Raw genomic sequence first — 224827 nt, forward strand, 5'->3', positions numbered from 1 at the left:
CTCGAAGCCACCGCCAGGTCGCAGACCGCGACCAGCTGGCAGCCCGCCGCCGTCGCGATGCCGTGCACGCGCGCGATCACCGGCACGGACAGCTTCTGGATCGACAGCATCATCGCGCCGCAGCGCTCGAACAGCTGTTCGTAGTAGTCGAGCGAAGGGGCTGCGCGCATTTCCTTCAGGTCGTGGCCGGCGCAGAAGGCCTTGCCGGCCCCGGCGATGACCACCGCGCGCACGCTGCCGTCGGCCGCGACCCCGCCCAGCGCCTGCTCGAGCGCGCCGAGCATGCCTTCGGAGAGCGCGTTGAACGCGGCCGGCCGGTTCAGCGTCAGCGTGACCACGCCGCGCTCGTCGCGCGACTGCAGGATGAAAGGGGAGTCGGTGCTGTCGGTCATGACCTGCCCTTGCCTCGCTCAGTAAGTCAGTTCGAGCACCGTGACGTGCTCCTTCGCCGCCGGCCAGGTCAGGCCGGTGAGGCGCTCGCCGTTGAACTCGCCCGTCACCGGGCGCTGCGGCTCGGCGGCCGCGACGCGCAGCCGCGAACTCGACACGCCCGAGCCTTTGGGCGGCACGCCCGCCGGCGGGCTCTGGCCGTCGAAGCGCATGGTGTCGCGCTGCGCGTCGAAGTAGCCGCGCGGCCGCGTGAAGACGACGACCGCGCCGGCGCTGCCGTCGGCCGGCGTGACGCGCTCGGGCCTCAGGTTCACCACGCCGCTGCTGCGCGGGAAGGGGCTGCGGTAGATGTGGGTGGTGCCGTAGCTGGGCGTGGCCAGCACGAATTCGTAGGCCGCGTCGCCTCGGGCCTTGAAGGGGCCCCAGCGGCCGTCGGCGCCGATCGACTTGGTGAAGACCGCCTCGCCGAGCCGTGCGCCGGTGGCGGGGTCGACCGCGTACACGGTCACCGTCGCGCCGTTCAACGCGAGGTTCTCGGCGCCGAGCGCGCGGCCGTTGAGCACGACATTCGCCTCCGGAGCCACCTCGGTGGTGCGCGGCGCCTGTCCGGTCAGGAACTGCCAGGTCGCGGCGAAGGCGGCGGGCGAGAACGAAGTCTCGCGGTGGTCGACGCGCGGCAGCACGATGTTGGTCGCGCCCTTGAGCGCCGGTCCGTCGAAGCCGATGTTGGTCGGCTTGCCGGGCGCGCCGATCCACACGCCGTCGGGCTGGGCGTACTTGTCGTTGTTGTCGGAGCGCAGCGTCAGCCATTTCACGCCGGGCGTGACTTCTTCGCCGTTCGGGCCCTTCGGCGCATTGAGCTGCTGCATGAAGCCCGAGAGTCCCGAGAACTCGTTGTTCTCGCGCAAGCCCTTCACCGCCCAGATGCCGTGCGCGGGGTTGCCGCCCAGCACCACGTGGCTCACGACCGCAGCGCCGCCGCCGTTCTGCACATAGTTGCGGATGGTGTTGCCGCCGCGCGAGTTGCCGATCAGCACCACCTTGCTCGCGCCGGTGGCCTTCAGCACCTTGTCGACCTCGGCCTTGAGGAACACGGCCGATTCGCCGGTCGAGCTGCGCCCGGGTTGCGCCACGGCGTCGTCGTCGCGTGCGACCGGGTTGGGCTGGTCCACCGCGAACAGCCGCTCGCGCGGCCAGCCGTTCGATTCGAAGCGCCAGATCGTCGTCTGCCAGAGCGCGGCCGAGTCGCCGTTGCCGTGCATGAACACGATGGGCGGGCGCTCGGTGTATGAGGGCGTGGGGGATGTGGCGCAGGCGGTCAGCATCGCGGTGGTGGTTCCTGCGGCCATGGCGACCAGAAGAGAGCGGCGGGTCTGCATGTTTCGTTCCTGGGGTCCTGGAGTGAGGGGCCAAGTGAAAACGCCCGCCAGCGCAAAGGCGGGCGGGCGTTGGATGCTAGCGGAACACCGCGGAACCGGCTTTGCCGGGCCGCAGGTGTTGCCCCCGGTAGGGGGTTGGCGCAGCGACACGAAGTGCGCGCAGCCTGGGGGCGAGCCTTGTTCTAGGCGAAGACGCCAGCGGTGTCCTGCATGCGGGCCGACACTTCGCCCAGGTGGTGCAGGGTGTCGCCGAAGGTCATTTCCATCTGCGTGAGCTTGCGGAAGTAGTGGCTGCCGATGTATTCGTCGGTCACGCCGATGCCGCCGTGCAGCTGCACCGAGTTGGCGGCGATGTAGCGCATCGACACGCCGAGCTGGTACTTGGCGCGGGCCAGCGCCTGGCGGCGCTCGTCGGCCGGGGCGTTGAGCTTGAGCGTGGCGTAGTAGCTCATCGAGCGGGCCAGTTCGAGCTGCATCTTCATGTCGGCGACGCGGTGGCGCAGCGCCTGGAAGCTGGAGATGACCACGCCGAACTGCTTGCGCTGGTTCAGGTACTCGACGGTGAGGTCCACGGTCTTGTCCATCACGCCCACGCCTTCGGCGCAGGTGGCGGCGATGCCGACGTCCACCGCGTATTCGAGCGCGGCAAGGCCGTCCAGCGTTACCAGCGTGGCGTCGGCCTTGTCGAACACGACCTCGGCGGCGCGGGAGCCGTCCTGCGTGCCGTAGCCGCGCGCTTCCACGCCGCTGGCGCTGCGCTCGACCAGGAAGAGGGCGATCTTGCCGTCGACCTTGGCCGGCACCAGGAAGGCATCGGCTTCGTCGCCCACGGGCACCACGCTCTTGGCGCCGGTCAGCGACCAGCCGCTGCCAGCCTTGGCAGCGTGGGCCTCGCACACGTCGAGGCGATAGCGCGCCTTGCGCTCCTGGTAGGCCAGCACCACGATCGCCTGGCCGCCCGCGATGCGCGGCAGCCAGCTTTCCTTGGTGTCGGCGCCCGCGTAGCCGCTGAGCACCGCGCCGGCGATCAGCGTCTGCGAGAAGGGCTCCAGCACGATGCCGCGGCCCAGTTCTTCCATGACGACCATGCCGGCCACCGGGCCCATGCCCAGGCCGCCGTCGTCCTCGCTGATGTAGAGGCCGCCCAGGCCGAGCTCGGCCAGTTCGTCCCAGGCCTCGCGCGAGAAGCCGCCCTTGGCCTCGATGCCGCGGCGGCGCTCGAAGTCGTAGCCCTTGTCGACCCACTTGCGAACCGCGTCGCGCAGCTGTTCCTGGTCGTCGGTGAAATTGAAGTCCATGCTCGTTGTCTCCTCAGCCCAGAACCGTCTGCGCGACGATGTTGCGTTGCACTTCGTTGCTGCCACCGTAGATGGTGGTCTTGCGCATGTTGAAGAAGGTCGACGCCAGCGGCGCGAGCGCCGGGTTGCCGCCCGGGAAGTTGCCCTGCCAGCCGGCTTCCATCGCCTCGCGGATCAGCGGCAGCGAGTAGGCGCCGCCGGCCAGCATCATCAGTTCGCTGTAGCGCTGCTGGATCTCGCTGCCGCGGATCTTGAGCAGGCCGGCCACGTCCAGCGAGTTCTTGCCCGAGGTGGCGGCCGAGAGCACGCGCAGCACCATCATCTCGAGGGCGACGATGTCGACTTCGAGCTTGGCGATCTCGTCGCGGAAGCGCTGGTCTTCGTAGACGCCTTCCGATTTCGCGATGCGCTTGAGCCGCTCGAGCTCGCGCTTGGCGCGGTTCACGTCGGCGATGTTGGTGCGCTCGTGCGAGAGCAGGTGCTTGGCGTAGGTCCAGCCCTTGTTCTCCTCGCCGATCAGGTTCTCGGCGGGCACCTCGACGTTGTCGAAGAACACTTCGTTGACTTCATGGCCGCCGTCGAGCAGCTTGATCGGGCGCACGGTGACGCCGGGCGACTTCATGTCCAGCAGCAGGAAGCTGATGCCGGTCTGGGGCTTGCCCTCGCTGCTGGTGCGCACGAGGTTGAACATCCAGTCGCCGTACTGGCCGAGGGTGGTCCAGGTCTTCTGGCCGTTGACGATGTACTTGTCGCCCTTTCGCTCGGCCTTGGTCTTCAGCGATGCCAGGTCGGAGCCCGAACCCGGTTCGCTGTAGCCCTGGCTCCACCAGACTTCGCCGCTGGCGATGCCGGGCAGGAAGCGCTTCTGCTGCTCGGCGTTGCCGAAGGCCATGATGACCGGGGCCACCATCACCGGGCCGAACGGCACGATGCGCGGCGCGCCGGCCAGTGCGGTTTCTTCCTCGAACAGGTGGCGCTGGACGGCGGTCCAGCCCGGGCCGCCGAATTCCTTCGGCCAGCCGTAGCCCAGCCAGCCCTTCTTGCCGAGGATCTTGGCCCAGCCTTGCAGATCGTCGCGCGTCAGCTCGAGCGCGTTGTGCACCTTGTGCGAAATCTCCTTGGGGAGGTTGTCCTTGACCCATGCGCGAACTTCTTCGCGGAACTTCTGTTCTTCGGGTGTGAAGCTCAAATCCATGCGTGCCTCGCTGTGTTGATCGGTCCACCGCAGACGCGGTGTGTCTCCGGAACCACGAGTTTTAGCACGGTCGTGCTGTGATGCGGTGTCCGCGCGGCGACAAGTGGCGCGCCACGGATAATCCCGCCTCCAATGAAGAACATCGTGATCCTGATCTCCGGCGGCGGCTCCAACATGGAGGCCATCGTGCGCGCCGCCGGGCGCGACCGCTGGGCCGAGCGCTACGGCGCGCGCATTGCCGCCGTGGTGAGCAACAAGGCCGAGGCCGGCGGGCTGGCGATCGCCAGGGCCCAGGGCATCGACACCGCGGTGGTCCCGCACAAGGATTTCGCCACCCGCGAGGCCTTCGACGAGGCGCTGGCGAAGGTGGTCGACGGTTACGCACCGGCGCTGGTGGTGCTGGCGGGCTTCATGCGCATCCTGACGCCGGGCTTCGTCGGCCGCTATGCGGGCCGTCTGGTGAACATCCATCCCTCGCTGCTGCCGGCGTTTCCGGGCCTGAATACGCACCAGCGCGCCATCGAGGCGGGCTGCAAGGTGGCCGGCGTGACGGTGCACCAGGTTACAAATGAACTCGATCACGGGCCGATCCTGGCCCAGGCCGCGGTGCCGGTGCTGCCGGACGACACGGCCGCCACGCTGGCCGCACGGGTGCTCGCGCAGGAGCATCTGTTGTATCCGCGAGCCATCGCCGGCTGGCTGTCGGATACATCGCGTCACAATGAGTAAAGTTGTTTATATTCGCGGGTTTTCGGGAGTCCAGAAAGTGAAGAACCAATCGTTGCTGCTGGCGCTTGCCGGCGCCGCCCTGATGGCGGGCTGTGCAGCTCCGGCGCCCGCGCCAGCCCCCGCCGCACCTCCGGCTCCGCCGCCGGAGCCGGTGTACCAGTGCAATGCGGACGGCGCCCGCTTTGCCATCGGACAGCCGGTGACGCCCCAGCTCGAGGCCGCAGCACGCGTGCGTTCGGGCGCCGGCACCGTGAGAGTGCTGAAGCCGGGCGAAGTGACCACGATGGAACTCAACGGCGGGCGGCTCAATCTGGACGTCGATGCCCGCAACCGCGTGACGGACGTCCGCTGCGGCTGACCCTCATCCGGGTTGCTGCGAAAAAGGTAGCAACCCGTCCAGGCAGGATGGGCTTGCGCAGCCTGACTGGCTAGATCGGTGTGAATCTTCTGCGGGCGACGCCGTCTATCTCGATGGTTTCGCCGAACATTGCGGCCGGCCGGACCCAGAGGCCGTGCGCGCCGTACAGGGCCCGGTAGAGCGTCATCGGCTCCAGCGTCTCGCTGTGGCGCACGGTGCCGATCACTTCGTATTCGCCGCCCTTGTAGTGGCGGTAGCGGCCGGGAGGCGTTTCGATCAGGGGAGGGAGGTCTTCGTCGTTCAACGGCGGCTTGCCTTTCTTCAAAAAACTGGCGGGCTTGATTTGACTGGAGTCGGATGGATCGCGCTGATTTTGTTCACCTGGTTCGACTGAGCGAGCATGCCAGTGCGGACGACAGCGCGCGCTACCGGCGCAGCGTCGCGGCCTTTGCCGCGCTCGGCTACCTCTGGGTGCTGGGCTGCCTCGGGCTGTCGGTGGGCATCATCGCCTGGGTGCTTGCCTCGATCGGGGAGGTGCGCTTCAACTTCACGCGAGGCTGGCTGTTGCTGTTTGCGCTGGGACTTCTGTGGGCGACGCTGCGCGCGCTCTGGGTGCGCTTCGACGAGCCGGAAGGCATCGAACTCCATCGCGAAGATGCCCCGGCGCTCTTCGAGGCACTTGACCGCATCCGCGCCCGGATCAAGGGGCCGCCGGTCCACCACGTCTACCTCGACGACGACTTCAACGCCAGCATCCGGCAGGTGCCGCGCTTCGGACTCTTCGGCGGCGCTGTCAATTCGCTGAGCATTGGACTGCCGCTGCTGATGATGCTCGACCGGCGGCGGCTGCTGTCGGTGCTGGCCCACGAGTACGGCCACCTGCGCGGCAACCACGGGCGGCTGAGCGCCTGGATCTACCGCACGCGGCTGTCTTGGCTCAAGCTGGACGCCAGCCTGCAGCGCAACGAGGGCGTGATGGCGCTGTTCTCTCAGGCGTTCTTCCGCTGGTACTTTCCGCGCTTCGCGGCCAAGACCTTCGCGCTGGCCCGCCAGGACGAATACGAGGCCGACCGCATCTCGGGCCGCCTGCTGGGGGCGCCGGTGGCGGGAGCCGCGCTGACCGAGATCGCCATCAAGGCCAACTGGTACGCCAACGAGTTCTGGCCCTGGCACTGGGCCCGTGCCGAGCACGAGCCGATGCCGCCGGGGCCCTTCGAGGCGCTGCGCAAGCGCGTGCGCACGCCGCCCGACGACGACTTCGCCCGCCAGGCGCTGCGCGAGGCGATGCGCCGTGTGAGCGACCTGGAGGACACCCATCCGGTCTTGCGCGACCGGCTGGAGGCGCTGGGGCAGAAGGCGGCCATGCCCGAGTGGTCGATGCGCCCGGCGCTCGAAATGCTGGTCGACCGCAAGAAATGGATCGCGCATTTCGACAGCCAGTGGCGCCGCGCACACGCTGCCGACTGGAAGCAGCATCACGCGCACCGCTCGCGCATCCGCGAGCGCATCGCGGTGCTGGCCGCGCGCGGCGAGCGAAACACGCCGGACGAAATGGTCGAATGGGCCGATTCCGAGCGGCGGCTCGACCCGTCCGCCCCCGTGCGCGTGCGTTACGAAAGCGCGCTGCGGATCGCCCCCGAGCACCCCGGCGCGCTGCGCGGACTGGCCCAGATGCTGCCGGCCAGCGACCGCGAGGCGCGGCTCGCGGTGCTCGAGCGGCTGCACGGCTCCGGCGCGGCCAGCCGCTGGTGGGCCGCCAAGAGCGCCGTGGCCTCTCTCGAAGACCCGGACGCGGGTCCGCACGACGAAGATGCGCTGAAGCTGTGGCGCGGCCGCCTCAAGGAGGCGGAGGAGGCCGAGACGCGCGCATGGGAGGAGATCACCGGTACGCCGTTCTTCAGCCAGATCTCGCGGCACGACCTCAACGACTACGAACTGGGCGAACTGCGTGCCGACCTGGTGCGCTGCCTGCCTGCCTCCCGTGCCTGGCTGGTGCGCAAGAACCTTCGCGAATTTCCGTGGCGCCGCGCCTACATCGTGTTCGTCGAGCTGCCGGGGCTCGATGACGAGGACCGCTGGAACCTCTGCCGCCAGCTGGAGCAGACGCTCACGCTGCCGGGCGCCGCGCTGGTGCTGTGGGCTGGCCATTCGCCGAAGCTGGAAGACATCGAGCGCGAGGCTTTCGGGGCGGTCTGGGTGCGCGACGCCTAGGCTTTCGGGCCGGGTTCCCCGCGGCTGAGACAATCGGGGGATGCATCCCAAAGCCCTGTTGGAGGCCGCCGCCGATCTGGTCGGCCTCGTCCTGAAGTTCGATCACCCCGCCGACCAGGTCGTGTCCCGGTTCTTCCGCGACCACCGCGAGTTCGGCCCGCGCGAGCGCGCGACGCTCGCCGAAACCGTCTACACCGTGCTTCGCAAGAAGCTGCTTTTCGATCACCTCTCGCCCTCGGGCAGCGGCTCGAAGGAGCGCCGGATGGCGATCCTGGGCTTCCATGGCCCGCGTGATTTCCTGAAAAGCGCGCTCAACGACACCGAGAAGCGCTGGCTCGACAACTGCGACGCCGTCAGGCCCGACGACCTGCTGGAGCGTCATCGCCACAACCTCCCCGAATGGCTGGTGGCGCCGCTGAAGGCGCAACTCGGCGACGGCTTCTGGCCGCTGGTCGAGGCCCTGCAGCAGCCCGCCCCGCTCGATCTGCGCGTCAATGCGTTGACCGACAAGCGCGCGGATGTAAAGGCGGAGCTTGCGCTGGCTGCTATCAAATCGGAAGCGACACCTTTTTCGCCATGGGGCCTGCGCATCGATGGCAAGCCGGCGCTGACCAAGCTGGACGCCTTTGCCCGGGGCGCCGTCGAAGTGCAGGACGAGGGCTCCCAGCTGCTGGCCCTGCTGCTGGACGCCAAGCGCGGCGAGATGGTGGTCGATTTCTGCGCCGGCGCCGGCGGCAAGACGCTGGCCATCGGCGCGACGATGCGCAACACCGGCCGGCTGTACGCCTTCGACGTCTCTGCGCACCGGCTGGACGCGCTCAAACCGCGGCTGGCGCGCAGCAAGCTGTCGAACGTGCATCCGGCCGCCATCGCCCACGAGCGCGACGACCGGATCAAGCGGCTGGCGGGCAAGATCGACCGCGTGCTGGTCGACGCGCCGTGTTCGGGGCTGGGGACGCTGCGGCGCAATCCGGACCTGAAATGGCGGCAGTCGCCCAAGTCGGTAGAGGAATTGACGGTCAAGCAGGCTGCCATCCTGCAGAGCGCCGCGCGGCTGGTGAAGTCGGGCGGGCGTCTCGTTTACGCCACCTGCAGCGTGCTGCCGGAGGAAAACGAAGCCATCGCCGAGGCTTTCAGCGCCGCCAATTCCGACTTCGCGCCCGTGGATGTGGCGGAATTGCTGCAGGGGCTCAAGGTCGAGGGTTTCGAGGCGCTGTGCGCAGGCGGGGAGGGCGCCAGGCGCTATCTGCGGCTCTGGCCGCACCTGCATTCGACCGACGGTTTCTTCGCCGCGGCCTGGAACCGCAAATAGAGGGCAGACTCCAAACTAGGGTTAATCTGCGCTTTTCGTGAAGGTTTAAAGGGCTTGTTCTAGGCCCTCGGACCTTAAAATCGTGGGTTATCTGAAGGCTGCACCTTCGTGCGGCCATGATGGAGTACCTGACTCAATGTTGCTTCCTGACTCCGCCGTCCTCAACGCGGCCATCGAATGGCTCGGACACGGCCTTTGGGATCTCACTTGGTGGCAGATCGTGCTTTACACGCTCGCCACCACGCACATCACGATCGCCGCGGTCACGATCTTCCTGCACCGCACGCAAACGCACCGGGCCATGGATCTGGGCCCGATCCCGTCGCATTTCTTCCGCTTCTGGCTCTGGATCGGCACCGGCATGGTGACGAAGGAGTGGGTCGCGATCCACCGCAAGCACCACGCCAAGTGCGAAACCCAGGACGACCCGCACAGCCCGCAGGTCAAGGGCATCGAAGAGGTGCTCTGGCGCGGCGCCGAGCTGTATCGCGCCGAGTCGAAGAACAAGGAAACGATGGAGCGCTACGGTCACGGCACGCCCGATGACTGGATCGAACGCAACCTGTATTCCCGCTATAGCTGGCAGGGCGTCGGCCTGATGCTGGTCCTGAACCTCGCGCTGTTCGGCGCGCTCGGCATGGCGGTGTGGGCTGTGCAGATGCTCTGGATTCCGATCACCGCCGCCGGCGTGATCAACGGCATCGGCCACTACTGGGGCTACCGCAACTTCGAGGCGCCCGACGCCAGCCGCAACATCATGCCCTGGGGGCTGATCATCGGCGGCGAAGAGCTGCACAACAACCACCACACGTACCCCACCTCGGCCAAGTTCTCGGTCAAGAAGTACGAGTTCGACATCGGCTGGATCTACATCCAGGCTCTGCAGAAGCTGGGCTGGGCCAAGGTCAAGAAGGTGCCGCCGAAGATGCTCATGGGCGACATCCAGCCCGTGGCCAACGAGAAGACGCTCGAGGCCGTCATCGCCAACCGCTACGAAGTCATGGCCGGCTATGCGCGCGAAATGCGCCGCGCCACCAGCCAGGAACTGGCTGCCCTGAAGAACAAGGGTGCCGACCTGTCGGTGCTCAAGGCCGCCAAGCGCTGGCTGCATCGCGACGACGACAAGGTGCCTGCATCGGCTCGCACTCACGTCTCGCAGGCTCGCGCCGCCCACCCGGTGCTCGACAAGATGGTCACGATGCGCGAAGAGCTGCGTCAGCTGTGGCTCAACACTTCGCAGTCGCGCGAGCAGCTGGCGGCTGATCTGGCTGCCTGGTGCCATCGTGCGGAAGCCAGCGGCATTGCCGGTCTGCGCGACTTCTCGACCCGTCTGCGCGCTGCTCGCGCCTGACGCGAACTGGAGCTTTCCCCGAACAAAAGCCGGCCTGAGGGCCGGCTTTTTCATGTCCGTCGAATTCTTGAGGATGCCAAATCCCCAATGAAAGAAGGCAAGGCGAAATACGAAATAGACGGGCAATAAAAAACCCGCTGTGTTTGCAGCGGGTTTTCTATTTGGAGAAATCGGGCCGAATTACTTCAGCTTGATTTCCTTGTATTCGACGTGCTTGCGCGCCTTGGGGTCGAACTTCATGATCGACATCTTTTCAGGCATCGTCTTCTTGTTCTTGCTGGTCGTGTAGAAGTGGCCGGTACCCGCGGTGGATTCCAGCTTGATCTTTTCGCGTCCGCCTTTGCTCGTTGCCATGATTCAGCTCCTTAGGCTTGGCCGCGTGCGCGCAGGTCTGCGAGCACGGAGTCGATACCGTTCTTGTCGATCAGGCGCAGCGCGGCGCTCGAAACACGCAGGCGAACCCAGCGGTTTTCACTTTCGACCCAGAAACGGCGGTATTGCAGGTTCGGCAGGAACCGGCGCTTGGTTTTGTTGTTGGCGTGGGAAACGTTGTTTCCGACCATCGGGCCCTTGCCCGTTACGTCGCATACGCGTGCCATGAGGACACTCTTTCTTGAACAGCTGGCACCGGTGCAATCAGGGCGATCGCAGGTGTTTTGCAGCTTGACCTCGCCAGAAAACGGGTGGCGGTACCCCGACTTTGCCGCAGCTCGTGGGAGAGCCATGTTTCGGCAAAGCCTTGGATTATAGCCCTTTTGGAGGCCCGGTGGTTACAGCGTGCCGTCCTGTTCCAGGAAGCGCTGTGCGTCGAGCGCGGCCATGCAGCCGGTGCCGGCGCTGGTGATGGCCTGGCGGTAGACGTTGTCCTGCACGTCGCCGGCGGCGAAAACGCCCGGAATGCTGGTCATCGTGGCGAAGCCCTGCAGGCCGGAGCGGGTCAGGATGTAGTTGTCCTTCATCTCCAGCTGGCCCTGGAAGATGTCGGTATTGGGGTGGTGCCCGATGGCGATGAAGCAGCCCTTGAGGTCGATCTGCTCGGTGGCGCCGGTCTGCGTGTTCTTGATGCGGATGCCCGTCACGCCCGTGTCGTCGCCCAGCACCTGGTCGAGCTCGTTGTGCAGCTTCAGCTCGATCTTGCCCTCGGCGACCTTCTCCATGACCTTGTCGATCAGGATCGGCTCGGCGCGGAACTTGTCGCGGCGGTGCACCAGGGTGACCTTGTTCGCGATGTTGGCGAGGTAGAGCGCTTCCTCGACGGCCGTGTTGCCGCCGCCGATCACGCAGACCTCCTGCTCGCGGTAGAAGAAGCCGTCGCACGTCGCGCAGGCGGAAACGCCGCGGCCCATGAACTTCTGTTCGGAGTCGAGGCCCAGGTACTTCGCGGAAGCGCCGGTGGCGATGATCAGCGCGTCGCAGGTGTAGGTGCCGCTGTCGCCCGTGAGGGTGAAGGGGCGCTTGCTCAGGTCGACCTTGTTGATGTGGTCGAAAACGATCTGCGTCTTGAAGCGCTCCGCATGCTCCAGGAAGCGCTGCATCAGGTCGGGGCCCTGCACGCCGTGGACGTCGGCCGGCCAGTTGTCGACCTCGGTGGTGGTCATCAGCTGTCCGCCCTGGGCGATGCCGGTGATGAGCAGTGGCTGCAGATTTGCGCGTGCCGCATAGACGGCGGCGGTATAGCCGGCAGGGCCGGAGCCCAGAATCAAAACCTTGGCGTGTTGGGGAGCGGACATGAGTAGAAAACCTAGGATGGACGCTGCTTCAGCGTGTACATTTTCAGGGTGGTAGCGATATATATGGAGTATCACTGCCCGGTTCAACACCGGGTAAACGGTGTTTTCAATGCGCGCGATTGTAGTAATCCATCGGCTTGCTGCTTTCTGGATTGCTCCGCCCGCTGTCTCAGGGATTGATAAATGTCGATGCTGTCCAACCTCGAATTGCTTCGGCGCGTTCCATTGTTCGCGTCGTTGACGGCCACGCAGTCCGCTAGCATCGCGGACGCGATCATCAAGAAGCGTTTCAAGCGCGCGGAAGTCGTTGTGGAGCAGGGCAAGAAGTCCGATGCGCTCTACATCATCCTGACCGGACGTGCGCGCGTCACCAGTGCCGACAGCCGCGGACGCGAGGTCATCCTCGCCACGCTGCACCCCGGTGACTATCTTGGCGAGATGAGCCTGATCGACGACGAGCCGCATTCGGCCACCGTGCGCACCGAAATCCAGTGCGACGTGCTCATGCTAGGCCGCGACGCCTTTGCGCGCTGCCTGCCCGAGAACTCCTCCATGGCGTACAACATCATGCGCGGCCTCGTGCAGCGCCTGCGCCATGCCGACCGCAAGATCGAATCGCTGGCGCTGATGGACGTCTACGGGCGCGTGGCCCGCTCGCTGCTCGAATTCGCCATCGAGGACGGCGCCGGAAATCTCAAGGTGCGCGACAAGATCTCCCGCCAGGACCTGGCCAAGATGGTCGGCGCCTCGCGCGAAATGGTGAGCCGTGTGATGAAGGATCTCGAAGAGCGCGGTTTCGTCCAGACGCAGGACGACGGATCGATGATCGTCAAGGAACGGCTCCTGTCTCTGGCCTGAGCCTCCAGGGCCGGGGCCGCTGGTAACGGCGGCCCCGGCCTTTTGTTGTAGTGTTCGTGCATCCGGCCCCGCTTCACAGGGACCGGGCGCCGTGTTTTTCATGACCTATTCGCTGAATACGCTTCAATCTTCTTCTGCCGCCGAGGGGCAACCCGTGCGCGTGCGCGCCATGCGCTTCGCCCACGAGATCACGCTGATCGCAGGATTCGCAGCGCTGCTGTTCTGGCTACTCTCGATGCTGAGCTTCACGCCCTCCGATGCCGCCTGGTCTACCTCGGGCACCGGGGGCGAAATCAAGAACTGGGGCGGCCGCATCGGCGCCTGGCTGGCCGATGGCAGCTACTACGCCGCCGGCTATTCCGTCTGGTGGTGCCTTTTCGCCGGGCTGCGCGCCTGGCTGTCTTCGCTGGCCAACTGGCTGCGCGGCGGCGAACCCTCGGCGGCCGAACAGGCAACCCCGCGCGGGCGCTTCAACCGCAGCCGCCTTGCCTTCTGGCTCGGCCTGATCCTGCTGCTTTGCGCGAGTACCGTGCTCGAGTGGTCGCGGCTGTACCGGCTCGAAGCGCACTTGCCAGGCTCTGGCGGCGGTGCGCTGGGATATCTGGTCGGTCCCGCCAGCGTGCGCTGGATGGGCTTCACCGGATCGGCGCTGGTGGCCATCGCCGGCGGCGTGATCGGCTCCGCGCTGGTGTTCCGTTTCTCCTGGAGCCTGATCGCCGAGCGCATCGGCGCGCGCTTCTATTCGCTCTTCGAATCGCGCCGCGAAAAGCGCGAACTCGCAGCCGACATCGCCATGGGCAAGCAGGCCGCGCGCGAGCGCGCCGAGGCCGACGACCACGGCTTCACGCGCGGCGACGCCGACTCCGGCCGTTCCGAGCCCTCGCTGTCGCCTTCGTCCGGCGCCCATGCCGGTGGTGGCAGTGGCGGCGGCGATGACGAAATCCTCATCGAGCCGCGCCCCAAGCGCCGCCCGCCATCGCCGCCTGTGCAGATCGAGCCCGCGATGACCGAAGTGCCCCGCAGCGACCGCGTCGTCAAGGAGCGCCAGAAGCCGCTTTTCAACGAACTGCCCGACAGCAAGCTGCCGCAGGTCGACCTGCTCGACCCCGCGCAGGCTCGCCAGGAAACCGTCTCCGCCGACACGCTCGAGATGACCTCGCGCATGATCGAGAAAAAGCTCAAGGACTTCGGCGTCGAGGTGCGCGTGGTGCTGGCCTCGCCGGGCCCCGTCATCACGCGCTACGAGATCGAGCCCGCCACCGGCGTCAAGGGCTCGCAGATCGTCAACCTCGCGAAAGACCTTGCGCGCTCGCTCTCGCTGGTCTCGATCCGCGTGGTCGAGACCATCCCCGGCAAGAACTACATGGCGCTCGAGTTGCCGAACGCCAAGCGCCAGTCGATCAAGCTCAGCGAGATCCTGGGCTCGCAGGTCTACAACGAAGGCAAGTCGATGCTCACCATGGGCCTCGGCAAGGACATCATCGGCAACCCCGTGGTGGCCGACCTCGCGAAGATGCCGCACGTGCTGGTGGCCGGTACCACCGGCTCGGGCAAGTCGGTGGGCATCAACGCGATGATCCTGTCGCTGCTCTACAAGGCCGAGGCGCGCGACGTGCGCCTGCTCATGATCGACCCGAAGATGCTCGAAATGTCGGTCTACGAAGGCATCCCGCACCTGCTGGCGCCCGTGGTCACCGACATGCGCCAGGCCGCGCACGGCCTGAACTGGTGCGTGGCCGAGATGGAGCGCCGCTACAAGCTCATGAGCAAGCTGGGCGTGCGTAACCTGGCCGGCTACAACACCAAGATCGACGAGGCCAAGGCGCGCGAGGAGTTCATCTACAACCCCTTCAGCCTCACGCCGGACGATCCCGAGCCGCTCAAGCGCGAGCCGCACATCGTCGTGGTCATCGACGAGCTGGCCGACCTGATGATGGTGGTCGGCAAGAAGATCGAGGAGCTGATCGCCCGTCTGGCGCAGAAGGCGCGCGCGGCCGGCATCCACCTCATCCTCGCCACCCAGCGCCCCAGCGTGGACGTGATCACCGGCCTGATCAAGGCCAACATCCCGACCCGCATCGCCTTCCAGGTGTCGAGCAAGATCGACAGCCGCACCATCCTCGACCAGATGGGCGCCGAGGCGCTGCTGGGCATGGGTGACATGCTCTACATGCCCAGCGGTACCGGCCTGCCGATCCGCGTGCACGGCGCCTTCGTCAGCGACGACGAAGTACACCGCGTGGTGGCCTACCTCAAGAGCCAGGGCGAGCCCGACTACATCGAAGGCGTGCTCGAAGGCGGCACGGTCGATGGCGACGGTGACGGCGACCTGCTCGGTGGCGGTGGCGACGGCGAGAAGGACCCGATGTACGACCAGGCGGTCGAAGTGGTGCTCAAGAACCGCAAGGCCAGCATCTCGCTGGTGCAGCGCCACCTGAAGATCGGCTACAACCGCGCCGCGCGCCTCGTCGAGGACATGGAGAAGGCAGGCCTCGTCAGCGCCATGAGCGGCAGCGGCCAGCGAGAGATCCTGGTGCCCGCGCGCGCGGCCGAATGACGGCCGCAAGGCCCCGGATCACCCAGGTTACGTGCTGAAAGGCAATTTGCAAAAGCGCCTTTCGGCATTGCAAATCTTCATCAAGGCCTACACCTGCCGCAATTCGCGGCGGGTAGGGTCGAAAGCCTGGTGCCACAGCCATTCAGAGGAATCCAAATTGAAATTGCGTCACTGGCTACTGATCGGCCTGCTGAGTTCCGTCAATGCCTGGGCGGGCGGGCTCGACAGCCTCGAAACCTTCGTGAAGACGGTGAAGTCCGGCCGCGCCGACTTCACCCAGACCGTCACCGCGCCCGCGCGTGAAGGCCAGCCGGGCCGTACCAAGACCTCGGCCGGCACCTTCGAATTCCAGCGCCCCGGCAAGTTCAAGTTCGACTACCAGAAGCCCTTCGCGCAGAGCATCGTGGCCGATGGCAAGACGCTGTGGCTCTACGACGCCGACCTGAACCAGGTCACGCAGCGCGCGCAGGCGCAGGCATTGGGCTCCACGCCCGCGGCGCTGATCGCCGCGGCGCCCGACCTGAAGGCGCTGCAGGCCGACTTCACGCTGGAGTCCGCGCCCGACCGCGACGGCCTGCAGTGGGTCAAGGCCACGCCGAAGAACAAGGACGGCCAGCTGCAGAGCGTGCAGGTCGGCTTCCAGGGCGATGCGCTGGCGGCGCTCGAGATCCTCGACAGCTTCGGCCAGCGCTCGGTGCTGAAGTTCAGCAAGGTCGAAGTGAATCCCTCGCTGCCCGCCAGCGTGTTCGACTTCAAGCCGCCGGCCGGCGCGGACGTCGTCAAGCAGTAATCCATAAACAGGCAAGCCCACCGGATTGGCCACTTCAGCCCACCAGCCCCTTGCCGAACGCCTGCGTCCCAAGACCCTGGGCGAGGTGATCGGCCAGCAGCACCTGCTCGGCCCGGGCATGCCGCTGCGCATCGCCTTCGAGTCGGGCCAGCCGCATTCCTGCATCCTTTGGGGCCCGCCGGGCACGGGCAAGACCACCATCGCGCGATTGATGGCCGATGCCTTCGACGCGCAATTCCTGAGCATCAGCGCGGTGCTCGGCGGCGTGAAGGACATCCGCGAGGCGGTCGAGCGCGCCACTGCCGCGCGCGACGGGCTCACGCAGCAGCGCACCATCGTCTTCGTCGATGAGGTGCACCGCTTCAACAAGAGCCAGCAGGACGCCTTCCTGCCGCACGTGGAGTCGGGCCTCTTCACCTTCATCGGCGCGACCACCGAGAACCCCTCGTTCGAGGTCAATTCGGCGCTGCTGTCGCGCGCGGCCGTCTACGTGCTGCAGTCGCTCGACGAAGGCAACCTCAAGCAGATTGTTGCGCGCGCGCAGGCCATACAGGCCGTGCCCGCCATCGACGACGCCGCGGTCGACCGCCTCGTGGCCTATGCCGACGGCGATGCCCGCCGGCTGCTCAACACGCTCGAAACCCTTGCGGTCGCCGCGCGCGCCGAGAAGCTCGACCACATCACCGACGAATGGCTGCTTCGCGTGCTCGGCGAACGCATGCGCCGTTACGACAAGGGCGGCGAACAGTTCTACGACACCATCAGTGCGCTCCACAAGTCGGTGCGCGGCAGCGACCCCGATGCCGCGCTCTACTGGTTCGTGCGCATGCTCGACGGCGGCGCCGATCCGCGCTACATGGCGCGCCGCCTGGTGCGCATGGCCAGCGAAGACATCGGCCTGGCCGATCCGCGCGCGCTGCGCCTGGCGCTCGACGCCGCCGAGGTCTACGAGCGGCTGGGTACCCCGGAAGGCGAACTGGCGCTGGCCGAGTGCGTGGTCTACCTCGCGATCGCGCCCAAGTCGAACGCCGTCTACAAGGCCTACAACGCGGTACGCGCCCTCGTGAAGACCGACACCACGCGCCCGGTGCCCATGCACCTGCGCAATGCGCCGACCAAGCTCATGAAGCAGCTCGACTACGGCAAGGGCTACCGCTATGCGCACGACGAGGAGGGCGGTTTCGCCGCTGGCGAGCGCTACCTTCCCGACGGCCTGGAAGGCCAGGTCTTCTACGAACCGGTGGAGCGTGGACTCGAAATCCGCATCGCGGAAAAGCTGCGCGACCTTCGCCGCCGGAACGACGAAGCCAAGGGCTGATACAGCCGTCTATACCCTGTTGCACCATGTGCGCGAAGCGTGCATGACCCCACGCGCATACAGCATGACGTGAGCGGGTAAACCCCGGTCCGCGCGCACCGAATCGGCGCTGGTGCGTGACTACAATCCCGCCCACAAATCCGCCGGCGACACATGTTGGCTGGTTTTTTGCTTGTCAAGCCAGGGGCGCCAAACCGGTGACCCGGTGGGTGAATGGCACCCCAACGGTGCAACACATAGGAAATCGCGTTATGGACATTTTGCTGCAGCAGATCATCAACGGTCTGGTTCTCGGCAGCATGTACGCCTTGATAGCCCTGGGCTACACAATGGTGTACGGCATCATCAATCTGATCAACTTTGCGCACGGTGAAGTGCTGATGGTGGGGGCGCTCACGAGCTGGACCATCATCGGACTCATGAAGGACGGCATGCCCAACACACCGGGATGGCTGATCCTCTTCATCGCGCTGATCATTGCCTGCGTCGTCGCGGCAACCCTGAACTTCGTGATCGAGAAAGTGGCCTACCGGCCGCTGCGCAACAGCCCCAAGCTCGCGCCGCTCATCACCGCCATCGGCATGTCGATCCTGCTGCAGACGCTGGCGATGATCATCTGGAAGCCGACCAACAAGGCTTATCCCACGCTCCTGCCTTCCGATCCCATCCACCTCGGCGGCGCGGTCATCTCGCCCACCCAGGTCATGATCCTCAGCGTCACGGCGTTCTCGCTCGTGGTACTCATGTGGCTGGTCAACTACACCAAGCTCGGCCGCGCGATGCGCGCCACTGCCGAGAACCCGCGCGTCGCCGCGCTCATGGGCATCCGCCCCGACATGGTCATCTCGGCCACCTTCATCATCGGCGCCGTGCTCGCGGCGATCGCCGGCGTGATGTACGCCTCCAACTACGGCATCGCGCAGCACGCCATGGGCTTCCTGCCCGGCCTCAAGGCCTTCACGGCGGCCGTGTTCGGCGGCATCGGCAACCTGGCCGGCGCGGTGGTCGGCGGCATCCTGCTGGGCCTCATCGAGGCCATCGGCTCGGGCTACATCGGAACGCTGACCGGCGGGGTGCTGGGCAGCAACTACAGCGACATCTTCGCGTTCATCGTGCTGATCGCCATGCTCACGCTGCGTCCTTCGGGCCTGCTGGGCGAACGCGTGGCCGACCGCGCCTGAGGAGCTTGCCATCATGAAGAACAGCAAGAACCTCGCCCTCTACGTCATCGGCGCCATCGCCGTGCTCGCGCTGCCGCTGCTGCTGCAGATGCAAGGCAACGCCTGGGTGCGCATCGCCGACATCGCACTGCTCTACGTGCTGCTGGCCCTGGGCCTGAACATCGTGGTCGGCTATGCCGGCCTGCTCGACCTGGGCTACGTGGCCTTCTTCGCGGTGGGGGCCTACCTCTTCGCGCTGATGGGGTCGTCGCACCTGTCCGAGACCTTCGAGTGGTTCAAGATCACCTTCCCGAACGGCATGCACACCTCGCTGCTGATCGTGATACCGCTGGCCTTCGTGCTGGCGGCGGTGCTCGGCGTGCTGCTGGGGGCGCCCACGCTCAAGCTGCGCGGCGACTACCTCGCCATCGTCACGCTCGGCTTCGGCGAAATCATCCGCGTGTTCCTGAACAACCTCGACCAGCCGGTGAACATCACCAACGGTCCGAAGGGCATCACCTCGATCGACTCGATCAAGTTCTGGGGGCTCGACCTCGGCAAGGCGCTGAAGTTCGACGGCTTCACCATCTCGTCGGTCACGCTCTACTACTACCTGTTCCTGGCGCTGGTGCTGGTCACCATCCTCATCTCGCACCGCCTGCAGCTTTCGCGCATCGGCCGCGCCTGGATGGCCATCCGCGAGGACGAGATCGCAGCCAAGGCCATGGGCATCAACACCCGCAACATGAAGCTGCTGGCCTTCGGCATGGGCGCGAGCTTCGGCGGCGTCTCCGGCGCGATGTTCGCCGCCTTCCAGGGCTTCGTGTCGCCCGAGTCCTTCAGCCTGATGGAGTCGGTGATGATCGTGGCCATGGTCGTGCTCGGCGGCATCGGCCACCTGCCCGGCGTGATCCTGGGCGCCATCCTGCTGGCTGCGCTGCCCGAAGTGCTGCGCTACGTGGCCGGTCCGCTGCAGTCGCTGACCGACGGCCGCCTCGACGCTTCCATCCTGCGCCAGCTGTTCATCGCGCTGGCCATGATCGTCATCATGCTGGTGCGCCCGCGCGGCCTGTGGCCCTCGCCGGAGCACGGCAAGTCGCTGACGAAGAAGGGCGGCGTGCCCGTCGACCCGACCCACGCCGCGGTCGCCCCCGGCTCGCTGCAGACCCACGCGCCGGGCGTCGACACGCCCGCAGACGAACTGCCGGGCGCGGCTTCCCGTCCCATGTCGATCAATCCCTGAACGCGCGAGGAAGAATCAACATGACGACTGACACCATCCTCGACGTCCGGGGCATCTCCAAGCGCTTCGGCGGGCTGCAGGCCCTGTCCGACGTGGGCATCACCATCAAGCGCGGCCAGGTCTACGGCCTGATCGGCCCCAACGGCGCGGGCAAGACCACCTTCTTCAACGTGATCACCGGCCTGTACACGCCCGACAGCGGCACCTTCGAGCTCGCAGGCAAGCCCTACCAGCCGACGGCCGTGCACGAAGTGGCCAAGGCCGGCATCGCGCGCACCTTCCAGAACATCCGACTCTTCGCCGAAATGACGGCGCTGGAGAACGTGATGGTCGGGCGCCACATCCGCACCCATTCGGGCGTGCTGGGCGCGATGTTCCGCACCGGCGGCTTCAAGGCCGAGGAAAAGGCCATTGCGGACCGCGCGCACGAACTGCTCGACTACGTGGGCATCGGCAAGTTCGCCGACTACAAGGCGCGCACGCTGTCGTACGGCGACCAGCGCCGCCTCGAGATCGCACGCGCGCTGGCCACCGACCCGCAGCTCATCGCGCTCGACGAGCCGGCCGCTGGCATGAACTCCACCGAGAAGGTGGCGCTGCGCGAGCTGATCGACCGCATCCGCCGCGACAACCGCACCATCCTGATCATCGAGCACGACGTCAAGCTCATCATGGGCCTGTGCGACCGCGTGACCGTGCTGGACTACGGCAAGCAGATCGCCGAGGGCACTCCGATGGAGGTGCAGAAGAACGAGAAGGTGATCGAGGCCTACCTCGGTACCGGAGGACACTGAGATGACGACAGCAACGATGAGCGAGCAAGACACCGCCGCCGGCACCGCACAAGCCAGGACTGCCGGCAAGACCCTGCTGAAAGTCAGTGGCCTGAAGGTCGGCTACGGCGGCATCCAGGCCGTCAAGGGCGTGGACTTCGAGGTGCGCGAGGGCGAGCTGGTCTCGCTGATCGGCTCCAACGGCGCCGGCAAGACCACCACCATGAAGGCCATCACCGGCACGCTGCCCTCGGGCGCCGGCCACATCGAGTTCCTGGGCCGCAGCATCAAGGGCCGCGGCGCATGGGACCTGGTGGAAGAGGGCCTTGTGATGGTGCCGGAAGGCCGCGGCGTGTTCACGCGCATGACCATCACCGAGAACCTGCAGATCGGCGCCTACATCCGCAAGGACAAGGCCGGCATCGCGAGCGACATGGAGCGCGTGTTCGTCACCTTCCCGCGCCTGCGCGAGCGCAAGGACCAGCTGGCCGGCACCATGTCGGGCGGCGAGCAGCAGATGCTGGCCATGGGCCGCGCGCTCATGGCGCGCCCCAAGGTGCTGCTGCTGGACGAGCCCACCATGGGCCTGTCGCCCATCATGTGCGACAAGATCTTCGAGGTGGTGCAGACCGTGGCCTCGCAGGGCGTGACCATCCTGCTGGTCGAGCAGAACGCCAACCGCGCGCTGCAGCTGGCCGACCGCGGCTACGTGATGGAGTCGGGGCTCATCACCATGAGCGGCGATGCCAAGGAACTGCTGAGCGACCCGCGCGTGCGGGCCGCTTACCTCGGCGAATAAGGCCCTTTCTCTTTTTTTCCTGCCTATCCCATCGCCGCAGCCGCAGCCTTGATGGCCTCGCGGATGCGGCCGTAGGTGCCGCAGCGGCACACGTTCTCGATGGCGTCGATGTCGGCGTCCGTCGGGTTGCGCGTGCGGCGCAGCAGGTCCACCGCGGCCATGATCTGCCCTGGCTGGCAGAAGCCGCACTGCGGCACGTCGAGGTTCAGCCAGGCCTGCTGCACCGGATGCAGCGTGTTGCCGTTGGCCAGCCCCTCGATGGTCGTCACCTGGCGGCCGCGCACGTCGGACACCCGCGTCGAGCAGGTGGTGACCGCCTTGCCATCCACGTGGCAGGTGCAAGCCTTGCACACGTTGATGCCGCAGCCGTACTTCGGCCCGGTGATGCCGAGCTTGTCGCGCAGCACCCAGAGCAGGGCCATGTCGTCGGGCGCCTCGACGTCGACGTTCTGGCCATTCACCTTGAAAGATTGCACTGGCATGGGAGGCCTCCTCAGGTCGGGATCGGAACGTTGACGGGCGTGGGCAGCTTGCCCGGCGGGATCGGCGTGAAGTCGACCGGGAAGTTCAGCGGAAAGCTGCGCGGCTTGATGCCGGTGGCACGCGCGTATGCGTTGGCGATGGCGCCCGAGCTCGCCGACAGGCCGACCTCGCCCAGGCCGCCGATGGCCTCGTTGCTGGGCGGCATGATGATGACCTTCACGTCCTTCGGGTAGTTCTTCATGCGCGAGAAGTGGTACTGCGAATAGCTGCCTTCCAGTGGCAGCCCGTTCTGGATGTGCAGCCCGGCGCTGAGCACCAGCGCGATCGATTCGCACAGGCCCCCCTGCAGCTGCGCCTCGATGCCCGAGGGGTTGATGGGCGTGCCCACGTCGATCGCGATCGTCGCGCGCACCACCTTCGCAGCCGAAGGCATCCGCGCGTCGATCTCGACGATGCAGGCCGTGAACGACTTCGTTTCCTGGTGCACGCCCACGCCCTGCGCGAAGCCCGCGGGCATCGCCTTGCCCCACTGCGCCGCCTCGGCCACTGCCTTGAGCACCGCGCGGGCGCGCGGCAGGCGCAGGTATTCGAGCCGGAAGGCGACCGGGTCCTTGCCCGCCGCCCTGGCCATCTCGTCGACCAGGATCTCCTCCACAAGCCGCGAGGGCTGGATGTGCACCGAGCGGTACGAGCAGGTGTTCATGTCGATCGGCACCGGCGTCAGCAGCTTGGTCGTCACGCCGAAGTTGTAGGGCGAGGAGACCATGGTCTTGAACATGATCTGCTCGATCGCGAAGTTGCCCACCGTCTGCGGAAAGGCGTTGGGCAGCGCGATGGCCGCGGCCTCCAGCATGTTGCCGAAGCCGTGGCGCGTGTCGAGCCGCACGCCGGCGATGCGCTGCTCGAAGGCGATCACCTGGCCCAGCAGCATCGTCGCGCGCGCCTTGTGGAACATCGGCGGGCGCATGCGCGTGTGACGCATGTCGTCGGTGCGGTGGTACATCAGGCGGCAGGGTCGCCCGAGCGCCTTCGATACCTGGATCGCCTGCAGCACCGGGTCCCAGAAGAGGCGCCGTCCGAAGGAGCCGCCCGAAGGCACCACATGCACGGTCACCTTGTTCAATGGCAGGCCGAGTTCGGCCGCCACCGCCTGCTGGGTGACGATGGGGCTCTGCAGCCCGGCCCAGATTTCGGCCCGGTCCGGGCGCACGTCGGCAATTGCGCATTCCACTTCCATCGGGCAGTGCGAGACCGGCGCGAACTCGAATTCGCCCTCCACGGTCAGCGCACCCAGCGGCGGCAGCGCGAACGGAAGCAGCGCCGACTTCAGCTTGCGCATGAGGGTGGCGTTCGACTCGCCGTCGATCGGGCCGGCGGCCCAGGTCACGTCGAGTGCATTCACCGCGGCCCATGCCTGCCCGAAGGTCTCGGCCATCACGGCCACGCCGGGCGGCGTCGGCGTGATGCCGTTGGTCGATGGAATCGGCACCACGCCGATCACCCCCGGCATGGCCATCACCGTGTTCATGTTGTTGATGCTCACGAACTTGCCGTTGATGGTCGGCGGGCGCCGCACCATCGTCGGCATGGCGCCGGGCACGGCCTGGTCGAGCGTGAACTTCTTGCGCCCGGTGACGATGTCGAGCGCGTCGAGCCGCGTGACGCGCTGCCCGACCACCGATGGCGTGGAGCCCGAGAGCACGCCGCCCAGGCCGCCCAGAAGCGGCATCCCGGCATGCAGCGAGCGCACGCTCGACGAACCGCCGGTGAGCTGGTTCCAGATCAGCTCGGGGCTGGCGTCGGCCGAGGTCACTTCGATCGCGCTCAGCGGCAGGCGCAGCTTGTCGGCGAGCATCATCGCCGTGGCCGTCGCGATGCCCTGGCCCACCTCCAGCCGCGGCAGCGCGAGCCGCACGCGGCCGTTCTCGGCGTTCGTCACCTTCACGAGGGGCATGGTCGGCAGCGAAGTCACGGTCACCGCATCGCCGATGTCGATCAGGTCGGTGGTGTCGGGCGGCGTCATCGGCAGCAGCGCTGCGACTGCCCGGGAGGATGCGGTGAGGCTGCCCAGGCCGGCGGTCGCCGACAGCAGCGGCGCAGCCGTCGCATAGCCCAGCACCTCGCGCCGTCGCAGGCCCGGCGAATCGTCGTCGTCCGGCGTGCGCGAGGGGCGCGGCCTCTCGTTCGATCGCTTCATCGTTGTCTCCTTGTTGTGGTGGCGAACGCGAGCGACTGTGGCATCATGGCCGCGCCGAGGATGTCGTTGGAACGACATTTCTTACGGCCCGCGATGGACCGGCTCGCGCGACGGGCCGGCCGTGTCCTGGGAGGAGACCCGACGATGTCGACGAGCGCGCTGGAGAACATGCTCCGCGAGAGCCTGTGGGCGCGAGCCCTCACGAGCGAGGAGCTCGACCGGGTCGTGCAGGAATCCCATGAGCGCACCGTTCCTGCCGGAGGTTTCGTCGTGCGGCGCGGCGAGCCCGCCGATCACTGGGTCGGCGTGATGGACGGCCTGCTGAAGATGTCCGTGTCGCTGCCTGACGGCCGCGTTTCCACCTTCACCGGCGTCACTGCCGGAGGCTGGAGCGGCGAGGGCTCCCTGCTCACCCCCGGCCCCTGGCGCTACGACGGCGTGGCGCTGCGGCCCACCCGCGTCGCCTGCATCCCGAAGCACAGCTTCGAGCGCCTCTTGGCCTCGAACATCGAATTCAATCGGTTTCTGTTGTTACACATCAATGCGCGGCTGAGCCTGTTCATCGGGCTCATGGAGTTCGACCGCCTGCTGGGCCCGGACGCGCGCGTGGCGCGCTGCCTTGCGAGCCTGTTCGATCCGATCCTGTATCCGCGTGCCGATCGCTTCGTGCGGCTGAGCCAGGACGAGATCGGCCTGCTGTCGGCGGTGTCGCGACAGCGCGCCAACCGCGCGCTGCACGCCCTGCAGCGCGACGGCCTGCTGCGCGTGGAGCATGGCGGTGTCGAGGTGCTCGACCTCGCGGGGCTGCGCAGCTATTCGGGCGATGCCTCCTCGGTGGCGTTGCGCCGCGAGGAGGCCTTGCCCGAGGACCTCGTCAGTCCACCTTCGCGCCGGTGGCCTTGACGACCTTCTCGTACTTGGCGAGCTCGCTCTTCATGAAGGTGCCGAATTGCTCGGGCGAGCTGCCCACCGGCTCGGCCAGCAGCGAGGCGAAGCGGGTCTTCGTTTCGGGCGCATTCAGTGCCGCCACGAAGGCCTGGTTGAGCTTCACGACCACATCGTGCGGCGTGCCGGCCGGTGCGACCAGGCCCCACCATGTGTCGATGGAGAAGCCCTTGAGCGTGTCGGCCACGGGCGGCACCTCGGGCAGCGAACTGCTGCGCTGCAGCGTCGTCACAGCGAGCGCTTTCAGCTTGCCCGAGCGGATGTTCGGCGCGGCGGTGGCGAGGTTGTCGAAGTTGAAGTCGACCTGGCCCGAGATCAGCGCCAGCTGCGCCGGGTTGCCGCCGTTGTACGGAATGTGCAGCGCGAAGATACCGGCCTCTTTCTTGAACAGCTCGCCCGCGAGGTGCCCTGCGCTGCCGTTGCCGCCGCTGCCGTAGTTGAGCTTGGCGGGGTTGGCCTTGGCGTAGCGGATCAGGTCGGCCACGCTGTTGATGTTCAGGCGCTTGGCGGTGTCGGCGTTCATCACCAGCACGTTGGGCACGCGGACCATCTGCGTGATCGGCGCGAAGTCGGTCGCGGCGTTGAACGGCATCTTGCTGTAGAGCCACGGGTTCACCGCGTTGGTGGCGGTGGCCGCGATGCCGATCGTCAGTCCGTCGGCCGGCGCCTTCGCCACCGCGTCGGCGCCGATGTTGCCGCCCGCGCCGGGCTTGTTGTCGATGATGACCGTGCCCAGCGTGTCCTTCACGCGCTCGGCCAGGATGCGCGCCGTGTTGTCGATCGGCCCGCCCGCCGCGTAGGGAACGATCAGGCGGATGGGGCGCTGCGATTGCTGCGCCAGGGCCTGGCCGGTGCCCATGAGGGCGGTGGCGCTTGCGAGGAGGGTGAGAAGGAAGTGTCTCGTCTTCATCTTGTTCTTGGGGTATCGCAGTGGATCGGAAAAATCAGGGGAGCGCCTTGTCCGCCTCGGTGGTGAACGCGTCGGCGTAGAACTCTTCTTCGGGCAGCCCCGCCAGCGCAACGTAGTCGCGCTTGGCCGAGTCGACCACGATGGGCGCGCCGCAGGCATACACCTGATGGCCCGACAGGTCGGCGAAGTCCTCGAGCACGGCCTTGTGGACGAAGCCGGTGCGGCCGGTCCAGTTGTCCTCGGGCGTGGCGTTGGAGACCACCGGCACGTAGCGCAGGTTCGGCATCTGCGCCATCTGCTCGCGCAGCCAGCCGTCCATGTACAGGTCTTCGGGCCGGCGGCCGCCCCAGTACAGCGTGGCGGCGCGGTCGATGCCCTTGAACTGCATGTGCTCCAGCAGCGCCTTGATGGGCGCGAAGCCCGTGCCGGAGGCCAGCAGGATCATCGGCTTGTCGGAGTCCTCGCGCAGGAAGAAGCTGCCGAAGGGGCCTTCGATGCGAAGGATCTCCTTTTCCTTCATTGCGCCGAACACATGGTCGGTGAACTTGCCGCCGGGCAGGTGCCGCAGGTGCAGTTCGATGCCCGTGCCGGGTTGCGCCAGCGTGTGCGGAGCATTGGCCATCGAGTAGCTGCGGCGCGCGCCGTCGCGCAGGATGAATTCGACGTACTGGCCCGCGTAGAACTGCAGCGGCTCACCGGCCGGCAGCTGCAGGCGCACCAGCATCACGTCGTGCGACTGGCGCGTGAGGGCCATCACCCGCACCGGCATCTTGCGGATCGGCAGCGCGCCGGCCTCGGTGACCTGGCGCGATTCGAGCACCACGTCGCTCGTGGGATGGGCGCAGCAGGTGAGTACGTAGCCGGCCAACTGCTCCTCGGCGCTCAGCGCCTTGCTCTGGTGCGGGCCCAGCGTGACTTCGCCCGAGAGCTTCTTGCACTTGCACGAGCCGCAGGCGCCGTCCTTGCAGCCGTAGGGCAGGCCGATTCCCTGGCGGATGCCCGCGGCCAGGATGGTTTCGTCGCCCTGGACCGTGAAATGGCGCCCGCTGGGCTCGACGGTGATGGAAAAGCCCGCTTCGTGCGGCGCTGTGGCTGTCATCGGTATTCTTCGAGGGGTAACGCTCCCTCCGGGCCGTTGGCGGCCGGGGGAGCTGGAACTGAATTGGGAAGACGGGAACAGGATTTTGCCTTCAATCAATAGCCCCTCCGGCGCGCTGCCAGCGCGGTTCCGGCGAGAACGCCTGCTGATCGTCGGTTGCGGCGACGTCGGCCAGCGCGTGGCGCGCGACCTGCGCGGGCGCATGCAGCTGGTGGCGCTCACTTCATCGGCCGACCGCGTGGGCGTCCTGCGCACCGCCGGAATACGCCCCCTGGTGGGCAACCTGGACGATCCGGCCACCCTGCGCCGGCTCGCCGGCATCGCCACTCGCGTGCTGCACCTGGCGCCCCCCGCGCGCGACGGCGGCCCCGCCTGGTGGCGCGACCAGCGCACCACCATGCTGGCGCGGGCCCTGCGGCTGCGGTCCTTGCCCTCGGCCTTCGTCTACGGCTCCACCAGCGGCGTCTACGGCGACTGCGGCGGCGCCCGCATCGACGAAACCCGCGCCGTGCGGCCCGACACCCCACGTTCCCACCGCCGCGTCGACGCCGAACGCGCCGTGCGCTGGCTCGGCCGCAGCGCCGGCGTGCGCGCCAGCATCCTGCGCATCCCGGGCATCTACGCTCCCGACCGCGAGAACGGCACCCCCCGCGCCCGCCTGCAGCGCGGCACACCCGTGCTGCGGCAGGAGGACGACGTCTACACCAGCCACATCCACGCCGACGACCTCGCCCGCGCCTGCATCGCCGCGCTCTACCGCGGCAAGCCGCAGCGCGTGGTGCACGCCGCGGACGACACCGAACTGCGCATGGGCGACTACATCGACCTCGCCGCCGACATCTACGGCATGCCCCGCCCGCCCCGAGTGGCCCGAGGCGAAGCCGAACGGCAACTGCCGCTGCAGCTGCTGAGCTTCATGGGTGAATCGCGACGGCTGGACAACTCCAGGCTGAAGCGTGAACTGAGGGTGCGCCTGGCGCACCCGACGGTACACACCGGCCTGCAAGAAAAGACCGGCTGAAATAAAAGGGATAGAGCAGGGCCCCATTCCAGGGACACCGTGGAACCGGCTCCGCCGGGCCGCCGGTGTCGCCCCCGGAAGGGGGGTGGCGCAGCGACACGAAGCGCGCGAAGCCTGGGGGAGAGCCAAGCCTGGTGCCCGGGGCCGGAATCGAACCGGCACGCCTTGCGGCGGGGGATTTTGAGTCCCCTGCGTCTACCAATTTCACCACCCGGGCAGGGTTCTGAACGAAGCCCAAAATTATGGCACAGTGGCTGGCATGAACTATCCGACGATCGAAGACGCCATCGGCAAGACCCCTCTGGTCGCGCTGCAACGCATCAATGCAGCAGAAAACGCCAGGCGCGGCAACGTGATTCTCGGCAAGCTCGAAGGCAACAACCCCGCCGGTTCGGTGAAAGACCGGCCGGCCCTCTCGATGATCCGGCGTGCCGAGGAGCGCGGCGAGATCAAGCCCGGCGACACGCTCATCGAAGCCACCTCCGGCAACACCGGCATCGCGCTCGCGATGGCCGCGGCCATCAAGGGCTACCGCATGGTGCTCATCATGCCGGAGGACCTTTCGGTCGAACGTGCGCAGACCATGAAGGCCTTCGGCGCCGAGCTCGTGCTCACGCCCAAGAGCGGCGGCATGGAATACGCCCGCGACCTCGCCGAGCAGATGGTGGCCCAGGGCAAGGGCCGCGTGCTCGACCAGTTCGCCAACCCCGACAACCCGCGCATCCACTACGAGACCACCGGCCCCGAGATCTGGGCCGACACCAAGGGCAAGGTCACGCACTTCGTGAGCGCGATGGGCACCACCGGCACCATCACCGGCGTCTCGCGCTTCCTGAAAGAGAAGAACCCTGCCATCCGCATCATCGGCGCGCAGCCGGCCGAAGGCTCGCGCATTCCGGGCATCCGCAAGTGGCCCGCCGAGTACTTGCCGAAGATCTTCGATCCCAGCCGTGTCGACGAGGAAATCAGCGTGAGCCAGAGCGATGCCGAAGAGATGTGCCGCCGCCTCGCGCGCGAGGAGGGCATCTTCGGCGGCATCTCTGCCGCGGGCGCGCTGTGGGCCGCGCTCGAAGTGTCGAAGACGGTGGAGAACGCCACCATCGTCTTCGTGGTCTGCGACCGCGGCGACCGATACCTCTCCACCGGCGTCTTCCCGGCTTAGGCTGCGACCGAACCGGCGTCTGCCCAACGCGAGCAGGCGCCAAAGAAGAAAGAAAAGAGACCCCCATGCCCCACCCCAAGTTCTGCCAGGTCTGCGCCACGCCGCTCGAGTGGATCGCACTGATGGAAGACGGCGGCCCCAAGGAGCGGCTGCGCTGCCCCAACTGCGGCCACACGCACTGGAACAATCCGACGCCCGTGCTCGCGGCCATCGTCGAATACCGTGGCCAGGTGCTGCTGGCGCGCAATGCCGCGTGGCCGGGCAAGATGTTCGCGCTCATCACCGGCTTCATGGAAGCGGGCGAGACGCCCGAGGAGGGCATCGCGCGCGAGGTGAAGGAAGAGACCAATCTCGACGTGAGCGCCACGAAGATCGTGGGCGCCTACGACTTCCAGCGCATGAACCAGGTCATCATCGCCTATCACGTGGTGGCCGATGGCGAGGTGAAGCTCTCGCCCGAGCTGGTCGACTACCGGCTCTACGATCTGCCCGATCTCAAGTGCTGGCCCGCCGGCACCGGCTATGCGCTGGCCGACTGGCTGCGCACGCGCGGGCACGAGCCGGTGTTCTTCACCGCCGCCGAGAACGAGGAGCGCCGCCGCGGCCTCAACCTGCCCCCGGAGCCTGGCAATGCAAGCTGATCGCGAGCTCGACACGCGCGGGCTGAACTGTCCGCTGCCCATCCTCAAGGCGAAGAAGTCGCTCAACGAGATGACGAGCGGCCAGCTGCTGAAGGTGGTGTCGACCGACCCCGGATCGATCCGCGACTTCCAGGCTTTCGCGCGCCAGACGGGCAATGAGCTGATGGAGCAGGAAACCGTCGGCACCGACTTCATCCATGTGCTGAAGCGCCGCTGACAAGGCGCAGGCGACGGAACAAAGAAAAAGGGCCGCGGTTGCGGCCCTTCCTGCATGTGCTCGAAGCTGCGGATTACAGCTTCAGGCTCTTGAGGTACTCGCGGAAATCCGCGCCCACTTCGGGGTGTGCCAGTGCCAGTTCGACCGAGGCCTGCAGGAAGCCTTCCTTGCTGCCGCAGTCGTAGCGGATGCCCTTGTACGAGTAGGCGTAGACCGATTCCTTCTTCATCAGCGCCGCGATGCCGTCGGTCAGCTGGATCTCGCCGCCCGCGCCCTTGGGCTGGTTGCGGATCTCGTCGAACACGCCTGGCGTGAGGATGTAGCGGCCGGCCACGCCCAGGCGCGAGGGAGCCTCTTCGGGCTTCGGCTTCTCGATCATGCGGCTGACCTTCACCAGGCCTTCCTCGATCGCGTCGCCGGCCACGATGCCGTAGCGCTTGACGTGCGCGAGCGGAACTTCCTGCACCGCCAGCAGCGAGCCGCCGAGGCGGCCGAAGGCTTCGGTCATCTGCGCCAGCACGGGCTGGCCGCCGTCGGGGCCGACCATCAGGTCGTCCGCCAGCAGCACGGCGAAGGGTTCGTTGCCGACCAGGTGCTCGGCGCACAGCACCGCGTGGCCCAGGCCCAGCATGCGCGGCTGGCGCACATACGAGCAGGTCATGTCGTCGGGCATGACCGAGCGGGCGATGTTCAGCAGCGCGGTCTTGCCGCTGGCCTCGAGCTGGCTCTCGAGTTCGTAGGCGGTGTCGTAGTGGTCTTCGATCGCGCGCTTGTTGCGGCCGGTCACGAAGATCATGTCGCGGATGCCGGCTGCGTACGCTTCCTCGACGGCGTACTGGATCAGCGGCTTGTCGACCACCGGCAGCATTTCCTTGGGTTGCGCCTTCGTGGCCGGCAGGAAGCGGGTGCCGAAGCCTGCAACGGGAAATACGGCCTTGCGGATGCGGGTCGCGGATGTGGACATGGGCGGTTCAGCGTCTTTCGTCAAAGAGGGGGATGGCAGGATGCGAAACGGCGCGCAGCCGCTCCAAGCATCCTAAACGCCTTCGAAACCCGGAGTCTGTCAGCCGAGGCGTACAAGCTGGTCGCGCAGGCGCTCCAGAGTGGCCGTGAAGTCAGTCAGACGTTTACGTTCCTGCTCGATCACGGCCGGCGGGGCCTTCGCGACGAACGCTTCGTTACCCAATTTCGAGTGCACCTTGGCGATCTCGCCTTCGACGCGCGCCACTTCCTTGCCGATGCGAAGCTTCTCCGCGGCCTTGTCGATTTCCATGTGCAGGCACAGGCGCGCCGCGCCAACCACGGCCACGGGCGCGGCCTCGGCTGCAGCCGACCACGAGGCCTCGTCGTCGAAGACCTTCACTTCCTTGAGCTTGGCGAGCGCCTGCAGCACCGGCGCCGATTCGCGCAGGAAGGCCGCGCCCTCGGCATCGTCGGCCACCGCGTACAGCGGCAGGCGCGTGGCCGGCGACACGTTCATCTCGCCGCGCAGCGTGCGGCACGCATCCACCAGCGCCTTCAACCGCGCCACATATGCTTCGGCCGCCTCGTCGATCTTCTCGGGCTGGCTCTTCGGATACGCGGCGATCATGATCGACTCGCCCTCACGTCCTGCAACCTTCGAAACCTTCTGCCACAGCTCTTCCGTGATGAACGGAATCACCGGGTGCGCCAGGCGCAGCAGCGTCTCGAGCACGCGGATGAGCGTGCGGCGCGTGGCGCGCTTCTGCGCGTCGTCGCCGGTCTGGATCTGCACCTTGGCGATTTCGAGGTACCAGTCGCAGAACTCGTCCCAGGCGAACTGGTAGATCGAGGTGGCCACGTTGTCGAGGCGATATTCCTCGAAGCCCTGGGCCACCTCGGCCTCCACGCGCTGCAGCTTCGACACGATCCAGTAGTCGGCGCGGCTGAATTTCAGGTAGCCATGCGCCTTGCCGCCGACCTTGCAGTCTTCCTTGCTGTGCTCCAGCAGGCCGCAGTCCTGGCCCTCGCAGTTCATCAGCACGAAGCGCGTGGCGTTCCACAGCTTGTTGCAGAAGTTGCGATAGCCCTCGCAGCGCTTGGAGTCGAAGTTGATGCTGCGGCCCAGCGAGGCCAGCGACGCAAAAGTGAAGCGCAGCGCATCGGCGCCGAAGGCGGGGATGCCGTCCGGAAACTCTTTTTGCGTGTTCTTGCGCACGGCCGGCGCCGTCTCGGGCTTGCGCAGGCCCTGCGTGCGCTTGTCCAGGAGCGCGGGCAGTTCGATGCCGTCGATCAGGTCCACCGGGTCGAGCACGTTGCCTTCGGACTTGCTCATCTTCTTGCCCTGCGCGTCGCGCACCAGGCCGTGGATGTACACGTGCTTGAACGGCACCTTGCCGATGAAGTGCTTGGTCATCATGATCATCCGGGCGACCCAGAAGAAGATGATGTCGTAGCCGGTCACCAGCACGGTGGAGGGCAGGTACAGGTCGAGGTCCTGCGTCTTCTCCGGCCAGCCCAGCGAGGAGAAGGGCACCAGCGCCGACGAATACCAGGTGTCGAGCACGTCCTCGTCGCGCACCAGCTTCCTGCCGGGCGCCTTGGCCTGCGCGGCGGCTTCGTCTTCCGCCACGTACACGTTGCCTTCCTCGTCGTACCAGGCGGGAATCTGGTGGCCCCACCAGAGCTGGCGCGAGATGGTCCAGTCCTGAATGTTCTCCATCCAGTGGTTGTAGGTGTTGACCCAGTTCTCGGGCACGAAGCGCACCTCGCCCGACTTGACCACGTCGATGGCCTTCTGCGCGATCGACTGGCCGTCCGCGCCGGGGCGCGTCATGGCCACGTACCACTGGTCGGTGAGCATCGGCTCGACGATGGCGCCCGAGCGCGCGCAGCGCGGCACCATCAGCTTGTGCTTCTTCACCTCGACCAGCAGGCCCAGCGCGTCGAGGTCGGCCACGATGGCCTTGCGCGCCACGAAGCGGTCGAGGCCGCGGTACTTCTCGGGGGCGTTGTCGTTGATGGTGGCGTCGAGCGTGAGCACGCCGATCATGTCCAGCTTGTGGCGCTGGCCGACGGCGTAGTCGTTGTAGTCGTGCGCGGGCGTGACCTTCACGACGCCGGTGCCGAACTCCTTGTCGACGTAGTCGTCGGCAATGATCGGGATCAGCCGGTCCACCAGCGGCAGCTTCACGCGCTGGCCGATGAGATGCTTGTAGCGCTCGTCCTCGGGGTGGACCATCACGGCCGTGTCGCCGAGCATGGTTTCGGGCCGGGTGGTCGCCACGGTCAGCGTGCCGCTGCCGTCTTCCAGCGGATAGGCAATGTGCCAGAGCGAGCCGTCTTCCTCTTCGCTCTCGACTTCGAGGTCGCTCACCGAGGTCTTGAGCACCGGGTCCCAGTTGCCCAGGCGCTTGCCGCGGTAGATCAGGCCTTCTTCGTACAGCTTCACGAAGGTGTGGGTCACGACCTTGGAGAGGTCGTCGTCCATGGTGAAGTACTCGCGGCTCCAGTCCACCGTGTCGCCCATGCGGCGCATCTGCTGGGTGATGGTGTTGCCCGACTTCTCCTTCCACTCCCACACGCGCGCCACGAAGTTCTTGCGGCCCAGGTCGTGGCGGCTGACTTTCTGCTCCTGCAGCTGGCGCTCCACCACGATCTGCGTCGCGATGCCGGCGTGGTCGGTGCCGGGCACCCACAGCGTGTTGTCGCCCTTCATGCGGTGATACCGCGCGAGGCTGTCCATGATCGTCTGGTTGAACGCATGGCCCATGTGCAGCGTGCCCGTCACGTTGGGCGGCGGCAGCTGGATCGCGAACGACTCGGCGCCTTCCTTGGGTTGCTGCGTGCCGCGGAAGCCGGCCTTGGCGTAGCCGCGCTTCTCCCATTCGGGGCCCCAGTGCGCCTCGATGGCGGCGGGCTCGAACGATTTGGAAAGGCTGTCCAGACCAGGCTGGGCGGGAGGGGTGGTGGGTTCGCTCATGGGAAATGCAGGAACGGCCCTTCGGGGGCCGTCGGGGGACACAGGGAGGTAGCCGGCGATTTTACCGGGGCGGCCCCTGTCATGGCCGCCACTGATAATTCCGGCATGCTGTTCCTGCTTTCCCCTGCGAAGTCGCTCGACTACGAAACCCCCGTCCCCTCCGAAATCCCTGCCACCCAGCCCCATTTCGAATCGCCCCGCGGCCCTTCGGTCGAACTCATCAAGCTGCTGCGCGAGAAGTCGCCCCAGCAGATCTCCGAGCTCATGAGCCTGTCGGACAAGCTCTCGGCCCTGAACGTGGCCCGCTACGAGGCCTGGTCCAGCAAGAGCAGCCCGAAGAACGCCCGCCAGGCCGCCTTCGCCTTCGACGGCGACGTCTACGGTGGCCTCGACGCCCGCACCCTCACCAAGGCCCAGCTGGCCTGGGCGCAGGACCACGTCTGCATCCTCAGCGGCCTCTACGGCCTGCTTCGCCCGCTCGACCTGCTGCAGCCCTATCGCCTGGAGATGGGCACCCAGTTGGCCAACCGCCACGGCAAGGATCTCTACGCCTTCTGGGGCTCGCGCATCGCCGAGCACCTGAACCAGCGCCTCGCGGCCGACAGCTCGCCGGTGGTGATCAATGTCGCATCGAACGAGTACTTCAAGTCGGTGGACCGGAAAGTGCTCAAGGCCCGTGTGGTCGAATGCGTGTTCGAGGAGTGGAAGGGCGACCGCTACAAGATCGTGAGCTTCTTCGCCAAGCGCGCCCGCGGCCTGATGGCGCGCTGGGCCGCGCAGCACAAGGCCTCCACGCCCAAGGCACTGGAAAAGTTCGACCTCGAGGGTTATGGTTTCGACGCCGATGTGTCCAAACCAGACAGATTGGTGTTCAGGAGAAGGTTGGACTGACCCCCAGTCTTCGCGCACTTCGTGTCGCTGCGCCAACCCCCTTGCAGGGGGCAACACCGGCGGCCTGGCAAAGCCGGTTCCGCGGTGTTCCTGGCATTGGGGGCGTGGCGGTTTTTTCATGTGTTGCGGGGGTGCCGCAACGTGCAGGAGTATTGAGATGTCCCAAGCGATCAGTCCGGAACTGCGCGAGTGGCTGGTAGCCCAGCTCGCAGCCGGGCATTCGGTGCCGGCGCTGCGCGCTTCCATGCGCGCGGCCGGCTGGCACGACGCCGCCGCCGACGTGGCGCTGGCCCAGCTCGAAGCCGGCTTCCCGAACGTGGAAGTCGCGCTGCCCTCCGTGCAGGCGAAGATGCCCGGGCCCGACCTCGACGGCGCGCCGCTGTACATCGATGCGGGCGACCGCCGCGTGCAGGTGCTGCAGACCATGCGGCACCCGCGCGTGGTGGTCTTCGGCAACCTGCTGTCGGCGGAGGAGTGCGAAGGGCTGATCGCCGCCGCGCGCGTGCGGCTTGCGCGCTCGCTCACGGTCGAGACGCGTACCGGCGGCGAGGTGCTCAACGTCGACCGCACCAGCGACGGCATGTTCTTCGAGCGCGGCGAGAACGAGATCGTCGCCCGCGTCGAACAGCGCATCGCAGCGCTGCTGCGCTGGCCGCTCGAATTCGGCGAGGGTCTGCAGATACTGCGCTACGCACCCGGCGCGCAGTACCGTCCGCACTACGACTACTTCGACCCCAACGAGCCCGGCACGCCCACCATCCTCAAGCGCGGCGGCCAGCGCGTCGCCACGCTGGTGATGTACCTGCAGGAGCCCGAGGGCGGCGGCGCCACCACCTTCCCCGACGTGGGCCTCGAAGTGGCCCCGGCGCGCGGCTGCGGCGTGTTCTTCAGCTACGACCGGCCCGACCCCGTCACCCGCACCCTGCACGGCGGCGCGCCGGTGCTGGCGGGAGAGAAGTGGGTCGCCACCAAGTGGCTTCGCGAGCGCGAGTTCAAGTAGCAGGCAGCTCCCGGATGAAAGTCACCGCCAACGGGCTGCAGATCGAAGTCGACGACACCGGGGGCGAGGGCCGCCCCGTCATCCTGCTCATCATGGGCCTGGGCATGCAGCTCGTCGCGTGGCCGACGGCCTTCGTGCAGCAACTGGTGGACGCGGGCTTTCGCGTGGTGCGCCACGACAACCGCGACATCGGCCTGAGCCAGGGCTTCGACCACGCGGGCGTGGGCAACATCGTGTGGGAGACCATCCGCCACCGCCTCGGCCTGAAGGTGCGCTCGCCCTACACGCTGCAGGACATGGCCCTCGATTCGCTCGGCGTGCTCGACGCGCTGGGCATCGAAAGAGCCCACATCGTCGGTGCCTCCATGGGCGGCATGATCGCCCAGCGCATCGCGGCCTTCGCGCCGCGGCGCACGGCCAGCCTCGTGAGCATCATGAGCTCCAGCGGCGCGCGCGGCCTGCCCGGACCGCGCCGCGAGGTCGCCGCCATGCTCATGCGCCGGCCGATGGGCCGCGACGAAGCCGCGCTGGTCGCGCACAGCATCCGGCTGTTGCGGCTCATCCAGAGCCCGGCCTATCCGCAGACCGACGAAGAGCTCTCCGAGCGGCTCGTCTTCAGCATGCGCCGCTCCTATCACCCGGCCGGCCTGATGCGGCAGATGCTCGCCATCGGCGCCGACGACGAGCGCCCCGCGCTGCTGCCGCGCATCCAGTCGCCCACGCTGGTGCTGCACGGCGAGGCCGACGCGCTCGTGCCCATCGCCTGCGGCGAAGACACGGCCCGGCGCATCCCGGGCTCGAAGTTCGTTTCCGTTCCCGGCATGGGCCACGACCTGCCGCCCGAGGTGTGCGACATCGTCGCCCGCCACATCGCACCGTTCGCGCACGCGGCGGATGCCCGAGACACAGCAAGACCATGAGCCACGATCCGCACACCCCACACAACCCGAACACGCCCGAGCAGTCGCAGCTGGGCCGCGCCTCGGCCTACGCCGACCATTACGACCCCACGCTGCTCTTTCCCATCGCGCGCGCCACGCAGCGCGAGGCCATGGGCATCAAGGCTGGCGCGCTGCCGTTCTTCGGCGCCGACCTCTGGAGCGCCTTCGAAGTGAGCTGGCTCAACCTGCGCGGCAAGCCGCAGCTGGCCATCGCGCACTTCACCATTCCCTGCGAGACGCCCAACATCATCGAGAGCAAGAGCTTCAAGCTCTACCTCAACAGCTTCAACAACAGCCAGTTCGCAAGCGTCGACGCGGTGCGCGAGCGCCTGCGCGCCGACCTGTCGGAGGCCGCATGGCGCGGAAGCGACCAGCAGGCCACCATCGGCGTGACGCTGCTCGCACCCGACATGTTCGACCGCGAGCCGGTGCACGAGCTCGACGGCCTCGACCTCGACCGCCTCGACATCGAGTGCAGCCACTACCAGCCCGCGCCCGAGCTGCTGAGCAGCGACGCCACGCAGGCGCCCGTCAACGAAACCCTCACCAGCCGCCTGCTGAAGAGCAACTGCCTCGTCACCGGCCAGCCCGACTGGGGCAGCGTGCAGATCCGTTACAGCGGCCCGCCCATCGACCAGGCCGGCCTGCTCGCGTACATCGTCAGCTTCCGCAACCACAACGAGTTCCACGAACCCTGCGCCGAGCGCATGTTCACGGACATCTGGACCCGCTGCAAGCCGAACAAGCTCGCGGTGTACGCGCGCTACACGCGCCGCGGCGGGCTCGACATCAACCCGTTCCGCACGAGCTGGCCGCAGGCGCTGCCACCGAATATCCGGACCGCGCGGCAGTAGGCCGAGGCCGCCGCCGAAGCCCCTCTTCGGAAACCGCAAACCCGCTGCCGCCCTCGCTGTGGCATTCTGGATTTCGCCCGCGACCCCGCGGGCGAATGAACATCCGGAACAGAGGCAAGCATGGTTGAAGGAAAAGTGGTCGTCGTCACCGGCGCGGGCGGCGGCATCGGGCGCGACATCGCGCTGGCGATGGCGGCGCATGGTGCGAAGGTGGTGGTCAACGACATCGGCGCGGCGCTTGATGGCGCCGGGGGCAGCGCCGGCCCCGCGCAGCAGGTGGTCGACGAGATTCGCGCCGCCGGCGGGCAGGCCGTGCCCAGCACCGACAGCGTGGCCGATGCCGCGAGCGCGGCGCGCATCGTGCAGTGCGCCATCGACAGCTTCGGGCGCATCGACGCGGTGGTGAACAACGCCGGCATCCTGCGCGACCGCTTCTTCCACAAGATGTCGGTCGACGAGTGGGACTCGGTGCTCAAGGTGCACCTGTACGGCGCGTACTACGTGAGCCGCGCGGCCGCCACGCACTTCAAGGAGCAGGAGTCGGGCGCGCTGGTGCACATGACTTCCACCTCGGGCCTCATCGGCAACTTCGGCCAGGCCAACTACGCGGCGGCCAAGCTCGGCATCGTGGCGCTGTCGAAGTCGATCGCGCTGGACATGCAGAAATTCAACGTGCGCTCCAACTGCATCGCGCCCTTCGCCTGGAGCCGCATGATCGGCGCGATTCCCACCGACACCGACGAGCAGCGCGCCCGCGTCGACAAGATCAGGCAGATGACGCCCGCCAAGGTCGCGCCGCTGGCGGTCTACCTCGCGAGCGATGCCGCGGCGGCGGTCAACGGCCAGATCTTCTCGGTGCGCAACAACGAGATCTCGCTCATCAGCCAGCCGCGGCCGGTGCGCTCCATCCACCGCTCCGAGGGCTGGACGCCGCAGAGCATCGCCGAGCACGCCATGCCCGCGATGCGCGCCAGCTTCTTCGATCTCGACCGCTCGGCGGACGTTTTCAGCTGGGACCCGGTCTGAGGACAAACCCGCACAGGGCGGCGAGCGGCCTCATTCGCCGGACAATGCGCGTTTCGCCTTCTCCTTGATACCGGCGCCCGGTGAACCTGCACTTCGACCTGTTCGACCTGAAACTGTTCGTCTACGTGGCGGACGCGCACAGCCTCACGCGCGGCGCGGAGAAGGCCTGCATCTCGCTGGCCGCCGCCTCCACGCGCATCAAGCAGATGGAAGAGGCCGTGGGCGGCAAGCTGTTGCACCGCAGCGCGCAGGGCGTGAGCCTCACGGCGGCGGGGCAGGCGGTGCTCTACCACGCCAAGCGCGTGATGCAGCAGATGGAGCACCTGCGCTGCGACATGCAGGACTTCGGCAAGGGCATCAAGGGCCACGTGCGGGTGTTCGCCAACACCACCTCCATCACCGAATACCTGCCGCAGAAGCTGGCGGGCTTCCTCACGCAGCATCCGGCCGTGCAGGTGGACCTGCGCGAATACCTCAGCGAGGAGATCGTGCGCGCGGTGGCAGACGGCGAGGCCGACATCGGCATCCTCGCGGGCGACGTGCACACGGGCGACTTCGACGCGCGCCCCTTCGGCAGCAACCAGCTCGTGCTGGTGGTGCCCACCAAGCACCGCCTCGCGGGCGCGTCTTCGGTGGCCTTTGCCGACACGCTCGACGAGCAGCATGTGGGCCTGCACCACGGCAGCGCCATCCATCGCTTCCTGCAGCGCAGGGCCGAGCTCGCGGGGCGCGGCTTCAACCCGCGCATCCAGGTCAGCAGCTTCGAGGCCATCTGCCTGATGATCGAGGCGGGCGTGGGCGTCGGCGTGCTGCCGGCGTCGTCGGCGCAGCGGCTGTCGATGGCGATGCGCATTTCGACCGTGGCGCTCAGCGACGCCTGGGCCGAGCGCGAGCTGAAGCTGATCGCGCGCAGCCGCGAGCAACTCCCGGCCTCCGCGCGCGAGCTCTTCGACCACCTCGTTGCGTCATGACGCTCACCCCCAGGCTTCGCGCACTTCGTGTCGCTTCGCCAACCCCCTTGCAGGGGGCAACACCTGCGGCCCGGCAAAGCCGGTTCCGCGGTGTTCCTGACCTCGGCCGTGGCGAGCGAGCGCATCGTGGGCGATACATCGGCTCCTCGAAAAACCTGAACGACGGGGGCGCATGTCGGCCGACCTGAAGTCGCTGCGCCTGTTCGTGGCCGTGGCGGACCACGGCAGCATCAGCGAAGGCGCCAAGCGCTGCCACATCGCGCTGGCCGCGGCCAGCAAGCGCATCTCCGATCTCGAGGCCCGCGCACGGCTGCCGCTGCTGGTGCGCCATGCACGCGGCGTCACGCTCACCTCGGCGGGCCACGGGCTGCTGTTGCATGCGCGCGCCGTGCTCTCGGCCATGGACCGGCTGGGCGCGGAGCTCGACGACTTCCAGAACGGCGTGGCCGGCGTGGTCAGCATCACGGCCAACGCATCGACCATCGCGCAGTTCCTGCCGGCGCAGATCGGCTCCTTCCTGCGGCTGCACCCGGTGCTGAAGATCGACCTGCAGGAGCGCGCCAGCACCGAGGTGGTGAAGGCGGTGCAGGCGGGCCTGGCCGACATCGGCGTGATCGAGGGCAACACGCCCGCCGAAGGCCTCGAATGCCTGCCCTACCGCACCGACGAGCTGGCCGTGGTGGTGGCGCGCGACCATCCGCTCGCGCGGCGCAGGCGCATAGGCGTCGACGAGGTGCTGAGCCACGACCACATCGTGGTGCGCGAAGGCACCGCGCTGCACCGGGTGCTGCTGTCGGCGGCGCTGGAGGCCGGCGTGCCGCTGAAGGTGCGCATGCAGGTGGGCAGCTTCGACATGGTCTGCCGCATGGTGGAGCAGGGCGCGGGCATCGGCGTGCTGCCCTATGCGGCCATCCTGCCGCAGCTGCAGATACTGAAGCTGCGCTGCCTGAAGCTCGACGCGCCCTGGGCCAACAGGCGCCACCTGCTGTGCGTGCGCAGGCAGCAGGAGCTGACGGTGGCCGCGCGCTCGGTGCTGGAGCATCTCGGCCTGCCAGACTGAGGCACCGCATCCGTCGAGGCTTCGCGCCGCGCGAAGCCTCGCTCCCGCCAAAAACGAATTGTTCTCCGGCGGCGTGCGCGCAAAGATGCGCGCTCCAACAAAGGAGACAAGACTTGAAGATCGTTCGCGTCAGCGCCACGCCGCTGAACATTCCCGTCACCATCGACGTGGTCGGCATGAACAAGCAGACCTCGCTGTCGCTGTGCCTCACCGAGATCGAGACCGACACGGGCCTCGTCGGCCACGGCATGACGGCCATCACCGAGGAAGAAATCATCGCCGCCGCCGTGCGCGAGGTGGCGGGCCCCGCGCTGATCGGCGAAGACCCGATGGCCACCGAGCGCCTGTGGGAGAAGCTCTACTGGCTGCTCTCGCCGCGCGGCCAGACCGGCTATGCCAGTCACACGATTGCCGCGCTCGACATCGCGCTGTGGGACATCAAGGCGCGCGCGCTCGGCCAGCCGCTGTGGCGCCTGCTGGGCGGCGCACGCGCGAAGGTGCCGGTGTACGCCACATTCGGCTTCGGCTTCTTCGAGCGCGACCAGCTCGCCGCCGCCGCGAAGCTGTGGGTGTCGCAGGGCTTCCAGCGGCTGAAGATGACCGTGGGCAACCACGCGCTCGCGCGCCGCGACGAGCCGCGCCCGCTCGACGAAGTCATCGCGGAAGACGTGCGCCGCGTCGCCGCCGTGCGCGAGGCCGTGGGCCCCGACGTCAAGCTCTACGTCGACGCCAACTGCGGCCTCGACCTGTTCCACGCCACCGAGCTCGCGCACCGCATCGAGCCCTACGGCATCAGCTTCTTCGAGGAGCCGCTCACGCAGAACGATGTGCGCCAGATGGTCCAGCTGCGCTCGCGCACCCGCATCCCGCTGGCGTGCGGCCAGAACGAGGGCCTGGCCTTCCGCTTCCGCGACCTGCTGGTGAACCAGGCGGCCGACGTGCTGCAGCCCAACGTGACCATCTCGGGCGGCTACTCGCAGGTGCTGAAGATCGCGGGCATGGCGCAGGCCTTCAACGTGCCCATCGACAACGGCGGTGCCTGGCCCTTCCACAACATGCACCTGCACGCGGGTGTGTCGAACGGCGGCCTCGTCGAGTACCACTACGTGGCGGTGCAGATGCTCAAGCAGATCTTCGATGGCCTGCCTGTGCCCGACCAGGGCTGGCTCACGCTGCCCGAGACGCCGGGCCTGGGCTTCGCGCCCAACGCCGAGCGCGTGCGCGAGCTGGCGAAGCTGCCGACCTCGCACGGCAAGGGCAAGGCCTGAGCCACACTTTCTTCCCAAACGACCGGGCCGCGACAGACGGCCGGCGTCCGACCAAAGACAACGGAGACATGATGAAAGCCAGACAAGCGATTCGACCACCCGCGCGCCGCCATGCATTGCGCGCGATGGCCGCCCTCGGACTCATGAGCGCCCTTGCGACGCCCGCGGCCTGGGCCCAGGCCCAGAAGTACCCCGACAAGCCCATCCGCCTCATCGTCGGCTATTCGGCCGGCGGTGGCGTCGACGCGGTGGCGCGCCTGCTCGGCACGCGGCTGTCGAACGTGCTGGGCCAGCAGGTGCTGGTGGAGAACCGCACCGGCGCCACCGGCCTCATCGCCGCCGACTTCGTCGCCAAGGCGCCGCCCGACGGCTACACGCTGATGATGGGCGACAGCGCCTTGCTCGCCGCCAAGCTGCTGCAGCCGAAGATCGCGCTGGACCCGCTCACCAGCTTCAAGCCGGTGGCCGGGGCCTTCATTTCGCCGCTGATGATCGTGGCCGGCAACGACTTTCCCGCGAAGACGCCGGCCGAGCTGGTGAAGGAGCTCAAGGCCAACGCCTCGCGCTACTCGTACGCCACTTCGGGCGTGGGCACGGTGCAGCACCTGGGCTTCGAGATGCTCAAGCAGGCCACCGGCAGCCCCGTGGTGCACGTGCCCTATCGCGGCGCCGCGCAGATCGTGCCCGACGTGATCGGTGGCCAGATTCCGATCGGCGTGGTGAGCGCCACCGCCGGCATGGCGCAGGCCAAGGCGGGCAAGCTGCGCGCGCTGGCGATGATGAACACCGCAAAGCTCGAGGGCGCCGAGAGCGTGCCGCCGCTGGCCGATGCCCTGCCGGGCTTCGACGTGGCGCCGCGCATCTTCGTGCTGGCGCCGGCCGGCACGCCCAACGACATCGTCGACAAGCTATCGGCTGCGGTGAAGTCGGTGCTCGACACGCCCGAGACCGGTGCCGCGGCTGCCGCGCAGGGCACGCTGCGCGCCTACGCCACGCCGGCCCAGCTCGGCAAGGACATGGCGGCGGAAACTTTGCGGTGGAAGAAGATCATCGCCGAGCAGCACATCGTGGCCGAGGGGAGCTGAGCATGGCGCAGCCTCATCTGGGCCTGATCGTGCCGCCGGCGGCGGGCGCGGTGCCGGTGGACGGGCCGCTGCTTTACGGCGAGCGCATCCGCTTCAGCGCGCGCGGGCTGGGCCTAGGAGAAATCTCCACGCGCGGCTATCTGGACGTCATCGACTCCGTGGTCGCGAAGGCCGTTGCGCTCAAGGAAGAGGGCGTTTCCGCGATCTCGCTCATGGGCACTTCGCTGAGCTTCTTCCGCGGCGCGGCCTTCAACCGCCAGCTCGAGATCGAGATGGCGCGCGCCACCGGCCTGCCCTGCACGACCATGAGCAATGCCATCGTCAACGGGCTGCGCCACCTGAAGGTGCGGCGCGTCGCGGTGGCCACGGCCTACATCGACGAGGTCAACGCGCAGCTGCGCGGCTATCTGCAGCAAAGCGACTTCGAGCCGCTGGCGCTCGAGGGCCTTTCCATCTCCGACGTGCAGGCCGTGGGCAAGGTGCCCACCAGGGCGCTGGTGGACCTGTGCGTGAAGGTGTTCGAGGCGCAGCCGGGCGCCGACGGCATCCTGATCTCCTGCGGCGGGCTGGTCACGCTCGACGCGGTGCGCGAGGTGGAGGAGCGCCTGCAGGTGCCGGTGGTGTCCAGCTCGCCCGCCGGCTTCTGGGACCTGGTGCGCACCGCGGGGCTCGATGCGCGTTCGCCGGGCTGCGGCCGGCTCTTCGCCTGGACCGCGCCGGCCTGATCCCCCTCAGGCCAGCCAGCGCCCCACGCGCGGCGTGTCGGCCAATTGCCAGATGCGCCGGCACAGCGCCTTGGCCTCGTCGGCCGTGGCGCCTTCGCCGTAGTGCGCGAGGCGCTGCATCTTGTCCTCGATCTCGGCGCGGCTCAGGCTGTTGCCGGGGTCGCCCTTGGGCTCGTCCACGCGGCCCTGCAGCGTGCGCCCGTCGGCGGTCTGCACGCTGACCTTGCCGATCCAGCGCGCGGGGTAGGCGGTGTCGACCTCATCGTCGAGCTGCATCGTTACCTTCTCGCGGAAGGCCGAGACCTCGGGCGCGAGGAAGTCGCGGTCGAACTCGCCCAGGCCCGCTCGGCCGTGCACCGCGATCAGGCCCAGCACCGTGCCCATCGAGAACTTGCCCTGGTGCACCGTGGCGGGCACGTCCACGCGGCCCAGCACGTCGATGGCGCCCTGGTGCACGTGCGTGGTCACGCGCGACACGTCGGCGGGCTTCAGCTTGTTCTGCGTCATCACCTGCAGCAGCGCGTCGGCGGCGGGGTGGGTGTGGCGGCAGGAGGCGTGGTACTTGAAGGAGGTCTCGGCCAGCGTCCAGCGCGTGCCCAGGCCGTCGGTGAGCCTCGCCGGGTCGGCGTCGCTGGACATGCCCACGCCGAGCCCCTGCGCGCCTTCGAGGATCTTCGCGGCGCCGGTGAAGCCGTCCTGCGCGAGGTAGGCAGACATCAGGCCGCTGGCCGCTGCGTGCGCGCAATGCAGCTGCTTCGAGTCGGCCGCGTCGCGCAAAAATTCCCACACACCGGCCGACTGCGTGCCGGCCGAGCCGAAGGCGTGCAGCATCTGCTGCGGCGTGAGTTCCAGTAGCCGGCCCACGGCTGCTGCGGCCGCGAGCGTGCCCGCCGTCGCGGTCGTGTGGAAGGTCTTGTAGTGCGAGCGGCCGAGGAATTCGCCGACCCGGATTCCGACTTCATAGCCCGCGACCACCGCCGTGAGCAGCTGCGCGCCGCTCGCGCCGATGCTCTGCGCCACGGCCAGCGCGGGCGCGATGACGACTGCGGCCGGGTGGAAGACGGAGCCGTTGTGCACGTCGTCCTGCTCCACGAAATGCGAGGCCGCCGCGTTGACCAGCGCCGCGAATACCGGCGAGGTCGTGCGGCGCGAGGTCAGCAGCTCGCTGGGCCCGTCGGCGGGGCCCATCATCTGCGCGAAGCGCTCGATGCTGCGCACCGGCCGCGCCGTGCGCGCGGCGAGCACGGAGCCCAGCCAGTCGAGCATCAGGTCCTCGGTGCGGCGCAGCACGGGGGCGGGGATGGCGTCGAACTTCAGTTCGGCGGCGAAGGTGGCGAGCACCTTGCTCGGATGATCGCCAGCGGTGGATGTCATGAATGATCCTTTCGTGGAATGCCGCGGAACCGGCTTTGCCGGGCCGCAGGCGTTGCCCCCTGCAAGGGGGTTGGCGAAGCGACACGAAGTGCGCGCAGCCTGGGGGTTGGTCAAAAGGAACGGGGAAGGCCGAGCATGTGCTCCGCCACGTAGCTCAGGATCAGGTTCGTCGAGATCGGCGCCACCTGGTAGAGCCGTGTCTCCCTGAACTTGCGCTCGATGTCGTATTCGCAGGCGAAGCCGAAGCCGCCGTGGAACTGCAGGCAGGCGTTGGCCGCCTCCCAGCTCGCCTTGGCCGCAAGGTATTTCGCCATGTTGGCCTGCGCGCCGCAGGGCTGGTGCGCGTCGAAGAGGCGGCACGCTTCGTAGCGCATGAGGTTCGCTGCCTCCACCTCGATGAACGACTCGGCGATGGGGAACTGCACGCCCTGGTTCTGCCCGATCGGCCGACCGAACACCACGCGCTCCTTCGTGTACTTCGTGACCCGGTCGATGAACCAGTAGCCGTCGCCGATGCACTCGGCTGCGATCAGCGTGCGCTCTGCGTTCAGCCCGTCGAGGATGTACTTGAAGCCCTGGCCTTCCTCGCCGATCAGGTTCTCGGCCGGGATCTCCAGGTTCTCGAAGAACAGCTCGTTGGTCTCGTGGTTGACCATGTTCAGGATGGGCCGCACCTCCAGCCCCTTGCCGATGGCCTCGCGCAGGTCGACGATGAAGATCGACATGCCCTCCGACTTCTTCTTCACATCCGGCAGCGGCGTGGTGCGCGCCAGCAGGATCATCAGGTCGGAGTGCTGGATGCGCGAGATCCATACCTTCTGGCCGTTGACGACGTAGCGGTCGCCCTTCTTCACGGCGGTGGTCTTGATCTTCGTCGTGTCGGTGCCGGTGGTGGGCTCGGTCACGCCCATGGACTGCAGGCGCAGTTCGCCGTTGGCGATCTTCGGCAGGTAGGCGCGCTTCTGCGCCTCGCTGCCGTGGCGCAGCAGCGTGCCCATGTTGTACATCTGGCCATGGCAGGCGCCGGAGTTGCCGCCGCAGCGGTTGATTTCTTCCATGATCACCGAGGCCTCGGTCAGGCCCAGGCCCGAGCCGCCGTACTCCTGCGGAATCAGCGCGGCCATCCAGCCGGCCCTGGTGAGCGCGTCGACGAAGTCGGCGGGGTAGCCGCGCGCCTCGTCGACCTTGCGGAAGTAGGCGTCGGGAAACTGCGCGCACAGGTCGCGCACCGCATCGCGGATGTCGGGAAAGTTCTTGTCGTTGGCGTTGTTCATCGATTTCTGCTCAATCCTGGCGGGGGCCGCCCGCTTCCTTCTCCACGCGCTGCCAGATCTCGATGGCCATCGGGTCGTCGATCTCTTCCAGGATGTGGCCCACGAGGCCGATGGCGCGCGCCATCACGCCGAACCCGCGGATGATCTTCCAGGGAAAGCCGAACTCGGCCGCGATCGCGCCGATGGCACCTGTCGCGTTGATCGGCAGCGACTTGCCCGAGACGCGCTCGGCCTCTTCCTGCACGGCCTGCATCAGCGCGACGTAGTGCGTGGAAAGCCCGTTCTCCGCCGCGATCTGGAAGAGCCGCGGCGTGCGCGGGTCGACGGGCTTGTGCAGCGGGTGGCCCAGCCCCGGCACGATCAGCTTGCGCGCGCGGTGGTCGGCCACGATGTCCTTCGCCATGTCGGCCAGCGGGCGCGAGGGCTTCTCGCCGAAGGGGATCGCCTCGTAGAGCATCTTCGCGGCGCCTTCGGTGCTGCCGACGAATACCGTGCCCAGCCCGCACAGGCCCGCCGCCACGGCCGCCTGCAGCGCCTCGGGCGCGCCCGCGTAGGTGAGGCGGGCAGCCAGCGCGCTGGGTGTGACGCCGTGCTCCACCAGCGTGACGACGATGGCGTTGAAGGTCACCGACTCCTGCGGCGTGGGAATGCGCCCCGTCAGCTCCAGGAAGGCCATGTCGCCCAGGTTGAGGTGGCCGAGGATCTCCGAGGGCAGGTCGCGTCCGCGCACGGTGATCCTGTCGGGCGTGCTGTGGCCCAGTTCCGTGTGCAGGGATTTCTTGATCTTGGTGGTCATGGGCCGAATCTAGCCCGCACGCGCGCGCAGCGGCTCTCTGATTGCGAAACCCTCCCTTCGGCAAATGCAAATGCCGTTTTGCGGGGCCTTCTGTCACGCTGCGGCGATGGATCTGGAATCACTTGCCGCAGTGCGCGAATCGGCGCTGGACTATTTCAATCGCAGTCATGCCCTGCAGCGCCGGCGCAAGCGCATGGAGCGCCCCGGCGGCGATGAGGCCGACGAGGCCGAGGGCTGGCAGGACATCGCCGCGCTCGGCTGGACCGGCATGCTGGCACCCGAATCGGCCGGAGGGCTGGCGCTGGGCCTCGATGGCGCGGCCGAGATCTTCAGCGCGGCCGGCGAGCATGCGGCACCCGAGCCGCTTTTGGCCGTGGCCGGCCTTGGCGCGCTGCTGCTGGCGCGGCTGGACACGCCCGGTGCGAACGCGCTGCTCGCCGAACTGGTCGGGGGGCGCAGCCTGCCCGCACTCGCGTGGCAGGAGAGCGCGGGCGACCTGAGCGCGGTGCCGCTGGCCTGCGGCTGCGAGCGCCGCCCTGGCGGCGGCGTGCTGCTGCAGGGCGAGAAGCTCATGGTGCTGCCCGGCGCGGCCGCCAGCGGCTGGCTGGTGTCGGCGCGCGGCGACGACGACGCCGTGCTGCTGTGGGTGCCGCGCGGAACCGCCGGCGTCAGCGAAACACCCGTGCCGCTGATCGACGGCAGCCAGGCCTCGAACCTGCGCTTCGAGCAGGTCGCGCTGCCGGCCGGTGCGGTGCTGGCCGAGGGGCCGGCCGCGCAGGAGGCGCTGCGCCATGCGCTTGCGGCGGGCCAGATATTGCAGTCGGCCGAGCTGCTGGGCGCGGGGCAGGCCATGCTCGCGCAGACCCTGGCCTACCTGCGCACGCGCTCGCAGTTCGGCAAGCCCATCGGCAGCTTCCAGGCGCTGCAGCATCGCTGCGTCGACATGTTCATCCACCTCGAAGTGGCGAAGGCCACGCTGGACGAGGTGCTCGGACTGGCCGCGCAGGGCCTGCCGGCGCAGCGGCTGGAGGCCGAGGCCAGCCGTGCCAACGCGCGCTGCACCGCCGCCGCGCTGCAGGCTTCGCGCGCGTCGGTGCAGCTGCATGGCGCCATCGGCTACACGCAGGAGTGCGACCTGAGCCTGTTCTACAAGCGCGTGCTGTGCCTCTCGGCATGGCTGGGCAACGCGAGCGCGCATCAGCGCAGGCATGCCGTGCTGTCGGGCGATGCAGAGGTCGCACCGGGCGTGGCCGAGTGGAGCGGCGAGTTCCCGCGCACCGCCGACTGGTCTTCGATGCCCGAGACCGACTTCCGCCGCATGGTGCGCGCCTTCCTGCAGCAGCGCTATCCGCAGCAGCTGCGCTACCTCTCGCACCGCGCACGCTGGAGCGAGATGCGCGAGTGGTATCTCACGCTCTCGGCCCAGGGATGGATCGCGCCCGCATGGCCTCGGTCGCACGGCGGCATGGGCCTGCCTGCAGACAAGCTCATCGCGTGGATCGAGGAGCTGGAGCAGTACGGCGTGGCGCGCGCGCCCGACCAGGGCATCGTGATGATCGGGCCGCTCCTGATCCAGCACGGCACTCAGGAACAGCAGCAGCGCTTCCTGCCGCGCATCCTCAGCGGCGAGCATGTGTGGTGCCAGGGCTATTCGGAGCCCAACGCCGGCTCCGACCTCGCTGGCCTGCGCACCGAGGCGATGCCGGCGCGCGACGCGCAGGGCGAGCATTTCGTGGTCAACGGACAGAAGATCTGGACCACGCTCGCGCAGGACGCCAACCACATCTTCATGCTGGTGCGCACCGACAAGGACGCGCGCAAGCAGGAGGGCATCAGCTTCCTGCTGTGCGACCTGCGCACGCCGGGCATCACCATCCGTCCGATCCACACACTGGCCGGCGAGCCGGAGTTCTGCGAAGTGTTCTTCGACAACGTGCGCGTGCCGGCCGAGAACCTCGTGGGCAAGCTGCACGGCGGCTGGACGATCGCGAAGGCGCTGCTGGGTTTCGAGCGCATCTTCCTCGGCAGCCCCAAGCAGTCGCAGTACGCGCTGGGGCAGCTTGCGCGGCTGGCGCAGGCGCGGCGGCTGTTTGCCGACCCGGTGTTCGCACAGCGCTTCGCGGCGCTGCGGCTCGACGTGCTCGACCTCTCGGCCGCCTACACCGGCTTCGCGAACATCGTGCGCGCGGGCAGGCCGCTGCCGGCTTCGGTGTCGCTGCTGAAGATCTGGGCGAGCGAGACCTACCACCGCATCGGCGCGCTGCTGGTCGAGGCGGGCGAGGAGCAGGGGGCCGTGGCCGGCGACCAGGTGCTCGACGGCCAGACCTTCAACGTGCTCTCGCCGCTCATCGGCTCCACCGCCGCAATGATCTACGGGGGCACGAACGAGATACAGCGCAACATCCTCGCGCGGCAGGTGCTCGACCTGCCCGCCTGAGCGACGCGGCGCCGAAGAAATACACAAAAGGAGACAACGCTCATGACTTCCATCGACCTATCGCGCCGCCACATCTTGTCAGCGCTGGCGGGCAGCGCGGCGCTGGCCGCATTGCCTTCGCGCGTGTTCGCGCAGCAGCCATTGCCATCGCTCGTCAAGCTGGTGGTCGGCTATTCGGCCGGCGGCCCGGTGGACGGCGCGGCACGCCTGCTGGCGCCCGCGCTGAGCCAGGAGCTGGGCACGCAGGTGATCGTGGACAACCGCCCCGGCGCCAGCGGCTCGCTGGGCGGCGACGCGGTGGCCAAGGCCGCGCCCGATGGCGCCACGCTCTTCTTCGGCGCGAGTCCGACCATCACCATCAACCCCAACGTGCAGCGCCACATGGCCTTCGACCCGATGAAGGACCTCGCCCCCATCGCGCCGCTGGTGGACTACACCAACGTGCTGGTCATCAACAACGATGTGCCGGTGCGCAGCGTGGCCGAGCTGCTGGCCTATGCGAAGGCGCGGCCGGGCAAGGTGTTCTACGGCTCGGCGGGCGTGGGCGCCTCCAACCACCTCAGCGGCGCGCTGCTGGAGAAGATGGCCGGCGTGCAGCTCACGCACGTGCCCTACAAGGGCAGCGCACCGGCACTCGCCGATGTGATGGCAGGCACCGTGACCATGATGTTCGACATCATCGCCACCTCCAAGCCCTTCATCCAGTCGGGCAAGGTGCGCGCGCTGGCCGTCACCTCGCGCCAGCGCAACCGCATGCTGCCGGATGTGCCGACGATGGTCGAGTCGGGCGTGGCCGGCTACGACGTGGGCGGCTGGTTCGGCTTGTACGGGCCGGCGCGCATGGAGCCGGCGCTGGTCGCGCGCATGAACGCCGCCGCGCGCAGGATGCTGGCGCGCGAGGACATCGCGAACCGTCTGCGCGAGCAGGGCTACGACGTCTGGTCGGGCGCACCCGAGGTGCTGGCGACCAAGGGCAAGGCCGACCGGCAGCTGTGGGCGACGGCGTCCAAGGGCATCGAGGCCGAGTGAGCATGCAGAGAATCCACCATCTGCTCGAAGAGCGCGCGGCGCGCACGCCCGACGCGGTGTTTCTCCATGAGCCCGGCGGCACGACGACCTATGCGCAGCTGCAGTCCATGGCCGGCGCCGCCACGCAGGACCTGCTGGACGCCGGCGTACGGTCGACCGACCGCGTGCTGCTGGTGGCGGAGAACTGCGCCGCGCACATCGCGCTCATCATGGCCTGCAGCCGCGTGGGCGCGTGGTCGTGCGGCGTGAATGCTCGCATGTCGCCGGGCGAGATCGCGGCCATCGCCGAGCGTGCCGACGCGCGCCTGTGCTGCTACACGACCGTCGCATCCGAAGCCGCCGCAAGGCACGCGCACGGCGCCGGTGCGAGGCAGACTTCGCTGGAGGGCGTGATGCGCTCGGCCACCCGCGAAGACGCGCGCACCGAACCCGACCCGGCGCTGGCCGACACGGCCGCCATCATCTTCACCTCCGGCACCTCGGGCACGCCCAAGGGCGTGATGGTGTCGCACCGCGGCCTGCTGCACTTCGGGCGCGTGTCGGCGCGGATTCGCGCGCTGGAAGGGCGCGACCGCGTCTACGCCTTCCTGCCGATGACGCACATCTTCGGCATCGGCACGGTGCTGATGGCCGCGCTCACCGGGGGCGCGTCGCTGGTGCTGCGCGGCAGCTTCTCGCCGGCCGACGTGCTGCGGGCGCTGGCGCAGGAGCAGGTGTCGAACCTGCTCGGCCCGCCGACGATGTATGCGCGGCTGCTCGCGCACATCGAGGCCGAGCATGCGGTGCCGCGCTTTCCGCACCTGCGCTACGTCTACACAGGCTCGGCGCCGCTCGATCCTGCGCTCAAGCAGCGCGTGGAGCGGCTCTTCGGGCAACCGCTGCACTACGGCTACGGGCTGTCGGAGTACGCGGGCTCGGTGTTTCTCACGCGCACCGAGGCTCCGCGCAGCGATACCTCCGCCGGGCATGCGGTGGAAGGCGGCGAGGCGCGTATCGTCGGCCCCGAAGGCAACGACGTGGCCCAGGGCGACACCGGCGAGATCTGGCTGCGCGGCCCCGGCCTCATGCTCGGCTACTTCCGCGACGCGGCCGCCACCGCGCAGGTGATGCGCCCCGGCGGCTGGTACGCCACCGGCGACCTGGGGCGCTTCGGCGAGGACGGCGCGCTCTTCGTGGTCGGGCGGCTGAAGGAAATGATCATCCGATCGGGCTTCAACGTGTACCCGGCGGAGATCGAGGCGGTCATCGGCCGCTTCGAGGGCGTGCACCTGTGCGCGGTCATCGGCGTGCCCGAGGCCGACGGCAACGAGCAGGTGGTCGCCTTCATCGAGCCGAAGCCGGGCGCGGCGCTCGACGAGGCGGCGCTGCGCGCGCACCTGGCCGAAAACCTGTCGCCCTACAAGCGCCCCGCGCGCATCGAGCTGATCGACGCGATGCCGACCACGGCCAACGGCAAGCTGCTCAAGCGAGAGCTGCGGGCGCGCTGCGTGCCGGCCGCCGGCTGACCCGCTCAGCCGAAGATCGCCGCGTGGCCCTTGCGCGTGTCCATGTACTCGCGCATGCGGGCGATGCGGCCTTCGCGCAGCTCGAAGACGAAGCAGTAGTCGTTGTCGTAGGGCTTGCCGCCGGCCAGCGTGGCCTGCATGCGCTCCTCGAGGATCACGGTGTCGCCATCGCACCAGAGGTGCGAGAAGCTCACGGCCACGTCGGCGACGAAGAGCCTCGGAAAGTCGTCGGCCAGGAAACGCGCGATGGCGGCCGGTCCGATCATGTGGTCGGGCACGCCGAGCGCCACCGCGGTCGCGTTGCCCCGGGGCGCGAGCCATTCGGCGTCTTCGGTGAAGACAGCCTCGATGCGCTGCCGGTCGCGGCTCGCGAAGGCTTTCCATGCGTCGGCGACGGCTTGCTTGTTCTGTTCGGATGTCATTTCGTGCGCAGCGGCAGTTGGTGTGGCCCGAAGCTAAGGGCAGGCACGGGCGGCGGCGCGCCGCTTCCGGACATCTCCAACCGGGCCGCCTCGGATTTTTCCTGCAAGCGGGTGCGCCGCCGTCCGCCAGAAGGAGCCGCGCGGGCGTCTCAAGGTGAAGCCTTCTGCAAAGCAAACACAGGAAACACACCATGGCCGATGACCTGACAAAGCGCGGACCGCAGGATGCCGCCCGCATCAACGTGAACGAGGCGCACGAGGTGCGCTACTGGACCCAGACGCTGGGCGTGACCGAGGCACAGCTGCGCTCGGCCATCGCGGCGGCGGGCGTCGAGGTGAAGGACGTGCGCGCCTACCTCGGCAAGCCCTGAGCCCGAGCCCTGAACTCCGCGAAAAGGCGCGGCTGCAGCCAATGGCCGCCCTGTGAGGGGCGCAATCACGGTAGGCACCCTCCTACACCTGTGGGCGGGCGTGTACTTCATACTTGTTACCAGATCGTTTCTGGAGGCAAGCTGCTCTTGATCCTGCCGATGTTGAACCCGAATCCCGTGGCGGCTGCGCGATGAAATCCTCACCAAGTGCGCGCAGCTGGATTGCCGCCGGCGTGCGCCACGAACTTCTCACCCGCGCACTGCCGGCCCTGCGGCACGACATGGCAGCCCCGGTCTCGGTGATCCGCATGGCGCTGCTGATGCTCAAGCGGCAGATCGGCGCCCCCACCGTCGACGCCGCGGCCTGCGAGGAGCGGGTGGGGCTGATCGACAACCAGGTCTCCGAACTGGTGGAGGCGATCCGCTCGCTGCGCGACTGGGAGCTGGCCACCGTCGACGACGGCATCACCCGCAGCGCGCTGGTGTCCCAGTGCGTGACGCTGATGCGCTCGGCCTTCGACCTGCACGGCGTGGCGCTCGAAACCGACGAGTCGCTGACCCCTTCGGACGACGAGCACCGCTGGCCCGCCGCGGCGGCCCTGCGCTACCTGTTCCTTGGCGCGATGGGCTACCTGCATGACGGCGCGGACGAGGCGGGCACCATCCGCATCGAGGCCGATGGCGCCAATGCGCTGCGGCTCACGGCGCTGCCGCGCGAGCCGGGTGCCACAGAGGCCGTGCTCGACGCGCACCGCGCGCCGCGCGCGCTGGCCATCGATGCCGTGGCGCTGCAGAACCTCGCGGAAGACCTGGGCTATGCGGTGGCGCTCGATGCCGCCAGCGTGCGCCTGGTGCTCGCCACGCGGACCTGAGTTTTCCCGCTCTTTCTTCCGGCGGCTGCGGCGGTGCGCCGTTGCTCGCGCCGGTGCGCCTTCAGGAACGACAACAGCCGGCGCTCCGCCACGTAGAGCCCGCGCGAGGGCCTCGCCTTGTTGCTACCGCCGATCTTCTCGAACAGCGCGGCGGTGGCCTCGTCGCCGTCCGACAGGGCACTGCCCAGGGCCAGCACCGCCGGGTGCACGTAGGCCTTCTTGCACACGGCGGGCGTGTTGCCCAGCTGCTTGGCCACGGCGCCCAGGATGTCCCTGGCGCTGTAGCGGCTGCCGTCGGCGGCGGTACGGCCGGGCTCGCAGGCCAGTCGGGTGAGTTCCAGTGCCTGCACCGTGCCGTGCCAGGTGCGGAAGTCCTTCGCGGTGAAGCGCTCGCCGCCGGCGGCCTCGGCCAGGTAGTCGTTCACGTCGGTGGAGGAGACGCCGCGCAGTTCTCCTTCTTCGCCGTTGCCTTCGTCGCCGGCGTCGACGTACTGGAAGAGCGCCTGCCCAGGCAGTTGCTGGCATTGCCGCACCACCTTCGCCACGCGCGGATCGTCCAGCTGGGCCTCATGCATCACGCCGCTCTTGCCGCGAAAGCGCAGCCTGAGAGCCTGCCCCTTCACCGCCGCGTGCCGGGTGCGCAGCGTGGTGAGTCCGAAGGAGCCGTTGCTGCTCGCGTATTCCTCGTTGCCCACGCGCAGCAGCGTGGTGTCGAGCAGGCGCACCAGCGCCGCGAGCACCTGCGCGCGGCCGGGCGCCTTGCGGCCCGGGGGCAGCCGCAGGTCGCGCGCCACGCGGGCGCGGATGCCCGGCAGCGCGAGCGCGAAGGCTTCGAGCCGTTCGAACTTGGTCTCGTCCTGCATCGAACGCCAGTCGGCGTGGTAGCGGTACTGTTTGCGTCCCCGCGCGTCGATGCCGGTGGCCTGCAGGTGGCCGTTGGGCAGGGGGCAGATCCACACCTGGGTGTAGGCCGGCGGAATGGCCAGCATCCGGATGCGCGAGAGTTCGTCCGTATCGCGCACCCACCTGCCGCGGGCGTCGCGGTAGCGGAAGCGGTCGCCGTGCTTCAGGCGGCGGATGCCGGGCATGTCGGGGTTCACGTAGACCAGGCCGTTGGCGATGGGCGTCGGCTTCGACGCAGGCTTGGGATTCGATGGCGAAGAAGAGGATGAGGCCGGCATGGGGCTTGCGTGGTGGCGGTACACCGAGCTTTTGCCAGCACCGACAATCGCCGGGTGTAGGACGCCGCAGGCGCCGGCGGTGCGCCGGGCGCTTGCGGCTCCAGTCCTTCCGTCTTGTCCGCAGTTTTCCTCTCTCACCGGGGTTCAGAATGAGTTCGTCCAAGTCTTCTCTTTTCGCCGCCCGCTGGCTGGCCGTGCCCGCCGCGGCGCTGCTCTTCACGGCCTGTGCTTCCACGCCCAGCACTTCCACCACGACCGCCGCGGCGCAGGCTCCGGCCGCGCCAGTGAAGGTCAAGGTCTTCGTCGCCGCCATGTTCGAGATCGGCAAGAACACCGGCGACCGCGCCGGCGAGTTCCAGCACTGGTACGAGCGCTACTGGAAGGACGCCAAACCCATCGCCGTGCCCGGCGCGCTGCAGCCCGTGTACTGCAACGCCGACGGCGTGTGCGGCTCGGTGCTGGGCATGGGCAAGGTGAATTCGTCTTCGTCGATGCAGGCCATCCTGCTGAACCCGCAGTTCGACTTCTCGCAGAGCTACTACGTCATCTCCGGCGTGGCCGGCACGCCGCCCTCGCGCGGCACCATCGGCGAGGTGAGCTGGGCCACCTGGCTGGTCGACTACGACCTCGGCCACCGCTGGGCACCCGAGGAGAACAAGCCCGGCGAGCCCACCTTCATGCCGCGCAAGGGCTATGAGGAATACCGCCGCTTCAGGCTCAACCCCGACCTCGTGGGCTGGGCCATGAAGCTCTCGGCCGACACGCCCCTGAAGGACTCCGAATCGGCCCGCAAGTACCGCCTGCGCTACCCCGACGCGGCCGCGCGCCGCGCCCCCTTCGTCGGCACCGGCACCCACATGACCGGCGACACCTTCTTCCACGGCCCCGGCATGTCGAAGCAGGCGCAGTACATCGCCAAGCTCTACGGCGCCGACGACTACGTCATCACCGAGATGGAAGCCGCAGCCATCACCCTCGTCATCAAGCGCACCCACGGCACCGACCGCGTGATGAGCCTGCGCGGCGCCGTCAACTTCGACCAGGGCAACCCGAAGGAAACCACGCTGCAGCACCTCGACCCGGCTCCGGGCGAGACGGCAGGCGGCTTCGCCGAGACGGTGGAGAACATCGAGCTGGTGGGCTCGCGCGTGGTCGACCACATCGTCGCAAACTGGACGAAGTGGTCGGGCGGGGTGCCGAAGCCCTGAGCGTGACGGGCGATCCCGCCATGTGGCTGGCCGTGCAGAGCATCCGCTGCCTCTGGACGAAGGCTGGGCGCGATGCGGAGCACGGCAGGCGGCGCGGACAGGCGCCGATGCGCCTGCCTCTCACCGGGCTCGAGGCGCAGCTGCTGCAGCTACCCGTTGCGGGCGGCATGCTGTGGCAGGAGATCTCGTTGCGTTCCGACGGCGGGGCGTTCGAGAACCAGCCCGTCGCGCCGGCCGCCTGGAAGTCATGGAATGCGCAGCAGCTGCGCGAGCAGGGTTATGAATGGCACGCGCAGCCGGGCGGCATGGCCATCGGCTGGTGGCACGCCGGCGGGGTGCGGCACACAGGTCAGCCGCAACCGCTGGGTGTACTGCGGCCCGGCCAGTGGCTGCGCGTGGTGACGCACCGGCGCACCAACGGATGGGATCACTGGGCCTGGGAGAAGCGCGTGACCAACCTCATGTGCGTGGACCGCACGCATGCGCTCGACGTCTTCGCGAGCACGCCGCCGGTGCGCGTGATCGACGAGGAGCCACACCTCTACTGACTTCTACCGGATCGCGCCGGGCGGCGCCGGCTTCATGTGCCACGTCACCATGAAGTCGAACGGCGTCCAGCGACTCACGGTGACGCCTGAGCCTCGCAGGCCGCGGCCGGTCCAGGTGTTGCAGGTCTCGAAGAGGTTGTAGCCGCCTTCGGCCTCGTAGAAGGCGTCCTGGTCGTCGTAGTGCGCGCCTGCGATGGGCGTGGCCTTGCCCGATGGCAGGGCGGCGCGCACGTAGGCGGCGAGCTGCGCGTACTGGGCCTGCGTGAGCGGCAGCGCGAAGGCGCCTTGCCCGAGCTGGCTGCGCCGCAGGTAGCTCACATGAAGCAGCGCGCGGTTGCCTCCGACCAAGGCGCCGAGCGCGCGCGATGCGGTCAGGTCGGCCCAGGTGGGGGTGTTCAGGTAGAACTCGCGGTCGCCCCAGCCGATGGCGATGAGCTCGGCGTCGGGCGGTGGCGCCTTGAAGTCCGAAAGCGGAAACAGCTGGGGCCAGTCGATGGTGGCGGAACGCACAGGGAACACGTAGTCGGTATGCACGCCGTTGCTCAGCACCCAGGCCTGCACTTCGGCCCTGGCGCTCTCCGGCGGACCGGGGTTGGCGGGCCAGAACACCAGCGCGCAGGCCGTCGCCACGTACAGGCCCACCAGCGCAATGAAGCCCAGCAGCGTGAAGGCGATGCGGCGCAGCCAGCGTCGGACCATCGCGTACTCAGAAGAGCGAAGCGGTGGTCGCCACCGGTTCGGCCGCCGCGCGGTGCGCACCGGAGCCGGCGGGCGCCAGCGCCTCGGGGCTGCCGGCCTTGGCCAGCGCGCCCACGCGCACGCCCAGCAGCCGCAGCGGGCGCTCCAGCGGCACGCGTTTCAGGCACAGGCCGCCGGTCTGGCGAATGGTCTTCGCGTCGTCGGTGAAGCGGTCGATGGTCTGGTCGCGCGTGGCGATCCTGAAATCGTCGTAGCGCAGCTTGATGCCGATGGTCTTGCCCACGTAGCCCTTGCGCTGCAGGTCGGCGGCCAGCTGCTCGCACAGCTGCGTGAAGATCGCGCCCAGCTCGGCGCGGTCGCGCACCGCGTGCAGGTCGCGGTCGAAGGTGGTCTCGCGGCTCATCGACACGGGCTCGCTCTCGGTCACCACCGGGCGGCTGTCGCGGCCCCATGACACCTCGTGCATCCACGCGCCGGTGGCCTTGCCGAAGTTGGCGACGAGCCAGTCGCGGTCGCGCGCCGCGAGCTGGCCCACGGTCTCGATGCCGAAGCGCTTGAGCTTCTCGTCGGCCTTGGGGCCGATGCCGTTCACCTTGCGGCAGGGCAGGGGCCAGATGAGCTTTTCCAGGTCGTCCTCGTAGACGACAGAGATGCCGTTGGGCTTGTTGAACTCGCTCGCCATCTTGGCGATGAGCTTGTTGGGCGCAACGCCGATGGAGCAGGTGAGCCCGGTGGCGTCGAAGATGGCCTTCTGCAGCAGCCGCGCCAGCGAGCGCCCGCCCTCGCGCTGGCCGCCGGGCACGTCGGTGAAGTCGATGTAGACCTCGTCCACGCCCCGGTCTTCCATGAGCGGCGCGACCTCCAGGATGATCTTCTTGAAGGCGCGCGAGTAGCGGCGGTACTCGTCGAAGTCCACCGGCAGGATGATCGCCTGCGGGCACAGCTTGGCCGCCTTCATGAGCCCCATCGCCGAGCCCACGCCGAACTGCCGCGCCGGGTAGGTGGCGGTGGTGATCACGCCGCGGCCGGTGTAGTCCTTCAGCAGCGGAAAGGCCTCCACCGGAATGTCGGCCAGCGTGCCGCCTTCGGGCAGGTTGCGGATGGCCTCGTCCACGCGCCTGCGCCCGCCGCCGATCACCACTGCCTTCCCCTTGAGCTGCGGATAGCGCAGCAGCTCGACGGACGCGTAGAAGGCGTCCATGTCGAGGTGCGCGATGCGGCGGATCTTCGGTGCCGATGGGGTCTGGGAGCTCACGGAAACAATTGTCTCGCGGCTGGGCGCCGCCTGCGCATGCGGGGCGATTCGCCGACGCGCACGCCCAGCAGCGTGCCAGGCCGACTTTTTTCGGGGCGGCGGGTCATTGCTTGCGCGCCGCCGCATGCCGGTGCCATCATGCGCGCCATGCAAACGGTCGCCTCCATCCTCTGGCGCAGGCTCGACGTACCGGGTCACGATGCCTGCCGCCTCGAACGCAATGCCTCGGCCTGGCAACTCGACGGTGCGGCGGTGTTCCGCCTGGAAGACGGCCGCATCGGCCAGCTGCACTACCGTGTGCGCTGCGACCTGCTGTGGCACACCCAGTGGGGTACGGTGCGCGGATGGCTCGGCGACTCGGCGGTCGACCTCTCCATCGCCCGCGACCCGCGCGGCCACTGGAAGCTCAACGACGAGGCCGTGCCCGACCTGTCGCACTGCATCGACCTCGACCTGGGTTTCACGCCCGCCACCAACCTGCTGCAACTGCGCCGACTGGGTCTTGCGAAAGGCGAGGGCGCGGATGCGCCTGCCGCATGGCTCGATATCGATGGCGGCGGCGGGCTCAGTGAGCTGATGCAGCGTTACGAGCGGCGCAGCGAGACTGAATATGCGTACGAGGCGAAGCGCTTCGATTACGCGGCAGTGCTGAAAGTGACGCCGGACGGTTTTGCGTTCGACTACCCGGGCCTTTGGATGGCCGATGACTCGAAGCAGACTAAGGCTTGACCGGCGCCGGTATTGAGCCCCGATAGTCCTGGATCGAGGGGTTCGCTCCAGCGGCGGTCAGTGTGGCCCATGCCTGTCTCAATTGGTCGGCTTGAGGGCGTCCCGTCATTGGCCCATAGTTCGCGCTTGCCAATCCATGCAGCGGGGTTCGGCCGCTGGCATCCTGAGCGTTGGGGTCGGCGCCTGCAGCTACCAGTACGCGGATGCCACCTGGATCGAACCTGCTGACGACTGCATGCAATGCGGTCTCCCCTTGTTCGTTGCGAGCGCTCAAGTTCACGCCATTTGATTTCAGAAATCCGAGGGCTTCCACGTCTGTGTGCCTTGCTGCGCATTCGGTCCATCGCTTCTGCTCCGCAGCGGACAAGGTGCGAAGCATTTGCGGTATTTTCATGCGCGGAAATGACAAGCGGCGTGCCGACGTGCGCCAGCTGTTGTCGCACCAAAGTTGTTCGGCAAGTTCATGGCCTCCGGGCTCGGTGACATCGAGCCGATCGATGGCGGAGGCGAAAACCGATTGCGCAAAAGGCGTTCCGAATGCTATGGCCATCAGAGCGGTCTGTGCGCTCGCTGCGGGTGGACGAAGGTTTTCGATTTCGCGCAGGAGCGAATCGTCATTTCTGAGGATGGCAACCAATCGGTATTTGTCGAGAAAGCGCAGTCGCCACGCGGGATTGGTGATGGCCGGGATGAATTGCTCTGGTCTGCTGGTGTCCCAGGTCGCCGGCGGGTTATTGAGCTGCGGTCGCTCCTGGCCCGGCAAAAAATCCCGGTGCCACGTCCACATCGAATTGAAGCCATGCGTATACGGTGCAGCACCGTATGTTCCGACATATTCGATTTCTGCACGGGGCATCTGAGTGGCGTCTTGTGCGTAGGCAGCCTGCGTGTCGGCCTTTCCCTCTGTGTAGATTCTGTACGGCGGTATGCCCAGCTGGATCAGCGTGAACCTCGTCGAAGCGGCTCGACGTTCGCTCAGCGCCTTTGTATCTGTCTCGCCTGGAGCTGCATGTCCAACAGCGATGATCACTTCCAATTGGTGCTTGTCGATGCGGTCGGCAAAGGCACGCAGTTTTTCTTGCTGTGCGGTCGCAAGGGCATCGTCACCTTGTTCGAAGAAAACTTCGGCGGCGAACGTCGCCTTGTTGCTGTAAGCGCCTGCATCGTTGGCATGAACCAATAGGCCCGCAACGGCGAGGACGGACAGAAAGTGTTTCGCGGATTGCAAGATTCCTCCCCCGCGCGGCGTTTTTCTGGGGTTGCGATGTGCCGCGGCGCTGGGAGCTTAGTCGAACTGCGACCGATCCCCCGTCACCAGCTCCCGGTTGCGCCGCCGGTCCAGCGCGATCTCGTGCGCGAAAACCTCGCTGCCGCCACCCGCCGGCAGGTTGTAGGCCGCTCGCAGCCGTGCGCGCACCGCGTCGCTTTCGAGTACGCGGTTGATCTCCGCATTGAGCATCTGCACCACAGCTGGTGGTGTGCGCGCGGGCGCGAAGATGCCGAAGAGCGAATCGCGGTTGGCCTTCCCGAAACCCAGTTCCGCGAGCGTGGGCACCGTGGGCAGTGCCTCGATGCGCGCAGGCGCGCCCACGGCCAGCGCCTGGAATCGGCCACCTTCGATGTACTGCAGCTGCTGCGCGGCGACGTTGGTGGAGAGCACCTCGAACTGGCCGCTGAGCGCATCGTTGAGCTGCGGACCGCCGCCCTGGTAGGGAATGTGCGTGATGTCGGCACCGCTTTGCGCGCGCACCTGCGCCAGCACCAGGTGGCCGATGGTGGCCACGCCCGACGTCGCCCATCGCACTTCGCCCGGCTGCCTGCGCGCCTGCGCGATCAGCTCGCCGAAACCGCGGCCGGTGAAGGCGGGCGTGCCCACCACCAGCACCGGTGTGCGCATCACGCTGGCCACGGGCACGAAGGCGCGCATCGGGTCGTAGGGAACGCGTGCGAGCAGAGGGTGCAGCGTGAGCGGGCTGATGGCCGAGAAGGCCAGCGTGCTGCCGTCGGGCGTGGAGCGGGCGAGTGCGTCCATGCCGAGGCTGCCGCCCGCGCCGGGGCGGTTCTCGATGAGCACCGGCACGCCGAGCGAACGTGCGAGCGGCTCGGCCAGCACGCGCGCCATTCCGTCGCTCACGCCGCCGGGCGGATAGACCACGATCAGGCGCACCGGACGGTTCGGCCACTGTGCCGGCGCCGCGTGCAGCACGCGCGGCAATGCGCACGCCGCCGCGAGCAGGGCGCTGGCGCGTTGCAGCAGGTGGCGACGGCGAAGCCGGATCATGAGCCGGGGTTCTCCTGCGCCAGCCTGCGCAGCAGCGCCGCGAAATTCAGCGCGGGCAGGTTGTCTTCCTCGGCGCGCGAGACCAGCGTGAGCGGCGCGTCGAGCTGCCCGCCATCGGCGAGGCGCGTGTAGGCGATGGCGTGCGCGTGCACGCCATGCATCGACGCCGGCACCACCGAGAGGCCGACACCCGCGGCCACGAGATTGAGGTTGGTCATCATTCGATCGACTTCGGCCACCACGCGCGGGCGCAGCCCCTTGGCGTGGCACAGCGCGAGCAGGTCGGCATACAGGCCCGGCGCGCCCGGGCGCCGCACGAGGATGATGCCTTCCTCGCAGAGCTTCGCGAGCGGCAGCGGGCGCGAGTCCTTGTCGCGGCCGAGGGCAAGGCGATGGTCGCTGGGCATGGCCACCAGCACCGGCTCGCGCAGCAGCGTCTCGAACATCAGCCCCTCGGGCCGCGCGACCGGCACGCGCAGCAGGCCGCAGTGCAGGCGGCCGGCGGCCAGCGCCTCGGTGAGCTCGGCGGCGTTGTCCTCGCGCAGCTGCAGCTCCACGTCGGGGTAGGCGCGGCGGAACTCGCGCAGCGCCTCGGGCATGAAACGGTGCGCCGCCGCCGAGCTGGTGAAGCCCACCGCGAGCGTGCCGGCCTGGCCCTTGGCCACGCGGGTCATGCGCTGCTTCATCGATTCCATGTCCTGAAGCATGCGCAGCGCCTCGGCCTGGAACAGCCGGCCCGCGTCGGTGAGCGCCACGCCGCGCGGATGGCGCCGGAACAGCAGCACGCCCAGCTCGCGTTCGAGCGCCTTGATCTGCAGGCTCAAAGGCGGCTGCTGGATGCCCAGCTGCTCGGCCGCGCGCGTCATGTGGCCGGTCTCGGCAACGGCGGCGAAGTAGCGCAGTGCCCGTATGTCCATATGTTTTTTGTATGAAAAGTGCCTTGTTATTTTATTTGACCCTAAGTCACCCCGAATCTATCTTCCGGCCGCCCATTCAAGAACAAGCGGTCCAACGAGACCGCATGCCGGAGACAAGTCCATGCGCAAAGAGCGCCCTGCATCGAAGTTCCTCGCCGTCGCCAGCGCGATCGGCATCTCATTGGCCCTGGCCGCCTGCGGCGGCGGAGGCGGGGGAGGAGGCGGCGGCTTCGCCTTCCTGCCCCCGACCAGCACGCCGCCCGCCAGCGGCGGCGACAACCCACCGGCAGGCGACCCACCCGACAACCCGCCGCCTCCGCCCGTGCAGCCGGTCGTCTCCTGCGCCGACCTCGCAGGTCGGAGCCTGCCGGCCTCGCTGATCAGCCTGCCCACGCAGGGCGCCACCGTCACCAGCGCCACGCCGGTCGCCGCGAGCGACGCCGGCAACACGCTGGGCGATTACTGCCGCGTGCGCGGCACCATCCAGCCGGTGGACCCCAATTCGCAGTCCATCAACTTCGCGGTCAACCTGCCCGAGAAGTGGAACCAGAAGACCATCCACTTCGGCGGCGGCGGCTTCGACGGCGTGCTCATCGACGGCACCGAGGTCATCCGCTTCGGTCCCGCCGGCAAGCCCGCGCCGCTTGCGCTGGGCTACGCCACCTACGGCGACGACTCGGGCCACCGGTCGGGCAGCATCACCGACGGCAAGTTCGCGGCCAACGACGAGCAACTCGCCAACTACGGCGGCAACTCGCTCAAGAAGACGCGCGACGTGGCGCAGGCGCTGGTGCTCGCGCGCTACGGCATGGCGCCGAAGCACGCCTACTTCCTGGGCACCTCCACCGGCGGGCGCGATGCGCTGAGCTACATCCAGCGCTGGCCGCTGGACTACGACGGCGTGATCGCCAACGAGCCCGCGCTCAACTACACCGGCACGCGCCTGTCGAACGTGGCCGTGGGCCGCGCGCTCTACAACAACGGCGGCGCCGGCTGGATGAACGTGGCGAAGACGCTGCTGGTGCAGAAGGCCGCGATGCAGGCCTGCGACAAGCTCGACGGCGCGGCCGACAGCATCGTGAGCAATGTCGAAAGCTGCCGCCTGCTGAACAGCCAGATCCTGGCCTCGCTGCGCTGCAGCGGCGGCGCGGACACGGGCGACACCTGCCTTTCGGACGCGCAGCTCGACACCGTGCGCGCCATCGAATCGCCGCTGGACTTCACGACCTACGCGCTGGCCAACGGCGTGAAGCGCGCAGGGGGCTACAACCTGCTCGAGGGCGCGCTGGTGGCCGGGCCCTTCACCACGCGCGACCTCGGCACGCGGAAGGTGCCGGCCAACCCCGCCACCTCGGCCGACGCCAACATGTACGTCACCGGCGACCAGTGGGTGAAGTTCTTCGTCACCCGCATCGCGAACTTCGACACGCTGACCTTCGACCCGCTGAACCCGGGCAGCTATGCGGCGCGCGTGACCGAGGTGTCGAACCTCACCGACGCGACCAACCCGAACCTCGCGCCCTTCTTCGCGCACGGCGGCCGGCTCATCATGCTGCACGGCCTGGCCGACGAGGTGATCAGCCCCAACTCGACCATCGACTACTACAAGCAGCTCATCGCCACCGTGGGCCAGGCCTCGGTCGACCAGAGCGTGCGCTTCTACACCGTGCCCGGCATGGGCCACGGCACCGGCAGCTTCATTCCCAACTGGGATTCGCTCGCCGCGCTCGAAGGCTGGGTGGAGAACGGCCTCGCGCCCGCCACCGGCGTCGCGGTGGACGCTGTGGCCGGCACCTATGGCCGCACCCGCCCGCTGTGCCTGTTCCCGGCCTGGCCCAAGTACCGCGGCAGCGGCAGCCTGGACGCGGCCGTCAACTACAGCTGCGTGACCGAGGTCGGCGACCCGCTGGCCTGCCCGAACCTGCCCGCGGCAGTCACCACCTACAAGGGCGGCGACAGCTTCGGCGAGGAGCTGCGCGTGCAGATCGACCCGGCCACCATGGCCTACACCGTGACCATCGATGCCAGCCTGCAGCGCACGGCGGGCACGGTGCGCAGCGGCACGCTGGTGTCGGAAGGCAACTGCAGCTATGCCAGCGCGGAGAGCGGGGCGGTGTTCAGCTTCGGCGCGGGCGGCGTGCTCTCGGGCGGCGTGAATGCGCCCAGCGGCGGTGGCTTCGCGCCGCTGCTGGCGTTCCAGAACGCCTTCCAGAACGCGGCCACGCCGACGGTGTTCAACCCGGTGGCGAACATCTTCAACGCCGTGGGCGTGCAGCAGGGCACAGGCGGCACGGCGGCGCATGCGTCGTCGGTGCGGCTGCGCAACGCGGGCACCTTCCAGTACTGCCGCGATCCGGTCAGCGGCGCCTTCATGACCTACGACGCGAGCTGCACGCAGACCGAGAAGGGCTACATCACCTACAACGGCACGCGCGGCGCCTTCGACCTGTACACCACTTCGCCGACCGGCAGCGCCGTGACCACCGGCGGCACGCTCACCGGCTCGATGGTCATCGGCCTGGTCAACGGCGTCGCCGTGCCGGTGCACCTGGTACGTGAATCGGCGGCCAACATGGGCATGCGCGTGTACGGCCTGCAGCAGAGCCTGGTCAGCGGCACGGCAGACGGCAGCTACGCGCTGGTCAGCGTCAAGGGCGAGAACCACGATGCCACGGTGGCCGGCACCGGCCTCAACCTCGGCGGCGCGGCGGCCGCGCTGAACTACGACACTCCCGTGCTCGGCGTGGCGCAGGCCGATGCCGGCCGGCCGGGCAATTTCATCTTCAACAGCGGCGTCCTCGCATTCGTCTCCACCGACACGGCGAAGGCGGCGCTCGAATTCGGAGTACGCCATTGAACAAACGACTTTCCAGCCTCGCGGCTTCCACCGCCTTCGCGCTGATCGGTGCGGTATCGGGTGCGCAAGCCCACGCCGCTCCTGCCGGCCCGAAAGCGGCAGCCTGCCCCTCGCCGGTGCCCGAGTCTGCGCGCTGCTACACCGGTGAAGACGGCGCGGGCTCGTTCTACTGGATCGCCATCCCGAAGGACTGGGCGAAGAACGCCGGCCGCGTGCTCGTGATGCACGCCCACGGCGGCCCCGAGACCGGACCGCCCAAGCTGGAGCGCAGCGAGGAAGACCTCAAGCGCTGGGCCGTCACCGTGAAGGCCGGCTATGCGTGGGCCGCTTCCACCTACAGGCGCGGCGGCTACGGCGTGACCGTGGCCGCCGAAGACACCGAGCGCCTGCGCCGGATCTTCGTGCGCCATTTCGGCCAGCCGCACCGCACGCTGCTGCACGGTCAGAGCTACGGCGCCGGCGTGGCGGCGAAGGCGGCGGAGCTCTATGCGCCGGCCGGCGGCGCGAAGTCGCCTTACGACGGCCTGCTGCTCACCAGCGGCGTGCTCGGCGGCGGCAACAGCGCCTACGACTTCCGGCTCGACCTGCGCGTGGTCTACCAGTACGTCTGCCGCAACCATCCGCGCCCCGACGAGCCGCAGTACCCGCTGTGGATGGGCCTGCCGCTCGATTCGAAGCTCACGCGCGCCGACCTCGCCGCGCGCGTGAAGGAGTGCACCGGCGTCGGCCTGCCCGCCGCGCAGCGCACGCCGGAGCAGGCGGCGCGGCTGAAGACCATTCTTTCGGTCGTGAAGATCCAGGAGCGCTCGCTGCTGGGCCACCTGAGCTGGGCGACCTGGCTCTTCCAGGACCTGGTGCAGAAGCGCCTGGAAGGCCGCAACCCCTTCGGCAACGTCGGCGTGGTCTACAGCGGCTCGGCCGACGACGCGGCGCTCAATGCCGGCGTGCTGCGCTATGCGGCCGATCCGCAGGCCAAGGGCGCGCTGGCGGCCGACAGCCAGCCCACCGGCCGCACCGCGCTGCCCACCGTGGGCCTGCATGCCATCGACGATCCCACGGCCTTCGTCGAACTCGAAAATTCCTACCGCCGCATCCGTGACGCGGCCGGCACCGGCGACCTGCTGGCACAGAGTTTCAGCAGCGAGCGCGAGCACAGCTACCTGAGCGATTCGGAATACCCCGCGCTCTTCGCCGCGCTGCTCGACTGGATCGACAAGGGCGAGAAGCCCACACCCGAGGGCCTCGCCCAACGCTGCAAGACGCTGATGCCGCGCTACGACACCGACGGCAGGAACGGCTGCCACATCCAGCCCGCATGGCAGCCGCCCGCGCTGGAGAGCCGCGTGCCGCCGCGCGCGCCCTGAACCATTTTTCAATCCAACCTCACGGAGACTCCATGAAGAAACTGTTCGCCCTCGCGGCGATCGCCGCTGCCGCCGTCGCTGCCCATGCGCAGGACTTCCCGGGCGGCAAGCCCGTCACCATCGTCGTGCCCTTCGCGGCTGGCGGCCCGACCGACCGCGTCGCGCGCGACCTTGCCGAGGCGCTGCGCAAGCCGCTGGGCGGCAGCACCGTCATCATCGACAACGTGCCCGGCGCCGGCAGCTCCATCGGCGCGGCCAAGGTGGCGCGCGCCACGCCCGACGGCTACACGCTGCTGCTCAACCACATCGCGATGGCCACCGTGCCCAGCCTGGTGCGCAACGTGCCGTTCAAGGTCGAGACCGACTTCGAGTACCTGGGCATCGTCAACGACGTGCCGATGACGCTCATCTCCAAGCCGGGCATTCCGGCCGCCAACTACAAGGAGCTCAGCGGCTGGATCGCCGCCAACAAGGGCAAGATCAACCTCGGCAACGCCGGCGTGGGCTCGGCTTCGCACCTGTGCGGCCTGCTGTTCCAGAGTGCCACCAAAACCGAGATGACGCCGGTGCCCTACAAGGGCACCGCGCCCGCCATCACCGACCTGATCGGCGGCCAGATCGACCTGCTGTGCGACCAGACCACCAACACCACGCCGCACATCCAGGGCGGCAAGGTGAAGGCCTTCGCCGTCACCACGTCGAAGCGGCTCGCGCTGCCGCTGTTGAAGGACCTGCCCACGCTCGACGAGGCCGGCCTGAAGAACTTCCAGGTCACGATCTGGCACGGCCTGTACGCGCCCAAGGGCACGCCCGCGCCGGTGCTCAAGAAGCTCAACGACGCACTCAAGCTCGCGCTGAAAGATCCGGACTTCATCCACCGCGAGGAACAGCTCGGCGCCGTGGTGGCCACCGACGGCCGCGTCGAGCCGGCGGGCCACAAGAAGTTCGTGATCGACGAGATCGCGAAATGGACGCCCGTGATCAAGGCGGCGGGCGTCTACGCCGACTGAGAGCCGCAAGCTACCGCCCCACGGCGATCAGCGTCCAGACGATCGCCACCAGCTGGGCGATGTTGATCAGGATCGCGACCACGTGGGTTCTGCGGAACCCCGGGATCGCGTCCATGTAGTTCGACTGGATCTGCGTGCCCAGCGCGTCCATCTTCGGAATCACTTTCTTGCGCAGCACGACGGCGATCGCCGCCAGTGCCGTCGCGCCGGCCGCGATGCCCAGCCGACCCGCGGAGGCAAAGCTCACCGCCGTCGCGCTCGCGGTGATGAAGGCGGCGACGTAGTAGATGTTGAAGAAGCCGCGCACGAAGCGCGCGTCCAGCGGCGTGTCGTGCTTGAGCACCAGCAGCGGGATGGAGCCCATGATGAAGTAGGCCGTCGTGACGAGCAGCGCCACCGTGAAGAACAGGGCGGCGAACATGGCAGCGGACATCTGGACTCACCTCCGTGCACAGGCCTCTTCGGGCCTCCTGCGGCGCTGGAACGGCTACTCCCTGGGAATCTGGGCCTCGATTTCCTTGATTACAGCCTCTTTCTCGCGGTTGTATATCTGGGGATTGGCCGGATCGACCGCGTGGGCGCGGTCCTTGGCCTGCTCGTACTTCAGGCGCAGGTCGGGGCGGCGTTCGAGGATGCCGATGAAGGCCAGCGAATCCCTGTGGACCGGATCGCCGCGGTGGCAGACGTGGATGTTGATATTGAAGCGCCGTCCTGCGTGCAGCACCGAGCCGCAGACATACGGCTTCTCGTCGCGGTCGACCCAGACCGGGCGGCGGTGGAAGCCGATGCCTTCGAACTGCGCCTGCTCCTCGCGCAGGTTCTCGCGGGTGGTGATGGCGGCCGTGTCGATCATGGGCTTGCCGCGCAGGCCGGCGATGGCCGTGCTGCCGATGTGCACCAGCTCCACGCCGGGCAGCCGTGCCTGCACGTACTCGCGCGCGGCGGCGAAGACTTCGGCGTACGCCGGGTCGTAGGCGACGATGTTGCGCTGGTCCAGTCCCTCGTCGAATGGCTCGATCTTCATGGGTCGCTCCGGTGTGTCGTCAGCTGGCGAAGCGCCTGCGGTACTCCACGAGGCTCACGCCCAGGCGGCGGCCGAATGCACGCCTGAAGCCGTCAACGTTCGCGTAGCCCACCGCGTCGGCCAGCCGCTTGGCCGGCAGGTCCGACTCCTCGGCCATGCGGCGGGCGGCGTCGATCCTTGCATTCTCGACAAACTCGGCCGGCGTGGTGCCGGTTTCGCTGCGGAAGATGCGCGCGAAGTTGCGCTCGCTCATGCCGGCGCGCTGGGCGAGGGCGGGCACGGAGAGGTCGCCCTTGAGGTTCGCGAGCACGTGGTCCTGCACTTCGCGCATGCTGGAGCGCTCGGAGGTCTGGGCCGCCAGGTGGGCGCTGAACTGGCTCTGTCCGCCGGGGCGCTTGAGGAACATCACCAGTTGCCGCGCCACGCTCAGCGCGAGGTCGCGGCCGTGGTCTTCCTCCACCATGGCCAGCGCGAGGTCCATGCCGGCCGTGACGCCGGCGGAGGTGAAGAGCTGGCCGTCGCGCACGTAGATGGCGTCCGACTCGACGCTGGCGAGCGGGTAGTCGGAGGCGAGCTGGCCCGCGAGCTTCCAGTGCGTGGCCACGCGCTTGCCGTCGAGCAGCCCGCTGGCGGCAAGCACGAAGGCGCCGCTGCACACCGAGCCGTAGCGCCGCACGGTGCGCGCCTGGCGCCTGAGCCACTCTTGCAACTGCGTGTCGGCCGCCATGTCTTCCACGCGGGGGCTGCCGGCGACCAGCAGGGTGTCGATGGCGCCGCGATGCGTGGCCACCGTGGAATCGACGCCCAGCCGCAGCCCGCCGCTGCTCTTGAGCATGCTTTCGCCGCTGGAGATCACCTGGACGCGATAGGCGCGCGGGTCGCCCAGCTGCTGCGATGCCTCGGCGAAGACGTCGGCGGGGCCGGCCACGTCGAGCAGCTGGAAACGGGGAAAGGCGAGGATGGCGACACGCATGGCAGACAAGGTCCGGGGATTGGCTGAAAACGCCGTGAGTTGGCGGAAATGGCTTCGGTAGTCTGGCGGAAAATACACATTAATGCAAATCCAGCCAAGGACGACAACATGCAAAACCAGGCTCTGAACCCTTCCTCCCCGGTGATTTCATCGGTCGCCGCGGTTGCGCCGCGCGCGCAAGCCTCCGTGCGCAACCTCCCGGTCAACCTCTTCGCCTCCGTGATGGGCTTTTCCGGGCTGGCCCTCGCATGGCGGCTCGCGCATGAGAGCCTGGGCGCGCCGGCCATCATCGGCGAAGCCATCGGGGCCTTCGCGCTGGGCGTGTTCGTGCTGATCGCGGCGGGCTACCTGACGAAGCTGGTGAGGCATCCGCAGGCGGTGCACGCGGAGTTCCATCATCCGGTGGCGGGCAACTTCTTCGGCACCATCGCGATCTCCATCCTGCTGCTGTCGGCCGTCATCGCGCCGTACAGCGCGCCCCTCGCTCACCTCGCGTGGACGATCGGGCTGCTAGCGACCTTCTCGCTGAGCTTCGCCGGCCTGTCGCGGCTGCTGAAGGGGCAGGTGGATGCCTCGCTCGCGGTGCCGGCGTGGATCATCCCCGGCGTGGCCACGCTCGATATTCCCGTGACCGGCGCGCACATGCCGATGGCCTGGGCGGCCGAGGCCAACCTGGCTGCCAGCGCCATCGGCGTGGTGCTGGCCCTCGTGCTCTTCACCATGATCATCGGCCGGCTGGTGCATCGCGATCCGCTCGCTCCCGCCATGGAGCCATCGCTGATGATCCTGGTGGCGCCTTTCGCCGTGGGCTTTCTCGCCTACACCAACATCGTCGGCGAGATCGACCGCTTCGCCTCGCTGCTCTTCTACTTCGGCCTTTTCATGTTCGCCGTGGTCGCGCCGAAGGTGTTCCGCCGTGGCGCCAGCTTCGCGCCGGGCTGGTGGGCGATCGGCTTCCCGATGGCTGCGCTGGCCAACGCCGCGCTGAAGTACGCGGAGTCGCATCCGAGCGAGCCGCTCTGGGCGATCGCCATCGTGCTGCTGGCTGCGCTGAACGTGGCGCTGGCGGTGCTCACGGTGAAGACGGTGCGGATCGCGCTCAACGGGAAGCTCTTCGCCTGAGCTTTTCGCTCAGGCCAGGGCACGGCCGGTCGTGTAGAGCCCGAGCCCGAAGACCGCGTGCGTGACGAGGCTGTGCAGCCGCGCGATGGCCGGGCGCGGTGTGCGGCTGGCGGCGATGCCGGCGCCCATGGCCGGCTGCATCACCAGCAAGGGCGCGGCCACGCTGCCGATGCCGACGAGCATTGCGGGGCCGGGCGTGGGAGCAAGCAGCCAGCCGTGGCCCCAGACGGCGAGCAGTACCGCGGCGAATGCGATGCCGATCGTGTAGTGCGCGACCCAGCCCAGCAGGCGTTCTCCATGTACGGGCGGCGTGGCGGCGATGGGCGTGTGGAAGAAGCGGCCGCGCGGCAACCAGGCCAGCCAACGGCCGACCAGCGCGTAGTCGAGCGACGGAACGCCCAGCAGGTGCTTGCGGGCGATGGCCCAGAGGTCCATGAGCGCGGTGGCGCCGGTGCCGATCAACACCGCGCCGGCAAGCAGCTTCGTCGTGTCAGGCATCGGCACGCCCCTTGACCAGCCAGCAGGCTGCGGTCAGCCGGACCTCGTCGCCATGCACGTAGGGCTCGAAGGCGGCGCGCACCGTGTGGATGACCCGGGCGCGCGTTTTCTCATCCGCCTGCAGCAGCGCAATGCCGACCGGACCGAGGCGGCTCAGATAGCCGATCAGATCCCTCTCGGGCATCGTGCAGTTCCGGTCGACGGGCCGGATGTCGATGCAGTGCCAGCCGCTTTCCTCGAGGACGGCCTGCACCCGCTCGCGGTCCGCGAAGGCGAACTGGCCCGGTGCGCCCGGAACCCGGGGCGGCAGGTTCGGCAGCAGCGGCGCGGCTGCGCGCTCGGCGGTCGTCATGAACGGGTTCTCGGCCGCGCTTCGCCATGCGATGAAGCTCAGCCCCGCGCCGTCCTTCGCGGCGTGCCGCAGGTTGGCGAAGGCGCGCACGGGGTCGTCGAAGAACATCACCCCAAGGCGCGAGACGATGCTGTCGAAGCCCGCGGGCTCGAATGCGTGGGTCTGCGCGTTCGCGCAGATGAAGCGCGCGGGGATTCCTTCGCGCCCGGCACGGACGCGGGCGGCGGCGATCATCGGCTGCGAGATGTCGATGCCGGTGCATTCCGCGCCGCCGCCCACCGCTCGCGCGATGGCCAGCGTGGTGCCGCCGGTGCCGCAGCCGACGTCGAGCACGCGGCTCCCGGGAGCGGCGCAGGCCGTCTCGACGAGCAGTTTCTCCAGCGGGCTGAAAAGCTGGTCCAGCGTTTGCTGCGCATCGACCCAGGCGTGGCCTGCCGGGCCGTTCCAGAGCCGGGCCTGTGCGTCGCCGGCCGCTTGCGTGGCGGGGTGCATGGTTTTCTCCATGATCGTTTCCTCTTGCTTGCCTTCACGAGGCGGAAGCCGCACTATGCAAATTCAAGCCGGCTTGAAGTCAAGAGGAGGAGGAAGCACATGGATATCGCCGAAGTGGCCAAACGCTCGGGCCTGCCCGCGTCCACGCTGCGCTACTACGACGAGAAGGGGCTGATCGCCTCCACCGGCCGGCAGGGCCTGCGGCGCACATTCGATGAAGGCGTGCTGGAGCGGCTGGCGCTGATCGCGCTGGGCCGCGCCGCCGGTTTCTCGCTCGACGAGATCGCGCGCATGTTCGGCCCCAACGGGCAGCCGCGCATCGACCGGGTGATGCTCAACGCCAAGGCGGACGAGCTCGACCGCACGATCCGCAACTTGAGCGCGATGCGCGACGGCCTGCGCCATGCGGCCGTCTGCCGCGCACCCAGCCACATGGAGTGCCCGACCTTCCGGCGCATTCTTGGCGCCGCGGCGTCGGGGGCGATCGGCGGCCGCAGAGAGAAAAAGAAGAAGCAGCAGCCTCCTCCGCCGGCAGGCTGATCAGGCGTTCGTCAGCAGCGAGAGATCGCGCGCGGCCTGCAGCATGAGTTCGCGCGCGCGGTCCAGCGACGGAATCGCGTGCCGGTCGATGCGCCGGATGTACGGCGTGGTGAGCACCGCCAGCGCATGCCCGTGCGGCCCGAGGATGGGGCAGGAGATGTCGATCACGCCGAAGTACTGCATGCTCTCGCGCTGCCGGTAACCGGTGGCGCGCACGGCCTCGAGCATGTGCTCCAGCTCGTCGGGCGGAATCTGTACCTCGCCGTCGAGCGCGACGTGCTCCGCCAGCATCTGCCGGCGCCGCTCTTCCGACTCGCAGGCCAGCAGCACCTGGCCCGAGCCGGTGTCCAGCAGGTTCACGCGCGTGCCGGGCCGCACCGTCATGCTGCTCGCCGCGGGGCTGTTGACCTGCGCCACGATCTGCACGTTGCCCCGGTCGTACACGCCCAGGTGGCAGGACTGCTCGGCCTCCTTCACGTAGCGGTCCATCACCGGCAGCGCCTGCGTTACCAGCCGGTGGTTCGGCGGATAGCGGTGCGCCAGGTCGAACATCTTCAGGCTCAGGCTGTAGCGGTCGCCCGCCAGCGAGCGCAGCACGTACTGGCGCGCCACCAGCCGTTCGAGCATGCGATAGATCTCGCTGGGGCCGCGGTCGAGCGCCTTCACGATCTCGCCGCGCGTCAGGCCTTCGGGCTGGTCGGCCAGCAGTTCGAGGATGTCCAGGCCCTTGTCGAGCGCGGGAGCGCGGTAGCGGTCTTGCTGCTCCTGCTCTTCGGCGGGCCTGCCGAGGATGTCCGGTTGAATAGATTTGTTCACTAATGAATTTCAACAGCAAGGATCGCCGTTTGCAAGTTTCGTTTTACGGGAAAGCACCCATGCAGCGCGCTTGACGCTGAAAGTTCGTATGTAAATACTATGTTCACGAATGGACTAGAGAGGCAAGGCGTTCGGCAGCCAGGCGCTGCCCGCGACCCGAAATGATCCAGCGAATCGACTCGCATCAGCACTTCTGGCGGCCCGCGCGCGGCGACTACGCGTGGCTGCGCGCCGACGTGCCCGCGCTGGCGCCGCTCCTGCGCGACTTCATGCCCGAAGACCTGCAGCCGCTGCTGCATGCCCACGGCGTGAGCCGGACTGTGCTCGTGCAGGCCACCGATTCCCACGCCGAGACCGACTTCATGCTCGATCTCGCGGGCAGCCGCGAGGAGATCGGCGGCGTGGTCGGCTGGGTCGACCTGAGCCGGCCCGACGCCGCCGCCTCGCTGGAGCGGATGGCGCGGCATCCCAAATTCAAGGGCGTGCGGCCGATGCTGCAGGATCTGCCCGACGACGACTGGATCGCGCGCCGCCCGCATCCCGATGCGGTGAACGCAATGCTGAAGCTCGGCCTGCGCTTCGACGCGCTCGCGAACCCGCGTCACCTTCCGTGGGTTCTGCAGTTCGCGAAGCGTTGGCCGCAGTTGCCGATGGTGATCGACCATGCGGCCAAGCCGCCGGTGGGCGCGCACGGCAGCGAAGAATTCGCCCGCTGGCGCGAAGACATGGCGGCCATGGCCGCGCTGCCCCAGGTCTGCTGCAAGTTCTCGGGCCTGTGGACCGAGGCGCCGCCCGCGATGCAGCGCGATGCGGATGCCTTCGCACAGGCGGTGCGCCCCGTGTGGGAGCACCTGCTCGAAGTCTTCGGCCCGGCGCGCCTGATGTGGGGCAGCGACTGGCCCGTGCTCACGCTGGCCGGCGATTACGCGGGCTGGGTCGCGGTGAGCGAAGCCTGCATCGGCGGCCTTTCTCCCAACGAGCAGGCCGAGGTGTGGCACGGCACCGCCCAGCGCTTCTACGGCCTGGCGTCGATTCAGGACTCCTCATGACGCAACCCATCGTCACCATTCGCGACCTGAGCAAGTCCTTCGCCGGCGTGCGCGCGCTCGACAGGGCGCAGTTCGAGCTGCTGCCCGGCGAGGTGCATGCGCTCATGGGCGAGAACGGGGCAGGCAAGTCCACGCTGATGAAGGTGCTTGCGGGCGTCTACCGCAAGGATTCGGGCGAGGTGCTGCTCGACGGCCGGCCCGTGGACATCGAGAGCCCGCGCGCCGCGCAGGCATTGGGCATCGGCATCATCCATCAGGAGCTCAACCTGATGAACCACCTGAGCGCCGCGCAGAACATCTTCATCGGCCGCGAGCCGCGCGGGCGCTTCGGCCTCTTCATCGACGAGGAGGCCATGTGCGGCGAGGCGCAGCGCATCTTCGAGCGCATGAACCTGAAGCTCGACCCGCGCACGCCGGTGGGCGAACTCACGGTGGCACGGCAGCAGATGGTGGAGATCGCCAAGGCGCTGTCGTTCGACTCGCGCGTGCTCATCATGGACGAGCCCACCGCCGCCTTGAACAACGAGGAGGTGGCAGACCTGTTCCGCATCATCGGGCGCCTGCGTTCGCGCGGCGTGGCCATCGTCTACATCTCGCACAAGATGGACGAGCTCAAGCGCATCGCCGACCGCGTGACCGTGATGCGCGATGGCCAGTACATCGCCACCGTGCCGATGGCCACGACGCCGATGGACGCGCTCATCGCCATGATGGTGGGTCGCCAGCTCGCCGAAGCCGGGCACGAGATGCCCGACACCTCGGGCAACGAGGTGGTGCTGGAGGCCAGGGGCATCTGCCGGGGCGCGATGGTGCGCGACGCCAGCTTCGTGCTGCGGCGCGGCGAGATACTCGGCTTCGCGGGGCTGATGGGCGCGGGCCGCACCGAGCTGGCGCGCGCCGTGTTCGGTGCCGACCGCATCGACGCGGGCGAAGTCCTCGTGCAGGGGCGGAAGGTGTCGATCCGCTCCCCCGAGGATGCGGTGGCCCACGGCATCGGCTACCTGTCGGAAGACCGCAAGCACTTCGGCCTGGCCACCGGCATGGACGTGGAAACCAACATCGCGCTCGCGAGCATGAAGCGCTTCCTGTCGGCGGGTTTCCTCATCGACCAGGCGGCTGTCGAATCGGCCGGTGAGCGCTATGTGCGGCGGCTCGGTATCAAGACGCCGTCGGTGCGCCAGCAGGTGCGGCTGTTGTCGGGCGGCAACCAGCAGAAGATCGTCATCGCGAAGTGGCTGCTGCGCGACTGCAATGTGCTCTTCTTCGACGAGCCCACGCGCGGCATCGACGTGGGCGCCAAGGCCGAGATATACCGCCTGCTCAACGAGCTGGCCGCGCAGGGCAAGGCCATCGTCATCATTTCCTCGGAGCTGCCCGAGGTGCTGCGCATGAGCCACCGCGTGCTCGTGATGTGCGAGGGCCGCATCACCGGCGAGCTGGTCGCGCGCGAGGCCTCGCAGGAAAGGATCATGCAGCTCGCCACCCGGCGCGAGACCGCGCACGCCGCCCCTTGACCACGCACGACACGACTGGAGACTGCCCTTGACGACCCCCACCGTGACCACCGCAGCCACCGCAGCGGGCTTCTCGCCGAAGACGCTGAAGGACAGGCTCCTGCGCCCCGCCACGCGGCAGAAGCTGCTGGCCTTCGCCAGCCTCGTCGCACTGATGGTGTTCTTCAGCTTCGCGTCGCCGCAGTTCCTGCAGGCCGACAACCTCGTGGGCATCCTGCAGTCGACCGCGGTGAACGGCGTGCTCGCCATCGCCTGCACCTTCGTCATCATCACCTCGGGCATCGACCTCTCGGTGGGCACGCTGATGACCTTCTGCGCCGTCATGACCGGCGTGGTGCTCACCTACATGGGCATGCCGCTGTGGCTGGGCATCTGCGCGGCCATCTTCTTCGGCGCGCTCAGCGGCTTCGTCTCGGGGCTGCTGATCGCCAAGCTGAAGATCCCGCCCTTCATCGCGACGCTGGGCATGATGATGCTGCTCAAGGGCCTGTCGCTGGTGATCTCGGGCACCAAGCCGATCTACTTCAACGACACGCCGGGTTTCACCGCCATCTCGCAGGACTCGCTGATCGGCGACATCGTGCCCTCGCTGCCCATTCCCAACGCGGTGCTGATCCTGTTCCTGGTGGCGGTGGCCGCGAGCATCGTGCTCAACAGGACCATCCTCGGGCGCTACACCTTCGCGCTCGGCAGCAACGAGGAGGCGGTGCGCCTGTCGGGCGTGAACACCGACTTCTGGAAGATCGTGGTCTACACGGTGAGCGGCGGCATCTGCGGCATCGCGGGCCTGCTGATCGCATCGCGCCTGAACTCGGCGCAGCCCGCGTTGGGCCAGGGCTACGAGCTCGACGCCATCGCAGCGGTGGTCATCGGCGGCACCTCGCTCAGCGGGGGCACCGGCACCATCGTGGGCACCATCATCGGCGCCTTCATCATGAGCGTGCTCACCAACGGCCTGCGCATTCTTTCGGTGGCGCAGGAGTGGCAGACGGTGGTCACGGGCGTGATCATCATCCTGGCCGTGTACGCCGACATCCTGCGCCGCCGCAGCGGCAGCAAGGCGCGCTGAACTCCCGCCCGTTTCCGATCCCGATCCGTTCGTTCCCCACAACCACAGGAGACATCGCATGATCCAGAGAAGAACAGTCGTCGCTTGCACGCTGGGCGCGGCCCTTGCCGGTGTGTCGGCACTCGCGCAGGCACAGCAGGCGCAGGAGATCTACATCCCGCTCGTGTCCAAGGGCTTCCAGCACCAGTTCTGGCAGGCCGTGAAGTCAGGCGCCGAGCAGGCCGCCAAGGACCTGAAGGTGAAGGTGAGCTTCGAAGGCCCCGAGACCGAGGCCATGGTCGACAAGCAGATCGACATGCTCTCGGCCGCGCTCGCCAAGAAGCCGCAGGCCATCGGCTTCGCCGCGCTCGACAGCCAGGCCGCGATTCCGCTGCTGAAGAAGGCGCAGGCCGCGAAGATCCCGGTGGTGGCCTTCGACTCGGGCGTGGACAGCGACATTCCGGTGACCACGACCACCACCGACAACAAGGCCGCCGCCGCGCTGGCCGCCGACAAGATGGCCGAGCTCATCGGCAAGAGCGGCGAGGTGGCGCTGGTAGTGCACGACCAGACCAGCCGCACCGGCGTGGACCGGCGCGACGGCTTCGTCAACCGCATCAAGTCGGCTTACCCGAACATCAAGATCGTGAGCGTGCAGTACGGCGGCGGCGACCAGCTGAAGTCGACCGAGATCACCAAGTCGATATTGCAGGCATCGCCCAACCTCAAGGGCATCTTCGGCGCCAACGAGGGCTCGGCCATCGGCGTGGTCAACGGCGTGAAGGAGATGAAGCGCACCGGCAAGGTCGTGATCATCGGCTACGACTCCGGCAAGCAGCAGAAGAACGCGATCATGGACGGCAGCATGGCCGGCGCCATCACGCAGAACCCGGTGGGCATGGGCTACAAGACCGTCGAGATGGCGGTGAAGGCCGTCAAGGGCGAGAAGCTGCCAAAGATCGTGGATACGGGCTTCTACTGGTACGACAAGACCAACATCGCCGATCCGAAGATCGCCGCTGTGCTGTACGACTGATCCGCTGGCGAAGAAGGAACCCATGACCATCGTCCGCTCCATGCGCGTGCTCGACGTGCGCTTTCCCACTTCGCAGCATCTGGACGGCTCGGATGCGATGAACCCCGATCCGGACTACTCGGCGGCGTACGTCGTGCTCGAGACCGACCAGCCGGGGCTGGAGGGCCATGGGCTCACCTTCACCATCGGACGCGGCAACGAGATCTGCTGCGCGGCGATCGAGGCGATGCGGCATCTGGTCGTGGGGCTCGACCTTGCATGGGTGGCCGAGGACATGGGGCGCTTCTGGCGGCATGTGACTTCCGACAGCCAACTGCGCTGGATCGGCCCCGACAAGGGCGCGATCCATCTTGCGACGGGCGCGGTGGTCAATGCGATGTGGGACCTGTGGGCCAAGTCCGAGGGCAAACCCGTGTGGCAGCTCGTGGCCGACATGTCGCCCGAAGAGCTGGTGCGCTGCATCGACTTTCGCTACATCACCGACTGCATCTCGCCCGACGAGGCGCTCGCACTGCTGCGCGAAGCATCGAAGGGCAAGCAGGAACGCATCGCCACGCTGAAGGCCGAGGGCTACCCCTGCTACACGACCTCCGCTGGCTGGCTGGGCTACCCCGACGAGAAGCTGCGGCGGCTCGCGCAGGAGGCGATCGACGCGGGCTTCAGCCACATCAAGCTCAAGGTGGGGCGCGACCTGCAGGACGACATCCGCCGCCTGAAGGTGGCGCGCGAGGTGCTCGGGCCCGACAGGCATTTGATGATCGACGCCAACCAGGTGTGGGAAGTGGGGCAGGCCATCGACTGGGTGCGGCAGCTCGCGTTCGCGAAGCCGTGGTTCATCGAAGAGCCGACCAGCCCCGACGACGTGGAAGGCCACCGCAGGATCCGCGAGGGCATCTCGCCGGTGAAGGTGGCCACCGGCGAGATGTGCCAGAACCGCATCATGTTCAAGCAGTTCATCATGCGTGGCGGCATCGACGTGGTGCAGATCGACGCCTGCCGGCTGGGGGGAGTGAACGAGATCCTGGCGGTGATGCTGATGGCAGCGAAGTACAAATTGCCCGTGTGCCCGCACGCGGGCGGCGTGGGGCTGTGCGAGTACGTGCAGCACCTGTCGATGATCGACTACCTCTGCATCTCGGGTACGCGCGAGGGCCGGGTGGCCGAGTACGTCGATCATCTGCACGAGCATTTCGTGGAGCCCTGCGAGGTTCGCAACGCGGCCTACATGCCGCCCAAGGGCGCGGGCTTCTCGATCACGATGAAGCCGCAGTCGCTGGAGCAGTACCGCTTCAAGGGATAGACAGCAAGGAAAGGCATCGCCAGGCATGGACCTGCATCTGAAGGACAAGGTGGTGATCGTCACCGGCGGCGGCAGCGGCATCGGCGCGGCCATCTCGATGACGCTGGCGCAGGAAGGAGCGGTGCCGGTGATCTTCGGCAAGAACCCGCTCGATGCGCCTTTCGAGGAAGCGCTGCGCAAGCTGCAGCCTCGCACGCGCTTCTTCCAGCTCGAACTGATGGAAGAGGCCGCCTGCGTCAAGGCCATTGCCGACACGGCCGCCACGTTCGGCCGCATCGACGGGCTGGTCAACAACGCGGGCGTGAACGACAGCGTGGGGCTCGAGGCGGGGCGCGATGCCTTCGTTTCATCGCTGGAGCGAAACCTCATTCACTGCTACGTGATGGCGCACCATTGCCTGCCGCACCTGAAGGCCAGCAAGGGCGCCATCGTCAACATCTCGTCGAAGACGGCCGTCACGGGACAAGGCAACACCAGTGGCTACACGGCGGCCAAGGGTGCGCAGCTGTCGCTCACGCGCGAATGGGCCGCTTCGTTGCTGGAAGACGGCGTGCGCGTGAACGCGGTGATCCCGGCTGAAGTGATGACGCCGCTCTACCAGCGCTGGATTTCCGCCTTCGACGAACCCGACCGCAAGCTGGCCGACATCACCGACAAAATCCCGCTGGGCCGGCGCATGACCACGCCCGAGGAGATCGCGGACAACGTCGTGTTCCTGCTCTCGGAGCGCGCCTCGCACACCACGGGGCAATGGGTGTTCGTGGATGGCGGATACACGCATCTGGACCGGGCACTGACCTGATCGCCTCGAAGCTTTTTCCTGGAGCTGTGCATGCGCCATTTCCTGGCCCTCGATTTGAAGGACGACCCGGCGCTGATCGCCGAATACGAGGCTTATCACCGCGATATCTGGCCCGAGGTGCGCGAACACCTGAAGGCGCATGGCGTGACTGCCATGGAAATCCATCGCCTCGGCACGCGCATGGTGATGCTGATGGAAACCGACGACGCGCGCCACGACCCCGAGGCGATGGCGCTTGCCACGCGCAGCGACCCGAAGATCAGGCAATGGGAAGAGCTGATGTGGAAGTTCCAGGCGCCCACGCCATGGACGCCGGAAGGCGAGAAATGGACCGCAATGACGCGGATATTCTGTTTGTAATCAAAAGATTCAAATTTGATCGGGGATCGGTATTTTTGCCATGTGTTTACATTTGCTGGGCAAAATGCCGCCATGCCAAATATTGCATCCATTCTTAAATCGGAGATTTCGCGCGTGGCCCGCAAGGAAGTTCGCGCGGAAATGGAAACCCTCAAGAAGGCATCTGTTCACCATCGCGCGGCCATCGCTGCATTGCGCCGCCAGATAAGTTCGCTGGAAAAGGAACTGCGCAATGTCGCCAAGGGCACGTCGCGCGGCGCGCGCGCGAGCGAGCCCGACGAGTCCGGCGAAGACGGACCGAAGCGCAGGTTCAGCGCGGGCAGGCTGGCTTCCCACCGGGCGAAGCTGGGTATCTCCGCTGCTTCCTACGGAAAGCTGGTGGGCGTGTCGGGCCAGACGATCTACCACTGGGAACAGGGCAAGGCCCGGCCCCGGGCCGCGCAGCTCGAAAGCCTCGCCTCCGTGCGCGGACTGGGCAGGCAGCAGGTGGCGCAGCGGCTGGGCGAGGCCGAGTAGCCCGCCTCAGCCCTTCAGCCCTCTTTTCTTCCTGCGTCAGTGATCGTGATGCAGGTAGCTCGCCTGCCTCGGCAGCCTGAGGCTCACGAGGAAGGCGATGACCATCATCGCGCTCACGTACCAGAAGAAGGCCGACTCGTGTCCCAGTGACTTGAGCCCCAGCGCCACGTATTCGGCCGAGCCGCCGAAGATCGCGTTCGCGACCGCGTAGGCCAGCCCCACGCCCAGGGCGCGCACTTCGGGCGGGAACATCTCCGCCTTCACGATGCCGCTGATCGAGGTGTAGAAGCTCACGATGGCCAGCGCCGCGATGATGAGAACGAAGGCCAGCACGGGGCTGGTCGTGTGCTGCAGCGCGGTCAGGATGGGCACCGTCGCCAGCGCGCCGAGGCCGCCGAACAGCAGCATGTTGTTGCGCCGCCCGATGCGGTCGGACAGCGCGCCGAACACCGGCTGCATGCACATGTAGACGAAGAGCGCGCATGTCATCACGTAGCTTGCCGTCTTGATCGGCAGGTGCACCGTGTTAACGAGGTACTTCTGCATGTACGTGGTGAAGGTGTAGAAGATCAGCGAGCCGCCGGCCGTGTAGCCCAGCACCGTGAGGAACGCCGGCGTGTGGTGCCTGAAGAGGCCGCCGATGCTCCCGGCTTCCTTGTTCTTCCTGGCCTCGTCGGTCTGCGTCTCGTGCAGCGTGCGGCGCAGCAGCAGCGCCACCACCGCCGCGATGGCGCCGATCACGAACGGAATGCGCCAGCCCCAGGCCTTGAGCTCGGCCTCGGTCAGCAACTGTTCGAGCACCACGATCACCAGCACCGCGAGCAGTTGCCCGCCGATCAGCGTGACGTACTGGAAAGAAGAGAAGAAGCCGCGCTGGCCGCGCAGCGCCACCTCGCTCATGTAGGTGGCGGTGGTGCCGTATTCGCCGCCCACCGAGAGCCCCTGGAACAGCCGGCATACCAGCAGCAGGAAAGGCGCCCACGCGCCGATCTGCGCATAGGTGGGCAGGCAGGCGATGACGAGCGAGCCGCCGCACATCATCGTCACCGAGATCAGCATCGAGGTCTTGCGCCCGAGCCGGTCGGCCAGCCTCCCGAAGAGCCAGCCGCCGATGGGCCGCATGAGGAAGCCGGCCGCGAACACGCCGGCCGTGTTCAGCAGCTGCGCGGTGGGATCGGACTTGGGAAAGAAGGCCGGCGCGAAGTACAGCGCCGAGAAGGCGTACACGTAGAAGTCGAACCACTCGACCAGATTGCCGGAGGAGGCCGCCATGATCGCGAAGACGCGGTGGCGCTTTTCTTCTGCCGTGTAGTGCGGGGGAGATGAAGCAGAGGCCGCTGGGCCTCCCGAGGTAGGCGTGACTGCGCTCATGGTGCCTTCTTGTGCCGTGCAGGCAATGTTGTTGTTTCCAAAACATTCTGCGCCGGCACGAAGGGACCGCGTGTCGGCCGATGCCGCATCGGCCTACCTCCGCAGGGGCCTTCCGGTGAAGCCCTGCAGGCTCAGAAAGTGCCAGGCAGCAGGATGCTCGAATCGACCTCGTCGATGTTCGTGCGGCCGCAGAAGGCCATCGTGATGTCGAGCTCCTTCTGGATGATCTGCAGCGCGCGGGTCACGCCCTCCTGCCCGAAGGCTCCCAGGCCGTAGAGGAAGCTGCGGCCGATGAGCGTGCCGCGGGCGCCCAGCGCGCGGGCCTTGAGCACGTCCTGCCCGCTGCGGATGCCGCCGTCCATCCACACCTCGATCTCGGTGCCCACCGCGTCGACGATGGCGGGCAGCGCCGCGATGGAGGAGGGGGCGCCGTCGAGCTGGCGCCCGCCGTGGTTCGACACGATGAGCGCGTCGGCGCCGCTTGCGGCCGCGAGGCGCGCGTCCTCCACGTCCATGACGCCCTTGAGGATGAGCTTGCCGCCCCAGAGCTTCTTGATCCACTCCACGTCGGCCCAGCTCAGCGCGGGGTCGAACTGCTCGGCCGTCCATGACGACAGCGACGACAGGTCCTTCACCCCCTTGGCGTGGCCCGCGATGTTGCCGAAGGTGCGGCGCTTGGTGCCCAGCATGCCCATGCACCAGCGCGGCTTGGTGGCGAGGTTGATGAGGTTCTTGATGGTGGGCTTGGGCGGCGCGGTGAGACCGTTCTTGATGTCCTTGTGGCGCTGGCCGAGGATCTGCAGGTCGAGCGTGAGCTGCAGCGCGGTCACGTTGGCGGCCTTGGCGCGCTCGATCAGGCGCTCGATGAAGTCGCGGTCCTTCATCACGTAGAGCTGGAACCAGAAGGGGTGGCGGCCGGTGTTCTCGGCGATGTCCTCGAGTGAGCAGATGCTCATGGTCGACAGCGTGAACGGAATGCCGAAGGCCTTGGCTGCGCGCGCGCCGAGGATCTCGCCGTCGGCGTGCTGCATGCCCGTGAGGCCGGTGGGCGCGATGGCCACAGGCATCGCGGTTTCCTGCCCGATCATGGTGGTGCGCAGCGAGCGGCCCTCCATGTTCACGGCCACGCGCTGGCGCAGCTTGATCTTCTGGAAGTCGCTCTCGTTGGCGCGGTAGGTGCCCTCGGTCCACGCGCCGGAGTCGGCGTAGTCGTAGAACATCTTCGGCACGCGCCGCTTGGCGATCACCCGCAGGTCTTCGATGTTGGTGATCCTGGAAAGGTCGGGCACGGGCGGTCTCCTGGCGGGTTCTTGTGATGGGTCGGCGGAAGCTAACCGGGCATTATCTGCAGGCGCCCAGGGGCGCCATCTGAAAAAAGACGAGCCCTCTGCTGAAAAGAATTCAGCTCGCCCGCTCGCGCAGCGCCTCGCGCAGCCACTCGACGAAGGTGGCGCACTCCCAGCGCTCCATGGCGCCCGGCTTCCAGCACAGGAAGTAGGCGTTTGGCGAGGGCACGCTGCGCCGCGACAGCCGCACCAGCCGGCCGTTGTCGAGCCATGCGCTGCCCAGGCGCAGGTGCATGAGCACCACGCCGAAGTCTTCGGCGGCAGCGTCGAGCGCCAGGCCGAGGTCGTTGAACTGGTGGCCCGTGGCAGGCTCCGGCAGGCCGATGCCGCAGGCCTTGAACCAGGTGCGCCACGACTCCAGCGGCGTGCGCAGCAGCTGCGCGCGCGACACCTCGGCGTCGGTCTCGAAGCTTTCGAAGGGGCCGTGGCGTTCGAGGTAGGCGGGGCTGCACACCGGCGACACGTCGTCGGCCAGCAGCTGGACGAACTCGCGGTCGTGGAAGGGGCCGGTGCCGAAGCGCAGCTCGATGTCGGCCTCCTCCACCGTGGTGTTGCGCACCGGCATGGTCACCTGCAGCATCAGCTCGATGTTCGGGTATGCATCGCGAAAGCGCGCCAGCCGGGGCAGCAGCATCTGGCGCGAGAAGGTCGGCGTGACCGCCACGCGCAGCCGCCGCACCTGCGACTCGGGCTCGCGCCCCGGCACCTGCCGCAGCGCCGCGATGGCCTCGCGCACCCGCGCCAGGTAGGCCATGCCGTCGGCGCTGAGGCTGAAGTCGCTGCCGGTGAAGAACTTGAGCCCCAGAAGCAGTTCGAGCTGGCGGATGCGGTGGCTCACCGCGCTGGGCGTCACCGCGAGCTCCTCGGCCGCGAGGTTCACGCTGCGCAGCCGCGCGACGGCCTCGAAGGCCTGCAGGCCCTGGGTCGAGGGGAGACGCGGAGAAACCATCTTTTGTCGTGAGGGGTAGCGGGGTAGGATGGTATCGAACGCTTCCGGTCCTGCCCGGCCGAAGCACCGGCTCAGAAGAATTCCCAAAACAACAGGAGACGAGCGCATGGTCTGGCAACAGGTTTACAACCCCTTCGGCAACATGATCGTATCGACGGCGCTGGCCGCGATACCGGTGGTGGTGATGCTGGTGTGCCTCGGGTTGCTTCACGTCAAGGCGCACTACGCGGCGGGGCTGGGCCTGCTGAGCGCGGTGCTCATCGCAGTGTTCGCCTTCGGCATGCCGGCCGACATGGCGGGCAAGGCCGCCTTCCTCGGCGGCATCACCGGCCTGCTGCCCATCGGCTGGATCGTGCTGAACATCATCTTCCTGCAGCAGCTCACGCAGCAGAACGGCAGCTTCCAGATACTGCAGGACTCCATCGCCGGCATCACGGAAGACAGGCGCCTGCAGCTGCTGCTCATCGCATTCGCCTTCGGTGCCTTCTTCGAGGGCGCGGCGGGCTTCGGCACGCCGGTGGCCGTCACTGCGGCCATCCTCATCGGGCTGGGCTTCTCGCCGCTCGCCGCATCGGGGCTCTCGCTCATCGCGAACACCGCGCCGGTGGCCTTCGGCGCATTGGGCACGCCGGTCATCACGCTGGCCAAGGTGCATGGCTACGACCTGATGGCGGTGACCGCGATGATCGGGCGGCAGCTGCCGTTCTTCTCGCTGCTGGTGCCGTTCTGGCTCATCTGGGCCTTCGCGGGGCGCAAGGGAATGATGGAGGTGTGGCCGGCCATCCTGGTCACGGGCGTGTCCTTCGCGATTCCGCAGTTCCTGGTGTCGAACTACATCGGCCCGGAGCTGGTGGACATCATCGCGGCCATCGTCTCGATGGTGTGCCTGGTCGCGTTCCTGCGCGTGTGGAAGCCGAAGAAGGTCTGGACCTCGGTGTCGCTCAAGGGACACGAGGCCGACGGCGGCGAGGCTTCCGCGGCCGTCGCGCCGACGAAGCATCCGACCGCCGCCGTCATCCGCGCCTGGACGCCGTGGCTCATCCTCACCGTGTTCGTGTTCATCTGGGGCCTGCCGGCGGTGAAGACCTGGCTCAACGGCATCTTCGCGCCGAGCTTTCCCATCGACGGGCTGCACAACATGGTCGAGAAGGTGGCGCCGGTGGTGCCCAAGCCGACGAAGGAGGGCGCGGTCTACCAGCTGCTGCTGCTCTCGGCCACGGGCACCGGCATCCTGGTGTCGGCCATCGTGGGTGGGCTGGTGATGAAGTACAACCCGATCCAGCTCGTGGCCGCCTATGGCCGCACGCTGTGGCTGGTGAAGTTCTCGCTGCTCACCATCGTGCTGATGCTCGCGCTGGGCACGCTCACGCGCTACTCGGGGCTGGACACCACGCTGGGCCTGGCCTTCGCCAACACCGGCGTGCTGTATCCCTTCTTCGGCACGCTGATGGGCTGGCTGGGCGTGGCGCTCACCGGCTCCGACACCGCATCGAACGTGCTCTTCGGCGGCATGCAGAAGGTGGCGGCCGACCAGCTCGGCCTGAGCCCGAACCTGATGGGCGCGGCCAACAGCTCCGGCGGCGTGATGGGCAAGATGATCGACGCGCAGTCGATCGTGGTGGCTTCCACCGCCACGCGCTGGTTCAACCACGAAGGCGAGATCCTGCGCTACGTGTTCTTCCACTCCATCGCGCTGGCCTGCCTCGTGGGCTTCTACGTGACCTTGCAGGCCTATGTGTGGCCGTTCACGCTGATGGTCGTGAAGTAGCGGCTGGCGAGGCGGGCAGCGTGGCCGCCAGCGCCTGAAGCAGCCGGCGCAGGTCGTCGACCGCTTCGCGCGCGAGCGCGGCGCCGCCCATCTGCGCCTTGACGATGGCGCCGTCGACGCCCAGCGCGGCGGCCTGCGCAACCGCCATGCGGCGCGGGCTTTCCAGTGATTCGGGCAGCAGCCCGGCGATCACCTCGACCATCTCGCGCTTGTGCTCGCGCGAGATGTCGCTCGCGCCGCTCACGCTGCCGCCCACCTCGACCACCGAGTTGATGAAGGCGCAGCCGCGGAAAGCCGGGTCTGCGAACCACTCGGCCATCGCGTCGGCCAGCACCTCCAGCGCCTGGCCGCCGCCGATGCGCTGCTGCGCGCCGAGCCGGCCGAGCGCATCGACGAACCATGCCATCCACAGGCCGTGGCGGTGATCGAGGAAGGCCCGCACCAGGTCGTCCTTCGACGGGTAGTGCCGGTAGAAGGTGACCTTGGTGACGCCCGACGCGGCGATGACGCGGTCGATGCCGGTGGCGCGGATGCCGTTGGCGTAGAAGAGGTCGTGCGCGGTGCGAAGGATGCGCTCGCGCGCCGGCAGTTCGGAGATGGAAGAGATGTCCATGGCGCGATTGTAGGCATGTAGACAGGTCTGTCTACATGTGGCACATTTCAGCGCATTCCCCTTCAACCTCCATCGAAAGAACCACCATGGAATCACGCCCGCCTCTGCCGCCCTTCACCCTCGAATCCGCCACGCAGAAGGTACAGGCCGCCGAAGACGCCTGGAACTCGCGCGACCCCGTTCGCGTGAGCCTTGCCTACACGCCCGACACGGAATGGCGCAACCGCGCCGATTTCGTCAACGGCCGGGAGCAGGTGGTGGAGTTCCTGTCGCGCAAGTGGACGCGCGAGCTCGACTACCGCCTGAAGAAGCAGCTCTGGGCCTTCATGGACAACCGCATCGCGGTGCGCTTCGAGTACGAATGGCACGACGACTCGGGCCAGTGGTATCGCAGCCATGGCAACGAGAACTGGGAGTTCGCGGAGAACGGCCTCATGCAGAGGCGCTTCGCGAGCATCAACGACCAGCCCATCAAGGAATCGGACCGCAAGTTCCACTGGGCGCGCTGACCTCGTGTTGTTCCCTCTCCCCTCGGGGAGAGGGTCAGGGTGAGGGCCGGAGCGCCAATGCCGCCGCGCTCCATCCATCGCCGACGCACCCTCACCCCAACCCTCTCCCCGAGGGGGAGAGGGGGCAAGACCCCGGCATGGCTGTTGCTTGCCTGAGCTCACTCAACAGGAGACCCCATGAACCGCAACGACGTCACCGAGAAAATCATCGCCACCAAGGTCAGCAAGGGCATCCAGTGGGCCGACGTGGCCAGGAAGGTGGGCCTCTCGAAGGAGTGGACCACCGCCGCCTGCCTGGGCCAGATGACGCTCGACGACAGGCAGGCGAAGATCGTCGGCAAGATCTTCGGCCTCACCGCCGAGGAGCAGAAGTGGCTGAAGGTGGTGCCCTACAAGGGCTCGCTGCCCACGCCGGTGCCCACCGATCCGCTCATCTACCGCTGGTACGAAGTGGTGAGCGTGTACGGCACCACCATCAAGGAGCTCATCCATGAAGAATTCGGCGACGGCATCATGAGCGCCATCGACTTCAGCATGGACATCCAGCGCGAGGCCGACCCGAAGGGCGACCGCGTCAACGTGGTGCTGTCGGGCAAGTTCCTGCCCTACAAGACCTACTGAGCCTACTGAGCGTATTCGGCCGGGCGCGGCCGCTGCTGCTGATGTTGCCTGGCGGGCGGGCGCACTGCGCCGGCGGTGATGCCGTAGCCCTCGATGGCCCCCGCGATCGAGCGCGCCACCGCATCCACCGGCACCGCGATGCGCCGGTTGGTGCGCATGCGTTCGCGCGCGTAGCTGGCCGCGATGCGCTCGGCCAGCGGATCGATGGGGCCGTGCACGTCGGGGCTCACTACCGTCACGTGCAGCCGGCCGGCATGCTCCTGCCGCAGGCCCTCGGAGATCGCGTTCACCGCGTACTGCGTGCCGTGGTACACCGCCGAGCCCGGCGACAGCCCGTGCATCGCCACCGGCGCCACGTTCACGATGTGGCCCCAGCCCTGCTCCTGCATCGTCGGCAGCACCGCCGCGATGCCCAGCAGCACGCCGCGCAGGTTCACGTCGATCATGAGTTCCCACTCCTCGATCTTGCGGTTCCACAGCGGCGACATCGGCATCACGCCCGCGGCGTTGACGAGCACGTCGATCTGCTCGTGCGTCTCCAGTGCGAATTCGGCGAACGCTTCCATGTCGGGCCGGTGCGTCACGTCGAGCCGCTGGAAGCTCGCCGTGCCGCCCGTGGCCGTGATCTCGGCCGCGAGCGAGGCGAGCCTGTCGGTGCGGCGCGCACCGAGCACCACCTTGGCGCCGCGCCGCGCAAGCAGCCTGGCGGTCGCTTCGCCGATGCCGCTGCTCGCGCCGGTGATGAGTACGACTTTTTCCTGGATCGTGGTCATGGTGAACTCCTCGTGCTGATCTGTCTGCCGTGGGGCGCACACTGGAATGAGCGTGGGCCGGGCATGCAGAGAAGTGTGCGTTTTCGCGAGCCCGAAGCGGTAGACGAATCGAACGCGGTTTTTGCCTGATCCTGCAAAACGCGGTGCCGACCGCGGCCGCCGCTTCGCCCGCTCGGCGCCGCGTAGTGCTTTCGCGGTAGAGAAGGCTCAAGCGGAGCGTTTGGCGCTTCGTGCGAGTTTCTTGCCTGATTCCCCGAAGCAGCAGCGGCAGGGGCGGCGGGCCGATGCATCCATCGGTAATTCGCTTTGCACCATGTCGCAAGGATTGAGCAAGAGCCCGAAATCGCCGATGCTGCGCCGATGGACAAGCAGCCTCCCCGGAACACGGCCCGCCCGCGCATCTACCTCGCGGGGCCGGACGTCTTTCGCCCCGACGCCAGGGCGCATTTCGTCAGCCTGTCGGCCATCTGTGACGCAGCCGGCCTTGCGGCTCTGCTGCCGGCCGACGGCAACGAAGAGCTGAGCTCCGAGGCGCCCGAGAAGCAGATCTACGAAGCCAACATGCAGCGCCTTCGCGGCGCGGACGGCGTCGTCGCCAATCTTGCGAGCTTCAGGGGCATGGAGCCCGACTCGGGCACCGTGTTCGAGGTCGGCGCGGCGATCGCGCTGGGCATCCCGGTCGTGGCCTACGGCGTTCCCGAAGGCAGCTACGCAGACCGCGTGCGCGCCGCGCTGCAGTGCGAAGTCGACGCGAACGGCGTGCTGCGCGAAGCCGGAACCAGCATCGCGGTCGAGGACTTCGGGCAGCAATTGAACCTGATGCTGGCGTGTTCGATTCACATCGAGGCCACGCCGGAGGCGGCGTTGAAGAAGATGGCAGAGGTGCTCGCCGGTGCCATCCGGCGATAGCGCGCTACGCGGACATCCCGCCTTCGCTGGCAATCAGCGCGTGGCGTAGTTGCGAGGTAGTACTGTCTATCGCACTGATGCAACGTTGAAGTTCCGCATTGGCGAGGCGCAGCAGGGCGCCCAATTCGCTTCGTGTGGTCACGAGTGCTTCGAGATCGCTCGTGTGTTCTGGACCGATGAGCTTTTCGATGCAGGCATGCGCGCGCAGGACTTCCTGCAATTGCGCCGCATCGTCGCAGGCTTGTCGAGCAAGTGCGTCGACCGCGGATTCGACAGGCGCAGAAGGAGACTGTGATTGCGCGCGAACGCGAGTGTGTTGAGCCATGAATGGCCTCCAAGAGGTGTGATTTCAAAAACCACCGCTCTCGCTTCCAAACGGGGGCGGCAGCTCGAACGGGTTGGAAGACCGGACACCTCTTGCGAGAACCGGCAGGGCTCGCGCCCTCCCGCCCGAGCCGCCATAAAAGTGGCACGAGCGAAAAAGCCGCAGACCATGTGCGGTGGCTGCGGCTCTCGTCGCAGAGGTGAAGCGGGCTTCCAAACCCGATCGCGCCAAATCGGCGCGACGCGGCAGTATATCCACGCGGTAGGAGCCGAGAACTCCTTGTGCGAGCGGTAAGGATGAACACAACGTTGTGCTGTCCACCGCGCGACAAAAGCAGGAAACCCCTGATCGAAGCGCCGCTCACCAGCCCCTAGGATCGGCTCCATCGATCACTGTATGGAGCAATGCATGCCGACCACCGAGACCCACTTCGAGCTCACCGCCAACGACGGCGTCACGGTGGAGGTCCATCGGTGGCTGGGCACGGCGACGGCGCCGCGCGCCATCGTGCAGCTCGCGCATGGCATGGGCGAGCATTCGCTGCGCTACCGGCATCTGGCCGAGTCATTGGTGCGCGCGGGGTACGTGGTGTATGCGAACGAGCATCGCGGGCATGGCAAGGGTGCGCAGGCGCGCGGTGAGCTGGGCGAGTTCGGGCCGCGCGCGTTCGCCGGGCTGGTGGACGACATGGCGCTGCTGAGCCGCCACGTGCGAGGCGTGCATCCCGGGCTGCCGCTGATCCTGCTGGGCCACAGCATGGGTTCGTTCGCGCTGCAGTACTACCTGGTCGAGCACGGCTCGCTGCTCGCGGGCGCGGCACTGTCGGGCACCTCGGCGCTCGACCTGCTGGGAACCGCGCTGCAGTCGGGCTTCAAGCTCGAAGACATGAATGCCGCGCTGCCCGACGTGCGCACGCCCTTCGACTGGCTCAGCCGCGATCCGGCGCAGGTCGATGCGTACATCGCCGATCCGCTGTGCGGCTTCACGGTCTCGGCCGAGGGGCTGGGTTCGATGTTCGCGAAGCTGGGCGACCTGACGCCCGAGGCCATGCGCAAGACCATCCGGCCCGAGCTGCCCCTGTACCTGTTCATCGGCGGCGAAGACCCGGTGAGCAACAAGGCCGAGTGGTTCTATCCGCTGGTGGAGCGCTACCGAGCGGCCGGGCTGCGCGACGTGTCGTGCCACGTGTTCGGCGGCGCGCGCCACGAGGCGCTGAACGAGACCAACCGCGACGAGGTCGAGGCGGTGCTGCTCGCGTGGATCGCGCGGGTGGTGGCGAAGGGCTGACGAGCCGGAAGACTCCGGCCGTAACAATGGATGGGGCTGGGCCGGGCGGCAGGCGCCGCCAGCTTGCCGCTACTGCTTTCTGCAGTCGCCCATGGTCACGGTGCCGTCCTTACACTCGGTGATCATGGGTTCGTCCGCGCCCTGGGCCGCAGCCGTAGCAGGAGGCGTCGGGACAGATGCAGGGATGGATGCAGGAGCAGGAGCCGGTGCGGCCCCCGCGTCCTTCAGATAGACGACCTTCTTCGTGCCGAGCTCGCAGCTGCCTACCACCTGGCCATTCGCCGATGCGTTCGCATCGATGACGGTGACGGTGAAGCGCGCCACGCCGCTCGCGGCGATCTTCGATTCGATGCGGGTGCGCAGGGCCTCGCAGTCTTCGGCCGCAAGGGCTGTGCCCGCCGCGCCGGCCAGGGCCAGCACGGCGGGAAGCATCGCGAGCCTGAAGGGCTTCATGGCGACTGCCATCCGCACGATGTCGATCGGCCTTCTTACGCCGAAGCCAGCGCCGCGTTGAGCGTGGCGCTCGGGCGCATGATGGCCGAGAACTTGACCGGGTCGGCCAGGTAGTAGCCGCCGATGTCCACCGGCTTGCCCTGCACGGCGGCGAGTTCGTCGACGATCTTCTTCTCGTTGGCCGCGAGCGTCTCGGCCAGCTTGCTGAAGGCGGCCTGCAGTTCGAGGTCTTCGGTCTGCGCGGCCAGTTCCTGCGCCCAGTACATCGCCAGGTAGAACTGGCTGCCGCGGTTGTCGAGCTGGCCGGTCTTGGGCGATGGGTTCTTGTTGTTGTCGAGCAGCTTGCCGGTGGCGGTGTCCAGCGTCTTGGCGAGGATGGTCGCCTTCTTGTTGTTCGTCTTCAGGCCCAGGTCTTCCAGACTCACGGCCAGCGCGAGGAATTCGCCCAGCGAGTCCCAGCGCAGGTGGTTCTCCTCCACCAGCTGCTGCACGTGCTTGGGGGCCGAGCCGCCCGCGCCGGTCTCGTACATGCCGCCGCCGGCCATCAGCGGAACGATCGACAGCATCTTGGCCGAGGTGCCCAGCTCCATGATGGGGAACAGGTCGGTCAGGTAGTCGCGCAGGATGTTGCCGGTGGCGCTGATGGTGTCCAGGCCGCGGACCACGCGCTCCAGCGTGTAGCGCATGGCGCGCACCTGGCTCATGATCTGGATGTCCAGGCCCGTGGTGTTGTGCTCGTGCAGGTACATCTTGACCTTGGTGATCAGCTGCGCCTCGTGCGGACGATAGGCGTCGAGCCAGAACACCACCGGCATGCCGGAGTTGCGCGCGCGGTTGACGGCCAGCTTCACCCAGTCGCGGATCGCGGCGTCCTTGACCTGGCACATGCGCCAGATGTCGCCCTGCTCCACTTCCTGGCTCATCAGCACTTCGCCGGTGTCCAGGTCGGTGATGTTGGCGACGCCGTCCTCGGCGATCTCGAAGGTCTTGTCGTGCGAGCCGTATTCCTCGGCCTTCTGCGCCATGAGGCCCACGTTGGGCACGGTGCCCATGGTCTTGGGGTCGAAGGCGCCGTGCCACTTGCAGAAGTTGATCATCTCCTGGTAGATGCGGGCGAAGGTCGATTCGGGCATCACGGCCTTCACGTCCTTCAGGCGGCCGTCGGCGCCCCACATCTTGCCGCCGTTGCGGATCATCGCGGGCATGGAGGCGTCCACGATCACGTCGTTGGGCGAGTGGAAGTTGGTGATGCCCTTGGCCGAGTCGACCATCGCCAGTTCAGGGCGGTGCTCGTGGCAGGCGTGCAGGTCGCGCTTGATCTCGTCCTGCGTGCTCTGCGGCAGCGTGGCGATCTTGTTGTAGAGGTCGACCATGCCGTTGTTGACGTTGATGCCCAGCTCGTCGAACAGCTTGCCGTGCTTCTCGAAGGCTTCCTTGTAGAAGATCTTCACGCAGTGGCCGAACACGATGGGGTGCGAGACCTTCATCATGGTGGCCTTCACGTGCAGCGAGAACATCACGCCGGTCTTGTGTGCGTCTTCGATCTCCTTTTCATAGAAGGCCAGCAGCGCCTTCTTGCTCATGAACATGGAGTCGATGATCTCGCGGTCGAGCAGGGCGACCTTGGGCTTGAGCACGATGGTCTTGCCGCTCTTGGTGATGAGCTCCATCTTGACGTTGCGCGCGCGGTCGAGCGTCATCGACTTCTCGCCGTGGTAGAAGTCGCCGCCGTGCATGTGCGAGACGTGCGAGCGCGAGGCCTGGCTCCAGTCGGCCATGCTGTGCGGGTTCTTGCGCGCGTATTCCTTCACGGCCTTGGGGGCGCGGCGGTCGGAGTTGCCTTCGCGCAGCACGGGGTTCACGGCGCTGCCGGTGCACTTGTTGTAGCGCGCGCGGATGTCCTTGTCCTCATCCGTGGTCGGGTTCTCGGGGTAGTCGGGAATCTTGTAGCCCTTGCCCTGCAGTTCCTTGATGGCCGCCTTGAGCTGGGCCACCGAGGCGCTGATGTTGGGCAGCTTGATGATGTTGGCTTCGGGCTTGAGCGTGAGCTTGCCCAGTTCGGCGAGGTTGTCGGGCACCTTCTGCTCGTCGCTCAGGTAGTCGGGAAACTCGCCCAGGATGCGGGCCGCCACGGAGATGTCGCTGGTCTCGACGTTGATGCCGGCCGGGTTCGTGAAGGCGCGGATGATCGGCAGGAACGCGTAGGTCGCCAGCAGGGGCGCCTCGTCGGTGAGGGTGTAGACGATGGTGGGTTGCTTCGAGCTCATGCGCTTCTTCCGTAGATCCTGGTTGTCGGGGTGGCTGGAACTTCCGGCTTTCCGGGGGTAGCCCGTTTTTTGCCGGAGCCCCCGATTGTCGCCCGCCGGGACCGTGTTTCGCCATGCGGGTTGCGAAGCCCCCGGCGCGAAGCGCGTCTTAACGGGGCTGCGGCTGGCCGGAAACGGACTTTTCGAGCATTTCCCGGGCCAGGTCGACGAAGGCGCGCAGCTTGGGCGCCTGGGCCGCGCGGCGCGGAAAGTACAGGAACAGGCCCGGCTCCCCGAAGGCCGAGCGCGGCAGCAGCTGGCGCAGGCGGCCTTCGCGCAGTTCGGCGCGCACCAGCGGCTCGAAGATGTAGGCGATGCCCACGTCGGCCAGCGCCAGGTCGCGGGCATAGAGCGCGTCGGTGACCCGCACGGTGCCCGGCACCTCGACCGAGACGTGGGCGCCGGCCTGGTCGCGCAGGTCCCAGGCGTACACGCCGCCCGAGGTCACGAAGCGGAAGCCGATGCAGTTGTGCCGCTGCAGCGCCTCGATGCCGCGCGGCTCGCCCGCCGTGGCCAGGTAGCGCGGGGTGGCCACCAGGATGGCCTCGAAGGGCGGGGTGAGCCGCACCGCCACCATGTCCTGCGCGACGGTGTGGCCCAGCCGCACGCCGGCGTCGTGGCCGCTTGCGACGATGTCGGCCAGGCCGTCGTCGCAGGTGATCTCCATCACCAGGTCCGGGTGGCGGCGAGCCATTTCGGCCACCAGCGGCGTCATGGCCAGCGGCAGCGCCACATGGGGTGCGTTGATGCGCAGCACGCCGCTCACCCGCCCGAGCGACTCACCGAAGCGGTCCACCGCGTCGGCGATCTCGCCCATGGCCGGGGCCAGCATGCCGATGAAGCCGGCCCCGGCCTCGGTCAGCCGCACGCTGCGGGTGGTGCGCGCGAAGATCGGCTGGCCCAGGTGGTCCTCGACGGCGCGCACCGCGTGGCTCACGGCCGAGGCGCTCATGCCCAGTTCGGCGGCCGCGGCGGCGAACCCGCCGCGCCGGTGCACCGCCAGCACGATGGCGAGATGCGGGAGCAGGGTGCGGTCCATTCATGCACTGTATCGCACAGTGCATTCGATTTGAACCGGCTAGTCGTCGAGTGTGCTTGCTGGAACAGTCACGCCATGCCTTCACGGCAACCCTCAACCCTTCAAGGAGCCAGCATCATGTCCAACATCGCCATCACCTCTTCGCAGACCCGCCAGACCTGGTTCATCACCGGCGCCGCTTCCGGCTTTGGCCACGCCTTCGCCGAGCACGCGCTGGCCCTGGGCCACAACGTGGTCGCCACCGCCCGCGACGCCGGCCGCCTCGCCGACCTCGTGGCGCAGGCACCCGACCGCGTGCTGGCCACGCCGCTGGACGTGGACGCCGCCGGCGCCGCCGAAGCCGCCGTCGAGGCCGCGGTGGCCCGCTTCGGCCGCATCGACGTGCTCGTGAACAACGCCGGCTACGGCGTGGTCGGCGCGCTGGAGGAAACCTCCGACGCCGAGCTGCGCGCGCTGATGAACACCAACTTCTTCGGCGCCATGGCCGTCACCCGCGCCGCGCTGCCGGTGCTGCGCGCCCAGAAGTCGGGCGCCATCGTGAATATCTCCAGCCTCGGCGGGCAGCTGTCGTTCGCGGGTTTCAGCGCGTATTCGGCCTCGAAGTTCGCGCTGGAGGGCGCCTCGGAAGCGCTGGCGCAGGAGGTCGCGCCCTTCGGCATCAAGGTGCTGATCGTCGAGCCGGGCCAGTTCCGCACCCAGCTCGCGGGCAGCGGCATGCGCCACATGCCGATGATCGAGGCCTACCAGCCGGTGGTGGGCGCCACCCGCGAGTTCGCGCACAGCATGCACAACACGCAGGCCGGCGATCCGCGCAAGGCGGCGGTGGCGATCGCGAAGGCGCTGGAGGCCGAGCACACGCCCCTGCGCCTGCAGCTGGGCGGCGACTCGGTCGACGCGGTGCGCGCCCATGCGCAGGCGCTGCTCAAGGACATGGAGGCCTGGGAAGCCCTGAGCCGCAGCACCGACTTCGACGCTGCAGCCTGAAGGCAGGCCTCAGCGCAGCGGCAGTTCGATGGTGGCCGCCAGCGGCACGGTGTCGATGCGCGCCGCGCTGGTCACGACGACCGCCTGCTTCGACTGCGCAGCAATCTCCGAGAGCGTGGCCCACAGGCAGCGTGTAGAGGGCATGTCCAGGCCGGCGGTCGGCTCGTCGAGCAGTACGAGCGGCCGGCCCGACGCGAGCCCGGCGGCCATCCAGACCTTGCGCTTCGAGCCGGTGGACAGCATGAACATCTTCTTGTCCAGGTGCGGCGCCAGCGAGAAGCCGTCGGCGATGGCCTGCCACTTCGCCTGGTCGAAGCCCGCGTCGCCTTCGGCAAGCGAGGCCGTGCATTCGCGCGCGCTGAGCTGGTCGAAACGGTCGGTTTCGGGAGCGACGAAGAACACCTGGCGGCGATAGGCCTCGGGCGCGGCATCGAGGCTCGTCCCGGCCACGGTCAGCCGTCCGGCGGAGGCGGGCAGCGCACCGGCAATCACGTTGAGCAGCGCCGACTTGCCCGTGCCGGTATCGCCGTAGAGCAGCGTGACGCCCGGGCCGATGGATGCATTCCAGCCGGACACCAGCGCGGGTTGGTCGGGGTAGGCGAAGCGCAGCGCGTCGATCCGGAGCAGGGCGGGAGAAGAAGGATTCATGGTCGCGTGCGACTTTATCAACCAGCCGCGCCGCCGGTGGCTACCATCCGGCTCCATGACAAAGCTGCCGCTCCTGTTCGCCCTGCTGCCGTTCGCCACCGCGGTGCTCGCCGCTCCCGATCTTTCCGCGCCGTCGGCGCAGGTGTTCGATGCGGTGAAGAAGCCCGATTCGCTCGACGCGCAATGGCGCACGCGCCTGTGCGCTCTGCTGCCGCAGCCCTGCGACGCGCAGCAACTGGGCCTCTATCGTCCGCGCGGCGCCGCGGCGGGCGACTACGTGGTGCTCTCCGCCGAGCCGCTGGCCATGGCGCGCATCAGGCGGGATGCCGCAGACGCCAAGGGCTGGCAGCTCGCTCGCCTTCATGATTTCTCCGGCTACGCCCAGGCCCTGAAGAAAGACAGCGACGCCAGCCGGTCCGAGGCGCGCCTCTCGCTCGCGCCGGCGCTCTACCCGGTGGCCGAGGGCAAGTGGGCCGTGGCCGTGCTGCAGACGGTGTCCGAAGGCTATTCGGGCGGCGGCGCCTCGTTCGACACCGCCGACTTCGTGCCGCTCGAAGGCGGCAAGGCGGTGCAGGAGGGCATTCCGTTCTCGTGCTCCAAGATGATCCGCGCCTGCTTCAGCGAGAAGGAATACAAGACCTCGAAGCACTGCCACGACGAGAGCTTCGGCAGCCTGCGCATCGCCTACGGCGAGACATTCAAGCCCGGCTCGCCCTACGACTGGCAATACACCTGGGTGCAGACCGAATGGCCGCAGAACGAGCCGCGCAGCGCGGCGACCACCACGCGCGTGTTGTTCACCGCCAGGACCACCGAGCGCGCGGGCTTCTGCGGCGGGCCGCAGTAGACAGCGGGCTCGCGCCTCAGTGGCGCGGCACGGTCGTCGTGCCCACGTGCATCGTGCGTCCTGCCCCCAGCCCAGCGATCACGAGCGCCACGCCCAGCCCGATGAAGAGCCACGACGAGGCGCGGAAGCTCCCCGTCCAGCCGTGCAGCAGCCCGGCCACCAGCGGCCCGAAGGCCGCCACCATGTAGCCCACGCCCTGCGCCATGCCCGAGAGGTGCGCGGCGACGTGCGAGTCGGGCGAGCGCAGCACGATCATCGTGAGCGCCAGCGCGAAGGTGCCGCCCTGCGCGATGCCCAGCAGCACCGCCCAGGCCCACACGCCGAAGAAGCCGTCCAGCGGCGCGAAGAGCATCGCCAGCATCGCGCCCACCGTGAGCAGCGCCAGCACGACCGCCAAGCCGCGCTGGTTGCGCAGCTTCACCGCCAGCGCCGGCACCACGAGGCAGGTCACCACCTGCGTCATGACCGAAAGAGACACCACGTAGCCAGCCGTCTCGCTGCCCAGCCCGCGCTCGCGCAGGATCGGCGCGAGCCAGCCCATCACGATGTAGGCGAGGGCGGACTGCAGGCCCATGAAGAAGGTGACCTGCCAGGCCAGCCGGTCGCTCCAGAGCCCGCGCACGGTGAAGCCCGATTCGCTCGCCACCGGCTTCAACGGCAGCGCCTGGGGCGCCCAGATCAGCGTGACCAGCGCGGCCGGCAGCGCCCACATCGCGAGCGCCATGGTCCAGCCGCCGCCCAGCGCGTGCTCGATCGGCACCGTGAGCCCGGCGGCGCTGGCCGCGCCGCCGCACACGGCCATGGTGTAGAGGCCCATCATCAGCGCCGCCTGCGAGGCGAAGTCGCGCTTCACCAGGCCCGACAGCAGCACGTTCGACACCGCGATGCCGCTGCCCGCGATGGCCGAGGCCAGAAACAGCAGCGGGATGTTGCCGGTGCCGCGCAGCACCGTGCCGACCAGGATCAGCACCATGCAGCCGAGCAGCGTGCGCTCGGTGCCGAAGCGGCGGCCCAGGCCCGGCGCGAGCGGCGCGAACACGCCGAGGCAGACGATCGGCAGCGTGGTCAGCAGGCTCGCGGCGGTGGGCGAGAGGCCGGTGGCCTTGATGATTTCCGGCAGCACCACCGAGAGGCTGGCGAAGACCGGGCGCAGGTTGAAGGCGATCAGCACCACGCTGGCGCCGAGCAGGATGCGGCGCGCGAGGGTGGGGGCGGGCGTGGGGCGCGGCGCGGGCAGGCTGTCGGCCTCGGCGTCGATCAGCAGTTCGTCGCCGCAGCGGTGGGCGGAAGCGGAAGAAGAGGAGGAGGGAGAAGAAGAGGAGGAGGAAGAAGAGGCGCCGGCATTGCCGCGTGCGAGGGTGGCCGAGTTCATCACGACCCCAGCGCCAGTGCGTTGATCATCGGCGCCATGAAGGTGCGCACCGCCGCGGCGGCCACGTCGGGGTCGCGGCTGGCGATGCCTTCGATGATGGCGCGGTGCGCGGCATCGTCGGGCTCGGGCAGGGCGCTGCCCATCGAGCTCGCGATGGTCTCCTTGATGTAGCCGGTGATGAAGCGGCAGGTTTCCGCCAGGGCGAGGTTGCCGGAGATGTCGACGATGGCGAGGTGGAAGGCCAGGTCGCGCTCGATGAAGGCCGCGCCGTTGTCGGCGGGATCGAAGCCGCCGCGCTTGTCGAGCAGCACGTGCAGGCGGCGCAGGTCGCGCGCCGTGTGGTGCACGGCGGCGAGCCGGGCGGCTTCCACTTCGAGCGCGCGGCGCACCTCGAACTGGTCGCGCAGGCTCGCGAGCCGCATCTTCTGCAGGCTGGACGAAGGATCGAAGCCCGAGCGAACATAGGTGCCCGAGCCCTGGCGCACTTCGAGCAGCCCGCGCGACACCAGCGTCTTGACCGCCTCGCGCACCGTGCCCCGGCTCACGCCCAGCAGCTGGGCGAGCTGCGGTTCGATCGGGATGCGGGAGCCAACGGACCAGCGGCCGGCGGAGATCTCGGCGCGGATGCTGTCCGCGGCGGTGTCTGCAAGTGAAGTACGGGGAGCTTGGGCAAGCATCGGGAGTGAGCCTGGTCGTTCAATGATTGGATGAATTTTGCCTCCAAAAAGAAACCGGACTCCCCGCGCGGCGATTGATCCGGGTAGCACCCCGTAGAAAACCGCAACCCCTGTCCGCGGATCGCGCAAGCCGATTTCGCGGATTTGTCCTCATTAAGTGAATTTTTCCCGGCCTTGGGCAGCTGTTGCCGAAAGTGTTGTTCGTCTGGAGCGTCCTGTCAGAGAATGAAACTAAAGGTAGCTTGTGAATCGGCAAGTTGTTCTGCTCCACGGTCCGGCCCTCCCTTCCCGACCTTCCTGCGGAGCGTTCAGGGGAGCGCAAGAGAAATACGGACCGCGGCGGCGATATGAAGGACTTTTCTTTGTCGGATGTGCGGCTGTTCGCCAAGGCCGCGCAGCTCGGGGGACTGACTCCGGCCGCCGAAGTGCTCAACGTGCCCAAGGCCTCCGCGTCGCGCCAGCTCCAGAGACTGGAAGCCACCGTCGGCCACCTGCTGCTGCATCGCGGCGCCACCCGCTTCGCGCTGACTGAGGAAGGCCGCGAGTTCCTCGCGGCGGCCCAACATGCGCTCACGATCCTCGACGACGTCATGCTCAACCTGTCCTCCGACGGCAGCGCCGTCACCGGGCGGTTGCGCATCGCCGTGCCGCACTACTATGGCCGCGAGCTGCTGATGAACCACCTGCCCGCCTTCATGACCGCCTACCCGCGGCTGGAGGTCACGGTCGAGACCGGCAAGGACCGCGCCGACCTGCGGCGCGACGCGGCCGACGTGGCCATCGGCTACGGCCGTGAGGGCGGCGACGAGCTGGTCGTGCGCCACCTGAAGCAGGAGCCGCTGATGCTGTGCGCCGCGCCGGCGTATCTCGCGCGCCACGCTCCGGTGCAGGACCTGCCCGATCTGTCCGCGCACCGCTTCCTGACCACCGACGCCGAAGGGCGCAAGCGCGAGATCAGCCTCGCGGCCATCGAAAAGACGCACCGCGTGCGCGTGGAAAGCGTGTTCCAGTCGGACGACCCTGAAATGGTTTTGCGGCTCGCGCTGTCGGCGCGCGGCATCGCGCTGGTGCCGCAGTCGCTCGCGCGCCCGCAGATCGACGGCGCCACGCTGGTGCCGGTGCTGCCCTCGCTGGCCCTGAAGCCGCACGACATCCACCTGAGCTACCTGCCCGCGCGCCGCAACACGCCGAAGATCCGGACCTTCGTCGACTACTTCCTCGACGTGTTCAGGGCCCCTTGAATCAGCGCCGCGCGCCGCTGCCGTTGTTCTTCGCGACCACGCCCGCGCCGCGCACCTCGAGCCGGCGCTGGTCGACCACCTTGCCGCCGGCGTCCACCAGCTCGATCAGGTGGCGCCCCGGCCATGGAAACCATTGCACGGTGTTGCCGCGCGCCAGCGGCTTGCCGTCGATTCGCCACTGCACGCCACGGCCCTCGGAATCGAAGCGCACGCGCTGGCGCTGCGGCGGGATGTCGGGGTCCAGCGCGATGATGGTGCCGTCGGCCGGCGCGGTGATGCGCGCCGGGGCGGAAGCATCCGTCGTCATGCCGGTGTCCAGCGCGAAGAGCGGCTGCTCCGTGCCTTGCAGGAACCACTCGCTGCGCGAAGCCTCCAGCGGATTGCCGTCGGCGCCGGGGCCAAAGCTCACCTGCATCTGGACCAGGCCCGGCGGCGGCGAAGGCGCGCGGCTCGGCTCGCGCGCGTGCAGGAAGCGCATCACCTCGGCCCACACCGGCGCGGCGCCGCTGGTGCCGCTCACGTCCCACATCGACTCGCCGCTGGCGTTGCCCACCCACACGCCCACCGTGTAGCGCTGCGACCAGCCCACGGCCCAGTTGTCGCGCATGTCCTTGCTGGTGCCGGTCTTCACGGCGGTCCAGAAGCGGGTGGAAAGAATGCTGTCGAGGCCGAAGGTGCGCGTGCGCGCGTTCGGGTCGGACAGGATGTCGCCCACGATGAAGGCCGCTCGCGCGTCGATCGGCGTCGGCGGCGAGGCCGGCGCGGTTTTCGATTTCTCCGCGGGCCGCGGCGCCAGCGTCGTCGTTCCGTAGCGCCCGCCGTTGGCCAGCATGCGGTAGGCGTTGGTGAGCGACAGCAGCGACACCTCGGCGCTGCCGAGCGCGAGGCTGTAGCCGTAGTAGTCGCCGCTTTCGCGCAGCGGCAGCCCGGCGGCGCGCAGCTCGCGCGCGAAGGCCTCGGGCGACACCATCACCAGCGTGCGCACGGCCGGCACGTTCAGCGATGCCGCCAGCGCGGTGCGCGCCGACACCGGGCCCTTGAAGCGGCGGTCGTAGTTCTGCGGAATGTAGAGGCCGCTGGCGGTGCTGATCTGCGCCGACGAGTCCTCGATCAGCGATGCCGCCGTGATGCGCTTCTCGGCGATCGCCTGGGCGTAGAGCAGCGGCTTGAGCGTGGAGCCGGGCTGGCGCAGCGCCGTGACGCCGTCGACCTCCGCCGCCTGGCTCAGCGGGCCGGAGGAGCCGACCCAGGCGAGCACCTCGCCGGTCGCGTTGTCGAGCACGACGAGGGCGCCGTCTTCCACGTGCCGGTCGCGCAGCTCGCGCAGGTGGCGCTGCAGCGTGTCGAGCGCGAAGCGTTGCAGCGGCGCGCGCAGGGTGGTGCGCACGCTGGTTTCCCTGTCCTTGCCTTTCGACGCCGCAACGGCTGCGGTTGCAACGGGCGCCGCCGCCGAGTTCGCGTCGCGGATCTCGCGCAGCACGCGCCGCGCGGCGTGCGGCGCGATCCCTTCGTTCGGCTCGAAGGCCCGGCGCTGCACGGCCGCGCTGGTGAACATGTCCAGCGCCTCGCAGTCGGTCTTCTGCTGCGGTTCCATGGTGCGCAGCACCTCGCAGGCGCGCTGCGCCACCATGGCGGGCTTGGCGTTGGGCGCGCGCACCAGTGCCGCCGCCACGCTGGCCTCGCGCGCGTCGAGCCCGCTGGGCGCCTTGCCGAAGAGCGTGCGCGACAGCGCGTCGATGCCCACGATCTCGCCGCGGAACGGCACGGTGTTGAGATACGCCTCCAGGATCTGGTCCTTGCGCCAGTTGCGCTCCAGCTGCGCGGCCGCCACCGTCTGCCCGATCTTCTGCGTGAAGCTGCGGCCGCCCGAACTGCGGCGAAGGTCCTCGTCGAGCAGGCCCGACAGCTGCATCGTGATGGTCGATGCGCCGCGCGTGCGCGTGTTCCAGAGATTGCCCCAGGCGGCGGCCGAGACGGCGCGCCAGTCGATGCCGCTGTGCTCGTAGAAGCGCTTGTCCTCGCTCAGCACCATGGCCGTGCGCAGCGCTGGGGACACGTCGGCCAGCGCGGTCCACTGGCCGCGTCGCACCGTGGGGTCGGTGCGCACGCGCTGCAGCAGCTCGCCGTTGCGGTCGAGCACGGCGGTGTCGGACGAGCGGAAGTCGCGCTTCACTTCCTCGAAGCTCACCACGGCCCGGGCCGGGAGCGTCCATGCCGCGGCGATCAGCAGGGCTGCGAGGGTCTTGCGGGAGAAGGCGGAGGGCGCGGGCTGCATCGGAGGAAAGGAGGCGGTATCCAGAAGCGAAAGCATGGGCGCCGCCATTCTCTCTCGCCGGTCCGCCACGGGAATCGCGCCTACTGCGCGACGGGCTGCGCGCTGCCTTGCGGCTTGCGCACCCCGGGGCAAAGTAAATGCCGGGTGCCACATCCCGTAACGAACTTCACGCGAGGGCTTCAATGCGGAAACCCGGCGCGTACCGGCGTGGCCTTCAATGCACTACCGGCTCGCAGGAGGCGAACCCCGGTTTCACAAACACTCCAAGGAGAACTCGCATGACGAAGACATTGGCGATCCTTCTGGCCGCATCGGCCATCCTCGCGGGCTGTGTGGTCGCACCCTACGACCGCCCGCCGCCGCCGCGCCCGCACTACGGCGACCGTGACCGCGACGGCGTGCCCAACCGCTACGACCGTGACCGCGACGGTGACGGCGTTCCGAACCGCTACGACCGCAATCCCAACAACCCGTACCGCAACTGATCCACAGCGCTGCGACAAAAGAAGAAAAGGCCGCGAAGCTCCGTGCTTCGCGGCCTTTTCTTTTGAGTTGCTTTTGCGTTCAGAAGGGCTGCCCGCTCACCCCGGCCGGCGCGCCATCAGCGCCCAGATGCCCGCCGCGCCCAGCAGCGAGCCGCCCGCGAGGTTGAAGCGCCGCTGCGCACGCGGCGACGACAGCAGCCTGCGCGCCGATCCCGCGAACACCGCGTAGAGCGTGGCATTGGTCGCGGCCAGCACCACGAAGGTGATGGCCAGCACCCACAGCTGGCGCGTCACGTCGGCGGCCGGGTTGATGAACTGGGGCAGGAAGGCCACGAAGAACACGATGCCCTTGGGGTTCAGCGCGGTCACCAGGTAGGTGTTGGCGAACAGGCGCAGGCGCGAGGCGGGCGCGGCCGGCGTGGCGATCTCGGCGGAGGTGATGCCCGCGCGCAGCAGCCTGATGCCCAGATACAGCAGGTAAAGCCCGCCCACCCACTTCACCACCGTGAACCAGAAGGCCGAGGTGGCCAGCAGCGCGCCCAGCCCGAGCAGCGACACCACCAGCGCGGTGGAATCGCCCAGCGCCACGGCCGCCACCAGCGGCAGGTTGGCGCGCCGCCCGTGCGACATCGAATAGCTGATCACCGTGAGGATGGTCGGCCCGGGAATGACCAGCATGAGGGCGGAGGCCGCGACGAAGGCGAGCCAGAGTTCGATGGACATGTGCCTGTCTCCAGTAGTGGTGGGTTGTTGTTGCGGGAAGCGATTGTCTTCGTCAGATGCCGATGGCTGCGCGCGCGGCGTGCCAGGTGCCGCGGTGCCCGTCCACGTAGCTGATGGGCGAGCTGGCGAGGTCGTCGAGATCCACGTCGTCCAGGCAGGTCACGTTCACGCCGTAGGCGCTCTCGCCGGTGGCGGGCGAATGGCCCACGCCGAAGGCCCGCACGCCGCAATGCCTGCAGACGATGTAGTGGCTGTTGCGGGTGTCGAGCATCTGCTCGCTGAGTTCGGATTCGCCTTCGATCAACCGGAAGGCATCGGTCGCGACGATGGCGGGCCAGAAGCGGGTTTGGGTGCAGATCGAGCAGTTGCAGCGCAGCGTGCCGAGGCCGAGGTCGATGTCGGCCTCGAATCTCACGGCGCCGCAATGGCAGCCGCCTGTGTAGGTCTTTTTCATGTGCTCGGACTTCGCATGGTGGTGCTGGCAAGCACCATATCAAAGGCCGGGGGGCGGCGCTGCGCTGTGGTCATGGCCCGGCCACCACCGCCGGCTCAGGCGCGGGCGACCCAGCCCCGGAACGTGAAGCCCATGAAGAAGAGGCGGATGTCCTTGAACCCCGCCTCGCGCAGCACGGCCTCGTCCTGCGAGGGAGAGAGGATCGACAGTTCCTTCTGGACTTTCTCCCGCGCCGCGGCCGCCTGGCGCGGATCGGAGCCCGAGGAGACGAGGAAGGCCGCGTAGCGCGACATCCAGAGGTCGCGTTCGCCTTCGCCGTCTTCCACGCTGAGATGCGCTGCGACGAACGGGGCGCCCGGCTTCAACCGGCGATGGATCTCGCGGGCCGTCGGCAGCCGCTGGTCCGCGGGCACGAAGTGGAAGGTCAGCAGGCAGGTGGCGCCATCGAAGGGGCCGGCCGGCGCGTCCTGCACGTAGCCCTCGTGCAGCGTCACGCGCGACATCAGCGGGCCCAGCCTCTGCGATGCGAGCTCAAGCATCGGGCCGCTGGGGTCGACCCCGTCGAGGGTCCAATCGGGGTTGGCCCGCGCGAGGTCTTCCACCTCCAGGCCGCCGCCCGCGCCGACCACGAGCACCCGGCCATCGCTGGGCACGTGTTCCTCGAGAAGGATGCGCGTCATCGGCAGGAGCCCGCTGTATCCGGGCACGTTGCGCTTCGGGCCTTCGGCGTATTTGGCGACTGCGTCCGAGGTGCTGAAGGCGCTATGGGGTGTGTTGCTCATCCGAAGATGATGGCATGCGGGCGCGCAGCCATGGGCCACAGGGGGCAAGGCACGATCAGGCGGTGGAGCCGCTGCCGAAGCGCATCGCCGAGCGGGCCCTGGCGCGTTCCGTCTCCACAGCACGGTCGCGCGGTTCGGCCGTGGTGACAAGCGAATCGATCAGCCGCGCCGCCGTGGCGGCCACGTCATCGACCGCGCGATTGAATGCCGCCTCGTTGGCCTTGGAGGGCACGTTGAAGCCACTGAGCTTGCGCACGAACTGCAGCGCGGCGGCGCGGATCTCCTGCTCGGTGGCGGGCGGCTCGAAGTTGTAGAGGGTCTTGATGCTGCGGCACATGGGCGCTCTCCGTTCGATGGCGAGGTGGCGCCAGTCTAGCGGCCGGAATTCAGGGGAGCCCGCTGACGAAGCCGCCGTACCAGCTCGCGAGCTTGCTCCATGGAATCTCGATCCGGTTCTCGCTGCTGTCGCGGCCCCAGGTGACGAGGTCGAAGATGGCGCCGTTGGCCGTCACATCGACGGAATTCACCAGCATGAAGTGGCCGCCGAATACGCGCATCGTCATGTCGTCGCGCAGGCTGCGGCCCAGCGCCATGTTGGCCAGGCTGCCCGCGGCACACATCATGACGGTGTGGCCAGCGTTGCGCTTGTGGCGCATCTGGTTCAGGTGCGGGGCCACGGTGTTTTGGCCGACGCTGGTGCGGTGCGCCTTGATGAGCAGGCCACGCAGGCGCCAGCTGCCCATGTGACTGTGGTCCTCCACATGCTGGTAGCCGGTGTCGCGCATCCACCGGACCATGTCGGCCGGCGAGGTCGCGCCTTCGAGCATCGTGTGAGTGAAGGGCGAGCGGTAGGCCAGGATGTTGCTGCCGTCGCGCAGGCTGGCCAGCGCGATGTAGTCGGCCTCGCAGATCCGCGGCGAGCCGGGGGCGCTGTTGATGCGCTTGCCCAGCAGCGAGGAGCCCGACTTGACCTTCACGGTCATCTGCCCGAGGGGGCCGCGGCGGTTTTCCGCCAGGCCGATCACGTAGGCCGCGTAGGCCAGAGGGGTTCGCTTCGCGATGTCGTGCATGAACGTGACCGGGCCGCACAGCGAATGGTGCTGCTGCTCGATGTACCTGTAGTCCGCGATCCGCACGATCAGCTGCAGCGCGATCCGCTCGCGCGAAAAATGCCGCCAGGGGAGCGCGGCGTTTCCGCGCAGGAAACCGCCCTGGTAGCTGTGCGGCTGGTTCTGCGGGTCGGGGCGCGCGCCGATCACGAGGTCCAGCGCGGCGGCAGCCTCGGCACTGGGAACCCAGCGCCCGTTTCTCAGCAGGCGGCGGCTGTACTGCTCGACTTCGTCCGCGGTCGGTACCGTGTCCACGTCGGCTCCGGCGCGCAGCAAGGTTTCCCGAGCGATCGTCTTGTCTTTCCACAAGGCCTGTTGCAGCACCTGATCGAGCGTCGGCATGGTCCGTCCCCTGGTGTTGAGTCATCGGCTGCCCGGCTTGGGCGGGCGGCAAGATAGCACCCGCGGTGCAGGGCCGTCGATCCCCGAGAACAGGTAGGGCGGCGCACCGTCGCCGCGCGCAGGGGAGGAGGAGGGGCTCAGCCCTCGGGGCGCTGCGCGTATGAAGCCCATCGACGGCTCCGCGCCGGACTGTTCCCACACGCATCCGCACCTCCCTCCCACCAACCGCGGGCTGCGCTCGCACAACATGGGGCGGTGAACAAGCCAGGAGGCCATCCATGACTTCGAAGCAGCAACAACCAGAAGAGAAAGAAGGGAAATCGCCGGGGAAATTCCACTTTCCCACATCCGGCAACCCTGAGCAGGGCAAGGTCGAGAAGGCCAGGCCCACCGAGCAGCCTGCCAGCGAGGAAGCGCTGGACAGCGGTGTGGAAGAGTCCTTTCCGGCCAGCGATCCGGTGTCCGTCACCGTGACCAAGGTGAAGCTGCCTTCCTCGGAAAAGAAGAAGGACGTCGAAGAGAAGGCGAAGGCCGGCAAGGGCTGAAGCCAGGCACACCGCCGTGCAAGCGCTTTCTTCCGAAGCCAGGGCGGCGGGCACAGTGCCCGGCCCGTGCAGCGTCGTCACGCTCGACGTGGACCCGCGCGGCTACTGCACCGAGCACGAGCATGCCACCCGCGCCAACTACGGGCGGCGGCTGGCGGTGCTGATCGGCTGTGCTTTCGAAGGGGAGTACGTCTCCCCGGCGCCCTCGGGCTCGCGGCACTATTTCGTACCCAGCGACACCCTTTCCGACCCGGCCCGGGTGCACGCCATGGGCATCGCCGGGGTGGACGACCTGTTCGGCGGCGTGGTGCCGCATGCCTTCGTCGCCACCAAGGTCATCAGCCACCCGCTGATCGACGAGAACAGTGCCGCAAGACCGGACGGCTGGTCGACGCGCTTCGCCCGCGAGGTGGGCGACGCAGTCGTGCCGGGCTTCTCGTGCTTCTCGGCCGGCGAGGCGCTGAGGGCAGGGCGCGCGATGCTCGATGCGGGACCCGTGCGCCTCAAGCCGGTGACGGCCACCGGCGGGCGCGGGCAGATCGTCGTCGAGCGCGCCGAGGCGCTCGGCAGCTGCATCGCCGAGATGGACCAGGCCGGCCTCGCGCGAAGCGGCCTCGTCCTCGAAGCGAACCTGGAAGACCCCGTCACCTGGAGCGTCGGGCAGCTGCTGGTGGCCGGCATGATCGTCAGCTACTGCGGCGTGCAGCGCACCACCGGCGACAACGCCGGCGAGGAGGTCTACGGCGGCTCCGATCTGGTGATGGTGCGCGGCGACTTCGACGCGCTGATCGCCGGCGTCGCGTCGCCCTCGCTGCGCCGCGCCATCGAGCAGGCGCGCCGCTATCACCGGGCGGTGATCGACTGCTACCCCGGCTTCTTCGCCTCGCGCGTGAACTACGACGTGGCGCAGGGCGTCGACGGCAGAGGCGAATGGCGCTCGGGCGTGCTGGAGCAGTCGTGGCGCGTGGGCGGCGCCACCGGCGCCGAGATCGCAGGGCTCGAAGCGCTGCATGCCGACCCCGGGCGGCGCGAGGTGCGCGCCTCGTGCTTCGAGGTCTACGGCCCCTCGGTGCTCGTGCCCGCCGATGCCATCGTGGCCTACCAGGGGACGGACAGCCGCGTCGGCCCGCTCGCGAAGTACACGATCCTGCCTGGAGACCGCCATGCCGACGCGCCATAGCACCATCGACATTCCCGTCGACGGCCAGCATATCGAGGGCACGCTGTTCGCGGCCTCGACGACAGTGCCCGGGGTGCTGCTGGTGCATGGCTGGGACGGCAGCCAGGAGCAGTACGCCAGGCGCGCGCACGAACTGGCCGCACTTGGCTGCGTGTGCCTGACCTTCGACCTGCGCGGCCACGCGCGCCACGCCGCGCAACGCATGGAGGTGACGCGCGAGGACAACCTGCGCGACGTGCTCGCGGCCTACGACGCGCTGGTCGGCCACCCGGCGGTCGATCCGGCGGCCGTCGCCATCGTCGGCAGCAGCTACGGCGGCTACCTGGCGGCGCTGGTCAGCGCCATGCGGCCGGTGCGCTGGCTGGCGTTGCGCGCGCCCGCGCTCTACCGCGACGGCGAGTGGGACACGCCCAAGGGGCAGCTCAGCCGCTCCGACCTGGTCGCCTACCGCCGATCGCTGGTCGGGCCCAAGGACAACCGCGCGCTCGCGGCTTGTGCGGACTTCGCCGGCGACGTGCTCATCGTCGAATCGGAGCACGACCAGATCGTGCCGCACCCGGTGGTCGAGAACTACCTCGGCGCCTTCAAGCGCGTGAAGTCGGTGACCTACCGCGTGCTCTCCGACGCGGACCACGCGCTCTCGAAGCAGGAGTGGCGCCAGGCCTACGGCGCGCTGCTGGTGTCGTGGATCACCGAGATGACGCTCGGCGCCAAGGCGACGGCCACCCTCACCAAGCCGGTGACCACCGCCACGGCCTGAGGCCGCCGCCCACTGTTCACCGCTGCAGCGCGGCCTCGGCCGCCAGCGCCACCCCCGCCAGCCGCGCGTCGTCGCCGCGCACCGAGGCCAGCATCAGGCCCACCGGCAGATCGCCCGGCGCATGGCAGGGCAGGCTGAAGGCGCAGCCGTCGAGCAGGTTGATCGCGAAGGTGTTGCGCAGCAGCAGGCCGTTGGCCCTGAAGAAGGCGGCGTCTTCCGCCAGCGCCTCGATAGGCGGCGCGACGATGGGCACGGTCGGGCACACGAGCGCGTCGAAGCCTTCGATGGCGCGCTCGACGCGTCCGATCCAGTCCCGGCGGCGGTCCTGCATGGCGATGTAGTCGGCGGCGCGCACCTCGGTGCCCAGCGCGATGCGGGCGGCCACGCGCGCGTCGAATCCGTCGCGCTTCGCGGCGAAGCGCTCGCGGTGCACGGCGGCGGCTTCCACCGGCGAGAAGCCGCCGGGCGCGTTGACGCTGGCGATCTCGGCCAGTTCCGCCAGCGTGATGTCCACGACCTGCGCGCCCGCGGCCGAGAGCGCCTGCAGCGCGCGGTCGAAGGCGCGCGCCACGGCGGGTTCGATGTCGTCGAACACCAGCGTGCGCGGCACGGCCAGGCGCATGCCCTGCAGCGGACGGTGGCGCACCGCGAGCGGCACGTCGGCGATGGCGGCATCGGCGGTCAGGCAGTCTTCCACGCTGCGCGCCATGGCGCACACCGTGTCGAGCGAGCGCGCGAGTTCGAAGGCGCCCGTGCGCGGCACGTGCGACTGCGTGCTCTTGAAGCCGACCAGCCCGCACAGCGCGGCGGGAATGCGGATGGAACCGCCCGTGTCCGAGCCCAGCCCCGCCACCGCGAGCCCGAGCGCCACCGACACCGCCGCGCCGGACGACGAGCCGCCCGGAATGCGCGCCGTCTGCGTGTCGACCGGATTGCGCGGCGTGCCGTAGTGCGGGTTGATGCCCACGCCCGAGAAGGCGAACTCCGTCATGTTGGTCTTGCCGACGATGGCTGCGCCCTGTGCGCGCAGCCGCGCCACGGCGGTCGCGTCGTGCGCCGCGGGTGCCTCGCCTTCGCAGACGGCGGAGCCCGCCATGGTGGTTTCGCCGGCCACGTCGTAGAGGTCCTTCACCGACACCGGCAGGCCGGCGAGCGGTGCCGTCTCGATGCCGGCCTTGCGTGCCGCATCGGCATGGCGTGCGGCGGCGCGGGCCGCGTCGGCGTAGGTGCGCGTGAAGACATGCTGCGCGGCAGGCTGTCCGGCCGCTTCGAGCACTTCGTCGATCAGCGCCTCGTGCGAGAGCTCGCCGCGCGCGATGCGCCCGCGCAGCGCCGCGATGGTGTTGCCGTTCTTCATCGTCATCGTCACGCCACCACCGGTAGTGCTTCCACCGCATAGCGATGCACGATGCGGCGCTGCAGCTTCGCATCGTGCAGCTCGATCTCCATCTGCGTCGCGGGCCGGATGCCTTCGCCCTTGGCGTTGGGCAGCGCGCCCAGCGTGCCGCAGGTCATGAAAAGGCCCTCGGGCGCGGAGCCTGCGCCGGGCATGCCGTCGCGCAGGCCGGCCAGCGGGCGGATCGATGCGAGCGTGCCGCGCTGGTAGTCGACCCAGCGGCCGTCCTCCAGGATGCGCGAGCGAAGCTCCAGCGTGTCCTGGTGCGCCTGCACGTCGCGCCAGCGCCATGCGGTCTCGGCCACGGGCTTGCCGCACATCTGCTTCGACACGGCCACCGAGTAGCTCTCGACCTGCCGGTCGGTGTGGTCCGAGGCCACGCTCAGCCACCACTCGCCTTGCGAGAAGAACAGCACCGGCTCGGCCTCGCCGGAGCTCCGGTCGCCCAGCGCCTCGATGGCGCTCGATTGCGTCAGCAACTGGGCCGCCACGCGGTAGTACAACGGCACGCTCGAAGGGCGCGGCACGCCGAGTTCGGCCAGTTCCTCGATGTGGTGTTCGATGGCGGCGATGTCGCGCCCGGTCCAGCCCGCCACCACCAGCGCGCGCGGCGCGACCAGGTGCAAGGAGGTGGAGCGCGTGCCGTCCTCGGCGATGCTTTCGCAGGCGAAGCGCAATCGTGAATTCATGTTGTTCGTCGTCGTCATCGATCAGCTCTCCAGCGGGCGCTTGGCGGTTTCGCGCGCAACCAGCAGGGCGATCAGCGTCACGCCCAGCGCGGCCACCACGTAGAACGACACGGCCACCGTGCTGCCCCACGACTTGAACAGGCTCGCGATGATCAGCGGCGCGAAGCCGCCGCCCAGGATGCCCGCCAGCGTGTACGCCAGCGAAGCGCCGGCATAGCGCACGCGGCCGGGGAACTGCTCGGTGACGAAGGCGGCCTGCGGGCCGTACATCATCGCGTGGATCAGCAGGCCCACCACCACAGCAGCGCAGATCGCGACCGGGTGCGCGCTGTCCATCAGCACGAAGAACACGAAGGCCCAGACCATGCCCAGCAGCGCGCCGGCGATGTAGACCGGGCGGCGGCCGATGCGGTCCGACAGGCTGCCGAACCACGGCACGGCAATGGCGTTGCCGGCCGCGCCGATCATCGTGGCGGTGAGCGCCAGCGGACGCGACAGGTGCAGCACGGTGGTCACGTAGGTCAGCGTGAACACCACCACCAGCGCATACAGCACGTCGGAGCCGATGCGCGAGCCGCCGGCCACCAGCAGGCGGCGCCAGTGCTGCGTCAGCACTTCCTTGATCGGCGTCTTGGCGGTGGCCTTCTTCTCCTCCATCTCGCGGAAGACGGGCGTTTCGTCCACGCCGCGGCGCAGCCACAGGCCGAACAGCACCAGCGCCACGCTGGAGATGAAGGGAATGCGCCAGCCCCAGTTCTGGAAGTCTTCCGGGCTCAGCCAGGCCGACACGGCGGCGATGAAGCCGGTGCCGATCAGCGTGCCGCACGAGGGGCCCACCTGCGTGAACGAGGCGTTGCGGCCGCGCTCGTCGGGCTTGCCGTGCTCCATCGACAGCAGCACCGCGCCGGCCCATTCGCCGCCGAGCGCCACGCCCTGCACGAAGCGCAGTGCCACCAGCGCGACGGGTGCCCAGATGCCCCAGCTCGCGTAGGTGGGCAGCAGGCCCATCAGGCCGGTGGAGACGCCCATGATGACCAGCGTGGCCACCAGCACGAAGCGCCGGCCCAGCCGGTCGCCGAGGTGGCCGAACACCACGCCGCCCAGCGGGCGCGAAATGTAGCCGACCGCGTAGGTCGAGAACGCGAGGATGGTGCCGGTGAGCGGGTCGAACGAGGGGAAGAACACCGCGTTGAAGACCAGCGCCGCCATGATGTTGTAGACGGTGAAGTCGTACCACTCCAGCGTGGTGCCGATGGAGCTGGCCATGGCCAGCCGGCCCATCTTGGCGGAAGCAGGGGCGGCCTGCCCGGGTGCCGCGGAGCCCGCGGCGGGAAGAACATGTTCGGTCATCGGATGCCTTTGTTCGGTGAGAGATGAGGTGAGAGGGGGCGGATGGCCGCCGCGTCAGGCCAGCTCGGCCGCTGTCAGCTTCCAGCCGAGCGCGAGCAGCCAGCCGTGGGCGGGCTCGGCGTCGAATGCGGCGGCGGCCGTGGCGCGCGCCGCGCGGGCGGCGGCTTCGCTGCTGGTCTCGATCACCAGCAGCGGCTGCAGCACGCGGCCTTCGGTGGATTCGCGCGGCAGCGGCGTGCTGAGCGCGGCGTCGGGCACGAGCAGGTACGACTGCACGAAGCCTGCCTGCTCCTTGCGCAGTTGCGCGCCGATGCCGGCGGCGTGCGCCACTTGCGCCTCGGCATCGGCGGCGGCCACGAGCGGAAGCACGGCCACGTGGCTGCCGCTGCCGAAGCCGGTGACGGCGCGCACCGCGCACACGCGGCGCATCGGCTGGCGCATGCGGTCGAGATTGGCGACGGACCACGGCGTCTGCTTCTCGAACGCGGCGCGGTAGCCGGGCGAGCCGAACACCGCCAGCGACTCGGTGCGGTAAAGCCCCAGGTACTTGCGGCCGCCCTCGAGCGAGAAGTAGCGCGCGCCCGAGAGAAAGCCGGGAATGCGCACACGCTCTTCCACGTGCTCCCGGTCGTACCAGCGGTTGAAGTCGGCCTCGTCGGCTGGGTCGACGCCGGAAGCGACGAACAGCAGGCCGTTCACTGCTGTTGCGGAGGAAGAGGAGTCAGGTGTGTTCATGGCGGCGGAAGAAGAGGCGGGCCTTCGAAAAATGAAGGCGCGATCTTCCGTCGCAGGGTCGGGCTGTCACAAACGAGTTTTTCTGGGCGACAGCCACAAGAATTACTGGCCCCTTTTCGGGGCCGAAATGCGCCAAACCGAGGGTTAACCCTCTGAGGCCGTGCTCCAGGTTGGTGCGACAGCCGATGTCGTGAACTGGTCGGAGGCCCGGCAGGCCAGTTCGGCCACGAGCCGGATGGCGTCGGAGTCGGCGGCTTCCAGGTGGCTCACCACGATGCGCTGCGGCGAGATGAGCGCGTCGCACTCGATGATCTTCACGTCGCCGGCCGCCACATATTCATAGCAGGGCGGCAGCGGCACCAGCGCGTTGCCGAAGCCCGCCTTCACCAGCCGCGCCAGCGCCGAGATCGAACTCACGCAATGCACCTTGCCCAGCGGAATGCCCGCCGCGCGGAACAGGTTCTTCAGCGCCTCGTGCGGCTGCGAGCCGGGGCTCATCGTGAGCACGGGTTGTCGCAGCAGTTGTTCGACCGTCTGTACGGGCTCGGCGCCGGGCGCGCCCACCCAGCCCATGGGCATCGGCAGGCAGGGCGTGCTCACGATGCCCGCGCCGGCGATGTGGTCGGTCTGCAGCGCGATGTCGAGCGCGCCCTCGCGCAGGCCGCGGTGCAGCGCCAGCGTGGTCTCGGAGGTGAGCTGCACCTCGATGCCCGGGTAGGTGGAGCGCAGGTTGGTGAGAAAGCCCAGCAGCCAGGTGTGGACCACGGTTTCGATGGCGCCGATGCGCACCAGCCCCAGGATGTCTTCGCGCGGCCGGCCGAGCGAGACGATCTCGCGGCGCAGCTCGAGCAGGCGTTCGCCGTAGTCCATCAGCCGCACGCCCACGGGCGTGAGCCGCAGTTCGCGCGCGTCGCGTTCGAACAGGCGTGCGCCGATGTCTTCTTCGAGGGAGGCGACGCGGTTGGACACCGCCGCCTGCGTGATGTGGAGCCGGTCGCTCGCCGCGCGGAAGCTGCCCAGCCGGGCGGCCCAGAGGAAGGCTTCTACAAATCTTGTGTTCATGGGGCACCTGCGGGCATTCTGCCCGCGTCGCGCCTGCACGAGAACTTGCCGTCCGCCGGATCCGTACCGGCATTGGGGGGAGCAGCCGCTTGCTAGCCGGCGTCGTAGAAGAACTCTTCCCGCACGATCTTCCCGTCCTTGACGGTGTAGAGCGCCATTTCCTCCATGGTGAAGCGGTGGCCGTTGGCCTTCATCGTCACGTCGAAGCGGAAGCCGACGATGAAGCGGTCGTCGTGCGGCCACGGGCCGGCAACCTGCATGGAGTGCACTTCATGATTGGCGGTCCACCACTCGCCCTTGGCCCTGATGGCCGTTAGGCCGACCGCCTCGCGCGCCTGGCCGGGCGGGGCGCTGGCCTCGACGCTCACGGCCTCGGGCGCATAGAGCACCTGGGCGCCTTCGAAATTTCCGTCCTTGCATAGCGCCACGAGCTTGTCGGCGATTTCCTTGGTGTTCATGGGTTTCTCCTGCGAACGTTGAGAGGGAACGAGCGAGCGAATGAATGAACGACGACCGGGGGCGCAGTTTAGGCCTGCGGTGGCTGTCTTTCGCCGGCTTTTCTTTCTCAGGAGGAAGCGGGGCCGTTGAGCGCGCGCATGCTGTCTACTGCTTCGGGCGAGGCCCACAGCAAGGTGTTCAGGTAGGTCTCGATGCGGTCCACCAGCGCGCCGCGCGGGCCCTCGCGCCATTCCGGGGAGCCGTAGAACGCGGCCTGCCCGGCTTCGAGCGCTGCGCGGTCGGCATAGGCTCGCACAAGGTGGTAGGTCTCCTCCTCGTGGTCCGACCTGCCGTAGGCGACCACGTCCATGCCCTTGCCGCGCAGCATCGGCACGGCGCGTTCGTGCATGGCCTGGTGGAAGGCATCGAGGGTGCCGGGCTTGAGCCGGTAGGTTCGGATCTCCAGCAGCATCTGCTTCATGGCGGCGGCCTTTCTCCAGCGTCGGACCTGCCCGGCAACACCCAGCCGAGCGAGAACACATAGCGGCTGCCGCCTACCACCCGCGTCACGCTGTGCTCGCAGGCATCGGGGCGGAACAGCTTGATGCGCCGCGTCGCGAAGATCGGCGTGGCGCACACGAACTCGCCACCCGAGCGTGGCGATTTCAGCACGACGTTCAGCCGGTAGTGCCGCCCGGCCTGCACCGGGTCGGTGTGCGGCGGAATCTCCGAGCCCTCGGGGTAGCGGATGAGGTAGCTGTCGAACGGCAGCGGCCAGCGCGCCGTGAGCAGCAGCATCTTGTCGTAGCCCGTGCCCTGGCGGCCGCGCTGCCAGCGGAAGGCCAGGGAGAAGTAGCTGCGCAGTGTGGTGGCAAAGCTCATGAGTGAAGTCGTGGAGCCTCCATGCCGCGCATTCTCTGGCGATTCAGCAGAAAACGATCGCCGTCCTGTGCTCGATGCTCAGCCGCGCCGATTCGTACAGCAGCAGCCAGGACACGTATTCGCGGTACAGGCCGTTGTCGTCGTCGATGAGTGCATCGATGCGTTCGGCTTCCTCGTCGGAGAGCTTGCCGTTCTCGAGGCGGATGCCCAGGGCGGGAGCGACGAACACGAGTTCCTCGAGCAGGCGCTGGGAGGAACCGAGCATGCCGCCGGGCAGGCCGCTCAGTTCTTCGAGGTCCGCGTCGCCTTCGGCCTCGTCCGCTTCTTCCTGTGCGTCGTCTTCTTCTTCATCCTCGTCGCTGCCGTCACCGTCGAACAGCACTTCCTGGAAGTCGATGGGAACGTAGAAGCCTTCGGCATCGGAGTGGCACAGCAGATGGCTTTCCGAGCCGTCCAGCAGCGCCTGGATCTTCGGATCGGCCGTGGGATCGACGTCGTCAGCCAGCGGCGTGGCGACCCAGTCGGGCGCCAGCACGCGGTGGGCGTACGCGCGGCGCAGGTAGTGGATGAAGGAATAGGGAAAACCGTCGATCGAGGCGCGCGAGTCGAGTTCGAGGGGGCCGCGCGGTTCGGTGTGCGGGGGCAGCCCCGCGGCGGCCAGCACGCGGTTGACTTCGGCCAGTTCTTCCTCGAAGCCCTCGGCGCTTTCGGGATCGTCCTCGAGCAGTTCGGCGAGCATGCCGACGCAGACAGCCAGGCCCATGGTGTTTTCCTCCAGGTTGTTGGTTCGCCGCGATGGTGACGGCGGCCGGTGAAGGAGCGATGACCGGCCGCCGCTCCTCCACCGTACCTGGCGATGCTTACTTCGCCGCTTCCACCTTCACCCGCGCGTTCGGCGCCTCGCCGAACATCTCGGGCGCGTACATCGCCTCGACGCGGCTGGGTGGCAGGGCGAAGTCGCCGACGTTGTTCAGGCGCACGGTGTACTCCATCTTCACCACACCCTTGGGCAGGTACTCGTAGTAGCTGCGGAAGGCCTCGAAGCTGCGTTCCTCGAAGGCCGGCCAGCCGGCGCCCGACTTCTTCTCGCCCTGGGTGGCGATCTGCGAGTCGCGGCCCAGGCCGCCGCCGAGGATGGTGGCGCCGCCCGGGATCGGGTCGCTGATGACGACCCAGGTCATGTCGGCGCTGGCGTTCACCTCCAGCGTCACGCGCAGCACGTCGCCGCGCGTGTACTTGCCGGCGGTGGCCTGCTCGACCGGGGTGATGGTCTTCTTGATGGCGTAGCCGGCGGCGAACGGCGCCTTCAGCTGCACGGCGGCGATCGACTGCAGCGTGAGCCACGGCTTGCCGGTGCCCTGCTGCGTGATCAGCAGCGTGTCGCGCACGGGGGCTCCAGACGGCGACGATGCCCACGGCAGGAACATCGTGTTGTTCTTCAGGTTGCCCGGCGAGGCGGGTGCGCCGAAGAAGGTGCTCTGGTTGGGCGCGCCGGTCGCGTCGCTGGTCTTCACGCGCTCGACCTTGCTCCAGTCGACCTGCGCCTTCACCGCGCCGAGCGTGGCGGCGGTGACGCCGGCCACCGGCGTGCTCTCGAACACCTTGCTGAACTTCTCCAGCGCCAGTCCGCCCCACAGGTTGGCGGTGGTGGTGTGCCAGGCGCCGTTCTGCTGGCGGCCGATGAAGCCGTTGGCGAGCTTGCCGATGTCGTCCTTCCAGGCCGGGTCGTCCATCACGCTGAGCAGCAGGCGGGCGGTGTTGACGTCGCCGTTGGTCATCAGCCACCACCAGTAGTCGTCCTGCTCGGTGCTGAAGATCAGCTTGGTGCCCTGGTAGGACAGGCGCGCCTTCAGCACGTTGTTGGCCTCGTCCAGGCGCTGCTGGCGCTGAGGCACGTCGTTCACGCGCTTGAGGATGTTGAGCCAGTCGATCACCGCGCTGGTGGGCCACTGGTTCGGCGCGATGGTGATGCTGCCGAGCATTGACCCACGGGCCTTGCCGTAGCGCGAGAGCGCTTCGAGCGCGGCCAGCTTGCGCACGTCGAGGTCCTTGCGCGGGCTCCAGAAGTCGCGCGTGATGCGGCCTTCGACGAAGGCGATCAGGCCCGACTCCATCGGCGCGCGCACGTCGTCGGCGAGCGCGAAGGCGGGGTTGAGCTGGGCCGCTTCATTCGTCGCCGCGAGCAGGTACGAGGTGAGGATGTCGCTGCCGCGGTTGGCCTCGCCGTCGCGCGGCGGGAAGTAGCTGGCCAGGCCGTCGCTGTCGAGATAGGTCGGCAGCGTCGCCAACACGCCCTGCCACATCTTCGCGTCGCGCAGGCCGACCGACTTGCTGGTCTTTTGCTCCAGGCAGATGAAGGGGTAGTTGGCGAACCAGTCGCGCACGCCCGGCAGGCCTTCGGCCAGCTTGGGTTGCAGCGAGAGCTTCAGGCCGCCGCGGCCGGGCAGGGCGTCGGCCGGCGGCGCCACGTCGAGCGTGAACGGACCGTCGACCTGCACCAGCGTGCCTTGCTGCACCGTGAGCGGCACCGAGGGCACGATGCGCTGGCGCACCTTCAGCGCATCGCGTGCGCCGCCGAGGGTGTCTTTCGCTTCGATCTCCCACAGGATGGCTTCGGCGCGCGTCTGCCCGAGCTGCGCAGGCGCGGTCACGGTCCATGCCACCTCGCGGGCCTCGCCGGCCGGGATGTCGACCGTCTGCGGCTCCAGCGTGAGCAGGGTGGCGCGCGGCGTGGCCTCGACCTTCATCGGCTTCTGCGTGGTGTTGCGCAGCGTGATCTGGGCGCGGAACTGGTCGTCCTCGCGCACCAGCGGGGGCAGGCCGCTGATGATCTGCAAATCTTGCGTGGCCTGGATGCTGGCCTGGCCGGTGCCGAACAGGTTGGTGCCCGAATCGGCCACGGCCACGATCTTGAAGGTGGTGAGCGCGTCGTTCAGCGGCACCGTCACCACGGCCTGGCCGTTGGCGTCGAGCACCACCTTCGGGTTCCACACGAGCAGGGTGTCGAGCAGTTCGCGTGTCTGTCCCTTGCCGCCGCCGCCGCCCGCGGGCACGGCCTTGCGGCCGTAGTGGCGCCGGCCGACGATTTCCATCTGCGCGGTGGAGGTGCTCACGCCCCAACTGCGGCGCTGCAGCATCGCGTTGAGCAGGTTCCAGCTGTCGTTGGGCATCAGCTCCAGCAGGGCCTGGTCGACCGCCGCCAGCGCCACTTCGGCGCCTGCCGCCGGCTTGCCGTCGGGCAGCTTGGCGCTGATGGTGACCTGCGCCTTGCTGCGGATCGGGTAGCTGGGCTTGTCGCTGGTGACGGTCACGTCGATCTGGTGGGCGCGCGTGCCGACGCGGATCTCGGCCATGCCGAGGCGGTAGGCGGGCTTGCTCAGGTCGACCATGGCGGTCGGCGCCACGTATTCCTTGCCTTCGTACCAGAAGGCCGTCCACCACTCGCGCGGCGACCTGAAGCCCCAGGTGAAGAAGCTGTACCACGGCACCTCGCGCAGGCGGCCGCGCAGCGCGAGCACGCTCACGTAGGCGTTCGGGCCCCACTCGGGCTTCACCTCGAGGGTGACGGTCGGGTCCTTGCCGTCGAGCTTGACCACGTGGGTTTCGATGATGCCTTCGCGCTCCACAGCGACCAGCGCGGTCGCGAAGCGGAAGGGGCTGCGCACCTGGAACTTGGCGATCTCGCCGGGCTGGTAGCTCTTCTTCTCGGGCAGCACGTCGATGCGGTCGTTGTCCTCGCCGCCGAACCAGAGTTCGCCCTGCTTGGTCACGTAGACTGAGCTCACTGCCCGGGCGTCGCGGCCTTCGCTGTCGGTGGCGCTGGCGATGAGCTCGACCTCGCCGGCTTCCTTCAGCTCCGATTCGCACAGCAGCAGGCCGCGCGCGTCGCTCTTGCCGCTGCAGACGGTGCCGATGTCCTTCGTCTCGGTCTTGTTGTCATAGGTGTAGAAGCCGCCCACCATGCGCTTGCGGCTGGTGGTGGTGATGCGCGCCACCGCGCGCACGTTGAGCGTCACGTTGGCCTGGGGCTTGCCCGAGAGGTCGAGCGCGAGCGCCTGGAACTTCAGCTTCTGGGCGGTGGAGACCCAGCCCTCGGTCTTGATGCCGGCGATGACGGAAGCCGGCCACAGCGTCTGCGTGCTGCGGATGGTCTGCACTTCGCCGTTCGGGTCGGCGTACGTGGCTTCGAGCAGCAGTTCGCGCGCAGCCTTGACCTTCGGCACCTTGTCGATGGTGACCTTGCCGGCGCCGTCCTTGTTCAGCGTGAGCGGCAGCTTGTCGGCGATCACGCGGGTGTCGTTCACGCTGTTGAGGTCTTCCTCGCCCGAGCCGGCCTCGGCCGCGGCGGAAACGGCCGTGGCCGCCTCGCTGCCGTCGCCCTGCGAGGCGCGCGGCGGGTTGAAGCTGAAGGCGTCGTAGTCGGAGAAGCTCAGGCTCTTGCCGCGCACCATGGCCGACACGCGCACCGGCAGGTTGGCTGCGCCGCCGCCGGAGACGTAGTTGATCTGCACGTCGGCGGGCACGCTGGTGGCGGCCACCAGCGGCTTCTTGTCCGTGGGCGCGATGCGGCCCTCGAGCACGGGCAGGCGGAACTCCTCGACGCGGAAGCTGCCGGTGGAGAAGCTGCGGCCGTAGCCGTCGTCGTCCTCACCTTCGCCCTCGCCGTTGGCGTCCTTGCCCTTGCCGCTGCGCAGCATCACCTCGTACACGCCGAGCTTGGCGGCCGGCGGAATGGCGAAGCTGTTCTCCGCGCTCAGGCCGCCGGTGGCGGTCTTGCGCCAGTTCAGCGGCTGGGTGAAGCGCTGGCCGCTGCCCACGTGGGTGATGACCAGCGTGTCGGGGCGGTTCTCGGGCAGGCCGAAGCCTTTGCTGGTCTGCGTGCGGATCAGGCTCTTCATCGACACCGTCTCGCCGGCGCGCAGCAGCGTGCGGTCGAAGATGGTGTGGGCGACGCGGTCGGCCTCGGCCTGCAGGCTGGTGGGCACGTTGAAGCGCCAGGGCTCGATGCCGCGCTGCCAGTCGCTCCAGGTGAAGGCGAGGTCTTCCACGCCCTTCTCGTCCTTGGCGCGGGCGCTGACGAACCATGCGCCGCTGTCGTATTCGTTCGGGCCGTTGCACGAGGGCGCCTGCGGCGAGACGCCGCCGAGCATGACCACGCCGTTGGCGTCGGTGGTGCCGCTGGCCACGGCCTTGCCGTCGCAGCTCGAAACGCGCACCTCGGCGCCGGCGACGACCTTGCCCTTGTCCAGCGTGGTGACCCAGGCCATCGAGTTCTCGCGGCCCAGCTTGAAGTGCACCGCCAGGTTGGTGGCCAGCGCGGTGGTGCGCACGTACATCGTGCGCCCGGCGTTGTAGCGCTCGTCGAGCAGTGCCTCGCCCAGCTTCTGCGAGGCGATCTCGAGCACGTGGAAGCCCGGCGTCAGCGGGATGCCGATGACTTCGAAGGGGCGCGGATCGCCCGAGTCGGCCTTGGGCATGTCGAGCGCCTTCACGCCCGGCTGGCCGGCCAGCAGCGACAGCATGCGGGTCTGCAGCGTGGTGCGGTCGTCCTTGTCGATGACCGGGGGCAGCGGGCCCTTCACGTCCTTGCGCGCCTGTTCGCGCGAGACGGTGAAGTTGTCGTAGCGGCGCACCTTGCGGAACCACGCGATGATTTCCGCGTCGGTCTTCGGGTTCATGTCGCTCACCTTGCCGGGCGTGAGCGCGTTCACCATCAGCTTCGGCTCCACGCGGCGCACGGTGACCGGCATCATCGCCGGCGTGTCCGGCTCGGCCAGTCGCTCGACCACGCCGAAGGGCGAGGCGGCGAACTTGGCCAGCGGCGGCATCGCGCCGGTCGCCACCTTCATCGGAAAGTTGCCGGGCGTGGCCAGCGGGCGGCCCGAGGCGTCCTCGAACTTGGAGGGCAGCTCGATGCTGTATTGCGCGCTCTCGGCCAGCGGCGGCTCGAAGCTCACGCTGTTGACCACGTCGTCGTCGCTCTGCGAACCGCCTTCGTTGTCCAGCTTGGCCTTGATGGTCTTGTCGCCCTTGAGCTGGATCTGCGAGGCCAGCTTGCGCGTGACGGGCGCGTTGAACTGCAGCTGCATCGGGCGCAGCGGCAGGCAGGCGGCCTGCGCGTTCTCGCGCTCGCAGGTGAACGAAGCCGCGAAGGGCTCGCGTACCTGGAATTCGAGGCGGCGTTCCACGTTGTTGGCCACACCCGAGGGCGTGGCCACGCCCTTGCCGTAGACGACCTGCACCTTGGCGCCGGGCGTGAGCGTGCGGTTGCACTGCATCGTGATGAAGCGCAGCGGGTCTTTCTCGGCCGACTTCTCGCGGCCGAAGGCCTTGAGCAGGCCGGCACGCTGCTCGCCATCGAGCAGCTTGACGGGAATGCGCTCGCCCACGCCGTCGGCCGTGCACCAGACGTTCTGGCGCACGCTCTCCAGCGTGGCCGCGCCGTTGAGCTCCAGCATGAACATCTGCTGCTCGTCGATGCGGCTGTAGCTGCCCGGCATGTAGTTGCGCACGAAGGGGCCGCCGGTGTTGAACTGATAGCGCTCGGGGCCGGTGAGCTCGCCCGAGGCGGGCTTGAAGGTGGGAATGCGGGTGACCGTGCAGCGCACGCCGGGCGGCAGGTCGTTCTCGAAGTCGTAGACCCAGGCCTTGGCGTCGGTCCAGCGGCCGTTGCCCTTGGCGGCCTGCGCGTCGTTGCAGCTCACCGCGAGCGGGGCGGGGGCCTTGGGGTCGCCGAAGTTGACGGCCGGCTGGTCGAACTTGGCGACCACCTGCCGAACCCGCGCCACTTCGCCCTGGGGCGAGAGGCTGACGATCTGGAGGGCAAAGCCCGGGCTGGACGCGAGAACGCCGCCGGCCAGGAGCAATGTTGGAAGGAAACGGTTCACTTTTTTATATCTCCACCTGAGAGGCAGCGCGCAGCGTAGCCGATTTGCACGACGGTTCGGGAGTGCCAACAGTCATAGGCCGTCGGCCCGGTTGCGGGTGCGGCGGTCTTTACGCCGCTCTTCTTACAATCGGGGCCGTCGTGCGTGCGCCGCGCGGACCGCCACCAAGACCTCGCCGCCGACCGATGAAACGCTACTGGGAAATAGACGCCTTGCGCGGGCTGATGCTCGTGCTGATGACCGTCACCCATCTGCCCACCCGATTGACCGATCCGCTGGGCCAGCCCTTCGGTTTCGTATCGGCCGCCGAAGGCTTCGTGCTGCTGTCGGCCTTCGTCGCCGGCCTGGTGTACAGCCGCATCGGCCATGTGCGCGGCGTCGACTCGATGCGCCAGGCCTTCTGGCGGCGCGTGCTCAAGGTCTACCTGGCGCAGGCGGCGACCCTGCTGTTCCTGTTCACCGTGATCACGGCGGTGGGCCTGCACATCGACCAGCCGGCGGTGAAGAACCTGGTCTCGTACTACCTGGCGGAGCCGCGCGAGGGCTTCATCTACGGGCTGCTGCTCATCTACGAACCGGCACTGCTCGACATCCTGCCGATGTACATCTTTTTCATGCTCATGAGCCCCTGGGTGCTGGCCTTCGCCATGCGCCACGGCTGGACCCGGGTGATGGTGGCGAGCGCCACCGTGTGGGCGGCGGCGCAGTTCGGCATCAGCGAATGGGTCTACGGGCTGGCGGTGCGCTACCTGGGCGTGCCGGTGCCCTTCCACGAGATGGGCGCGTTCAATACCTATGCGTGGCAGTTCCTGTGGTTCGCGGGGCTGTGCATCGGCGCGACCCGCAATGACCCCGGTGCCCGGCCGCTGCGCTTTCCGGCGTGGCTGCTGGCGCTGGCCGCGGGCATCGCCCTCTACGGCTTCTACTGGCGCCACACAGGCATCAACGGACAGGCGCCGTTCGGCGGCGATGTGGAGCTGAACCTGCTGTTCGACAAGTGGCAGCTGGGCCCGCTGCGGCTGGTGAACCTGGTGGCGCTGGGCGTCCTGGCGGTGCGCTTCGGGCCCTGGCTGATGCGCCGCATTCCCCGGCTGCGCTGGCTGGAGGCGATGGGCTCGGCCTCGCTGCCGGTGTTCTGCGCGCACCTGATCGCGGTGCTGCTGGTGCTGGCCTTCTACGGCGACAGCCAGACGGCGCGGCCCTGGTGGGGCGACGGCCTGCTGCTGGCGGCGGTGTTCTCGGGGATGTACTTCGTGGCGCGCTTCACGCGTGGGGCGGACGTTCCGCCGCCGGCGGACGATGTACCGTCGGAGCCCGCGCCGGCCTGAGCGGAAGCGCCCGGCTCAGGGCAGCCCGGCCGTCGGCGCCGGCGGAGGGCTCGGCAGGTGCGGCGCGATCACCGAATGCCAGAGCCGGTAGCCCTCGTCCGTGAGGTGCAGCCTGTCGCCACGGAAGAGCTCCATGCGCGGGCGCCCGTCCGCGCCCAGCATCGGCGTGTAGATGTCGATGAATTCGCTGTTCGGCAGCAGGTTCAGGTAGGCCGAAACGACGTGGTTGGTCTCGCGGATCTGCGGCAGCAGCTGCTCGCGCGAGGGGCTGGGCTTGACCGAGATGAAGCTGATGCGGGTGTCCGGCAGTTCGGCGCGCACCGCATTGGCGAAGCGCGCGAAGCTGTCGAGCACCTGCAGCGGCGTGCGGCCCTCGGCCAGGTCGTTGTCGCCCGCATAGACCATCACCTGGCGCGGCTTGTAGCGCACCACCAGGTCGCGCGCGAAGAGGGCGCAATCGGCCAGCGTGGAGCCGCCGAAGCCGCGGTTGACCACCCCGCCGGGCACGCGCGCGAAATCCTGCGACAGGCGCGTCCACATGCGCACCGTGGAGCTGCCCACGAACACCACGCCGCCGGGGGCCGGAAAGCGCTCCTGGTCGGCGCGCGCGAAAGCGGCCAGTTCGTTGTGCCAGCGGTCCTTGGCGGCCAGGTAGTCGCGCGCGGCTGCAGCCTCGGCGGCGGCCGTTTCGGACTCCTGGGGGAAGAAGCTGGACTGGGCTTGCGCTCCAAGCGCGGCGGTCAGCAGGGCGACCGCGGCCAGCGCGGTTTTCATCGAAGACATTGGAAGAACGAAAAAAGAGGCGGAGGGCGGGGCAGGCGGGTTTTCTACCACGACGCCCCAGGCCGGGCGGTCGTTGACAGTCGCAGCCGCCGGCTAGATGGTTTTCTCGATGAGCGCGCCCTTGAACAGGATCGGCCCCTTCGGCCCGCTGCCCGCAGGCACGCCGCCCTTGGCCTCGAGCGAAATGGCCAGCGCCGGCACGGCCTGCACGTCGGACTCCGACGCTGTCAGCTTCAGGGCCGGCGCGTTGCCGAGCACGCCCAGCGATCGCGGCGCGCCGCCCGGTGGCAGGGCCCAGAGCTGCAGCGACTTGTCGTCGCCTTCGCGGTAGTCGCCCACGCGCTGCAGCACGAGCTGCTTCTTCTTCGGATCGAAGGTCACCAGCATCGAGGCGGCGGCCTTGTCGTCGCTGAGCACGGCCACGTACTGCACCACGGGCGCGTTCTGCAGCTGGTCGCGCAGGTTCAGCCCGACCGTCACGGCCACCACGGTGGCCAGCGCGCCGGCCACCGCGGCGCCGCGCCACAGCGCGAGGCTGCGCGGCCAGCCGCCCTGGCGGGGCTCGCCGGCGGCACTGGCCGCCGCGCGCTGGCGTTCCAGCGCGAGCGCGGACTGCTCGGCGTCGATCATGTTGCGGATGCGCGTCCACACGGCCGCGTCGGGCACGACGGGCGACTGCAGCTCGGTCATGCTCGCGAGCCGGCCCTGCCAGACCAGCGCCGCGGCGCGCACCGGCGCCTGCTCGCGCGCCATGGCCTCGAAGCGGCGGCGGGCGCCGCCGCGCAGGGTGCCCAGCGCGTGGCTCGCCGCCAGCAGCTCCAGCAATTCGGGGTGTGCGATGAGATTCATGAGGGGACAAACGCCTTTTGAAACGCCTTCTTCGTCGTCACCGCTGTCACGCGAAGCGTCCCATGCAGACGCGCAGCTTTTCGAGCCCGCGCCGTATCCAGCTCTTGACCGTGCCCAGCGGCAGCTCGAGCTGCCGGGCCAGTTCGCCGTGGCTCATGTCGCGCAGGTAGGCCAGGCTCACCACCTCGCGCTGGCGGCCCTCCAGCTGGCTCAGGCACTGGTGCAGCGCCCAGGCCTGCTCGCTGGCATCGGCGTTCTCGGCAGGGCCGGGGGTGTCGGCCTCGATCTGGTCGGCCATCTGCTCGTCGAATTCCTGCGTGAGCCGGGTCCGGTCGGCGGCGCGGCGGCGCAGCAGGTCGAGCGCCCGGCTGCGCACGATGAGCCCGAGCCAGGCCAGCGGCGGGCTGAGCGAGGCGCGGTAGTCGCCGGCCACGCGCCAGACGGTCAGGAAGCTTTCCTGGAGCACGTCTTCCGCCCATTCGCGCTGCCGCACCACGCGCATCGCCAGGCCCATCAGCCGGGGCGCGGTCCGGTCGTAGAGCTGCCGCAGGGCGGCTTCGTCGCGACGGCCGATCCGGTCGATCAGCGCCATCAGTTCGGCGTCGGGGCTGGGTGCGGGCATCCGGGGATTGTGGGGCATCGATGCGCATGCCCGGAGTACGGAGCAACCTGGCGGGCGGATTCACTGTGCCGGCCAAATGAAGTCTTTTGGAAACATTTGTGAACGTATACTGCCCCGCAAAAACCGAGGGACCGCGCGCACGCGCGGACGGAGAAGAATGAAGCAAATTGCGATCGTGATCGCGCTCTGCGTGGGCGCGTGGTACTTCTTTATCGGCGGGCGCAAGCTCGACGAGCCGATGGTGCGCGACTACTACCAGAAGGAGGCCCACGCCATCTACTCGCGCGATGCAGAGGCGCTGTGCAAGCAGCTCAGCCGCAAGGCCCGCATCGAGAGCAGGACCACGATGATGGGCAAGACGGTCGAGCACTCCCACAACCGCGACGAGGCCTGCCAGGCGACGCGCGAAGCCTTCGAGACCTTCAGCAAGGTCGGCGAACGCATGGGCGGCATCCTCACCATCGAGTACGAGTACAACATCGACGGCATCGAGGTGGCCCCCGACCGCAAGAGCGCCACCGTCAAGGGCACCAGCGTGCTGAAGATGGGCGAGTCGCTGCTGCAGTACAAGACCAGTTTCACCCAGCGCCTGGAGCGCGAACTCGGCCAGATGCGCCTCGTTCATGCCGACGAGGCCACGGTGATGCGCATGGGCGGCGCCGGCGCCATGAGCCAGAGCGATTTCTTCCGCAAGTAAGAAGAAAAGAAAAGGAAGCGAGGGAGTTGCCATGATCGTCGTCAAGGATGCGCTGCCGCCGCCACCGCCTTTCTGGCGCCGGCTCAACAGCTTCTTCGCTTTTCCGTTCCAGATGCGGCCGCTGGCCTACGGCCTGCTGCTGGCGTTCTGCAGCCTGCTGTTCGACGCGATCTTCTTCCTGCCCGATGCGCTAGCGCTCTTCGTGATCGAGGTCGGCATCATGCTGGCGGCCAGCCGCTATGGCTTCAAGGTCATCGCGCTGGGCGCGCGCGGCATCCGCGACTCGGCCGACTTCGGCCGCGAGTCGAGCGACGAGTGGACCTACCTGCCCTGGAAGCTCTTCGCCATTTCCCTGGTGCAGGCCTTCCTGATCGGCTGGCTCGCCTGGTATGCGCCCATCCTCGGCACCGTGGGCCTTTTCGTCATGTCATTCACCTTCCCGGCTGCGGTGATCGTGCTGGTGCAGTCGGGCAGCTTCTTCCAGGCGATGAACCCCGGCCACGTGATGGACGCGATGCGCACCATCGGCTGGCCGTATGCGCTGCTTTGCTTCTTCCTGTTCCTGCTGAGCACCGGCGCGCAGGTGGCGCTGGCGATGGTGCTGCCGATGTTCGACGGGCGCATCGTGCTGCCGATCGTCAATTTCGCCTTCATCTACTTCGGCTGGGTCATGGCGAGCCTGCTGGGCTACGTGATGTTCCAGCACCACGACGCCTTCGGCTTCGACGCCGTGCCGGGCAGCGAGCTGCCCGACGGCGCGCCGGCCGACCGCCGCACGCCCGCGCAGATCGAGGCGCAGCGCATCGACGCCGAGGTGGCGCAGTTCATCACCGAGGGCGACCTCGCCGCGGCACTGGGCACGGCCTACGAGGCCCAGCGCACCGCCGACTCCAACGACCTCGCGGCGCAGCGCCGCTACCACCGCGTGCTGGCGCTGATGCCCGAGAAAAAAGACACCATGCTCGACCAGGCGAAGCGCTTCATCCCGCTGCTGATGCGGCGCGACCTGGCCTCCGAGGCGCTGAAGGTGTTCAAGGCCTGCAAGGAGCGCGACAAGACCTTCGCGCTCGACGATCCGGCCATGGTCATCGCCATGGCGCGCGCCGAATGGCGCAACGGCGACGCCCACTCCACGCTGGCGCTGCTGTCGGGGTTCGACAAGCGCTTCCGCGGTCACGAGGCCATTCCGCAGGCCTATGAGCTCGCGGCGCGCGCGCTGGTGCAGGGGCTTGGCCGCGCCGACATGGCGCAGCCCATCCTGACGACGATGGAAGCGCGCTACCCCGACAGCGAGCAGACGCAGGAAGTGCGCTGGCTGCTGCGGCCGGCGGCGCCGTCGGCGCAGACGGCATAGGTGGCGCAGACCCCAGGCACCTTCAGGCGTTCTGCAGCGCCCGCGTCACCATGTCGTTCGGCGCAAGGCGCAGCAGGTGCGGCAGCAGGCCGATCGCCTTGTCGCGCAGGCCCGCGTGCAGCAGGCCGTTGGCGCAGGTCGAGAGCGTGTCGGCCAGCTCGGGATGGTCGGGCGCCGTTTTCAGCAGGATGCGGCAGAGCCGGTCGGCGTCGTCGAACTGGCGGATGCGGGCGAAGCGGCGCGCGAGGCGGGCCATGTCCTCGGGCTTGAGCCGCACGCCGGGGCGGGCCTGGTCGAGGTAGGCCTGGAAGCTCGCGTGCTGCAGCGCCAGCGTGTCCTCGTCGGTGGCGGGCAGGCGGAAGATGCGACGCGCGGCCTGGTGGAAGTCGTCGCTCGCGGGCTGCAGGCGCGCGGTGTTGAACCAGGCGCGCAGCGTCTCGGCGTCGCCGGGGCGCAGGGCGGCGGCGGCGCGCCATTCGGCGCAGGCGCGGTCGAACTTCATCGCGGCGCCGTATTTGCGGGCGGCGGCCACGTGCTCGTCGAAGCGGTCGTCGTCGTTCACCATCTCCGACTTGACGGTCTCGGGCGTCTTCACGCGGCCCATCAGCATGGCACCGTACATCAGCGCGGCGCCGGTCAGCAGGCCGCCGAGGTGGGCCATGTAGGCGATGCCCTGGCCGCCCAGCCAGTGCTGCATCAGCTCGTTGGCGATCCAGGCCGGCAGCAGGAGCAGGGCCGGCGCGGTGACGTAGTTGAAATAGAAGAACAGCTGGTAGAAGAAGCGGATGCGCCGCAGGCGGTACATCACCGCGTACATGCCCATCAGCGCCGAGACGGCACCCGAGGCGCCCAGCCCGTAGGTGCCGCCGGCATAGGCCCAGCCGGCCAGCACCGAGGCGCCGACCGCGCCCAGCAGGTAGAACGCGAGGTAGGTGCCGCGCCCCAGCGCCAGCTCGACCGAGAAGCCGAAGAGGAACAGGAACAGCATGTTGCCCAGCAGGTGGCCGGTGCTGCCGTGCAGGAAGGCGTTGGTGATCCAGGTCCAGGGCCTGAATTCGGCATCCGTCGCGTAGCTCTGCGCCCACCGCTCGGTGAAGGGCGCGGGCAGCATCGACTCGTACTGCTGGCGGGCGCGCTTCCACTCGTCGTACTGCGGGTTGTCGGGCTTGATGATCTCGTCGGCGCGCAGCTTCTGCAGGAACTTGCGGTCGTTCTGCAGGCCCTCGAGAAGCTGCGGATAGGCCTCCTCGTGGCGCAGCATGCGGCGCGCGAGCTTGCCGCGCTGAGGGTCGGTCTTCTCGAGCCACTCCACGAAGGCGGGCAGCTCCAGCTGGGGCAGCGCGCTCTTCACGTAATAGGCGGCTGCGCGCTCCTGCCCTTTTTCTTCACTGCGCTGCGGCCCCCAGAACACGATCATGTTCACGAGGATCAGCAGCACCGTCATCCACGGTGGATTGCGCCAGCTCGGTTTGTTCTCGAGCGGGATGGCGTAGAACACGGCGCGGCCGCTGCTGCAGTTGCGGCCGCGCTCAGCCGAGGCGGGCGCGGTGGCGGGCGACTTGCGCCTTCACCTGCGCCGGGGCGGTGCCGCCCAGGATGTTGCGCGCGTTCAGCGAGCCGCGCAGGCTCAGCACGTCGTACACGTCCTTCTCGATGCCCGGGTTGAACTGCTGCAGCACGGCCAGCGGCAGCTCGGCCAGGTCGACCTGGTGCGAGGTGGCGGCCTTCACGGCGTGGGCCACGGTCTCGTGCGCGTCGCGGAAGGGCAGGCCCTTCTTCACGAGGTAGTCGGCCAGGTCGGTGGCGGTGGCGTAGCCGCGCAGGGTGGCGGCTTCCATGGCCTCGGGCTTCACGGTGATGCCGCCGATCATCTCGGCGAAGATGCGCAGGGTGTCCTTGAGCGTGTCGACCGTGTCGAACAGCGGCTCCTTGTCTTCCTGGTTGTCCTTGTTGTAGGCCAGCGGCTGGCCCTTCATGAGCGTGATGAGCGCCATCAGGTGGCCGACCACGCGGCCGGTCTTGCCGCGCGCCAGCTCGGGCACGTCGGGGTTCTTCTTCTGCGGCATGATCGACGAGCCGGTGGTGAAGCGGTCGGCGATCCTGATGAAGCCGAAGTTCTGGCTCATCCAGAGAATGAGCTCCTCGCTCATGCGGCTCACGTGCACCATGCACAGGCTGGCGGCGGAGGTGAATTCGATGGCGAAGTCGCGGTCGCTCACCGCGTCCAGGCTGTTCTGGCAGACGCCGTCCATGCCCAGGGTCCTGGCGACCAGCTCGCGGTCCAGCGGGTAGCTGGTGCCGGCCAGCGCGGCGGCGCCCAGCGGCAGCCGATTGACGCGCCTGCGGACCTCGCTCATGCGCTCCGCGTCGCGGCTGAACATTTCCACGTAGGCAAGCATGTGGTGGCCGAAGCTCACCGGCTGCGCCACCTGCAGGTGGGTGAAGCCCGGCAGGATGACGTCGACGTTCTTCTCGGCGATGTCCACCAGCGCCTTCTGCAGCTCGACCAGCAGGTCGCCGATCAGGTCGATCTCGCCGCGCAGCCACAGGCGCACGTCGGTGGCGACCTGGTCGTTGCGGCTGCGGCCGGTGTGCAGGCGCTTGCCGGCGTCGCCGACCAGCTGGGTCAGGCGCGCCTCGATGTTCAGGTGCACGTCTTCCAGGTCGAGCTTCCACTCGAAGGCGCCGGATTCGATCTCGGAACGGATCTGCGCCATCCCGCGTTCGATGGCGGCGTGGTCCTGCACGCTGATGATGCCCTGTGCCGCCAGCATGCCGGCATGTGCCAGCGAGCCCTGGATGTCGGCCTGCCACAGGCGCTTGTCGAAGAAGACGCTGGAGGTGTAGCGCTTCACGAGGTCGCTCATCGGTTCGGAGAAAAGGGCCGACCAGGCTTCGGATTTCTTGTCGAGTTGGTTTTGGGTCATGGGAGCCGTCCTGGAGGCAATAATGGGTTGGTTACCCGATGGATCAGATGTCTGCGATGCGCAACCCGGCGATTTTATCGGCCAGCTCTTCACCCACGCCCCCGCCGTCGTCGGAAAGGGCGCGCGCGGCCGCGTCGTCCGCGCGCGGCGGCCCGTCGATCTTCGACGCCTGCCAGATCGGCGTGGTGCTGCGCACGGTGGTGTTCGTCGAGGCGGTGGTGGCCATCGCAGCCCTTTTCGTGGTGTCCACGCCCGGCGAATGGCTGGTGCAGACCGCCACCATCACCGGCGGGGCGCTGCCCGCCACGCTGCTGTGGCTGGTGAGCGCCTGCGGCCTCAAGAAGCCGCTGCGGCGGCTGCCGAAGCACTGGCAGTACACGGCCGGCGCGCTGCTCGGCGCGCTGTCGGCAACCTACGGCTGCGGCCTGCTGCGCCTGACGGGCGTGCTGGCCAGCGCGCCATGGCTCGCCAGCGCGCTCACGGGTGCCCTGTTCGCGGGGCTGGTGATGGCGGCGATGGTGCTGCGCGCCCGGGGCCAGACGCCGGCAGCCACCACGGCGCGGCTGGAGGAGCTGCAGTCGCGCATCCGCCCGCACTTTCTTTTCAACACCCTCAACAGCGCCATCGCACTGGTGCGCGAGGAGCCGGCCAAGGCCGAAACCATGCTCGAGGACCTGGCCGAGCTGTTCCGCCAGGCGCTGGCCGACCCCGGCGAATCGGGCACGCTGGCCGACGAGATCGCGCTGGCCGAGCGCTACCTCGCCATCGAGCAGGTGCGCTTCGGCGACCGCCTGCGCATCCGCTGGGACCTGGACGCCGCCGCCAGCAACGCGCGCCTGCCGCCGCTGCTGCTGCAGCCGCTGGTCGAGAACGCCATCAAGCACGGCGTGGAGCCCAGCCCGGAGGGCGCCAGGCTGCGCATCCGCACCGAGCGGCGCGGCAGCATGGTGGTGATCGAAGTGGTCAACAGCCTTCCGCCGCTGCGCTGGGCCGACGAGCCGCTGCCGCGCGGCCACGGCATCGCGCTGGCCAACGTGCGCGACCGGCTGCGGCTGCTGCACGACATGCAGATGCAGTTCAGCGCCGGGATGGACCAGAAAAGCTACAGAGTACGCATAGCCATTCCCGCCGAATCATGACCCTCAAGACACTCATCGTCGACGACGAAGCCCTGGCGCGCTCGCGCATGCGCACGCTGCTGCGCGACTGCACCTCGCCCGGCGCCGAAGTGGTGGCCGAAGCCTCGCAGGGCGCCGAGGCGCTGCAGCAGCTGGGCACGCTGGCGCTCGACCTGGTGCTGCTCGACGTGCACATGCCCGGCGTCGACGGCATCGAGGTGGCGCGCGCGCTGCGCAGCCGCTCCAACGCGCCTGCCGTGGTGTTCGTGACCGCCCACGCCGCCCATGCGGTGACGGCCTTCGACCTCGAGGCCGTCGACTACCTCACCAAGCCCGTGCGCGCCGAGCGGCTGCAGCAGGCGCTGCAGAAGGTCGAGCGCTTCCTGAAGGAGCGCCGCGCGCTGCAGCAGGCCCAGGCCGCACCCGAGACGGTGCTGATCCAGGACCGGGGCCGTGCGGAGCGGGTGCCGCTGTCGGAGGTGCTCTACCTCAAGTCCGAATACAAGTACCTCACGGTGCGCACCGCCACGCGCAGCCACATCCTCGACGGCTCGCTCAACGAGTTCGAGGAGCGCTATCCGCAGCGCTTCCTGCGCGTGCACCGCAACGCGCTGGTCGCGCGCTCGGCGATACGCGCGCTGGAGAAATACGACGACGGCGAGGACGCCGAGGGCTGGGCCCTGCGGCTGGATTCCATTCCCGAGCCCGTGGCCGTGTCGCGCCGGCAGCTCGCGGCGGTGCGCGAGGTGCTGAAGGAAACGCGATGAGCGACGACAAGTCCATGGTGGCGGAAGCTCCGCCGCCGACCGAGCCGGTTGCCGAACCTCCGCAGCCGGTGGCGGCCGAGCCGGCCCCCGGGCCGGAACCTGAACCGCCTGCACCCGCCCCCGAGCCGCCCGCCCCGGCGCGCGAGCGCCTGCTGCTGCACATGCCCGTCGACGTGCGCAGCGCCTCGCTGGTGGTGCTCGCGGTACTGGCCAGCGTGTTCGCGCTGCAGTGGGGGCAGGCCGTCTTCATTCCGCTGATGCTGAGCCTGCTGCTGACCTATGCGCTGTCGCCGCTGGTCGAGCTGCTGCATCGCTGGAAGCTGCCACGCTGGATCGGTGCGGGGCTGATCCTCATGGGCCTCTTCGGCGGCCTGGGCTATACCGGCTATTCGCTCTCGGGCAGCGCCACGCAGCTGCTCGACTCGCTGCCCGTGGCCGCGCAGAAGCTGGGCCAGGCCATCCGCCGCGACCGGGGCGCCAGCGCCACGCCGCTGGACAACGTGCAGCAGGCGGCGGCGCAGCTCGAGAAGGCGGCCGAGGAGAACTCGGCCCGCGTCGCTTCGCGCAAGGGCGTGGCACGCGTCATCATCGAACGGCCCAGCTTCAACGTGCGCGACTACCTGCTCAGCGGCACCGTCGGACTGCTCAGCGCAATGGGGCAGTTCACGCTGGTGGCCTTCCTGACCTACTTCGCGCTGTGCTCGGGCGACACCTTCAGGCGCAAGCTCATCAAGATCACCGGCTCGAGCCTGCAGAAGAAGAAGGTGACGGTGCACGTGCTGGACGACATCACGCGCAACATCGAGCGCTACCTGCTCGTGCAGATCCTGGTGAGCGCCATCGTCGGCGTGGCCACGGGCCTCGCGTTCTGGGCCGTCGGCATGGAGAACGCGGCCGTGTGGGGAATCATCGCGGCCGTCACCAACCTCATTCCCTACATCGGTTCGGTGATCGTGCTGGCGGCCGCGGGGCTGGTGGCCTTCCTGCAGTTCAACAGCCTGCAGATGGGCATCGTGGTGGCAGGCATGTCGCTGGGCATCCACACCGTCATCGGCAACCTGCTGATGCCCTGGCTCACCAGCCGCACCAGCCGCATGAACCCGGTGGCGGTGTTCGTGGGCGTGATCTTCTGGGGCTGGCTCTGGGGCATCTGGGGCCTGCTGCTGGGCATTCCGATCACGATGGTGATCAAGTCGATCTGCGACCGGGTGGAGGACCTGCAGCCGATCGGGGAGCTGCTGGGCGAGTAGCCCGCGCGCGCCGCGCTATGAGGTCGCGCTTCGCGACTTCGCAGCCCGGGCGGTCGCGGGAAGCTTCTTCACGAAGGTCGCGGCCGGATCGAGCGGCTTTCCATCGCGCGTTCGCAACTCGATCTTCGGCACCGGCTTGCCGCTGTCGCGCTCGACGAGCACCGAGTGCGGCTCGCCCTTCGCGTACAGGTGCGCCTCGCCCCAGTGCCGCAGGCCGACCACCACGGGGAACAGGCCCTTGCCCTTGGGCGTGAGCACGTATTCCTGGTAGGCAGTTCCGTCGGAGGCGGGTACGAGCTCGAGCACGCCTTCCTGCACCAGGTTCTTCAACCGGTCCGACAGGATGTTCCTGGCGACGCCCAGGCTCTGCTGGAATTCGCCGAAGCGCTTCATCCCGTCGAAGGCATCGCGGATCACGAGCAGCGACCACTGGTCGCCGACGATGTCGAGCGCGCGTGCCATCGGGCATGCATCGGCCTTGAGGCTTTTTCGTTGGGCCATGAGGAGCGTTTCTTTCCGGATCGGGTCTGGCTGGGCCGGCGATTGCCGGCATCAGTTTTATTTTAAAACCCGAGGCGCAGGACGCGCGTTCAGCGCGCCGCCATGTGCGCCCGATGCAGCCGCGAGAAGCGCGCGATCATCAGCGGCCCCAGCAGCGCGCCCAGCCCGGCCGAACTCCATGCCGCCACCCACGCATGCATGCTGCCGATGCCGAAGCTGGCCTGTCCCCAGTCGAGCGCGAGGCCGAACACCCACGGGCTGAGCGCGCCCGCGCCGAATCCCATCACCGAGCGCACCGAGAAGGCCACGCCCAGCCGGTGCGGCGCCACCACGTCGGCCAGCGCGGTCGAGTAGACCGACGAGTCCGCGATGGCCAGCAGGTTGTAGACGGCCGCTGCCGCCGCGAGCAGCCACAGCGGCCAGCTCCACATCCAGCCGAAGGCGAAGGACATGCAAAGGCTCGCGACGGTGGCGATCATCATCACCCGGGCGCGGCCCAGCCTGTCGGAAGCCGCGCCGCCCGCGATGCTGCCGAACACGCTCACCAGATGGGCCAGCGCCGCCAGCGCGATGCCGGCGCCTTGCCACGACGAGGCCACGCCCGAAGAGGCGACCAGATACGCCGGCAGCCATGCCCAGAGCGCCATCAGTTCCCAGCAGTGGAAAGCGTAGGCCCAGTTGCCGGCCATCGCGGGCTTGTCGCGCACCGTGGCTGCCAGGGCGTGCAGGGTGCCTTCGCGGATCGCACCGGGTGCGGGGGGCGAGGGCAGCCGCATGCGGCGCAGCGCCGGCGCCGTGAGCACCGCGCCAGCCACCGTGCAGACCGCAGCGGCCAGCAGCCCCAGCCGCCACTGATGCAGATGGCTCAACGCCGCCGCCACCGCGAGCGAGAGTGCGTAGCCCATCGACGACGATCCGATGAAGAGCCCCATCGCGCGCCCGCGCACGGCGGGCTCGGTGTTGTGCGCCAGCAGCTGCAGGCCCGGCGTGTACGAGGCGCCCGCGCACAGTCCGGCCAGGCCGTAGAGCAGCATGGCCGAGATATGGTCGCGTGCGAAGAGCGCAAAGGCGAGCGCAGCCGCCGCGCTCACCGCGCTGCCCGTGAAGAAGATACGCTGCGGCCCGTAGCGGTCGGCCAGCAGGCCCACGGCGAACAGCGAGCTCATGTAGCCCACGTGCCAGGCGCTCTGGATCGAGCCGGCCTGCGCGGCCGTCATGTGCCAGTCGGCCATCGCGAAGGGCAGCACGCCGGAGTAGGCGGTGACGATCATCGATTGCAGCAGCCGGCTCGCGCACAGCAGCGCCAGCCAGCCGCGCGCGGGGCCGGCGGTGTTGCCCGACATGACGACGCAGCCTCAGCGCAGGGCGCGCTGCATCAGCACGGTGTCCACCCAGCGGCCGAACTTGAAGCCGATGTCGCGCAGCACGCCGACCTGCGCGAAGCCCAGGCTTTCATGCAGCCGCAGCGAGCCCGCGTTGGCGCTGTTACCCACGCAGGCGACCATCTGCGTGAAGCCGGCTTCGGTGCAGCGCCGGACCACATCGCGCAGCAGCGCCTTGCCGATGCCGTGGCCGTGCATGCCCTGCGCGACGTAGACCGAGTCTTCCACCGAATGCCGGTAGGCAGAGCGGGCGCGGTAGGCGGTGGCGTAGGCATAGCCGGCGACCTCGCCATCGAGCATCGCCACCAGGTAGGGCATGCCGCGCGCGATCACGTCGGCGCGGCGCTGCTGCATCTGGTCGACGGAGGGCACTTCCTCCTCGAAGGAGCACAGGTCGTGCAGCACGTAGTGGCTGTAGATGGACTGCACGGCCGCCATGTGATGCGGCATGGCGTCAAGGATCTCGACCGTGGCGGAAGCGAGCGGAGCAGGGGATGGCGATGACATGGCCCCGATCTTGACGATGCGCCATCGATAAGTGAAGCTTCGTCTGCCTATGCAGGGCATGAGAAAAACTTTGGATAAATCGCTCAACCTCGACCAGCTCCGGTCCTTCGCGCTCGTCATCGAAACCGGCAGCTTCTCGGCCGCGGCAGACAGGCTGGGCCTTTCGCAGCCGGCTGTGAGCCTGCAGATCCGCCAGCTCGAACGCCGGCTGGCGGTGCGCCTGGTGGAGCGCGTCGGCAAGCGCGCGCAGGCCACGCCGGCGGGCATGGAGCTGCTGCGCCACGCGCAGAACATCGAGACCGCGGTGGAGAACGCCATCGACGCGCTCGCCGATCACGCCAGCGGCATCGCGGGCCGCGTACGGCTGGGCACGGGTGCGACGGCCTGCCTGCATTTCCTGCCTTCTGTGCTGCGCGGGCTGCGTGAGCGCTTTCCCGAACTCGGCGTGGTGGTCAGCACCGGCAACACAGAAGACCAGGCGCGCAAGGTGGAAGAAAACAGCCTCGATCTCGCGCTGGTCACGCTGCCCGTGGCCGGGCGCTCGCTGGCGGTGATGCCGGTGCTCGACGACGAGTTCGTCGCCATCGGCCGGCAGGACCTCGCACCGCTGAAGTCGAAGGTCGCGCCGGGCGATCTGGCCGGCCTGCCGCTGGTGCTGTTCGAGCCCGCGGCCAACACCCGCAAGCTGGTCGACCGCTGGTTCGCCGCCGAGGGCCTGCAGCCGCAGCCGGTGATGGAGCTGGGCAGCGTGGAGGCGATGAAGGAGATGGTGGCCGCGGGGCTGGGCTATGCCATCGTGCCCGGCATGGCGATGACAGGGCGCGGCGCGCACCCGGAGCTCAAGACCAGCCGGCTGAACCCCCGCATGCATCGCGGGCTGGCCATCGTGGTCCGGCGCGACAAGCCTGTCAGCAAGGCCCTGCGCGTAGTGCTGGATGCGATCGTGGCGGCCGGGAAGCCCGGCCGCCACTGAACGATTGCGGAGTTGCCGCTTGTGCTTACTCGGGCACGGCGGCCAGCGAGGCACCGCCGCGCGCGCGGCCCAGCGTGCCGACGATCAGCGCCGCGATAAGCACGAGCACGCCGCTGAGCACCATCGCGCTGGAGATGCCGAAGCTGTCGACCGTCACGCCGCCGATCAGCGCGCCGGAGGCGATCGCCACCTGGAAGCCGCTCACCAGCAGGGCCTGGCCGGCCTCGGGTGCGTCGGGCACGGCTTCCATCATCCAGCCGGTGAGCGCGACCGGGATCAGGCCGAAGGCCACGCCCCAGATCACGACCACCACCGCGCCGGGCACGAAGCCGGAGCCGATCACCGTCGTCAGCAGCAGGGCGGTGGCCAGCATCAGCGCCGCCAGCAGGGTGGTGCCGCGCACGCTGCGCGCCACCAGGCTGCCGCCGAGGAAGGTGCCGATGAAGCCCACCGCGCCGTACACCAGCAGCAGCGTCGACACCGAGTTGGGCGCGAGGCCGAACACCTGCTGCAGCAGCGGCTTCAGGTAGGTGTAGGCCGCGAAGTGGCCGGCGATGAAGAACAGCACCGCGAGCAGGCCGACCTGCGCCATGCGGCGCGTGAGCGGCGTGAGCAGGTCGCGCGCGCCGATGGCGCGCACCGGCGGGATCGAAGGCAGCAACCACAGCTGCACCACCAGCACGGCGGCCGCGAGCGCGCCCGTCACGGCGAACGATGCACGCCAGCCGAACAGCGTGCCGAGGAAGGAGCCGGCCGGCACGCCGAGCACGGTGGCGGCCGACACGCCGGCCAGCACGATCGACATGGCGCGAGCCTGCGAGGCATGCGGCACCAGCTGCGTGGCGGCGGCGGGCGCGAAGGTCCAGAAGCCGCCCACGCACAGGCCGAGCAGCAGGCGTGCCACCAGCATGGTGGCGAAGTTGGGCGCGAAGGCCGCGAGCAGGTTCGATGCGATCAGCAAGGTGGTGAGCGCGATCAGCACCGTGCGGCGGTCGAGCTTGCCCGAAGCGACGATGAGCGCCGGCCCGGCGAAGGCGGCGAGCACGCCGGGCATGGTGACCATGAGTCCGGCCGTGCCGTCGGACACGTTGAGGCCGCGCGCGATGTCGGTGAGAAGGCCGATGGGCATGAACTCCGTCGAGACCATCGCGAAGGTGCCGACGGCGATGGAGCCGACGGCGAGCCATGCGGAGCGCGAGGCCGGAACGTGTGCTGCCGCGGCCTGCACCGGTGCTCCGAGTTCGTCGATGCACGGGTTGCTGCTGGGTGAATTCATCATGATGGGAAGCTGTCCTTTGGAGCGTCGGCGGCGGCGCGCGCACCGATGCCGTTGAAGAGGCATGGAGTGTGCGAGCCGTCGCGCTTGCGACAAAGGTGCCGCGCGGCAGCAGACAGTTTCCCGGGGATGAACAATGGGCCCTTTTGATGGCTATCGCCATCCATGGGGCCTCTGCAGCGGCCTAGCTGAGCGCGGGTCGCAATTGCAGTATTCGGCCATCGGCGACGAAGGAATCGCCGATCAGTACGCGAAAGGTTGTACCGGGCTGGAAGCGGGGCAGCGCGACGGCGGGCGAGAGGAACTCGACTTCGAGCGCGGCGGGCTTGCCGCGCTCCAGCGCATCGCCCGCCGGCACCATCCAGCGCGCCGAGAAGCCTTCCTTGTCGAGCACCAGCGCGCAGCGGTATTCGCCCGGCGCGATGGGCGTGTCCTGCGAGGGCAGGGCGGGCTTGCGGAAAGTGATCTCCGCGAGCGCACCGGGCGTGAACGCACCCAGCGCATCGAAGCCCGGCGGTGCTGCGGCAGGCGCACGGCGCGGCCACTTGCCGATCAGCCAGGCGATCACGTTGCCGATGATCGGCACCCACAGCACCATCAGGAGCGTCGCGATGTCGCGCGTGGTCGAGCCCGGCGCCGCGTAGTTCCGCACCACCGCGCCGCCCACCGCCACGCACAGAAGGATGGCGACGATGAGCCTGCGGCGGGAGCCGATCTTCGTGCTCATGCGCTCATGTCTTCGCCGGCGGTGCTTCGGGGAACGACGGAATTTCCGTCGTGTGGTCGAGCCACGGCACCTCGTGCGAAGTCCAGATGTGCGAGGCGGGGCGCTGGCCCGGGTCGTCGTCGAGCGAGCCCAGGCGCAGGATGACCTGGGGCTTGTCCACCCACTCGGCCACGAGGTGCGTGCCGCAGCGGGTGCAGAAGTGGCGCAGCTTGCCGGGCGTCGATTCGAAGGAGCCGATGGCTTCCTCGCCCGCGGTCCAGCGGAAGTCTGCGCGGTCGACGCGACCGGTCGTGGTGAACGCGGCGCTGTGCGCCTTGCGGCAGGTCGCACAGTGGCAGTGGACGATGGGGCCGGCGAGGCGCGCGGCTTCGTACCGGACGGTGCCGCAGAGGCAGGAGCCTTTCATGGCGTTCTCTTTCGGTGGATAGGGCTGCGAGTCTATGCGCGCTGCAAACGACGACGGGCCCCGAAGGGCCCGTCCCGGCTCGCGCGGTGGCGTCAGCCCGTGTTGCGCAGGCCCGCCGCCACCCCGTTGATCGAGATGTGGATGCCGCGCTGCAGCCGCTCGCCGCCGTCGCCCGCGCGGTAACGCCGCATCAGCTCGACCTGCAGGTGGTGAAGCGGGTCGATGTACGGGAAGCGGTGTCGCACCGAGCGCTGCATCTCGGCGTTGCCTTCGAGCCGCTGCTTCGCGCCGGTGATGAGCGTGAGCGCATCGGAGGTGCGGTGCCATTCGGCGTCGATCATCGAGAACACCTTCTGCCGCAGCTTGCGGTCGGTGACCAGCTCGGCGTAGCGCGAGGCCAGCGCGAGGTCGCTCTTGGCGAGCACCATGTCCATGTTCGACAGCAGCGTGCGGAAGAAGGGCCACTGCGCGTACATGCGCTGCAGCAGCGCCTGGCGCTCCTTGCGGCCCGCCGCGTTGCCGGCGGCGGCCAGGAACTGCTCCACGCCCGAGCCGAAGCCGAACCAGCCCGGAATGGTGAGGCGGCACTGGCCCCAGCTGAAGCTCCACGGCACCGCGCGCAGGTCGTCGATTTTGTGGCTGGGGTTGCGCGACGCGGGGCGCGAGCCGATGTTGAGCTCGGCGATCTCGCGGATCGGCGTGGAGCCGAAGAAGTAGTCGCCGAAGCCCGGGGTTTCGTATACCAGCTTGCGGTAGGCCGCCATGCTCGCGGCTGAGAGTTCGCTCGCGGCCGAGAGGAAATTGGCAGGCGCCGACTTGCCCTGCGGCAGCAGCGTGGCCTCGAGCGTGGCGGCCACCAGCGTCTCGAGGTTGCGCCGGCCGATCTCGCGGTTGGCGTACTTGGAGCCGATGACTTCGCCCTGCTCGGTCAGCCGGATCTGGCCGCGCACCGTGCCCGGCGGCTGCGCGAGGATGGCCTGGTAGCTCGGGCCGCCGCCGCGCCCCACCGTGCCGCCTCGGCCGTGGAACATGCGCAGGCGGATGGGGTTGGCCTTCTTCCTGTTCAGCTCGTCGAAGAGCGACACCAGCGCGATGCCCGCGCGGTACAGCTCCCAGTTGCTGGTGAAGATGCCGCCGTCCTTGTTGCTGTCGGAGTAGCCCAGCATCACGTCCTGCTCGGCGCCCGAGCGTTCGATGAGCGCCTGGATGTTCGGCAGCGCATAGAAGGCGCGCACGATGGGCGCGGCGTTGCGCAGGTCTTCGATGGTTTCGAACAGCGGCACCACGATCAGGTCGCAGGTGGCCTTGCCGTCCATCGCGCCGCGCAGCAGGCCCGCTTCCTTCTGCAGCAGCAGGGCTTCGAGCAGGTCGCTCACCGTTTCGGTGTGGCTGATGATGTAGTGGCGGATGGCGGCGGTGCCGTAGCGCGCACGCGCGATGCGCGCGGCTGAGAAGATGGCCAGCTCGCTCCTGGCGAGCGGCGAGTAGTCGGCGTCGGGCACGCGCAGCGGCCGCGCGTCGTCGAGCAGCTTCAGCAGCAGCGTCTGCTTGGCTTCCTCGGCCAGCGACGCATACGAAGGCTCGATGCGCGCGGTGGCCAGCAGCTCGGCGATCACGGCCTCGTGCTTGTCGGAACTCTGGCGCAGGTCGACGGTTGCCAGGTGGAAGCCGAACACCTCCACCGCGCGGATCAGCGGCAGCAGGCGCGGCGCGGCGAGCACGCTGCCGTGCTTTTCCTCCAGCGATTCGGCGATGGTGCGCAGGTCGGCCAGGAACTCCTCGGCGCTCTTGTACGGGTTCTGCGGCGCGACGGCGTGGCGAGCTGCCTCGCCGCCGGTCAGCTCACGCAGCGTGGCCGCCAGGCGCGCATACACGCCGGTGAGGGCGCGGCGATAGGGCTCGTCCTTGCGGTGCTCGCTGGTGTCGGGCGAGCGCTCTGCGAGTGCCTGCATTTCCACCGACACGTCGACCAGCGTGGCCGACAGCGACAGCTCGCCGCCGAGGTAGTGCACCTCGGTGAGGTAGTAGCGCAGCGCCAGCTCGCACTGGCGGCTCAGCGCGTATTCGAGCGTCTCGGCCGTGACGTTGGGGTTGCCGTCGCGGTCGCCGCCGATCCACTGGCCCATGCGCAGGAAGGGCGCCACCGACGGCGCCTGGCCGCCCTGGGCCAGCGCCTTCTCAAGGTCGGCGTACACGCGCGGGATCTCGCGCAGGAAGGTGGCTTCGTAGTAGCTCAGCGCGTTCTCGATCTCGTCGGCCACGGTGAGCTTGGAAAAACGCAGGATGCGCGTCTGCCAGATCTGCGTGACGCGGATGCGCATCTGCGTTTCGTTCTCCGCGAACTCGATGGGCGTGAGCGCGTCCTTGGCCGCCGCATAGGCGTTCTGGCGCAGCCTGATCTCGTCGCGCACCGTCAGCAGCTGCGCGATGGCGCGTTCGGCATCGAGGATGCTCTTGCGCTGCACTTCGGTGGGGTGCGCGGTGAGCACCGGCGAGACATAGCTGTGTGCCAGCGAGGCGACGATCTCGTCGGGCTTCACGCCGGCCTTGCGGATGCGCGCGAGCGCGGTCTGCAGGTCGCCCTCGACGCTCTCGCCGGCGCGCTCGGTCTCGGTGCGGCGGCGGATCTGGTGGCGGTCTTCGGCAAGATTGGCCAGGTGGCTGAAGTAGGTGAAGGCGCGGATCACGCGCACCGTCTCGGCGGCGCTCAGCCCCTTGAGCAGGTTCTTCAGCGCCCGGTCGGCCGCCTGGTCCGCATCGCGGCGGAAAGCCACGGAGAGAGTGCGGATCTTCTCGACCAGTGCATATGTCTCTTCTCCCTCCTGCTCCCGGATCACGTCGCCGAGGATCCGGCCCAACAGCCGGATGTCTTCGATCAGAGGCTGGTCTTCGGCCTGGCGGCGCTTGGGCGGAGCAGGTGTCTTGCTGGCTTTCATTCGATGTTTGTCCTGGACTTCTTGAATGGAGTGCCGTCTTCGTTGTTGCGGCGCAACATGCTAGCATTCCCGCGGTTTGGAACACGTACTTTTGAGGCCGGTCTTGAGCAATATCGTGATCGCCACGCGCGAAAGCCGCCTGGCACTGTGGCAAGCCCAGCATGTGCAGGCGCTTTTGCAAGAAAGAGGCCACACCGTCAGCCTGCTGGGGCTGACCACCACCGGCGACCAGATCCTGGACCGCACGCTCAGCAAGGTGGGCGGCAAGGGGCTCTTCGTGAAGGAACTCGAACTCGCACTCGAGGAAGGGCGCGCCGACATTGCCGTCCATTCGCTGAAGGACGTGCCGATGGACCTGCCCGAAGGCTTCGTGCTGGCCTGCGTGCTCGAGCGCGAAGACCCGCGCGACGCGCTCGTCTCCCCCCGTTTCGAATCGCTCGACGCGCTGCCGCAGGGCGCCGTCGTCGGCACCTCCAGCCTGCGCCGCATGGCGCTGCTGCGCGCGCTGCGGCCCGACCTGCGCATCGAACCGCTGCGCGGCAACCTCGACACCCGCCTGCGCAAGCTCGACGAAGGGCAGTACGACGCCATCGTGCTGGCCGCGGCCGGTCTCAAGCGGCTGGGGCTGGAAAGCCGCATCCGTGTGGCCTTCGACGCCGACACCATGCTGCCTGCCGCGGGGCAGGGTGCGCTCGGCATCGAAGTGCGCGCCGACCGCAAGGACCTCATCGAACTGCTGGGCCCGCTGGCCCACCAAGGCGACTGGCTCTCCACCGCCGCCGAGCGCGCCGTGAGCCGCGCGATGGGCGGCAGCTGCTCGATGCCGCTGGCCGCCCATGCGCGCTGGCAGGCCGACGGCGCGCTGCGCATCGATGCCGCCTGGGGCGACCCCGAAGGCAAGGTGCCGCTGGTGAGGGTGCACGCGCTGGCATCCGTCGGCGACTTCGCGCAGGCCGAGGCGCTCGGCGAGCACGCCTCGGCGCTGCTGCGTGCCGGCGGAGCCCACTGACACCGGTGGTCGTCGTATGACCGGCCGTCCCGTCATCGTCACGCGGCCGGCGCGCGAAGCCGCGCGATGGGTCAGCGATCTGCGCGCCGCGGGTATCGACGCGGTGGCGCTGCCGCTCATCGTGATCGAACCCGCCACCGACATCGAGCCGCTGCGCGCGGCATGGCGGCAGCTCTCGGACTATGCCGCGCTGATGTTCGTGAGCGCCACGGCGGTCGAGCATTTCTTCCAATACAGAGGTGCCGCCGATTCGCTGGCAGGTTGCCGCTTCTGGGCCACGGGCCCTGGTACGAAGCGCGCCTTGCTGCGTGCGGGCGTGCCGTCCGATTCCATCGACGCGCCGCCGCCCGAGGCCACGCGCTTCGACTCCGAGGCGCTGTGGGAACGCGTCCACGCGCAGGTGTCGAATGGCGTTCGCGTGCTGATCGTGCGCGGCGGCGACGAAGCCGGACGGCCCGCGGGACGCGACTGGCTGGCCAACGAGATCGATGCGGCGGGCGGCCATCGCGACACCGTGGTGGCCTATCGCAGGCTGCCGCCATCGCTGGACGTCGTACAACACCGCCTCGCCATGGACGGCGCCGAAGGCCGGGCGATCTGGCTCTTCAGCAGCTCGGAGGCGATCGCCAATCTGCAGCGCGCGATGCCGGGCGTGCAGTGGCATGCCGCAAGCGCGGTCGCCACGCATGCGCGCATCGGCGAAGCCGCGCGTGGCGCGGGTTTCGGGGCGTTGCGTGTATGCACGCCCCTGCTGGATGCGCTGGTCGCGTCTATAGAATCCTTGGCATGAGCGCCGCGTCCCCCACAGACGATCTTTCTCCTTCCCCATCCGCTGCCACGGCGCCGGTTCCAGCCCCGCTGGCACCGCATCAGACACCTGCCGCGCAGGCCGCGGGCGCACTGCTTCTCTCCCGCATCGGCTTCGGCCTGGTGGCCCTGGTGGCGCTGGTCGCACTGCTGATGTCCATCGCGCTCTGGCAGAAGGTCGGCGGCATGAAGGAGCAGCTGGCGCGCCAGAGCGCCGACGCCATCGCGCAGTCGATGGAGGCGCGCACGCTGGCCCGCCAGGCCAGCGACACGGTGCGCGATGCCTCGGCCCGCGTGGCGCTGGTCGAGACCCGCGTGGCAGAAGTCGCGCTGCAGCGCTCCCAGCTCGAGGAACTCATCCAGAGCCTCTCGCGTTCGCGCGACGAGAACCTGGTCGTCGACATCGAGTCGGCCGTGCGCCTTGCCCTGCAGCAGGCGCAGGTCACCGGCAGCGTCGAGCCGCTGCTGGCCGCGCTGAAGGCCGGCGACACACGCATCGCACGCGCCGCGCAGCCGCGGCTCACTCCGCTGCAGCGCGCCATGCAGCGCGACGCCGACCGCCTGCGCAGCAGCGCCAGCAACGACGGCGCCGAGGCGCTGCAGAAGCTCGACGAGCTGATGCGCAACGTCGACGACCTGCCCACGCTCAACGCGGTGGCCGTGCGCGGCACCGGCACCAATGCATGGCAGCCCGAGCCCATACCCGCCGATGCGCCTTGGTGGCGCCGCGTGCTGCTCACCGTGCGCGGCGAGGCCCGCTCGCTGGTGCGCGTCGGCCGCATCCAGAGCCCGGAGGCGATCCTGCTGGCGCCCGAGCAGTCGTACTTCCTGCGCGAGAACCTCAAGCTGAAGCTGCTCAACGCGCGCCTGTCGCTGCTGTCGCGGCAGATGGAAGCCACGCGCAGCGAGCTGTCGCAGGTGACCGCCTCGCTCAACCGTTACTTCGACCCCGCATCGCGCCGTACCCAGGCCGCCGCCACGCTGCTGCAGCAGTTGCAGTCGCTGGTGAAGACGACCGAGCCGGTCCGCATCGACGACACGCTGGCGGCGCTCGCGACTGCCGCAGCAGGGCGCTGATCGGACATCCATGCGCGCAGCAATCTGGCTTCTTGCCCTCTTCGCCGTCGCGGCGGCAGTCGCTCTCTTCGCAGGCAACAACCAGGGCACGATCACCGTGTTCTGGCCGCCGTGGCGTGTCGATCTTTCGCTGAACCTCGTGCTCGTGATCCTGCTGGTGGCCTTCGTGCTGCTGCATGCGGCCTTGCGGGCGCTGGCGGCGCTGTTCTCGCTGCCCACGCAGGCGCGCCAGTGGCGGCTGCAGCAGAAGGAGCGCACGCTGCACGCAGCCCTGCTCGACGCGATGGTGCAACTGATCTCCGGCCGCTTCTCGCGCGCGCGAAAGGCCGCGCAGGCCGCGCTCACGCAGGAGAAAACGCTCGCCGCGCTCGGCGCCAGCCTGCCGCAGGCGCAGCAGGTTCGCGTGCTCTCGCACCTGCTCGCCGCGGAAAGCGCGCAGGCGCTGCAGGACAAGGCGGCGCGCGACGCGCATCTGCAGCAGGCCCTCAACGAAAGCGCGGATCGCACCGTGCTCGCCAGCCCCGAGACGCGCGAAGGCGTGCAGCTGCGCGCTGCGCGCTGGGCCCTCGAAGATCGCGATGCAGCGGCCGCACTGGCGCGGCTCGAAGAACTGCCGCAGGGCGCGCAGCGCCGCACGCTCGCACTGCGGCTGCGCCTGAAGGCCGCGCGTCAGGATCGCCGCACGCTCGAAGCACTCGAAACCGCGCGCCTGCTGGCCAAGCACCGCGCTTTCTCGGATGCTGCCGCACAAAGCATCGTGCGCGGCCTCGCGACCGAGCTGCTGTCGGGCGCGCATGATCCGGCCCAGCTGCTGCGCGCCTGGACCGAACTCGATGCCAGTGAGCGCGAGATGCCCGAGGTGGCGATCCACGCGGCCCAGCGCATGGTCGCGCTGCGCGGCGATCTGGCACTGGCGCGCGGCTGGCTGCTGCCGGCCTGGGAGCGCATGGTGGCCAATCCGCGCGGGCTCGGCGACGCGCTGCGCGTCAAGCTGGCGCGCGCGCTCGAAGCAGGGCTCGACTCGGTGGACGCCGAATGGCTCGCGCGCATCGAGAGCGCGCAGCGCAACAACCCGCGTGACGCGAACCTGCAGTACCTCGCGGGCATGGCCTGCATGAAGCGCCAGCTCTGGGGCAAGGCCCAGCAGCTGCTGATGCAGGCCGGCATGGGCCTGCAGGACACGGAGCTCTATCGCCGCGCCTGGCTCGCACTGGCGCAGCTGGCGGAAGACCGCGACGACGCCGAGCAGGCCGCCGAGGCCTGGAAGCGCGCGGCGCAGGTCGAGAACTCCTGAAGCCGGCCTGGCCGGCCTAAGGGCACGCGGGCCGCACCGACGGCTTCTTGCTGCCGCCGCCGAAGACCAGCCAGCTGATGCCGGCCAGCAGCCATACGCCGGCGCCTCCGTAGAGCATCACCAGTCCGAAGCCGTGCGCCAGCGCGGCATGCACCGTTGCTCCGGACGGATCGAGCTGCGGCAGCGCGGGAAAGCTCTCGCCCAGCGACGCGAAGCTGCCCGCCGCGACTTTCTCCGCCAGCGCGCGCAGCTGCAGCGCATCGAGCGATGCGGACAGCGCGCCGCGCAGGTGCGCATGGACGCCCTCGAGCAGCACGAAGCCCATCAGCGCGATGTTGATGGCCAGCGTGATCAGCCGCGCGCTCATGTCCATGCCCGAAGCCATGCCCGCCCGCGCGCTCGGCACCGAGCCGGTGGTGGTGTTGGTGACGGGCGTGTTGGTCAGCCCGAGCCCGATACCCGCGAGCAGGCAGCCGGGGAGCATCGTCATCCAGCTCGCATGGGCCATGCCGCTGCCGTAGCGCATGGCCATGAAGCCGAGGCCGATGACGAAGAGGCCGGCCGGAATCACCACGCCCGGGCGGTAGCGCAGCGAGAGCCGCTCGGCCAACGGCGGCAGCACCAGCGTGGGCAAGGTGTAGGCCAGCAGCGCGGAGCCGGCCACGACGGCGTCGTAGCCCAGCGCGCCCTGGAAGAAAATGGGCAGGTAGATCATGAACGGCCAGAAGCTGAAATTCATGCCGATGGAGCCGATGATCGAGCCCGAGAAGTCGCGGATCCTGAAGACCGAGAAGTCGAACATCGGATGCGGGTTGATCTTCTCCACCCACAGGAAGAGCGCGAAGCTCGCGGCCGCGGCGGCGGCGATGCCGATGGCGAGCGGGCTCGAGAAGCCGAGGCCGGGCCCCTGCGTGATGAAGCAGGTCAGCCCCAGCACCGCGAGCGACAGCGTGACGATGCCGGGCAGGTCGAGCCGCTGCGCGTCGGGGTCGCTCGACTCCTCCACGCTGCCGAGCACCAGGGCCAGCGCCACCGCCGCGAGCGGCGCGTGGACGAGAAACACCCATTCCCAGCTCGACAGCGCCACGATCGCGCCGCCGATGACCGGCCCGAAGCCCAGGCCCATGCCGAACACCACACCCCAGGTGGCGAAGGCCCGGCTGCGTTCCTTGCCTTGCTGGAACTGGTGCGACAGCACCGCGAGCTGGCAGATCAGCATCGCGCCGCCGCTGAGGCCCTGCAGGAAGCGCGCGGCGATCAGCACCGGCGCGTTCTGCGCGAGCCCGCAGGCCAGCGAGGTCAGGCCGAACAGCGCCACGCTGACGACGAGGATGCGCTTGCGGCCGTAGCGGTCGGCCAGCGTCCCGGCGGCCATCAGCACCGTGGTGCAGGCGATGGTGTAGGCGTTCATGATCCACTGCATGTCGCTGAAGTCGCCATGCAGTTCCTTTTCGAGCGTGGGAAGGATGACGGGCACGCTGGAGATTTCCAGGCCGAACATCAGGGCGATGAGGCAGATCGCGGCCAGTGCGACGCGGTTCTTGCCGGTGTGGGAGAGGGGCATCGGAATCTTTCGGAAGTCCTTGAAGGCGACAGGTCCGGGCGATTCTGGGTAAAGCCTCTTCATGATGGAAATGATTTAATTTCCTGAGACCCATTAACAACCATCATTTATTTCTAGCCATGGACTTCGATCCCGCACTGCTGCGCGCCTTCGTGGCTGTCAAGGAAACCGGCGGCTTCACGCGCGCCGCCCAGCGGCTGCACCTGACGCAGTCGGCCGTGAGCCACCAGATCAGGCGGCTGGAAGAGCAGGTGGGCCGGCCGCTGTTGCATCGCACGACGCGCCGCCTCACGGTGACCGAGGACGGCGAAGACTTCCTGCGCTATGCCCAGCAGATCCTCGAGACGCTGGACGCGATGACGCGGCGCTTCCAGCCCTCGCCCATCGCTGGCGTGGTGCGCTTCGGCGCGCCGGATACCTTCATGGGCGAGCGGCTGCCTCCCTTGCTTTCGCAGTTCGCTCGCTCCTTTCCCGCCACGCGCATGGAAGTCAGCGTGAGCATGCACCTCGACTTCCGCGCCATGGTCCGCGCGGGCGAGCTCGATCTTGCGGTGGTGATGTCGCCACCCGGCTGCGAGGAGGGCACGCGCCTGCGGCGCACGCAGCTGGTGTGGGCGGCGGCCGAAACCTTCGAGGCGGCGCCCGGTGCCTCGCTGCCGCTGGCTTTCTTTCCCAAGCCCTGCGTCAACCGCGAGGTGGCGAGCGAGGCGCTGGATGCGATGGCGCTCGACTGGCATGTGGTCTTCACCTCGGCGAGCCAGCACGGCATTCGCGCGGCGGTGCTCGCGGGGCTGGCGGTGACGGTGCTCACGCGCGAGGACGTGGAGCCGGGAATGAAGATCGTCGACGGCCGCTATGGATTGCCGCAGCTGCCGAGCGTGGATTTCTCGCTGATCTGGAGCGAGAACGGCAAGACCGAATGCGCCTGCCGCTTCGGGCAACTGATCCTGGAGATGCCCGAGCTGCCCCTGCCCGGGAAGGCGATGCAGAAGGCATGAATGAAAACGGCGCCAGTGGCGCCGTTTTTCATTTGCTTCCAGCAGGCTTTACTGCTGTTGTTGCTGCTGCTGTTGTTCGAACGGCAGCGACATCGAGCCGAGGTCGCGGCGGGTTTCGACCAGCACCAGCGGGCCCTCGTCGAGCACCACCAGCGGCGGGCGCTCGCGCGGCACGTGCACCGGCTTCGGCTCGGCTTCGATCGCGGCGCGCGCCTGGGCGATGCGCTCGGCGTCCGAGTTGACCCACTGCAGGCCCGAGCTTTCGGCGATCTGCGCGAGTTCTGCCAGCGGCAGTTCGAAGGGCTGGACCTTGGGCAGCGCGCGGCCGTTGGCGGCCGCGGTTGCCTTGGCGGAAGCGCTTTCGATCACGATCTGCTCGGCTGCTGCTTCAGCAACGGCGACGACCGGCGCGGGGCGCTCGGCACGGGGCTGCTGTTGCTGCGGTGCCTCGCGGACTTCCGTTGCGACGGCAACGGCTTCCACTGCTTCGACGCGCTCGGACGCCAGCGGCAGTTGCTGCTGGGGCTCCTGTTGCTGCCCCTGCTGTGAGAAGCCTTCGGCGGAAGCCACTGCGGCGCCGGCTTCGGCTTCTTCGCGCGGGCCGCGTTCGCGGCGGTCGCGGCCGTAGCGGTCGCGCGAACGGCCGCGGCGCTCTTCGCCGTCGCGGCGCGGTGCCTGCTCGCCATTGCCGTTGATGGCGGCTTCGCTGCCTTGCTCGGCGTCGGCTGCAGCGGCTTCGGCGCCGCGTGCATCCGCTTCGGCTTGCGCTGCGTCGTTGCCGCGGCGTTCACGGCGGCCGTCGTTGCGGTCGCCACGGGGGCCGCGCTGTTCATCGCGACCGTTGCGGGGCTGGCGCTGCTCGCCTTCGCCGGCCTCGGCTGCGTTGCGTTCGCGGTCGCCATTGCGTTCCCCACGCTCGCCACGCTCATTGCGCTCGCCACGTTCGCGACGCTCGCCACGGGCGCGCGGTGCGCGTTCGGCCGTGCTGCCTTCGTCGCCCGCAACGGCGCCGGCCAGTTGCTGGGCTTCGAGGTCGGTGCCCGCCAGCGCATCGGCCGGCAGCACGCTGCTGCGACCTTCGCGGCTTTCGCCTTCGCGGCGCTCGCCGCGTCCGTTGCGGCGCTGTTCGCCGTCGCGCGGTGCGCGTGCCTCACGGGCTTCGCGCGGCTCGCGTTGTTCGCGCGGCTGGTTGTTGGCGCCTTCGTTGCGTTGCTCGTTGCGCTGTTCGCCGTTGCGGCCTTCGCGGCGTTCGCCGCCACGGCCACCGCGGCGCTGTTCGCCGTCGCGGCCGCCCTGGCGTCCGCCGTTCTCGCCACGGCCCTCGCTTCGCTCGCCGCGTTCACCGCGGCCTTCGCCGCTGCGGCCGCCACGGCGCTGTTCGCCGCTGCGAGCTTCGCCGTCACGGCCGGGGCGGCCGTCGCGGCGGGGCTTCGGTGCCTCGACCGGGATCGGCGCCGGCGCGGGAGCCGCGACCGGCTCGGGCTTGCCGCCGAACAGGTTCTTGATCCAGGCGAAGAAGCCGGTCTGCGCCGGAACGGGCGCGCTCACCACGGGCGGAGCGACCGGCGCCGGTGCGGCGGGTGCGCGCACGGCTTCGGGCTTGGGCGGCACAACCGGAGCCGGCGCGTCGGGCAGCACGCCCTTGATAACGGGCGTCTGCTTGTTGGTGGGCTCCTGCGAGCGGCGGGTGACCGAGGTCGGGTCCTCGATCTCGTCGGCCATCTTGTAGCTGGCCTCGATGTGGTCGAGGCGCGGGTCGTCGTGCTTCAGGCGCTCGAGCTTGTAGTTGGGCGTCTCGAGGGTCTTGTTGGGCACCATCAGCACGCTCACGCGCTGCTTGAGTTCGATCTTGGCGATCTCGGTGCGCTTCTCGTTCAGCAGGAAGGAGGCCACTTCCACCGGCACCTGCACGTGCACGGCGGCGGTGTTGTCCTTCATCGACTCTTCCTGAATGATGCGCAGGATCTGCAGCGCGCTCGACTCGGTATCGCGGATGTGGCCCGAGCCGCCGCAGCGGGGGCAGGGGATCGACGAGCCTTCGGACAGCGCCGGCTTCAGGCGCTGGCGGCTCATTTCCATCAGGCCGAACTTGCTGATCGAGCCGAACTGCACGCGGGCGCGGTCTTGCCGGAGCGCGTCGCGCAGGCGGCTTTCGACTTCGCGGCGGTTCTTCGACTCGTCCATGTCGATGAAGTCGATGACGATCAGGCCGCCCAGGTCGCGCAGGCGCATCTGGCGGGCCACTTCGTCGGCGGCTTCGAGGTTGGTGCGGGTGGCGGTTTCCTCGATGTCGCCGCCCTTGATGGCGCGCGCCGAGTTCACGTCGACCGAGACCAGCGCCTCGGTGTGGTCGATGACGATGGCGCCGCCCGAGGGCAGCTGCACGGTGCGGGCGTAGGCCGACTCGATCTGGTGCTCGATCTGGAAGCGGCTGAACAGCGCCGCGTCGTCGCGGTAGCGCTTCACGCGCGAGGCATGCTCGGGCATGACGTGCGCCATGAACTGCTGCGCCTGGTCGTAGATGTCGTCGGTGTCGATCAGGATGTCGCCGATGTCGTGATTGAAATAGTCACGGATGGCGCGGATGACGAGCGAGGATTCCTGGTAGATCAGGAAGGCGCCCTTGCCGCCCTTGGCGGCGCCGTCGATGGCGCTCCAGAGCTTGAGCAGGTAGTTCAGGTCCCACTGGAGTTCGGGCGCCGAGCGGCCGATGCCGGCGGTGCGCGCGATGATGCTCATGCCCTTGGGGTACTCGAGCTGGTCCATCGCCTCCTTGAGCTCGGCGCGGTCGTCGCCCTCGATGCGGCGCGAGACGCCGCCGCCGCGGGGGTTGTTCGGCATCAGCACGACATAGCGGCCGGCCAGCGAGATGAAGGTGGTGAGGGCCGCGCCCTTGTTGCCGCGCTCTTCCTTCTCGACCTGCACGACCAGTTCCTGGCCCTCGCGGATCGCGTCCTGGATGCGGGCCTGGCTGGCCGACACGCCTTCGGCGAAGTACTGCTTGGAGATTTCCTTGAACGGCAGGAAGCCGTGGCGGTCTTCGCCGTAGTCGACGAAACAGGCTTCGAGCGAGGGCTCGACGCGCGTGACGACCGCCTTGTAGATGTTGCCCTTGCGCTGTTCGCGTCCTTCGATTTCGATTTCGTAGTCGAGCAGTTTCTGCCCGTCGACGATGGCCAGGCGGCGTTCTTCGGCCTGCGTGGCATTGATCAGCATCCGCTTCATGATGCGTTGTCCTTATATGTATCGTTCTACCGGCCCTTGACGAGCCAACGATGCACGGACGACGCCCGCGAAACCAGGGAATTGCCGCTTGGGCCCCGGATGCTGCCGCTGCCGCGCAGGGCGCGGGCGGGCTTCTCGAGCGTTAGCTCAAGAAGACAGCCGGGGTGGGGGCGCGTGGATGGGCGCGAGCCAGATTCGGTGCTGGGTAGCTATCTTTTTAATAGCTGGTTGCGCAATGATGGCGCGCGCTGCGGACGGCTGAATGGCCGAAGCCACCGGCGCAAGCCAGTGCAGGCACATTCGAATCAGCAGCATCAACACAACAAGGGACTCGCTTCGATCCGCCGACAGCTTGGAAGCTGCAGGCTGGGGTATTCCGTATCGGTGTTTCGTGGGTGTCGGCTTGACTTGGGCGCCTTGTCTGCCACTTTGCGCGATTGCGCGGGGTTTGCAGCTCGGCGCCAAAGCGGCATCGACCTCCCAGCGCCGCCCTGGGTATTTGATGGCAGTGGACTAAACTTCTGTCTAATCAAGCACTTACATGACCGCGCTGGTGAAAAACATTATAGGTGCGAAGCAAGGGCCCGCGGCTGCTCGAAATCCCGCAGGCCTGCAGGGCCCGGGAGAACCCGGGGCGCCGCATTCGGCCATCAGATTCCTCACAGTCGATGCCGAATCCGCCGGGCAGCGGCTCGACAACTTCCTTTTCCGCCATCTGAAAGGCGTTCCGAAGACGCACGTCTACCGGATCATCCGGTCGGGAGAGGTGCGCATCAACAAGGGCCGGGTGCAGGCCGAGACCCGCATCGAAGCCGGCGACGTGCTGCGGCTGCCGCCGATCCGCATTTCGCAGCGCGCGGAAGAGGGCGCCGCCCCGCCCGCGCCAGCGCGCGAATTTCCCGTCCTGCTGGAAGACGACGCCGTCCTGGCCGTCGACAAGCCGGCCGGAGTGGCCGTCCACGGCGGCAGCGGCGTGAGCTTCGGCGTGATCGAGCAACTGCGCACCGCGCGGCCCGGGGCCAAGTTCCTGGAGCTGGTGCACCGGCTGGACCGCGAGACCTCCGGCATCCTGCTGGTCGCCAAGAAGCGCAGCGCGCTGGTCGCGCTGCAGGACCAGTTCCGCGAACGCGAGACCGGCAAGACCTATCTGGCGCTGGTCGAAGGCGACTGGCCGGCCAGCAAAAAGGTGCTCGACGCGCCTCTCGCCAGGTATCTGCTGCCCGACGGCTCGGCCGGCGCGGGCGAGCGCCGCGTACGTGTGGTTGCCAAGGACCACCCGGACGCCATGCGCGCCGTCACGCTGGTGCGGGTGCTGGCCAGGCTCTCGCTGCCGGGCGAGTCGGCTCCGATGTCGCTGCTGGCGGTCACGATCAAGACCGGCCGCACGCACCAGATCCGCGTTCATCTCGCCTCGGCCGGCCATCCGATCGCGGGCGACGACAAGTACGGCGAAGCCGATCGCCAGCGCGCCCTTCACAAGCTGGGCCTGCGGCGCATGTTCCTGCACGCGTGGCGGCTGCAGTTCAATCACCCGGCCAGCGGCGAACGCGTTGCGCTGCAGGCCGGCCTGCCGCCCGAGCTGCTCTCGCTGATGCCCCCGGCTGCCCTCGAGGCGATGGCCCGACACCCCACCCCCATGGTTCATGACTGATTCAAAAAGACCCCCGCGCTTCGACCTGATTGCTTTCGACTGGGACGGCACGCTCTACGACTCCACCCGCCTCATCGTGCGCTGCATCCAGGCCGCGGTGATCGACGTGGGCGGCGCCAAGCCTAGTGAGAACGACGCCGCCTGGGTGATCGGCCTGGGCCTGGCCGAGGCGCTCGCGCGCGCGGCGCCCGATGTGCCGAAGGAGAAATACCCCGAACTCGGCGCGCGCTACCGCTACCACTACCTGCAGCACCAGGACGACATCGTTCTCTTCGACGGCGTGCTGCAGATGCTCGACGCGCTGCGCGAGCGCGGCCACCAACTGGCGGTGGCCACCGGCAAGTCGCGCCGCGGCCTCAACGAGGCGCTCAAGACGGTCGCGCTGCGCGACCGCTTCGACGCCTCGCGCACCGCCGACGAGACCTTCGGCAAGCCGCACCCGCGCATGCTGCTGGAGCTGATGGAAGAACTCGACGTGCCGCCCGAACGCACCCTGATGATCGGCGACACCACGCACGACCTGCAGCTCGCGCAGAACGCCGGCTGTGCCAGCGTGGGCGTGAGCTACGGCGCCCACGAGCCCGCGAGCTTCGACGAATTCAAGCCGCTGCACGTCGCCCATTCGGTGGCCGACCTCGAAGCCTGGCTGCTCGAAAACGCCTGAACAGAATCGATCAAGATGCCGCCATGAGCGATCAAGAACGCATTCCGCTGTGCAACGCCTGCGACCTGGCCGAAGGCGGCCTGGCGGTGCCCTTCGACGTGGTCTACGGCGGCGAGACCTGCCGCGCCTTCGCGATACGTTTCGAGGGCAGGCCGCATGCATTCCTCAATCGCTGCACGCACGTCGCGATGGAGCTCGACTTCCAGCCCGACCGCTTCTTCGACGACACCGGCCAGTGGCTGCTGTGCGCGACGCACGGCGCGGCCTATCGGCCCGACACCGGCGAATGCGCGGGCGGCCCGTGCCGCGGCGGCCTCGTGAAGATCGCGCTGAGCGAGCATGACGGCGTGGTGCACTGGCATACTGACTGGAACCTTCACCCCCTGACTTTCTGACCGACATGACCGACCCGAACCGAACCGAACCCTCGGGGTTCGAACCTTTTGAGCGGGCCCCTTCCACGAACATGGCCAAAGATCCCACGCAGCGCCCCGGTTGGGAGCGCGCAACCCTCGAGAAGCTCGCCTTCGCCTCGCTGAACGAACAGAAGGCCGCGCGCCGCTGGAAGACCTTCACGCGACTGGCCTGGCTGGCCTTCTTCGTCTTCCTGGCCTGGGCCGCGTTCTCGCGCAGCACGCCGAGCACGGCCAAGACCTCGGCGCACACGGCCGTCGTCGAGATCAAGGGCGAGATCGCCAACGGCGGCGACGCGAGCGCCGAGTTCGTGGTCGCGGCCATGAAGACGGCCTTCGAGGACGAGGGCGCCAAGGGCGTGGTCCTGCTGATCAACTCCCCTGGCGGCAGCCCGGTGCAGGCCGGCATCATCAACGACGAGATCAAGCGCCTGAAGGCCAAGTACAAGAAGCCGGTCTATGCCGTGGTCGAGGAAACCTGCGCTTCGGCGGCCTACTACATCGCCGCCGCGGCGGACAAGATCTACGTCGACAAGGCCAGCATCGTCGGCAGCATCGGCGTGCTGATGGACGGCTTCGGCTTCACCGGCGTGATGGAGAAGGTGGGCGTCGAGCGCCGCCTGCTGACGGCCGGCGAGAACAAGGGCTTCCTCGACCCGTTCAGCCCGATGAGCGACGCGCAGCGCGCGCATGCGCAGACCATGCTCAACCAGATCCACACCCAGTTCATCAATGTGGTGAAGGCCGGCCGCGGCGACCGCCTCAAGCTCGACACCCCGGGCCTGTTCAGCGGCCTCTTCTGGAGCGGCGAGCAGGCCGTCGAGTACGGCCTGGCCGACCAGCTCGGCAATGTCGACTACGTGGCGCGCGAAGTGATCAAGGCCGAAGAGGTGATCGACTACACCCGCCGCGACAACGTGGCCGAGAAGCTGGCCAAGAAGTTCGGCGCGGCGATGGCCGAGACCACCGTGCGCCTGATGCACGCCACGCCGGCGCTGCGCTGATCGTTTCTTACCTGGCTTCGCCGCCGGCCGTGTAGCGCGCCGATGCCGCCAGCGCCGCGGCGAAGACCACCACCACGTAGAGCGCCGCCGTCAGCGAGGTCGCGCGCGCCAGAAGGCCGATCACCGCCGGGCCTGCCATGAACCCGAGATACGCCACGGCCGAGACCGACGCGATGCCACGCGCGGGCTCGATGCCGGGCACCTTCGCGGAGGCCGAGAACAGGATCGGCACCACGTTCGCGAAACCTACCCCCACGCCGGCGAAGCCGACCAGTGCCAGCCAGGGCAGATCGGTGATGAGCACCAGCGTCATTGATGCCGCCGCCAGCAGGCCGCTGCCGAGCAGCAGCGCAGCCGGCGAGAAGCGCGCGCGCAGGGCGTCGCCGCCGAAGCGCGCAGCCGCCATCGCCGCCGAGAAGCTCGCGTAGGCCAGCGCGGCCTGCTGCTGCGGGCTGCCGATTTCCTGCTGCATGTAGAGCACGCTCCAGTCGTAGATCGCGCCCTCGGCGATCAGGCCCAGCGCGGCGAGCACGCCCAGCACGGCGAGCGTGCCGCGGGGCAGCAGGAAGCCGTGGTCGACTTCGGTCGCACCGCTGGTGGCGGGTCGGGGCAGCATGCGTGTGGAGGCCAGTGCGACGAGCACCGTCATGCCGGCTGCAACCACCAGCAGGTGCGCCTGCGCGCCGAGCCCGGCCGCCAGCGCGGCGCTGCCGCTCGCGGCACCGGCCATGCCGCCGAGGCTGAACATGCCGTGCATGCCGCTCATCAGCGGCGTGCCGCCATGCAGCTCGAGCTGGGCGGCCTCCGTGTTGATCGACACGTCGAACACGCTCGTCACGAGGCCGAAGGCTGCCAGCAGCACCAGCAGCGCCGCGTAGCCCGGCATGGCGATCAGGCCTGCCAGCAGCAGCGCGTAGACGACGCCGCAGATGCCGGCCATGCGCCGCGGGCCGTTGCGGCCGATCCAGCGGCCCGCGCTGGTCAGGCCGAACATGGCGCCGGCGCCGGCCGCGAGCATGGCCAGGCCGAGCTGGGCCTCGTCGATGCCGTAGTGCGCCTTGACCGTGGGCACGTGCACGCCCCAGGTCGCGAAGATGAAGCCGGCTGCGAAGAACTGCGCGCGCGAAGCCCAGCGCGTGGCTGCGGTAATGGCCACCATCATCAGCGGCCGATCGCGAACACGGCGGGCAGGCGTTCGTCAGTGGTGGGCTGGGGCTTCGCCGCGCGCCAGGACTTGACCGTCTCGCTGCGCACGTGGGCGTTGGCGAGCGTCAGGCCGCGTGCCACGGCGAGGCGGGTGTTGTGCTGCAGCGTCTGCGTCAGCGCCTGCAGCAGTGCGGCGTTGCGATAGGGCGTCTCGATGAAGAGCTGCGTCTGCCCCGACTTGAGCGCCAGCGCCTCGAGCTCGCGGATGCGGGCCTGGCGCTCGCCGGCGTCCTGCGGCAGGTAGCCGACGAAGGCGAAGTTCTGGCCGTTGAGCCCGCTCGCGGCCAACGCAAGCAACAGGGAGACGGGGCCGGTCAGCGGCACCACGGCGAGGCCGAGGTCGTGCGCGGCGCGCGCCACCGACGAGCCTGGATCCGCCACCGCCGGCATACCGGCTTCGCTCAGCAGGCCGACATCGTGGCCTTCGAGCGCGGCGGCGAGCAGGGGGCGGGCGTCGAATTGCCCGGCATGGTCACCCTTTTTGTGCACTTCGCGCGGCAGTTCCTGGATGTTCTGCGCCTGCAGGGGCGCGGCGAGCGGCGCGACGGCATCGATGCGCTTCAGGTAGGCGCGCGCGGACTTCGCGTTCTCGCAGATCCAGTGCGTGATGCCGGCGGCCGTCTGCAAGGTGCCCAAGGGCAGGGCATCCTGCAACGGGGCTTGAGCCTCGCAGCCGAAATCGAGCGGCGCGGGGACGAGATAGAGCTTGCCTTTTTCCTTCTGCGTCATAGGAGGTCGACCCCCGCGGCGCGCAGCATCTGGCAGGTTCTTATCAGTGGCAGGCCGACCAGCGCGGTCGGGTCGTCGCTGTCGATGGAGTTCAGCAGCGCGATGCCCAGGCCCTCGCTTTTGGCGCTGCCGGCGCAGTCGTAGGGCTGTTCGGCCTGCAGGTAGTGCTCGATGGCGGCGTCGCTGAGGTCGCGGAACACCACGCGCACGGGGGCGATGTCGCGCTGGACGAAGCCCGTGGCCTTGCAGACGACGGCCACGGCGGTCTGGAAGATCAGCGTCTGGCCGCGCATGCGGCGCAGCTGGGCGGTGGCCCTGGCGTGGTCGCCGGGCTTGCCCAGCGCTTCGCCGGCGAGATCGGCCACCTGGTCCGAGCCGATGACCACGGCTTCGGGGAAGCGGGCGGCCACGGCATTGGCCTTTTCGAGTGCGAGGCGGACGGCGAGGTCGTGCGGCGTTTCGCCGGGCAAGGGTGTTTCGTCCACTTCCGGCGAGTGCACGTCGAAGGGCAGGCGCAGGCGGGTGAGCAATTCGCGGCGATAGCGCGAGGTGGAAGCGAGGATCACTGTGCGTTGCATGCCGACGATTGTGCGTGAGCCGCCTAAAACCCTCAGGCATGTCCCATGCCGGCCGGATGGCTGGCGCGCTAGACTGGCGTGGATGAAGAGAGAATTCGCCCCCGAACGGCTCAATGTGCCCGGTTTCGCCGCCGCTGGCGCCACGATGGAAGCCGCAGATCCGGTTCCGAAATACGCACGCCTGGTCGCCGAACTGGCTGCTCCCGCTCCCGATGCGGTGGTGAACTGGACGGCCCACGGCGAAGAACGCCCCGGCGCGGATGGCAAGCCCGTGCCCTGGCTCCATCTGGAGGCCGAGGCCGTCGTGCCGCTGGTTTGCCAGCGCTGCCTGTCGCCGGTAGGTACGTCGCTTACCGTGGACCGCTGGTTCCGCTTCGTCGCCAACGAGGAGGTCGCCGAGGCGGAAGACGAGGAATCCGAGGAAGATTTGCTCGTCGTGAGCCGGGATTTCGACCTCCATACCCTCCTCGAAGACGAGCTTCTGATGGAAATCCCCGTCATGCCGGCCCATGAGGTCTGTCCCACGCCGGTGCGGCTTTCGTCCAGCGACGAGGACTTCAAGGCCGCCGAAGAGGCCAAGCCGAACCCCTTTGCCGTGCTCGGTGCGTTGCGTTCGCGCAAGCCGGAAGAGGGAAAGTAGCCCTTTGCCTCAGGCTGGGCTATAATCATGGGCTTCGCGCGCGCCGCCGTGAGCAGCGATACACGAAACGACGACAGGGGCATTCCATACATGCCGCCGGGTTTTGCGGGTTTCGTTTATTGCCACCGCTTGAGCCCGCATCCAATCACCAACCTAACAGTCCAGGAGCCATCATGGCCGTCCAGCAAAACAAGAAGTCGCCTTCCAAGCGCGGCATGCACCGTTCCCACAATGCACTGGTCGTGCCCGGCATCGCCGTGGAGCCGACCACCGGCGAAACCCACCTGCGCCACCACATCAGCCCGAACGGTTTCTACCGTGGCCGCCAGGTTCTCAAGAACAAGTCCGAAGCCTGATCTCGCATCCCAAGGCCAAGGCCCGAAGCTACTTTTGCCGTAGCGTCGGGCCTTTGTTTTGATGGCTACGCCTTCTTTTTCCGAAAACACCGCTGCGCCTTCCGCAATCACGCTCGCCGTGGATTGCATGGGGGGTGATCATGGGCCGCGCGTCACGCTCGCGGCCTGCCGCGCGTTCCTCGAGCGGCACGGCGATGCCTCGTTGCTGCTCGTCGGCGCGCCAGCCGCGCTGGCCGGGTTTGCTGACCATCCGCGTGCCCGTATCGTCGCCGCGAGCGAAGTCGTGGGCATGGACGATCCAATCGAAATCGCCCTGCGCAAGAAGAAGGATTCTTCGATGCGCGTCGCGATCCAGCAGGTCAAGGACGGCGCCGCCCAGGCGGCCGTTTCCGCCGGCAATACCGGCGCCCTCATGGCGATCGCGCGCTACCTGCTCAAGACGCTGGAAGGCATCGACCGCCCGGCCATCGCGCCGCAGCTCCCCAATGCCAAGGGCGGAGCAACGACGGTGCTCGACCTCGGCGCCAACGTCGATTGCGACGCCGAAGACCTGCTCCAGTTTGCCGTGCTCGGCTCTGCACTGGTGTCGGCGCTGACCGGCAACGAGGCGCCTTCGGTCGGCCTGCTCAATATTGGCGAGGAAGCCATCAAGGGCAGTGAAACGATCAAGAAGGCAAGCCAACTGCTGCGTACGGCCGCCAATTCCAAGGATCTGAACTTTTACGGCAACGTGGAAGGCAACGATATCTTCAAGGGCACGACCGACATTGTCGTCTGTGACGGTTTTGTCGGAAATGTGGCGCTCAAGGCCAGCGAAGGCGTCGCGTCGATGATCGGCGAGTTCATCCGGGTCGAATTCTCGCGAAGCCTTTTCACCAAAATTGCGGCAATTGTTGCTTATCCGGTCCTAAAAGCGTTTAAAAGTCGCTTGGATCATCGTCGCTACAACGGTGCCGCCTTGTTGGGCCTGCGCGGACTGGTTTTCAAGAGCCATGGCTCGGCTGACGAGGTGGCTTTCGGTCATGCGCTGGATCGCGCTTATGATGCCGCTCGCAACAACCTGCTCGATCGCGTGCGGGCCCGCATCGCCCACGCCGCGCCTTTGCTCGCGCGGCAGGAACCGGCGGCGCCGGTCGACGCGACAGCCCTTCACGTTTGATGACTCCTTATTCACGCATTACCGGCACCGGCAGCTACCTGCCTCCACGCCGCGTGACCAATGACGATCTCGCCAAGGATCTGGCTACGCGAGGCATCGAGACCTCCGACCAGTGGATCGTCGAGCGCACCGGTATTCACGCCCGGCATTTCGCCGCGCCGGATGTCACCAGCAGCGACCTCGGTCTCCAGGCGGCCCGGCACGCGCTGGAGGCGGCCGGCCGCAAGGCCAGCGACGTCGACCTGATCATCGTTGCGACTTCCACGCCGGACATGGTGTTTCCGTCGTCGGCAGCCATCCTCCAGAACAAGCTCGGCATTGCCGGCTGCCCGGCGTTCGACGTGCAGGCGGTCTGCAGCGGTTTCGTCTACGCGCTCACCGTCGCCGACGCGATGATCCGCACCGGCACCGCGCGCTGTGCGCTGGTGGTGGGCGCCGAAGTGTTCTCCCGCATCCTCGACTTCAACGACCGCACCACCTGCGTACTGTTCGGCGACGGCGCGGGCGCGGTGGTGCTCGAGGCCAGCGAGGAGCCCGGCATCCTGGCAAGCGACCTGCACGCCGACGGCAAGCACGTCGGCATTCTTTGCGTGCCGGGCCACGTTTCGGGCGGCAACGTGCTGGGCACGCCGCTGCTGCACATGGACGGCCAGGCCGTCTTCAAGCTCGCGGTCCGCGTGCTCGAAGAGGCGGCGCGTGCCACGCTGGCAAAGGCCGGCAAGGTAGACACCGACATCGACTGGCTCATCCCGCACCAGGCCAACATCCGCATCATGGAGGGCACCGCGAAGAAGCTGAGGCTTCCGCGCGAGAAGCTGATCGTCACGGTCAACGAGCACGGCAACACCTCCGCCGCCTCGATTCCGCTGGCGCTCGACGAGGCGGTGCGCTCGGGCAAGGTGAAGAAAGGCGAAACGCTCATGCTCGAGGGCGTGGGGGGCGGCTTCACCTGGGGCGCGGTGCTGTTGAATCTGTAGTTAGCTAGTGCGTTGCGGTGCCCCGGAAGGGGCTGGCAATGCGAGACGACGCGTAAACAATGAAATCCTTTGCATTTGTCTTTCCGGGGCAGGGCTCGCAGGCTGTCGGCATGCTCGACGCCTGGGGCGACCATCCGGCCGTGGCCGAAACGCTGCGTGAGGCGTCCGAGGCGCTCGGCGAAGATGTCGGCGCCCTGATCAAGAACGGCCCGAAGGAAGAGCTGGCGCTCACCACGAACACCCAGCCCGTGATGCTGGTGGCTGGTGTGGCCGCATGGCGCGCATGGCTGGCCGAGGGTGGCGCGAAGCCTTCCGTCGTGGCGGGGCATTCGCTCGGTGAGTATTCGGCGCTGGTTGCTTCGGGCGTGCTGACGCTGGCGCAGGCCGCGCCGCTGGTGCGCTTCCGTGCGCAGGCGATGCAGCAGGCCGTGCCTGTGGGCGTCGGCGCGATGGCTGCCGTGCTTGGCATGGAGTCGGGCAAGGTGGTGGCTGGGTGTGCGGAAGCCACGGCCAGTTTCGGCGCCGGCAGCGCGGAAGTCGTTGAAGCGGTGAACTTCAACGACCCGGTGCAGACGGTGATCGCCGGCAGCAAAGCTGCGGTGGACAAAGCCTGCGAGCTGCTGAAGGCAAACGGCGCCAAGCGCGCGCTGCTGCTGCCGGTTTCGGCGCCTTTCCATTCGAGCCTGATGAAGCCCGCGGCGGAAGCGCTGCGCGAGAAGCTGGCTTCGGTCACGCTGGCTGCGCCGCAGATCCCGGTGCTGAACAACATCGACGTCGCCGTCGAAACCGACGCCGACCGCATCCGCGACGCCCTGGTGCGCCAGGCCGCTGGCCCGGTGCGTTGGGTCGAGAGCGTGCAGGCCTTGAAACTGCGCGGTGTAGCCGCCATCATCGAGTGCGGTCCCGGCAAGGTGCTGGCCGGCATGGTGAAGCGCATCGCCCCCGATCTGGAAGCCGCGTCGGTGTACGACTTGGCAACTCTCGCGGACACCCGACAATCGCTCGCCGGCTGACGGCGCCAAGGCCCCCATACTTTTCTTATGAGCATTCCCAAATTCGAAGGGCAGGTTGCCCTGGTCACCGGCGCGACGCGCGGCATCGGCGCGGCGATCGCGCTGGAGCTGGCCCAGCGCGGCCTCAAGGTCGTGGGCACCGGTACCACTGATGACGGCGCGGCCAAGATCACCGCGGCGCTGAGCGCGTACGACGGCCGCGGCCGCGCGCTGAACGTCAATGACGGCGCCGCCGTCGAAGCCCTGATCGACGAGATCGTGCAGGCATACGGCGCCATCCACGTGCTGGTGAACAACGCCGGCATCACGCGCGACACGCTCGCCATGCGCATGAAGGACAGCGACTGGGATGCGGTGCTCGACACCAATCTCAAGGCCGTCTTCTCGCTCTCGCGTGCGGTGATCCGCCCGATGATGAAGCAGCGCTATGGCCGCATCATCAGCATCACCAGCGTGGTGGGCGCTTCCGGCAATGCCGGCCAGGCCAACTACGCGGCCGCCAAGGCGGGCGTGGCGGGCATGACCCGTGCGCTGGCCCGCGAACTGGGCAGCCGGAACATCACCGTCAACTGCGTCGCCCCCGGTTTCATCGAGACCGACATGACGGCCAGCCTTCCCGAAGCCCAGCAACAGGCGCTGCTCCAGCAGATCCCGCTGGGCCACCTGGGCAAGCCGGCCGACATCGCGCACGCGGTGGCGTACCTCGCATCGCCCCAGGCGTCCTACGTCACGGGGCAGGAGCTGCACGTCAACGGCGGCATGCACATGTAGCCGCAAGGCGCAAGTTTTCTCCGTCCCGGGGGCACGGCAAATGCCACAATGCGCCCGGCTAAAATCCACCGATTACCTACAACCCTCAGAGGGAACCAAATGAGCGATATCGAAGCACGTGTCAAGAAAATCATCGCCGAGCAACTCGGCGTGGAAGAGTCCCAGGTGACGAACGAAAAGGCTTTCGTGGCTGACCTCGGCGCCGACTCTCTCGACACGGTCGAACTCGTGATGGCACTCGAAGACGAATTCGGCATCGAAATTCCCGACGAAGACGCCGAGAAGATCACCACGGTGCAAAACGCCGTCGACTACGCCACCAAGAATCAAAAGGCCTGATCGGCCAGCTGACAACAACATTGCAACTGCGGCCGGCGGCTTTTTCTTGAACCGCACGCGCCGGCAGGCAACTGTTCAGCGCTTTCAGAAAGGTTTGCCGGCATGACCAAACGCCGCGTCGTCGTTACCGGACTCGGTTGCATCGCTCCTGTCGGAAACACCGTTGCCGAATCCTGGGCCAACCTGTTGGCCGGGAAGTCGGGCATTGCGAACATCACCGCGTTCGATGCAAGCGCCTTCGCCTGCAAGTTCGCAGGTGAGGTCAAGGGTTTCGACATCACCCAATACATCTCGGAGAAGGAAGCGCGTCACATGGACCGCTTCATTCATCTGGGGCTCGCCGCCGCCATCCAGGCGGTGCAGGACAGCGGACTGCCGACCGGCGAAGCGCTCTCCTATGAGCAGGCCGTGCGCATCGGCTGCAACATCGGCTCGGGCATCGGCGGACTGCCGATGATCGAGGAAACGCACGGCGAGCTGATGAACCGCGGCCCGCGCCGGGTGTCGCCGTTCTTCGTGCCGGCTTCGATCATCAACATGATCTCGGGCCACGTCTCGATCAAGTACGGCTTCAAGGGCCCGAACATCGCGGTCGTGACCGCCTGCACCACCGGCCTGCATGCCATCGGCACCTCGGCTCGCATGATCGAGTACGGCGACGCCGACGTCATGATCGCCGGCGGCGCGGAATCGACGATCTCCCCGCTCGGCATCGGCGGCTTCACCGCGCCTCGCGCGCTGAGCACCCGCAACGACGATCCGGCCACGGCCTCGCGCCCGTGGGACAAGGACCGCGACGGCTTCGTGCTGGGCGAGGGCGCCGGCGTGCTGGTGCTCGAAGAATACGAACACGCCAAGGCGCGCGGCGCCAAGATCTACGCCGAGGTCGCGGGCTTCGGCCTGACGGGCGACGCGTATCACATGACCGCGCCCGACGTCGACGGCCCCCGCCGCTCGATGGCCATGGCGCTTTCGAACGCGGGCGTCAACGCCGACCAGGTGCAATACCTGAACGCGCACGGCACTTCCACGCAGATCGGCGACGTCAACGAGACCAATGCGGTCAAGCTGGCTTTCGGCGACCACGCGAAGAAGCTGGTCGTCAATTCGACCAAGTCCATGACCGGCCACCTGCTGGGCGGCGCGGGCGGCATCGAGTCGGTGTTCACCGTGATGGCGCTGCACGAGCAGAAGAGCCCTCCGACCATCAACATCTTCAACCAGGATCCGGAGTGCGATCTCGACTACTGCGCCAACGAGGCGCGCGATCTGAAGATCGATGTCGCGGTCAAGAACAACTTCGGCTTCGGCGGCACCAACGGCACGCTGGTGTTCAAGCGCGCTTGAGCGTCGCTCTGTCATGCACAGCGCGCCGTCGGTGACCTATCCGGTGGGGCGCTCGCGTGGCGCGACCCGGATTCTTGTCGTTCTCTGGGCGCTGGGCGCTCTTTGCGCGGGTGCGTCCTGCTATCTCTTCGATAGCGTCGGATGGCGTCATCTCCTGCTGGTTCTCAGTGTCGTGTTCGCGGGCGTCGCCGCGGGTTTCGGCCTGCGGCAAGAAGGCGCGGGCGTCCTGCACTTCGACGGCCTTTACTGGTCGCTGACAGGCAATCAGGCCTCTCGTGGCGTGCACGCCGCGCGTGCCTCCGTGGCGCTCGACTTCCAGTCGCTGATGCTGCTGCGCCTGAGCGAACCGGGCCGTGCCCGGCGCTGGATCTGGATCGAGCAGCGGGCCATGCCCGAGCGCTGGCGCGATCTGCGCCGCGCAGTATATTCGCGCCCCCCGGCCGCCACGCCCGCGGCCGACCCCTGGCGCGCGACAGCTCCGGCCGACGCGCCCTGAACCTTCTTCGATGACCACTTCCCCGCCCGTGCCGCCGGACTCCGGCCTGAACGACGCGCCCGCCGCGGCGGCGCGTCCGGGCGAGGTCGATTTCCAACTGGTCCAGCGCACCGTCGCAGGCGACCAGAAGGCCTTCGAACTGCTGGTCATCAAGTACCAGCGCCGCATCGAGCGCCTGATCGGGCGGATGGTGCGCGATGTCGACCTGATCGAGGACATCGCGCAGGAAACCTTCATTCGCGCCTACCGCGCCCTGCACCAGTTCCGCGGCGAAGCGCAGTTCTATACCTGGCTCTACCGGATCGCCGTCAACACCGCCAAGAAGGCGCTGGTGGACATGAAGCGCGATCCCACCGTCTCCGAGGCGGCTCTGAGGCCTTCTTCCGAGGATGAGGATGAAACTTACCGTCCCGGAAACGAACCAACCAGCGACGAAACCCCCGAATCGGTCATGGCGGCGAACGAAATCGCCGGCGCCGTCGAGGCAGCCATGGAAGCGCTCCCTGCCGAACTTCGGCAGGCGGTCACGCTGCGCGAGATCGAGGGCATGAGTTACGAAGAGATTGCCGAGGTCATGGATTGCCCTATCGGCACGGTGCGTTCGCGGATTTTCCGGGCGCGCGAGGCCATTTCGGCCAGGGTCAAGCCGTTGCTGGACAACCAGTCCGGCAAGCGTTGGTAGTAAGCAGGTGAATGAAATGAATCAGACGATGACGGTTCGGGAACAGGTGTCCGCACTTGCGGATGGTCATTTGCAGGGCGAGGCGTTCGCTCAGGCTATCGAGGCGATCGGCGCCGAAGGCGAGTCGCGCGCGACATGGCAGGCCTACCACGTGGTGGGCGACGTGCTGCGCTCGGGTTCGCATTCGCCGTGCAGCGATACCTCGGCCTTCCTGGCGCGCTTCCAGCAGCGGCTGGCGGCAGAGCCGGTGATGATGGCCCCGGTGGCGGAGCCCGTCGCCGTGGCCATGCCAGTCCAGCGCAGGGCGGAAGCGGCCAACGAGCCGGTGTTCCGCTGGAAGCTGGTGGCCGGCGCCGCATCGCTGATGGCCGTTGCCGCCATCAGCTGGACCCTGGTCGGCAACGGCTCGGCCGTGCCGCAGCAAGGCGGTGCTCAACTGGCTTCGGTGCAGCAGCAACAGCAGCCGGCACCGGCCGTGAACTCGGTGCTTGCCGCGGCCGCGGCCAACGGCCCCCAGGCCGTCGGCAACACGCTGACCCCGACCCGCGTGATCGTGGGCAACGGCAATCCGCAGGTCATGCTGCGCGACCCGCGCCTGGATCAACTCCTCGAAGCGCACCAGCAGGCCGGCGGCGCTTCGCAAATGCCCTCCGGCTTCCTGCGCAACGCCACTTTCGAGGGCCCGACGCGCTGATGAGCGCGAGCAGCACCCGTAGCCGCCCGTAATGACCGTTCCGATGCCGTTCTCCGCACGCGCCTTCGTGCTTGTGTTTGCTGCCTTCTGCCTCGCGCAGGCTGCCACCGCGCAGACCCGCTCGGGCACCGCGAATGCGAAGAGTGCGGCAACCGCGCAGACGGACGAGCCGCCCGCGATGAGCGTCACGGAGTGGCTGCAGCGCATGCACACCGGCGCCCGCCAGCGCAACTACGTGGGCACCTTCGTGGTGTCGGCGCCGGGCGGCGACCTTTCGAGCGCGCGCATCTGGCATGTGCGCGACGGCGAACACCAGATCGAGCGCATCGAAGCCCTGACCGGGCCGCCGCGCTCCACCTTCCGGCGCAATCGCAACGTCATGACCTTCCTGCCGGAGGCGAAGGTGGTGAAGGTCGAGAAGCGCGAGAACCTCGATCTCTTCCCGAATCTGCCGGACAAGCCCGATTCCTCGATCGGCGATTTCTACGACGTGCGCGCGATCGGCAAGGACCGCGTCGCCGGCTTCGATGCCGACGTGGTGCAGCTGGTGCCGCATGACGGATTGCGCTTCGGCTATCGCATCTGGAGCGAGCGCCGCTCGGGCCTCGTGGTGAAACTGCAGACCGTCGACAGCGACTCCCGCGTGGTGGAGCAGTCGGCTTTTTCCGAACTGCAGCTCGATGCGCCGGTGAAGGCGCAGGCGCTCGCGCAGATGATGTCCAACACCGCGGGATACCGGGTCGAGAAGCTCGAACTCGAACGAAGCAACGCGCAGGATGAAGGCTGGACCCTGCGCACGCCCGTGGCCGGATTCAAGCCCCGAAGCTTCTTCCGTCGTCCCACGACGGGTGACGACGGCGGCAAGGCAAAGCAGCAGGATGCCGCTACCGTCCAGTGGACCTTCTCCGATGGCCTGGCCTCGGTATCTCTCTTCATCGAACGCTACGACCCCGCGCGCTCGCCCCGCGACGGCGTGCTGACCATCGGCGCGACCAACGCGATCCGCCGCCGCCTGCCCGAACCGGCCAGCGACTGGTGGCTGACCGCGGTCGGCGAAGTGCCCCAGCAGACGCTCAACGCATTCGCACAAAGCCTCGCGCGCACGCGCTGACGGGCCCGAGAAGCGCCAATTGCGCTGAACCAAGCCCGCGCAGCAGACTCATAGACCTGTTTTTCGCCGCTCTGTTCTTTTGAAAGAAAGCCGATGATCTTCAAAGTCGAGGGACACAAGTTTCGTTCCGGCCTGCTGGCATGCGCACTCGCACTGACCGCCAGCGCCACATTCCTTCCCGTCGAGCCTGTTCACGCGCAGACGCGCACGCTGCCCGACTTCACCGATCTGGTCGATCAGGTCGGCCCCTCCGTCGTCAACATCCGCACCGTCGAGAAGGTGGCGCAGCGCGGCGGCAACGGCGAGATGGACGAGGAAATGCAGGAGTTCTTCCGCCGCTTCTTCGGCCAGCCGCTGCCGGGCCAGCCGCGACAGGGGCCGCGCCAGAACCGTCCGCAGCAGCCGCAGGAAGAAGAGCGTCCGCGTGGTGTGGGCTCCGGCTTCATCCTCACGCCCGACGGCTACGTGATGACCAATGCGCACGTGGTCGAGGACGCCTCCGAGGTGTTGGTCACGTTGCCCGACAAGCGCGAGTTCAAGGCCAAGATCGTCGGCGCCGACAAGCGCACCGACGTCGCCGTCGTGAAGATCGAGGCGACCGGCCTGCCGGCGGTGAAGGTCGGCGACATCTCCAGGCTGCGCGTGGGCGAGTGGGTGATGGCCATCGGCTCGCCCTTCGGCCTCGAGAACACCGTCACCGCCGGCATCGTGAGCGCCAAGCAGCGCGACACCGGCGAATACCTGCCGTTCATCCAGACCGACGTGGCCATCAACCCGGGCAATTCGGGTGGTCCGCTCATCAACATGCGCGGCGAGGTGGTCGGCATCAACAGCCAGATCTACTCGCGCTCGGGCGGCTTCATGGGCATCTCGTTCTCGATTCCGATCGACGAGGCGATCCGCGTGAGCGACCAGCTGCGCACGTCGGGCCGCGTTTCGCGTGGCCGCATCGGCGTGCAGATCGACCAGGTCACGAAGGACGTGGCCGAGGCCATCGGCCTGGGCAAGCCGCAGGGCGCGCTGGTGCGCGGCGTCGAGGCGGGCTCGCCGGGCGAGAAGGCCGGCGTGGAGCCGGGCGACGTGATCACCAAGTTCGACGGCAAGGCCATCGAGAAGCCGAGCGACCTGCCGCGCCTGGTGGGCAACACCAAGCCGGGCACGAAGAGCACGCTCACCGTGTTCCGGCGCGGCGCCTCGCGCGACCTCAGCGTGACCATCGCCGAGATCGAGCCCGACAAGCCCAGCAAGCGTGCGAGCGATCGCGACGAGCCGGCGCAGAAGCCGCCGGCATCCGCCGCCGCCAAGTCGCTGGGGCTGGCCGTGAGCGACCTCACCGATGCGCAGAAGAAGGAGCTGAAGGTGAAGGGCGGCGTGAAGGTCGATGCAGCCAGCGACGCCGCGGCCCGTGCGGGCCTGCGCGAGGGCGACATCATCATGGCTGTCGGCAATGTCGATGTATCGAACGCGCGGGAGTTCGAGTCGGCAGTTGCCAAGTCCGACAAGAGCAAGCCGCTCAGCGTGCTCTTCCGCCGCGGCGACTGGGCGCAGTACGCGCTGATCCGGCAGACACGCTGACCGGCTCTGGCGTCAAGTGGCCCCACCCGGTAGTCGGGTTTGGGGCCGTTTTTTTGAGGTGTTTACGACGTTCCGGCGCCGGCCTCCAAAAAAATCCGGCGGACTGAAAACGCTGATTTTGGTTTGCGTCTACTAACTTTCGAAAGGGCTAAGGACGGTTTTCGGTAGAATAAGGCACTCTCGGCGGCTGGTCGGCGCATAAGGAATGCCCCGACCTTCACCATGCGAGATGCCAGATGGCAGTCCACCGGTGCTCCACAGATCGCCCACAAGTTGTTCAGTAACTGCTCCACCGATCCTGTGGATAACCTGTTTGTATCTTTGATGTTGTGGACCTGCAACGACCCTTTTGGACCCCGTTCCCGGATGTACGCGCTTCCCTTTTTGCCTACAATGAAGCTCCAACTACTGCAGTTGCCATTGCTTGTTGGTTCAGGGCGCGTCTCCAGAAGACGCGCCCTTTTTTCTTGCCTGTAGCACTCTGCGTACGAGCCAATTCAAGTACTTAAGCGTTCCCGTTGATGAATCACATCAGAAATTTTTCGATCATTGCGCACATCGACCATGGCAAGTCGACGCTCGCAGACCGTTTGATCCAACGTTGCGGCGGCCTCGCGGAGCGCGAGATGGAAGCGCAGGTCCTCGACTCGATGGACATCGAAAAAGAGCGTGGGATAACCATCAAGGCGCAGACGGCTGCGCTGCAGTACAAGGCGCTCGACGGCAAGGTCTATAACCTCAATCTGATCGACACGCCGGGCCACGTCGACTTCTCGTATGAAGTGAGCCGCTCGCTGTCCGCATGCGAAGGTGCGCTGCTCGTCGTCGATGCATCGCAGGGCGTCGAAGCGCAGACGGTGGCCAACTGCTACACCGCGCTCGACCTCGGCGTCGAGGTGGTGCCGGTGCTCAACAAGATGGACCTGCCGCAGGCCGACCCCGACACGGCGAAGGCCGAGATCGAGGACGTGATCGGCATCGACGCGAGCGACGCGATCCCTTGCTCGGCGAAGACCGGCATGGGCATCGACGAGATCCTGGAGGCGATCGTCGCGAAGGTGCCGGCGCCGCGCGGCAATCCCGAGGGCGCGCTGCGCGCGATGATCATCGACAGCTGGTTCGACGCCTACGTCGGCGTGGTCATGCTGGTGCGCGTGGTCGACGGGCGCCTCGCCAAGGGCGACCGCATCAAGATGATGGCGACCGGCGCGAGCTACAACGCCGACAACCTCGGCGTGTTCACGCCCGCCAACCAGCCGCGGGAAGCGCTCGAGGCAGGCGAGGTGGGCTACATCATCGCCGGCATCAAGGAGTTGCAGGCGGCCAAGGTGGGCGACACCGTCACGCTGATCAAAGGGGGCACTGGCGGCGCGGCCTTCACCGCCACCGAGCCGCTGCCGGGCTTCAAGGAAATCCAGCCGCAGGTCTTCGCCGGGCTCTACCCGACCGAGGCCAGCGAGTACGACTCGCTGCGCGACGCGCTCGAGAAGCTCAAGCTGAACGACGCCTCGCTGCACTACGAGCCCGAGGTCAGCCAGGCGCTGGGCTTCGGCTTCCGCTGCGGCTTCCTTGGCCTGCTGCACATGGAGATCGTGCAGGAGCGCCTGGAGCGCGAGTTCGACCAGGACCTGATCACGACCGCGCCGAGCGTGGTCTACCAGGTGCTCAAGAACGACGGCGAGGTCATCATGGTCGAGAACCCGTCCAAGATGCCCGACATCGGCCGCATGGCCGAAATCCGCGAGCCGATCGTCACGGTGCATCTCTACATGCCTCAGGACTACGTCGGCCCGGTGATGACGCTGGCCAACCAGAAGCGCGGCGTGCAGATCAACATGGCCTACCACGGCCGCCAGGTCATGCTGACCTACGAGATGCCGCTCGGCGAGATCGTGCTCGACTTTTTCGACAAGCTGAAATCGGTGAGCCGCGGCTACGCCTCGATGGACTATGAGTTCAAGGAGTACCGCGCCTCCGACGTGGTGAAGGTCGACATCCTGCTCAACGGCGACAAGGTCGACGCGCTGTCGATCATCGTGCACCGCAGCCAGTCGCAGTTCCGCGGCCGGGCGGTGGTCTCGAAGATGCGCGAGATCATCTCGCGCCAGATGTACGACGTCGCGATCCAGGCGGCCATCGGGGCCAACATCATTGCGCGTGAGACAATCAAGGCCCTTCGCAAGAACGTTCTGGCGAAGTGCTACGGCGGCGACATCACCCGCAAGAAGAAGCTGCTCGAGAAGCAGAAGGCGGGCAAGAAAAGAATGAAGCAGATCGGCTCCGTCGAGGTCCCGCAAGAGGCCTTCCTCGCGATCCTGCAAGTCGAAGACTGATCGAAAAATGGCATTCATCACCTCCCTGGTCCTCGCGGCCTTCGCCGCCTACGTCGGCGCCTGGTACTTCAACATGATCGAAGGCAACTTCGCCTTGCTGCTGTTCCTGGCGACGGTGGTCACCGGCCTCTACTGGCTGGCCGAGCGCTTCTACTTCCTGCCGCGGCGCGAGCAGGCCGCCGCGAAGCTCGAAGCCTCGCTGGCCGAGCGCAACGCGCGCCTGGCGGGGCAGGGCATCAACCAGGTCGACACGGTCGACGCCAAGGCGAGCGAGCGGCTGCTGATGCAGCCCTGGTGGCTCGACTGGACCGCCGGCCTGTTCCCGGTGATCCTGGTGGTGTTCCTGCTGCGCTCGTTCCTCTACGAGCCCTTCAAGATCCCGTCGGGCTCGATGATGCCCACGCTGCTGACCGGCGACCTGATCCTGGTCAACAAGTTCACCTACGGCCTGCGCCTGCCGGTCATCAACACCAAGATCACCGAAGGCACGCCGCTGGCGCGCGGCGACGTGGTGGTATTCCGCTACCCGCCCAAGCCGAGCATGGACTACATCAAGCGCGTGGTCGGCATTCCGGGCGACGAGGTCGCCTACCTGAACAAGAAGCTCACGATCAACGGCCAGCCGGTCTCCAAGGTGGCCGCCGCCGACTACCTCGACGGCGAATCGATGCGCCTGCTCAAGCAGTTCGACGAGAACCTGGGCGGCAAGCAGCACAAGATCCTCAACGACGATGCCTCGCCGGCATTCGTGCCCGGCGCCAGCGACTTCCCGTTCCGCGAAAACTGCCGCTACTCGGTCGAAGGCGTTGTCTGCAAGGTGCCGCCTGGCAACTATTTCATGATGGGCGACAACCGCGATAATTCGGCCGACTCGCGTTTCTGGGGATTCGTGCCGGACAAGAACATCGTGGGCAGGGCCTTCTTCGTCTGGATGAATTTCGGCGACCTGGGACGCATCGGTCCGTTTCAATAAACAAGCGTTCATCGCAAGCACAGTTCGAGGGGTATGAGGGCATGAGAGCACATCGGTCCGTTCGCAGCAGCGCTGCGCAGCAACGTGGCATTTCGTTCATCGGCTTGGTGTTCGTCGCGGCCGTGCTCGGGTGCCTGGGCGTGGTCATCGCACAGGTCATTCCGACGCTGATCGAATGGCAGGCCATCGACAAGGCCGCAAACAAGGCCAAGGAGGGCACCACGGTGCCCGAGGTGCGCGCCATCTTCGATCGCGCCCAGGCCATCGACGACTTCAAGTCGGTCAGCGGCAAGGACCTCGAAATCAAGAAGGTCGGCGACAAGGTGGTGGTTTCGTACTCGTACGAGCGCGAGATCCCCCTCTTCGGCCCGGCCTACCTCACGCTCAAGTACAAGGGCGAAACCCGCTGAACACGGCACCCAAAAAGGTGGACGGCAGCCTGGCCGCGTTGCAGGCGCGCCTGCAGCACACCTTCTCCGACCCGCGGCTGCTGCAGCTCGCGCTCACGCACCGCAGCTTCTCGGCCGACCACAACGAGCGCCTCGAATTCCTCGGCGACTCCGTGCTGAACCTGGCGGTCTCGCACCTGCTCTACCAGCGCCTGTCGGCGCTGCCCGAAGGCGACCTTTCGCGCGTGCGCGCCAACCTTGTCAAACAGGACACCCTGCATCGCCTGGCCGTAGGGCTGGCACTGTCACCGCTGCTGCGGCTCGGCGAAGGCGAAGCGCGCTCGGGCGGGCCGAACCGGCCGTCGATCCTGGCCGATGCGCTGGAAGCACTGATCGGTGCCGTTTATCTCGATGCGGGCTTCGCCGCCGCCCAGGCGCTGGTGCACCGGCTCTATGAGTCGGTCGAGATCAACCCGCGCATGGAAGCCGCGGCCAAGGACCCGAAGACCGAATTGCAGGAATGGCTGCAGGGTCACAAAATGAAGCTGCCGGTGTACCGCGTGGCCGCCACACTGGGCGCGGCGCACAAGCAGACTTTCGATGTCGAGTGCGAGGTGCCCGAGCTGGGCTTTCGCGAACGCGGCATCGGCGGCTCGCGCCGCGCCGGCGAGCAGGCTGCCGCGGCGGCCATGTTGATCCGGCTCAAGGCACGCGGCGGCGCGTGAAATCCAGAATGAACGATGCTATCAATCCCGTAGCGAAACCCGAAGACGCCGAAGGCGGCGAGGGGGCCGCTGGTTCCCAAGGCCACCAAGGCCACCAAGGCCCCCAGCACTGCGGCCTCATCGCCATCGTCGGCAAGCCCAACGTGGGCAAGTCGACGCTGCTCAACGCCCTGGTCGGCCAGAAGATCAGCATCACCTCGCGCAAGGCGCAGACCACGCGCCACCGCATCACCGGCATGCGCACGCTGGGCGCCACGCAGTTCGTGTTCGTCGACACGCCGGGCTTCCAGACCCTGCACGCCAACGCGCTGAACAAGTCGCTCAACAAGACCGTGCAGGGCGCGGTCGGCGACGTGGACCTGATCCTGTTCGTGGTCGAGGCCGGCAGCTTCACCCAGGCCGACGAGCGCGTGCTCAAGCTGCTCGGCAAGGGCATTCCGACGGTGCTGCTGGCCAACAAGCTCGACAACGTGCACCGCCGGGGCGACATCGCGCCCTGGCTGAAGAGCATGCAGGAGAAGCACGAGTTCGCCGAGTACGTGCCGATGTCGGCCAAGAACCCGAAGGACGTCGAGCGCCTGTTCGGCATCTGCGAGAAATACCTGCCCGAGCAGCCCTGGTTCTACGACGAGGACGAACTGACCGACCGCAGCGAGAAGTTCCTCGCCGGCGAGCTGGTGCGCGAGAAGCTGTTCCGCCTGACCGGCGACGAACTGCCCTACACCTCCACCGTCGTCATCGACAAGTTCGACGAGGAGCCGCCCCAGAAGAAGGGCCAGAAGCGCCTGCTGCGCATCGCCGCCACCATCGTGGTCGAGCGCGACGGCCACAAGGCCATGGTGATCGGAGACAAGGGCGAGCGCATCAAGCGCATCGGCATGGAAACCCGCGTCGAGCTCGAGAAGCTGGCCGATGCCAAGGTGTTCCTCGAGCTGTGGGTGAAGGTGCGCTCCGGCTGGGCCGACGACGAAGCGCGCGTGCGTTCCTTCGGCTACGAATAAACAGGCAAACCCCCAGGCTTGCTCGCTTCGCGTAGCCGCCAACCCCCTTGAAGGGGGTAACGCCAGCGGCCCGGCAAAGCCGGTTCCGCGGCGTTTGCCGGCCTGAAGCCTCGATGCTCGACTGCTCACTGACATGGCCACCCACCGCGTTTCGCACGAGCCGGCTTACGTCCTCCATCGCTACGACTGGAGCGAGTCGAGCCTGATCCTCGAAGTCTTCACCCGGCACCACGGACGCATCGCGCTCGTGGCCAAGGGGGCGAAGCGGCCCAGTTCCAACTTCCGCCCGGTGCTGCTGCCGCTGCAGCCGCTGCAGCTCAACTACGGCGGCGACGCCGAAATCCGCACGCTCAAGGGCGCCGAATGGATGGGCGGCCACGTGATGCCGACCGGCGAGGCGCTGCTGTCGGGCTACTACGTCAACGAGTTGCTGCTGCGCCTGCTGGCGCGCGACGACGCCCACGAGGCGCTGTTCGATGCCTACGCCGGCGTCGTGCAGGTGCTGGCGAGCGAGCACGGCGGTGCGCAGGCAGCGGCCCAGGCGGCCGCGCTGCGCGCCTTCGAGCTGCTGCTGCTGCGCGAAGTCGGCCTGCTGCCGTCGCTCGACGTCCAGACCCTGACGCTGGAGCCGCTCGCCGGCGGGCTGCGCTACAGCCTCGTGCCCGAGGCCGGCCTGCGCGAGGCCGGCGACGACGAGGCCGCGCTGACCGGCGCCGACTGGCAGGCGCTGCAGGCCGTGCTGGACGACCGCGCGCCATTTACCGCTACCTTGCGTGAAATTGCCACCATGAACGCCGGCAGCAACAGTGCCCTGCGAAACCAGCTGCGCGCCTTGCTCAACTACCATTGCGGCGTGTCCACGCTGCGAACGCGGCAAATGATGAGAGACCTGCAAGCACTATGAGCACTCCGGGCCAAGCCGGCGCCAGCGCCGCCACCTCGCTGTCCGTCAACCTCAACAAGGTCGCGCTGGTGCGCAACACGCGCCACCTCGGCATTCCGAGCGTGGTGAAGGCCGCCCAGGCCTGCCTGGCCGCCGGTGCCCACGGCATCACGGTGCATCCGCGGCCGGACGCACGCCACATCCGCGCGCACGACGTGAGCGATCTTTCCGCGCTGCTCGCCAAGGACTGGCCGGGCATCGAATTCAACATCGAGGGCAACCCCTTCCAGAACCTGATGGACTTCGTGCGCGCGCTCAAGCCGCACCAGGCCACCTTCGTGCCCGACAGCGAGACCCAGTCGACCAGCGACCACGGCTGGACCTTCCCCGACGACGCCGAGCGCCTGCGCCCGCTGATCGCCGAAGCCAAGGCGCTGGGCGTGCGCGTCAGCCTGTTCATGGACCCGATTCCCGAGATGATGGCCGCCGTCAAGGCCGTGGGCGCTGACCGGGTCGAGCTCTACACCGAAGGCTACGCCGCCTCCCGCGGCACCCCGAATGAGCAGACCGTGCTCGCGCGCTATGCCGAAACGGCGCGCGCGGCCATAGCGGCAGGCCTAGGCGTCAACGCCGGGCACGACCTGAGCCGCGACAACCTCACGGCCTTCCTGCGCGCCGTGCCGGGCGTGCAGGAGGTTTCCATCGGCCACGCCTTCGTCGCCGACGCGCTCGAGCTCGGCTACACGGCCGCCACGCGCGACTACCTGCGCTGCATCCGTGAGGCGAGCCAGCAGCAACAGCAGCAACAACAACAATGAGCGCCGTCGCCGCATGATCTACGGCATTGGCACCGACATCTGCGACCTGCGTCGCATCGCCGCAACCTTCGAGCGCCAGGGCGAACGCTTTGCCCGCAAGGTGCTGAGCGATGCCGAGTTCAAGGTCTGGCAGGCCCGCAGCGCGCGTTGGCCGAAGCGCGGCCTGAGCTACCTCGCTACCCGTTTTTCCGCCAAAGAGGCCTTCAGCAAGGCGATCGGGCTGGGCATGCGCATGCCCATGAGCTGGCGCCTGTGCGAGATCGCCAACCTGCGCAGCGGCAAGCCGGTCATCGTGCTGCACGGCGCCCTGAAGGAGTGGTTCGAGGAACAGGGCCTCACAGCCCACGTGACCGTGACCGACGAAACCGAATACGCCGCGAGCTTCGTGGTGGTGGAGAAGATATAGATATGACCGCCGGGCTTGCAGAAGACCGCCCCCATGCGCCGCTGATCATCGACGTTGCCGGCGCGGCGCTGACAGACGCCGACCGCCGTCGCCTCGCCGACCCGCTCGTCGGCGGCGTGATCCACTTCGCCCGCAACTGGCAGGACCGCGCGCAGATGACCGCGCTCAATGCCGAGATCAAGTCGATCCGGCCCGACCTGCTGATCTGCGTCGATCACGAGGGCGGCCGCGTGCAGCGCTTCCGCACCGACGGCTTCACCCACCTGCCGTCGATGCGCGCGCTCGGCGAGCTGTGGATGCGCGACGCTATGCGCGCGACCCAGGCGGCGACGGCCGTCGGGCAGGTGCTGGCGGGCGAACTGCGCGCCTGCGGCGTCGACTTCAGCTTTGCGCCGGTGCTCGACCTCGACTACGGCGGCAGCAGCGTCATCGGCACCCGCAGCTTCCACCGCGACCCGCGCGTGGTCGCGCTGCTGGCCAAGAGCGTGATGCACGGCATGCTGCAGATGGGCATGCGCAACTGCGGCAAGCACTTTCCGGGACACGGTTTCGTGCACGCCGACTCGCACGTCGAGATCCCGGTGGACAAGCGCAGTCTCAAGGCCATCCTGGCCGACGACGCGAAGCCATACGACTGGCTGTCGGGCTCGCTCGCGGCCGTGATGCCGGCGCATGTGATCTATCCGAAGGTGGACAAGCGGCCGGCGGGGTTTTCGTCGAAGTGGCTGAAAGAGACCCTGCGGCAGCGGATCGGCTTCGAGGGTGCGGTCTTCAGCGACGACCTGAGCATGGAGGCCGGGCGCTACATCGATGGCGAATTGCTCAGCTTTGCCGATGCGGCGCTGGCTGCGTTGGAGGCAGGGTGCGATATGGCGCTGCTTTGCAATCAGAGCCTCGGCGACGGCGCGCCGCTCGACGGATTGCTGCAGGGCTTCGCTGATGCCAGGGATTCAGGGCGCTGGGCGGGCAACCTGGACAGCGAAGCGCGCCGCAGGGCCTTGCTTCCCGATACGGCGGCGCTGCCATGGGCTGCGCTTGCGGGCTCGGCGCCGTATTGCAGCGCCAGGCGCACCCTCTCGCGCGATCGCTTGGCGGAGTAGTCGCTGATGCCGCTGTGCCTCAGTTTCTTTCAGCGCAAGGACGAGGCCGTGCTGCGCAATCACGCGCACTATTGCCGGCTGTTCGGATACCCGCACCAGTGGATCGAGGCCGATCGCATCCGTCACCCCGCGTTGCGCGACAGCGCGAAATACAGCCAGATCCTGCGCCACCTGCGCGCGCTGCCGGAGAACGACTGGCTGCTGTTCCTCGACGGCGACTCCGTGGTGTTCCACCCGGTGGCCGTCGAAGTGCTGCTGCAGGGGCGGGATTCGCTGGTCGTCGAAGGGCCTCCCAGCGGTGACCGACCCGGTCCGGCGATGACCAACATGATGGTGCTGCGCAATACGGCAGCCAACCGCGCCATGCTGCTCGGGCTGATGGACGACGCAGGCTATGTCATCGCTCTGGTGAATCGCGCCGTCGACGAAGCTGCACGACTGCGTCCGGCCGGCCTGCTCGGCTGCAATGCCATGGTCGGCGACATCTACGTCAACGTGTCGTGGCGCATTCCGCAGTGGTTCCTGGCGCGCATCTTCGTCGTCAACCTCGGGCCGCTGCCCATCCTGGCGCCCGAGGGCGGATGGCGCGAGGCATTGCTTCACGACCAGAACCTGCAGGACATGCTCGTGGCGCAGGTCAACAATGCACTGATCCACGGCCAGCCCGTGCTGCAGCCTGCGGCTTATCCTGCTCTGTCGGAAGAGCGGGTGTCGAGCTACAACGCCGGTGCCGACATCGCTTTCGTCACGCTCTACACGCACCACGTCGGCAGCTACGCGCGGGTGTCCGAGCACAACGTGAAGCGCTATTGCGACCGGCACGGCTACGCGTACCACGTGTACCGTGCGATCCCGGAAGCCGTCGACACCGGCATCGGCGGATCGTGGGTGCGCAGCTGGCTGCTGCAGCAGCACATCGCGCATCACAAGTGGGTGATCTGGATTGACGCCGACGTGCTCTTCCTCAACCAGAGTCGCCGGATCGACGCCTTGCTCGATGGGCGTGAGCTGCTGCTCGCCAAGGACGTAGGCGGCTGGTCGTTCAACTCGGGCGTGATGGGTTTCCTGAATACCCGAGGCAACGCCGAGCTGCTGGCGCGCATCTGGCAGCGCATCGGCGAGGTCGACGACAAGTCGGCGGTCTACAGCAGCCAGGGCGATCAGTACTACACCAACGAAGTGCTGTCCGGAGCGGGGCTGGTGAACGAGCACGGCATCGTCGACAACCTCAGCATCAACACGCCGCCGCACCTGGCTTCCGACGAGACCCTGCTGGTGCACTTCATCAATCTGGACGAGCCCTATCGTTCGGCCTACATGGCCTCGATGGATGCGCTCTCGCAGCGTCTGCGCTGAGCGGGCCGGTCAGCCGTTCGCGGCCTGCGGCTCGGCGGCCGCCGCTGCTGGTTCCAGCCTGAAGATCCGTACCGGCAACTGGCTGGACGCCGGCGCGAGGAACTGGGCGATCTCGGGCACCGCGAACTGCCGCTCCAGCCATTCCTTGTCCGCCAGCCCCGCGTTGAAAAAGATCTGAAGCAGCCGCAAGGCCTCGTGCCGCAATGCGCGCGTCAGCGTTTCATGCTCGACCAGCTGCTGCTCCGGTGCCATGGCTGGCCTGAAGCTCGCCCGTGCGAGGATCAGCAGCAGTTTCTCCGCGAAGTCGAGCACCGGCGGCCAGTAGAGGTCGTAGAGCTTGGCGATCTCGTGCACATGCTCGACGCTCGATTGGGGCAGCAGATGGGCCAGAACCAGCGCCCGCGCCCGCGAGGCCAGCGTTGCCGCGCGGGCCGCATCGACGGAGCCGGTCGGAGTGGCCGGCTTGTGAAGAAGCTCGGGGATCACCGCAAAGCGCGCACCGGCGGCTGCGCTCTTGCACAGCATGTGGAAGTCGTCGTGCGCCGTGAACTCGGGATCGTGGCGCACGCCGCTGCGCTCCATGAAGCTGCGGCGCAACATGCAGGCCGACAGTAGCAAGGGGCGCGGGCCGAAGAACTCCACGAGGATGTCCTGATGCCGCTCTGAGAACTCGAAGGGGCCCTCCTGCGTCTCGCACCAGGAGCCGACGATATCGACGTCGGGGCAAGCCTGAAGCAGCGCGGCTTGGCGCTGAAGCCGTTGCGGCGCTGGAACGTCGTCGACGTCGGCGAAGACGACGTAGTCGCCTTGCGCATGCGCGAATGCAAGGTTGCGGGCCGTGGCTCGGTCGAACGCGAAGGGCAGGGCGACCAGCTGCGAACTGGCGATGCCCGATCCCGCCAGCACGGCCTCGAGGCCGGCGATGCCCGCGCGCGCGACCAGTACCAGGTGGAGCTCCACCGCGGTCTGGGCCGCCCAGGTCCGAAGGCTGCGCCCCAGGCTTTCGAGCGAATCGCCGGCTGCCAGGCAGAGGGTGATGCGCGGCGGCGTTGCCGGCACGGCGAAGCGGTCGGGTTGCTGGGCGCGCCAGCTCAGGAAGCGCTCGATGGCCGGCCCTACCAGAGGGGCTGCGAACGCGCTGGTGAAGATCGCCAGGCCTTCGCGTTCGAGTCTCGCCCGGCGGGGTGCATCGGCAAGAAGCTGCTCGATCGTCTCGATGAGCTTCTCGTAGGGGGCTCCAACCACCGCCTTGCGGATCGACGCCTCGATCTCGCTGTCGGGGTATAGCTCGCAGACCACCGCCTTGCGGTGCCGCAGCAGGATCGACAGCCGTGGCACCTCGACGATGCGCGACTCTTCCCAGTTGTGGAGGTTGAGCACGATCTTCGCGCGCCGCATGAAGCCGTTGCGCTCTTCCAGCGTCCAGGCTCGCCCCCGGTTGACTTCGACGCGCAGGCCGCGCGCCATCAGTCCTTCGAGGATGTCGATGCGCCGGCGTGTCAGCGAGCCGAAGAAAACGACGTCGATGTCCTGCTGCTCGTCGGGGAGGATGTCTTCCAGCGGCATGATTTCCGCGGCGTCGGGCTCCCAGCCGAGCGCGACATAGTCCGCGTTGCGGTAGCCGAGCTGGCGATGCCGCTGGAAGTTCGTCTTGCTGTATTCCCAGAGATAGCAGCGCTTGAGCACTTCGAGGTAGCGATCGTTCCATGCATGGGTGCCATGCACCATCGGCTCGAAGTTGACGACGATGCAGTCGGGGTGGTGCTGCTCGATGTGCTCCCATGGCACATCCCAGAAGAAGAACAGGATGTTGATTTCACCCGGCTCGATGTAGCAGTGGGTGAACCGGGTCGGATAGCCGAGGCGTTCCGCCGCCAGCCTGAAGGCTTCGACGATGTCGCCGCAGGTTTCGTGCGAGGACAGCGAGGTGAAGTTGAGCCGGGGCAGTGTCGTCATGGGGCGCAGTGCACGGGCAAGGGCCGTCAGTAATGGCCTAGCACGTTGACCTTGTGGTAGTGGTCCTTCAGCGCGGCATGCAGCTGCAGCGCCTGCGCGCGGGTTTCGTCACCGGCCTCCTTGCCCACGCCGAAGAAGTACAGGTCGTGGCTGCTGCGATCTTCGAAGAATCCCCATACCGAGAACCAGGCGTCGTGCTGGAGCAGTTCCGTGAAATCGGAGGCCGCGAGATTCCGGTAGTAGTTCTGGCTCTTGCCGATGGTCAGCGGCGAGTCGGAGGGGTTGAACTCCACGGTGCCATGCTGGCGCCGTCCCGGTGTGGCGCAGGTCATGACGACGAGGCCGTCGTCCTTCACCAGTCGCAGCATGTTGAGCCAGGTCTTCTTCCATTGCGGGTTGTGCTCCATGGCCTCGCACGAGATGACGACGTCCGTGCCATTCGCGGCGCCGCCATGGTTTTCACCGTGGCAGACGAGGTCGACGTCCGGGCCTTCCCCTACATCGAGGCCAAGATAGCTGCAGTCCTGGAAGAACTCGCGGACCGAACCGTTGAGATTGAGGCTGCCGATCTCGATCACCGACCGACCGGTGAAGTAGGAAGGCAGGAACTGCTTCACGCCGGCGACGAAGAATCGTTGTTGAGGATGTGACATGAGCCTGGCTGCGTTGGGTTGGCTTTGCGGCTGAAGCTCGGGGGACTGGAACACTCGCTGCGCGAAGTCAACCCTGGCCGGGTGAAGAGGCTGCTGCCGCATTCGCCCACAAGCGCTTTCCTCCCGTGCCCAAGTGCTCCAGGTACAGCCGGAGATCGAACTAGAGGCGATGATAGTCCGGCTCCATGTGCCTGCACAGCGCATAGAACGCCTTGTCATGCTCACGTTCCTTCATATGTGCCAACTCGTGCACAACAATCATCCTCAGCCACGCCAGCGGCACTTCCTTGAACAGGCTCGCGACCCGGATTTCCCGCTTGGCCTTGAGCTTGCCGCCCTGCACGCGCGACACGGTGGTGTGGGTGCCCAGCGCGTTGCGGATCACGTGCAGCTTGTTGTCGAACATCACCTTTGACAGCGGCTCGGCCTTGCGCATGAATTCACCCTTGAGTTCGCTCACGTAGCCGTAGAGCGCCCGGTCGGTCTGGATGTCGTGCACGCCGTCCGGGTAGCGCTGGCCGAGGAGGGCGCCGAGCCTGTCTTCGGCGATGAGCTGGCGGACCTGCTCCAGCAAGGGTGCCGGGTAGCCCGCCAGGTATTTCATGGAATGAGCGAGCTCAGGCCCGGCGCTGCGTACTGGCCGCGCAGGCCAGCCCGGTGGCGACGCCGCCGAAGAGGTCGCCCTCGACCAGGTTCACGCCTGCGAAGCTCCTGCGCAGGGCGTGCTGGAACGGGCGCAGCGCGGAAGAGCCGCCGGTGAGGTAGATCGCGTCGAGGTCGTTGCTGCGCAGGCCCGCGCGCTTGACGCAGGCGTGGGCGCAGGCGACCACGCTTTCCAGCGGCGTGGCCAGTTGCTGGGCCATGTCGTCCGGAGTCAGTGATGCCGCCAGTCCGCGTTCGGCGCTGCCGAGGTCGATGGCGGTCGGGGCATCGCTCAGCGAGACCTCGATCTTGGCTGCTTCCACCGCGCTCGCGATGCGGTGGCCGTGCCGCTCCTCGAGCACGGTCATCAGCCGGTCGTGCAGGCGCGTGTCGCTGTAGCTGGTGCGCAGGTCCTTCGCCTGCCGCAGCGCCTTGGCGGCGTAGAGCCAGTTGATCAGGTGCCAGGACGACAGCTCGAAAAACACCTTGCTCGGCACCTCGCGCCCCTGCGGGCCGTGATGGCGGAAGCCGAACTGCGGCATCACCTGTTCGAGGTTCAGTCGCTGGTCGAAGTCGGTGCCGCCGATGTGCACGCCGCTGGTGGCCAGCACGTCGTCGCTGCGGTCGTATCGCGCAGCGCGCTCGGGGCCGACGCGCACCACTGTGAAGTCCGAAGTGCCGCCGCCGATGTCGACGATGAGCACGATCGATTCCTTGGAGATCCGCTGCTCGTAGTCGAAGGCGGCCGCGATGGGTTCGAGCTGGAACGAGATTTCCCGGAAGCCCGCTGCGCGCGCCGCGACGCGCAGGCTTTCTTCCGCGCGCTCGTCGCGCTTCGGGTCGTCGTCCACGAAATGAACAGGGCGCCCGATCACCACGCGCTCGGGCATCTGGCCGAGCTCGCGGCTGGCGCGCGTGGCCAGTTCGCGCAGGAAGCGCGCGATGATGTCCTCGAAGCTCACGAGGCCGTCGTAGATCGCCGTCTTCTCCTGCATCAGCGCGCTGCCGAGCAGGCTCTTGAGCGAGCGCATCAACCGGCCCTCGGTGCCCGAGAGGTACTGGCCGATGGCGTCGCGGCCGAAATGGGTGGTGCGGTCTTCGGCATTGAAGAAGATCGCGGTGGGCAGGGTGGTGGCCGAGCCCTCGATGGGCAAAAGGCGGACTTCTCCGCCTACCCGGCAAGCGACAGCGGAATTGGAGGTGCCGAAGTCGATGCCGATCGTCGGCAACGACGACGGTGCCTTCACGATCAGGATTCCCTGCGCAGCGCCGGGAACAGGATCACGTCGCGGATGCTCGGCGAATCGGTCAGCAGCATCATCAGCCGGTCGATGCCGATGCCGCAGCCGCCGGTGGGCGGCATGCCGTATTCGAGGGCGCGCACGAAGTCGTGGTCGTAGAACATGGCTTCGTCGTCGCCGCTGTCCTTGGCGGCCACCTGCGCGTTGAAGCGCGCGGCCTGGTCCTCGGCATCGTTCAGCTCGCTGAAGCCGTTGCCGAACTCGCGGCCGGTGATGTAGAGCTCGAAGCGCTCCGTGACCTCGGGGCGCTCGTCGTTGGCGCGCGCCAGCGGCGAGATCTCGGTCGGGTGCTCCATGATGAAGGTCGGCTGCCAGAGCTTCTCTTCGACGGTTTCCTCGAAGAACAGCACCTGCAGGCTGGCGAGGCTGCGCTGCGAGAGCTTGTCCTTCTCCTCGTTCATGCCGAGCTTGCGCAGCGCGGCGATGAGCCAGGCGCTGTCGTCGACGCCCTGCGCCACGCCTTCGGCCTCGGTGTACTTGAGGATCGCCTCGCGGATCGTCAGGCGCTGGAAGGGCTGCGTCAGGTCGACCGGCTTGCCCTGGTAGGTGAGCTGCTGCGTGCCCACGGCCTTGTCGGCGATGGTGCGGATCAGCGTCTCGGTGAAGTCCATCAGGTCGCGGTAGTTCCAGTAGGCCGCGTAGAACTCCATCATCGTGAACTCGGGGTTGTGCCGCACCGAGATGCCCTCGTTGCGGTAGCTCCGGTTGATCTCGAAGACGCGCTCGAAGCCGCCGACGATCAGGCGCTTGAGGTAGAGCTCGGGCGCGATGCGCAGGAACATCTCCTGGTCGAGCGCGTTGTGGTGCGTCTTGAAGGGCTTGGCGTTGGCGCCGCCCGGGATCGGGTGGAGCATGGGCGTCTCGACTTCGAGGAAGTCGTTGGACACCATGAACTCGCGCAGCGCGCTCACCGCCTTGCTGCGCGCGGTGAAGCGCTTGCGGGCGGATTCGTCGGTGATCAGGTCGACGTAGCGCTGGCGGTACTTCTGCTCCTGGTCGGCCATGCCGTGGAACTTGTCGGGCAGCGGACGCAGGCTCTTGGTGAGCAGGCGCAGCTTCGTGACCTTGACCGACAGCTCGCCCGTCTTGGTCTTCATCAGCGTGCCTTCGGCGCCGAGGATGTCGCCCAGGTCCCAGCGCTTGAAGTCCGCGTACACGTCTTCTCCGACGGCATCGCGCGTCACGTAGAGCTGGATGCGGTCGGTGGCGTCCTGCAGCGTGGCGAAGCTGGCCTTGCCCATCACGCGCTTGAGCATCATCCGGCCGGCCACGCTCACGGAAACGGCCTGCGCCTCAAGGGCCTCGCCTTCGGTGGCGGCATGTGCCTCGACGAGGGCGGCGGCACGGTGGCCCGGCTTGAAGTCGTTCGGGAACGCAACGCCCTTGCCCTCGGCCTGCGCCGAGCGCAGCTGCGTGAGCTTTTCGCGGCGTTCTGCGATGAGCTGGTTTTCGTCGGCGGGAGCGGGAGGAGGCGAGGGGTTCTTTTGATCGGACATGGGAGGCGGATGACGCGCAACCGGGAGCGTGCGCGGGCCCGGCATTTTAGCCGATCGGGTTTGAATAAAACCGGCCCGGAGCGCCCGTCGATCCTGCGCTATGTGCTATGAAAAATGGAGCGGCCTATTCAGTGATGCCGGTGCGTGCGAGCAGATCGCTGACCAGCTCCAGCCGCATCAGCGGGCTGTCGAGCTCCATCAGCCTCTGGCGCAGCTCCAGCTGCATCGGCACCAGTTCGCACCATCGGTTGGCCACCCAGCCGCAATCGTCGAAGCGATAGGGTTTGGCAATCGGCAGCCGCACCGCCCCGCCTTGGGCGCGCTTGCGCTCCTCGAGGGTGCCGACAAGGCGCTGCAGCGCGGTGGACGTGTGCCGCAGGTCGTCGGGAATCTCGAGCGCGACGTCGTCGTCCACCGCCTCGACCTCGGCGACCCAGAGGCCGTGCTTCTGCAGTTCGTTGCTGCGGACCCTGAAGCGCTGCGTGCCCACGCACTCGATCTGCAGCAGGCCGCTTTGAGGAGACTCGAACTCGCGGATCATGGCCAGCGTGCCGATGGCGCAGAAGCTCTCGGCATCGGCGCCGGCCTTGCGCACCTCGCTGCCGCTGGTGAGGCTCACCACGCCGAAGGGCGCGTCGGCCTTGCGGCACTTGCCGATCATGTCGAGGTAGCGCACCTCGAAGATGCGCAATGGAAGAAGACCGCCGTGGAAGAGCACCGTACCGAGCGGAAACAATGGCAGTGAATGCAAAAGGGGTTGTGTCGTCATCGAAGAGCCTTGCGTGGCTATCATCGCATTCCCCTCACGGCCGCGCCTCATGCTCTACCAGATTCCCTCGTTCCTTCTCGACGTGATCGTCGGTCTGCTCGGCGGCGCCTGCCTGCTGCGCCTGTACATGCAGTACCACCGCGTGCCCTTCGGCAACCCGCTTGGGCGCTTCGTGTTCGCCATCACCGACTGGATCGTGCTGCCGCTGCGGCGCATCGTGCCTTCCGTGAAGCGCTGGGACCTGGCCAGCCTGATCGCGGCCTGGTTGCTGGTGATGCTGAAGTTCCTGCTGCTGTGGCTGCTGGTGGGCAACCTGGGGCGCATCGCAACCCTGCCGCTGGTGTCGCTGGTGGGGCTGATGCAGCTGGCCGTCTCGGGCCTGACGGCACTGCTGGTGGTCTACGCGGTGCTGTCGTGGATTCCGAATGCGTCGCCAATGCTGCTCGACCTGATCTCCCGCCTGGCCGAGCCGCTGGTGCGGCCGTTCCGCCGCTTCATTCCGCTGATCGGCGGGGTCGACCTGTCGCCGCTGGCCGCGATCGTCGTGCTGCAGGTGATCGCGATCGTGCTGGGCAACCTGCTGGTGTTTGCTTACCAGCTGACCTTCTGAACGCCTGAATTCCAAAGCAAAAGGGCCCGGATGCATCGGCATCCGGGCCCTTTTGTTATTGCGTCAGCGTTTCGCTCAGCTCACCGCATCGGCCGGCTGGCGCAGCAGCATCGCCAGCGTGTTGGCGATGGTCTTGCGCAGTTCGCGACGGTCGCTGATGAAGTCGATCGCGCCCTTGGTCTGCAGGAACTCGGCGCGCTGGAAGCCTTCGGGCAGCGTCACGCGCACGGTCGATTCGATCACGCGCGGGCCGGCGAAGCCGATCAGCGCCTTCGGCTCGGCGATCACCACGTCGCCCACGAAGGCGAAGCCGGCCGACACGCCACCCATGGTCGGGTCGGTCAGAACGCTGATGTAGGGCAGGCCCTTCTTCGCCAGGCGCGTGAGCGCGGCGTTGGTCTTGGCCATCTGCATCAGCGAGAGCAGGCCTTCCTGCATGCGCGCGCCGCCGGTGGCGGTGAAGCAGATGAACGGCACCTTCTGCTCGATGGCGGTCTCGACGCCGCGCACGAAGCGCTCGCCGACCACGCTGCCCATGGAGCCGCCCATGAACTCGAATTCGAAGCAGGCCACGACCACGCTGATGCTGTGCACCGAGCCGCCCATGACGACCAGCGCGTCGGTCTCGCCGGTGTTCTCCAGGGCTTCCTTCAGGCGCTCGGGGTACTTGCGGCTGTCCTTGAACTTCAGCGCGTCGACCGGCAGCACTTCCTGGCCGACTTCGTAGCGGCCTTCGGCATCGAGGAACGCGTCGAGCCGCGCGCGGGCGCCGATGCGGTGATGGTGGCTGCAGCTCGGGCAGACGTTCTGGTTGTGCTCGAGGTCGGTCTTGTACAGAACGGTTTCGCAGGCGGGGCACTTGATCCACAGGCCCTCGGGCACCTGGCGGCGCTCGGACGGGTCGGTTTGGGCGATCTTGGCGGGTAGCAGTTTTTCAAGCCAGCTCATGGGGGCTCCTTGTGTTGGCGGTGATTATCGACCAGCCGCGTTCTTGGCCGTCGCGGCGGGCAGGGCGTCGAGCGCCTCGCGGATGCCCGCGAGGAATTCGCGCACCGCCGGCACGACCTTGTCGCGGGGCTGGTCCTCGATGAGTTGGATGATCTTCGTGCCGATCACGACCGCGTCGGCGGCCGAGCCGATGGCCTGCGCCGTGGCGGCGTCGCGGATGCCGAAGCCCACGCCCACCGGGATGCTCACGTGCTCGCGGATGCGCGGGATCATCCGGCCGACGGCCTCGGTGTCGAGGTGGCCGGCGCCGGTCACGCCCTTGAGCGACACGTAGTAGACGTAGCCGCTCGCGATGCGCGCGACCTGGGCCATGCGCTCGTCGGTGCTGGTGGGGGCCAGCAGGAAGATCAGGTCGATGCCGGCGGACTTCAGCTCGGCGGCGAAGGCCTCGCATTCCTCGGGCGGGTAGTCGACCACCAGCAGGCCATCGACCCCCGCGGCGGCCGCGTCGCGGATGAAGGCCTTCTTGCCGTGCACCAGGTCGTAGCGCTCGACCGGGTTGGCATAGCCCATCAGCACCACCGGCGTGGTCGCGTCGGTCTTGCGGAAGGCGGCGACGATGGCGAGCACCTGCTTCATGCCCACGCCCAGCGCCAGCGCGGCCTCGCCGGCCTTCTGGATCACGGGGCCGTCGGCCATCGGGTCGGAGAAGGGCACGCCCAGCTCGATCACGTCGGCGCCGGCCTCGACCATGCCGTGCATCAACTCGGGCGTGATGTCGGCGAAGGGGAAGCCCGCGGTCACATACGGAATGAGGGCGCGGCGGCCGTCTTTCTTCAGGGCCTCGAAGGCGGCTGCAATGCGGCTCATCACTTGCCTCCCTTCACGCTCAGGCCGCGCATCGAGGGGCGGTCGTAGAAATCGACGCCCGACAGGTCGGCGACGGTGCCGATGTCCTTGTCGCCGCGGCCGGAGAGGTTCACCAAAATCGACTGGTCGGGGCGCATGGTCTTGGCGAGCTTCAGCGCGTGGGCCACGGCGTGGCTGGATTCGAGCGCGGGAATGATGCCCTCCGTGCGGCACAGGTAGTGGAAGGCGTCCAGCGCCTCGGTGTCGGTGACGCCCACATACTCGGCGCGGCCGATGTCGGCCAGGTACGCATGCTCGGGGCCCACGCCGGGGTAGTCGAGGCCCGCGCTGATGCTGTGGGTCTCGGTGATCTGGCCGTCCTCGTTCTGCAGCAGGTAGGTGCGGTTGCCGTGCAGCACGCCGGGACTGCCGCGCAGGATGGAGGCCGAGTGCTTGCCGCTGTCGAGCCCTTCGCCCGCAGCCTCCACGCCGATCAGGCGCGTGCCGGTGAACGGGATGTAGGGGTGGAAGATACCCATGGCGTTGCTGCCGCCGCCCACGCAGGCGATCACCACGTCGGGCTGCTTGCCCTCCGCTTCGCCGGTGATGCCGTCGGCCGCGAGCATGGCCGGCATCTGCTCGATGCACTCGGTGCCGATCACGCTCTGGAAGTCGCGCACTATGGTCGGGTAGGGGTGCGGGCCAGCGACGGTGCCGATGATGTAGAAGGTGTTCTCCACGTTCGTGACCCAGTCGCGCATCGCCTCGTTGAGCGCGTCCTTCAGCGTCTTGCTGCCCGACTCGACGGGCACCACGGTGGCGCCGAGCAGGTTCATGCGGTAGACGTTGGGGCTCTGGCGCTTCACGTCCTGGCTGCCCATGTAGACCACGCACTCGAGGCCGTAGCGCGCGCAGATGGTGGCGGTGGCCACGCCGTGCTGGCCGGCACCGGTCTCGGCGATGACGCGGGGCTTGCCCATGCGGCGCGCGAGCATCGCCTGGCCGATCACGTTGTTGATCTTGTGGGCGCCGGTGTGGTTGAGGTCTTCGCGCTTCAGGTAGATCTGCGCGCCGCCCATTTCGCGGCTGGTGCGCGCCGCGTGGTAGATGGGAGAGGGGCGGCCGACGAAGTGCTTGAGCTCGTAGTGAAATTCCGCGAGGAAGGCCGGATCGTTCTTGAACTTCGCGTACGCGTCGCGCAGTTCGTTGATCGCGTGGGTGAGCGTTTCGCTCGCGAAGGTGCCGCCGTAGTTGCCGAAGTGGCCGGTGGCGTCGGGTTGCTGGTAGTCCTGGAATTGGCTTTGCATGGTTCTCGATCGGTGGGCCGCAGCCCGACGAACGATCGGCTGCGGCGGCTAACTGGAGAAGGACGCGTCTGCAGCCCTGACTGCTGCGACGAACTGCCGGATCTTTCCGGCGTCCTTGAGGCCCTTGTTCCCGGGACCGTCGATTTCGACGCCCGAGCTCACATCAACGGACAGCGTCTTGCAGCGCGTCCGCAGGATGCGAATGCCATCGCCCACGTTTGCAGGTGTGAGCCCACCACTCAAGACGAGGTGAGCGTCGACGGCGGGTGGAAGAAGTGACCAATCGAATGCCTTGCCGCCACCGCCATAACCTTCGACATGCGCGTCGAGCAGGATGGCCTGGGCGTGGGAGTAATCGGACGCGTATTTTACGAGGTCGAAGCCGGCCCCGGCATCCCCCAGCGGAATCCGGGCGGCGCGCATGTAGCGGAAGCGCCCGCCGCCGGCGGCTTCCTCGCATTGCTGCGGCGTCTCTTCACCGTGGAATTGCGCGATCGAGCCCTTTACCTGGGCGAGTGATGCTATGACTTTGGGAGCGTCCTCGTTCACGAACAGAAGCACGGGCGTGATGAACGGCGGCAGGCGCGAGGCCAGTTCGGCTGCACGCTCGGCGGTCACGGCACGGGGGCTCTTCGGATACAGCACGAAGCCGATGGCATCGGCTCCGGCTTCGATTGCCGCGTCAACGTCGGCTTCGCGGGTCAGGCCGCAGATCTTGATTCGGGTTCGGGACAGGGCAGGCGCGCTCATGGCGGGCCATCATACGGAGCGCGGCCGGCCTGCAGCGTGGCTTCGTCAGGCAGACCCCACTTGGCGTCGTACAACGGGCCCATGAAATACAGGCCGTCGGCCGAGAAGGTGGGCGCCGCCGCATCGCGGCTGCGCGCCGCGAGCACCTGCGAGATCCACTCGGGCCGCTCGTCGCCGCGGCCGACGCGCAGGAGGCTGCCCATCAGGTTGCGGATCATGTGGTGCAGGAACGCATCGGCCTCGAACTCGAAGTGCCAGCGGCAGCGTTCGCCATTGCCGATGCGCGTGATCTCGATGCGCCGCAAGTCCTTGACCGGCGAGCGTGCCTGGCAGGCGGAGGCGCGGAATGAACTGAAGTCGTGCTGGCCGATCAGCAGGGCCGCAGCCGCACGCATCGCGTCGCCATCGAGCGGATGCATCGACCAGCCGACACGGCCTGAATCGAGGCTGGGCCGCACCGGCGATTGGGAGAGCACGTAGACATAGCGGCGCGCCAAGGCGCTGGCGCGGCAGTGGAATTCGTCCGGCACGGGGTGCGCCCACTGCACCGCGATGTCGTCAGGCAGGAAGCGGTTGGTACCCCGCATCCAGGAGAAGGGTTCGCGCCTGGCGGTGGTGTCGAAGTGCACCACCTGCATCAGCGCGTGGACGCCCGCGTCGGTGCGTCCGGCGCACAACGTCCTGATGGGCTGCGCGGTGAACTTCGTGAGGGCCGCCTCGAGCTTGTCCTGCACCGTGCGGCCCGAGGGCTGGCTCTGCCAGCCGTCGTACGCTTGGCCGTTGTACCGGATGCCGAGCGCCAGCCTCACGAATTCAGGGGACCGAGGAAGAGCGGGCGGCGAGGCCCGATCAGCGCAGTTCCGCGAGCAGTTGACGGGCTTGCGACTTGAGGTCGCCGGCGCTTTCGGCTTCGACTTCCTCGACCAGCGAACGGGCGCCTTCGACGTCGCCGATGGCTTGCAGCTCACGGGCCAGCGACAGCTTGACCGCGTGCGGGCTGTCGTCGCCGTCGTCGTTGTGCGCGGCGGCGGCAGGAGCCGACGCGGGCTTGGCGGTCTCGGCCGGGCGCGATGCCGGCAGGCCGGCCAGCGCGCTCATGTCGAACTCGATGAAGCCCGAGTCGGCCGGCAGCGCATTGCGCAGCATCGCGGGACGGGTGTTGTCGGCGTCGCTCAGGCTCAGCGAACCGGGCAGCGTGTCGGCCGACAGTGCGCCGGGGGCGGTGTCGAAGTCGTTCTCGAGGTCGACCGGCGTCGTCGGAGCATGGCCGTTCGACAGTGGCGGCGCTGGGCGAGCCGTCGTCGGAGCAGGGGCGTAGGCCGACTTCGGCAGGCTGGCGCCGACCGGTGCGTGCTGCTGGGCAGCCGGTGCCGGAGTGGGTGCCGGCGGGGTGGTCAGGTCGAGGTCGAAGTCCAGCGGAGCGACCGAGGGCACGAAGGCGGGCGGTGCCACGGCCACCGGGGGCGAAACCACTGGAGCGGGCGCTGCCGGCTTGGCAGCTGCGGCCAGGGCGCCTGCGAAGGCGGCCGTTTCGGCGGCGCTGGCGCCACCGCTGCGCGGGGAGCCCGATTCGTACAGCGGGTTGCCCGGATCGAGGTCCTTGCCCATGTCGACGACGCGGGTCCAGTCGGAGCCCTGGCCGCCTGTCAGCTTGTGCACTTCGGTGGCGAGGCTCTCGTAGGCACGCACGTCGCGGCGCTTGGCGTGGATCTCGAGCAGCTTCAGGTGGATGGCCGTGCGGTCCGGGTTCAGGCGCAGCGCTTCGCGCAGGATTTCTTCGGCCTGCAGGTCGCGGCCGTAGGCCAGGTACACGTCGGCTTCGGCAACCGGGTCCACATCGCCTGCGTCGAGCTGGCTCGGCGAGTACGACAGCGACGAGACGGTGGAGTCGCCGCGATGCTTGGTGTCCACCGATTCGCCACCGCTGGCGCCGAAGAACGAATCCTTCGGAATGCGGCTTTCGAGGAACACGCTCTCGCTCATTTCCTCGCGGCGGCGGCCCAGCACGCGGTACAGCAGGAAGCCGACCAGCAGCGCGATCAGCGCGGCGCCCGCCAGCATCAGCGGGTTGTCCATCAGCTCTTCGAGGAAGGTGGGCTCCGGCGGCGGGGGCGGCGGAGCCGGCTTCTTCACAGCGGGCTTCGGTGCGGCGGCCACCGCGGCGCTTGCGGCTGCAGCAGCAGGGGTGGCGGTGGCATCGGCTGCCACCGGCGGCGTGGCGGCCGGTGCCGCTTCAGCCGGAGCGGCGACCGGAGCAGCAGGCGCTGCGGCCTGTGCCGTGGCTTCGGGCGTAGGTGCGGGGCTCGGAGCTGCCGCCGCTGCCGGGGCGGCGGCGGGCGCCGCAGCGGGTGCCGGCGCGGGTGGTGCGACCGGAGCTGCGGCGGCCGCAGCAGGTGCGGGGCTGGCGACGGGGGGCGCGACCGTGGCGCTGGTATTGGGGGCCGGAACCGGAATGCCAGGCGTCGCCGGTGCCGGTGCGGCAGCGGCCGGCGCGGCGGCGGACGACCCCGTGCCGGTGCCCGTCGCTGCCTTGAGCTTGTTCAGCTCGTTGATGTTCTTCGACAGTTCCGCGACGCGGTTGCTGCTGTCCTGTGCCTGGCGGTTCTGCGCGACCTTCTCGTCGGCGGCGCGGCTGGCAGCGTTGCCTTGCGAGATCGTGAGCTTGTCGGGCGAGCTGGCCGCCGCGTTGCGGTCTTCGACGTTCGCTTGAACCTTGCCCGCTGCCTTGCGGCTCGCGGCGGCCACGTTCGTGGTCGGTGCGTTGTCGGCCAGACGCTGACGGTAGGCGCCGAAGTCGCGGCTTTGTGCCGTGACCGTGCGGCGGGCCTCGGCCGGCGGCACGGCGGACGCCTCGGCGGCGCTCGGCAGGTCCAGCACGGCGCCTGCGCGCATGCGGTTGACGTTGCCACCGACGAAGGCGTCGGGGTTGGCCATCAGCAGCGCAACGAGCATCTGGTCGAGCGAGACGTCCGCGGGCTTGTAGGTGGCGGCGATCTTGCCGGCGGTGTCGCCGCGCTGCACCGTGACCTGCTCGCCGCCGCCGCTACGGGCTGGTGCGGCTACGGCCGGGGCGGGAGCTGCCGCGGCGGGTGCGGTTGCGGCATGCGCGGGAGCGGCGGACGGCGCCGTGGTCACCACGGGCGGGCGCTCGCGGCGCGCGCGCGCCGCGGGGGCTGCGCGCTCGACGGGAGTGCTGATCTGGGGAGAGATGGGTGTGGCCTGCGTGCTCGCCGCAGCCTGGCGCGTGGCCGGCGGATCCAGCAGCACGGTGTAGTCGCGCACGATGCGGCCGGATGCGCCGTTGGCTTCGAGCAGCAGGTCGATGAACGGGTCGTTCAGCGGGCGGCTGCCGCTCAGGCGCACCACGTACTGGCCGCCGGCCCGGCGCTGCAGCGTCGCCTTGACGTCGCTGAGTGCCGAGTTGTACGGCACGCCGGCGTTCTTGAATGCCTCGGCCGTGGCGATGTTGATCTTCAGGCCGTCCGCCTCGTTTGCGGCGATTTCGGTAACGTCGATCTCGGCACGCAAGGGTTCGCCGAGGGCCGACTGCACCTTCAGCTGCCCCAGCGTGAAGGCGCTGGCGTCGACGCTGGCGATGCCCATGGCTACGACTGCCGCCGCGCCAAGAATGGAAAGGCGCCAACCGTTCGACGGCAGAGGCGGGCGAACGGCCGATGGGCTGGCCGCAGGCAACAGATGTCTTGTCATGCTGATAGGGGGCGGCTCAGGCCCGGAATTTGTAAGAGGACGTTAGCATCATCACTGGGCACTGACAAGGCAATGCGCTTGTTCTACCCAGTGCGCGCATACTTACGCACACATCTTGCGTTGCTTGAAGGCAACAATTCGTGTTTCAAAAGCCTGAGCAGCCCTCATCAGGCTTCGAGCAGGATGCGCAGCATGCGGCGCAGCGGCTCCGCGGCACCCCACAGCAGCTGGTCGCCGATGGTGAAGGCGCCCACGTACTCCGGGCCCATCGCCAGCTTGCGGATGCGGCCGACCGGGATGTTCATGGTGCCCGTGACGGCCACCGGCGTCAGGTCCCTGACCGTGGCTTCGCGCGTGTTCGGCACGACCTTGGCCCACGGGTTGTCCGCGGCGATCATCGCCTCGATGTCGGCCACCGGCACGTCCTTCTTGAGCTTGAAGGTCAGGGCCTGGCTGTGGCAGCGCATGGCGCCGATGCGCACGCAGAAGCCGTCGACCGGCACGGCGGCGGTACCGAAGCCCGCGCCCTGGCCAAGGATCTTGTTGGTCTCGGCGCCGCCCTTCCATTCTTCCTTGGACATGCCGTCGCCCAGGTCCTTGTCGATCCAGGGGATCAGCGAGCCGCCCAGCGGCGCGCCGAAGTTGGCCGTTTCTGCGGCGCTGAGGGTCTGCTGCTTGTGCAGGACCTTGCGGTCGATCTCGAGGATGGCGGACTTCGGGTCGTCCAGCAGGGCGCGCACTTCGGCGTTGAGGGTGCCGAACTGGGTCAGCAGCTCGCGCATGTGCTGCGCGCCGCCGCCAGATGCGGCCTGATAGGTCATGCTGGTCATCCACTCCACCAGGCCGGCCTTGTAGAGGGCGCCAACGCCCATGAGCATGCAGCTCACGGTGCAGTTGCCGCCGATCCAGTTCTTGCCGCCCTTGGCGAGCGCGTTCTCGATCACCGGCAGGTTGACGGGGTCCAGCACGATGATCGCGTCGTCCTTCATGCGCAGGGTGGACGCGGCGTCGATCCAGTGGCCGTTCCAGCCGGCGGCGCGCAGCTTGGGGAACACCTCGCTGGTGTAGTCGCCGCCCTGGCAGGTGATGACGATGTCGCACTTCTTCAGTGCCTCGATGTCGTTCGCATCCTTCAGCGCGGTTTCGTTCTTGGCCATCGCCGGGGCCTTGCCGCCGGCGTTGGAGGTCGAGAAGAAGACCGGCTCGATGAGACCGAAGTCGCCTTCGGCCTGCATGCGGTCCATCAGGACCGAGCCGACCATGCCGCGCCAGCCCACGAGGCCGACCAGAGGTTGAGATGCGTTCGCCATTTCAGTTTGCCCTTATGAAAAAAAGAAAAGTTGTCTTTTTTGCGCCCGACTCGTCGAGCCGGGGAGGGGCGTGACGAAGCGGGCTGCGGTTAGCCGGTAATCGTCTTTTTGGTGATTGCTGCAACGACCGCGTCGCCCATCTCGCGGGTGCCGACGCGCTTGGTGCCTTCCGACCAGATGTCGCCCGTGCGCAGCCCGGAGGCGAGCACCTGCTTGACCGCCGACTCGATACGGTCGGCAGCTTCTGGCTGGTTGAGGGAGAAACGGAGCATCATGGCAGCGGACAGGATTGTAGCCAAAGGATTGGCAACCCCTTTGCCAGCAATGTCGGGGGCGCTGCCGTGGCTGGGCTCGTACAGGCCCTGGTTGCTCGAATTGAGCGATGCCGAGGGCAGCATGCCGATGGAGCCGGTGAGCATCGCGGCCTCGTCCGAGAGGATGTCGCCGAACATGTTGCCGGTGACCACCACGTCGAATTTCTTGGGTGCCTTCACGAGCTGCATGGCCGCGTTGTCGACCAGCATGTGGTCGAGTTCGACGTCCGGATATTCCTTCGCGACGTCGAGCATCACGTCCTTCCACAGCTGCGAGGTTTCCAGCACGTTGTTCTTGTCGACGCTGGTCACGCGCTTGCTGCGCTTGCGGGCTGCATCGAACGCCACGCGGGCGATGCGCTCGATCTCGGGGCGCGAATAGCGCATCGTGTCGAAGGCCTCCTCGGCGCCGGGGAAGTGCCCGTCCGTAGCGGTGCGGCGGCCGCGCGGCTGGCCGAAGTAGATGTCGCCGGTCAGCTCGCGGATGATGAGGATGTCCAGCCCGGCGATCAGCTCGGGCTTCAGGCTCGAGGCGCCCACCAGCTCCTCGTAGCAGATGGCCGGGCGGAAGTTGGCGAACAGGCCCAGGTTCTTGCGCAGCCCCAGGATGGCCTGCTCGGGCCGCAGCGGCCGGTCGAGCTTGTCGTACTTCCAGTCGCCCACGGCGCCGAACAGCACCGCGTCGGCTTCCTTGGCGAGCTTGAGCGTCGATTCGGGCAGCGGGTGGCCGTGCGCCTCGTAGGCTGCGCCGCCGACCAGGGCCGACTCCGTCTCGAACTTCAGGTCGAGCACGTCGAGCACCTTGACGGCTTCCGCCACGATTTCGGTGCCGATGCCGTCACCCGGGAGAACTGCGATTTTCATTTTGTCTTCTGTTGAGGGAATGAATGGGAGCGCGCGAACAGGCTCGGGCGGCTCAGCTGTTGGCGAGCATCGTATGCGCAAGCCACGGCTTCTGCGCCAGGCGCTCGGCCTCGAAGGCCTTGATCTTGTCCTTGTGGCGCAGCGTGAGGCCGATGTCGTCCAGGCCGTTGAGCAGGCAGTACTTGCGGAAGGCCTGCACGTCGAACGCGAACTCCTGGCCGTCGGGCTTCACCACCACCTGGCGTTCCAGGTCGATGGTCAGCGTGTAGCCCGGGAAGGCGAAGGTCTCGTCGAAAAGCTGCGCCACTTGCGCTTCCGGCAGCACGATCGGCAGCAGGCCGTTCTTGAAGCTGTTGTTGAAGAAGATGTCGGCGTAGCTCGGCGCGATGATCGCGCGGAAGCCGTACTGGTCGAGCGCCCACGGCGCGTGCTCGCGCGACGAGCCGCAGCCGAAGTTCTGGCGTGCCAGCAGGATCGACGCGCCGGCGTAGCGCGGCTGGTTCAGCACGAAGTCGGGGTTCGGCTTGCGGCTGGCCGGGTCCTGGCCGGGCAGGCCCGGGTCGAGGTAGCGCCACTCGTCGAACAGGTTCACGCCGAAGCCGGTCTTCTTGATCGACTTGAGGAACTGCTTGGGGATGATCGCGTCGGTGTCGACGTTCTCGCGGTCCATCGGGGCCACGAGGCCCTTGTGCACGGTGAATTGCTTCATGGGAGTCTCTTTTCTTCCTTCTTGCAGCCCGCTCAGGCGAACGTGCGGACGTCGACGAAATGGCCGTGCACCGCAGCGGCCGCGGCCATGGCCGGGCTCACGAGGTGGGTGCGCCCGCCCGCGCCCTGGCGGCCTTCGAAGTTGCGGTTGCTGGTGGAGGCGCAGCGCTCGCCGGGCTCCAGGCGATCGGCGTTCATGGCCAGGCACATCGAGCAGCCGGGCTCGCGCCATTCGAAGCCCGCGGCCTTGAAGATCTGGTCGAGGCCTTCGCGCTCGGCCTGTTCCTTCACCACGCCCGAGCCGGGCACGACCATCGCGAGCTTCACGTTCTTCGCGACCTTCTGGCCCAGCTTCTTCACCACGGCGGCGGCTTCGCGCATGTCCTCGATGCGGCTGTTGGTGCACGAGCCGATGAACACCTTGTCGATGAAGATGTCGTTCATGGCCTTGTTGGGCTCCAGGCCCATGTAGACCAGCGCGCGCTCGATGGCGCCGCGCTTGTTGGCGTCTTTCTCCTTGTCGGGATCGGGCACGCGGCCGTTGATCTCGACCACCATCTCGGGCGAGGTGCCCCAGGTCACCTGCGGCTGGATCTGCGCGGCGTCGAGCTCGACCACGGCGTCGAACTTCGCGCCCGGGTCGGACTGCAGCGTGCGCCAGTAGGTCACGGCCTGGTCCCATTCGACGCCGGTGGGCGCGAGCGGACGGCCCTTGATGTAGTTGATGGTCTTCTCGTCGACCGCCACCAGGCCGGCACGCGCACCGGCCTCGATGGCCATGTTGCACACCGTCATGCGGCCTTCCATGCTCAGGTCGCGAATGGCCGAGCCCGCGAACTCGATGGTGTAGCCCGTGCCGCCGGCGGTGCCGATCCTGCCGATGATGGCCAGCACGATGTCCTTGGCCGTGCAGCCCAGCGGCAGCTTGCCCTCGACCTTCACGAGCATGTTCCTGGCCTTCTTGCCCAGCAGCGTCTGCGTGGCCATCACGTGCTCGACCTCGCTCGTGCCGATGCCGTGCGCCAGCGCGCCGAACGCGCCGTGCGTGGAGGTGTGCGAGTCGCCGCACACGACGGTCATGCCCGGCAGCGTCGCGCCCGACTCGGGGCCGATCACGTGCACGATGCCCTGGCGCTTGCTCAGGAAGGGAAAGAACGCGGCGGCGCCGAACTCGGCGATGTTGTGGTCCAGCGTGGTGACCTGTTCCTTGCTGGTCGGGTCGGCAATGCCTTCGTAGCCGCGCTCCCAGCCGGTGGTGGGCGTGTTGTGGTCGGCGGTGGCCACCACCGAGCTGATGCGCCACAGCTTGCGGCCGGCCTCGCGCAGGCCTTCGAATGCCTGCGGGCTGGTCACTTCATGGACTAGGTGGCGGTCGATGTAGAGGATCGCGGTGCCGTCTTCCTCGGTGTGGACGACGTGTTCGTCCCAGATCTTGTCGTAGAGCGTGCGTGCCATGTCGGTCTCTTCTGTCTTTCGTGGGGAAATGGAATTGTCTGCCGTTGCGGCCTAGGCCGCGAGCTGTTCGCCGCCGTCCGCGGCCGCGTGCAGGTGGTTGACCAGCGAGCGTGCCGCCACGGGCAGGGTGGAGAAATCGCGTGCCACCAGCCTGATCTCGCGCGCGGCCCAGGCGTCGTTGAGCGCCACGCTCGCGAGGCCGTGGCCGATGCCGTTGCGCATGAGTTCGAAGGCGCGCTGCGGCATCACGCCGATGCCCAGGCCGTTCTCGATCATGCGGCACATGGCGTCGAGACCTGTCACGTGGATGCGCAGCTTGATGCTGCGGCCGGCGTCCAGCGCCGCCTCGTGCATCGCGACGTAGATGGAACTGTTGGTGTGCAGGCCGACGTGGTCGAAGTCGAGCGAGTCGACGAAGTCGATGCTGCCCCGCGCCGCCAGCGCGTGGCCCGTGGGCACGATCAGCGCGAGCCGGTCGTGCCGGTAGGAGAGGCTCTGCAGCTCCCCCGCGCCGCCGGCCACGTGGCACACGCCGAGGTCGGCCGCGCCTTCCTGCACCGCGCGGATCACCTCGCTGCTGAGGTGTTCCTCGAGGTCGATCTTGATGGCCTCGTGGGCGCGCGTGAACACGCCCAGGTCTTCGGGCAGGAACTGCACGATCGCCGAGATGTTGGCGTGCACCCGCACGTGGCCGCGCACGCCGTCGGCGTATTCGCTGAGCTCGCCCTGCATCTTCTCGAGGCTGTAGAGCACCGAACGCGCGTGGTGCAGCAGGCTTTCGCCAGCGGGCGTGAGGTCGACGCCTCGCGCATGGCGGTAGAGCAGGGTGGTGCCGAGCGTGGCCTCGAGGTCAGACAGCCGCTTGCTGATGGCAGAGGCCGCGATGAATTCGCGCTCCGCCGCGCGCCCGATGCTGCCGAGCTCGCATACGGCCACGAACAGCTGCAGCGACGTGAGGTCGATGCGGCGGGCGAAGTTGCGTTCGGAGGTGCTCATGGGGCTGCGGGCATCGCGTTTTGCGATGAGAGGGCTATTTTCTCCCTGTTTCCAAGTGCCAGCCGTCGTGATGTGAGATGGCCTCGGTGCCGGGCGACGACGGGCAACCCGCCTGGCCGGGCATGGACGCCTCGGGGCTTGCCGTGTCAGTAATTCGGTTATCACCTGTTCCGGTGATTTTTGCGGCCGACGAAAACGATACCCTCGCCTGCTTTGGATTGTTTGGTTACATTTCGACCTTTTTTGGTTGCAATTCATAACGGAGGAGGGGCATGAACATGATCTACCGCAGCGTATGGAACGCTGCACTGGGCACCTGGGTGGCTGTTTCGGAGGTTTCGCGCCGACGCGGTCGGCGCGCTTCTTCGGTCACTTCAGTCGTGGGCCTGATGGTCCTGGCCAGCTTGCCGGCAGTCTCCTGGGCCCAGGCCAGCGGCGGGACTGCATACATCGCGATCGGCGGCACTGGCGGTCGCGGCGGCGCGGGCAACGGCAGCGGCGGAGTCGGCGGAAGCGTCGGCGAGTTCCCGGGCCTCGATGGAATTCCTCCGTCGGGTGGCAATGGAGGAAACGGCCGCAACGGTGCCAGCGGGCCCGGCGGAACAGGCGGCGCGGTAGGGGCAACCAGCGTGACCGGCTCGGTCTCCGGAGGCTCGGGAACCAGTGGCGCTCCCGATCCGGATCCGGTCTACGGCGCGGGCGCCGGCGGTGGTGGCGGTGCCGCCGTGTACACGGCCGACACCGGCATCAACGTGGGAGGAGCCGTCATCCTGCAGGGCGGCAATGGCGGCGCCGGCGGCGTCGCGCGCCTGGCCGGCGGCGGTGGCGGTGGCGGCGCGGGCCTGCAGTCCGTGGCGGCCGGCGTCTCCCTGAACAATGCGGGCCAGACGATCGGCGGCAACGGCGGCGCAGGCGCCATCGGCCAGTGGGCCGGCGGTGGCGGCGGCGGTGGCGACGGTATCGTGGTGCAAGGCAATGGCGCGACGGTCACCAACACCGGCACGGCCATCGGCGGTAACGGCGGGATTGGCGGCGCGGCCACCATCGGCAGCATGGTGGGTGGCGGCGGCGAAGGCGGTGCCGGCCTGGCGCTGGAGTCCAGCGGCAACTCGGTGCTCAATACCGGGACACTGGCGGGAGGCGCGGGCGGCGCCGGCGGAAACAGCTTCGCCGACGGCGTCGGAGGCGCGGGCCTGCGCATCCGCGGCAATGCGAACAGCATCGTCAACACGGGGACGCTGATGGCCGGTAGGAGCGGCGACGGCACCACGCCCGGCGATGCGGTGCGGATCGCCGGCAACGACAACCAGCTCGAACTGCGCGCCGGCTCCTCGATCACCGGCCTGCTCAGGGTGACATCCGGCACCGGCAACGTGCTGAGGCTGGCAGGCGACACGACCGACGGCACCACTGCGCTCAACTCGGCCAGCTATAGCGGCTTCGCGCGCTACGAGAAGACCGGCGCCAGCACCTGGGCGCTGACCGGCATCAATACCGGCCTGACGCCATGGTTCGTGACCGGCGGGGCGCTCTCCATCGCCGACGACGGCGCGCTCGGCAACTCGAGCGGTGCGCTCACGCTCGACGGCGGCACGCTGAACGTCACCGGCGACACCATGGCCACCCGCGCCGTTTCGATCGGCGCGGGCGGCGGCACCTTCGACGTGGACCTGGTGCGCACGCTGACGCTGAATGGCGAAGTCTCCGGCGGTGGAGCGCTGCAGAAGACCGGCCGTGGCACGCTGGTGCTGGGCTCCGCCAACTCCTATACGGGCGGTACCACGGTGGCTGCCGGCAGCCTGGAGGCACTGGCGACCGGCGCGCTCGGCGCCGGGCCGGTGTCCGTGGCCGGCAACGCCTCACTGGTCTTCGGCAGCAAGGCTGATGCGGGCGGCCTGACCATCACCGCCGCCGCGCGCGGCCCCCTGCCGACGGACAACGCAGGCTTCGTGCAGTTCCGCGACAGCAGTTCCGCCGGCACCGCCCATCTCATCATGAACACGGGTGCATCGGCCGAGTTCAGGGACAACGCCTCCGCCGGCAGCGCCGTCATCGAGAACCATGGCGGCCTGACCAACATCCGGGGCAACGCGACGGCCGGCAACGCGCGCGTCACCAACTTCTCGGGCGGCCAGATCAACCTGCTGGACGACGCCAGTGCGGGCCAGGCGACCTTCGTCAACGAAAGCGGCGGCGTGATCGACATCTTCGACCGCGCTACCGCCGATCAGGCCACGGTGGTCAACAACGCCGGTGGGCGCCTGCTCATCCGCTCGCTGACCACGGCGGGAATCTCCGTCGGCTCGCTGTCCGGCGCGGGCGATGTGAACCTCGGCGTCAAGGCGCTGACCACGGGCGGGCTGAACGGCAGCACCGAAGTCTCGGGCGTGATCTCAGGCACCGGCGGCTCGCTGGTGAAGGTGGGCACGGGCACGCTCACGCTCTCGGGCGCGAACACCTACACCGGCGGCACCGCGTTGCGGCAGGGGCGCCTGAACCTCGGCAACAGCCAGGCGCTGGGCACCGGCACGCTGTCGATGGACGACGACACGACGCTGGGCTTCAGCGCCGACGGGCTGACGATCGCCAACGCGATCCAGCTCACCGGCAGCACCGATCCGGTCATCGACACCGGCGCCTTCAACGCGACCCTGAGCGGCGCGATCAGCGGCGGCGGCTTCATCACGAAGGAGGGCTCGGGCACGCTGACGCTGTCCGGCGCCAACAACTACACCGGTGCCACCAACGTCGCGCAGGGCACGCTCAGGGCGGGCGCCGCCAATACCTTCAGCGCGGCCTCCGCCCACAGCGTGGCCTCGGGCGCCACGCTGGACCTTGCGGGCTTCAGCCAGACAGTGGCCTCGCTGGCCAACAGCGGCACCGTCTCGCTCGTGGGTGCGGCCGCCGGCACCACGCTCACTGTGACGGGCGCGTACGTCGGCAACAACGGCGTGCTCAGGCTCGGCACCGTGCTCAACGGCACGGGGCCGTCCGACCGGCTGGTGCTCGATGGCGCCGCCGCCTCCGCCAGCGGCAGGACGACGGTGCAGGTCAGCAACCTCGGCGGGCTGGGCGCGCTCACCAGCGGCAACGGCATCGAGGTGGTCACCGCGAAGAACGGCGCCACCACCACGGCCCAGACCACCAAGGACGCCTTCAGCCTCGCCAGCGGCCATGTGGATGCCGGTGCCTACGAGTACCGTCTCTATGCGGCTGACGCCAACGGCGCGGGCGAGAACTGGTATTTGCGTTCGAGCACCAATGTTTCTCCTGGCGTGCCGGCACCGGTCATCACCTACCGCGCCGAGGCTTCCCTCTATTCCGCGCTCCCCGGCCAACTGCGCCAGGGCAACCTCGCGATGCTGGGCGACCTGCGCAAGCGCGTGGGCGACGACGACGTCAAGGGCGGCGCAACCACCCCGACCGGCTCCGATCGCCGCGCCTGGGCGCGCGTGCTCTCCACCGACATCGACATCCAGCAGGGCGGTGCGGTATCGCCATCGAGCAAGGGCCGCCTCACCGGCTTCCAGGCCGGCACCGACCTGCTGGCCACACCGAACTGGCGCGCGGGCCTCTACGTCGGCCAGCTCGACGGCGACGCCAGCGTGAGAGGCTTCGCCAGCGGCATCCAGAACCTGGGCGTGGGCCGCAACGACCTGCGCAGCCAGTACCTGGGCGTGTACGGCACCTACACCAGCGACAGCGGCTTCTATGCCGACGCGGTGGTGCAGTCGGGCCGACACCGCTACACCGTCGAGCCGCTGGCGAGCCAGGGCATGAGCGGCAAGGGCAACAGCCTGCTGGGCTCCATCGAGGTGGGGCAGTCCTTCGCGCTGGGCGGCAGCGGCTGGCGCATCGAGCCGCAGCTGCAACTGATCCACCAGCACATGGACCTGGGCAACTCCGCCATCGTCGGCGCCGTCGTGCAGCCGCAGGCCGACAGCGGCTGGATCGCGCGTGCTGGCGTGCGGGTGAAGGGCGAGATCGCCACCGGCGTCGGCACACTGCAGCCGTACGGCCGCTTCAACGTCTACCGGACGTCGAGCGGCGCGGACATCGCCCGCTTCGTGAACGGCGCGACCACCACCGACATCGCAGCCCCGACCGGCGGCACGAGCACCGAACTCGCGGGCGGCTTCACGCTGGCCCTCGGCGAGTCGACGAGCCTGTACGGCGAAATCGGCAAGCTCTGGGCGAGCGGCGGCAACGCCAGGGTGAAGAGCTCGATCAACGGCTCGGTGGGCGTGCGCGTGAAGTGGTGACCGGCTGCGTTCAGTCGGCGGGTACCCCGGTGCTCCAGGCTGCCCAGTTGCCGACGATGGCATCGACCAGGGGACGGCCCGCGATCAGCAGGTTGGCGGTCGAGATCGGAAACCCGCCCGACTCGGCCGACAGCGAGGCATAGGCGGTCTGCCCCGGATGGGGCCGGTCGAAGTTCGAGGCGGTGCGCAGCACGGCCACGCGCTTCAAGTCCAGCAGACCTGCGCCGGCGCCCCGCTTCAAGGCCTCGTAGGTGGCGTTGTCCTCCTGTTGGGTGGTGCAGTACCTGCCCTGCCCGTCGGTCACGAGCGAGACCCAGCGCGTGGCCGTCTCGCCCAGGTACTTGCCATGCCAGTAGGTGTCACCGGCTGCGGTGTCGCATTGCAGGACCGATGGCCGCGCCCTGGCCGTCGGCTGCGGATACCTTGCGCGATAGGCGCGCGCCTTGTCGCTGTCGGCCAGCGGCGCGTTGGCCGACAGCTTCAGCGCCTTCCGCAGCAGATCCTCGTCGAGGCGGAAGACCTCGGTGCGGTACTCGAACTTGGGCTTGGAGTCCGGATCCTTCGCGCCGATGCCGAAGTAGCCGGTGCGCCAGGTCGACGGCATCTCGCGCGCGTCGATCTCGTGGGCGATGCCGAAGTCGACCAGGTACCGGGCCCACGTGGCCGAGCCGATGGTCGAGACGTTCGGGTCGACGCCCGCGATGCCGGCCACGAGGAAGTAGGTCTTCGAGAGATCGAACTTGCCGCTGAACACCAGCGCCGTGATCGATGCCGCCGCATTGGTGTGCCCCATGCCGGTGGTGACCTGGCACACCGAATCGGCGTTGCAGCGCACGAGCGGATCGTCGGCGGACAGGCCCGGCACCTTGATCTCCCGGTTGAGCTTCAGCGGTTCGTGCCAGACCTGCGCCTCGGGCTTGAACATGCTGATGATGAGCACCTTCACGGGTATCTGCTGTTGCCCGCCGGATGCCGCCGACGGTCCCATGGACCGGTTCGGGTCGCCCGCGCAGCCGAGGAGGGCCGCCGCGGCGAGGGTAAGGCATGCCGCCCTTGAATACAAACTTGCTACGCGCCTGGAAGCTGCCATCTGCTTTCTCCTTTTTTCGTCGAACAACAGGAAGGAGACCGCAATTTACAGGCCAAAAAAAAGCTGCCCGAAGGCAGCTTCCTTTTCATGGCCGAGCCTGGCGACGCGGATCAGCGAGCCGAGATCGGCTTCACGTCGCGCTTCGGCGAGCCTTCGAACAGCTGGCGCGGGCGGCCGATCTTGTACTCGGGGTCGCCGATCATTTCGTTCAACTGGGCGATCCAGCCGACCGTGCGGGCCAGCGCGAAGATCGCGGTGAACAGCGGCACCGGGATGCCGATGGCGCGCTGCACGATGCCCGAGTAGAAGTCGACGTTCGGGTACAGCTTGCGCGACACGAAGTACTCGTCTTCCAGGGCGATCTTCTCGAGCTGCTTGGCCAGCGCGAACAGCGGGTCCTTTTCCAGGCCCAACTCGGTCAGCACTTCGTTGCAGGTTTCCTGCATCAGCTTGGCGCGCGGGTCGTAGTTCTTGTACACGCGGTGGCCGAAGCCCATCAGCTTGACGTTCGAGTTCTTGTCCTTGACCTTCTTGATGAACTCGCCGATCTTCTCCACGCCACCTTCCTTCTGGATGTCGTAGAGCATGTTCAGCGCCGCTTCGTTGGCGCCGCCGTGGGCAGGGCCCCAGAGGCAGGCCACGCCGGCCGCGATGGCCGCGAAGGGGTTCGTGCCCGACGAGCCGCACAGGCGCACCGTCGAGGTCGAGGCGTTCTGCTCGTGGTCTGCGTGCAGGATGAAGATGCGGTCGAGCGCGCGCTCGAGCACCGGGTTCACCTTGTATTCCTCGCACGGCGTGGCGAACATCATGTGCAGGAAGTTGCCTGCATAGCTGAGTTCGTTCTTCGGGTACATGTACGGCTGGCCGATCGTGTACTTGTAGGCCATGGCCACGAGCGTGGGCATCTTCGCGATCAGGCGGATCGCGGCGATCTCGCGGTGCTCGGGATTGTTGATGTCCGTGCTGTCGTGATAGAAGGCCGACAGGGCGCCCACCAGGCCGGTCATGATGGCCATCGGGTGCGCGTCGCGGCGGAAGCCGCGCAGGAAGAACTGCATCTGCTCGTTGACCATCGTGTGGTTGGTCACGAGCTTCGTGAAGTTGGCCTTCTTGGCTGCGTCCGGCAGTTCACCGTACAGCAGCAGGTGGCAGGTCTCGAGGAAGTCGCAGTTGGTCGCGAGCTGCTCGATGGGGTAGCCGCGGTACAGCAGCTCGCCCTTGTCGCCATCGATGTACGTGATGGCCGACTGGCAGGCGGCGGTCGACATGAAGCCCGGGTCGTACGTGAACATGCCGGTCTGCGCATACAGCTTGCGGATATCGATCACGTCGGGGCCGACGGTGCCCTTGTAGATCGGCAGTTCGACGCTGTCGCCGCCGTTGCTGAACGACAGCGTGGCCTTGGTATCGGATGCTTTCATTTCGGTTTACTTTCAGAGGTGGATTCAGGACGAAGGAGAAATTGCAGGGCGCTGCGCGCCGTCGGTGCGCATGAGCTGCAGCAATGCGACCACCTCGGCCCCGGCCCATTCGGGCTCGGGCTCCTTTCTGCGAAGAAGGAGGTCGAGGAGGTCGTTGTCCGACAGGTCCATCAATGTCTCCATCGCTCCCGCCTGACCCACGGTCATGCGGGATTCGTGCCGCTCGAAGAAGCGGGCGATGAACAGGTCGTTCTCGAGCAGCCCGCGCCGGCAGCGCCATTTGAGCTTGCTCAGCGCGCGTTCGCTGAGCAGCTCCCGGGAGTCGGCGACGGGTTGCATGGTGACTTTCTGAAGAACTGCTGGACCGCGGGGCTCAGATGGCGCGACGCACCATCAATTCCTTGATCTTGCCGATGGCCTTGGTCGGGTTCAGGCTCTTGGGGCACACGTCCACGCAGTTCATGATCGTGTGGCAGCGGAAGAGGCGGTATGGGTCTTCCAGGTTGTCCAGGCGCTCGGCGGTGGCTTCGTCGCGGCTGTCGGCGATGAAGCGGTAGGCCTGCAGCAGGCCGGCGGGGCCGACGAACTTGTCGGGGTTCCACCAGAAGCTCGGGCAGCTCGTGGAGCAGCTCGCGCAAAGGATGCACTCGTACAGGCCGTTGAGCTCTTCTCGCTCCTCGGGCGACTGCAGGCGTTCCTTCTCGGGCGGCACGCTGTCGTTCTGCAGGTAGGGCTTGATCGAGTTGTACTGCTTGAAGAACTGGGTCATGTCCACGATCAGGTCGCGGATGACGGGCAGGCCCGGCAGCGGCTTGAGCACCACGGTGCCCTTGAGCGTGTTCATGTTGGTCAGGCAGGCCAGGCCGTTCTTGCCGTTGATGTTCATCGCATCGGAGCCGCAGACGCCTTCGCGGCACGAGCGGCGGAACGACAGCGTCGGGTCTTGCGCCTTGAGCTTCATGAGCGCGTCGAGCAGCATGCGCTCGTGGCCGTCGAGTTCGATCTCGACCGTCTGCATGTAGGGCTTGGCGTCCTTGTCCGGGTCGTAGCGGTAAATCTGGAATGTGCGCTTCATCGTAGTGACCTTGTGAATGCTTTGTGTGAGCTGGCTGTGAGCCGCTCGCTTAGAACGTGCGGACCTTCGGCGGAACCGAGGCCACGGTGAGCGGCTGCAGCTTGACCGGCTTGTACGAGAGGCGGTTGTCGGCGCTGTACCAGAGCGTGTGCTTCATCCAGTTGGCGTCGTCGCGGCCCAGCGGTGCGACCGGATCGTCGGCCGGGCGCTCGTAGTCTTCCACGGTGTGGGCACCGCGGCATTCCTTGCGGGCAGCAGCCGAGACCATGGTGGCCTGCGCCACTTCGATCAGGTTGTCGACTTCCAGGGCTTCGATGCGGGCGGTGTTGAACACCTTCGACTTGTCCTTCAGGCCGATGGCCTTGACGCGCTCGCGCACGGCGGCGATCTTGACCACGCCTTCGTCCATCGAGGCCTGCTTGCGGAACACGGCGGCATGCTGCTGCATGACGGCGCGGATCTCGCCGGCCACGTCCTGCGCGTACTCGCCGCCGGTGGAGGCCTCGAGGCGATTCAGGCGCTCCAGCGTGCGGTCGGCCGCGTCGTTGGGCAGGGGCTTGTGTTCCTTGAGCTTGTCGGCGAACTCGACGATGTGGTTGCCGGCGGCACGGCCGAACACCAGCAGGTCGAGCAGCGAGTTGGTGCCCAGGCGGTTGGCGCCGTGCACGCTCACGCAGGAGCATTCGCCGACGGCGTAGAGGCCGTTCACCACGGCGCTGTTGTCCTCGCCCTTCTGCACCACGACCTGGCCGTGGATGTTGGTGGGGATGCCGCCCATCTGGTAGTGGATGGTCGGCACGACGGGAATCGGTTCCTTCGTGATGTCGACGTTGGCGAAGTTGACGCCGATCTCGTACACCGAGGGCAGGCGCTTGTGGATGGTGTCCGCGCCAAGGTGATCGAGCTTGAGCAGCACGTAGTCCTTGTTGGGACCGCAGCCGCGGCCTTCCTTGATTTCCTGGTCCATCGAGCGCGAGACGAAGTCGCGCGGCGCCAGGTCCTTCAGCGTGGGCGCATAGCGCTCCATGAAGCGTTCGCCGTTGCTGTTCAGCAGGATCGCGCCTTCGCCTCGGCAGCCTTCGGTCAGCAGCACGCCCGCGCCGGCCACGCCGGTCGGATGGAACTGCCAGAACTCCATGTCCTGCAGCGGGATGCCCGAGCGCGCGGCCATGCCGAGGCCGTCGCCGGTGTTGATGAAGGCGTTGGTCGAAGCCTGGAAGATGCGGCCAGCGCCGCCGGTGGCCAGCAGCACGGTCTTGGCCTGCAGGATGTGCAGGTCGCCGGTTTCCATTTCGAGCGCGGTCACGCCGACCACGTCGCCTTCCTCGTCGCGGATGAGGTCGAGCGCCATCCATTCGACGAAGAACTGGGTGCGTGCCTCGACGTTCTTCTGGTAGAGCGTGTGCAGCATCGCGTGGCCGGTGCGGTCGGCCGCGGCGCAGGCGCGCTGCACGGGCTTCTCGCCGTAGTTGGCCGTGTGGCCGCCGAACGGACGCTGGTAGATGGTGCCGTCGGGGTTGCGGTCGAAGGGCATGCCGAAGTGCTCGAGCTCGTACACGACCTTCGGTGCTTCGCGGCACATGAACTCGATCGCGTCCTGGTCACCGAGCCAGTCGGAGCCCTTGATCGTGTCGTAGAAGTGGTAGTGCCAGTTGTCCTCGCTCATGTTGCCGAGCGACGCACCCACGCCGCCTTGCGCGGCGACGGTGTGCGAGCGGGTCGGGAACACCTTGGAGAGCACGGCCACGTTGAGGCCGGCACGTGCGAGTTGCAGCGAGGCGCGCATGCCGGAGCCGCCGGCACCGACGATCACGACGTCGAACTTGCGCTTGGTGATTTTTTCTTTTGTGTAGGTCATGGTGGGTCAGATCTTCCAAAGCACTTGAATGGCCCAACCCGCACACCCGACAAGCCAGACGATGGTGAAAACTTGCAGCACGAGACGGATGGCGACGGGCTGGACGTAGTCCATCCACACGTCGCGCATGCCGACCCATACGTGGTAGAGCAGGGCGACGATCACGGAGAAGGTCAGGACCTTCATCCACTGCGCGGCGAAGATGCCGGCCCACAGGTCGTAGCCGATGGGGCCGCGGGTGAAGATCAGCTGCGCGAGCAGGATGATCGTGAAGAGCGCCATCAGGCAACCCGTGATGCGCTGGCTGAGCCAGTCGCGCAGACCGTAGTGGGCGCCGACGACGACGCGCTTGGAGCCGTAATTCACAGACATGGTTGGCTCCTTCTCAGTACAGGCCGAACAGCTTGGCGCCGAGCGCCAGCGTGAGAATGACGCTCGCGGCCAGCGTGAAGATGGCGGAGCTGTTGCCGAACTCCTTGTTCACCGCGGAGTGGCTCACGTCCATCCAGAGGTGGCGCAGGCCGGCGATGAAGTGGTGCAGGTAGGCCCAGATGAGCGCGAGCGCCACGAGCTTGAAGAACCACCCCGGAACGAAACCAAGGCCGCTGTTGAAGGCGGCCTTGAAGCGGGCGAACGAATAGTCGGAGGACAGCGAGGTGTCGAACATCCAGATGATGAACGGCATCAGCAGGAACATCAGCACGCCGCTGACGCGGTGCAGGATCGACACGATGCCGGCCGGCGGAAGCCGGTAGGTGGTCAGGTCGGTGAAGGCGTTGATGTTGCGGAATTCGCGACGCTTGGGCCGGGGAGGAGTTGCAAGCTCTGTCATTGGGGGATGGCTTTCGTGGCTTTTGTGACTTGTTGGCTTGTTGCTTGTTCTGAGAGCGAACGCTTTTGTTTCTTATGGGAAGTGCAAACAACGCAAAATTCTATTGCAATGCACCATCGCGCTGCGGACGCATGCGAGTCACTGCACCGTTGCAGTCGGATGCTATTGACTTCGTAGCGCAATGCTCACGTTGCATGCGCGCGCTGGCGCACCTGTGTTCGGCGTTCATCTGCATCGCGGTCAGCCCAGCTGGTTCCTGTAATGGTGCGTGTCGGTGCGATAGAGGCCGCGGCGCAGCTCCATCGGCGTGTCATGGTAGGTGTGCGCCACGCGTTCCACGCTCAGCAGGGGCATCTGCGGCGGCACGTCGAGCAGCGCGGCCTGTTCGGCATCGGGCAGCACGGCGCGGATCTTTTCTTCCGCGCGCACCATGCGCACGCCGAACTCGGTTTCGAAGAGCGCGTACATCGGGCCGGGCCATGCGCGCAGCCGCTCGGCGGTGAGTCCCTTGAAGGGCGCGCCGGGCAGCCAGAGGTCTTCGAGGATGGTGGGCACGCCGCCGTAGGCAAGTACGCGGCGTACCTGCAGCACGGCGTCGGCGGTGCGCAGGCCGAGCGCGCGCGCCACGTCGGCCGACGCGCGCAGGCGCTTGCAGTCGACGATGGTGCGAACGGCCGGGCCCTCGGTGCTCGGGTCGCCCTCGTCGGGCACGAGCTTGAGGAAGCGGTATTGCACATGCTGCTCGGCATGCGTGGCGACGAAGGTGCCCTTGCCCTGGCGGCGCACCACGAGGTTCTCGGCCGCGAGCTCGTCGATGGCCTTGCGCACCGTGCCCTGGCTCACGCGGTAGCGCACCGCCAGGTCCATCTCGCTGGGGATGGGCTCGCCCGGCTTCCACTCGCCCGCCTGCAGGCTCTGCAGGATCAGGGTCTTGATCTGCTGGTAGAGCGGACTGAAGGACGGCGTCGCGGGCTCGTCGAATGGGGTGGGCGTGTTCATGGCAGCGGTGGGGTGCGCCTTGGCGGACCCCGAGAGGATATCTTATATAAGACATAAGACGGGGCTCATCGAATCGGCTTAAAATGCTGCCGGTCTCGCGCTGCGGGAAGGTATTTCATCCCGCAGAACCCCTGGCGCCCCACGAGAGCGCCGACACCGTTTCATTACCTTCTGGAGTCTTCCCATGAGCAAAAAGCCCGTCCGCGTTGCCGTCACCGGTGCCGCCGGTCAAATCGGTTACGCCCTGCTGTTCCGTATCGCCTCCGGTGAAATGCTCGGCAAAGACCAGCCGGTCATCCTGCAACTGCTCGAGATCCCCGACGAGAAGGCCCAGAAGGCGCTCAAGGGCGTGATCATGGAGCTCGAAGACTGCGCCTTCCCGCTGCTGGCCGGCGTGATTCCCACCGGCGACCCGCTGGTGGCCTTCAAGGACGCCGACTACGCCCTGCTGGTCGGTGCCCGTCCCCGCGGCCCCGGCATGGAGCGCGCCGACCTGCTGGCTGCCAACGCCCAGATCTTCACGGCGCAGGGCAAGGCGCTCGACCAGGTCGCCAGCCGCGACGTCAAGGTGCTCGTGGTCGGCAACCCCGCCAACACCAACGCCTACATCGCCATGAAGAGCGCGCCCAGCCTGCCGCGCGAGAACTTCACCGCCATGCTGCGCCTGGACCACAACCGCGCCGCCAGCCAGATCGCCGCCAAGACCGGCACCGCAGTGGGCGACATCGAGAAGCTCACCGTCTGGGGCAACCACTCGCCCACGATGTACGCCGACTACCGCTTCGCCACCGTCGGCGGCAAGGGCGTCAAGGACCTGATCAACGACCAGGTCTGGAATGCCGACACCTTCCTGCCCACAGTGGGCAAGCGCGGCGCCGCCATCATTGAAGCCCGCGGCCTGTCGTCGGCTGCCTCGGCCGCCAACGCAGCCATCGACCACATGCGCGACTGGGCCCTGGGCTCCAACGGCAAATGGGTCACCATGGGCGTGCCCTCCAACGGCGAATACGGCATTCCGAAGGACGTGATCTTCGGCTTCCCGGTCACCACCGAGAACGGCAAGTACAAGATCGTCGAAGGCCTGGACATCGACGCATTCAGCCAGGAACGCATCAACAAGACGCTGAAGGAACTGCAGGACGAGCAGGCCGGCGTCGCCCACCTGCTGTAAGCCGCTGCAGACCAGCATGCTCGACTGGAACCCCGCGCTCTACCGCCGCTACGAGGACGAGCGCACCCGTCCCGCGCAGGAACTCCTCGCGCGGGTGCCGCTGACCGAGGCGGCACGCGTGGTCGACCTCGGCTGCGGCCCGGGCAACTCCACCGAACTGCTGGTCAACCGGTTCCCGAAGGCGCGAGTCCTCGGGACCGACAACTCCGAAGCCATGCTGGTCAGCGCGCGCGAGCGGCTGCCGCAGGCGCGCTTCGAGCTGAGCGACATCGCGACCTGGGCGCCGCGATCGAAAGAAGAAGCGCCCGACCTCATCTATGCCAACGCGTCCCTGCAATGGGTGCCCGATCACGAGAAGCTGATCCCGCGCCTGTTCGACGCGCTGGCGCCGGGTGGCGTGCTCGCCATCCAGATGCCCGACAACCGCCAGGAGCCCACGCACCGCCTGATGCGCGCGCTCGCGGCCGAGGCGCCGTGGGCCGAACCCATCGGCGACGCCGACAGGCTGCGCACGCTGCTGCTCGACCTGCGCGGCTACTACGACCTGCTGGCGCCGCTCGCGCCGCACGTCGATGTGTGGCACACCATCTACCAGCACCGCATGGCCGATGCGGCCTCCATCGTCGAATGGGTGCGCGGCACCGGCCTGAAACCCTTCGTCGACCGCCTCCCGCCCGACCTGCAGGCGAGTTACCTCGCCGAATACCAGCGGCGCGTGGACGAGGCGTACCCGGTGCGCACCGACGGCAAGCGCCTGCTGGCCTTTCCGCGCATGTTCATCGTTGCGCAGAAGAGCGGAAAGAACGACAAGGCATGACGAAGACGGCCCACCCCGCTGAAGTGCTGCCCGGCGCACAGGCCGGCGCGGTGGCGCTGCCCGTTTGCGACCACTACAGCGGCGTCGAGGCCCGCATGAAGAAGAGCCTCGCGCTCCAGGCCGAGATGGCCGAGGAGTTCGGCGCCTGCGTGTTCGACGTCACCCTCGACTGCGAAGACGGCGCTCCCGTGGGCGGCGAGGCCGATCACGCAGCGCTCGTCACCGAGCTCGCGCTGGCGGCGAAGCCCGGCATGCGCGTCGGCGTGCGCGTGCATCCGGTCGACCACCCGGCCTTCGCGGGCGACGTGGTCACCATCGCCGGCCGCGCCGGCTCGCGCCTGAGCCACCTGATGGTGCCCAAGGTCGAATCGGTGGCCGATGTGCATCAGGCTGTAGCTGCCCTCGACGCGGCGGATGCCGGCGAGCTGCCGCTGCACGTGCTGATCGAATCGCCGCTGGCGGTGCACAACGCCTTCGAGATTGCCGCGCATCCGCGCGTGCAGTCGCTGAGCTTCGGGCTCATGGATTTCGTCTCGGCGCATGCCGGCGCCATCCCGGCCGACGGCATGGGCGCGGCAGGGCAGTTCAGCCACCCGCTGGTGGTGCGCGCCAAGCTGGCCATCGCCTCGGCCGCGCACGCCTACGGCAAGGTGCCGTCGCACTGCGTGGTCACCGAGTTCAACGACGCCGGCGCCATGCGTACGGCGGCCCGCAGGGCGGCCACTGAATTCGGCTACACGCGCATGTGGAGCATCCATCCGAACCAGATCCGGCCCATCCTCGAAGCCTTCGCGCCGGACGAGTCGCAGATTCAAATTGCCACAAAAATCCTTGTAAAGGCGGCCGCCGCGGATTGGGCTCCGACACAAATTGATGGCACATTGCACGACCGCGCGAGCTACCGCCATTTCTGGCAGGTACTGACGCGTGCCCACGCAACAGGGCGCGCGTTGCCCTCCGAGGCGAAAGCCTGGTTTGCATTCGCGGCCTCCTGAAACGAAACCTTCGAACCCAGCCTCAAGGAAACCCACACATGAAGAAAATTGCCCTGATCGCCGCTGTCGCCCTGGCACTGCCGCTCGCGGCCGTGGCACAGAGCACGACGCCGGCCAAGCCCGCGGCCAAGGCCGAGACGACGAAGAAGGCGCCCCCGAAGCGCCAGGTCACCCGCAAGGCCGCCAAGGCGGTGGAAGAAGTCACGCCGATCAGCGATGACACCAACATCGTCCTCAGCGACGCCGATCTCGAAGTCGCCAAGCGCGTGTCGCTCGGCAAGGCCCAGTGCGAACTCGGCGCCGACGTGACCGTCACGGCCGACGAGAAGAAGCCCGGCTTCTTCACCGTCAGCACGAAGGGCCAGAAGTACCGCATGCACCCGGTCGAAAGCCGCACCGGCGCCATCCGCCTCGAAGACCCGCGCGCCGGCGCCATGTGGCTCCAGCTCGGCAACAAGTCGATGCTGATGAACCAGAAGGCCGGCCTGCGCATCGCCGACGAATGCCAGACCGAAGCCCAGATCGCGTTTGCCGCAGAAATGAAGAAGAACCCGCCCAAGGCCCTGTTCGACGGCGCCGACGGCGAGAAGAAGTAAGCGTCCCTACCCCGGTGGGGTGCGGCGCGGCTCTTGCTTGACCGCCGGAGCCGCCCCGCATGCCCGCCAGCCCAGTTTCCGGAGAAAAGAAGATGTTGCAAGCCTACGTTGACCATGTTGCCGAACGCGCCGCGCTCGGTATCCCGCCGCTGCCCCTGAGCGCGAAGCAGACCTCTGAAGCGATCGAGCTCCTCAAGAGCGCGAACGCGAAGGACGGCGCCTTCCTGCTGGACCTGCTCACCCACCGCGTGCCTGCCGGCGTCGACGACGCCGCCAAGGTCAAGGCGAGCTACCTCGCGGCCGTGGCCCACGGCACCGAGAAGAGCGAGTTCATTTCGCGCGCCCGCGCCACCGAACTGCTCGGCACCATGCTCGGCGGCTACAACATCAGCCCCCTGATCGACCTGCTCGACGACGCCGAAGTCGGCGCCGTGGCGGCCGATGGCCTGAAGAAGACCCTGCTGATGTTCGACCAGTTCCACGACGTCAAGGAAAAGGCCGACAAGGGCAATGCCCACGCCAAGGGCGTGCTGCAGAGCTGGGCCGATGCCGAGTGGTTCACCAGCCGTCCCGAAGTGCCGCAGAGCCTGACCATCACGGTCTTCAAGGTTCCCGGCGAAACCAACACCGACGACCTCTCGCCCGCGCCCGACGCCACCACGCGTCCCGACATCCCGATGCACGCGCTGGCCATGCTCAAGAACAAGCGTGAAGGCACCGCATTCCAGCCCGAGGAAGACGGCAAGCGCGGCCCGGTCAAGTTCATCGAGTCGCTCAAGGACAAGGGCCACCAGGTCGCCTACGTCGGCGACGTGGTCGGCACCGGCTCCAGCCGCAAGTCGGCCACCAACTCGGTGCTGTGGTTCACGGGCGAAGACATCCCCTTCATTCCCAACAAGCGCTTCGGCGGCGTGTGCCTTGGCACGAAGATCGCCCCGATCTTCTACAACACCATGGAAGACGCGGGCGCGCTGCCCATCGAGCTCGACGTGAGCCAGATGGACACCGGCGACGTCGTCGAACTGCGCCCCTATGAAGGCAAGGCGCTGAAGGACGGCAAGGTCATCGCCGAATTCAAGGTCAAGAGCGACGTGCTGTTCGACGAAGTGCGCGCCGGCGGCCGCATTCCGCTGATCATCGGCCGCGGCCTGACGGCCAAGGCGCGCGAGGCCCTGGGCCTGCCCGCATCGACGCTGTTCCGCCTGCCGCAAAGCCCGGTCGACACCAAGAAGGGCTTCTCGCTGGCGCAGAAGATGGTCGGCCGCGCCTGCGGCCTGCCTGAAGGCCAGGGCGTGCGCCCCGGCACGTACTGCGAACCCAAGATGACCTCGGTCGGCTCGCAGGACACCACCGGCCCGATGACGCGCGACGAGCTGAAGGACCTGGCCTGCCTGGGCTTCTCGGCCGACCTCGTGATGCAGTCGTTCTGCCACACCGCCGCCTATCCGAAGAAGGTGGACGTGAAGATGCACCACGAGCTGCCCGACTTCATCAGCACCCGCGGCGGCGTCTCGCTGCGCCCGGGCGACGGCGTGATCCACTCCTGGCTCAACCGCCTGCTGACGCCCGACACCGTGGGCACCGGCGGCGACAGCCACACCCGCTTCCCGATCGGCATCAGCTTCCCGGCCGGCTCGGGCCTCGTGGCCTTCGCCGCCGCCACCGGCGTGATGCCGCTGGACATGCCCGAATCGGTGCTCGTGCGCTTCAAGGGCAAGATGCAGCCCGGCGTCACGCTGCGCGACCTGGTCAACGCGATTCCGCTGTACGCCATCAAGTCCGGCCTGCTGACGGTCGAGAAGAAGGGCAAGAAGAACATCTTCTCGGGCCGCATCCTCGAGATCGAGGGCCTGCCCGACCTGAAGGTGGAACAGGCCTTCGAGCTGAGCGACGCCTCGGCCGAACGCTCGGCTGCCGGCTGCACGGTGCACCTGAACAAGGAACCGATCATCGAGTACATCAACAGCAACATCACGCTGATGAAGTGGATGATCGCCGAGGGCTATGCCGACGCCCGCACGCTGCAGCGCCGCATCGCCGCGCAGGAAGCCTGGCTGAAGGACCCGCAGCTGCTCAAGGGCGACGACGACGCCGAATACGCGGCCGTCATCGAGATCGACCTGGCCGACATCCACGAGCCGATCGTGGCCTGCCCGAACGACCCCGACGACGTGAAGACGCTGTCGGACGTGGCCGGCGCCAAGATCGACGAAGTGTTCATCGGTTCGTGCATGACCAACATCGGCCACTTCCGCGCTGCGTCGAAGCTGCTGGAAGGCAAGCGCGACATCCCGGTCAAGCTGTGGATCGCGCCCCCGACCAAGATGGACGCGCAGCAGCTCACCGAGGAAGGCCACTACGGCGTGTTCGGCAATGCCGGCGCCCGCACCGAGATGCCCGGCTGCTCGCTGTGCATGGGCAACCAGGCACAGGTGCGCGAAGGCGCCACCGTGATGTCGACCAGCACCCGCAACTTCCCGAACCGCCTGGGCAAGAACACCAATGTGTACCTGGGCTCGGCGGAGCTGGCTTCCATCTGCTCGAAGCTCGGACGCATCCCGACGCGCGAGGAGTACATGGCCGACATCGGCGTGATCAACAGCAACGGCGACAAGATCTACCAGTACCTGAACTTCGACAAGATCGAGGACTACAAGGGCGTGGCGGATACGGTCGCGGCCTGATGGCTCTCCCGGGGTGATCTGCGGATCGCCCGATGAAACGAGCCCCGCAAGCCTCGCTTCTGCGGGGCTTTTTCTTTTTCAGGGCGAAGGCTGGTTGGGCTGCAGGTACTCCTGCCCCGTGAGCACCATCGCCGCGCCGGCCGGGCCGCCCACCGCATGGGGCAGGGCGTTCAGCAGCGAGTTCGCGAAGTCGCCGCGGTACAGCTTGGCGCCCTGGTGGGAGAGGTTGGAGTTGGCGTCGATATAGATCGACTCGCCCAGCCCCGTCCAAAGGTGGCAGAAGCCGTAGTCCTCCGACAGGTAGCGCCGCGTCTGCGGATCGACCATGACGTCGAAGAAGCGGTAGTGCAGGCCCAGGTCGGCCTCGCCGATGCTGTCGGGCACGTAGCGCAGCTCGGGGTAGCTCGCTATCAGCCGCTCGAACACCCGGCGCCTGATCACCATGAAGCCGGTCGGCGCCTCGGTCATCTTCATGAAGCCGTCGGGCTGCACCTCCAGTTCGACCCGCGAGGTGGTCGCGGATGCCTGGGCGTTGACCGTGTAGCGGGTGAAGGTGGACTCGAACTGCTGCTGCGTCGTGCCAGCGGCTACGCCGCCTTCGGGCCAGTTCTCCCGCTTCAGCGGGTAGACCCCCGCCGCGACGTCGTAGCCCGACAGCAGCAGGCGGAAGGCCGCCTGCGCCGAGAAGCCGATGTCGGCGTCGACCCAGAAAAGGTGCGTCCACTGCGGATTGGCCAGGAACTGGGCCACGCAGTTGTTCCGCGCGCGCGTCACCAGGCTCTCGCCCTGGTGCGTGAACACCTGCAGCCGCATGCCGGCACGCTCGGCCTGCACGGCGAAGTTCAGCATCGAGTTGACGTAGTTCAGGAAGACCTTGCCGTCGTGGCTTGGCGTCACGATCACTGGGAAGAACTGCCGGAGTTCGGATGGATCGAGCATGTCGGTTCGTTCGCTTGTCGTTGGCCGGGTGACTGCCGGGCTTATCGGGCCGCGCGCCGCATCAGGCCGAGCAGCAGGGTGTCGTAGACCTCGGTGGCCGCGGCGTTGCCGGGAAGGTAGCGGCCGATCAGGCTGCGCTGGCGCTCGCGGTATGCGCCGGCCTGCGCGTCGTGCGTGTCGATGGCCTCGACCACGCGGGTGCTGGCGCCGGACACGTCGTTGCCCTGGTAGTAGTAGCCCAGGTCCGCGCACAGGTGGGCGTTGTGCACCAGCGGGTAGCCCTGCCAGCAGGTCTCCAGGTAAAAGTAGTTCAGCGGGTTCTCCCACTGGTGCGAGACCACGATGTCGGTGTTCTGCGCGAGGAACACGGGCGTTTCGTGCCGGCCCAGGAAGACCGCCTTGTGCTGGCGCACCAGGTCGAGCTGGTTCATCAGCATGATGAACTCCATGTTTTCCTTCGCCAGCCGCTCGGCGTTGGTGACCTGCAGCAGCGCGATGGCCTCGGGCCGCGCCCGGTAGGCCAGCTCGGCGATCAGCACCGGGTAGAGGCAGAACTTCACCACGTTGATGTTCGGCTCCATCACGCTCAACCGGCGCGGGCCGGCCTTCGGCTGGTAGACGCCGGTATCGGGCAGGCCGCGCGTGCGCTCGTCCAGGAACACCGGACTCCACACGAAGGGCACCGGGCGCGCATCGGCCCGGCGCAGCACCTCGAAGTACGGCTGGCTGATGTTGGCCACCTGCGGAACCATCCAGATGTCGTCGTAGCGCTGGTTGACGAACAGGTTCTGTCCCCAGAGCGGCTTGCTGAACAGCATCGCCTCCATGGCGTGCACATATTCGAAGCCGCAGCAGTACGACACCAGCCGCGCGCCGCGCTGCTTGAGGTAGTCGGTCTGCGCCGCGTCGATCTGGCCTCCGAGCTCGATCAGCACGTCCACGCTGTCCTTGGCCGCCTCGAAGGTCACGGTGGGCCAGCGTGACTGGTCCCAGGGCAGGGCCTGGGTGATCGGGACGGCCGTGGTGTTAACGAGCACTACCGAGGCCACGGTCGGGCAGTGCTTCAGCGCTTCCGCCAGGAACACGGCGTTCTGCTTGATCCCGTTGTTCCACAGCGTTTCGGCCTCGTGATGGAGGCCGATGGTGATTCCGATGCGCAGCCTTGGGGCGAGAGACATTTGAATTGTTTCTTAAATGTTAATTGCCGGAGGTGGGCTCATTTGCGTGAAAAAAGTCACGAGGCTTGCTATTGGGTCGTGATCAATTTCACGATTTTAATTTCACAGCAGACCTTTGCATTCAAAGAAACCGAAAAGCGAACCGCTGTGCGGCATCGCCGAGAACGCCTGGAAAAGACCGCCAGATGGGAGGTGTTCGATGCAAATGAATGGAATTGGACGTCTGCATGGCTTCAATTGGAACCCTGTTTCAACGTTCGACGACCGCTTCTGGCATGCAAGAGAGGACGCTTTTTGAAATTTTTGTGAACTAAATCATCAGAGTCGATTTTGAAGAATGCTGCGGTGCATCGGAAATGTAAACAACTCCGTACATTCCACCATTCTTGTAATTGAGGTGCCGTATTGAGCGCCTCCGCGATGGAGCCTGAGGCAGGAAGCATCGCATTTCCGCTATCCGAATCCGTCCACACCGCGAGCCGAAAGTCACATGAACAAGTCTTACAGAAGCATATGGAATGAATCCCTTGGCGCCTGGGTGGCGGCATCGGAGATCACCTCGGCGCGCGGCAAGCGAAGCGGTTCCAGCGTGACCGCCACGGTCGCGGCGATCGGTCTGGCGATCGCCTCCATGGCCTTTGGCCCGCATGCGGGGGCCTCGGTGCTCGGGCCGTCGGGCACCTGCGTGACCGGCGGCGGCACCGGCCCCGATGGCACGACGGCGTACGGGGCGACCGTCGCCCCGGTCGATGGCTCGGGCGTGTGGTCGACGGTCGCCGGCTGTTCCTCGAACGGCGGCAACTTCCTGGGCGTGACGACGATCGGCTCCTTCACGACCGCCCAGGGCGCGGGCGCCACGGCCATCGGCATGGCGGCGGTGGCCAACAAGCTCGCCACCGCGCTGGGCCACCAGGCCCAGGCCACCGGCATCACGAGCCTGGCCGCCGGCTTCAATGCACGCAGCGCCGGCGACAACAGCACCGCCCTCGGTTCCGCCGCCAATGCGATCGGCACCAGCAGCGTGGCCGTGGGCAACGCTGCCAGTGCGCAGGGCGTCAACGGCATCGCCATTGGACTGAATGCCAATGCCGCCAGTGTCGGTTCCAGCAACCTGGCCATCGGCTGGGGCGCCAACGCGAGCGGCACTGCGGCCTCCCTGGGCGACTCGACCGCGATCGGCACGGGCGCCAAGGCCACGGGGCAGGATTCGACCGCCGTCGGCGGCCAGACCTCGGCCACCGCCACGAACACGCTGGCCATCGGCAACAACGGCACCAGCGCCACCGCGCAGGGCGCGACCGCGTTCGGCGTGGGCGCCAAGGCCTCCGGCCAGAACTCGCTCGCAGCCGGCAACGGGACCACGGCATCGAGCACCGGTTCCATCGCCATCGGCAGCAATGCCAGCGGCGTCGCCAATTCCGCGGCGACCGACGGCATCGCCATCGGCGGCCAGTCCAACGTGGCGGCGGCTGCGACTTCGGGTATCGCGGTCGGCCGCGGCGCCGTGGTGAACAGCGTTTCCGGCATTGCGCAGGGCGACGGCGCCAACGTTGCCGCGAGTTCCAATGGCGGTGTCGCCATCGGCGCCAGTTCCAAGGTTTCCGGAACGAACACCGTTGCGATCGCCAGCGGTGCCAACGCCAGCGGCGCCAGCGCGACGGCCATCGGCAACAACGCCAACGCAGCTGCCGCGAGCGCGGTGGCGGTCGGCTCCAGCGCGGCAGGCCTGGGCAACAGCTCCGTCGCGGTGGGCAACACCGCCCTGGCCAGGGCCGACGGCTCCATCGCCATCGGCAAGAACGCCGCCATCGGCTCCAACACCGACGTCAACTCAGTGGCCATCGGCACCAACGCCAACAGCTGGGGCGGCAGCATCGCGCTGGGCACCGGCGCATCCGCCGACCAGTTCGGCGTCTCGGCCCAGAACGCGGGCATCGCCATCGGCGGCAACGCCGCGACGGACGACCGCTCGACCCGCAGCATCGCGATCGGCAACGGCGCATCGGTCAAGCCGCCGAACACGACCTCGGTGGTCGATGCGACGCTCGCCCTCGGCGTCAACGCACTCGGCTCTGGCTCGAACGCAGTGGCCATCGGCACGGCCACCGCAGCCAGCGGCGCAGGCTCGACCGCCATCGGCGGCAACGCCACCGGCGGCGCAGCCGCAGCGGCCGCCGACTCCATCGCCATCGGCGGTCAGTCTTCGGTGGTTTCGACCGCCACTTCGGGCATCGCGCTCGGCCGCGGCGCAGTGGTCAACGGCGCCTTCGGCATCGCTCAGGGCGATGGCGTGATCAGCGGCGCCACGGGCCAGAACGTGGCGATCGGCTCCAGCGGCACCACCGCCAACAGCGGCTCGGCCACGGGTGGCGCAGTCGCCATCGGGCGCGGCCAGAAGGCCACGGGCAATGGCGCCGTGGCCATCGGCGATCCCAACACCGCCAACGGCACCGGCGCCGTGGTGTTGGGTGCCGACAGCACGGCCGCAGGCGACGCCGCCGGCACGACCGCCGCGAACGGCGCGGTGGCCATCGGCAACGCCAACAACGCGATCGGCCAGGGCGCCGTCGCAATGGGCAACAACACCAACGCGATCGGCGCAGGCACGGTCGCCCTCGGCGACAGCTCGCGCGCAACGGCCCTGGGTGCCGTCGCGCTCGGCAGCAGCGCAAGCGCCGTCCAGGACTCGACGGCCATCGGCCGGAACGCCAACGCTTCCGCCGTGGCATCCATCGCAATCGGCGTGAACGGCTTCGCGGCGCAACAGTCCGTCGCGCTCGGCAACAACACCACCGCAACCGGCCAGTCGGCGGTGGCGCTGGGCGATACGGCCAACGCATCGGCCCAGCAGGCCCTGGCGATCGGTGCCGGTGCGCTCGCGTCGAACACGCGCACGGTGGCCATCGGCACGCTGG

Annotated in this window: 210 protein-coding genes, 1 tRNA gene and 1 pseudogene (2 of these 212 cut by a window edge); 108 read left to right on the forward strand and 104 right to left on the reverse strand. The window is 67.9% G+C overall.

Annotated features, from left to right (window positions below):
- The 4 genes from ABL843_RS07170 to ABL843_RS07185 all read right to left on the reverse strand — a co-directional run.
- Positions 1-392, reverse strand: partial view of an enoyl-CoA hydratase gene (locus ABL843_RS07170; protein ID WP_418119428.1) — the beginning only. 400 nt of this gene lie to the left of the window's left edge; the window shows 392 of its 792 coding nt (coding positions 1-392); the start codon lies at positions 390-392; the stop codon falls past the left edge of the window.
- An 18-nt stretch (positions 393-410) separates the two neighbouring features.
- Entirely contained in the window at positions 411-1769 is a 1359-nt protein-coding gene (locus ABL843_RS07175) for an alpha/beta fold hydrolase (protein ID WP_418119429.1), read from the reverse strand.
- Between the two features lie 182 nt (positions 1770-1951).
- Complete coding sequence (locus ABL843_RS07180; RefSeq protein ID WP_418119430.1) at positions 1952-3067, reverse strand: acyl-CoA dehydrogenase family protein; 1116 nt, start codon at positions 3065-3067, stop codon at positions 1952-1954.
- A 13-nt stretch (positions 3068-3080) separates the two neighbouring features.
- On the reverse strand, positions 3081-4262 hold the full coding sequence (locus ABL843_RS07185) for an acyl-CoA dehydrogenase family protein (protein ID WP_184635302.1): 1182 nt from the start codon (positions 4260-4262) through the stop codon (positions 3081-3083).
- 132 nt (positions 4263-4394) lie between these two features.
- Here ABL843_RS07185 and purN point away from each other — a divergent pair, with 132 nt between their 5' ends.
- Positions 4395-4991 (forward strand): phosphoribosylglycinamide formyltransferase, encoded by a 597-nt coding sequence (gene purN / locus ABL843_RS07190; protein ID WP_126023124.1) that lies wholly within the window; start codon positions 4395-4397, stop codon positions 4989-4991.
- A 37-nt stretch (positions 4992-5028) separates the two neighbouring features.
- Positions 5029-5349 (forward strand): I78 family peptidase inhibitor, encoded by a 321-nt coding sequence (locus ABL843_RS07195; RefSeq protein ID WP_184635304.1) that lies wholly within the window; start codon positions 5029-5031, stop codon positions 5347-5349.
- Positions 5350-5419: 70 nt separating this feature from the next.
- Here ABL843_RS07195 and ABL843_RS07200 read toward each other — a convergent pair whose 3' ends face one another.
- Complete coding sequence (locus ABL843_RS07200) at positions 5420-5653, reverse strand: DUF1653 domain-containing protein (protein WP_126023126.1); 234 nt, start codon at positions 5651-5653, stop codon at positions 5420-5422.
- A 53-nt stretch (positions 5654-5706) separates the two neighbouring features.
- Between ABL843_RS07200 and ABL843_RS07205 the strand changes: the two genes are divergently transcribed.
- The 3 genes from ABL843_RS07205 (at position 5707) to ABL843_RS07215 (ending at position 10223) form a co-directional block, all read left to right on the forward strand.
- Positions 5707-7560, forward strand: coding sequence for a M48 family metallopeptidase (locus tag ABL843_RS07205; RefSeq protein ID WP_418119431.1), 1854 nt, complete (start codon positions 5707-5709; stop codon positions 7558-7560).
- Positions 7561-7600: 40 nt separating this feature from the next.
- The gene (locus ABL843_RS07210; protein WP_418119432.1) at positions 7601-8872 is read left to right on the forward strand and encodes an RsmB/NOP family class I SAM-dependent RNA methyltransferase; all 1272 of its coding nucleotides are present in this window, start codon (positions 7601-7603) and stop codon (positions 8870-8872) included.
- Positions 8873-9008: 136 nt separating this feature from the next.
- The gene (locus ABL843_RS07215; RefSeq protein WP_126023129.1) at positions 9009-10223 is read left to right on the forward strand and encodes a fatty acid desaturase; all 1215 of its coding nucleotides are present in this window, start codon (positions 9009-9011) and stop codon (positions 10221-10223) included.
- Positions 10224-10403: 180 nt separating this feature from the next.
- On the opposite strand, the gene rpmG is transcribed toward ABL843_RS07215, so the two are convergent.
- The 3 genes from rpmG to trxB all read right to left on the reverse strand — a co-directional run bounded on the left by rpmG (position 10404) and on the right by trxB (position 11953).
- Entirely contained in the window at positions 10404-10577 is a 174-nt protein-coding gene (gene rpmG / locus ABL843_RS07220; RefSeq protein WP_007830291.1) for a 50S ribosomal protein L33, read from the reverse strand.
- A gap of 11 nt (positions 10578-10588) precedes the next feature.
- Entirely contained in the window at positions 10589-10822 is a 234-nt protein-coding gene (gene rpmB, locus ABL843_RS07225; RefSeq protein WP_019654270.1) for a 50S ribosomal protein L28, read from the reverse strand.
- Between the two features lie 171 nt (positions 10823-10993).
- Positions 10994-11953, reverse strand: a complete 960-nt coding sequence (gene trxB, locus ABL843_RS07230; RefSeq protein WP_126023130.1) for a thioredoxin-disulfide reductase — start codon at positions 11951-11953, stop codon at positions 10994-10996.
- Positions 11954-12136: 183 nt separating this feature from the next.
- On the opposite strand from trxB, the gene ABL843_RS07235 reads away from it, so the two are divergent.
- The 8 genes from ABL843_RS07235 (at position 12137) to ABL843_RS07270 (ending at position 21451) form a co-directional block, all read left to right on the forward strand.
- Positions 12137-12811: a Crp/Fnr family transcriptional regulator gene (locus ABL843_RS07235; protein WP_126023131.1), complete on the forward strand. Its 675-nt coding sequence runs from the start codon at positions 12137-12139 to the stop codon at positions 12809-12811.
- Positions 12812-12911: 100 nt separating this feature from the next.
- Positions 12912-15368, forward strand: a complete 2457-nt coding sequence (locus ABL843_RS07240; RefSeq protein WP_369662474.1) for a DNA translocase FtsK — start codon at positions 12912-12914, stop codon at positions 15366-15368.
- Between the two features lie 157 nt (positions 15369-15525).
- Positions 15526-16158 (forward strand): outer membrane lipoprotein chaperone LolA, encoded by a 633-nt coding sequence (lolA, locus tag ABL843_RS07245; protein ID WP_176668072.1) that lies wholly within the window; start codon positions 15526-15528, stop codon positions 16156-16158.
- Positions 16159-16183: 25 nt separating this feature from the next.
- Complete coding sequence (locus ABL843_RS07250) at positions 16184-17476, forward strand: replication-associated recombination protein A (protein ID WP_369659354.1); 1293 nt, start codon at positions 16184-16186, stop codon at positions 17474-17476.
- 251 nt (positions 17477-17727) lie between these two features.
- Positions 17728-18657: a branched-chain amino acid ABC transporter permease gene (locus ABL843_RS07255; RefSeq protein WP_019654264.1), complete on the forward strand. Its 930-nt coding sequence runs from the start codon at positions 17728-17730 to the stop codon at positions 18655-18657.
- Between the two features lie 13 nt (positions 18658-18670).
- Positions 18671-19879 (forward strand): branched-chain amino acid ABC transporter permease, encoded by a 1209-nt coding sequence (locus tag ABL843_RS07260; protein ID WP_126023134.1) that lies wholly within the window; start codon positions 18671-18673, stop codon positions 19877-19879.
- A 20-nt stretch (positions 19880-19899) separates the two neighbouring features.
- On the forward strand, positions 19900-20673 hold the full coding sequence (locus ABL843_RS07265; RefSeq protein WP_126023135.1) for an ABC transporter ATP-binding protein: 774 nt from the start codon (positions 19900-19902) through the stop codon (positions 20671-20673).
- A gap of 16 nt (positions 20674-20689) precedes the next feature.
- Positions 20690-21451, forward strand: coding sequence for an ABC transporter ATP-binding protein (locus tag ABL843_RS07270; RefSeq protein ID WP_369662473.1), 762 nt, complete (start codon positions 20690-20692; stop codon positions 21449-21451).
- Positions 21452-21474: 23 nt separating this feature from the next.
- Here ABL843_RS07270 and ABL843_RS07275 read toward each other — a convergent pair whose 3' ends face one another.
- Together ABL843_RS07275 and ABL843_RS07280 are read right to left on the reverse strand one after the other, a co-directional pair.
- Complete coding sequence (locus ABL843_RS07275; protein ID WP_184635311.1) at positions 21475-21933, reverse strand: (2Fe-2S)-binding protein; 459 nt, start codon at positions 21931-21933, stop codon at positions 21475-21477.
- Positions 21934-21944: 11 nt separating this feature from the next.
- Complete coding sequence (locus tag ABL843_RS07280) at positions 21945-24131, reverse strand: molybdopterin cofactor-binding domain-containing protein (protein ID WP_418119433.1); 2187 nt, start codon at positions 24129-24131, stop codon at positions 21945-21947.
- A 144-nt stretch (positions 24132-24275) separates the two neighbouring features.
- Here ABL843_RS07280 and ABL843_RS07285 point away from each other — a divergent pair, with 144 nt between their 5' ends.
- A complete protein-coding gene (locus tag ABL843_RS07285) occupies positions 24276-25034 on the forward strand; it encodes a Crp/Fnr family transcriptional regulator (RefSeq protein ID WP_126023138.1) in 759 nt (252 codons plus the stop codon).
- Here the strand turns inward: ABL843_RS07285 and ABL843_RS07290 are convergent.
- Positions 25006-25986 carry a Bug family tripartite tricarboxylate transporter substrate binding protein gene (locus tag ABL843_RS07290; RefSeq protein WP_418119434.1) on the reverse strand — a complete coding sequence of 327 codons (981 nt, stop codon included), beginning with the start codon at positions 25984-25986 and terminating at the stop codon, positions 25006-25008. The two genes, ABL843_RS07285 and ABL843_RS07290, sit on opposite strands and share 29 nt — an antisense overlap.
- 34 nt (positions 25987-26020) lie before the next feature.
- Positions 26021-27085, reverse strand: coding sequence for a CDP-6-deoxy-delta-3,4-glucoseen reductase (locus tag ABL843_RS07295; protein WP_126023140.1), 1065 nt, complete (start codon positions 27083-27085; stop codon positions 26021-26023).
- Positions 27086-27170: 85 nt separating this feature from the next.
- Here ABL843_RS07295 and ABL843_RS07300 point away from each other — a divergent pair, with 85 nt between their 5' ends.
- Entirely contained in the window at positions 27171-28106 is a 936-nt protein-coding gene (locus ABL843_RS07300; protein ID WP_418119435.1) for an NAD-dependent epimerase/dehydratase family protein, read from the forward strand.
- Positions 28107-28238: 132 nt separating this feature from the next.
- Here the strand turns inward: ABL843_RS07300 and ABL843_RS07305 are convergent.
- Positions 28239-28323: transfer RNA gene (locus ABL843_RS07305), tRNA-Leu, on the reverse strand.
- A gap of 42 nt (positions 28324-28365) precedes the next feature.
- Here ABL843_RS07305 and cysM point away from each other — a divergent pair.
- The 3 genes from cysM to ABL843_RS07320 all read left to right on the forward strand — a co-directional run bounded on the left by cysM (position 28366) and on the right by ABL843_RS07320 (position 30126).
- Entirely contained in the window at positions 28366-29268 is a 903-nt protein-coding gene (gene cysM, locus ABL843_RS07310; RefSeq protein ID WP_126023198.1) for a cysteine synthase CysM, read from the forward strand.
- A 65-nt stretch (positions 29269-29333) separates the two neighbouring features.
- The gene (locus ABL843_RS07315) at positions 29334-29909 is read left to right on the forward strand and encodes an NUDIX domain-containing protein (protein WP_019654253.1); all 576 of its coding nucleotides are present in this window, start codon (positions 29334-29336) and stop codon (positions 29907-29909) included.
- Positions 29899-30126: a sulfurtransferase TusA family protein gene (locus tag ABL843_RS07320; RefSeq protein WP_106937528.1), complete on the forward strand. Its 228-nt coding sequence runs from the start codon at positions 29899-29901 to the stop codon at positions 30124-30126. The genes ABL843_RS07315 and ABL843_RS07320 overlap by 11 nt, the downstream gene beginning before the upstream one ends.
- 73 nt (positions 30127-30199) lie before the next feature.
- Here the strand turns inward: ABL843_RS07320 and galU are convergent, their stop codons facing one another.
- Positions 30200-31090 (reverse strand): UTP--glucose-1-phosphate uridylyltransferase GalU, encoded by an 891-nt coding sequence (gene galU, locus ABL843_RS07325; RefSeq protein WP_418119436.1) that lies wholly within the window; start codon positions 31088-31090, stop codon positions 30200-30202.
- 99 nt (positions 31091-31189) lie between these two features.
- Positions 31190-34069 carry a valine--tRNA ligase gene (locus tag ABL843_RS07330; protein WP_418119437.1) on the reverse strand — a complete coding sequence of 960 codons (2880 nt, stop codon included), beginning with the start codon at positions 34067-34069 and terminating at the stop codon, positions 31190-31192.
- Between the two features lie 105 nt (positions 34070-34174).
- On the opposite strand from ABL843_RS07330, the gene yaaA reads away from it, so the two are divergent.
- The 10 genes from yaaA to ABL843_RS07380 all read left to right on the forward strand — a co-directional run bounded on the left by yaaA (position 34175) and on the right by ABL843_RS07380 (position 43890).
- A complete protein-coding gene (gene yaaA / locus ABL843_RS07335; protein ID WP_126023201.1) occupies positions 34175-34960 on the forward strand; it encodes a peroxide stress protein YaaA in 786 nt (261 codons plus the stop codon).
- A 157-nt stretch (positions 34961-35117) separates the two neighbouring features.
- A complete protein-coding gene (locus ABL843_RS07340) occupies positions 35118-35960 on the forward strand; it encodes a 2OG-Fe(II) oxygenase (protein ID WP_418119438.1) in 843 nt (280 codons plus the stop codon).
- Positions 35961-35974: 14 nt separating this feature from the next.
- The gene (locus ABL843_RS07345; protein ID WP_418119439.1) at positions 35975-36880 is read left to right on the forward strand and encodes an alpha/beta fold hydrolase; all 906 of its coding nucleotides are present in this window, start codon (positions 35975-35977) and stop codon (positions 36878-36880) included.
- Positions 36877-37755 (forward strand): NADPH-dependent 7-cyano-7-deazaguanine reductase QueF, encoded by an 879-nt coding sequence (gene queF / locus ABL843_RS07350; protein WP_418119440.1) that lies wholly within the window; start codon positions 36877-36879, stop codon positions 37753-37755. Before ABL843_RS07345 ends, queF begins: the two co-directional genes overlap by 4 nt.
- A 120-nt stretch (positions 37756-37875) precedes the next feature.
- Positions 37876-38781 (forward strand): SDR family NAD(P)-dependent oxidoreductase, encoded by a 906-nt coding sequence (locus ABL843_RS07355; RefSeq protein WP_369659344.1) that lies wholly within the window; start codon positions 37876-37878, stop codon positions 38779-38781.
- Between the two features lie 80 nt (positions 38782-38861).
- Positions 38862-39752: a LysR substrate-binding domain-containing protein gene (locus tag ABL843_RS07360; RefSeq protein WP_418119441.1), complete on the forward strand. Its 891-nt coding sequence runs from the start codon at positions 38862-38864 to the stop codon at positions 39750-39752.
- Positions 39753-39924: 172 nt separating this feature from the next.
- The gene (locus ABL843_RS07365) at positions 39925-40812 is read left to right on the forward strand and encodes a LysR family transcriptional regulator (protein WP_126023208.1); all 888 of its coding nucleotides are present in this window, start codon (positions 39925-39927) and stop codon (positions 40810-40812) included.
- Between the two features lie 113 nt (positions 40813-40925).
- Positions 40926-42080 (forward strand): mandelate racemase/muconate lactonizing enzyme family protein, encoded by a 1155-nt coding sequence (locus tag ABL843_RS07370; protein ID WP_418119442.1) that lies wholly within the window; start codon positions 40926-40928, stop codon positions 42078-42080.
- 71 nt (positions 42081-42151) lie between these two features.
- Complete coding sequence (locus ABL843_RS07375) at positions 42152-43165, forward strand: Bug family tripartite tricarboxylate transporter substrate binding protein (protein ID WP_418119443.1); 1014 nt, start codon at positions 42152-42154, stop codon at positions 43163-43165.
- 2 nt (positions 43166-43167) lie between these two features.
- A complete protein-coding gene (locus ABL843_RS07380) occupies positions 43168-43890 on the forward strand; it encodes an arylmalonate decarboxylase (protein ID WP_418119444.1) in 723 nt (240 codons plus the stop codon).
- Between the two features lie 6 nt (positions 43891-43896).
- Here the strand turns inward: ABL843_RS07380 and ABL843_RS07385 are convergent, their stop codons facing one another.
- The 3 genes from ABL843_RS07385 to ABL843_RS07395 form a co-directional block, all read right to left on the reverse strand.
- A complete protein-coding gene (locus ABL843_RS07385) occupies positions 43897-45264 on the reverse strand; it encodes an MmgE/PrpD family protein (protein WP_418119445.1) in 1368 nt (455 codons plus the stop codon).
- A gap of 110 nt (positions 45265-45374) precedes the next feature.
- Entirely contained in the window at positions 45375-46538 is a 1164-nt protein-coding gene (locus ABL843_RS07390) for an acyl-CoA dehydrogenase family protein (RefSeq protein ID WP_418119446.1), read from the reverse strand.
- A 10-nt stretch (positions 46539-46548) separates the two neighbouring features.
- Positions 46549-47334 (reverse strand): citryl-CoA lyase, encoded by a 786-nt coding sequence (locus ABL843_RS07395; RefSeq protein ID WP_418119447.1) that lies wholly within the window; start codon positions 47332-47334, stop codon positions 46549-46551.
- Between the two features lie 106 nt (positions 47335-47440).
- On the opposite strand from ABL843_RS07395, the gene ABL843_RS07400 reads away from it, so the two are divergent.
- The 3 genes from ABL843_RS07400 to ABL843_RS07410 are packed head-to-tail and all read left to right on the forward strand — an operon-like array spanning position 47441 to position 52305.
- On the forward strand, positions 47441-49771 hold the full coding sequence (locus ABL843_RS07400; protein ID WP_418119448.1) for an acyl-CoA dehydrogenase: 2331 nt from the start codon (positions 47441-47443) through the stop codon (positions 49769-49771).
- Positions 49772-49813: 42 nt separating this feature from the next.
- The gene (locus ABL843_RS07405; protein WP_418119449.1) at positions 49814-50800 is read left to right on the forward strand and encodes a Bug family tripartite tricarboxylate transporter substrate binding protein; all 987 of its coding nucleotides are present in this window, start codon (positions 49814-49816) and stop codon (positions 50798-50800) included.
- A gap of 2 nt (positions 50801-50802) precedes the next feature.
- The gene (locus tag ABL843_RS07410; RefSeq protein ID WP_418119450.1) at positions 50803-52305 is read left to right on the forward strand and encodes a class I adenylate-forming enzyme family protein; all 1503 of its coding nucleotides are present in this window, start codon (positions 50803-50805) and stop codon (positions 52303-52305) included.
- Positions 52306-52310: 5 nt separating this feature from the next.
- On the opposite strand, the gene ABL843_RS07415 is transcribed toward ABL843_RS07410, so the two are convergent.
- Entirely contained in the window at positions 52311-52727 is a 417-nt protein-coding gene (locus tag ABL843_RS07415) for a nuclear transport factor 2 family protein (RefSeq protein WP_418119451.1), read from the reverse strand.
- 191 nt (positions 52728-52918) lie between these two features.
- On the opposite strand from ABL843_RS07415, the gene ABL843_RS07420 reads away from it, so the two are divergent.
- Positions 52919-53098, forward strand: a complete 180-nt coding sequence (locus ABL843_RS07420; protein WP_126023219.1) for a DUF3606 domain-containing protein — start codon at positions 52919-52921, stop codon at positions 53096-53098.
- A 191-nt stretch (positions 53099-53289) separates the two neighbouring features.
- The gene (locus ABL843_RS07425; RefSeq protein ID WP_126023220.1) at positions 53290-53970 is read left to right on the forward strand and encodes a hypothetical protein; all 681 of its coding nucleotides are present in this window, start codon (positions 53290-53292) and stop codon (positions 53968-53970) included.
- Here the strand turns inward: ABL843_RS07425 and ABL843_RS07430 are convergent.
- The gene (locus ABL843_RS07430) at positions 53913-55151 is read right to left on the reverse strand and encodes a DNA topoisomerase IB (protein WP_418119452.1); all 1239 of its coding nucleotides are present in this window, start codon (positions 55149-55151) and stop codon (positions 53913-53915) included. The genes ABL843_RS07425 and ABL843_RS07430 overlap by 58 nt on opposite strands.
- Positions 55152-55300: 149 nt before the next feature.
- Here ABL843_RS07430 and ABL843_RS07435 point away from each other — a divergent pair, with 149 nt between their 5' ends.
- Both ABL843_RS07435 and ABL843_RS07440 read left to right on the forward strand, forming a co-directional pair.
- Complete coding sequence (locus ABL843_RS07435; protein WP_369659333.1) at positions 55301-56359, forward strand: purine-nucleoside phosphorylase; 1059 nt, start codon at positions 55301-55303, stop codon at positions 56357-56359.
- A gap of 2 nt (positions 56360-56361) precedes the next feature.
- Complete coding sequence (locus ABL843_RS07440) at positions 56362-56907, forward strand: hypothetical protein (protein ID WP_369659332.1); 546 nt, start codon at positions 56362-56364, stop codon at positions 56905-56907.
- 3 nt (positions 56908-56910) lie between these two features.
- On the opposite strand, the gene ABL843_RS07445 is transcribed toward ABL843_RS07440, so the two are convergent.
- Together ABL843_RS07445 and dinB are read right to left on the reverse strand one after the other, a co-directional pair.
- Positions 56911-57606, reverse strand: coding sequence for a TIGR02117 family protein (locus ABL843_RS07445; RefSeq protein ID WP_418119453.1), 696 nt, complete (start codon positions 57604-57606; stop codon positions 56911-56913).
- Between the two features lie 7 nt (positions 57607-57613).
- Positions 57614-58807: a DNA polymerase IV gene (gene dinB / locus ABL843_RS07450; protein WP_418120446.1), complete on the reverse strand. Its 1194-nt coding sequence runs from the start codon at positions 58805-58807 to the stop codon at positions 57614-57616.
- A gap of 192 nt (positions 58808-58999) precedes the next feature.
- Between dinB and ABL843_RS07455 the strand changes: the two genes are divergently transcribed.
- On the forward strand, positions 59000-59590 hold the full coding sequence (locus ABL843_RS07455; RefSeq protein ID WP_260319185.1) for a putative glycolipid-binding domain-containing protein: 591 nt from the start codon (positions 59000-59002) through the stop codon (positions 59588-59590).
- On the opposite strand, the gene ABL843_RS07460 is transcribed toward ABL843_RS07455, so the two are convergent.
- Genes ABL843_RS07460 through ABL843_RS07470 form a run of 3 tightly spaced genes read right to left on the reverse strand, consistent with a single transcriptional unit; the run spans position 59580 to position 62788 of the window.
- Positions 59580-60818: an ankyrin repeat domain-containing protein gene (locus tag ABL843_RS07460; RefSeq protein WP_418119454.1), complete on the reverse strand. Its 1239-nt coding sequence runs from the start codon at positions 60816-60818 to the stop codon at positions 59580-59582. The two genes, ABL843_RS07455 and ABL843_RS07460, sit on opposite strands and share 11 nt — an antisense overlap.
- A 57-nt stretch (positions 60819-60875) precedes the next feature.
- Complete coding sequence (locus ABL843_RS07465; RefSeq protein WP_418119455.1) at positions 60876-61871, reverse strand: Bug family tripartite tricarboxylate transporter substrate binding protein; 996 nt, start codon at positions 61869-61871, stop codon at positions 60876-60878.
- Positions 61868-62788, reverse strand: coding sequence for a LysR substrate-binding domain-containing protein (locus ABL843_RS07470; RefSeq protein ID WP_369659328.1), 921 nt, complete (start codon positions 62786-62788; stop codon positions 61868-61870). The genes ABL843_RS07465 and ABL843_RS07470 overlap by 4 nt, the downstream gene beginning before the upstream one ends.
- A gap of 121 nt (positions 62789-62909) precedes the next feature.
- On the opposite strand from ABL843_RS07470, the gene ABL843_RS07475 reads away from it, so the two are divergent.
- Genes ABL843_RS07475 through ABL843_RS07485 form a run of 3 tightly spaced genes read left to right on the forward strand, consistent with a single transcriptional unit; the run spans position 62910 to position 68019 of the window.
- On the forward strand, positions 62910-65645 hold the full coding sequence (locus tag ABL843_RS07475) for a tannase/feruloyl esterase family alpha/beta hydrolase (RefSeq protein WP_418119456.1): 2736 nt from the start codon (positions 62910-62912) through the stop codon (positions 65643-65645).
- Positions 65642-67009 (forward strand): hypothetical protein, encoded by a 1368-nt coding sequence (locus tag ABL843_RS07480; protein WP_418119457.1) that lies wholly within the window; start codon positions 65642-65644, stop codon positions 67007-67009. Before ABL843_RS07475 ends, ABL843_RS07480 begins: the two co-directional genes overlap by 4 nt.
- Positions 67010-67041: 32 nt before the next feature.
- Positions 67042-68019, forward strand: coding sequence for a tripartite tricarboxylate transporter substrate-binding protein (locus ABL843_RS07485; RefSeq protein ID WP_418119458.1), 978 nt, complete (start codon positions 67042-67044; stop codon positions 68017-68019).
- Positions 68020-68029: 10 nt separating this feature from the next.
- Here ABL843_RS07485 and ABL843_RS07490 read toward each other — a convergent pair whose 3' ends face one another.
- Genes ABL843_RS07490 through ABL843_RS07500 form a run of 3 tightly spaced genes read right to left on the reverse strand, consistent with a single transcriptional unit; the run spans position 68030 to position 70016 of the window.
- Positions 68030-68452 (reverse strand): hypothetical protein, encoded by a 423-nt coding sequence (locus ABL843_RS07490; protein WP_418119459.1) that lies wholly within the window; start codon positions 68450-68452, stop codon positions 68030-68032.
- Between the two features lie 54 nt (positions 68453-68506).
- Positions 68507-69043, reverse strand: coding sequence for a GrpB family protein (locus tag ABL843_RS07495; protein WP_418119460.1), 537 nt, complete (start codon positions 69041-69043; stop codon positions 68507-68509).
- Between the two features lie 19 nt (positions 69044-69062).
- Positions 69063-70016, reverse strand: coding sequence for a GlxA family transcriptional regulator (locus ABL843_RS07500; protein ID WP_418120447.1), 954 nt, complete (start codon positions 70014-70016; stop codon positions 69063-69065).
- A gap of 108 nt (positions 70017-70124) precedes the next feature.
- Here ABL843_RS07500 and ABL843_RS07505 point away from each other — a divergent pair, with 108 nt between their 5' ends.
- The gene (locus ABL843_RS07505; protein WP_126023235.1) at positions 70125-71138 is read left to right on the forward strand and encodes an SLAC1 anion channel family protein; all 1014 of its coding nucleotides are present in this window, start codon (positions 70125-70127) and stop codon (positions 71136-71138) included.
- A 9-nt stretch (positions 71139-71147) separates the two neighbouring features.
- Here ABL843_RS07505 and ABL843_RS07510 read toward each other — a convergent pair whose 3' ends face one another.
- Both ABL843_RS07510 and ABL843_RS07515 read right to left on the reverse strand, forming a co-directional pair.
- Positions 71148-71636 (reverse strand): DUF2938 domain-containing protein, encoded by a 489-nt coding sequence (locus tag ABL843_RS07510; protein ID WP_418119461.1) that lies wholly within the window; start codon positions 71634-71636, stop codon positions 71148-71150.
- Complete coding sequence (locus tag ABL843_RS07515; RefSeq protein ID WP_418119462.1) at positions 71629-72492, reverse strand: class I SAM-dependent methyltransferase; 864 nt, start codon at positions 72490-72492, stop codon at positions 71629-71631. Before ABL843_RS07515 ends, ABL843_RS07510 begins: the two co-directional genes overlap by 8 nt.
- Positions 72493-72579: 87 nt before the next feature.
- On the opposite strand from ABL843_RS07515, the gene ABL843_RS07520 reads away from it, so the two are divergent.
- Entirely contained in the window at positions 72580-73020 is a 441-nt protein-coding gene (locus ABL843_RS07520; RefSeq protein WP_418119463.1) for a helix-turn-helix domain-containing protein, read from the forward strand.
- Here the strand turns inward: ABL843_RS07520 and ABL843_RS07525 are convergent, their stop codons facing one another.
- Entirely contained in the window at positions 73021-73836 is an 816-nt protein-coding gene (locus ABL843_RS07525; protein ID WP_418119464.1) for an IclR family transcriptional regulator, read from the reverse strand. It abuts the gene before it with no gap.
- A 161-nt stretch (positions 73837-73997) separates the two neighbouring features.
- Here ABL843_RS07525 and ABL843_RS07530 point away from each other — a divergent pair, with 161 nt between their 5' ends.
- The 8 genes from ABL843_RS07530 to ABL843_RS07565 all read left to right on the forward strand — a co-directional run bounded on the left by ABL843_RS07530 (position 73998) and on the right by ABL843_RS07565 (position 81461).
- Positions 73998-74885 carry an amidohydrolase family protein gene (locus ABL843_RS07530; RefSeq protein ID WP_418119465.1) on the forward strand — a complete coding sequence of 296 codons (888 nt, stop codon included), beginning with the start codon at positions 73998-74000 and terminating at the stop codon, positions 74883-74885.
- Positions 74882-76399 carry a sugar ABC transporter ATP-binding protein gene (locus tag ABL843_RS07535; RefSeq protein WP_418119466.1) on the forward strand — a complete coding sequence of 506 codons (1518 nt, stop codon included), beginning with the start codon at positions 74882-74884 and terminating at the stop codon, positions 76397-76399. Before ABL843_RS07530 ends, ABL843_RS07535 begins: the two co-directional genes overlap by 4 nt.
- A 28-nt stretch (positions 76400-76427) precedes the next feature.
- On the forward strand, positions 76428-77468 hold the full coding sequence (locus ABL843_RS07540; protein WP_184635385.1) for an ABC transporter permease: 1041 nt from the start codon (positions 76428-76430) through the stop codon (positions 77466-77468).
- Between the two features lie 58 nt (positions 77469-77526).
- Complete coding sequence (locus tag ABL843_RS07545; protein ID WP_418119467.1) at positions 77527-78483, forward strand: ABC transporter substrate-binding protein; 957 nt, start codon at positions 77527-77529, stop codon at positions 78481-78483.
- Positions 78484-78505: 22 nt separating this feature from the next.
- A complete protein-coding gene (locus ABL843_RS07550; protein ID WP_418119468.1) occupies positions 78506-79783 on the forward strand; it encodes an L-fuconate dehydratase in 1278 nt (425 codons plus the stop codon).
- Between the two features lie 25 nt (positions 79784-79808).
- On the forward strand, positions 79809-80585 hold the full coding sequence (locus ABL843_RS07555) for an SDR family oxidoreductase (protein WP_418119469.1): 777 nt from the start codon (positions 79809-79811) through the stop codon (positions 80583-80585).
- Positions 80586-80615: 30 nt separating this feature from the next.
- Positions 80616-80945: an L-rhamnose mutarotase gene (locus ABL843_RS07560; RefSeq protein ID WP_369659313.1), complete on the forward strand. Its 330-nt coding sequence runs from the start codon at positions 80616-80618 to the stop codon at positions 80943-80945.
- Positions 80946-81017: 72 nt separating this feature from the next.
- Complete coding sequence (locus tag ABL843_RS07565; RefSeq protein ID WP_126022565.1) at positions 81018-81461, forward strand: helix-turn-helix domain-containing protein; 444 nt, start codon at positions 81018-81020, stop codon at positions 81459-81461.
- A gap of 36 nt (positions 81462-81497) precedes the next feature.
- Here ABL843_RS07565 and ABL843_RS07570 read toward each other — a convergent pair whose 3' ends face one another.
- The 3 genes from ABL843_RS07570 to ABL843_RS07580 all read right to left on the reverse strand — a co-directional run bounded on the left by ABL843_RS07570 (position 81498) and on the right by ABL843_RS07580 (position 85127).
- Positions 81498-82832, reverse strand: coding sequence for an MFS family transporter (locus ABL843_RS07570; protein ID WP_418119470.1), 1335 nt, complete (start codon positions 82830-82832; stop codon positions 81498-81500).
- A 131-nt stretch (positions 82833-82963) separates the two neighbouring features.
- Positions 82964-84121, reverse strand: a complete 1158-nt coding sequence (locus tag ABL843_RS07575) for an alpha-hydroxy acid oxidase (RefSeq protein ID WP_418119471.1) — start codon at positions 84119-84121, stop codon at positions 82964-82966.
- 112 nt (positions 84122-84233) lie between these two features.
- Positions 84234-85127 carry a LysR substrate-binding domain-containing protein gene (locus ABL843_RS07580; protein ID WP_418119472.1) on the reverse strand — a complete coding sequence of 298 codons (894 nt, stop codon included), beginning with the start codon at positions 85125-85127 and terminating at the stop codon, positions 84234-84236.
- A 106-nt stretch (positions 85128-85233) separates the two neighbouring features.
- Here ABL843_RS07580 and ABL843_RS07585 point away from each other — a divergent pair, with 106 nt between their 5' ends.
- Positions 85234-86895, forward strand: a complete 1662-nt coding sequence (locus ABL843_RS07585) for an L-lactate permease (RefSeq protein ID WP_418119473.1) — start codon at positions 85234-85236, stop codon at positions 86893-86895.
- Here the strand turns inward: ABL843_RS07585 and ABL843_RS07590 are convergent.
- Complete coding sequence (locus tag ABL843_RS07590) at positions 86873-87508, reverse strand: TetR/AcrR family transcriptional regulator (protein ID WP_418119474.1); 636 nt, start codon at positions 87506-87508, stop codon at positions 86873-86875. The two genes, ABL843_RS07585 and ABL843_RS07590, sit on opposite strands and share 23 nt — an antisense overlap.
- Before the next feature lie 86 nt (positions 87509-87594).
- Here ABL843_RS07590 and ABL843_RS07595 point away from each other — a divergent pair, with 86 nt between their 5' ends.
- Together ABL843_RS07595 and cynS are read left to right on the forward strand one after the other, a co-directional pair.
- Positions 87595-88017: a DUF1348 family protein gene (locus ABL843_RS07595; RefSeq protein ID WP_126022571.1), complete on the forward strand. Its 423-nt coding sequence runs from the start codon at positions 87595-87597 to the stop codon at positions 88015-88017.
- A gap of 177 nt (positions 88018-88194) precedes the next feature.
- On the forward strand, positions 88195-88638 hold the full coding sequence (gene cynS, locus ABL843_RS07600; RefSeq protein WP_369659307.1) for a cyanase: 444 nt from the start codon (positions 88195-88197) through the stop codon (positions 88636-88638).
- A 2-nt stretch (positions 88639-88640) separates the two neighbouring features.
- Here the strand turns inward: cynS and ABL843_RS07605 are convergent, their stop codons facing one another.
- Complete coding sequence (locus tag ABL843_RS07605) at positions 88641-89411, reverse strand: SDR family oxidoreductase (protein ID WP_369659306.1); 771 nt, start codon at positions 89409-89411, stop codon at positions 88641-88643.
- Between the two features lie 360 nt (positions 89412-89771).
- On the opposite strand from ABL843_RS07605, the gene ABL843_RS07610 reads away from it, so the two are divergent.
- The gene (locus tag ABL843_RS07610; protein WP_418119475.1) at positions 89772-90320 is read left to right on the forward strand and encodes a nucleoside 2-deoxyribosyltransferase; all 549 of its coding nucleotides are present in this window, start codon (positions 89772-89774) and stop codon (positions 90318-90320) included.
- A gap of 4 nt (positions 90321-90324) precedes the next feature.
- Here the strand turns inward: ABL843_RS07610 and ABL843_RS07615 are convergent, their stop codons facing one another.
- A complete protein-coding gene (locus ABL843_RS07615; RefSeq protein ID WP_418119476.1) occupies positions 90325-90645 on the reverse strand; it encodes a hypothetical protein in 321 nt (106 codons plus the stop codon).
- Positions 90646-91053: 408 nt separating this feature from the next.
- On the opposite strand from ABL843_RS07615, the gene ABL843_RS07620 reads away from it, so the two are divergent.
- A complete protein-coding gene (locus ABL843_RS07620) occupies positions 91054-91932 on the forward strand; it encodes an alpha/beta fold hydrolase (RefSeq protein WP_418119477.1) in 879 nt (292 codons plus the stop codon).
- A gap of 69 nt (positions 91933-92001) precedes the next feature.
- Here ABL843_RS07620 and ABL843_RS07625 read toward each other — a convergent pair whose 3' ends face one another.
- From ABL843_RS07625 to ABL843_RS07635, 3 genes are all read right to left on the reverse strand, one after another.
- Complete coding sequence (locus ABL843_RS07625; protein ID WP_418119478.1) at positions 92002-92397, reverse strand: DUF1161 domain-containing protein; 396 nt, start codon at positions 92395-92397, stop codon at positions 92002-92004.
- Positions 92398-92420: 23 nt separating this feature from the next.
- The gene (locus tag ABL843_RS07630; protein WP_184635420.1) at positions 92421-94652 is read right to left on the reverse strand and encodes an NADP-dependent isocitrate dehydrogenase; all 2232 of its coding nucleotides are present in this window, start codon (positions 94650-94652) and stop codon (positions 92421-92423) included.
- A 148-nt stretch (positions 94653-94800) separates the two neighbouring features.
- A complete protein-coding gene (locus tag ABL843_RS07635; protein WP_418119479.1) occupies positions 94801-95730 on the reverse strand; it encodes a LysR family transcriptional regulator in 930 nt (309 codons plus the stop codon).
- Positions 95731-95847: 117 nt separating this feature from the next.
- Between ABL843_RS07635 and ABL843_RS07640 the strand changes: the two genes are divergently transcribed.
- Positions 95848-96714 carry an oxidoreductase gene (locus ABL843_RS07640; protein WP_418119480.1) on the forward strand — a complete coding sequence of 289 codons (867 nt, stop codon included), beginning with the start codon at positions 95848-95850 and terminating at the stop codon, positions 96712-96714.
- A 9-nt stretch (positions 96715-96723) separates the two neighbouring features.
- Here ABL843_RS07640 and ABL843_RS07645 read toward each other — a convergent pair whose 3' ends face one another.
- A complete protein-coding gene (locus tag ABL843_RS07645; protein ID WP_418119481.1) occupies positions 96724-97362 on the reverse strand; it encodes an ABC transporter ATP-binding protein in 639 nt (212 codons plus the stop codon).
- A 55-nt stretch (positions 97363-97417) separates the two neighbouring features.
- Between ABL843_RS07645 and ABL843_RS07650 the strand changes: the two genes are divergently transcribed.
- Positions 97418-98209, forward strand: coding sequence for a hypothetical protein (locus ABL843_RS07650; protein ID WP_184635426.1), 792 nt, complete (start codon positions 97418-97420; stop codon positions 98207-98209).
- Between the two features lie 16 nt (positions 98210-98225).
- On the opposite strand, the gene ABL843_RS07655 is transcribed toward ABL843_RS07650, so the two are convergent.
- Positions 98226-99581, reverse strand: a complete 1356-nt coding sequence (locus ABL843_RS07655; protein WP_418119482.1) for a CynX/NimT family MFS transporter — start codon at positions 99579-99581, stop codon at positions 98226-98228.
- Positions 99581-100258: a FadR/GntR family transcriptional regulator gene (locus ABL843_RS07660; protein WP_418119483.1), complete on the reverse strand. Its 678-nt coding sequence runs from the start codon at positions 100256-100258 to the stop codon at positions 99581-99583. The genes ABL843_RS07655 and ABL843_RS07660 overlap by 1 nt, the downstream gene beginning before the upstream one ends.
- 347 nt (positions 100259-100605) lie before the next feature.
- On the opposite strand from ABL843_RS07660, the gene ABL843_RS07665 reads away from it, so the two are divergent.
- The gene (locus ABL843_RS07665) at positions 100606-101499 is read left to right on the forward strand and encodes a LysR family transcriptional regulator (RefSeq protein WP_184635428.1); all 894 of its coding nucleotides are present in this window, start codon (positions 100606-100608) and stop codon (positions 101497-101499) included.
- Position 101500: 1 nt separating this feature from the next.
- Here the strand turns inward: ABL843_RS07665 and pbpC are convergent, their stop codons facing one another.
- Complete coding sequence (gene pbpC / locus ABL843_RS07670; RefSeq protein ID WP_418120448.1) at positions 101501-103774, reverse strand: penicillin-binding protein 1C; 2274 nt, start codon at positions 103772-103774, stop codon at positions 101501-101503.
- 278 nt (positions 103775-104052) lie between these two features.
- On the opposite strand from pbpC, the gene ABL843_RS07675 reads away from it, so the two are divergent.
- Positions 104053-104259, forward strand: a complete 207-nt coding sequence (locus ABL843_RS07675) for a hypothetical protein (RefSeq protein ID WP_019654179.1) — start codon at positions 104053-104055, stop codon at positions 104257-104259.
- 96 nt (positions 104260-104355) lie between these two features.
- Here the strand turns inward: ABL843_RS07675 and ABL843_RS07680 are convergent, their stop codons facing one another.
- The 5 genes from ABL843_RS07680 to ABL843_RS07700 form a co-directional block, all read right to left on the reverse strand.
- Entirely contained in the window at positions 104356-104982 is a 627-nt protein-coding gene (locus ABL843_RS07680; RefSeq protein ID WP_126022591.1) for a LysE family translocator, read from the reverse strand.
- Between the two features lie 52 nt (positions 104983-105034).
- On the reverse strand, positions 105035-105436 hold the full coding sequence (locus ABL843_RS07685; RefSeq protein ID WP_126022592.1) for a GFA family protein: 402 nt from the start codon (positions 105434-105436) through the stop codon (positions 105035-105037).
- A 95-nt stretch (positions 105437-105531) separates the two neighbouring features.
- Complete coding sequence (locus ABL843_RS07690) at positions 105532-106218, reverse strand: class I SAM-dependent methyltransferase (protein WP_418119484.1); 687 nt, start codon at positions 106216-106218, stop codon at positions 105532-105534.
- Between the two features lie 55 nt (positions 106219-106273).
- Positions 106274-106555: a DUF2277 domain-containing protein gene (locus ABL843_RS07695; protein ID WP_418119485.1), complete on the reverse strand. Its 282-nt coding sequence runs from the start codon at positions 106553-106555 to the stop codon at positions 106274-106276.
- A gap of 49 nt (positions 106556-106604) precedes the next feature.
- Positions 106605-107669 (reverse strand): hypothetical protein, encoded by a 1065-nt coding sequence (locus ABL843_RS07700; RefSeq protein ID WP_418119486.1) that lies wholly within the window; start codon positions 107667-107669, stop codon positions 106605-106607.
- Between the two features lie 278 nt (positions 107670-107947).
- On the opposite strand from ABL843_RS07700, the gene ABL843_RS07705 reads away from it, so the two are divergent.
- The 3 genes from ABL843_RS07705 to ABL843_RS07715 are packed head-to-tail and all read left to right on the forward strand — an operon-like array spanning position 107948 to position 110154.
- Complete coding sequence (locus ABL843_RS07705; protein ID WP_369659293.1) at positions 107948-108214, forward strand: hypothetical protein; 267 nt, start codon at positions 107948-107950, stop codon at positions 108212-108214.
- A gap of 16 nt (positions 108215-108230) precedes the next feature.
- Positions 108231-109394 carry a DUF3182 family protein gene (locus ABL843_RS07710; protein WP_418119487.1) on the forward strand — a complete coding sequence of 388 codons (1164 nt, stop codon included), beginning with the start codon at positions 108231-108233 and terminating at the stop codon, positions 109392-109394.
- Positions 109378-110154: an alpha/beta hydrolase family protein gene (locus ABL843_RS07715; protein WP_126022598.1), complete on the forward strand. Its 777-nt coding sequence runs from the start codon at positions 109378-109380 to the stop codon at positions 110152-110154. Before ABL843_RS07710 ends, ABL843_RS07715 begins: the two co-directional genes overlap by 17 nt.
- 16 nt (positions 110155-110170) lie before the next feature.
- Here the strand turns inward: ABL843_RS07715 and ABL843_RS07720 are convergent, their stop codons facing one another.
- The 10 genes from ABL843_RS07720 to ABL843_RS07765 all read right to left on the reverse strand — a co-directional run bounded on the left by ABL843_RS07720 (position 110171) and on the right by ABL843_RS07765 (position 123593).
- A complete protein-coding gene (locus ABL843_RS07720; RefSeq protein WP_418119488.1) occupies positions 110171-111517 on the reverse strand; it encodes an amidase in 1347 nt (448 codons plus the stop codon).
- Positions 111518-111519: 2 nt separating this feature from the next.
- The gene (locus ABL843_RS07725; protein ID WP_418119489.1) at positions 111520-112257 is read right to left on the reverse strand and encodes a DUF2848 domain-containing protein; all 738 of its coding nucleotides are present in this window, start codon (positions 112255-112257) and stop codon (positions 111520-111522) included.
- A 3-nt stretch (positions 112258-112260) separates the two neighbouring features.
- Positions 112261-113589, reverse strand: coding sequence for an MFS transporter (locus ABL843_RS07730; RefSeq protein WP_369659289.1), 1329 nt, complete (start codon positions 113587-113589; stop codon positions 112261-112263).
- Between the two features lie 54 nt (positions 113590-113643).
- A complete protein-coding gene (locus tag ABL843_RS07735; protein WP_418119490.1) occupies positions 113644-114324 on the reverse strand; it encodes a hypothetical protein in 681 nt (226 codons plus the stop codon).
- Between the two features lie 144 nt (positions 114325-114468).
- On the reverse strand, positions 114469-115386 hold the full coding sequence (locus ABL843_RS07740; protein WP_126022602.1) for a LysR family transcriptional regulator: 918 nt from the start codon (positions 115384-115386) through the stop codon (positions 114469-114471).
- A gap of 92 nt (positions 115387-115478) precedes the next feature.
- Positions 115479-115844, reverse strand: a complete 366-nt coding sequence (locus ABL843_RS07745) for a SnoaL-like domain-containing protein (RefSeq protein WP_418119491.1) — start codon at positions 115842-115844, stop codon at positions 115479-115481.
- Positions 115845-115951: 107 nt separating this feature from the next.
- The gene (locus ABL843_RS07750) at positions 115952-116305 is read right to left on the reverse strand and encodes an NIPSNAP family protein (RefSeq protein WP_126022604.1); all 354 of its coding nucleotides are present in this window, start codon (positions 116303-116305) and stop codon (positions 115952-115954) included.
- On the reverse strand, positions 116302-116706 hold the full coding sequence (locus tag ABL843_RS07755; RefSeq protein ID WP_126022605.1) for a 2OG-Fe(II) oxygenase: 405 nt from the start codon (positions 116704-116706) through the stop codon (positions 116302-116304). The genes ABL843_RS07750 and ABL843_RS07755 overlap by 4 nt, the downstream gene beginning before the upstream one ends.
- 43 nt (positions 116707-116749) lie before the next feature.
- A complete protein-coding gene (locus ABL843_RS07760) occupies positions 116750-117469 on the reverse strand; it encodes a hypothetical protein (protein ID WP_184635453.1) in 720 nt (239 codons plus the stop codon).
- Positions 117470-117566: 97 nt separating this feature from the next.
- Entirely contained in the window at positions 117567-123593 is a 6027-nt protein-coding gene (locus tag ABL843_RS07765; RefSeq protein WP_418119492.1) for an alpha-2-macroglobulin family protein, read from the reverse strand.
- Positions 123594-123778: 185 nt separating this feature from the next.
- Here ABL843_RS07765 and opgC point away from each other — a divergent pair, with 185 nt between their 5' ends.
- A complete protein-coding gene (opgC, locus tag ABL843_RS07770) occupies positions 123779-124921 on the forward strand; it encodes an OpgC domain-containing protein (protein ID WP_418119493.1) in 1143 nt (380 codons plus the stop codon).
- Between the two features lie 15 nt (positions 124922-124936).
- Here opgC and ABL843_RS07775 read toward each other — a convergent pair whose 3' ends face one another.
- From ABL843_RS07775 to ABL843_RS07785, 3 genes are all read right to left on the reverse strand, one after another.
- Entirely contained in the window at positions 124937-125695 is a 759-nt protein-coding gene (locus ABL843_RS07775; protein ID WP_126022927.1) for an SGNH/GDSL hydrolase family protein, read from the reverse strand.
- A gap of 102 nt (positions 125696-125797) precedes the next feature.
- The gene (locus tag ABL843_RS07780; protein ID WP_418119494.1) at positions 125798-126553 is read right to left on the reverse strand and encodes an anti-sigma factor; all 756 of its coding nucleotides are present in this window, start codon (positions 126551-126553) and stop codon (positions 125798-125800) included.
- Between the two features lie 46 nt (positions 126554-126599).
- Entirely contained in the window at positions 126600-127193 is a 594-nt protein-coding gene (locus tag ABL843_RS07785) for an RNA polymerase sigma factor (RefSeq protein WP_126022610.1), read from the reverse strand.
- A gap of 139 nt (positions 127194-127332) precedes the next feature.
- On the opposite strand from ABL843_RS07785, the gene ABL843_RS07790 reads away from it, so the two are divergent.
- Together ABL843_RS07790 and ABL843_RS07795 are read left to right on the forward strand one after the other, a co-directional pair.
- Positions 127333-127872, forward strand: a complete 540-nt coding sequence (locus ABL843_RS07790; RefSeq protein WP_126022611.1) for a hypothetical protein — start codon at positions 127333-127335, stop codon at positions 127870-127872.
- Between the two features lie 31 nt (positions 127873-127903).
- Positions 127904-129226 (forward strand): hypothetical protein, encoded by a 1323-nt coding sequence (locus tag ABL843_RS07795; protein WP_418119495.1) that lies wholly within the window; start codon positions 127904-127906, stop codon positions 129224-129226.
- Between the two features lie 22 nt (positions 129227-129248).
- Here the strand turns inward: ABL843_RS07795 and ABL843_RS07800 are convergent, their stop codons facing one another.
- Genes ABL843_RS07800 through ABL843_RS07810 form a run of 3 tightly spaced genes read right to left on the reverse strand, consistent with a single transcriptional unit; the run spans position 129249 to position 132379 of the window.
- On the reverse strand, positions 129249-130724 hold the full coding sequence (locus ABL843_RS07800; RefSeq protein WP_369659281.1) for a rhomboid family intramembrane serine protease: 1476 nt from the start codon (positions 130722-130724) through the stop codon (positions 129249-129251).
- Positions 130725-130755: 31 nt separating this feature from the next.
- A complete protein-coding gene (gene argH, locus ABL843_RS07805) occupies positions 130756-132153 on the reverse strand; it encodes an argininosuccinate lyase (protein ID WP_418119496.1) in 1398 nt (465 codons plus the stop codon).
- A 43-nt stretch (positions 132154-132196) separates the two neighbouring features.
- The gene (locus ABL843_RS07810) at positions 132197-132379 is read right to left on the reverse strand and encodes a hypothetical protein (RefSeq protein WP_260319190.1); all 183 of its coding nucleotides are present in this window, start codon (positions 132377-132379) and stop codon (positions 132197-132199) included.
- Here ABL843_RS07810 and ABL843_RS07815 point away from each other — a divergent pair.
- Genes ABL843_RS07815 through ABL843_RS07825 form a run of 3 tightly spaced genes read left to right on the forward strand, consistent with a single transcriptional unit; the run spans position 132372 to position 135288 of the window.
- Positions 132372-133292: a sensor histidine kinase gene (locus tag ABL843_RS07815; protein ID WP_418119497.1), complete on the forward strand. Its 921-nt coding sequence runs from the start codon at positions 132372-132374 to the stop codon at positions 133290-133292. The two genes, ABL843_RS07810 and ABL843_RS07815, sit on opposite strands and share 8 nt — an antisense overlap.
- Complete coding sequence (locus ABL843_RS07820; RefSeq protein WP_126022615.1) at positions 133289-134038, forward strand: LytR/AlgR family response regulator transcription factor; 750 nt, start codon at positions 133289-133291, stop codon at positions 134036-134038. The genes ABL843_RS07815 and ABL843_RS07820 overlap by 4 nt, the downstream gene beginning before the upstream one ends.
- Complete coding sequence (locus tag ABL843_RS07825; RefSeq protein WP_418119498.1) at positions 134035-135288, forward strand: AI-2E family transporter; 1254 nt, start codon at positions 134035-134037, stop codon at positions 135286-135288. Before ABL843_RS07820 ends, ABL843_RS07825 begins: the two co-directional genes overlap by 4 nt.
- 15 nt (positions 135289-135303) lie before the next feature.
- Here the strand turns inward: ABL843_RS07825 and ABL843_RS07830 are convergent, their stop codons facing one another.
- The 3 genes from ABL843_RS07830 to ABL843_RS07840 form a co-directional block, all read right to left on the reverse strand.
- Positions 135304-135789, reverse strand: coding sequence for a winged helix-turn-helix transcriptional regulator (locus tag ABL843_RS07830; protein ID WP_184635469.1), 486 nt, complete (start codon positions 135787-135789; stop codon positions 135304-135306).
- 89 nt (positions 135790-135878) lie between these two features.
- Complete coding sequence (locus ABL843_RS07835) at positions 135879-137132, reverse strand: MFS transporter (RefSeq protein WP_418119499.1); 1254 nt, start codon at positions 137130-137132, stop codon at positions 135879-135881.
- 12 nt (positions 137133-137144) lie between these two features.
- Complete coding sequence (locus tag ABL843_RS07840) at positions 137145-137678, reverse strand: N-acetyltransferase family protein (RefSeq protein ID WP_418119500.1); 534 nt, start codon at positions 137676-137678, stop codon at positions 137145-137147.
- A 49-nt stretch (positions 137679-137727) separates the two neighbouring features.
- Between ABL843_RS07840 and ABL843_RS07845 the strand changes: the two genes are divergently transcribed.
- Positions 137728-138651, forward strand: a complete 924-nt coding sequence (locus ABL843_RS07845) for a LysR family transcriptional regulator (RefSeq protein ID WP_418120449.1) — start codon at positions 137728-137730, stop codon at positions 138649-138651.
- A 25-nt stretch (positions 138652-138676) separates the two neighbouring features.
- On the opposite strand, the gene ABL843_RS07850 is transcribed toward ABL843_RS07845, so the two are convergent.
- From ABL843_RS07850 to ppc, 4 genes are all read right to left on the reverse strand, one after another.
- The gene (locus tag ABL843_RS07850) at positions 138677-139930 is read right to left on the reverse strand and encodes an MFS transporter (protein ID WP_126022621.1); all 1254 of its coding nucleotides are present in this window, start codon (positions 139928-139930) and stop codon (positions 138677-138679) included.
- 181 nt (positions 139931-140111) lie between these two features.
- Positions 140112-140654: a hypothetical protein gene (locus tag ABL843_RS07855; protein ID WP_418119501.1), complete on the reverse strand. Its 543-nt coding sequence runs from the start codon at positions 140652-140654 to the stop codon at positions 140112-140114.
- 4 nt (positions 140655-140658) lie between these two features.
- Complete coding sequence (locus ABL843_RS07860) at positions 140659-141060, reverse strand: GFA family protein (protein WP_418119502.1); 402 nt, start codon at positions 141058-141060, stop codon at positions 140659-140661.
- 92 nt (positions 141061-141152) lie between these two features.
- Complete coding sequence (gene ppc, locus ABL843_RS07865) at positions 141153-143996, reverse strand: phosphoenolpyruvate carboxylase (protein WP_418119503.1); 2844 nt, start codon at positions 143994-143996, stop codon at positions 141153-141155.
- Positions 143997-144099: 103 nt separating this feature from the next.
- Between ppc and hemC the strand changes: the two genes are divergently transcribed.
- From hemC to ABL843_RS07885, 4 genes are read left to right on the forward strand one after another with little or no spacing between them, the layout of a single operon-like run.
- Positions 144100-145005, forward strand: a complete 906-nt coding sequence (gene hemC, locus ABL843_RS07870) for a hydroxymethylbilane synthase (protein ID WP_418119504.1) — start codon at positions 144100-144102, stop codon at positions 145003-145005.
- 16 nt (positions 145006-145021) lie between these two features.
- Positions 145022-145795: a uroporphyrinogen-III synthase gene (locus tag ABL843_RS07875; RefSeq protein WP_418119505.1), complete on the forward strand. Its 774-nt coding sequence runs from the start codon at positions 145022-145024 to the stop codon at positions 145793-145795.
- The gene (locus ABL843_RS07880; RefSeq protein WP_184635486.1) at positions 145792-146889 is read left to right on the forward strand and encodes a uroporphyrinogen-III C-methyltransferase; all 1098 of its coding nucleotides are present in this window, start codon (positions 145792-145794) and stop codon (positions 146887-146889) included. Before ABL843_RS07875 ends, ABL843_RS07880 begins: the two co-directional genes overlap by 4 nt.
- A gap of 10 nt (positions 146890-146899) precedes the next feature.
- Positions 146900-148183: a heme biosynthesis protein HemY gene (locus ABL843_RS07885; protein ID WP_418119506.1), complete on the forward strand. Its 1284-nt coding sequence runs from the start codon at positions 146900-146902 to the stop codon at positions 148181-148183.
- 16 nt (positions 148184-148199) lie between these two features.
- Here ABL843_RS07885 and ABL843_RS07890 read toward each other — a convergent pair whose 3' ends face one another.
- Positions 148200-149747 carry an MFS transporter gene (locus ABL843_RS07890; protein WP_418119507.1) on the reverse strand — a complete coding sequence of 516 codons (1548 nt, stop codon included), beginning with the start codon at positions 149745-149747 and terminating at the stop codon, positions 148200-148202.
- Between the two features lie 119 nt (positions 149748-149866).
- Here ABL843_RS07890 and ABL843_RS07895 point away from each other — a divergent pair, with 119 nt between their 5' ends.
- Complete coding sequence (locus tag ABL843_RS07895; RefSeq protein ID WP_126022630.1) at positions 149867-150745, forward strand: LysR family transcriptional regulator; 879 nt, start codon at positions 149867-149869, stop codon at positions 150743-150745.
- A gap of 48 nt (positions 150746-150793) precedes the next feature.
- Here the strand turns inward: ABL843_RS07895 and ABL843_RS07900 are convergent, their stop codons facing one another.
- Positions 150794-153970, reverse strand: coding sequence for an Rne/Rng family ribonuclease (locus tag ABL843_RS07900; protein WP_418119508.1), 3177 nt, complete (start codon positions 153968-153970; stop codon positions 150794-150796).
- Between the two features lie 553 nt (positions 153971-154523).
- Between ABL843_RS07900 and ABL843_RS07905 the strand changes: the two genes are divergently transcribed.
- Genes ABL843_RS07905 through ABL843_RS07920 form a run of 4 tightly spaced genes read left to right on the forward strand, consistent with a single transcriptional unit; the run spans position 154524 to position 157702 of the window.
- A complete protein-coding gene (locus ABL843_RS07905) occupies positions 154524-155621 on the forward strand; it encodes an RluA family pseudouridine synthase (protein WP_418119509.1) in 1098 nt (365 codons plus the stop codon).
- A complete protein-coding gene (locus ABL843_RS07910; protein ID WP_418119510.1) occupies positions 155614-156285 on the forward strand; it encodes an HAD family hydrolase in 672 nt (223 codons plus the stop codon). Before ABL843_RS07905 ends, ABL843_RS07910 begins: the two co-directional genes overlap by 8 nt.
- A 23-nt stretch (positions 156286-156308) precedes the next feature.
- A complete protein-coding gene (locus ABL843_RS07915) occupies positions 156309-156680 on the forward strand; it encodes a Rieske (2Fe-2S) protein (protein WP_126022634.1) in 372 nt (123 codons plus the stop codon).
- 5 nt (positions 156681-156685) lie between these two features.
- Positions 156686-157702, forward strand: a complete 1017-nt coding sequence (locus tag ABL843_RS07920; protein ID WP_126022635.1) for a S49 family peptidase — start codon at positions 156686-156688, stop codon at positions 157700-157702.
- Positions 157703-157709: 7 nt separating this feature from the next.
- Here the strand turns inward: ABL843_RS07920 and ABL843_RS07925 are convergent, their stop codons facing one another.
- The 3 genes from ABL843_RS07925 to ABL843_RS07935 are packed head-to-tail and all read right to left on the reverse strand — an operon-like array spanning position 157710 to position 160215.
- Positions 157710-158861 (reverse strand): MFS transporter, encoded by a 1152-nt coding sequence (locus tag ABL843_RS07925; protein ID WP_126022929.1) that lies wholly within the window; start codon positions 158859-158861, stop codon positions 157710-157712.
- A gap of 2 nt (positions 158862-158863) precedes the next feature.
- A complete protein-coding gene (locus tag ABL843_RS07930) occupies positions 158864-159637 on the reverse strand; it encodes an SAM-dependent methyltransferase (RefSeq protein ID WP_418119511.1) in 774 nt (257 codons plus the stop codon).
- Positions 159634-160215: a Maf family protein gene (locus ABL843_RS07935; protein WP_184635498.1), complete on the reverse strand. Its 582-nt coding sequence runs from the start codon at positions 160213-160215 to the stop codon at positions 159634-159636. Before ABL843_RS07935 ends, ABL843_RS07930 begins: the two co-directional genes overlap by 4 nt.
- An 82-nt stretch (positions 160216-160297) precedes the next feature.
- On the opposite strand from ABL843_RS07935, the gene ABL843_RS07940 reads away from it, so the two are divergent.
- The 23 genes from ABL843_RS07940 to ABL843_RS08050 all read left to right on the forward strand — a co-directional run bounded on the left by ABL843_RS07940 (position 160298) and on the right by ABL843_RS08050 (position 181359).
- Positions 160298-160855: a YceD family protein gene (locus tag ABL843_RS07940; RefSeq protein ID WP_418119512.1), complete on the forward strand. Its 558-nt coding sequence runs from the start codon at positions 160298-160300 to the stop codon at positions 160853-160855.
- A 173-nt stretch (positions 160856-161028) separates the two neighbouring features.
- Positions 161029-161211, forward strand: coding sequence for a 50S ribosomal protein L32 (rpmF, locus tag ABL843_RS07945; RefSeq protein WP_007830466.1), 183 nt, complete (start codon positions 161029-161031; stop codon positions 161209-161211).
- 61 nt (positions 161212-161272) lie between these two features.
- Complete coding sequence (plsX, locus tag ABL843_RS07950; protein ID WP_126022639.1) at positions 161273-162370, forward strand: phosphate acyltransferase PlsX; 1098 nt, start codon at positions 161273-161275, stop codon at positions 162368-162370.
- Entirely contained in the window at positions 162370-163347 is a 978-nt protein-coding gene (locus tag ABL843_RS07955; RefSeq protein WP_126022640.1) for a beta-ketoacyl-ACP synthase III, read from the forward strand. The genes plsX and ABL843_RS07955 overlap by 1 nt, the downstream gene beginning before the upstream one ends.
- A gap of 59 nt (positions 163348-163406) precedes the next feature.
- Positions 163407-164360: an ACP S-malonyltransferase gene (fabD, locus tag ABL843_RS07960; RefSeq protein ID WP_418119513.1), complete on the forward strand. Its 954-nt coding sequence runs from the start codon at positions 163407-163409 to the stop codon at positions 164358-164360.
- A gap of 27 nt (positions 164361-164387) precedes the next feature.
- Positions 164388-165131, forward strand: coding sequence for a 3-oxoacyl-ACP reductase FabG (gene fabG / locus ABL843_RS07965; protein ID WP_126022642.1), 744 nt, complete (start codon positions 164388-164390; stop codon positions 165129-165131).
- Between the two features lie 99 nt (positions 165132-165230).
- On the forward strand, positions 165231-165470 hold the full coding sequence (acpP, locus tag ABL843_RS07970; RefSeq protein ID WP_007830471.1) for an acyl carrier protein: 240 nt from the start codon (positions 165231-165233) through the stop codon (positions 165468-165470).
- A gap of 102 nt (positions 165471-165572) precedes the next feature.
- Positions 165573-166817, forward strand: a complete 1245-nt coding sequence (gene fabF / locus ABL843_RS07975) for a beta-ketoacyl-ACP synthase II (RefSeq protein ID WP_019654120.1) — start codon at positions 165573-165575, stop codon at positions 166815-166817.
- Between the two features lie 13 nt (positions 166818-166830).
- Positions 166831-167313: a hypothetical protein gene (locus ABL843_RS07980; RefSeq protein ID WP_418119514.1), complete on the forward strand. Its 483-nt coding sequence runs from the start codon at positions 166831-166833 to the stop codon at positions 167311-167313.
- A gap of 10 nt (positions 167314-167323) precedes the next feature.
- On the forward strand, positions 167324-167995 hold the full coding sequence (gene rpoE, locus ABL843_RS07985) for an RNA polymerase sigma factor RpoE (RefSeq protein ID WP_126022645.1): 672 nt from the start codon (positions 167324-167326) through the stop codon (positions 167993-167995).
- A gap of 16 nt (positions 167996-168011) precedes the next feature.
- Positions 168012-168689, forward strand: a complete 678-nt coding sequence (locus tag ABL843_RS07990; protein ID WP_184635506.1) for a sigma-E factor negative regulatory protein — start codon at positions 168012-168014, stop codon at positions 168687-168689.
- Positions 168690-168720: 31 nt separating this feature from the next.
- Positions 168721-169800 carry a MucB/RseB C-terminal domain-containing protein gene (locus ABL843_RS07995; protein ID WP_184635508.1) on the forward strand — a complete coding sequence of 360 codons (1080 nt, stop codon included), beginning with the start codon at positions 168721-168723 and terminating at the stop codon, positions 169798-169800.
- A gap of 93 nt (positions 169801-169893) precedes the next feature.
- Complete coding sequence (locus tag ABL843_RS08000; RefSeq protein WP_126022648.1) at positions 169894-171375, forward strand: DegQ family serine endoprotease; 1482 nt, start codon at positions 169894-169896, stop codon at positions 171373-171375.
- A 521-nt stretch (positions 171376-171896) separates the two neighbouring features.
- On the forward strand, positions 171897-173708 hold the full coding sequence (gene lepA, locus ABL843_RS08005; RefSeq protein ID WP_126022649.1) for a translation elongation factor 4: 1812 nt from the start codon (positions 171897-171899) through the stop codon (positions 173706-173708).
- A 7-nt stretch (positions 173709-173715) separates the two neighbouring features.
- Positions 173716-174681, forward strand: a complete 966-nt coding sequence (gene lepB / locus ABL843_RS08010; RefSeq protein ID WP_418119515.1) for a signal peptidase I — start codon at positions 173716-173718, stop codon at positions 174679-174681.
- A 41-nt stretch (positions 174682-174722) separates the two neighbouring features.
- Positions 174723-175091, forward strand: coding sequence for a DUF4845 domain-containing protein (locus ABL843_RS08015; protein ID WP_126022651.1), 369 nt, complete (start codon positions 174723-174725; stop codon positions 175089-175091).
- A 17-nt stretch (positions 175092-175108) separates the two neighbouring features.
- A complete protein-coding gene (gene rnc / locus ABL843_RS08020) occupies positions 175109-175795 on the forward strand; it encodes a ribonuclease III (RefSeq protein ID WP_126022652.1) in 687 nt (228 codons plus the stop codon).
- An 8-nt stretch (positions 175796-175803) separates the two neighbouring features.
- Positions 175804-176796 (forward strand): GTPase Era, encoded by a 993-nt coding sequence (gene era, locus ABL843_RS08025; RefSeq protein WP_418119516.1) that lies wholly within the window; start codon positions 175804-175806, stop codon positions 176794-176796.
- A 133-nt stretch (positions 176797-176929) separates the two neighbouring features.
- Complete coding sequence (recO, locus tag ABL843_RS08030; RefSeq protein ID WP_418119517.1) at positions 176930-177700, forward strand: DNA repair protein RecO; 771 nt, start codon at positions 176930-176932, stop codon at positions 177698-177700.
- Positions 177697-178497, forward strand: coding sequence for a pyridoxine 5'-phosphate synthase (locus tag ABL843_RS08035; RefSeq protein ID WP_418119518.1), 801 nt, complete (start codon positions 177697-177699; stop codon positions 178495-178497). Before recO ends, ABL843_RS08035 begins: the two co-directional genes overlap by 4 nt.
- Positions 178498-178510: 13 nt before the next feature.
- Positions 178511-178903, forward strand: coding sequence for a holo-ACP synthase (gene acpS, locus ABL843_RS08040; RefSeq protein ID WP_369659255.1), 393 nt, complete (start codon positions 178511-178513; stop codon positions 178901-178903).
- Positions 178904-178905: 2 nt separating this feature from the next.
- Positions 178906-180003, forward strand: a complete 1098-nt coding sequence (gene nagZ, locus ABL843_RS08045) for a beta-N-acetylhexosaminidase (RefSeq protein WP_418119519.1) — start codon at positions 178906-178908, stop codon at positions 180001-180003.
- Positions 180004-180009: 6 nt separating this feature from the next.
- On the forward strand, positions 180010-181359 hold the full coding sequence (locus ABL843_RS08050) for a galactosyl transferase GMA12/MNN10 family protein (RefSeq protein WP_184635519.1): 1350 nt from the start codon (positions 180010-180012) through the stop codon (positions 181357-181359).
- Positions 181360-181368: 9 nt separating this feature from the next.
- On the opposite strand, the gene ABL843_RS08055 is transcribed toward ABL843_RS08050, so the two are convergent.
- The 6 genes and pseudogenes from ABL843_RS08055 to ABL843_RS08080 form a co-directional block, all read right to left on the reverse strand.
- On the reverse strand, positions 181369-183315 hold the full coding sequence (locus tag ABL843_RS08055; RefSeq protein ID WP_418119520.1) for a glycosyltransferase: 1947 nt from the start codon (positions 183313-183315) through the stop codon (positions 181369-181371).
- Between the two features lie 26 nt (positions 183316-183341).
- Positions 183342-183968 carry a class I SAM-dependent methyltransferase gene (locus ABL843_RS08060; RefSeq protein ID WP_126022660.1) on the reverse strand — a complete coding sequence of 209 codons (627 nt, stop codon included), beginning with the start codon at positions 183966-183968 and terminating at the stop codon, positions 183342-183344.
- 67 nt (positions 183969-184035) lie between these two features.
- Positions 184036-184572, reverse strand: a pseudogene (locus ABL843_RS08065) (YgjP-like metallopeptidase domain-containing protein).
- Between the two features lie 13 nt (positions 184573-184585).
- Positions 184586-185857: an Hsp70 family protein gene (locus ABL843_RS08070; RefSeq protein ID WP_418119521.1), complete on the reverse strand. Its 1272-nt coding sequence runs from the start codon at positions 185855-185857 to the stop codon at positions 184586-184588.
- Between the two features lie 2 nt (positions 185858-185859).
- Positions 185860-187407 carry a lysine--tRNA ligase gene (gene lysS, locus ABL843_RS08075; protein ID WP_418119522.1) on the reverse strand — a complete coding sequence of 516 codons (1548 nt, stop codon included), beginning with the start codon at positions 187405-187407 and terminating at the stop codon, positions 185860-185862.
- Positions 187408-187531: 124 nt separating this feature from the next.
- Positions 187532-188176 (reverse strand): LON peptidase substrate-binding domain-containing protein, encoded by a 645-nt coding sequence (locus ABL843_RS08080; protein WP_418119523.1) that lies wholly within the window; start codon positions 188174-188176, stop codon positions 187532-187534.
- A 49-nt stretch (positions 188177-188225) separates the two neighbouring features.
- Here ABL843_RS08080 and ABL843_RS08085 point away from each other — a divergent pair, with 49 nt between their 5' ends.
- On the forward strand, positions 188226-188786 hold the full coding sequence (locus ABL843_RS08085) for a YggT family protein (RefSeq protein WP_126022930.1): 561 nt from the start codon (positions 188226-188228) through the stop codon (positions 188784-188786).
- Positions 188787-188861: 75 nt separating this feature from the next.
- On the opposite strand, the gene accD is transcribed toward ABL843_RS08085, so the two are convergent.
- The 11 genes from accD to ABL843_RS08140 all read right to left on the reverse strand — a co-directional run bounded on the left by accD (position 188862) and on the right by ABL843_RS08140 (position 201995).
- Positions 188862-189734, reverse strand: coding sequence for an acetyl-CoA carboxylase, carboxyltransferase subunit beta (gene accD, locus ABL843_RS08090; RefSeq protein WP_019654097.1), 873 nt, complete (start codon positions 189732-189734; stop codon positions 188862-188864).
- Between the two features lie 24 nt (positions 189735-189758).
- Entirely contained in the window at positions 189759-190604 is an 846-nt protein-coding gene (trpA, locus tag ABL843_RS08095; RefSeq protein WP_418119524.1) for a tryptophan synthase subunit alpha, read from the reverse strand.
- Complete coding sequence (gene trpB, locus ABL843_RS08100; RefSeq protein WP_418119525.1) at positions 190604-191890, reverse strand: tryptophan synthase subunit beta; 1287 nt, start codon at positions 191888-191890, stop codon at positions 190604-190606. Before trpB ends, trpA begins: the two co-directional genes overlap by 1 nt.
- Before the next feature lie 48 nt (positions 191891-191938).
- On the reverse strand, positions 191939-192640 hold the full coding sequence (locus ABL843_RS08105; RefSeq protein WP_418119526.1) for a phosphoribosylanthranilate isomerase: 702 nt from the start codon (positions 192638-192640) through the stop codon (positions 191939-191941).
- Positions 192637-193449, reverse strand: a complete 813-nt coding sequence (gene truA, locus ABL843_RS08110; RefSeq protein WP_418119527.1) for a tRNA pseudouridine(38-40) synthase TruA — start codon at positions 193447-193449, stop codon at positions 192637-192639. Before truA ends, ABL843_RS08105 begins: the two co-directional genes overlap by 4 nt.
- Before the next feature lie 40 nt (positions 193450-193489).
- The gene (locus ABL843_RS08115) at positions 193490-196348 is read right to left on the reverse strand and encodes a FimV/HubP family polar landmark protein (RefSeq protein WP_418119528.1); all 2859 of its coding nucleotides are present in this window, start codon (positions 196346-196348) and stop codon (positions 193490-193492) included.
- 167 nt (positions 196349-196515) lie between these two features.
- On the reverse strand, positions 196516-197658 hold the full coding sequence (gene asd / locus ABL843_RS08120) for an aspartate-semialdehyde dehydrogenase (protein ID WP_184635537.1): 1143 nt from the start codon (positions 197656-197658) through the stop codon (positions 196516-196518).
- Positions 197659-197747: 89 nt separating this feature from the next.
- Positions 197748-198836, reverse strand: coding sequence for a 3-isopropylmalate dehydrogenase (leuB, locus tag ABL843_RS08125; protein WP_418119529.1), 1089 nt, complete (start codon positions 198834-198836; stop codon positions 197748-197750).
- A 52-nt stretch (positions 198837-198888) separates the two neighbouring features.
- Complete coding sequence (gene leuD / locus ABL843_RS08130; RefSeq protein ID WP_184635540.1) at positions 198889-199545, reverse strand: 3-isopropylmalate dehydratase small subunit; 657 nt, start codon at positions 199543-199545, stop codon at positions 198889-198891.
- Between the two features lie 32 nt (positions 199546-199577).
- Complete coding sequence (leuC, locus tag ABL843_RS08135; protein WP_369659241.1) at positions 199578-200999, reverse strand: 3-isopropylmalate dehydratase large subunit; 1422 nt, start codon at positions 200997-200999, stop codon at positions 199578-199580.
- A gap of 51 nt (positions 201000-201050) precedes the next feature.
- Positions 201051-201995, reverse strand: coding sequence for a LysR substrate-binding domain-containing protein (locus tag ABL843_RS08140; RefSeq protein WP_369659240.1), 945 nt, complete (start codon positions 201993-201995; stop codon positions 201051-201053).
- 272 nt (positions 201996-202267) lie between these two features.
- On the opposite strand from ABL843_RS08140, the gene ABL843_RS08145 reads away from it, so the two are divergent.
- The gene (locus ABL843_RS08145) at positions 202268-206257 is read left to right on the forward strand and encodes an autotransporter outer membrane beta-barrel domain-containing protein (RefSeq protein WP_418119530.1); all 3990 of its coding nucleotides are present in this window, start codon (positions 202268-202270) and stop codon (positions 206255-206257) included.
- Positions 206258-206267: 10 nt separating this feature from the next.
- Here the strand turns inward: ABL843_RS08145 and ABL843_RS08150 are convergent, their stop codons facing one another.
- From ABL843_RS08150 to ABL843_RS08185, 8 genes are all read right to left on the reverse strand, one after another.
- Positions 206268-207347: a purine-nucleoside phosphorylase gene (locus ABL843_RS08150; protein ID WP_418119531.1), complete on the reverse strand. Its 1080-nt coding sequence runs from the start codon at positions 207345-207347 to the stop codon at positions 206268-206270.
- A gap of 110 nt (positions 207348-207457) precedes the next feature.
- Positions 207458-208768 (reverse strand): citrate synthase, encoded by a 1311-nt coding sequence (locus ABL843_RS08155; RefSeq protein ID WP_126022676.1) that lies wholly within the window; start codon positions 208766-208768, stop codon positions 207458-207460.
- A gap of 24 nt (positions 208769-208792) precedes the next feature.
- Positions 208793-209107: a succinate dehydrogenase assembly factor 2 gene (locus ABL843_RS08160; protein WP_126022677.1), complete on the reverse strand. Its 315-nt coding sequence runs from the start codon at positions 209105-209107 to the stop codon at positions 208793-208795.
- A gap of 34 nt (positions 209108-209141) precedes the next feature.
- A complete protein-coding gene (locus ABL843_RS08165; protein ID WP_081270662.1) occupies positions 209142-209843 on the reverse strand; it encodes a succinate dehydrogenase iron-sulfur subunit in 702 nt (233 codons plus the stop codon).
- 49 nt (positions 209844-209892) lie between these two features.
- On the reverse strand, positions 209893-211701 hold the full coding sequence (gene sdhA, locus ABL843_RS08170) for a succinate dehydrogenase flavoprotein subunit (RefSeq protein ID WP_126022678.1): 1809 nt from the start codon (positions 211699-211701) through the stop codon (positions 209893-209895).
- Between the two features lie 6 nt (positions 211702-211707).
- Positions 211708-212073, reverse strand: coding sequence for a succinate dehydrogenase, hydrophobic membrane anchor protein (sdhD, locus tag ABL843_RS08175; RefSeq protein ID WP_125947845.1), 366 nt, complete (start codon positions 212071-212073; stop codon positions 211708-211710).
- A gap of 13 nt (positions 212074-212086) precedes the next feature.
- Positions 212087-212533 (reverse strand): succinate dehydrogenase, cytochrome b556 subunit, encoded by a 447-nt coding sequence (gene sdhC / locus ABL843_RS08180; RefSeq protein ID WP_126022679.1) that lies wholly within the window; start codon positions 212531-212533, stop codon positions 212087-212089.
- Between the two features lie 240 nt (positions 212534-212773).
- Entirely contained in the window at positions 212774-213532 is a 759-nt protein-coding gene (locus ABL843_RS08185; RefSeq protein ID WP_019654078.1) for a GntR family transcriptional regulator, read from the reverse strand.
- Between the two features lie 184 nt (positions 213533-213716).
- Between ABL843_RS08185 and ABL843_RS08190 the strand changes: the two genes are divergently transcribed.
- The 5 genes from ABL843_RS08190 to ABL843_RS08210 all read left to right on the forward strand — a co-directional run bounded on the left by ABL843_RS08190 (position 213717) and on the right by ABL843_RS08210 (position 219795).
- The gene (locus ABL843_RS08190) at positions 213717-214703 is read left to right on the forward strand and encodes a malate dehydrogenase (RefSeq protein ID WP_418119532.1); all 987 of its coding nucleotides are present in this window, start codon (positions 213717-213719) and stop codon (positions 214701-214703) included.
- Positions 214704-214719: 16 nt separating this feature from the next.
- Positions 214720-215520, forward strand: a complete 801-nt coding sequence (tam, locus tag ABL843_RS08195) for a trans-aconitate 2-methyltransferase (protein WP_418119533.1) — start codon at positions 214720-214722, stop codon at positions 215518-215520.
- Positions 215517-216515, forward strand: coding sequence for an HpcH/HpaI aldolase/citrate lyase family protein (locus ABL843_RS08200; RefSeq protein WP_418119534.1), 999 nt, complete (start codon positions 215517-215519; stop codon positions 216513-216515). Before tam ends, ABL843_RS08200 begins: the two co-directional genes overlap by 4 nt.
- A 38-nt stretch (positions 216516-216553) precedes the next feature.
- Positions 216554-217111, forward strand: coding sequence for a hypothetical protein (locus ABL843_RS08205; protein WP_184635559.1), 558 nt, complete (start codon positions 216554-216556; stop codon positions 217109-217111).
- A gap of 92 nt (positions 217112-217203) precedes the next feature.
- Positions 217204-219795 carry a bifunctional aconitate hydratase 2/2-methylisocitrate dehydratase gene (locus ABL843_RS08210; RefSeq protein ID WP_418119535.1) on the forward strand — a complete coding sequence of 864 codons (2592 nt, stop codon included), beginning with the start codon at positions 217204-217206 and terminating at the stop codon, positions 219793-219795.
- Positions 219796-219873: 78 nt separating this feature from the next.
- Here ABL843_RS08210 and ABL843_RS08215 read toward each other — a convergent pair whose 3' ends face one another.
- On the reverse strand, positions 219874-220734 hold the full coding sequence (locus tag ABL843_RS08215) for a hypothetical protein (RefSeq protein ID WP_418119536.1): 861 nt from the start codon (positions 220732-220734) through the stop codon (positions 219874-219876).
- 41 nt (positions 220735-220775) lie between these two features.
- Positions 220776-221912, reverse strand: a complete 1137-nt coding sequence (locus tag ABL843_RS08220; protein ID WP_418119537.1) for a DUF2827 domain-containing protein — start codon at positions 221910-221912, stop codon at positions 220776-220778.
- A 490-nt stretch (positions 221913-222402) separates the two neighbouring features.
- Here ABL843_RS08220 and ABL843_RS08225 point away from each other — a divergent pair, with 490 nt between their 5' ends.
- Positions 222403-224827, forward strand: partial view of an ESPR-type extended signal peptide-containing protein gene (locus ABL843_RS08225; protein WP_418119538.1) — the start only. It continues 5771 nt past the right edge of the window; 2425 of the gene's 8196 nt are visible here — the first part of the coding sequence; the start codon lies at positions 222403-222405; its stop codon lies beyond the right edge, outside the window.

Source organism: Variovorax sp. 350MFTsu5.1 (assembly GCF_048302515.1).
Taxonomy (GTDB): Bacteria; Pseudomonadota; Gammaproteobacteria; order Burkholderiales; family Burkholderiaceae_C; genus Variovorax; species Variovorax guangxiensis.

What these genes read in the sequence shown, in the direction of transcription:
- ABL843_RS07175 (WP_418119429.1), bottom strand. Translation starts at nt 1,769, where the DNA reads ATGCAGACCCGCCGCTCTCTTCTGGTCGCCATGGCCGCAGGAACCACC.
- ABL843_RS07180 (WP_418119430.1), bottom strand. Translation starts at nt 3,067, where the DNA reads ATGGACTTCAATTTCACCGACGACCAGGAACAGCTGCGCGACGCGGTT.
- ABL843_RS07185 (WP_184635302.1), bottom strand. Translation starts at nt 4,262, where the DNA reads ATGGATTTGAGCTTCACACCCGAAGAACAGAAGTTCCGCGAAGAAGTT.
- purN (WP_126023124.1), top strand. Translation starts at nt 4,395, where the DNA reads ATGAAGAACATCGTGATCCTGATCTCCGGCGGCGGCTCCAACATGGAG.
- ABL843_RS07205 (WP_418119431.1), top strand. Translation starts at nt 5,707, where the DNA reads ATGGATCGCGCTGATTTTGTTCACCTGGTTCGACTGAGCGAGCATGCC.
- ABL843_RS07210 (WP_418119432.1), top strand. Translation starts at nt 7,601, where the DNA reads ATGCATCCCAAAGCCCTGTTGGAGGCCGCCGCCGATCTGGTCGGCCTC.
- ABL843_RS07215 (WP_126023129.1), top strand. Translation starts at nt 9,009, where the DNA reads ATGTTGCTTCCTGACTCCGCCGTCCTCAACGCGGCCATCGAATGGCTC.
- rpmG (WP_007830291.1), bottom strand. Translation starts at nt 10,577, where the DNA reads ATGGCAACGAGCAAAGGCGGACGCGAAAAGATCAAGCTGGAATCCACC.
- rpmB (WP_019654270.1), bottom strand. Translation starts at nt 10,822, where the DNA reads ATGGCACGCGTATGCGACGTAACGGGCAAGGGCCCGATGGTCGGAAAC.
- trxB (WP_126023130.1), bottom strand. Translation starts at nt 11,953, where the DNA reads ATGTCCGCTCCCCAACACGCCAAGGTTTTGATTCTGGGCTCCGGCCCT.
- ABL843_RS07235 (WP_126023131.1), top strand. Translation starts at nt 12,137, where the DNA reads ATGTCGATGCTGTCCAACCTCGAATTGCTTCGGCGCGTTCCATTGTTC.
- ABL843_RS07240 (WP_369662474.1), top strand. Translation starts at nt 12,912, where the DNA reads ATGACCTATTCGCTGAATACGCTTCAATCTTCTTCTGCCGCCGAGGGG.
- ABL843_RS07255 (WP_019654264.1), top strand. Translation starts at nt 17,728, where the DNA reads ATGGACATTTTGCTGCAGCAGATCATCAACGGTCTGGTTCTCGGCAGC.
- ABL843_RS07260 (WP_126023134.1), top strand. Translation starts at nt 18,671, where the DNA reads ATGAAGAACAGCAAGAACCTCGCCCTCTACGTCATCGGCGCCATCGCC.
- ABL843_RS07265 (WP_126023135.1), top strand. Translation starts at nt 19,900, where the DNA reads ATGACGACTGACACCATCCTCGACGTCCGGGGCATCTCCAAGCGCTTC.
- ABL843_RS07270 (WP_369662473.1), top strand. Translation starts at nt 20,690, where the DNA reads ATGAGCGAGCAAGACACCGCCGCCGGCACCGCACAAGCCAGGACTGCC.
- ABL843_RS07275 (WP_184635311.1), bottom strand. Translation starts at nt 21,933, where the DNA reads ATGCCAGTGCAATCTTTCAAGGTGAATGGCCAGAACGTCGACGTCGAG.
- ABL843_RS07280 (WP_418119433.1), bottom strand. Translation starts at nt 24,131, where the DNA reads ATGAAGCGATCGAACGAGAGGCCGCGCCCCTCGCGCACGCCGGACGAC.
- ABL843_RS07285 (WP_126023138.1), top strand. Translation starts at nt 24,276, where the DNA reads ATGTCGACGAGCGCGCTGGAGAACATGCTCCGCGAGAGCCTGTGGGCG.
- ABL843_RS07290 (WP_418119434.1), bottom strand. Translation starts at nt 25,986, where the DNA reads ATGAAGACGAGACACTTCCTTCTCACCCTCCTCGCAAGCGCCACCGCC.
- ABL843_RS07295 (WP_126023140.1), bottom strand. Translation starts at nt 27,085, where the DNA reads ATGACAGCCACAGCGCCGCACGAAGCGGGCTTTTCCATCACCGTCGAG.
- cysM (WP_126023198.1), top strand. Translation starts at nt 28,366, where the DNA reads ATGAACTATCCGACGATCGAAGACGCCATCGGCAAGACCCCTCTGGTC.
- ABL843_RS07315 (WP_019654253.1), top strand. Translation starts at nt 29,334, where the DNA reads ATGCCCCACCCCAAGTTCTGCCAGGTCTGCGCCACGCCGCTCGAGTGG.
- ABL843_RS07320 (WP_106937528.1), top strand. Translation starts at nt 29,899, where the DNA reads ATGCAAGCTGATCGCGAGCTCGACACGCGCGGGCTGAACTGTCCGCTG.
- galU (WP_418119436.1), bottom strand. Translation starts at nt 31,090, where the DNA reads ATGTCCACATCCGCGACCCGCATCCGCAAGGCCGTATTTCCCGTTGCA.
- ABL843_RS07330 (WP_418119437.1), bottom strand. Translation starts at nt 34,069, where the DNA reads ATGAGCGAACCCACCACCCCTCCCGCCCAGCCTGGTCTGGACAGCCTT.
- yaaA (WP_126023201.1), top strand. Translation starts at nt 34,175, where the DNA reads ATGCTGTTCCTGCTTTCCCCTGCGAAGTCGCTCGACTACGAAACCCCC.
- ABL843_RS07340 (WP_418119438.1), top strand. Translation starts at nt 35,118, where the DNA reads ATGTCCCAAGCGATCAGTCCGGAACTGCGCGAGTGGCTGGTAGCCCAG.
- ABL843_RS07345 (WP_418119439.1), top strand. Translation starts at nt 35,975, where the DNA reads ATGAAAGTCACCGCCAACGGGCTGCAGATCGAAGTCGACGACACCGGG.
- queF (WP_418119440.1), top strand. Translation starts at nt 36,877, where the DNA reads ATGAGCCACGATCCGCACACCCCACACAACCCGAACACGCCCGAGCAG.
- ABL843_RS07355 (WP_369659344.1), top strand. Translation starts at nt 37,876, where the DNA reads ATGGTTGAAGGAAAAGTGGTCGTCGTCACCGGCGCGGGCGGCGGCATC.
- ABL843_RS07365 (WP_126023208.1), top strand. Translation starts at nt 39,925, where the DNA reads ATGTCGGCCGACCTGAAGTCGCTGCGCCTGTTCGTGGCCGTGGCGGAC.
- ABL843_RS07375 (WP_418119443.1), top strand. Translation starts at nt 42,152, where the DNA reads ATGAAAGCCAGACAAGCGATTCGACCACCCGCGCGCCGCCATGCATTG.
- ABL843_RS07380 (WP_418119444.1), top strand. Translation starts at nt 43,168, where the DNA reads ATGGCGCAGCCTCATCTGGGCCTGATCGTGCCGCCGGCGGCGGGCGCG.
- ABL843_RS07385 (WP_418119445.1), bottom strand. Translation starts at nt 45,264, where the DNA reads ATGACATCCACCGCTGGCGATCATCCGAGCAAGGTGCTCGCCACCTTC.
- ABL843_RS07390 (WP_418119446.1), bottom strand. Translation starts at nt 46,538, where the DNA reads ATGAACAACGCCAACGACAAGAACTTTCCCGACATCCGCGATGCGGTG.
- ABL843_RS07395 (WP_418119447.1), bottom strand. Translation starts at nt 47,334, where the DNA reads ATGACCACCAAGATCAAGAAATCCCTGCACACGGAACTGGGCCACAGC.
- ABL843_RS07400 (WP_418119448.1), top strand. Translation starts at nt 47,441, where the DNA reads ATGGATCTGGAATCACTTGCCGCAGTGCGCGAATCGGCGCTGGACTAT.
- ABL843_RS07405 (WP_418119449.1), top strand. Translation starts at nt 49,814, where the DNA reads ATGACTTCCATCGACCTATCGCGCCGCCACATCTTGTCAGCGCTGGCG.
- ABL843_RS07410 (WP_418119450.1), top strand. Translation starts at nt 50,803, where the DNA reads ATGCAGAGAATCCACCATCTGCTCGAAGAGCGCGCGGCGCGCACGCCC.
- ABL843_RS07415 (WP_418119451.1), bottom strand. Translation starts at nt 52,727, where the DNA reads ATGACATCCGAACAGAACAAGCAAGCCGTCGCCGACGCATGGAAAGCC.
- ABL843_RS07420 (WP_126023219.1), top strand. Translation starts at nt 52,919, where the DNA reads ATGGCCGATGACCTGACAAAGCGCGGACCGCAGGATGCCGCCCGCATC.
- ABL843_RS07425 (WP_126023220.1), top strand. Translation starts at nt 53,290, where the DNA reads ATGAAATCCTCACCAAGTGCGCGCAGCTGGATTGCCGCCGGCGTGCGC.
- ABL843_RS07430 (WP_418119452.1), bottom strand. Translation starts at nt 55,151, where the DNA reads ATGCCGGCCTCATCCTCTTCTTCGCCATCGAATCCCAAGCCTGCGTCG.
- ABL843_RS07435 (WP_369659333.1), top strand. Translation starts at nt 55,301, where the DNA reads ATGAGTTCGTCCAAGTCTTCTCTTTTCGCCGCCCGCTGGCTGGCCGTG.
- ABL843_RS07445 (WP_418119453.1), bottom strand. Translation starts at nt 57,606, where the DNA reads ATGGTCCGACGCTGGCTGCGCCGCATCGCCTTCACGCTGCTGGGCTTC.
- dinB (WP_418120446.1), bottom strand. Translation starts at nt 58,807, where the DNA reads ATGGACGCCTTCTACGCGTCCGTCGAGCTGCTGCGCTATCCGCAGCTC.
- ABL843_RS07455 (WP_260319185.1), top strand. Translation starts at nt 59,000, where the DNA reads ATGCGCGCCATGCAAACGGTCGCCTCCATCCTCTGGCGCAGGCTCGAC.
- ABL843_RS07465 (WP_418119455.1), bottom strand. Translation starts at nt 61,871, where the DNA reads ATGATCCGGCTTCGCCGTCGCCACCTGCTGCAACGCGCCAGCGCCCTG.
- ABL843_RS07470 (WP_369659328.1), bottom strand. Translation starts at nt 62,788, where the DNA reads ATGGACATACGGGCACTGCGCTACTTCGCCGCCGTTGCCGAGACCGGC.
- ABL843_RS07475 (WP_418119456.1), top strand. Translation starts at nt 62,910, where the DNA reads ATGCGCAAAGAGCGCCCTGCATCGAAGTTCCTCGCCGTCGCCAGCGCG.
- ABL843_RS07485 (WP_418119458.1), top strand. Translation starts at nt 67,042, where the DNA reads ATGAAGAAACTGTTCGCCCTCGCGGCGATCGCCGCTGCCGCCGTCGCT.
- ABL843_RS07490 (WP_418119459.1), bottom strand. Translation starts at nt 68,452, where the DNA reads ATGTCCGCTGCCATGTTCGCCGCCCTGTTCTTCACGGTGGCGCTGCTC.
- ABL843_RS07495 (WP_418119460.1), bottom strand. Translation starts at nt 69,043, where the DNA reads ATGAAGATCGAGCCATTCGACGAGGGACTGGACCAGCGCAACATCGTC.
- ABL843_RS07500 (WP_418120447.1), bottom strand. Translation starts at nt 70,016, where the DNA reads ATGCGTGTCGCCATCCTCGCCTTTCCCCGTTTCCAGCTGCTCGACGTG.
- ABL843_RS07505 (WP_126023235.1), top strand. Translation starts at nt 70,125, where the DNA reads ATGCAAAACCAGGCTCTGAACCCTTCCTCCCCGGTGATTTCATCGGTC.
- ABL843_RS07510 (WP_418119461.1), bottom strand. Translation starts at nt 71,636, where the DNA reads ATGCCTGACACGACGAAGCTGCTTGCCGGCGCGGTGTTGATCGGCACC.
- ABL843_RS07515 (WP_418119462.1), bottom strand. Translation starts at nt 72,492, where the DNA reads ATGGAGAAAACCATGCACCCCGCCACGCAAGCGGCCGGCGACGCACAG.
- ABL843_RS07520 (WP_418119463.1), top strand. Translation starts at nt 72,580, where the DNA reads ATGGATATCGCCGAAGTGGCCAAACGCTCGGGCCTGCCCGCGTCCACG.
- ABL843_RS07530 (WP_418119465.1), top strand. Translation starts at nt 73,998, where the DNA reads ATGATCCAGCGAATCGACTCGCATCAGCACTTCTGGCGGCCCGCGCGC.
- ABL843_RS07535 (WP_418119466.1), top strand. Translation starts at nt 74,882, where the DNA reads ATGACGCAACCCATCGTCACCATTCGCGACCTGAGCAAGTCCTTCGCC.
- ABL843_RS07545 (WP_418119467.1), top strand. Translation starts at nt 77,527, where the DNA reads ATGATCCAGAGAAGAACAGTCGTCGCTTGCACGCTGGGCGCGGCCCTT.
- ABL843_RS07550 (WP_418119468.1), top strand. Translation starts at nt 78,506, where the DNA reads ATGACCATCGTCCGCTCCATGCGCGTGCTCGACGTGCGCTTTCCCACT.
- ABL843_RS07555 (WP_418119469.1), top strand. Translation starts at nt 79,809, where the DNA reads ATGGACCTGCATCTGAAGGACAAGGTGGTGATCGTCACCGGCGGCGGC.
- ABL843_RS07560 (WP_369659313.1), top strand. Translation starts at nt 80,616, where the DNA reads ATGCGCCATTTCCTGGCCCTCGATTTGAAGGACGACCCGGCGCTGATC.
- ABL843_RS07565 (WP_126022565.1), top strand. Translation starts at nt 81,018, where the DNA reads ATGCCAAATATTGCATCCATTCTTAAATCGGAGATTTCGCGCGTGGCC.
- ABL843_RS07570 (WP_418119470.1), bottom strand. Translation starts at nt 82,832, where the DNA reads ATGAGCGCAGTCACGCCTACCTCGGGAGGCCCAGCGGCCTCTGCTTCA.
- ABL843_RS07580 (WP_418119472.1), bottom strand. Translation starts at nt 85,127, where the DNA reads ATGGTTTCTCCGCGTCTCCCCTCGACCCAGGGCCTGCAGGCCTTCGAG.
- ABL843_RS07585 (WP_418119473.1), top strand. Translation starts at nt 85,234, where the DNA reads ATGGTCTGGCAACAGGTTTACAACCCCTTCGGCAACATGATCGTATCG.
- ABL843_RS07590 (WP_418119474.1), bottom strand. Translation starts at nt 87,508, where the DNA reads ATGGACATCTCTTCCATCTCCGAACTGCCGGCGCGCGAGCGCATCCTT.
- ABL843_RS07595 (WP_126022571.1), top strand. Translation starts at nt 87,595, where the DNA reads ATGGAATCACGCCCGCCTCTGCCGCCCTTCACCCTCGAATCCGCCACG.
- cynS (WP_369659307.1), top strand. Translation starts at nt 88,195, where the DNA reads ATGAACCGCAACGACGTCACCGAGAAAATCATCGCCACCAAGGTCAGC.
- ABL843_RS07605 (WP_369659306.1), bottom strand. Translation starts at nt 89,411, where the DNA reads ATGACCACGATCCAGGAAAAAGTCGTACTCATCACCGGCGCGAGCAGC.
- ABL843_RS07610 (WP_418119475.1), top strand. Translation starts at nt 89,772, where the DNA reads ATGGACAAGCAGCCTCCCCGGAACACGGCCCGCCCGCGCATCTACCTC.
- ABL843_RS07615 (WP_418119476.1), bottom strand. Translation starts at nt 90,645, where the DNA reads ATGGCTCAACACACTCGCGTTCGCGCGCAATCACAGTCTCCTTCTGCG.
- ABL843_RS07620 (WP_418119477.1), top strand. Translation starts at nt 91,054, where the DNA reads ATGCCGACCACCGAGACCCACTTCGAGCTCACCGCCAACGACGGCGTC.
- ABL843_RS07625 (WP_418119478.1), bottom strand. Translation starts at nt 92,397, where the DNA reads ATGGCAGTCGCCATGAAGCCCTTCAGGCTCGCGATGCTTCCCGCCGTG.
- ABL843_RS07630 (WP_184635420.1), bottom strand. Translation starts at nt 94,652, where the DNA reads ATGAGCTCGAAGCAACCCACCATCGTCTACACCCTCACCGACGAGGCG.
- ABL843_RS07635 (WP_418119479.1), bottom strand. Translation starts at nt 95,730, where the DNA reads ATGGACCGCACCCTGCTCCCGCATCTCGCCATCGTGCTGGCGGTGCAC.
- ABL843_RS07640 (WP_418119480.1), top strand. Translation starts at nt 95,848, where the DNA reads ATGTCCAACATCGCCATCACCTCTTCGCAGACCCGCCAGACCTGGTTC.
- ABL843_RS07645 (WP_418119481.1), bottom strand. Translation starts at nt 97,362, where the DNA reads ATGAATCCTTCTTCTCCCGCCCTGCTCCGGATCGACGCGCTGCGCTTC.
- ABL843_RS07650 (WP_184635426.1), top strand. Translation starts at nt 97,418, where the DNA reads ATGACAAAGCTGCCGCTCCTGTTCGCCCTGCTGCCGTTCGCCACCGCG.
- ABL843_RS07655 (WP_418119482.1), bottom strand. Translation starts at nt 99,581, where the DNA reads ATGAACTCGGCCACCCTCGCACGCGGCAATGCCGGCGCCTCTTCTTCC.
- ABL843_RS07660 (WP_418119483.1), bottom strand. Translation starts at nt 100,258, where the DNA reads ATGCTTGCCCAAGCTCCCCGTACTTCACTTGCAGACACCGCCGCGGAC.
- ABL843_RS07665 (WP_184635428.1), top strand. Translation starts at nt 100,606, where the DNA reads ATGAAGGACTTTTCTTTGTCGGATGTGCGGCTGTTCGCCAAGGCCGCG.
- pbpC (WP_418120448.1), bottom strand. Translation starts at nt 103,774, where the DNA reads ATGCAGCCCGCGCCCTCCGCCTTCTCCCGCAAGACCCTCGCAGCCCTG.
- ABL843_RS07675 (WP_019654179.1), top strand. Translation starts at nt 104,053, where the DNA reads ATGACGAAGACATTGGCGATCCTTCTGGCCGCATCGGCCATCCTCGCG.
- ABL843_RS07680 (WP_126022591.1), bottom strand. Translation starts at nt 104,982, where the DNA reads ATGTCCATCGAACTCTGGCTCGCCTTCGTCGCGGCCTCCGCCCTCATG.
- ABL843_RS07685 (WP_126022592.1), bottom strand. Translation starts at nt 105,436, where the DNA reads ATGAAAAAGACCTACACAGGCGGCTGCCATTGCGGCGCCGTGAGATTC.
- ABL843_RS07690 (WP_418119484.1), bottom strand. Translation starts at nt 106,218, where the DNA reads ATGAGCAACACACCCCATAGCGCCTTCAGCACCTCGGACGCAGTCGCC.
- ABL843_RS07695 (WP_418119485.1), bottom strand. Translation starts at nt 106,555, where the DNA reads ATGTGCCGCAGCATCAAGACCCTCTACAACTTCGAGCCGCCCGCCACC.
- ABL843_RS07700 (WP_418119486.1), bottom strand. Translation starts at nt 107,669, where the DNA reads ATGCCGACGCTCGATCAGGTGCTGCAACAGGCCTTGTGGAAAGACAAG.
- ABL843_RS07705 (WP_369659293.1), top strand. Translation starts at nt 107,948, where the DNA reads ATGACTTCGAAGCAGCAACAACCAGAAGAGAAAGAAGGGAAATCGCCG.
- ABL843_RS07715 (WP_126022598.1), top strand. Translation starts at nt 109,378, where the DNA reads ATGCCGACGCGCCATAGCACCATCGACATTCCCGTCGACGGCCAGCAT.
- ABL843_RS07720 (WP_418119488.1), bottom strand. Translation starts at nt 111,517, where the DNA reads ATGACGATGAAGAACGGCAACACCATCGCGGCGCTGCGCGGGCGCATC.
- ABL843_RS07725 (WP_418119489.1), bottom strand. Translation starts at nt 112,257, where the DNA reads ATGACGACGACGAACAACATGAATTCACGATTGCGCTTCGCCTGCGAA.
- ABL843_RS07730 (WP_369659289.1), bottom strand. Translation starts at nt 113,589, where the DNA reads ATGACCGAACATGTTCTTCCCGCCGCGGGCTCCGCGGCACCCGGGCAG.
- ABL843_RS07735 (WP_418119490.1), bottom strand. Translation starts at nt 114,324, where the DNA reads ATGAACACACCTGACTCCTCTTCCTCCGCAACAGCAGTGAACGGCCTG.
- ABL843_RS07740 (WP_126022602.1), bottom strand. Translation starts at nt 115,386, where the DNA reads ATGAACACAAGATTTGTAGAAGCCTTCCTCTGGGCCGCCCGGCTGGGC.
- ABL843_RS07745 (WP_418119491.1), bottom strand. Translation starts at nt 115,844, where the DNA reads ATGAACACCAAGGAAATCGCCGACAAGCTCGTGGCGCTATGCAAGGAC.
- ABL843_RS07750 (WP_126022604.1), bottom strand. Translation starts at nt 116,305, where the DNA reads ATGAAGCAGATGCTGCTGGAGATCCGAACCTACCGGCTCAAGCCCGGC.
- ABL843_RS07755 (WP_126022605.1), bottom strand. Translation starts at nt 116,706, where the DNA reads ATGAGCTTTGCCACCACACTGCGCAGCTACTTCTCCCTGGCCTTCCGC.
- ABL843_RS07760 (WP_184635453.1), bottom strand. Translation starts at nt 117,469, where the DNA reads ATGGGCCTGGCTGTCTGCGTCGGCATGCTCGCCGAACTGCTCGAGGAC.
- opgC (WP_418119493.1), top strand. Translation starts at nt 123,779, where the DNA reads ATGAAACGCTACTGGGAAATAGACGCCTTGCGCGGGCTGATGCTCGTG.
- ABL843_RS07775 (WP_126022927.1), bottom strand. Translation starts at nt 125,695, where the DNA reads ATGAAAACCGCGCTGGCCGCGGTCGCCCTGCTGACCGCCGCGCTTGGA.
- ABL843_RS07780 (WP_418119494.1), bottom strand. Translation starts at nt 126,553, where the DNA reads ATGAATCTCATCGCACACCCCGAATTGCTGGAGCTGCTGGCGGCGAGC.
- ABL843_RS07785 (WP_126022610.1), bottom strand. Translation starts at nt 127,193, where the DNA reads ATGCCCCACAATCCCCGGATGCCCGCACCCAGCCCCGACGCCGAACTG.
- ABL843_RS07790 (WP_126022611.1), top strand. Translation starts at nt 127,333, where the DNA reads ATGAAGCAAATTGCGATCGTGATCGCGCTCTGCGTGGGCGCGTGGTAC.
- ABL843_RS07795 (WP_418119495.1), top strand. Translation starts at nt 127,904, where the DNA reads ATGATCGTCGTCAAGGATGCGCTGCCGCCGCCACCGCCTTTCTGGCGC.
- argH (WP_418119496.1), bottom strand. Translation starts at nt 132,153, where the DNA reads ATGACCCAAAACCAACTCGACAAGAAATCCGAAGCCTGGTCGGCCCTT.
- ABL843_RS07810 (WP_260319190.1), bottom strand. Translation starts at nt 132,379, where the DNA reads ATGGCCACCACCGCCTCGACGAACACCACCGTGCGCAGCACCACGCCG.
- ABL843_RS07820 (WP_126022615.1), top strand. Translation starts at nt 133,289, where the DNA reads ATGACCCTCAAGACACTCATCGTCGACGACGAAGCCCTGGCGCGCTCG.
- ABL843_RS07825 (WP_418119498.1), top strand. Translation starts at nt 134,035, where the DNA reads ATGAGCGACGACAAGTCCATGGTGGCGGAAGCTCCGCCGCCGACCGAG.
- ABL843_RS07830 (WP_184635469.1), bottom strand. Translation starts at nt 135,789, where the DNA reads ATGGCCCAACGAAAAAGCCTCAAGGCCGATGCATGCCCGATGGCACGC.
- ABL843_RS07835 (WP_418119499.1), bottom strand. Translation starts at nt 137,132, where the DNA reads ATGTCGGGCAACACCGCCGGCCCCGCGCGCGGCTGGCTGGCGCTGCTG.
- ABL843_RS07840 (WP_418119500.1), bottom strand. Translation starts at nt 137,678, where the DNA reads ATGTCATCGCCATCCCCTGCTCCGCTCGCTTCCGCCACGGTCGAGATC.
- ABL843_RS07845 (WP_418120449.1), top strand. Translation starts at nt 137,728, where the DNA reads ATGCAGGGCATGAGAAAAACTTTGGATAAATCGCTCAACCTCGACCAG.
- ABL843_RS07850 (WP_126022621.1), bottom strand. Translation starts at nt 139,930, where the DNA reads ATGATGAATTCACCCAGCAGCAACCCGTGCATCGACGAACTCGGAGCA.
- ABL843_RS07855 (WP_418119501.1), bottom strand. Translation starts at nt 140,654, where the DNA reads ATGAGCACGAAGATCGGCTCCCGCCGCAGGCTCATCGTCGCCATCCTT.
- ABL843_RS07860 (WP_418119502.1), bottom strand. Translation starts at nt 141,060, where the DNA reads ATGAAAGGCTCCTGCCTCTGCGGCACCGTCCGGTACGAAGCCGCGCGC.
- ppc (WP_418119503.1), bottom strand. Translation starts at nt 143,996, where the DNA reads ATGAAAGCCAGCAAGACACCTGCTCCGCCCAAGCGCCGCCAGGCCGAA.
- ABL843_RS07875 (WP_418119505.1), top strand. Translation starts at nt 145,022, where the DNA reads ATGACCGGCCGTCCCGTCATCGTCACGCGGCCGGCGCGCGAAGCCGCG.
- ABL843_RS07880 (WP_184635486.1), top strand. Translation starts at nt 145,792, where the DNA reads ATGAGCGCCGCGTCCCCCACAGACGATCTTTCTCCTTCCCCATCCGCT.
- ABL843_RS07885 (WP_418119506.1), top strand. Translation starts at nt 146,900, where the DNA reads ATGCGCGCAGCAATCTGGCTTCTTGCCCTCTTCGCCGTCGCGGCGGCA.
- ABL843_RS07890 (WP_418119507.1), bottom strand. Translation starts at nt 149,747, where the DNA reads ATGCCCCTCTCCCACACCGGCAAGAACCGCGTCGCACTGGCCGCGATC.
- ABL843_RS07895 (WP_126022630.1), top strand. Translation starts at nt 149,867, where the DNA reads ATGGACTTCGATCCCGCACTGCTGCGCGCCTTCGTGGCTGTCAAGGAA.
- ABL843_RS07900 (WP_418119508.1), bottom strand. Translation starts at nt 153,970, where the DNA reads ATGAAGCGGATGCTGATCAATGCCACGCAGGCCGAAGAACGCCGCCTG.
- ABL843_RS07910 (WP_418119510.1), top strand. Translation starts at nt 155,614, where the DNA reads ATGACTGATTCAAAAAGACCCCCGCGCTTCGACCTGATTGCTTTCGAC.
- ABL843_RS07915 (WP_126022634.1), top strand. Translation starts at nt 156,309, where the DNA reads ATGAGCGATCAAGAACGCATTCCGCTGTGCAACGCCTGCGACCTGGCC.
- ABL843_RS07920 (WP_126022635.1), top strand. Translation starts at nt 156,686, where the DNA reads ATGACCGACCCGAACCGAACCGAACCCTCGGGGTTCGAACCTTTTGAG.
- ABL843_RS07925 (WP_126022929.1), bottom strand. Translation starts at nt 158,861, where the DNA reads ATGGTGGCCATTACCGCAGCCACGCGCTGGGCTTCGCGCGCGCAGTTC.
- ABL843_RS07930 (WP_418119511.1), bottom strand. Translation starts at nt 159,637, where the DNA reads ATGACGCAGAAGGAAAAAGGCAAGCTCTATCTCGTCCCCGCGCCGCTC.
- ABL843_RS07935 (WP_184635498.1), bottom strand. Translation starts at nt 160,215, where the DNA reads ATGCAACGCACAGTGATCCTCGCTTCCACCTCGCGCTATCGCCGCGAA.
- ABL843_RS07940 (WP_418119512.1), top strand. Translation starts at nt 160,298, where the DNA reads ATGAAGAGAGAATTCGCCCCCGAACGGCTCAATGTGCCCGGTTTCGCC.
- rpmF (WP_007830466.1), top strand. Translation starts at nt 161,029, where the DNA reads ATGGCCGTCCAGCAAAACAAGAAGTCGCCTTCCAAGCGCGGCATGCAC.
- plsX (WP_126022639.1), top strand. Translation starts at nt 161,273, where the DNA reads ATGGCTACGCCTTCTTTTTCCGAAAACACCGCTGCGCCTTCCGCAATC.
- ABL843_RS07955 (WP_126022640.1), top strand. Translation starts at nt 162,370, where the DNA reads ATGACTCCTTATTCACGCATTACCGGCACCGGCAGCTACCTGCCTCCA.
- fabD (WP_418119513.1), top strand. Translation starts at nt 163,407, where the DNA reads ATGAAATCCTTTGCATTTGTCTTTCCGGGGCAGGGCTCGCAGGCTGTC.
- fabG (WP_126022642.1), top strand. Translation starts at nt 164,388, where the DNA reads ATGAGCATTCCCAAATTCGAAGGGCAGGTTGCCCTGGTCACCGGCGCG.
- acpP (WP_007830471.1), top strand. Translation starts at nt 165,231, where the DNA reads ATGAGCGATATCGAAGCACGTGTCAAGAAAATCATCGCCGAGCAACTC.
- fabF (WP_019654120.1), top strand. Translation starts at nt 165,573, where the DNA reads ATGACCAAACGCCGCGTCGTCGTTACCGGACTCGGTTGCATCGCTCCT.
- ABL843_RS07980 (WP_418119514.1), top strand. Translation starts at nt 166,831, where the DNA reads ATGCACAGCGCGCCGTCGGTGACCTATCCGGTGGGGCGCTCGCGTGGC.
- rpoE (WP_126022645.1), top strand. Translation starts at nt 167,324, where the DNA reads ATGACCACTTCCCCGCCCGTGCCGCCGGACTCCGGCCTGAACGACGCG.
- ABL843_RS07990 (WP_184635506.1), top strand. Translation starts at nt 168,012, where the DNA reads ATGAATCAGACGATGACGGTTCGGGAACAGGTGTCCGCACTTGCGGAT.
- ABL843_RS07995 (WP_184635508.1), top strand. Translation starts at nt 168,721, where the DNA reads ATGACCGTTCCGATGCCGTTCTCCGCACGCGCCTTCGTGCTTGTGTTT.
- ABL843_RS08000 (WP_126022648.1), top strand. Translation starts at nt 169,894, where the DNA reads ATGATCTTCAAAGTCGAGGGACACAAGTTTCGTTCCGGCCTGCTGGCA.
- lepA (WP_126022649.1), top strand. Translation starts at nt 171,897, where the DNA reads ATGAATCACATCAGAAATTTTTCGATCATTGCGCACATCGACCATGGC.
- lepB (WP_418119515.1), top strand. Translation starts at nt 173,716, where the DNA reads ATGGCATTCATCACCTCCCTGGTCCTCGCGGCCTTCGCCGCCTACGTC.
- ABL843_RS08015 (WP_126022651.1), top strand. Translation starts at nt 174,723, where the DNA reads ATGAGAGCACATCGGTCCGTTCGCAGCAGCGCTGCGCAGCAACGTGGC.
- era (WP_418119516.1), top strand. Translation starts at nt 175,804, where the DNA reads ATGAACGATGCTATCAATCCCGTAGCGAAACCCGAAGACGCCGAAGGC.
- recO (WP_418119517.1), top strand. Translation starts at nt 176,930, where the DNA reads ATGGCCACCCACCGCGTTTCGCACGAGCCGGCTTACGTCCTCCATCGC.
- ABL843_RS08035 (WP_418119518.1), top strand. Translation starts at nt 177,697, where the DNA reads ATGAGCACTCCGGGCCAAGCCGGCGCCAGCGCCGCCACCTCGCTGTCC.
- acpS (WP_369659255.1), top strand. Translation starts at nt 178,511, where the DNA reads ATGATCTACGGCATTGGCACCGACATCTGCGACCTGCGTCGCATCGCC.
- nagZ (WP_418119519.1), top strand. Translation starts at nt 178,906, where the DNA reads ATGACCGCCGGGCTTGCAGAAGACCGCCCCCATGCGCCGCTGATCATC.
- ABL843_RS08050 (WP_184635519.1), top strand. Translation starts at nt 180,010, where the DNA reads ATGCCGCTGTGCCTCAGTTTCTTTCAGCGCAAGGACGAGGCCGTGCTG.
- ABL843_RS08055 (WP_418119520.1), bottom strand. Translation starts at nt 183,315, where the DNA reads ATGACGACACTGCCCCGGCTCAACTTCACCTCGCTGTCCTCGCACGAA.
- ABL843_RS08060 (WP_126022660.1), bottom strand. Translation starts at nt 183,968, where the DNA reads ATGTCACATCCTCAACAACGATTCTTCGTCGCCGGCGTGAAGCAGTTC.
- lysS (WP_418119522.1), bottom strand. Translation starts at nt 187,407, where the DNA reads ATGTCCGATCAAAAGAACCCCTCGCCTCCTCCCGCTCCCGCCGACGAA.
- ABL843_RS08080 (WP_418119523.1), bottom strand. Translation starts at nt 188,176, where the DNA reads ATGACGACACAACCCCTTTTGCATTCACTGCCATTGTTTCCGCTCGGT.
- ABL843_RS08085 (WP_126022930.1), top strand. Translation starts at nt 188,226, where the DNA reads ATGCTCTACCAGATTCCCTCGTTCCTTCTCGACGTGATCGTCGGTCTG.
- accD (WP_019654097.1), bottom strand. Translation starts at nt 189,734, where the DNA reads ATGAGCTGGCTTGAAAAACTGCTACCCGCCAAGATCGCCCAAACCGAC.
- trpA (WP_418119524.1), bottom strand. Translation starts at nt 190,604, where the DNA reads ATGAGCCGCATTGCAGCCGCCTTCGAGGCCCTGAAGAAAGACGGCCGC.
- trpB (WP_418119525.1), bottom strand. Translation starts at nt 191,890, where the DNA reads ATGCAAAGCCAATTCCAGGACTACCAGCAACCCGACGCCACCGGCCAC.
- ABL843_RS08105 (WP_418119526.1), bottom strand. Translation starts at nt 192,640, where the DNA reads ATGAGCGCGCCTGCCCTGTCCCGAACCCGAATCAAGATCTGCGGCCTG.
- ABL843_RS08115 (WP_418119528.1), bottom strand. Translation starts at nt 196,348, where the DNA reads ATGACAAGACATCTGTTGCCTGCGGCCAGCCCATCGGCCGTTCGCCCG.
- asd (WP_184635537.1), bottom strand. Translation starts at nt 197,658, where the DNA reads ATGGCGAACGCATCTCAACCTCTGGTCGGCCTCGTGGGCTGGCGCGGC.
- leuB (WP_418119529.1), bottom strand. Translation starts at nt 198,836, where the DNA reads ATGAAAATCGCAGTTCTCCCGGGTGACGGCATCGGCACCGAAATCGTG.
- leuD (WP_184635540.1), bottom strand. Translation starts at nt 199,545, where the DNA reads ATGAAGCAATTCACCGTGCACAAGGGCCTCGTGGCCCCGATGGACCGC.
- leuC (WP_369659241.1), bottom strand. Translation starts at nt 200,999, where the DNA reads ATGGCACGCACGCTCTACGACAAGATCTGGGACGAACACGTCGTCCAC.
- ABL843_RS08140 (WP_369659240.1), bottom strand. Translation starts at nt 201,995, where the DNA reads ATGAGCACCTCCGAACGCAACTTCGCCCGCCGCATCGACCTCACGTCG.
- ABL843_RS08145 (WP_418119530.1), top strand. Translation starts at nt 202,268, where the DNA reads ATGAACATGATCTACCGCAGCGTATGGAACGCTGCACTGGGCACCTGG.
- ABL843_RS08150 (WP_418119531.1), bottom strand. Translation starts at nt 207,347, where the DNA reads ATGGCAGCTTCCAGGCGCGTAGCAAGTTTGTATTCAAGGGCGGCATGC.
- ABL843_RS08155 (WP_126022676.1), bottom strand. Translation starts at nt 208,768, where the DNA reads ATGAAAGCATCCGATACCAAGGCCACGCTGTCGTTCAGCAACGGCGGC.
- ABL843_RS08160 (WP_126022677.1), bottom strand. Translation starts at nt 209,107, where the DNA reads ATGCAACCCGTCGCCGACTCCCGGGAGCTGCTCAGCGAACGCGCGCTG.
- ABL843_RS08165 (WP_081270662.1), bottom strand. Translation starts at nt 209,843, where the DNA reads ATGAAGCGCACATTCCAGATTTACCGCTACGACCCGGACAAGGACGCC.
- sdhA (WP_126022678.1), bottom strand. Translation starts at nt 211,701, where the DNA reads ATGACCTACACAAAAGAAAAAATCACCAAGCGCAAGTTCGACGTCGTG.
- sdhD (WP_125947845.1), bottom strand. Translation starts at nt 212,073, where the DNA reads ATGTCTGTGAATTACGGCTCCAAGCGCGTCGTCGTCGGCGCCCACTAC.
- sdhC (WP_126022679.1), bottom strand. Translation starts at nt 212,533, where the DNA reads ATGACAGAGCTTGCAACTCCTCCCCGGCCCAAGCGTCGCGAATTCCGC.
- ABL843_RS08185 (WP_019654078.1), bottom strand. Translation starts at nt 213,532, where the DNA reads ATGAACACGCCCACCCCATTCGACGAGCCCGCGACGCCGTCCTTCAGT.
- ABL843_RS08190 (WP_418119532.1), top strand. Translation starts at nt 213,717, where the DNA reads ATGAGCAAAAAGCCCGTCCGCGTTGCCGTCACCGGTGCCGCCGGTCAA.
- tam (WP_418119533.1), top strand. Translation starts at nt 214,720, where the DNA reads ATGCTCGACTGGAACCCCGCGCTCTACCGCCGCTACGAGGACGAGCGC.
- ABL843_RS08200 (WP_418119534.1), top strand. Translation starts at nt 215,517, where the DNA reads ATGACGAAGACGGCCCACCCCGCTGAAGTGCTGCCCGGCGCACAGGCC.
- ABL843_RS08205 (WP_184635559.1), top strand. Translation starts at nt 216,554, where the DNA reads ATGAAGAAAATTGCCCTGATCGCCGCTGTCGCCCTGGCACTGCCGCTC.
- ABL843_RS08210 (WP_418119535.1), top strand. Translation starts at nt 217,204, where the DNA reads ATGTTGCAAGCCTACGTTGACCATGTTGCCGAACGCGCCGCGCTCGGT.
- ABL843_RS08215 (WP_418119536.1), bottom strand. Translation starts at nt 220,734, where the DNA reads ATGCTCGATCCATCCGAACTCCGGCAGTTCTTCCCAGTGATCGTGACG.
- ABL843_RS08220 (WP_418119537.1), bottom strand. Translation starts at nt 221,912, where the DNA reads ATGTCTCTCGCCCCAAGGCTGCGCATCGGAATCACCATCGGCCTCCAT.